This is a genomic window from Selenomonas sp. WCT3 (assembly GCA_900100835.1).
Lineage (GTDB): Bacteria > Bacillota > Negativicutes > Selenomonadales > Selenomonadaceae > Selenomonas_A > Selenomonas_A ruminantium_E.
Window position 1 is genome coordinate 1 of record FNCM01000006.1, and the last position, 166,611, is coordinate 166,611.

Annotated in this window: 153 protein-coding genes and 1 tRNA gene; 26 read left to right on the plus strand and 128 right to left on the minus strand. The window is 49.9% G+C overall.

Features of this window, described 5'->3' with window-relative positions; all coding sequences use genetic code 11:
* The first annotated feature begins 652 nt into the window (after positions 1-652).
* The 7 genes from BLQ36_RS06825 (at position 653) to BLQ36_RS06855 (ending at position 7,736) form a co-directional block, all read left to right on the plus strand.
* Complete coding sequence (locus BLQ36_RS06825) at positions 653-1,453, plus strand: hypothetical protein (protein WP_074514831.1); 801 nt, start codon at positions 653-655, stop codon at positions 1,451-1,453.
* A gap of 66 nt (positions 1,454-1,519) precedes the next feature.
* A complete protein-coding gene (locus BLQ36_RS06830) occupies positions 1,520-2,116 on the plus strand; it encodes an SAM-dependent methyltransferase (RefSeq protein WP_074514832.1) in 597 nt (198 codons plus the stop codon).
* Positions 2,117-2,189: 73 nt separating this feature from the next.
* The gene (locus tag BLQ36_RS06835; RefSeq protein ID WP_074514834.1) at positions 2,190-2,819 is read left to right on the plus strand and encodes a lactate utilization protein; all 630 of its coding nucleotides are present in this window, start codon (positions 2,190-2,192) and stop codon (positions 2,817-2,819) included.
* Between the two features lie 119 nt (positions 2,820-2,938).
* Positions 2,939-3,676 carry a hypothetical protein gene (locus BLQ36_RS06840; RefSeq protein WP_074514836.1) on the plus strand — a complete coding sequence of 246 codons (738 nt, stop codon included), beginning with the start codon at positions 2,939-2,941 and terminating at the stop codon, positions 3,674-3,676.
* Entirely contained in the window at positions 3,673-4,674 is a 1,002-nt protein-coding gene (locus tag BLQ36_RS06845; protein WP_074514837.1) for a nucleoid-associated protein, read from the plus strand. Before BLQ36_RS06840 ends, BLQ36_RS06845 begins: the two co-directional genes overlap by 4 nt.
* A 9-nt stretch (positions 4,675-4,683) precedes the next feature.
* A complete protein-coding gene (gene hflX, locus BLQ36_RS06850) occupies positions 4,684-6,486 on the plus strand; it encodes a GTPase HflX (protein ID WP_074514839.1) in 1,803 nt (600 codons plus the stop codon).
* 5 nt (positions 6,487-6,491) lie between these two features.
* Positions 6,492-7,736: an aminotransferase class I/II-fold pyridoxal phosphate-dependent enzyme gene (locus BLQ36_RS06855; protein ID WP_074514840.1), complete on the plus strand. Its 1,245-nt coding sequence runs from the start codon at positions 6,492-6,494 to the stop codon at positions 7,734-7,736.
* A 72-nt stretch (positions 7,737-7,808) separates the two neighbouring features.
* Here BLQ36_RS06855 and lexA read toward each other — a convergent pair whose 3' ends face one another.
* Positions 7,809-8,423, minus strand: coding sequence for a transcriptional repressor LexA (lexA, locus tag BLQ36_RS06860; RefSeq protein WP_074514842.1), 615 nt, complete (start codon positions 8,421-8,423; stop codon positions 7,809-7,811).
* A 211-nt stretch (positions 8,424-8,634) separates the two neighbouring features.
* Between lexA and BLQ36_RS06865 the strand changes: the two genes are divergently transcribed.
* Positions 8,635-10,122 (plus strand): protein O-GlcNAcase, encoded by a 1,488-nt coding sequence (locus tag BLQ36_RS06865; protein ID WP_074514843.1) that lies wholly within the window; start codon positions 8,635-8,637, stop codon positions 10,120-10,122.
* Between the two features lie 34 nt (positions 10,123-10,156).
* Here BLQ36_RS06865 and BLQ36_RS06870 read toward each other — a convergent pair whose 3' ends face one another.
* The 3 genes from BLQ36_RS06870 to BLQ36_RS06880 form a co-directional block, all read right to left on the minus strand.
* The gene (locus tag BLQ36_RS06870; RefSeq protein WP_074514845.1) at positions 10,157-10,741 is read right to left on the minus strand and encodes a 4Fe-4S binding protein; all 585 of its coding nucleotides are present in this window, start codon (positions 10,739-10,741) and stop codon (positions 10,157-10,159) included.
* Positions 10,738-10,944, minus strand: coding sequence for a 4Fe-4S binding protein (locus tag BLQ36_RS06875; protein WP_074514847.1), 207 nt, complete (start codon positions 10,942-10,944; stop codon positions 10,738-10,740). The genes BLQ36_RS06870 and BLQ36_RS06875 overlap by 4 nt, the downstream gene beginning before the upstream one ends.
* A gap of 310 nt (positions 10,945-11,254) precedes the next feature.
* Entirely contained in the window at positions 11,255-11,758 is a 504-nt protein-coding gene (locus tag BLQ36_RS06880) for a hypothetical protein (RefSeq protein ID WP_074514848.1), read from the minus strand.
* Between the two features lie 291 nt (positions 11,759-12,049).
* Between BLQ36_RS06880 and BLQ36_RS06885 the strand changes: the two genes are divergently transcribed.
* Positions 12,050-13,156 (plus strand): SLC13 family permease, encoded by a 1,107-nt coding sequence (locus BLQ36_RS06885; RefSeq protein WP_074514850.1) that lies wholly within the window; start codon positions 12,050-12,052, stop codon positions 13,154-13,156.
* 63 nt (positions 13,157-13,219) lie between these two features.
* On the opposite strand, the gene BLQ36_RS06890 is transcribed toward BLQ36_RS06885, so the two are convergent.
* The 3 genes from BLQ36_RS06890 to BLQ36_RS06900 all read right to left on the minus strand — a co-directional run bounded on the left by BLQ36_RS06890 (position 13,220) and on the right by BLQ36_RS06900 (position 16,232).
* A complete protein-coding gene (locus BLQ36_RS06890) occupies positions 13,220-14,185 on the minus strand; it encodes a DUF2971 domain-containing protein (RefSeq protein ID WP_074514851.1) in 966 nt (321 codons plus the stop codon).
* 93 nt (positions 14,186-14,278) lie between these two features.
* A complete protein-coding gene (locus BLQ36_RS06895) occupies positions 14,279-15,490 on the minus strand; it encodes an EAL domain-containing protein (RefSeq protein WP_143558695.1) in 1,212 nt (403 codons plus the stop codon).
* Positions 15,491-15,524: 34 nt separating this feature from the next.
* Positions 15,525-16,232, minus strand: a complete 708-nt coding sequence (locus BLQ36_RS06900; RefSeq protein WP_318260938.1) for an N-acetylmuramoyl-L-alanine amidase — start codon at positions 16,230-16,232, stop codon at positions 15,525-15,527.
* A 109-nt stretch (positions 16,233-16,341) separates the two neighbouring features.
* Here BLQ36_RS06900 and BLQ36_RS06905 point away from each other — a divergent pair, with 109 nt between their 5' ends.
* Entirely contained in the window at positions 16,342-16,731 is a 390-nt protein-coding gene (locus BLQ36_RS06905; protein WP_074514855.1) for a hypothetical protein, read from the plus strand.
* 172 nt (positions 16,732-16,903) lie between these two features.
* Here BLQ36_RS06905 and BLQ36_RS06910 read toward each other — a convergent pair whose 3' ends face one another.
* The 21 genes from BLQ36_RS06910 to BLQ36_RS07010 all read right to left on the minus strand — a co-directional run bounded on the left by BLQ36_RS06910 (position 16,904) and on the right by BLQ36_RS07010 (position 38,450).
* Positions 16,904-17,644, minus strand: coding sequence for a SagB/ThcOx family dehydrogenase (locus tag BLQ36_RS06910; RefSeq protein WP_074514856.1), 741 nt, complete (start codon positions 17,642-17,644; stop codon positions 16,904-16,906).
* A gap of 14 nt (positions 17,645-17,658) precedes the next feature.
* Positions 17,659-18,369, minus strand: a complete 711-nt coding sequence (gene hisIE / locus BLQ36_RS06915) for a bifunctional phosphoribosyl-AMP cyclohydrolase/phosphoribosyl-ATP diphosphatase HisIE (protein ID WP_074514858.1) — start codon at positions 18,367-18,369, stop codon at positions 17,659-17,661.
* Positions 18,369-19,127 (minus strand): imidazole glycerol phosphate synthase subunit HisF, encoded by a 759-nt coding sequence (gene hisF / locus BLQ36_RS06920; protein ID WP_074514860.1) that lies wholly within the window; start codon positions 19,125-19,127, stop codon positions 18,369-18,371. The genes hisIE and hisF overlap by 1 nt, the downstream gene beginning before the upstream one ends.
* A gap of 1 nt (position 19,128) precedes the next feature.
* The gene (hisA, locus tag BLQ36_RS06925; RefSeq protein ID WP_074514861.1) at positions 19,129-19,860 is read right to left on the minus strand and encodes a 1-(5-phosphoribosyl)-5-[(5-phosphoribosylamino)methylideneamino]imidazole-4-carboxamide isomerase; all 732 of its coding nucleotides are present in this window, start codon (positions 19,858-19,860) and stop codon (positions 19,129-19,131) included.
* A 20-nt stretch (positions 19,861-19,880) separates the two neighbouring features.
* Positions 19,881-20,492 carry an imidazole glycerol phosphate synthase subunit HisH gene (gene hisH, locus BLQ36_RS06930; protein ID WP_074514863.1) on the minus strand — a complete coding sequence of 204 codons (612 nt, stop codon included), beginning with the start codon at positions 20,490-20,492 and terminating at the stop codon, positions 19,881-19,883.
* Between the two features lie 38 nt (positions 20,493-20,530).
* Positions 20,531-21,121, minus strand: a complete 591-nt coding sequence (hisB, locus tag BLQ36_RS06935) for an imidazoleglycerol-phosphate dehydratase HisB (protein ID WP_074514864.1) — start codon at positions 21,119-21,121, stop codon at positions 20,531-20,533.
* Positions 21,118-22,188, minus strand: a complete 1,071-nt coding sequence (gene hisC, locus BLQ36_RS06940; RefSeq protein ID WP_074514866.1) for a histidinol-phosphate transaminase — start codon at positions 22,186-22,188, stop codon at positions 21,118-21,120. The genes hisB and hisC overlap by 4 nt, the downstream gene beginning before the upstream one ends.
* Positions 22,189-22,194: 6 nt before the next feature.
* Positions 22,195-23,532 (minus strand): histidinol dehydrogenase, encoded by a 1,338-nt coding sequence (hisD, locus tag BLQ36_RS06945; protein ID WP_074514867.1) that lies wholly within the window; start codon positions 23,530-23,532, stop codon positions 22,195-22,197.
* Entirely contained in the window at positions 23,529-24,197 is a 669-nt protein-coding gene (hisG, locus tag BLQ36_RS06950; RefSeq protein WP_074514868.1) for an ATP phosphoribosyltransferase, read from the minus strand. The genes hisD and hisG overlap by 4 nt, the downstream gene beginning before the upstream one ends.
* 92 nt (positions 24,198-24,289) lie before the next feature.
* On the minus strand, positions 24,290-24,817 hold the full coding sequence (locus BLQ36_RS06955; protein WP_074514870.1) for an HDIG domain-containing metalloprotein: 528 nt from the start codon (positions 24,815-24,817) through the stop codon (positions 24,290-24,292).
* Positions 24,814-25,998: an ATP phosphoribosyltransferase regulatory subunit gene (gene hisZ / locus BLQ36_RS06960; protein WP_074514871.1), complete on the minus strand. Its 1,185-nt coding sequence runs from the start codon at positions 25,996-25,998 to the stop codon at positions 24,814-24,816. The genes BLQ36_RS06955 and hisZ overlap by 4 nt, the downstream gene beginning before the upstream one ends.
* A gap of 36 nt (positions 25,999-26,034) precedes the next feature.
* Entirely contained in the window at positions 26,035-26,331 is a 297-nt protein-coding gene (locus BLQ36_RS06965) for a YerC/YecD family TrpR-related protein (protein ID WP_033169429.1), read from the minus strand.
* Between the two features lie 178 nt (positions 26,332-26,509).
* Positions 26,510-27,553: an HlyD family secretion protein gene (locus BLQ36_RS06970; RefSeq protein WP_074514873.1), complete on the minus strand. Its 1,044-nt coding sequence runs from the start codon at positions 27,551-27,553 to the stop codon at positions 26,510-26,512.
* A 72-nt stretch (positions 27,554-27,625) separates the two neighbouring features.
* Positions 27,626-30,244: an alanine--tRNA ligase gene (gene alaS / locus BLQ36_RS06975; RefSeq protein WP_180364842.1), complete on the minus strand. Its 2,619-nt coding sequence runs from the start codon at positions 30,242-30,244 to the stop codon at positions 27,626-27,628.
* 116 nt (positions 30,245-30,360) lie between these two features.
* Complete coding sequence (locus BLQ36_RS06980; protein ID WP_074514877.1) at positions 30,361-31,485, minus strand: SGNH/GDSL hydrolase family protein; 1,125 nt, start codon at positions 31,483-31,485, stop codon at positions 30,361-30,363.
* 33 nt (positions 31,486-31,518) lie between these two features.
* Positions 31,519-34,044 (minus strand): DNA translocase FtsK, encoded by a 2,526-nt coding sequence (locus BLQ36_RS06985; RefSeq protein ID WP_074514878.1) that lies wholly within the window; start codon positions 34,042-34,044, stop codon positions 31,519-31,521.
* 75 nt (positions 34,045-34,119) lie between these two features.
* The gene (locus BLQ36_RS06990) at positions 34,120-35,400 is read right to left on the minus strand and encodes an amidohydrolase (protein ID WP_074514879.1); all 1,281 of its coding nucleotides are present in this window, start codon (positions 35,398-35,400) and stop codon (positions 34,120-34,122) included.
* Positions 35,401-35,441: 41 nt separating this feature from the next.
* A complete protein-coding gene (locus tag BLQ36_RS06995; RefSeq protein WP_074514881.1) occupies positions 35,442-36,683 on the minus strand; it encodes an adenosylhomocysteinase in 1,242 nt (413 codons plus the stop codon).
* Between the two features lie 66 nt (positions 36,684-36,749).
* Positions 36,750-37,502, minus strand: a complete 753-nt coding sequence (gene surE, locus BLQ36_RS07000) for a 5'/3'-nucleotidase SurE (RefSeq protein WP_074514882.1) — start codon at positions 37,500-37,502, stop codon at positions 36,750-36,752.
* Positions 37,503-37,562: 60 nt separating this feature from the next.
* Positions 37,563-37,638, minus strand: a tRNA-Lys gene (locus BLQ36_RS07005).
* 83 nt (positions 37,639-37,721) lie between these two features.
* Positions 37,722-38,450, minus strand: coding sequence for a hypothetical protein (locus BLQ36_RS07010; RefSeq protein ID WP_074514884.1), 729 nt, complete (start codon positions 38,448-38,450; stop codon positions 37,722-37,724).
* Positions 38,451-38,591: 141 nt separating this feature from the next.
* Here BLQ36_RS07010 and BLQ36_RS07015 point away from each other — a divergent pair, with 141 nt between their 5' ends.
* Positions 38,592-40,088: a DNA methylase gene (locus BLQ36_RS07015; RefSeq protein WP_074514885.1), complete on the plus strand. Its 1,497-nt coding sequence runs from the start codon at positions 38,592-38,594 to the stop codon at positions 40,086-40,088.
* Positions 40,085-40,495, plus strand: coding sequence for a hypothetical protein (locus tag BLQ36_RS07020; RefSeq protein ID WP_074514887.1), 411 nt, complete (start codon positions 40,085-40,087; stop codon positions 40,493-40,495). The genes BLQ36_RS07015 and BLQ36_RS07020 overlap by 4 nt, the downstream gene beginning before the upstream one ends.
* Before the next feature lie 13 nt (positions 40,496-40,508).
* Here the strand turns inward: BLQ36_RS07020 and BLQ36_RS07025 are convergent, their stop codons facing one another.
* The 16 genes from BLQ36_RS07025 to dcuC (BLQ36_RS07100) all read right to left on the minus strand — a co-directional run bounded on the left by BLQ36_RS07025 (position 40,509) and on the right by dcuC (BLQ36_RS07100) (position 59,700).
* Positions 40,509-41,123 (minus strand): hypothetical protein, encoded by a 615-nt coding sequence (locus BLQ36_RS07025; protein ID WP_074514888.1) that lies wholly within the window; start codon positions 41,121-41,123, stop codon positions 40,509-40,511.
* A gap of 68 nt (positions 41,124-41,191) precedes the next feature.
* Complete coding sequence (locus tag BLQ36_RS07030; RefSeq protein ID WP_074514889.1) at positions 41,192-43,366, minus strand: ATP-dependent helicase; 2,175 nt, start codon at positions 43,364-43,366, stop codon at positions 41,192-41,194.
* A 59-nt stretch (positions 43,367-43,425) separates the two neighbouring features.
* Positions 43,426-44,520 carry a tRNA preQ1(34) S-adenosylmethionine ribosyltransferase-isomerase QueA gene (gene queA, locus BLQ36_RS07035; RefSeq protein ID WP_074514891.1) on the minus strand — a complete coding sequence of 365 codons (1,095 nt, stop codon included), beginning with the start codon at positions 44,518-44,520 and terminating at the stop codon, positions 43,426-43,428.
* Positions 44,521-44,542: 22 nt separating this feature from the next.
* Complete coding sequence (locus BLQ36_RS07040) at positions 44,543-45,742, minus strand: SpoIID/LytB domain-containing protein (protein WP_074514892.1); 1,200 nt, start codon at positions 45,740-45,742, stop codon at positions 44,543-44,545.
* Positions 45,732-46,364 carry an epoxyqueuosine reductase QueH gene (locus BLQ36_RS07045; RefSeq protein ID WP_074514894.1) on the minus strand — a complete coding sequence of 211 codons (633 nt, stop codon included), beginning with the start codon at positions 46,362-46,364 and terminating at the stop codon, positions 45,732-45,734. The genes BLQ36_RS07040 and BLQ36_RS07045 overlap by 11 nt, the downstream gene beginning before the upstream one ends.
* 35 nt (positions 46,365-46,399) lie before the next feature.
* On the minus strand, positions 46,400-47,404 hold the full coding sequence (ruvB, locus tag BLQ36_RS07050) for a Holliday junction branch migration DNA helicase RuvB (RefSeq protein ID WP_074515023.1): 1,005 nt from the start codon (positions 47,402-47,404) through the stop codon (positions 46,400-46,402).
* A gap of 38 nt (positions 47,405-47,442) precedes the next feature.
* Positions 47,443-48,042, minus strand: coding sequence for a Holliday junction branch migration protein RuvA (gene ruvA, locus BLQ36_RS07055; protein WP_074514895.1), 600 nt, complete (start codon positions 48,040-48,042; stop codon positions 47,443-47,445).
* A 1,095-nt stretch (positions 48,043-49,137) separates the two neighbouring features.
* A complete protein-coding gene (locus BLQ36_RS07060) occupies positions 49,138-49,572 on the minus strand; it encodes a hypothetical protein (RefSeq protein WP_143558697.1) in 435 nt (144 codons plus the stop codon).
* Positions 49,550-50,776, minus strand: coding sequence for a hypothetical protein (locus BLQ36_RS07065; protein ID WP_074514898.1), 1,227 nt, complete (start codon positions 50,774-50,776; stop codon positions 49,550-49,552). Before BLQ36_RS07065 ends, BLQ36_RS07060 begins: the two co-directional genes overlap by 23 nt.
* Before the next feature lie 79 nt (positions 50,777-50,855).
* Entirely contained in the window at positions 50,856-51,116 is a 261-nt protein-coding gene (locus BLQ36_RS07070; protein WP_074514900.1) for a DUF4268 domain-containing protein, read from the minus strand.
* Between the two features lie 38 nt (positions 51,117-51,154).
* Positions 51,155-52,369, minus strand: a complete 1,215-nt coding sequence (locus tag BLQ36_RS07075) for an IS256 family transposase (protein WP_074514901.1) — start codon at positions 52,367-52,369, stop codon at positions 51,155-51,157.
* 311 nt (positions 52,370-52,680) lie between these two features.
* A complete protein-coding gene (locus tag BLQ36_RS07080) occupies positions 52,681-54,414 on the minus strand; it encodes an ATP-binding protein (protein ID WP_074514903.1) in 1,734 nt (577 codons plus the stop codon).
* A gap of 24 nt (positions 54,415-54,438) precedes the next feature.
* Complete coding sequence (locus BLQ36_RS07085) at positions 54,439-55,497, minus strand: SIR2 family protein (protein ID WP_180364838.1); 1,059 nt, start codon at positions 55,495-55,497, stop codon at positions 54,439-54,441.
* Between the two features lie 320 nt (positions 55,498-55,817).
* Positions 55,818-57,047: a Zn-dependent hydrolase gene (locus BLQ36_RS07090; protein WP_074514905.1), complete on the minus strand. Its 1,230-nt coding sequence runs from the start codon at positions 57,045-57,047 to the stop codon at positions 55,818-55,820.
* A complete protein-coding gene (locus tag BLQ36_RS07095; RefSeq protein WP_074515026.1) occupies positions 57,044-58,360 on the minus strand; it encodes an amidohydrolase in 1,317 nt (438 codons plus the stop codon). Before BLQ36_RS07095 ends, BLQ36_RS07090 begins: the two co-directional genes overlap by 4 nt.
* 77 nt (positions 58,361-58,437) lie before the next feature.
* On the minus strand, positions 58,438-59,700 hold the full coding sequence (gene dcuC / locus BLQ36_RS07100) for a C4-dicarboxylate transporter DcuC (protein ID WP_074514907.1): 1,263 nt from the start codon (positions 59,698-59,700) through the stop codon (positions 58,438-58,440).
* A gap of 202 nt (positions 59,701-59,902) precedes the next feature.
* Between dcuC (BLQ36_RS07100) and BLQ36_RS07105 the strand changes: the two genes are divergently transcribed.
* On the plus strand, positions 59,903-60,358 hold the full coding sequence (locus tag BLQ36_RS07105) for a DUF441 domain-containing protein (RefSeq protein WP_074514908.1): 456 nt from the start codon (positions 59,903-59,905) through the stop codon (positions 60,356-60,358).
* 58 nt (positions 60,359-60,416) lie between these two features.
* Here the strand turns inward: BLQ36_RS07105 and ruvC are convergent, their stop codons facing one another.
* The 38 genes from ruvC to BLQ36_RS07290 form a co-directional block, all read right to left on the minus strand.
* A complete protein-coding gene (ruvC, locus tag BLQ36_RS07110) occupies positions 60,417-60,911 on the minus strand; it encodes a crossover junction endodeoxyribonuclease RuvC (protein ID WP_074514909.1) in 495 nt (164 codons plus the stop codon).
* A gap of 67 nt (positions 60,912-60,978) precedes the next feature.
* Positions 60,979-61,707 (minus strand): YebC/PmpR family DNA-binding transcriptional regulator, encoded by a 729-nt coding sequence (locus BLQ36_RS07115; protein WP_033169410.1) that lies wholly within the window; start codon positions 61,705-61,707, stop codon positions 60,979-60,981.
* Positions 61,708-61,863: 156 nt separating this feature from the next.
* Positions 61,864-66,807 (minus strand): filamentous hemagglutinin N-terminal domain-containing protein, encoded by a 4,944-nt coding sequence (locus BLQ36_RS07120; protein ID WP_081342261.1) that lies wholly within the window; start codon positions 66,805-66,807, stop codon positions 61,864-61,866.
* A 133-nt stretch (positions 66,808-66,940) separates the two neighbouring features.
* Positions 66,941-68,662, minus strand: coding sequence for a ShlB/FhaC/HecB family hemolysin secretion/activation protein (locus BLQ36_RS07125; protein ID WP_143558699.1), 1,722 nt, complete (start codon positions 68,660-68,662; stop codon positions 66,941-66,943).
* 97 nt (positions 68,663-68,759) lie between these two features.
* On the minus strand, positions 68,760-69,212 hold the full coding sequence (locus BLQ36_RS07130; RefSeq protein ID WP_074514911.1) for a CAP domain-containing protein: 453 nt from the start codon (positions 69,210-69,212) through the stop codon (positions 68,760-68,762).
* A gap of 392 nt (positions 69,213-69,604) precedes the next feature.
* On the minus strand, positions 69,605-70,813 hold the full coding sequence (tyrS, locus tag BLQ36_RS07135; protein WP_074514912.1) for a tyrosine--tRNA ligase: 1,209 nt from the start codon (positions 70,811-70,813) through the stop codon (positions 69,605-69,607).
* A 48-nt stretch (positions 70,814-70,861) separates the two neighbouring features.
* The gene (locus tag BLQ36_RS07140; protein WP_074514914.1) at positions 70,862-72,964 is read right to left on the minus strand and encodes a transglycosylase domain-containing protein; all 2,103 of its coding nucleotides are present in this window, start codon (positions 72,962-72,964) and stop codon (positions 70,862-70,864) included.
* An 85-nt stretch (positions 72,965-73,049) separates the two neighbouring features.
* Complete coding sequence (locus tag BLQ36_RS07145; RefSeq protein WP_074514915.1) at positions 73,050-75,431, minus strand: endonuclease MutS2; 2,382 nt, start codon at positions 75,429-75,431, stop codon at positions 73,050-73,052.
* 3 nt (positions 75,432-75,434) lie between these two features.
* Complete coding sequence (locus tag BLQ36_RS07150; RefSeq protein WP_318260942.1) at positions 75,435-77,921, minus strand: DUF3656 domain-containing U32 family peptidase; 2,487 nt, start codon at positions 77,919-77,921, stop codon at positions 75,435-75,437.
* Between the two features lie 17 nt (positions 77,922-77,938).
* Entirely contained in the window at positions 77,939-78,583 is a 645-nt protein-coding gene (scpB, locus tag BLQ36_RS07155; protein ID WP_074514917.1) for an SMC-Scp complex subunit ScpB, read from the minus strand.
* Entirely contained in the window at positions 78,576-79,301 is a 726-nt protein-coding gene (locus tag BLQ36_RS07160) for a segregation and condensation protein A (protein WP_074514918.1), read from the minus strand. Before BLQ36_RS07160 ends, scpB begins: the two co-directional genes overlap by 8 nt.
* Before the next feature lie 15 nt (positions 79,302-79,316).
* Positions 79,317-79,949 (minus strand): site-2 protease family protein, encoded by a 633-nt coding sequence (locus BLQ36_RS07165; RefSeq protein WP_074514920.1) that lies wholly within the window; start codon positions 79,947-79,949, stop codon positions 79,317-79,319.
* A 21-nt stretch (positions 79,950-79,970) separates the two neighbouring features.
* Positions 79,971-80,528: an NUDIX domain-containing protein gene (locus tag BLQ36_RS07170; protein ID WP_074514921.1), complete on the minus strand. Its 558-nt coding sequence runs from the start codon at positions 80,526-80,528 to the stop codon at positions 79,971-79,973.
* 74 nt (positions 80,529-80,602) lie between these two features.
* The gene (locus BLQ36_RS07175) at positions 80,603-81,082 is read right to left on the minus strand and encodes a hypothetical protein (protein ID WP_074514923.1); all 480 of its coding nucleotides are present in this window, start codon (positions 81,080-81,082) and stop codon (positions 80,603-80,605) included.
* A 92-nt stretch (positions 81,083-81,174) separates the two neighbouring features.
* Positions 81,175-81,537, minus strand: coding sequence for a hypothetical protein (locus BLQ36_RS07180; RefSeq protein WP_074514924.1), 363 nt, complete (start codon positions 81,535-81,537; stop codon positions 81,175-81,177).
* Between the two features lie 158 nt (positions 81,538-81,695).
* The gene (locus BLQ36_RS13395; protein WP_180364839.1) at positions 81,696-81,863 is read right to left on the minus strand and encodes a hypothetical protein; all 168 of its coding nucleotides are present in this window, start codon (positions 81,861-81,863) and stop codon (positions 81,696-81,698) included.
* 88 nt (positions 81,864-81,951) lie between these two features.
* Entirely contained in the window at positions 81,952-83,655 is a 1,704-nt protein-coding gene (recN, locus tag BLQ36_RS07185) for a DNA repair protein RecN (protein ID WP_074514926.1), read from the minus strand.
* Between the two features lie 25 nt (positions 83,656-83,680).
* Positions 83,681-84,133 (minus strand): arginine repressor, encoded by a 453-nt coding sequence (argR, locus tag BLQ36_RS07190; protein ID WP_033169398.1) that lies wholly within the window; start codon positions 84,131-84,133, stop codon positions 83,681-83,683.
* Positions 84,134-84,162: 29 nt separating this feature from the next.
* Positions 84,163-85,014: an NAD(+)/NADH kinase gene (locus tag BLQ36_RS07195; protein ID WP_074514927.1), complete on the minus strand. Its 852-nt coding sequence runs from the start codon at positions 85,012-85,014 to the stop codon at positions 84,163-84,165.
* A gap of 12 nt (positions 85,015-85,026) precedes the next feature.
* The gene (locus tag BLQ36_RS07200; protein ID WP_074514929.1) at positions 85,027-85,836 is read right to left on the minus strand and encodes a TlyA family RNA methyltransferase; all 810 of its coding nucleotides are present in this window, start codon (positions 85,834-85,836) and stop codon (positions 85,027-85,029) included.
* Entirely contained in the window at positions 85,836-87,722 is a 1,887-nt protein-coding gene (gene dxs / locus BLQ36_RS07205; protein WP_074514931.1) for a 1-deoxy-D-xylulose-5-phosphate synthase, read from the minus strand. The genes BLQ36_RS07200 and dxs overlap by 1 nt, the downstream gene beginning before the upstream one ends.
* Before the next feature lie 15 nt (positions 87,723-87,737).
* The gene (locus BLQ36_RS07210; RefSeq protein WP_074514932.1) at positions 87,738-88,619 is read right to left on the minus strand and encodes a polyprenyl synthetase family protein; all 882 of its coding nucleotides are present in this window, start codon (positions 88,617-88,619) and stop codon (positions 87,738-87,740) included.
* A 3-nt stretch (positions 88,620-88,622) separates the two neighbouring features.
* Positions 88,623-88,862 (minus strand): exodeoxyribonuclease VII small subunit, encoded by a 240-nt coding sequence (gene xseB, locus BLQ36_RS07215; RefSeq protein WP_074514933.1) that lies wholly within the window; start codon positions 88,860-88,862, stop codon positions 88,623-88,625.
* A 1-nt stretch (position 88,863) separates the two neighbouring features.
* The gene (gene xseA / locus BLQ36_RS07220) at positions 88,864-90,084 is read right to left on the minus strand and encodes an exodeoxyribonuclease VII large subunit (RefSeq protein WP_074514935.1); all 1,221 of its coding nucleotides are present in this window, start codon (positions 90,082-90,084) and stop codon (positions 88,864-88,866) included.
* 61 nt (positions 90,085-90,145) lie between these two features.
* Positions 90,146-90,577, minus strand: a complete 432-nt coding sequence (nusB, locus tag BLQ36_RS07225; protein ID WP_074514936.1) for a transcription antitermination factor NusB — start codon at positions 90,575-90,577, stop codon at positions 90,146-90,148.
* 25 nt (positions 90,578-90,602) lie between these two features.
* Positions 90,603-90,848, minus strand: coding sequence for a DUF2273 domain-containing protein (locus tag BLQ36_RS07230; RefSeq protein WP_074514938.1), 246 nt, complete (start codon positions 90,846-90,848; stop codon positions 90,603-90,605).
* A gap of 14 nt (positions 90,849-90,862) precedes the next feature.
* Complete coding sequence (gene amaP / locus BLQ36_RS07235; RefSeq protein WP_074514939.1) at positions 90,863-91,432, minus strand: alkaline shock response membrane anchor protein AmaP; 570 nt, start codon at positions 91,430-91,432, stop codon at positions 90,863-90,865.
* A 14-nt stretch (positions 91,433-91,446) separates the two neighbouring features.
* The gene (locus BLQ36_RS07240; protein ID WP_143558701.1) at positions 91,447-91,845 is read right to left on the minus strand and encodes an Asp23/Gls24 family envelope stress response protein; all 399 of its coding nucleotides are present in this window, start codon (positions 91,843-91,845) and stop codon (positions 91,447-91,449) included.
* 179 nt (positions 91,846-92,024) lie between these two features.
* Positions 92,025-92,582, minus strand: a complete 558-nt coding sequence (gene efp / locus BLQ36_RS07245) for an elongation factor P (RefSeq protein WP_033169387.1) — start codon at positions 92,580-92,582, stop codon at positions 92,025-92,027.
* A gap of 112 nt (positions 92,583-92,694) precedes the next feature.
* Complete coding sequence (locus BLQ36_RS07250; RefSeq protein ID WP_074514942.1) at positions 92,695-93,765, minus strand: M24 family metallopeptidase; 1,071 nt, start codon at positions 93,763-93,765, stop codon at positions 92,695-92,697.
* A 56-nt stretch (positions 93,766-93,821) separates the two neighbouring features.
* Positions 93,822-94,259, minus strand: a complete 438-nt coding sequence (gene aroQ, locus BLQ36_RS07255; protein WP_074514943.1) for a type II 3-dehydroquinate dehydratase — start codon at positions 94,257-94,259, stop codon at positions 93,822-93,824.
* A gap of 20 nt (positions 94,260-94,279) precedes the next feature.
* Complete coding sequence (locus tag BLQ36_RS07260) at positions 94,280-94,561, minus strand: acylphosphatase (protein WP_074514944.1); 282 nt, start codon at positions 94,559-94,561, stop codon at positions 94,280-94,282.
* Positions 94,562-94,657: 96 nt separating this feature from the next.
* Complete coding sequence (locus tag BLQ36_RS07265) at positions 94,658-95,890, minus strand: peptidase U32 family protein (protein WP_074514946.1); 1,233 nt, start codon at positions 95,888-95,890, stop codon at positions 94,658-94,660.
* Positions 95,891-95,912: 22 nt separating this feature from the next.
* Positions 95,913-96,521, minus strand: a complete 609-nt coding sequence (locus tag BLQ36_RS07270) for an O-methyltransferase (RefSeq protein WP_074515030.1) — start codon at positions 96,519-96,521, stop codon at positions 95,913-95,915.
* Between the two features lie 32 nt (positions 96,522-96,553).
* Positions 96,554-97,666, minus strand: coding sequence for an endolytic transglycosylase MltG (gene mltG / locus BLQ36_RS07275; protein ID WP_318260943.1), 1,113 nt, complete (start codon positions 97,664-97,666; stop codon positions 96,554-96,556).
* A 72-nt stretch (positions 97,667-97,738) separates the two neighbouring features.
* Positions 97,739-98,059 (minus strand): DUF1292 domain-containing protein, encoded by a 321-nt coding sequence (locus tag BLQ36_RS07280; RefSeq protein WP_074514947.1) that lies wholly within the window; start codon positions 98,057-98,059, stop codon positions 97,739-97,741.
* A 77-nt stretch (positions 98,060-98,136) separates the two neighbouring features.
* Positions 98,137-98,553: a Holliday junction resolvase RuvX gene (ruvX, locus tag BLQ36_RS07285; protein ID WP_180364840.1), complete on the minus strand. Its 417-nt coding sequence runs from the start codon at positions 98,551-98,553 to the stop codon at positions 98,137-98,139.
* The gene (locus BLQ36_RS07290) at positions 98,550-98,804 is read right to left on the minus strand and encodes an IreB family regulatory phosphoprotein (protein WP_074514949.1); all 255 of its coding nucleotides are present in this window, start codon (positions 98,802-98,804) and stop codon (positions 98,550-98,552) included. Before BLQ36_RS07290 ends, ruvX begins: the two co-directional genes overlap by 4 nt.
* A gap of 200 nt (positions 98,805-99,004) precedes the next feature.
* On the opposite strand from BLQ36_RS07290, the gene BLQ36_RS07295 reads away from it, so the two are divergent.
* On the plus strand, positions 99,005-99,442 hold the full coding sequence (locus tag BLQ36_RS07295; protein WP_074514950.1) for a hypothetical protein: 438 nt from the start codon (positions 99,005-99,007) through the stop codon (positions 99,440-99,442).
* 2 nt (positions 99,443-99,444) lie between these two features.
* Here the strand turns inward: BLQ36_RS07295 and BLQ36_RS07300 are convergent, their stop codons facing one another.
* From BLQ36_RS07300 to recG, 4 genes are all read right to left on the minus strand, one after another.
* Positions 99,445-99,927 (minus strand): hypothetical protein, encoded by a 483-nt coding sequence (locus BLQ36_RS07300; RefSeq protein ID WP_074514952.1) that lies wholly within the window; start codon positions 99,925-99,927, stop codon positions 99,445-99,447.
* A gap of 105 nt (positions 99,928-100,032) precedes the next feature.
* Complete coding sequence (locus tag BLQ36_RS07305) at positions 100,033-101,070, minus strand: aspartate-semialdehyde dehydrogenase (RefSeq protein ID WP_074514953.1); 1,038 nt, start codon at positions 101,068-101,070, stop codon at positions 100,033-100,035.
* Between the two features lie 34 nt (positions 101,071-101,104).
* Complete coding sequence (gene dapB, locus BLQ36_RS07310; RefSeq protein ID WP_033169378.1) at positions 101,105-101,899, minus strand: 4-hydroxy-tetrahydrodipicolinate reductase; 795 nt, start codon at positions 101,897-101,899, stop codon at positions 101,105-101,107.
* 114 nt (positions 101,900-102,013) lie between these two features.
* On the minus strand, positions 102,014-104,080 hold the full coding sequence (gene recG / locus BLQ36_RS07315; RefSeq protein ID WP_074515033.1) for an ATP-dependent DNA helicase RecG: 2,067 nt from the start codon (positions 104,078-104,080) through the stop codon (positions 102,014-102,016).
* A 134-nt stretch (positions 104,081-104,214) separates the two neighbouring features.
* On the opposite strand from recG, the gene BLQ36_RS07320 reads away from it, so the two are divergent.
* Positions 104,215-105,081, plus strand: coding sequence for a Cof-type HAD-IIB family hydrolase (locus tag BLQ36_RS07320; protein ID WP_074514955.1), 867 nt, complete (start codon positions 104,215-104,217; stop codon positions 105,079-105,081).
* A gap of 57 nt (positions 105,082-105,138) precedes the next feature.
* Here BLQ36_RS07320 and BLQ36_RS07325 read toward each other — a convergent pair whose 3' ends face one another.
* From BLQ36_RS07325 to thrC, 3 genes are all read right to left on the minus strand, one after another.
* Entirely contained in the window at positions 105,139-106,731 is a 1,593-nt protein-coding gene (locus tag BLQ36_RS07325; RefSeq protein ID WP_318260950.1) for a DUF4127 family protein, read from the minus strand.
* Positions 106,732-106,872: 141 nt separating this feature from the next.
* Entirely contained in the window at positions 106,873-108,489 is a 1,617-nt protein-coding gene (pckA, locus tag BLQ36_RS07330) for a phosphoenolpyruvate carboxykinase (ATP) (protein ID WP_074514957.1), read from the minus strand.
* 278 nt (positions 108,490-108,767) lie between these two features.
* Complete coding sequence (thrC, locus tag BLQ36_RS07335) at positions 108,768-110,255, minus strand: threonine synthase (RefSeq protein WP_074514959.1); 1,488 nt, start codon at positions 110,253-110,255, stop codon at positions 108,768-108,770.
* A 258-nt stretch (positions 110,256-110,513) separates the two neighbouring features.
* On the opposite strand from thrC, the gene nadE (BLQ36_RS07340) reads away from it, so the two are divergent.
* Both nadE (BLQ36_RS07340) and BLQ36_RS07345 read left to right on the plus strand, forming a co-directional pair.
* Positions 110,514-112,406, plus strand: a complete 1,893-nt coding sequence (gene nadE, locus BLQ36_RS07340) for an NAD(+) synthase (protein WP_074514960.1) — start codon at positions 110,514-110,516, stop codon at positions 112,404-112,406.
* A gap of 51 nt (positions 112,407-112,457) precedes the next feature.
* Positions 112,458-112,886, plus strand: a complete 429-nt coding sequence (locus BLQ36_RS07345; protein ID WP_074514962.1) for an FKBP-type peptidyl-prolyl cis-trans isomerase — start codon at positions 112,458-112,460, stop codon at positions 112,884-112,886.
* Between the two features lie 280 nt (positions 112,887-113,166).
* Here BLQ36_RS07345 and BLQ36_RS07350 read toward each other — a convergent pair whose 3' ends face one another.
* The 4 genes from BLQ36_RS07350 to BLQ36_RS07365 all read right to left on the minus strand — a co-directional run bounded on the left by BLQ36_RS07350 (position 113,167) and on the right by BLQ36_RS07365 (position 116,373).
* Positions 113,167-113,577 (minus strand): hypothetical protein, encoded by a 411-nt coding sequence (locus tag BLQ36_RS07350; RefSeq protein ID WP_033169371.1) that lies wholly within the window; start codon positions 113,575-113,577, stop codon positions 113,167-113,169.
* 125 nt (positions 113,578-113,702) lie between these two features.
* Positions 113,703-114,488 (minus strand): ZIP family metal transporter, encoded by a 786-nt coding sequence (locus BLQ36_RS07355; protein ID WP_074514964.1) that lies wholly within the window; start codon positions 114,486-114,488, stop codon positions 113,703-113,705.
* A 9-nt stretch (positions 114,489-114,497) separates the two neighbouring features.
* Positions 114,498-115,346: a flagellin lysine-N-methylase gene (fliB, locus tag BLQ36_RS07360; RefSeq protein WP_318260944.1), complete on the minus strand. Its 849-nt coding sequence runs from the start codon at positions 115,344-115,346 to the stop codon at positions 114,498-114,500.
* 1 nt (position 115,347) lies between these two features.
* Positions 115,348-116,373, minus strand: a complete 1,026-nt coding sequence (locus BLQ36_RS07365; RefSeq protein WP_074514967.1) for an aldo/keto reductase — start codon at positions 116,371-116,373, stop codon at positions 115,348-115,350.
* A 175-nt stretch (positions 116,374-116,548) separates the two neighbouring features.
* Here BLQ36_RS07365 and BLQ36_RS07370 point away from each other — a divergent pair, with 175 nt between their 5' ends.
* The 5 genes from BLQ36_RS07370 (at position 116,549) to nadE (BLQ36_RS07390) (ending at position 120,561) form a co-directional block, all read left to right on the plus strand.
* Positions 116,549-116,914 (plus strand): hypothetical protein, encoded by a 366-nt coding sequence (locus tag BLQ36_RS07370; RefSeq protein WP_033169367.1) that lies wholly within the window; start codon positions 116,549-116,551, stop codon positions 116,912-116,914.
* Between the two features lie 243 nt (positions 116,915-117,157).
* Complete coding sequence (locus BLQ36_RS07375) at positions 117,158-117,949, plus strand: NUDIX domain-containing protein (protein ID WP_143558705.1); 792 nt, start codon at positions 117,158-117,160, stop codon at positions 117,947-117,949.
* 15 nt (positions 117,950-117,964) lie between these two features.
* Complete coding sequence (locus tag BLQ36_RS07380) at positions 117,965-118,522, plus strand: cysteine hydrolase family protein (protein ID WP_074514971.1); 558 nt, start codon at positions 117,965-117,967, stop codon at positions 118,520-118,522.
* Positions 118,523-118,551: 29 nt separating this feature from the next.
* A complete protein-coding gene (gene pncB / locus BLQ36_RS07385) occupies positions 118,552-119,769 on the plus strand; it encodes a nicotinate phosphoribosyltransferase (protein WP_074514972.1) in 1,218 nt (405 codons plus the stop codon).
* A gap of 15 nt (positions 119,770-119,784) precedes the next feature.
* Complete coding sequence (gene nadE / locus BLQ36_RS07390) at positions 119,785-120,561, plus strand: NAD(+) synthase (RefSeq protein ID WP_074514974.1); 777 nt, start codon at positions 119,785-119,787, stop codon at positions 120,559-120,561.
* A 169-nt stretch (positions 120,562-120,730) separates the two neighbouring features.
* On the opposite strand, the gene BLQ36_RS13245 is transcribed toward nadE (BLQ36_RS07390), so the two are convergent.
* Both BLQ36_RS13245 and BLQ36_RS07400 read right to left on the minus strand, forming a co-directional pair.
* Positions 120,731-121,432, minus strand: a complete 702-nt coding sequence (locus tag BLQ36_RS13245) for a hypothetical protein (RefSeq protein WP_081342266.1) — start codon at positions 121,430-121,432, stop codon at positions 120,731-120,733.
* A 156-nt stretch (positions 121,433-121,588) separates the two neighbouring features.
* Positions 121,589-122,050 carry a hypothetical protein gene (locus BLQ36_RS07400; protein ID WP_074514976.1) on the minus strand — a complete coding sequence of 154 codons (462 nt, stop codon included), beginning with the start codon at positions 122,048-122,050 and terminating at the stop codon, positions 121,589-121,591.
* Positions 122,051-122,211: 161 nt separating this feature from the next.
* Here BLQ36_RS07400 and BLQ36_RS07405 point away from each other — a divergent pair, with 161 nt between their 5' ends.
* Complete coding sequence (locus BLQ36_RS07405) at positions 122,212-122,784, plus strand: beta-class carbonic anhydrase (RefSeq protein ID WP_074514977.1); 573 nt, start codon at positions 122,212-122,214, stop codon at positions 122,782-122,784.
* A 234-nt stretch (positions 122,785-123,018) separates the two neighbouring features.
* Here the strand turns inward: BLQ36_RS07405 and BLQ36_RS07410 are convergent, their stop codons facing one another.
* From BLQ36_RS07410 to BLQ36_RS07570, 33 genes are all read right to left on the minus strand, one after another.
* Positions 123,019-123,615: an acyloxyacyl hydrolase gene (locus BLQ36_RS07410; RefSeq protein WP_318260945.1), complete on the minus strand. Its 597-nt coding sequence runs from the start codon at positions 123,613-123,615 to the stop codon at positions 123,019-123,021.
* Between the two features lie 126 nt (positions 123,616-123,741).
* Positions 123,742-125,082, minus strand: coding sequence for a threonine/serine ThrE exporter family protein (locus BLQ36_RS07415; RefSeq protein ID WP_074514980.1), 1,341 nt, complete (start codon positions 125,080-125,082; stop codon positions 123,742-123,744).
* Between the two features lie 27 nt (positions 125,083-125,109).
* Positions 125,110-125,886: an alpha/beta hydrolase gene (locus tag BLQ36_RS07420; RefSeq protein ID WP_074514982.1), complete on the minus strand. Its 777-nt coding sequence runs from the start codon at positions 125,884-125,886 to the stop codon at positions 125,110-125,112.
* Between the two features lie 25 nt (positions 125,887-125,911).
* Positions 125,912-126,334: a hypothetical protein gene (locus BLQ36_RS07425; protein ID WP_074514983.1), complete on the minus strand. Its 423-nt coding sequence runs from the start codon at positions 126,332-126,334 to the stop codon at positions 125,912-125,914.
* A gap of 35 nt (positions 126,335-126,369) precedes the next feature.
* A complete protein-coding gene (locus BLQ36_RS07430; RefSeq protein WP_074514985.1) occupies positions 126,370-130,203 on the minus strand; it encodes a PolC-type DNA polymerase III in 3,834 nt (1,277 codons plus the stop codon).
* Positions 130,204-130,217: 14 nt separating this feature from the next.
* On the minus strand, positions 130,218-130,718 hold the full coding sequence (locus BLQ36_RS07435) for a lytic transglycosylase domain-containing protein (protein WP_318260947.1): 501 nt from the start codon (positions 130,716-130,718) through the stop codon (positions 130,218-130,220).
* A 97-nt stretch (positions 130,719-130,815) separates the two neighbouring features.
* Positions 130,816-131,421: a dephospho-CoA kinase gene (coaE, locus tag BLQ36_RS13400; RefSeq protein ID WP_074514987.1), complete on the minus strand. Its 606-nt coding sequence runs from the start codon at positions 131,419-131,421 to the stop codon at positions 130,816-130,818.
* 18 nt (positions 131,422-131,439) lie between these two features.
* Positions 131,440-132,264 carry a bifunctional DNA-formamidopyrimidine glycosylase/DNA-(apurinic or apyrimidinic site) lyase gene (gene mutM / locus BLQ36_RS13405; protein ID WP_074514988.1) on the minus strand — a complete coding sequence of 275 codons (825 nt, stop codon included), beginning with the start codon at positions 132,262-132,264 and terminating at the stop codon, positions 131,440-131,442.
* Position 132,265: 1 nt separating this feature from the next.
* The gene (gene polA, locus BLQ36_RS07450; RefSeq protein ID WP_074514989.1) at positions 132,266-134,884 is read right to left on the minus strand and encodes a DNA polymerase I; all 2,619 of its coding nucleotides are present in this window, start codon (positions 134,882-134,884) and stop codon (positions 132,266-132,268) included.
* Positions 134,885-134,943: 59 nt separating this feature from the next.
* Positions 134,944-136,098, minus strand: a complete 1,155-nt coding sequence (locus tag BLQ36_RS07455) for a L,D-transpeptidase family protein (RefSeq protein WP_074514991.1) — start codon at positions 136,096-136,098, stop codon at positions 134,944-134,946.
* A 146-nt stretch (positions 136,099-136,244) separates the two neighbouring features.
* Positions 136,245-138,308 carry an elongation factor G gene (gene fusA / locus BLQ36_RS07460; RefSeq protein WP_074514992.1) on the minus strand — a complete coding sequence of 688 codons (2,064 nt, stop codon included), beginning with the start codon at positions 138,306-138,308 and terminating at the stop codon, positions 136,245-136,247.
* Positions 138,309-138,425: 117 nt separating this feature from the next.
* Positions 138,426-138,923 (minus strand): cob(I)yrinic acid a,c-diamide adenosyltransferase, encoded by a 498-nt coding sequence (locus BLQ36_RS07465; RefSeq protein WP_074514994.1) that lies wholly within the window; start codon positions 138,921-138,923, stop codon positions 138,426-138,428.
* Between the two features lie 30 nt (positions 138,924-138,953).
* Positions 138,954-139,391 (minus strand): nucleoside-diphosphate kinase, encoded by a 438-nt coding sequence (ndk, locus tag BLQ36_RS07470; protein ID WP_074514995.1) that lies wholly within the window; start codon positions 139,389-139,391, stop codon positions 138,954-138,956.
* A gap of 35 nt (positions 139,392-139,426) precedes the next feature.
* Complete coding sequence (locus BLQ36_RS07475; protein WP_074514997.1) at positions 139,427-139,945, minus strand: gamma carbonic anhydrase family protein; 519 nt, start codon at positions 139,943-139,945, stop codon at positions 139,427-139,429.
* Positions 139,946-140,045: 100 nt separating this feature from the next.
* Complete coding sequence (locus tag BLQ36_RS07480; RefSeq protein ID WP_074514998.1) at positions 140,046-141,287, minus strand: HD domain-containing protein; 1,242 nt, start codon at positions 141,285-141,287, stop codon at positions 140,046-140,048.
* 125 nt (positions 141,288-141,412) lie between these two features.
* Positions 141,413-142,351: a homoserine kinase gene (gene thrB / locus BLQ36_RS07485; RefSeq protein ID WP_074515000.1), complete on the minus strand. Its 939-nt coding sequence runs from the start codon at positions 142,349-142,351 to the stop codon at positions 141,413-141,415.
* Positions 142,352-142,355: 4 nt separating this feature from the next.
* Positions 142,356-143,654 (minus strand): homoserine dehydrogenase, encoded by a 1,299-nt coding sequence (locus BLQ36_RS07490; RefSeq protein ID WP_074515001.1) that lies wholly within the window; start codon positions 143,652-143,654, stop codon positions 142,356-142,358.
* A gap of 23 nt (positions 143,655-143,677) precedes the next feature.
* Positions 143,678-144,124: an ACT domain-containing protein gene (locus tag BLQ36_RS07495; protein WP_033170805.1), complete on the minus strand. Its 447-nt coding sequence runs from the start codon at positions 144,122-144,124 to the stop codon at positions 143,678-143,680.
* Between the two features lie 143 nt (positions 144,125-144,267).
* Entirely contained in the window at positions 144,268-144,861 is a 594-nt protein-coding gene (plsY, locus tag BLQ36_RS07500; RefSeq protein ID WP_412582706.1) for a glycerol-3-phosphate 1-O-acyltransferase PlsY, read from the minus strand.
* Entirely contained in the window at positions 144,861-146,192 is a 1,332-nt protein-coding gene (gene der / locus BLQ36_RS07505; protein WP_074515003.1) for a ribosome biogenesis GTPase Der, read from the minus strand. Before der ends, plsY begins: the two co-directional genes overlap by 1 nt.
* Positions 146,193-146,222: 30 nt before the next feature.
* On the minus strand, positions 146,223-147,617 hold the full coding sequence (locus tag BLQ36_RS07510) for a DUF512 domain-containing protein (protein WP_074515004.1): 1,395 nt from the start codon (positions 147,615-147,617) through the stop codon (positions 146,223-146,225).
* Positions 147,618-147,735: 118 nt separating this feature from the next.
* Positions 147,736-148,785 (minus strand): 30S ribosomal protein S1, encoded by a 1,050-nt coding sequence (gene rpsA, locus BLQ36_RS07515; RefSeq protein ID WP_231473892.1) that lies wholly within the window; start codon positions 148,783-148,785, stop codon positions 147,736-147,738.
* Positions 148,786-148,787: 2 nt separating this feature from the next.
* Complete coding sequence (gene ispH, locus BLQ36_RS07520; protein ID WP_074515006.1) at positions 148,788-149,615, minus strand: 4-hydroxy-3-methylbut-2-enyl diphosphate reductase; 828 nt, start codon at positions 149,613-149,615, stop codon at positions 148,788-148,790.
* A 114-nt stretch (positions 149,616-149,729) separates the two neighbouring features.
* On the minus strand, positions 149,730-150,326 hold the full coding sequence (locus BLQ36_RS07525; RefSeq protein WP_074515008.1) for a lysophospholipid acyltransferase family protein: 597 nt from the start codon (positions 150,324-150,326) through the stop codon (positions 149,730-149,732).
* 9 nt (positions 150,327-150,335) lie between these two features.
* Entirely contained in the window at positions 150,336-150,992 is a 657-nt protein-coding gene (gene cmk / locus BLQ36_RS07530; protein ID WP_081342270.1) for a (d)CMP kinase, read from the minus strand.
* A gap of 32 nt (positions 150,993-151,024) precedes the next feature.
* Entirely contained in the window at positions 151,025-152,323 is a 1,299-nt protein-coding gene (aroA, locus tag BLQ36_RS07535) for a 3-phosphoshikimate 1-carboxyvinyltransferase (protein WP_074515011.1), read from the minus strand.
* A 25-nt stretch (positions 152,324-152,348) separates the two neighbouring features.
* On the minus strand, positions 152,349-153,593 hold the full coding sequence (locus BLQ36_RS07540) for an NAD(P)/FAD-dependent oxidoreductase (protein WP_074515012.1): 1,245 nt from the start codon (positions 153,591-153,593) through the stop codon (positions 152,349-152,351).
* Positions 153,590-154,318: a pseudouridine synthase gene (locus BLQ36_RS07545; protein WP_074515014.1), complete on the minus strand. Its 729-nt coding sequence runs from the start codon at positions 154,316-154,318 to the stop codon at positions 153,590-153,592. Before BLQ36_RS07545 ends, BLQ36_RS07540 begins: the two co-directional genes overlap by 4 nt.
* Positions 154,318-155,547 carry a D-alanyl-D-alanine carboxypeptidase family protein gene (locus BLQ36_RS07550; protein WP_318260948.1) on the minus strand — a complete coding sequence of 410 codons (1,230 nt, stop codon included), beginning with the start codon at positions 155,545-155,547 and terminating at the stop codon, positions 154,318-154,320. Before BLQ36_RS07550 ends, BLQ36_RS07545 begins: the two co-directional genes overlap by 1 nt.
* Before the next feature lie 93 nt (positions 155,548-155,640).
* Complete coding sequence (locus tag BLQ36_RS07555; protein ID WP_318260949.1) at positions 155,641-159,036, minus strand: DNA polymerase III subunit alpha; 3,396 nt, start codon at positions 159,034-159,036, stop codon at positions 155,641-155,643.
* A 121-nt stretch (positions 159,037-159,157) separates the two neighbouring features.
* Entirely contained in the window at positions 159,158-159,991 is an 834-nt protein-coding gene (gene nudC, locus BLQ36_RS07560) for an NAD(+) diphosphatase (protein ID WP_074515016.1), read from the minus strand.
* 131 nt (positions 159,992-160,122) lie between these two features.
* The gene (locus tag BLQ36_RS07565) at positions 160,123-161,631 is read right to left on the minus strand and encodes a methyl-accepting chemotaxis protein (protein WP_074515017.1); all 1,509 of its coding nucleotides are present in this window, start codon (positions 161,629-161,631) and stop codon (positions 160,123-160,125) included.
* Between the two features lie 182 nt (positions 161,632-161,813).
* A complete protein-coding gene (locus tag BLQ36_RS07570) occupies positions 161,814-163,412 on the minus strand; it encodes a ribonuclease J (protein WP_296785398.1) in 1,599 nt (532 codons plus the stop codon).
* Between the two features lie 376 nt (positions 163,413-163,788).
* Here BLQ36_RS07570 and dcuC (BLQ36_RS07575) point away from each other — a divergent pair, with 376 nt between their 5' ends.
* The 3 genes from dcuC (BLQ36_RS07575) to BLQ36_RS13255 all read left to right on the plus strand — a co-directional run.
* On the plus strand, positions 163,789-165,063 hold the full coding sequence (gene dcuC, locus BLQ36_RS07575; RefSeq protein WP_074515020.1) for a C4-dicarboxylate transporter DcuC: 1,275 nt from the start codon (positions 163,789-163,791) through the stop codon (positions 165,061-165,063).
* Between the two features lie 37 nt (positions 165,064-165,100).
* A complete protein-coding gene (locus BLQ36_RS07580) occupies positions 165,101-166,234 on the plus strand; it encodes a M20/M25/M40 family metallo-hydrolase (RefSeq protein ID WP_074515039.1) in 1,134 nt (377 codons plus the stop codon).
* 99 nt (positions 166,235-166,333) lie between these two features.
* Positions 166,334-166,611 (plus strand): helix-turn-helix domain-containing protein (locus BLQ36_RS13255; protein ID WP_143558707.1); only part of this gene is annotated, 278 nt, incomplete at its 3' end.

The following is a 166,611-nucleotide window of genomic DNA, read 5'->3' on the forward strand; positions in this document are numbered from 1 at the left end:
TCACTACGTGTCATTCTACCTGAGAGGCATTTCTGGGTAACTCTGGTTTTCTCTTCTGCTGTTGCTTTTTGCTTATGAGGCATGAAAAACTCCCCCTATGATGACAGTTTTATTTTTTACTGTCTCTCATAAGGGGAGCATATCATAGCTTATGGGGCTTTTCCTATTCACCTAAAGCAGCAATAGGAAAAGCCCCTCGGTAGCTACTCCGAGGGGCCTGCTTATTGATAGCTTTTACTAACCTTTAGCTAGTTACATTATACCATATCTTGCTAATTTGACAAGGATAATATACAATAAAGCATGCTGCGGATCATATCCCTTACCGTAGTGAAGGGAGGTGAGCTTATTGATAGATGCTTTTATTAACCTTTCTTTGTCGGTCGTAGCAGGTGTAATCAGCTACTACATCTGCAAGTGGCTGGATCGGCAGTAACGCAGCAACAGCACAATTGCTCTGAATAGCTACCAGAGCAAGGGCTCGGCCATATGGTTGGGCCTTTTTACTTACGGATTGCAGCGCTTGCACGGCATGTATCCTGCAGCAATGTCAATTTTATTTCCGTATTATCCCTTCGCTAAATATGCTATAATCAAAGCAGAAGACGTTCGAAATATTATGGTTGTGTTATTATTCATGGAGGAATAAATCATGCGTGTTTTGAATGATTCTGTAGCAACCCTTACGGGAAGTTTGGCGAAAGCTTTTTCGCCAAAGGAGAATACGAAAAAGGCCGACCAAAGCGAAACTTCCGATTCCGCCGAGATATCGGAGGCTGCGCGGGCACTGCAGGAAAAGGAAAAGGCAATGGCAATGGAGCAGCCCGAAGAAACGATGGACTGGCTCGATGTCATCGACCGTGGGAATGGCAAATTTACCGCGCGTTTTCGCAGTACTGCGGAAATCAGTCACGTTGTAAAACTCGGGTACATGATGGTTAATGGCCAGAAAGTCACACTGGACAAACAGCAGCAAAAGGAACTCATGGCGGCGGGCAAGCAGATGGAAAAGGACCGCCAAAACGTCATGAACCAGTTCATGATGGAGCAGCAGCTAGCTAGTGCCCGGCAGTCTGCCGATGGCTGGAAGAAAGCCGCCCAGCAGCAGTCCCGAGTGACGCAGACGGCCATGCGCCTTATGCGTGGCCGCCATGTCTCGCCGGAGGATGAAAAGGAGCTGGCCGAATTTTCATCAGAACTTTATGCCATGGCAAAATCTGCCGGGGCACTGGAAAAAATCCGGGAGGACCGCGAAAGCCGAGAGCGCGACCGCAAGATTTCTGAGGATAACGCTCGCCAGCGGGCTGAAGAGCAGGAGCCCAAGGATTACTCGACCAAACCGCTCAGCGAGTATCCAACGTATGAAACGCAGGTCGCTATCGATATGAGCGGAGATGTACCACAGATAGGTGCTGCCGGCGAAGTAACGATTCCTCCAGCAGGCAATTCATAAACGATGCATGGATGAACCGTCTCTTAGGACAGGGGCGGTTCTTTTTTACTCACGAAAGGAGTTGGCATGACAATAGATTCCGAATGGGATAATATCCTTAGCATACGGACAACGGGCAGGGATGACAGCATTGCTGATTTGGTGCGCTTTCCCTATGAACCGACCGATTATTGTGTCCTCGAGCGGCTCGCAAACAGCGGCTATTTCACCAAACGCAACACCTTGCTTGATTACGGCTGTGGCAAGGGGCGCGTGGATTTCTTCCTGGCCAGTCAAACCAAATGCCATGCCATCGGCATCGAATACAACCCGCGGCTTTACGAACGGGCCCTGCAGAATAAAGAGCAGGGCGCGGCGGGCGGCAGGGTGACCATCGAACTTGCCGATGCCACCGAGTATGAGGTACCAGCAGCTGTAGACCGCGTGTTTTTCTTTAATCCCTTTTCGGTGGAAATTCTACGCTTGGTACTAGGCCATTTGCAACAGTCTTATCGGGAAAATCCCCGGGAAATGCTGCTGTTTTTTTACTATCCCTCGGAGTATTACCGAAGATATTTGGAAGCAGCTGAAAATTTCGAAGCCGTCGAAACGATTTTCTGTGGCGATTTATTCCCCAAATCTGATGGCCGCGAAGAAGTGCTGGTCTATAAGATTGCCAGCTGAAGAAGGAGTTGGGCTCTTTTTGACGAAGAAGTTTTGAAGAGCCGAATAAAGCCAAAATAATGGAGGAGAGCAAATGAACGAAAACATGGTAAAACGCAACGAACTGCTGGCCCAGACGGTAATCAAAGGGCTGCAGTCCCGCAACATGGAAGGTTTTTACGCCGCCAGCAAAGAAGAAGCGCTGAAAATTGCCTTAGACCTCATTCCGGAGGGCACTACCATTACGATGGGGGGCGGCATGAGCGTCCACGAAATCGGTCTGACGGAGGCCCTTAAAGCTGGTAACTACAACTTTATTGATCGGGAAAAGTTTGCTGACCGCCGGCAGGCCATGCTGCAGGCCTACGATGCCGATGTATTCCTCACGAGCACCAATTCCATGACCAAGGACGGCGTGCTCGTCAATATCGATGGCAATGCCAACCGGGTCTCGGCCATTGCCCAGGGCCCGAAGAAGGTTCTCTTCATCGTGGGCTTAAACAAGGTTTGCGGCGACCTGGACGGCGCGATGAAACGCGCCCGCAACGTAGCAGCTCCCATTAATGCCCAACGCTTTGGTCTCGATACCCCCTGCGCTAAGACTGGGGCCTGCTTTGACTGCAAGAGCCCGGACACTATCTGCTGCCAATTCCTGATTACCCGGTACTCCAAACACCCAGGCCGCATTCAGGTCATTCTTGTAAACGACAACTTGGGATTTTGACAACCAAATGCCATTAAACGACACCAGGCACCCGCTGTTTCACGAAATAGCGGGTGCTTTTCCTATGGTTTCATGGTATAATAACTGTTTGTAGACTCCCGTAAAGGCAGGTGGAAACGATGAAGGATGAAACGATTGAAAAAGTCAATGGGGAAATTGCTGACTGGCAATACTTGCAGGAACTGCCCGAGCAATGGCATGGTTTTCAGCTCGACCGCAATACCGAAATATCCAAGGACAGTTACGATCTCTATCGTTATGTGAATGAAGCGCTTCATAAGAGTGCAACCATTTACTTTCATGAAGAAACCCATGAATATAAAGTGCGTTTGAAAATCGGCCTCATCGAGTTTTGCCGGATTGAATTTATCACCGCCAGCATCGAAGTGTTTGAAAGGCTATTGCGGAATCAGTTTGAGCAAGTGCTGATGGATATGGTGGAGTTTAATCCCAAAAGCCTTAGCTCCATTGTCTTGGATAAGAAAATAACCACCTGGGAAGCCGGCGCCAAACTGCCGAAAACCGTCGAGGGATTTCACCTCTTTATTTCGCCAGCTCAGCCGGTGAAGATAAACAACGGTTCCTATATTGTCATCGATTATGTTGACTTTTCCTTAGAGAGTAGTTTTACCGTCTATTACAACATTTATCGCGATGAATTTTTCGCCGAAGCTCGCATTTGGAACATCCCAGATGTTAACTATGATTTTGACTCCAACGAACTATCAGAACTCGAGGCAAAGATGCATCAGCACTTTATCCCGCGACTAATCGAAGTTCGCACCCGGGCGGAAAAGGAAGCGGCTGATAGAGCCGCCAAAGAGGCAAAACAAGCGGAGGATGAACAGCCAGTATGATTATTATCGATAAAGCAATCCTGCATATTTTGGATTTCAATTCCGGTATGACCGTATATTCCGATGAGGAACTTACTATACAGGACAGCATTGAAACCTTCCTTTATAAACATATGGAAAAATCCTGGGGCAGTCAGGATGCCAAGCCTGGCACCTTTTACGACGACAGCGCTTTTCAGGAAAAACTTAATGCATATCTATCCGGCGAGATGAGTTTTGTTCCCTTCTCCAAGGAAATCACCCATACCTTGGAGGAGGCCTTTACTCACGCTGAGGAAATGGCTTCTGCTGATGTGATTGTCGCCGATGTCCGCATTGACGATCGGCGACAAATTGTGGTGTTTAAGTCAAACAGTCATATCGGTTACACCCATCAGGTGAACCAGACGGAAAATGGCATCAAGAATGAAATCATCAATCATTATTCCATCATGCCGAACCTCACCCAGAAAATGGAAGAGTTCGCCTTTGTGGATACGGCGAGCAAGGGGATTTCCGTCTGCGCCAAAAAGTATACCATTGATGGTAACAGCATCCAGGTTTTTCCGGAAATCCTTTTGGAATGCAGTCTGACGCCGTCTCCCAAGGAGGCCATCAAAAATCTCAGCAAGACGGCGGCCAAAGTAGCCGAGGCCTATGGCCAGGACAAAGTGGCAACGGAGGCAGCCGTAAAGAGCTATGTAGCGGAAAACATGCAGGAGACCGACGAATTAGACCTCATTGAGGCTGGCAGGGAAATATTTAAGGATAATCCTTCCATGCAGTCGGATTTTGATACGGCCATCAAAGATGCTGGCTTCACGGAGCCCGTAAAGATGGATCAGGAGGCAACCCTCAAGAAGATGTGCAAACACAAACTCAAGACCGATACGGGTATCGAGCTTACGATTCCCACGGATTATTTTGACAACACCGAGTATGTGGAGTTCAACAACAACGACGACGGAACCCTTTCCATAACCCTCAAGCACATCTCAAATATCGTCAATCGTGGATAAGGAGATTCTATGCAGGTAAATGGGGATTTAGCAAATATCAAGACCTATGTGTTGGAAAAGCTCAAGGCCCTTTATGAACTGTCGGTACCCATTGGTCAGCTCTCGACGAAAGAGTTAAATGCTGCCATGCTGGAAATCACCGATATCCTTGACCGGGAGGTGGCGGTTTATATCAATCGCCAGGGCAAAATCCTACAGGTTTCCCTAGGGGATACGGCTACGGTGGACTTGCCGGAATTTCAGCGGCAAGTTCGTGGTGACAAGCGCCTCTCGGGTATCCGCTGCGTTCATACTCATCCCAGTGGGGACGTGCGATTAAGCGACCCGGATTTGTCTTCGCTACGCCGGCTGCGTTTCGACTGCATGGCAGCTATTGGCCGCCATCCTAAGGAGGGCGTCATCGGCACCATGGGCTTTTTCACCGGCGAGGTAACGAAAGAGGGGATGGAGGAACTCCAAACCTACGGACCCGTTAAGGAGAAGACGCTAGACCAAATCAACCTGAGCCTATTGGTGACGGTAATCAACAAGAAACTTGGGGCGCAAAATCTCAAGAACACCGACGACGAAACCGAGCGGGCGATTTTAGCCGGAGTGGAGCGGCCAGGGAACAATCTTTGGTCCAGTGAAGATTCCATGGCGGAATTGGCCCGACTGGCGGATACGGCGGGGGCTAAAATCGTGGGGCAGTTCACCCAGCGCAAGGAAAAGCCCGATGCGGCCTTCTTCCTAGGCAAAGGCAAGGTCTCCGAGATTGCCATGGAGATTCAAAACACCGATGCCAATCTCTTGATTTTAGACGACGAACTCACGCCATCCCAGCAACATAACTTAGAGCAGACCTTAGGCATCAAAGTCATCGACCGAACCGCCTTGATTCTCGATATTTTTGCCCAGCGAGCCCGCTCTAAGGAAGGCAAGCTTCAAGTGGAGCTTGCCCAGCTGAAATACAATTTGCCCCGCTTAGGCGGCCAGGGCCTGGTGCTGTCGCGTCTCGGCGGCGGCATCGGCACTAGGGGCCCCGGTGAGACAAAACTTGAGGTTGACCGTCGCCGCATCTATACCAAAATCCACGATATCGAAAAGCAGATAGAGGGACTTAAGAAGAGCCGCAGCCTACATCGGGTGCGCCGTAAGGAATCCAGGATTCCCCTCGTCGCACTGGTGGGGTACACCAACGCAGGCAAATCCACTCTGCTAAATAAGCTCACCGGATCGGAAGTTTTTGCCGAGGATAAGCTTTTTGCTACCCTTGATCCAACTACCCGCCATTTGGTGTTGCCGGAGAAGCAAGAAATTTTGCTGACCGATACCGTAGGCTTTATCCAAAAACTTCCTCACACACTGGTCACTGCCTTCCGAGCAACCTTAGAAGAAGTTCAGGAAGCCGATATGCTGCTGCATGTGGTGGATTGCAGCAACGAAAATTTTGAGCAGCAGATTGCTGCCGTAATCGAAGTGCTGAGGGAATTAAAGGCGGAAACTAAGCCAACCCTTTACGTATTCAATAAAGCGGATCGCATCGATAACGATAACCTGCGCTTGCAGATGTTGCACGACCGCGAAGGCATTTGTATTTCAGCCCGGACGGGGAAAAACCTGGCCGCCTTGCAGGCAAAAATCGAAGGCTTTTTCCAGGAGAGCCAGATAAAACTCACCTTGTTGATTCCCTATGATAAAGGAAATCTCATCACAGATCTCCATAGGTTAAACGCCGTCCGTTCTACCGAATACGTGGAGCAGGGGACTTTGCTAGAAGTCCAACTGCCTGTCTCCGAAAAAGATAAATATTTTCCATATAGTAAGGAGTAATTCTCGTGTCCTTTTCGCAAAAAATACTTGATTTAAAACAAGAAGTTCTCAAAGAAACCCAGCCGCTATTCCAGCATGTGGATGAAGTCGCTGAAGCAAACACCTTAAAAATTCTCGATGCCATGCGGGAATGCAAAGTGTCGGATGCACACTTTAACACCACCTCGGGCTATGCTTACGACGACATTGGCCGGGGAAAACTCGAAGAACTTTACGCCAAAATCTTTGGGGCAGAGCGCGCTCTGGTTCGCACCCAGTTCGTATCGGGAACCCATGCGCTGGCAACGGTCTTATTCGGCATCCTGCGTCCCGGCGATGAGCTGGTCTCGCTGACGGGCAAGCCCTACGACACGATGCAGACCGTTATCGGCTACGACAATCCCAGCCCCGGTTCCCTCAAGGAATTTGGCGTGCTCTACAACGAGCTTCCCATGATTGATGGCAAGGTCGATATAGCGGGCATCAAGAACGTCATTACCGATAAGACGAAGATGGTGGAGATCCAGCGCTCCCGCGGCTACAGCATGCGCAATCCGCTCTCGATCGAAGACATCCGCGCCATCACGGCCGAAGTCCATCGCCTCAAGCCAGACTGCATCTGCTTTGTCGACAACTGCTATGGCGAATTCGTAGACACCCTCGAACCAACCCAGGTTGGCGCCGACATCATGGCAGGCTCTCTCATCAAGAACCCAGGCGGCGGCATCGCACCGACGGGCGGCTACATCGTCGGTAAGGACAAGCTCGTAGAACTGGCCTCCTACCGCCTGACGGCACCGGGCATGGGGGATGAGCTGGGCGCGAGCCTGGCCAATAACCGCCTGCTGTTCCAGGGCCTGTTCCTGGCGCCACATGTCGTTGCTCAGGCCATCAAGGGCGCACTCTTTGCCGCCGGCATGTTTGCCAAACTGGGATATAAGACGCTGCCACTGCCCACCGATGTCCGCGGCGATATCATTCAGGCCATCGAGCTTGGCTCCGCCGAAAAACTCATCGCTTTCTGCGGCGGCATCCAAAAGTATTCCCCGGTTGACTCCTATGCAGCGCCTGAGCCATGGGATATGCCGGGCTATGCTGACCAGATTATTATGGCAGCTGGCACTTTCGTCCAGGGCGCTTCGATTGAATTTAGCGCTGACGGCCCCATGCGGGCACCTTACAACGGTTATCTCCAGGGCGGTTTAACCTTCGAACACGCCGTAATCGGCGTCATGGGCGCCGCCCAGGCCGTGTTGGATGCGGATAAATAAGCGAATAAACAAAAAAATGACCGGTCAACTTGACCGGTCATTTTGCATTTCGTATTATAAGGCTGATTGACTTTACATCTGACGGTAGACACCGATGACTTTGCCGAGAACGTTGACATTCTTCTCATAGAAGGGCTCCATAGTGTCGTTTTCCGGCTGCAGCCGGAAGCAGTCTTTTTCACGATAGATACGTTTTACCGTAGCACCTTCCTGATCCACCAGGGCAACGACGATTTCGCCATCGTTAGCAGAATCCTGCTGACGAACCATGACATAGTCGCCATCATAGATGCCTGCATTAATCATGCTCTCCCCCGATACCTTCAGCATAAAGGTCTTATCGGCCGTTCCCAAAAGGCCCTGGGGGAAGGAATAAACATCTTGAATGTTCTGCTCAGCCAGAATTGGTGCCCCAGCGGTAACCGTCCCCACGAGGGGAACCGTTACATTTTTACCCCAAGGTTTCTCATCGAGAATATCGATAGCCCGCGGCTTCGTCGGGTCACGTTTAATCATACCATTTTCTTCAAGGCGCGAAAGATAACCATGAACGGTGGAGCTGGATTTAAGGCCTACTGCCTTGCCAATTTCGCGGACGGAAGGTGGGTAGCCCTTCTCCAACAAGAAAGATTTGATGTATTTGAAGATTTCTTTCTGTCGTTCGCTCGAAGTCTGCGTTTTGCGCATGATTCTCTGCCTCCTCATAACGAATACTATAACTCTTATGTTCTATTGTAGCACATATATGTTCGATATGGAACTGATTTTCGTAAATTTACCGATATTTTTTCCGAAATCCTTGGTTGCTCCGATAAGGGCTATAGGATTTTTCCTGGGGTTATGTGTTATAATAATCATAAGTGATTTGTTACGGATAGGAATACAACAGGAGATTAACATGATAAAAAAATTTTTCCCCCTGGCCAAGAAAACATTACCGCTAGCTGCAGCCGGCAGTCTTTTCCTTTTGGGGACCACGATGAATTCTGGCTATGTTGAAGCTGCGCCCATTCCTCTTCGCGGGATTGTCGAAGGTTTCTATGGTACGCCTTGGCAGCAGACCGACCGTCTCGATATCTTGAACTTCTGCAGCAAACACGACCTTAATGCTTATATTTACGCCCCAAAAGATGACCCGTATCACCGGGCCAAGTGGCGCGAACCTTATCCAACGGAAAAATTGAAGGAGCTCTCAGCCTTGATTACGGCGGCCCAAAAACAGAAGGTACGCTTTGTCTTTGCCGTTTCGCCAGGCCTTGATATCAAATTCACTGGCTTTAAAGGATTCCAGGATAGAATGTCCATGTACAAAAAGCTGCAAGCCATGTACGACCTAGGGGTTCGGGATTTTGCCATCTTCTTTGACGACATACAGGATAAAGATGGGGAGGGGCAGGCTCAATTTCTCAACTGGCTGTCCGAAAAATTCATTGCCACCCACTATGGCACCAATCCACTGATTACCGTTCCCACGGAATACTTCCGGGCTGACATGCACACAGATGGGGTGAAGAAGCCCTACACCGAGGCCTTTACCAAAAACCTTAATCCGGAAATTCTAGTTCTTTACACCGGTGATGGCGTCGTCCCCGATGGATTATCGGATGAACAGCTAACCGCCGCCAATACCCTCTATAACCGTACCCTTGGCATTTGGTGGAATTACCCCGTTACCGATTATATGGAAAGCAAACTGGCGTTAGGACCTGTGGAAAAACTGCCGGAAAATTCAACGATTCCCGCGATTTTCTTCAATCCCATGAAGTTTGAACAGTTATCGAAAATCACCCTGGCCACCGGTGCCGATTATGCAAAAGACCCGCATCGCTATCGGCCCCAGAAATCCTGGGAAAAGGCCATCGCCGAACAATACGGGCCGTTAGCAAAAGACATGCAACGAGTAGCCGGACAGTCCCAGCACCTTGAAAACAATTGGGCAAAAATTGGCCGTCCTGATGGCCCAGAACTACGAGCCGCCATTAACCGCTATTGGGAATCCAATCGTTCTCGGGCAGCGGAAACGGCCGTGCAGGAACAATTGCAAGGCCTTCATCAGTCGGCCTTCAATCTGCTGGCACAGCTGCCAAAAGAAATCTTAGCGGAATGCTCGCCCCAGCTCCAGCAGCTAATGCGCATTACCAATGCGGATATGACGGGACTCGAACTGATTAAAAATCCCCAAAATACAGCATTAAAACAGAAATTCATCCGCCAGCGGGAACAGGTAGAGCAGCACGACAAAGAGGCCATTATCGCCGAAACATCTGCCAGAGCCTTCTTAAAGGAAATAGACGAATATCTCAAGACTCAAGAACAAGCAGATAAAGAAGTCACTGCGGCAACAAAAACGAATCAAACTTCTCCTAATGAAGAGTCGACCCGCTAAAACAAAAAACTCCGGTTAATCCGGAGTTTTTTTGCTATCTATCCTTGGCAGGCAGTTTGCTTTTACAAATACTTTGGGTCAAGGTGCCCATCGGACAAAAAGTACACCAGGCCCGTGGCCGAAAGTAAAGCATTGCTGCCAAAGCGATGAGCTCAGAGGTCAGCATTAAGCTATACAGGCCAAAGGCAAATTGAGCCACCGCGGGGGATACCAACGTGGTACCAGCCCAAGCCCAGGGAAACTCGAGGCACCAAAACAAGGTAACGATTTCCCGCAAAGAATGGGTCTCGCTATAGACCAGCCAAGAAGTGTATAGAATACCGCCAAACATGGCAAAGAAAAAAATCATGAATCCATAACGGAATAGACGGCCATGCATCCAGGTGGGAATATCGTGCCGCCTGGACAGCCCCAGCTGACTGCCGAAAAATCGCAGGAACTGCCCCCGGTCACAGTAACGATTGCAAAAGAGTTTGTTGCCACCAAAAATTGCAAATAATAAGGGCAGGCAAAAGCTGATAAGTCCCAGCAGGGCAAAGAGAATATTTACAAAACCCAGGGAAAAATAAAGGATAGACCAAAGCCAAAGATTATGGTACCAATGCTGCTGTGTCTTCATGCGATTACCTCCAGCTGAATAATATTTGCCGGACACTCACGGGTACAAAGCCCGCAACCAACACAGCGCCCAGGATCTACCTGGGCATAGCTGCCATGAAAAATAGAAATAGCACCACGCGGGCATACATCAAGACAAGTACCACAAGCTACACACTGCTGGGGCATAATTTTTGCCTGTTGTTTTTTACCTGAAACAGTCATAACACTCGTCTCCTTAATAAAACATTTGCTCACATCGTACGATATCGATAAATTTCTGTCAAGGAACTCAGTCACGAAAAAGGTATCTGCAATTTGTCTGCATCAATCTGCAAAACAATTACAAATCAATTGGGAAGGGCAATATGAAAAAAACATTTTCCCAGATAAAAAGCAGGGAAATAAAATTTTGTCTGTAAAAAAAGCATGTCGAAGTTTACTTCCGATAATTTATACTTATCGGAAGTTATGGATTAAAAGCTGCTAATCGGTAAAACGACCACTAGATTTCTCTAATGGTCGTTTTTGTTGTTTAATAAGAATATAAGATTACCATATTTACCACTTTATTATCTTTGACCGTAATAAAGAGTGATCTATCATCACGCTGTCCCGGCTGTACACTCGATAAGTTCCAATTATAAGAGCCGTTAGACGATGCGTCGTTATAATCACCATAAGCAGCATATACTTCATCCATAGTTGAACCTACATGAATCCCAGACGGTGTTGTTATCCCATTATTCTTTGTTACTTCCATCTGATAGACGTAATATTGCCCATTTATCGGTTTGCACAGAAAACGCCAGCTATTGCCGTAAATAAAATATATCAGGCCATCATCGCGTCTGCTTAACGTTTCCGGTTCTCCGTAAATCCGTTTTACCTCTTCAAACGTTGCATATTTGCTGATGCCGCTAAATGTTATTTCCGAGCTTGGTACTACAGTAATAAATTTTCTGGCACTGACATCTGTCTGACCGCTAAAAAACAATAAGGCAAACAACGCAAACATAACAGATAGTTTCTTTTTCATCTTGATTCCTCATCTCTCTTTATTTCTTTTGGTATTTTCTAAATATATAGTACTACAAAGTATTCTCATTTAGCAACAATTCCAGCCATTTTAATGTCATAGGCAATATAACGCCATTGGGCGGCTTTTTCTGCTCTACGCATATATTAATACCTAAAAATGATTTTAACAGGCTTAGAGACGATTCTGTGAGGTCGTTTTTTCCGGCACTAGCGAAAAATTGACATTTGACAGGTCAGCTTTAAAGAATATACAATATGATAATGATTTGAAATTTTAGGAGCATCTTTTATGAAGTTAATACAATACCTGCGTCATAATCCCGATTTGACGGTGGCGATGCTGTTTGCTGTCTTTGTCAGTTCGCTGGTGCCATTTTCGCTAACGGCGATGTTAGACAGCATCAATGTACCGCTTTTGGGATTGTTGTTTTGTTTGATGAGCATTGTGGCCGGTCTTCGTCAAAGCGGATTGTTTACTTATGCGTACCAACTAGTTTTCAAGGAGCATACTACCAGCCGTACTCTAGGACGCTTTTTCATATTCAGCTGTTTTTTCAGTTCCATGCTGATTACCAACGATGTTTCGCTGATTATCTTTGTCCCGCTGGCCATTATGATTCTTACCGAGGCGCGGGCTATCCGCCTGCTAATTCCGGTGGTGACCTGGCAGACCATTGCCGCGAATATGGGCAGTATGTTGACGCCTATCGGCAATCCGCAAAATCTCTTCATTTATTCCTACTATAATCTCTCCCTTGGAGATTTTCTTTCGATTACCTTCCCCGTTGTCCTTATCAGCGGTGTCGTTATTTACCTAGCCACTTACCTGCTTCCCAACAAAGAGGTTGTTTTGCCCTCCGATGAAAAGCCACCATTAAAATGGGGAGCAGTTGCTCCCCTGCTGGCCCTATTTATCCTCTGCCTGCTGAATGTGCTGCGGATTTTGCCTTTTCACTGGCTGATGGTCTTAGTGGTTCCGGTCATTGCCCTGCTGAATCATCGTTTATTCTACGAAGTGGACTACAAGCTGCTATTGCTCTTTACTTTTCTGTTTATTGGCGTTGGCGGTTTGGCTCGCATTCCCTTTTTGCAAAGCTGGCCAGGCCAACTGCTCGCTGGCAATGAATTTGTGGTCTCTTTGGTGCTGAGCCAAATTCTAAGCAATGTTCCCACTACGGTGATGCTATCTCAATATACCACCGCATCGGCACCGCTTCTCTTAGGCGTCAACATTGGCGGATTAGGAACCATTATCGCTTCCATGGCCAGTGTCATTTCCTTTAAGGCCTATATCGGGACTCGGTTCCCCTTTACCCGCGGTTATTTGTTCAATTTTACCGCAGCAAACCTTTCCCTGCTGCTCATCCTACTGCTGTACTATTATATCGTTTCGTAAGCGTTCTGGCTTTAACCTCAAAGTCCCCCGCCTATTATCAGGCGGGGGACTTTTGCACAAGGGTTAGCGCAAGGGGATATTGCTTTTGCTGACAAGTCTAGCTGCATGTTTGATGCCGATTTCTTCAAGCATCTTGACGTATGCCGTGCGGATTACTTCGGCATATTGACTGGGACCAATGATGATTTCCTCTAGTGCCTCCTGCAGGGGAAGCCCTGGATAATCGTCCCCAGGACCGCAAATCGGTAGTTTATAGATAATTTGCGGAATGCCGTCTACCACCTCAATATCATAGGCTAATTTTCCCTGGGAGGATTCGTTGTAAATAAAACGCCATTCCCGTTCTTCAATAAATCCAGGATTCTTGATGGAAAACAAAGAGGTCATTAGCATATCGATGAAATAGTTCAGCACCATGGTGGGCTGATGCCGCTGAAGGGCCGGTAGATTTCGCTCCACATTTTCCAGCATCCAGTCAAAACCTACGGTAAATTCTTCTTGGGTCAAATATTCCACTGGCGATAGCAGCAATGGTAATGGTGCCAGCGGATAAAAGATAGCGTTGGGATTTAGTACAATAGCCACACCGGTTTTTCGGCCATAAGCGCGCCACATTGAAAGCCGCCCCCGGCCCTTTTCTTCCGGCGCGTGTTCAGAAACACAGGCCAGATAGGTATGGGTTATGTACTGCTGCTCATTTCGATTCAAATCACTTAGCATGGATTCTAGCATATTGCTGCCCCAGTGAAGCTGCCTGCTGATCTCCTGAATCCGCTGCCGACGCTGGTCGGAATCATAAATCGTATGATTTAGCAACTGAATACCGTAATCGATTTCCCGATAATCATTCATACAAGCCGCCGCCCGCATCCAGAGGTGACGGCCTTTTAGTATGTTGATACCAGTACTGGCACTGGTATAATAGGCAAAATGCATATTTTCCAGCCTGGTTGCTTCCAGCCGCCGCGCATAAATAGGCTGAAAGATTTTTAGATATTCCCCTAGCTCACGATACTGATTGGTAACCATGAACAACCATCCCCAATGTATTTATCCACCCACAATAATCTACTGTATAAAATACGGGGAATATTTGGAATTTCCTGCTGAAACACTATGGGATTATGGATTCTCCCGCAAAAAACTGTCCACCAGCTGGGTTCGCGGGATGATGGTAAAGTGACATCGAAATATCCGGTGCTGTAGATATTGACTGATATACACGATTTCCAACAGGCATAATTTATCGGACAGTGCCAATTGTTGGGTGACTTTCTGTCCAGATTTTATTGCCTGCATGCTGCCAAAGCGAATGGCTGCTAGGCAGTCTCTTGCCTCCGAATTCTTTTGCTGGGCCAAATCCATCGGTGAATCAATGCCCAGCAGCAAAATTGCCCGATTAAAGGCGGCCGTCGTTTTGAGATAACGAAGTTTACCGTTGTGCAATTCATAAAGAATCATGGGGGCCTTGGTATCAAAGGCATAGATCCCCGCCGCATTAAGACAGCCATCAGCCTCGATGGGTTCTAGCAAAACACCCTTTTCCTCGCAATGATTTAAGACACCATCCATTGGCAAGGGCCGGCCATAATAAAATCCCTGTACCTGTTCACAGCCAATACCCGTTAGGAATTCTACTTGTTCCTTGGTTTCAACCCCTTCGGCCAAGGTGTGAATCCCCATCTTCTTGGCCATGCAGACCACGGATTCGATGATGGTTTTTGCCCGGGGCGAAAAGGGAGCTAAAAAGCGCAAATCAATCTTGAGGGCTTCAAATTGATGGTTTTTAAGTACATTTAGCGACGAATTTCCCTGCCCAAAATCATCTAGCAAAATGGAATACCCCGCTTCTTGAAACCGCCGCAGGAAAGCAGTAATGCGGTTATCAGCTGCCAGCAGATTTTCCGTCACTTCAATCCGCAAAAGCTTGCGTGGCAATTGATGGCGATTCACCGCCGTTTCCACCATATCAAAAAAGTCTCCTGCGAGAAAATCAATCCGCGATAAATTTAGGGAAACGGGCAGCACGGGGTATCCCTGTGCCAAACGGCCAGCCAACATTCGGCAGACTTCCTCCACCACGGCTACATCTAATTTATGCGTCTGCCTAGTTGCCTCGAGCACGGCGAGAAACACACGTGGCGTAATCATGCCATGTATCGGGTCATCCCAACGGGCCAAAGCTTCAAAGGCACAAATCTTACCTGTGATTGTGCGGATTATGGGTTGATAGTACACCATAATGTTACGGTTTGCTATCGCCGTATCTACCTGGTCAGACAGATATCGTTCCAGCGCAGTCCAGCCGACCAGCTTGTCATCAATCCTATTCATAAGCAGCTTCTTTCCGGAATCCAACCGTTCCTAATCATTCGGGATAAAAGACGATTCCCTCTTGGCTCAAGTTTTCCCGCAGCCCCCGCATAAACCACTGGCCAGGGTCTGCCTTTATTGAGTGATAGCCAGGGACATTTTCGCGATACAATCCGCTAGCGCGGGCCGCAACCTGCTGATAGTGGCCAAATACATAGCCAATGGTAGGGTATTTTTGATGCAGATAACGAATCAGCCGAATATTGGCTTCCAGCTGGGCTTCGGTAAGATTTTCGGTATCCCCACTGCCGCCCACGTTTTCAATGCCAATGGCACACCAGTTATAACCGATTGCATGGCGGCAAAGGGAGGTTTCCGGCGCTAGCCGATAGATGGTTCCATCGCGGCCCACCAAAAATTGAGAAGCAACGTTAAGGGTGCCATCGGAATAGTTCGGTTTATAAAACCAATGATAGGTACTTTCCACGGTTGAGGCCCCAGTCCAATGAACCACCACCGCCTGGGGCACGATTTCCGTCATGGCCTCCCCATAATGGCGAAGGGAATATTCCCGCTGGAGCTGAGTGCGGTATTCATTCTGTAAAATGGGAGTATCTACGATAGCTGGGTCTTCAATTGCCGTCGTATTTTCCTGGCGATTAGTATCATCACTTGCCATAGCAGCATCCCCAGCCTGGCCATGGCAGCCAGTAAAAAGCAACGATAAGGATAAGATACAGACCGCCAAGCGATTTTCACGCATAATACATTCCTTCCTTTCCCCGTTAATTCTCTTGATTTCTGCTTCCATTATAGCATAAGCCCTATTTCTATGGTAAACTGAAACTATACTAAGTGTTGAGGTGTTAGCTATGAACTATATATTATCTGCCCTGTTAATCCTTTTGTGTCTCGTCTTTATCCTAGAGATGTACCATTCCCTAAAACGTTCTTCGACATCCTGGCATCTTATTGAGACCTATCGTGATGATTTGCAGAATAAACAACTTATCGACGAAATCTATGCCTATTGTCAAAAGGATTGGAAGCTTCGGCGCATCATCAAAGCCAACGAAGTAACCCCAGCGGATATCGAAAAAATATATCAAAAGCTCCTAAAATGGGGCAATTTCCACAAAGGACACCGCTTCGTGCCAATTACTTCCTTCTTTTACGTCAACACCCTTGATTACCTCGTCAAACATAAAAACGATGAGGCCAAGACCTTGACCATGCACTGCATGAACGCCCTTCATATCTAAAACATTTACACCAAGATAACCTCTGTACCACCGTCGCGCATTTCTTGTACCAGCTCAGGGTTGGCAACACTATCCTGCGCCATGCCGCCTAAACCTTGCATAGAAATCCCCCCAGAGAATCAACAAAGCCCGATTCTCTGGGGGGATTTCTATGCAATAAGCAAAAACTTAATTATAATTTGCCGACGGTGGCACCATAGATAGCAAATTCCTCGTTACCATCCAAATCCAAGACTTCATTGAGCTTGTCATCGTCATATGCACCGAGGGCGCAGACGCCAATCTTGACAGTCTGGGCCGCAAGATAGAGATTTTGACAGACGTGGCCTGCATCAAGGAACAGATAACGGTAAGCGCGGCTGCCAAAGAGATAGGTCATGCGCTCCGGCACAGCGCTCCAGACAAAGGTCACCGCATTGTTTTTCGCCATGTTCTGAGCCCGGAAGCAGGAGCAGAACGCCTCACCGATTTCCTCAGCGGTTTTGAGTGGCAGCAAAGCATGCTCAAAGGCGAGATACCGATAAAGCCCCGGCTTAATGCCCTTGACGTTCTGAATGAAAAGATACGTCTCAAAGGCATGACGCGCGCCGGCTGATGGCACATTGCGCTTGCTGGCCCCCTTAGGAAGTTCCATCTTGACCCCCTGGGTGCACCAGAGCAGATAGGAAAGCTCCTTGATGGTCAACGGTACCTGGCTGTACTGGCGAACCGACGCCCGCAGCTCAACAACCTCCAAGAAGTTGACGGGCATATCGGGGAGAAGTTCCGGCTCCGGCAGTGGAATGATTTTCGTGCGGGGAACCACCGGCTTTTCAGGAGCTGGCGGCTCGGCACCTTCCATCTTGGGAACGCTGGGATTCTTAGCCATGGTGGTTGCGGCCAGGAACTCCTGGGCGATTGGATATTCTTTCATGTTGTAGTCCTCGCTTACATATCCGGACGAACGCCGGTCTTGCCCGTGAACTGATGGTAGTTTCCACCTTTACGGCGGCTCATAAGCTCATCTAAGAGCTGGTCTGGCGTGAGCTTGTGATAAGCCAGCAGCACCAGGCAATGATACCAAAGGTCGCCCATTTCGTAGAGAACTTCCTCCGGTGCCTGGTTTTTCGAGGCGATGACCGTCTCCACAGCCTCTTCGCCGACTTTCTTGAGGATTTTATCCTGTCCTTTGTCGAAGAGGTAATTCGTATAGGAGCCTTCCACGGGATTAAGCTTGCGATCCTGGATGACGTTGTAAAGGTCATTTAAGACCGTAGCCAGCGAAACCTGCGGCTCCGGCGGCACAACGGCAACACCTTTTTCCTCTTCACCTACTAGCTTGCGCCCACTAAAGCAGGTATAGGTGCCCGTATGGCAGGCCACACCCGTCTGATGAACCCGAACCAAGAGCGTATCCCCATCACAGTCGTAGGAGATTTCCCGGACCTTCTGCTTGTTGCCCGACTCTTCCCCCTTGTTCCAGAGTTTCTGCCGGCTGCGGCTGAAGAACCAGGTATAGCCCGTCTCAATCGTCTTCTTGAGGGATTCTTCGTTCATATAGGCCATCATGAGAACCTGACCATTCTCTTCCTGGATGATAGCCGGTACCAGACCCTTTTCGTCAAATTTTACCATGGAAATGTCAATGTTTTTATCCATCAGAATCTTACCTCCACGCCACGAGATTTCAGATAATCCTTGACCTGCCGCACCGTGAACTGGCCATAGTGAAACACCGAAGCCGCCAGCACTGCATCTGCCTTGCCAAGGGTCAGCACATCGTAGAAATGCTCCAACTTGCCAGCGCCGCCTGAGGCGATAACCGGTACGTTTACGGCCTCGGAAACCGCCCGGGTCAAAGCAATATCATAGCCATCCTTCGTACCATCGGCATCCATGCTGGTGAGCAGGATTTCGCCAGCACCGAGGGCCACGGCCTTCTTGACCCATTCGATGCAGTCAAGGCCCGTCGGCGTGCGGCCGCCGTTGATGAATACTTCCCATTTATCCTCGCCTGTGCGGCGGGCATCGACAGCCAGCACGACACATTGGCTGCCGAACTTTTCGGCGCCCTCGCGGATGAGGTCAGGATTCTTGATGGCCGCCGTGTTAAGGGATGTCTTATCGGCGCCAGCCTTCAGCATGCGGCGCATGTCCTCAACGGAGCGGATGCCGCCGCCCACGGTAAAGGGAATAAATACCTGGGAAGCACAATCCTGAGCCACCTGTACCATGGTATTGCGTTCTTCGTTGGAGGCCGTAATGTCGAGGAATACCAGCTCATCGGCCCGCTCTTCGTCATAGCGCGCCGCCAGCTCCACCGGATCACCGGCATCCCGCAGGCCAACAAAATTGGTGCCCTTGACCACCCGGCCATCTTTGACGTCAAGACAAGGAATTATCCGTTTCGTATACATTTTAATCCTCCTTGGCGGCAATTTCAATAGCCTGCTGTAAATCAAGAGTACCCATATAAATGGATTTGCCGACGATTACCCCTTCAATGCCATCTTTTTCATAAGGCTTGAGGGCTTCGATATCCGCCGTTGACTTGACGCCCCCCGAGGCAACGATGTTGACGCCGCTTTCCCTAGCTAATTTCGCCGTAGCTTCCACGTTGACGCCCTCCAAGGTACCATCCCGGGAGATATCCGTATAGATGATGGTCTTGACTCCAGCTTTCTTCATTTCCTTGGCCAGCGTCGTGACATCCACATCCCCGGAAACGCCCCAGCCATCGACGGCCACAATGCCATCTTTGGCATCGATGCCGACCACGATGCGGTCACCATATTTGGCGCAGGCCTCCTTGACGAGAGCAGGATTCTTGACCGCCACCGATCCGAGGATAACGCGGCGCACCCCCAGAGCCAGCACTTCGTCGATATTTTCCATGGTGCGAATGCCACCGCCTAGTTCCACGGGAATCGTCACCGCCGCCAGGATTTCCTTAACCGTAGCAAGGTTGCAAGACTTGCCAGCTAATGCGCCATCAAGGTCAACGAGGTGCAGGAACTGCGCACCTTGCGCTTCCCACTGCTTAGCCATTTGGGCAGGCTTATCAGAAAAGACGGTCTCTTGGGCAAAATCCCCCTTTAACAGGCGCACACATTTACCGCCACGAATATCGATTGCAGGAAAAATCAGCATAGCTTACCACTCCTTCGGCCTTAGCCTTCGACAAAATTCTTGAGAATCTGCAGGCCAACGTCGCCTGACTTCTCGGGATGAAACTGCGTGGCCTGAATATCACCACTAGCGATGGACGCCGTGAGCCTGCTCCCATAATCCGTATAGGCTGTGATGATGGACGGATTATCGGGAACTGCATGATAACTGTGAACAAAATACACATAAGGCTTTTCCGAAAGTCCCTCGAAAAGATCCAAAGAGCGACGGGGCTTCACCACTTCAAGGTTGTTCCAGCCCATATGGGGAACTTTCAGCCCCTCGGCCTGGATTTTCCGAACCGTGCCTTTCAAAAAGCCTAATCCTCTGACCCCGGGGGATTCTTCACTGCCCTCAAAGAGAATCTGCAGGCCAACGCAGATGCCAAGCAAAGGGATACTTTTGTCTACAGCTTCACGAATTGCTGGAATAAGCCCGGAGGCTTCCAGATTTTTCATGCAATCGCCAAAGGCCCCCACACCGGGTAAGACGATTTTATCTGCCGCCAGGATTTCCTCGGCATTACTGCTTACGCATACCTCAGCTCCCAGCGCCGTCAGCGCCTTTTCTACGCTAAACAAATTGCCAACACCATAATCTATAATCGCAATCATCGGATGCCCTCCTCGCCGAGCTGCCACCTAACTGGAATTTATAAGGAACCTTTGGTAGAGGGAATGCCCTCGACACGGGGATCATCCTCTAAGGCCTGACGCAAGGCATGGCCTAAGCCCTTGAAGATAGCCTCGACTTTATGATGGGAATTGGTGCCGTAGAGCACCTTTACATGCAGGGTAATGCCGGCATTAAAGGCAAAGGCTCGCAAAAATTCTTCGGTAAGCTCCGAATCGTAGCCGCCAATCATCGGTGCCATTTCTCCGCCATCGTAAACCAGGAAAGGCCGTCCACTGATATCTAAGGATACGAAGGCCAGTGCTTCATCCATCGGCAGATAAAAAGTGCCATAGCGGCGGATTCCCTTCTTATCACCGATGGCCTGTTTAAAGGCCTGGCCAAGGGCAATGCCGATGTCTTCCACCGAATGATGTCCATCGACCTCCAAATCCCCATCGCAAACCAGGGTCAAGTCGAAAAGACCATGAGCCGTAAACAGATTGAGCATATGGTCAAAAAAACCAATTCCCGAATCGATGACACCTTTTCCCTTGCCATCGAGGTTTAAAACGAGCTTGACGGCTGTTTCTGCCGTCTTTCGTTCCAGCGTTGCGGTACGGATACTCATGCTCTCCCCTCCACAAATTGCTTGATAGCATCGTACCAGTGGTCATTTTCTTCCCGCAGGCCCATGGAAATACGCAGACAATTTTTAAGTCCCGGCGCATCGCCAAAGCAGCGGACGCCGATTCCCTTGCTTTCCAGGTATTCGTTAAGCTCTTTGGCTTTCGCGTATTTTATCAGCACAAAGTTGGTTTCCGAGGGATAGACCGTAACGCCGGGAAGCTTATCAAGCTCGGTGCTCATGCGCTTACGCTCGGCAATCATCATCTGGATACGAGGCACATACTCATGACGCATCTGGTAAACGATGTCAGCCGTTGCCAAGGACAGGACGTTCATGTGATAGGGCATATAGGATTTTTCAATCATCGAAACAATATCCTTGCCTGCCAGCATATAGCCCACCCGGGCAGCCGCCAAACCATAGGCCTTAGAGAAGGTACGAGCAATGATGAGATTCGGATATTTTTTCAGCAGGCCAACGGAAGTGCGTCCATAAAATTCCATATAGGCTTCATCGATGAGCAAGGCACAGTTTGCCGGGATATTTTGGGCGATAAACTCAATATCACTGACGGAGTAACCCGTTCCCGTCGGATTATTCGGATTGCAAATAACCGCTAGCGATGCCTTATGGTCGTTAACCGCTGCGACAAATTTCGCTACGTCAAGGGAATAATCTTCCTCTAAGGATACCGGTACCCCTAGAGCTTGGGCGGCTTTGGCATAAATGCGGTACATGGAAAAAGACGGTTCCGGATAAACGATTTTCTTCGCTTTGTTCCCACCGAAGCAGTAAAACAGCTTTTCGATGATTTCACTGGAGCCGCTGCCCAGCAGCACGTTTTCAATCTGCAATTTATGATTGTCGGCAATCTGCTCCCGCAGGGCATCGTACTCCTCGTTGGGATAACGGTTATAGGCTACCCGCGAAAGCCGGCCCATCAGGCGGTCCTCCACCATTGGCGGCAGATTCATATTGCACTCATTGGCGTTGACCTTAATTTTCCAGTCACGCTCCACCACATCATAAGATGGCATATCTTTAAGTCCAGTACGATATTTCAACATAAAGTTTTATTTCCTCCTCAAACGGATTGCATTAGCATGGGCCTGCAACCCCTCAGTCTCCGCCAAGCGGATGATGTCATCACTGACTGCCTGAAGGGCAGGTTGGGTGTACGAGATAATGCTCGTACGCTTCATAAAGGTTTCTACGTTCAGTACGCTATAATAGCGCGCCGTACCACCGGTGGGCAGTACATGATTCGGTCCAGCGAAATAATCGCCGAGAGGTTCTGGCGAATAGGCCCCTAAGAATACCGCTCCCGCATGACGGACATAGGGCAACAGCTGGAAGGGATCTGCCGTCAAAAGTTCCATGTGCTCCGGTGCCGATACATTGGCAAACCGCATGGCCTGCATCATGTCCTCCGCAATGACGATAAGTCCATTGCGGTCGATAGATGCCTGGGCAATCTCACGGCGCGGCAGCTTAGCAAGCTGTTTTTCTGCTTCGGCTGCCACCTGATTCGCCAATCCTTCATCATCCGTAATAACGATGCTGGAAGCCAGCGGATCATGTTCGGCTTGGCTCAGCATATCCGCCGCTGTATAGACAGGATCAGCCGTCTTATCGGCAACGATGAGAATTTCACTGGGACCTGCCAGCATATCGATATCTACATGGCCATAGACCTCTTTTTTGGCCAGTGTAACAAAGATATTTCCCGGGCCGGTAATCTTATCCACCCGCGGAATCGTCTCCGTACCGAAAGCCATGGCGGCAATGGCCTGGGCTCCACCGATTTTATAGATTTTCTTGACGCCGGCAGCCCGGGCGGCAATGAGTACATAGGGATTGATTTTACCGTTTTTCGGCGGCACCATCATGATGATTTCCCGAACCCCGGCCACTGCCGCCGGTACCGCATTCATAATGACCGATGAGGGATAGGCAGCCGTGCCGCCTGGCACGTAAATGCCCACCCGGTCAAGGGGAATTATGGACTGACCGAGTATCGAGCCCTGTTCACGATACGTCATCCAGGAATTGGGCTTCTGTTCCTGATGGTAGCGGCGAACATTTTCTGCCGCTTTCCTCAAGGCTTCTACCACCTTCGGATCAGCTTCCTTTTCCGCTGCGGCAAATTCTTCTTCGGAAACCAGAAAGTCCTCAGGGGTGAACTCCACCCGGTCGATTAATTTTGTATAATGGATAACGGCTTTATCACCATCGCGGCGAACGTCCCCCACAATCTGTCGAACCAGTTCGGCGGCGCTCATATCCCGTCCAAAGGTCTTACGATTGGCTTCTCGGATCTTCGGATTGAGTTCCACTTCGTCAAAGGCAGCTTTCGTGAGCAGCCGCTCTACTTCGTATTCTCCTACTTCGCTTGCTTTTACAATCTTCATTTCCCCGCAGCCTCGCTTTCCAAAATCTTACGCAAATCGGAAATCATCGTATGAATGCGGTCAAACTTCATCTTGAAGCTTACCCGGTTGGCGATCAGTCGAGCCGTGGCATCCTGAATCGATACGATTTCCTCCAACCCGTTTTCCCGCAGCGTCGTTCCCGTTTCCACGATATCGACAATGCTTTCCGACAGGCCAACAATTGGTCCTAACTCGATGGAGCCATTTAGTTTGATGTATTCCATCTGCATGCCCTGGCGATTGAAGAACTGCTCCGCAATGTGCGGGAATTTCGTTGCCACCCGAGTGTGATTGTAATCGGTGAGCTTGGCGCGTTTCTCATTCTTTGGCACCGCCATCATCAAATGACAGCGGCCAAAGCCAAGGTCCAAGAGCTCGTAAACATCCTTGCCGGACTCTAACAGAACGTCCTTGCCAATGACCCCTAGGTCAGCGGCACCGTATTCCACATAGGTCGGTACATCGGCAGTCTTAGAAACGATAAATTTAATTTTCTTCTCTTCGTTGGTGATGATAAGTTTTCGCGATTTATCCGAAAGCCCTTCGGCTGTATAACCAATTTTTGCCAATAAATCTGCTGACAGGCCAAACAACTTGCCTTTGGGCAGAGCAATTGTCAGGTAATCCATAGAAGTTGACTGCATATATGACCTCCTGATTTCTACTCTTTATCTTGTTAAAGCACTAATATGTTTACAATACTAACATGTAAACTTGTAAACGTCAAGCAAATGTGTTAATTTTTTTCATCCGCCTGCCGCAGGATGACCAATAGGTCATCATCCCCTTGCGCCAAGGGCTGATGATGACGGGAAATGACCGCTGCCTCTTCATAAAGCCCGATAGCCCGTAGCATTGTGGCTCCGATTTCCGGATGATGGTAATAGACATAAATCGCCCGGCCAGGCCTTCTCCAGATAGAATCCACCTCTTTACAAGCAATGAACTTAGCAAGTCCCGGGACAAAATGAGTAATCAATACCGCAAATACCTTACCCCAAATGTCAAGGTCCCCCTTCTTCCGGCCCACATCGTGCAGCAGGGCGCAGCGCAAAAGCATTGACCGGTCAACTGTCAAATTTGACTTGTCAGCCAGCTGCAAAGCGGTTTTGGCCACCTGCAGGGCATGGTACTGATCGGCCGGGTGCATTTGATAAAACAATGCTTTGGCCGACTCAGGAATTGACCGGTCAATAAATGCTCGATCTTCCTGGCTGATATGGGCGGTTAGGGCACGATAAAGCTGCCGTACACGCTGTATCATGGGAGATAAACCAATTCCCCATAGCCTTTTGCCTGCTGCATTTTGGCTGCTTCGGCTTTATCCTGGGGCGTTAACGCCAGTTCCACCGTCTTCCCTTCCTGGCGGAGCAGACTGGCCCGTTCCACAGCCTGATTCTCCTTGCCCGGGGCATAGGAAAGATAAATATCCCGGGCCCGTTTCGGTTTCTCGAGACCTTGACGCTCCAGCGCCAGCAAAATGCGCTCGATGCCCATGCCAAATCCTGTAGCCGGGCAGGCATTGCCAAAATCCGAGAGCAGGTGGTCATAGCGGCCGCCGCCACAGAGCGGGAAGCCAAGGCCAGGGGTATAGGCTTCAAATACCATGCCAGTGTAATAGCTAAAGTCGCGGATAATGCCTAAGTCAAAACGCACATACTGCTCGATGCCATAGGATTTTAGCAAGCGGTAGATTTCCGACAGATTGTCGAGGGCCCGGCGACTCTGTTCGTTAAGGGCCAGGTCATAAGCACTCTTCAACATTGCCTCGCCGCCATTGAGCAGTGGCAGCTTTTTCAAAACGGCCTTCGCGTTGTCCGAAAGCCCCAATTGGTCTACCAGCGTTTCCAGTTCCACCAGGTTGCGCTGTTCCATGGCTGCCTTGAGCTTGTCTTTGGCTTCAGCCGGTAACTGATATTGCTCCATGATGCCGTTAAGGAATTCCACCTGTCCCAGGCAAATTTGAAAATCTTTGAGGCCCGAGCGCAGCAGTCCCTGAATGGCCAGAGATAAAATCTCGGCATCGGCAAAGGCACTGGTGCTGCCCATTAGTTCGACACCAGCCTGATGGAACTCGCACTGACGCCCCATCTGGGTCTGCTCCTGACGGAAAACGCTGCTGATGTAGGAAAGTTTCATGGGCAGCGGATAATCCTTCAATCGGCTGCTCACCAAACGGGCAATGGGCGTAGTCATTTCATGCCGCAGCGCCAACGTTCGGTTGTCCTTATCAAAGAGCTTAAACAGATGGTCCTGAAGATTGGAATTGCTGCCCAGCGTAAGATTGTCCAGGTATTCAATGGTTGGGGTGACAACTTCCTCATATCCCCATTCGGCAAAGAGTTCGGCTAGTTTTGTTTCGATAGCGCGCTTATCGGCTGCTTCGCTTGGCAGAAAATCGCGGGTACCATAAGGGATTTCCAAAACATTCGTATCTTTTTCCATCGGTTCTTCGCTCCTTATACTTATCTTCCTGCGGGATTACTCAGATTTGGGCAGTCGTTCCAACACGGTCTTATAACCGTCGGCACCGTAATTAAGACACCGTTTGACACGACTAATAGTCGCCGTACTGGCGCCAGTCTGTTCGACAATCTCATCATAGGTGTGGCCTGCCTTGAGCATTCGCGCCACTTCTAATCGCTGTGACATTGATTTCAATTCGCTGATGGTACAAATATCTTCAAAGAACTGATAGCACTCATCGATATTATTCAGCGAGAGAACTGCCTGACAAAGCTGGTCATTCAGCTTGTCCTTCAGTTTTGGATTTACCATGATAATATCCTCCTGTTGTTCTTTCCGTCTTTATCCCTTTAGTTTGTGAAATTACCTGTCATTATAACATAGGCCATGAAAAAAAGAAAGCCCTTTGTCATTACAATTTTATGACAAAGGGCAAAATATCGTTTCATTTTATAGATGTTGTATCATTTTGTCTTTTTGTTAAAGACAATTAACCACCAATTGCAAACTTCAGCGTTGTCGTCATGCCGGGCTTAAGCGTAAAACTCAAACCTGACGGCAAAGAAATCCGAACCGTAACGCGGCTGTCACCATCGGCATCAGCCTGTTCCCCGCTTTCATCATTTGACGGCTCAACAATATCTTTTACCGACCCTTGCAGCTTGTGCATATCGAGTTCGTAAGCGGCAAACTGTCCAAGCCGGATGTTCTTGGCCTGTTCCGGCGTTACCTTGGCTTCGACCCAGGCATTTTCCGGGTCCATCAGATTGACAACCACCTGATCGGCTTTTACCTCGGCGCCTTCGGCGATATCATCGATGAGCATAACGGTTCCTGCCGTCGGGGCTAAAATGTCGGTAGCCTGCTGCGCCTCTTTGGCATTATCCAATGCTGCCTGGGCAACCTGTACCTGCATTTCTGCCTGCTTGATGATATCGGGATTCTGCGGAGCCGTTGGTGCAACCTGAGCTGGCGATGGCGTGGGAACCGACGGCGTTGCCGGAATCGATGCTGCAGCCTGGGCGGCATTTAACTCCGACTGAACGCTTTGAATTTCCCTACGCGCATAGGCATCGGGATTTGCCTGCATCTTCGCGAGCTTTGCCCGCAGTCTTGCGACCTCACGCTGGGCACTGGCACTATAGGACGGCGCACTTGGTGCCGGTGCCTGCGGTGCGGCCGGCAGCGTCATCGTCGCCCCTTTTTTGAGCTGCTCCAAACTTTGCTGGGCCATTTTGACATTCTGCTCGAGCTGCTGGATCTGCTCGTCGGTGATGCTTGATTCCATGCGGGCGATTACATCGCCCGCTTCGACATGGTCGCCATCGCTTACGACGATTTCCGTAATCTTGCCGGGCGATTTTGCCTTTGCCTGTACGATGTCACCCGTAACCTGTGCATCGTAAATGGTCAGCGTCTTGTTGTGATGCTGATAAAAGTAAACGCCAGTGCTGACAATAAGCGCCAAGAGCACCAAGCCAATGAGTCCATAACGGATAATTTTATTTGCCTTGTTTGTAATATCGACTTCCATTGCCGGAACCTCCTTTGCAAAGTAAGAACGACTCCCTCAATAATGAGGGAGTCTGTTCACTTATATGTTGGTTTAACCGAGCTGGCTCTCAATTACTTCCAGTGCTTTATCAAAAGCTTTCGGCAATGCCTCGGCATTCTTACCGCCTGCCTGAGCCATATCCGGACGGCCGCCGCCGCCGCCACCGACGGTCTGCGCAGCTTCCTTAATGATTTTGCCGGCATGGATGCCCTTGGCAACGGCAGCTTTATCTGCTTTGACAACGAGGTTGACTTTGCCGTCATTCGCACAAGCCAGAACGACAACACTCGGCGATTCGACCTTGGAGCTGGTCATATCGGCAACGTCACGAAGTTCATCCATGCTGGAAACGCTGGATTTACCGCAGACGACATTGACGTCTTTGACCGTCTTGAGGCCTGCCAGCAGATTCTGCGCATCGGCTTTTTCGCGCATTTCGGCAACTTCGGCGAGCTGTTTGCTCATTTCCTTGCTTTCAGCCTGTACCTTTTCAATCTGAGCCGGTACTTCTTCCTCTTTCGTCTTGAGGAGCGAAGCGGCATTAGCCAGGATGGCCATCTTATCGTTGACATAGTCAAGCGCAGCTTTACCCGTGATAGCCTCAATGCGGCGAACGCCCGAAGCTACACCAGATTCGCTGACAATCTTGAACATGCCGACCTGGCCAACGTTCTTGACATGCGAACCGGCGCAAAGCTCCATCGAGAAGCCCGGAACTTTGACAACGCGGACGACGTCACCGTATTTCTCGGAGAACAGTGCCATTGCGCCAGCCTCTTTGGCTTCGTCAATGCTCATATGGGAAATCTCAACATCCTGGCCTTTAAGGATTACGCTGTTGACAAGTTCTTCGACATCGGCGAGCTGCTGAGCCGTCACCGGTTCAAAGTTCGTGAAGTCGAAGCGCAGGCGCTCCGGCGTAACGGACGAACCAGCCTGATTGACCTGATCGCCGACAACCTGCTTGAGGGCAGCCTGCAAGAGATGCGTAGCCGTATGGTTGCGGGCCGAAGCCAGTTTCTTGACCTGGTCGACTTCAATCTTGACCGTTTCGCCGACTTTAAGCTGGCCTTCTTCTACGTATGCTTCATGATAGACCGTGCCATCCGGCAGCTTCTTGGCATTGACTGCCTTGATGCGGCCAAATTCACTGAGGAACAGGCCCTCATCGCCCACCTGTCCGCCGCCTTCAGCATAGAAGGGTGTCTTGTCGAGAATGATACCAGCCTCTTCGCCATCGGTAATCTCATCGACGAGAACGCCGTCTTTCCAGATAGCGACGACTTTGCCTTCCGCAGCCGTTTCATCGACTACGAGTTTGCTGACATCGATGCTCGAAAGATCCGGTACGGCTACGCGGGTGTTTTCTGCACGGGCGTTGCGGGCACGGGTGCGCTGCTCTTCCATAGCCTTCTCAAAGCCCTCTTTGTCGAGGTCCAAGCCATTTTCGTGCAGGATTTCTTCCGTAAGCTCCCAAGGGAAGCCAAAGGTATCGTAGAGTTTGAAAACAACTTCGCCAGCCAGTGCCTTTTTGCCAGCTGCTTTAACGGTTTCGATTTCCCCGTTAAGAAGTTCCATACCCTGGTTCAGCGTAGCAGCAAAGCGGTCTTCCTCGATGCTGATAACCTTTTTGATGTAATCGGCTTTGTTAACGAGTTCCTCAAAGTCTTTGGCACCGCGGTAGATGTTGACAGCGGCGTCAACAGCACCTTCGAGGAATTTGTCCTTGATGCCGAGCATGCGGCCATGACGGATTGCACGGCGCAGAATACGGCGCAGGACATAACCACGGCCCTCGTTCGACGGCAGGATGCCATCCATAATCATGATAGCCATGGAACGTGCATGGTCAGCGATAACCTTCAAGGATACGTCTTTTTCGGCATCATCGCCATAGGCAACACCAGAAACCTTCGACGTGTATTCGATAATCGGGTAGAGAAGGTCCGTTTCGAAGTTGGTCTTCTTGTTCTGAACAACCGAAGCCAGACGCTCAAGGCCGCAGCCCGTATCAATGTTCTTATGCGCGAGGTTATCGTAAGAACCATCTTCCTGTTTGTCATACTGCGTGAATACGAGGTTCCAGATTTCCAAATAACGGTCGCAGTCGCAGCCGACAGCGCAATCCGGCGAACCGCAGCCGCGATCTTCGCCGAGGTCAATGTAAATCTCGGAGTCCGGACCGCAGGGACCAGGGCCGATTTCCCAGAAGTTGTCATCAAGTTTTACGATGTGATCCTGGGGGAATCCCGGCTGGGATTTCCAGATTTCGATAGCCTCATCATCGTCCGGATAAACCGTTACCCAAAGCTTATCCTTCGGCAGCTCCACAACTTCCGTCAGGAACTCCCATGCCCAAGGGATAGCTTCACCTTTGAAGTAATCACCAAACGAGAAGTTACCCAACATCTCGAAGAAAGTCTGGTGACGCGCCGTACGGCCTACGTTTTCGATATCACCGGTACGCACACAGCGCTGACTCGTGGTGACACGGGTACGAGGCGGCTTCATTTTGCCCGTAAAGAAGGGCTTCAACGGAGCCATGCCGGCACCAATCAGCAGCAGCGTCGGGTCATCCTTCGGAATCAGCGAAAAGCTCGGCAGGCGCAGATGGCCTTTTTTCTCGGAAAAGAACTGCAGATAAGCTTCGCGCAGTTCATTACCACTCATGTACTTCAAAAAAATCTACCCCCATATAGGTATTTTCAGCAGTGATTGTTCACTGTTGTATTTTAACAATATCTAGCTAAATATTTTAGCACAAATTCATGCGCTTGTGAAACGTTTTATTTCCATCCAAGGATGGAGGCCACCTTATCTTTTAAGAATTCGGCAATTTTTTGATGACCTTTGTCTATGGGATGTGTATCATCCCCAGCAAAATCATCAGCAGACAGTAAAGGCTCCTTATCGTTTACGGGGATGAAATAGAGCTGCTGCTCCCCAGCTGCTTTTAACTCCTGCACTGCGTTGGCCTCCCATTTGGCGCAGTTTGTGCCGATAATAGAAGGGATCGGCGCCACACAGATAATCGGCTTTCCAGGATTCATATACCGTATTTCCTGCAAGAGATTGCGATAGCCCGCCTCAAAATAATAGCGGCCCGGCGGCTCATGATTCAACGAAAAATCATTGGTGCCAATGGAAACGATGACCGCATCCACTGGGAACTTCCGGCTGTCCCAAAAGGGATTGTAATCCCCAGGATTTTTCGTCTCGCAAAAAGTCCGAACATAGCGCCCCGCCGTGTGAAGTTCCGTTTTGGGGTCTTTTTCGCGATAATTGAGGACTACCCCTTCCCCCGACCGGGCCAGGATGCTGTAGTCTGCCCCCAGCATGCGGGAAAGGATTGGCCCATAGGCCTGATTGTTATCCTCTTTGTCGTGATATTTCCCCGGCTGCCAACGATCGTTAAAGGCCCCGGCGGTAATGGAATCTCCCACGAACTCCAGCCGCCGATTTTTTAGGTTATCGGGAGCTAACAGCTTGGCCCTTCTGTCCAACGTAAAGCCCCCAAAGGTGCTAAGGCCCACCTCCCCTTCGGTAGAGCGCACCAGTAACACCTTATGAGCTCCCTTGGAAAGATTCTGCGCCAGGAGGGTGTCTTCCCCTTCGGCCTTAAACCGTCGAAAGGGGCCATCGTCAATGCTAACCCGCCACCAAACCTCCTGGCTGCCGCCAAGATCAGCCTTGAGGCTGGTTCCCGTGAAGTTTGCCTTGATGTAAACGGCCCCCTGTCCAGTGACCACCTCACCTGCCTGCTTATCCCAGCGGCCAAAGTATTGGATATTTGGCGAATCAGCCGGAATACTTGCCGCACTGGCCCAAGATGCCGATAATACTCCAGCAGCCATAACAGCGCTTACGACCTTCCCCATCATCGGCTGAGAATATTTGCCATGAAAAACCATCGATTATTATTCATTCCTTACCTTGTTAGATTCTTACTGCAGGCTGGCAGCTGCCTCTTTGGCCTGTTCCGTCGTCATGAGGATTTCCCGCGGCTTACTGCCCATATTGGGGCCGACGATATGGAGTTCCTCCATGGTATCGATAAGCCGGGCTGCCCGGGTGTAGCCGATGTGGAACCGGCGCTGGATGCTAGAAGACGATGCCTGCCCCGTGGACATGACGAGATTAACGGCATCCAGCAGCAGTTCATCGACTTTTGGCCCCTTATTGCCACCGCCTTCTTCCTCGGCGGCCTGTTCGGCCATAGCCTGTTCCGTAAAGGCAACGATTTCCTCATTTGTCTCCATTTCCTGCCCCTGGGAGCGAATAAATTCCAAGAGACCTTCGACTTCGTCGTCGCTGATGAAGGCACCTTGAACGCGGCGAGGTTTAGAGGCCCCCACCGGGTAAAAGAGCATATCGCCCTTGCCCAACAGTTTTTCGGCACCACTGCGGTCAAGAATCGTCCGGGAGTCAATCTGACTCGATACGGCAAAGGATATCCGGGACGGGATGTTAGCCTTGATAATACCGGTGATGACATCCACCGATGGACGCTGGGTTGCCAAAACCATGTGGATGCCCGCCGCGCGGGCCTTCTGGGCCAGACGGCAGATGGCGTCCTCCACATCATGGGGCGCCACCATCATAAGGTCCGCGAGCTCGTCAATGATGATGACGATGGCCGGCATTTTATCCTCCGGGAATTTTTTATTGTAGGTTTCCATATTGCGGACATTGTTTTCCGCAAAGCGGGAATAACGCTTCTCCATTTCCTGAACCGACCAGTTAAGAACCGAAGCGGCTTTCTTCGGGTCCGTTACCACCGGCACCATCAGATGAGGAATACCGTTATAGCCCGAAAGCTCAACCATCTTGGGGTCAACGAGGATGAATTTTACCTCGTCGGGTTTTGCCTTAAACAGAATGCTGGTAATCAGCGTGTTGATGCAGACCGATTTACCGGAACCGGTGGCTCCAGCCACCAAAAGATGCGGCATCTTGCCCAGGTCGGCAAAGATAGCCTGTCCGCCGATATCCATCCCCAGGCCAACCGTCAGCCGGGATTTCGCCGAATCAAACTTGGGGCTTTCGAGGACCTCGCGAAGCTGAACCCCTTCCAGTTCCTTATTCGGCACCTCAATGCCGATGGCGGATTTACCCGGAATCTGCTCGATGCGTACCGATGAGGCCGCCAGGCGCAGGGCAATATCGTCAGCAAGATTGGTAATCTTGCTGACTTTGACGCCCGGCGCCGGTTCCAGTTCATAGCGGGTAACCGCCGGGCCGTGGCAGGCATTGATGATATTGGCCTTAACTTTAAAATCCGCCAAGGTCTGCTGTAAGGTTACGGCATTATCCGCAATTTCCCGCTCCAAGGCGGCGTTTTTCTTTTTCGCATGCTTGGACAGCAGCTCCGTGATTTTCGGCAGTTCATAGGGCTTTTGGATAACCTTAGCCGCATTTTCCGCTTCCTTGGCGGCAGCTTCAGAACCATCGAGAATCGCTGCCGCCGGCCGAATCGGCGCAATTTCCCCATACTCTGGCATAGGGGTCGGATTCTTTTTCATCGGCTTTGGCGATGGCGCCACCACCGGAGCCGTCTTGGGAACCACCACATGATTAGCCGGTACTTCCGGCTCGTCATCGTTTCCGCGGCCATACTCAATGGTAAATTGCGGCTTTTGCTCCGCCGCTGGCGTAACGGGTTCTTTGCTTACGTTCTCTGTCACTGGTTCGTCTGGCTCTAGACCATAGCGAACTTCCTCCGCAGCAGTCTCTGCTGGCGCAGCCGCTTCCTTGAGCTCTGCAAACCGCTTATCGTTTTCCTGATTGTAAAAGGAATTTTTGACCTTCTCTTTTACGGCATCCACGACCCGCTCTTCCATGCGGCCGCTGACGTCAGCTACTTTTTCATAGGCAACCGAAACCGCCTCACCGGCAGCATTGGCCCCTTTGGCCGCCGTCTCCTGGGTTTTCAGCAGTCCCGCCGCCAGTGACCAGGTCGTGGATAGCAAAATAGAACCGATGGTACCGGCCCCCAGCAAGATAATGGAGCCGTCTACCCCAAAGAATTTGCGCAGGACAAACAAAAAGCCGCCACCCGCCAGGCCGCCGCCACGAGGCAGATTATCCGGCATGATTTCCTGGCCAGCAGGAATGACGCAATGATGCCAGATTGCCAGCAGGGACAAAAACAAGAGCCCCAAGCCGAAAAAGCGCGGCGAATAGACCAAACCATGATGTTTGGCCATATACTGATAGCCAATCAGCAGAATCAACAGCGATATGACAATCGCGCCTACACCAAACAGATAGTGCAGGACTTTGGCAAAATATACCCCGACAAAGCCGACATTTAGCCCGAACAAGCCGCAGATTGAAATGAGACCAATGGCCACAAAGGCAAGGCCTGCCAGTTCGTACTTACGGCCCGGATTGGAACTCACCACTGCAGTTTTTTTCGCTGCAGTTTTGCGGCGGCGCGTTGTCTTCCGTTCCGTTGTCTTCTTTTTCAAGGGATCACCTCTTTCTTTCCAAACAAATACAAAAGGAATGCCTTCCCAAAAGAGAAGGCAGCTCCTGACAAATTATTATTTTGTGATGCGGTCTGCGCAGCGCTGTGCTTCAAAGAGGATGCGTTCCTCATCGAGGGTTTTGAGCTCATGTTTTTCCATGAGGATCCTGCCATCGACGATGACCGTATCCACCGCGCTGGCATTGGCCGAATAAACCAGCAGCGATACCGGATTATTCCGGGGACACCAAGCCGGCCCCTGCATATTCAAGAGGGTGATATCTGCCTTATAGCCTTGTTCCAGGCGGCCGATATCCGAAATGCCGACGGCCTTGCCGCCAAACTCTGTTCCCATCTGCAGCGCCGTAAAGGCCGGCACTGCCAATGGGTCGGATTCGTTGACCTTATGGAGCATTGCCGCTAAGTTTACTTCTTCCAGCATGTCGAGATTGTTGTTGGAAGATGCGCCGTCCGTGCCTAATGCCGTTACAATGCCCTCTTTCAACAGCCGCGGTACCGGAGCCACACCACTGGCCAGCTTCATGTTGCTGCCAGGATTATGGGCAACGCGGATGTTATGCTTCTTGATGATGGAAAAATCGCTGTCATCCAAATGAACGCAATGAGCCGCCAAAACGCCCTTGCCATCAAAGAGTCCAGTCTTTTCCACCCAAGTAAAGGGACGCTCGCCGTATTCCTTTAAGGAACCATTGATTTCATCCATCGTCTCATGCATGTGAATGTGAATTTCTGCTCCCAGATCCCGGGCAGCTGCTGCCACCTTCTCTAAGAATTTTGGTGGGCAGGTATAGGGCGCATGGGGGCCAAACATGACCTTCAACCGGCCATCGGCAGCGCCATTATACTGGCGGAACAAGTCCACATTTTCCTGGATTTTCTGCTCTCCATCCGGCGCAACGCCGATGATGCCCCGAGAAAGGACGCCGCGAAGGCCGGCGTCAATGGTCGCCTCTGCCACCCGCTCCATCCAAGGGCCATACATATCGGCATAGGTTGTCGTACCCGTGCGCAACATTTCGAGCATGGCCAGCATAGCACCCCAGTAAATATCCTCATCCTTCATCTTAGCCTCAGCAGGCCAGATTTCCTTATTGAGCCAATCCATCAGGGCCATGTCATCGGCATAGCTTCGCAATAGCGTCATGGACGCATGGGTATGCGCATTGACAAAGCCTGGGATTGCCAAATGATTGGTTCCATCAATCACCCTGGCCGGGCGGAAATCTTCAGGGACTTCTCCCAGGCCAGCAATCTGATTTTTGTCAATCATAATGTTGGTCACCGGCGTGCTGCCATCTGGCAATACCGCTGTGACGTTTTTAATGAGCATCTTCATGTCTCTAACTCCATTCCTATTTTATCCCTTCATCAGGGGAATTATTCCAGATTCAGATAAGCCCGCTGCTCCGGCGTCAGGACATCAATAGTCACGCCCAAGGCCTTGAGTTTGCGCTCTGCAATCTTCGTATTGATTTCTTCCGGCATCAAGTAGACATCCGGTTTCAGGTCCTTACCGTGCTCCAACAGGTGCACGGCCGAGAAAAACTGTACCGCAAAGGACAGGTCCATGATTTCAGCGGGATGTCCATCCCCTGCCGCCAGATTGACCAAACGGCCTTCCGCCAGCAGATAAAGCTTGCGACCATCGGCCATCTTGAACTCTTCGATGCTGTTGCGAACGGTACGACGCGAAACCGAAGCCTTCTCCAGCTCCGGAATGTTAATCTCGCAGTCAAAATGACCGGAATTTGCCATCATCGCCCCGTTTTTCATAACGGCAAAGTGGCGGTCACGAATGACATCCTTATCACCGGTAAGGGTCAGGAAGATATCTCCAATCTTGGCCGCTTCATCCATGGGCATGACCCGGAACCCGTCAAAGACCGCTTCAATGGCTTTAATGGGGTCAACTTCCGTGATAATGACGTTAGCCCCCAGGCCCCGAGCGCGCATAGCACCGCCTTTGCCGCACCAGCCATACCCGGAAATGACCACATTCTTGCCCGCAATGACGAGGTTCGTGGTACGCATGATGCCATCCCAGGTGCTTTGGCCCGTTCCATAGCGATTGTCAAACAGGAACTTCATATAAGCATCGTTGGCAGCAATCATCGGAAATTCCAGTTTTCCCTCTTTGGCCAAACCGCGGAGGCGATGAACCCCCGTCGTGGTCTCTTCGGAACCACCGATGATATTGCCTAAGAGTTCCCGGCGTTTCGTGTGCAGCAGATGAACCAGGTCCCCGCCATCATCAATGATGATATCCGGCTGGATATCCAGTGCCTTATCGATAAAGGTGAAGTATTCCTCATCGGTGCATCCATGCCAAGCGAAGACATTGAGACCATCTTCCACCAAGGCTGCCGCAATGTCATCCTGGGTGGAAAGGGGATTGCTGCCCGTAATCGCCACTTCAGCCCCTGCGTGCTTGAAGATTTCTGCCATATAAGCCGTCTTGGCCTCAAGGTGCAGGGTAATGACCATTTTCTTGCCAGCGAAGGGTTTCGATTTCGAAAACTCTTCGTCAATAGCCGCCATAACCGGCATGAAATTCTTTACCCATTCAATCTTGTCATGGCCCGACGGAGCCAGCTTAATATCACGAATCATGGATTCCATAGAAATACCTCCCCCAATAGCACGTTAATCTAATTCATTTTATCACGAAAACCTGTTTGCCGCCACTTATTTTTCCAACCATTCATCCAGTTCCACATAATCGGTGAGATCGGTAATCAGCGGCGTGATGGAGATATACCCCGACTCAATGGCAAAGATATCCGTAGCGTTTCCTTTATCGGTATCATAGATTTCTCCCGAAATGGTATAGAAAACATGACCGCCCTTTTCCTCCCGGTTAAAGGCATTGATATAGTCACGTTTTCCCTGCCGCCCAAATACATATTGAGCCTTACCGTCTTTAAGCTGCTTGGGAAAATTGACATTATAAAAGAAGGGCTTACCCTTTTGACAAGAGAGCTTTGACAAGTCAGCGGCAAAAATTTCCGCTACTTCATCGTAGGACAAACTGCTGTCGATATCCACTGACAGGGCAATGGCGGAAATGTCATGAAGGAAGCCTTCCATGGCAGCCCCCACCGTTCCCGAGTAGAGGATATCCGTCGCTAAATTGGCGCCGTGATTGATTCCCGAAACCACCAAGTCCGGCTTATTGTCACCAGCTATCGCCTCCAAGTAAATCTTGACGCTGTCCGTGGGCGTGCCATCCACCGCAATTGCAGGAATACCATAAGTATCTTCGAGACGACTGTTGTGTTTCACTTCCATCGGCGTGCCTACCGTCAAGGCATGGGCCATGCCGCTTTGCTGATACATCGGTGCCGAAACGATTACTTCATGCTCCTTATGAAGGGCACGCACCAAAGCCTCAATGCCCTGGGCTTCAATACCGTCGTCGTTGGATAAAAGGATACGCAAAAGTCTTTCCTCCTTATGAATGCAAAAAAGCTGCCCATCGCGGGCAGCTATAAATCTCAATGGTGACCCACCACGGAATCGAACCGTGAACCTACTGATTAAGAGTCAGTTGCTCTGCCAGTTGAGCTAGTGAGTCATTCCTTCTAATGGACCAATTGGCCCCGTCCTTCAAGGACAAATAATACTATACGCTTCTTTTTTTGACTTGTCAACATTTTTCTAACAATTTGTCGAAACGTCATCCTTCAGAAACTTCTTGGGCCAATGCTGCAAAATCTTGGAAATGACATAATCCGAAGCTGACGTCAACAGCATCCAGCTAAGAACAACAAAGTTGACCGAAGCTGCCCCCACAGCAATATCGGTAACCCAATGGGCGCCGGACATAATGCGCGGCAGAGAAAAGACCAACACAACGGCGGCACTCTTTAAAAAGGCCCGCCAGCCAAAATACCGGAACATGAAAAACGAAAAGATAAGCAAAAACATACCATGATCGCCAGGGAAACTCGAAGAGGACCAATCCTTGGCCGGCCAGCCAGAAAGTTCCGATACCCGCAACACATTTTCTCCCATCTGTGTAAAAAATTTCGAGGCACTAGCACGCTCCATATTGAGGAACAGGTCAAACTGTTTGGCGATAACAGCCGTAAGCAGCATCGTCACCCCCATGGCCAGCATCCAACGCTTGCCTTTGATATCCTGGTTGCGGTAATAGCTGTAAAAGATTCCCAACATAAACAAAAAGGCCACCACATCAAAGGGGCGCAGATTGGTAAAGGCCACCAAATAAAGGAATGCCTTACTCTGCCCCAGCAGATGATTGAAAAAGAAAAAGACGCCTTTATCCAGTTCAAACCAAAAACCACTGTTGCCCGGCAGATACCAGCTCAAAAACAAAGCGATACCGATGGCATTCAAGACTAGGATTTTTTTTAGATGATTCATACGATTCCCTCCTATAGGTATAAGATGATACCATAGCTTTTCTCTCATTTCAAGTACATAGGTTCCAGTTCTACTACAATAGAACTTGTATTCGATTCAGTTTTCTGGTAAGATGAAAAAACAAAGGAAAGGAGGCGCACCATGACTGCCCCATCGTATTTTGTCGCCATCGACCTCAAGTCGTTCTACGCATCGGTGGAATGCCGCGACCGAGAACTTGATCCCCTCGATACCAATCTCGTGGTGGCTGATGCCTCGCGAACCAACAAAACCATCTGCCTGGCCGTGTCCCCTTCATTAAAAGCCTACGGCATTCCCGGACGGGCCCGGCTCTTTGAAGTGGTGCAAGCAGTAGCCCACGCGAATCAAAAGCGGCTGGCCTTTGCTCCCCGCCATCGCTTTTGTGGAAAAACCGCTAAGGCTAGTGACCTCGCCACCCATCCTGAACTTGCCATTGACTATCACACTGCCGTCCCCCGCATGGCCCGTTATCTAGAGGTCAGCACCCAAATCTATCAAATCTACCTGCGCTACATCGCCCCGGAAGACATCCATGTCTATTCCATCGATGAAGTATTTTTAGACGTCACCCATTATCTAAAGACCTATCAACTGACTGCCCGAGAACTGACCCAAAAACTAATCGACGAAGTCTATGCTGAAACCGGCATCACCGCCACCGCTGGCATTGCCCCCAATCTCTACCTCTGCAAGGTGGCCATGGATATCGTCGCCAAGCATCTGCCAGCCGATGATAACGGCGTTCGCATTGCCGAAATCGATGAAAAGCGCTATCGCCAACTGCTTTGGAACCATCGGCCCCTTACTGATTTTTGGCGCGTTGGCCGGGGCTATGCCAAAAAACTCGAGCAGCATGGGCTCTACACCATGGGGGATATTGCCCGCTGCTCGTTAGGCAAAGCCACGGATTTTCATAACGAAGAACTGCTCTACCGTCTCTTTGGCGTTAATGCAGAGCTGCTCATCGACCATGCCTGGGGGTATGAGCCCTGCACCATGGCCGCCATCAAGGCCTATAAGCCAGCGGCTACCAGCATCGGCTCCGGTCAGGTGCTCCAAAGCCCCTATCCCTACGATAAGGCCGCCCTGGTGGCCTGGGAAATGACGGACCTTTTGGTCCTGGAACTGGTGGATAAGAAATTATTGACCAGTCAACTCATCCTTGACGTGGGCTATGATATTGAAAATACGCACAAAAACTATCGCGGCCCGCTGCACCGTGACCACTATGGCCGCATGGTGCCAAAGCCAGCCCACAGCAGCAGGCAGTTTGCCACTCCTACTGCCTCATCCGCACTGCTGTTAAAGACCGTTCAGGATCTCTTTGCCGCCATTGTGGATAAAGATCTATTGGTGCGCCGCCTGACCATTACCTTTGGCGACACCATTTCCCAAGCCGCCTATCAAACCGCACCGCCACCAGCAGAACTTGACTTATTTGCCGAACCGGAAAAACCAGAACTTAATCAGTCAACTGTCAAAGAAGCTTCCATCCAGCAGACCATCGTCGCCCTCAAGAAACGCTTTGGCAAAAATGCCATCTTAAAGGGCGCCAACCTGCAGGAAGGAGCCACCACCATCAGCCGCAACAATCAGATTGGAGGTCATCGGGCATGAAGGAACATCATCCCCAAAACTACGACGATATCATTAACCTTCCCCACCATATCTCCAGCTCTCATCCCCCCATGCCGCTTGCCAAGCGCGCCGCACAGTTTTCCCCCTTTGCAGCGCTGACGGGTTACGAAGAGGCCGTGCGGGAAAGCGCCCGCGTTACCCTGCCGCCTCCAAACCTTGCCGACGACGAACTAGAACTCTTAAACCGCCAGCTCCAGCAGGTTCTCGCCAGTCCAGCGCACCAGGCGGCCATTACTTATTTTGTGGCCGATTCATACAAAGACGGCGGCCGCTATGAAACGCGAACCGCCGTCATCAAAAAGCTCGATAACCCGCGCCAGCAATTATTGCTAACCGATGGCACAGGTATCGACCTTATTCATATTGTCCGCATCCAGCCCGTATGAGCTGGATGTTTTTTTAGCGATATTGCAAATCGCGGTTGCCGTTCCGGACTTCTTCCGAAACCGGCAGGCTTGCCTCATAGCGGCGGATGATGACCGTCGTCGTCATGACACCAGCCAGCAGGATGATTGCCGCCAGCAAGATGACCCGCATGGTGGAATTATCCGAATCGCTGTCGCCATCAAACAGACCGCCAAGACCTTCCTGCACCATATCGAGGGCCGGGCCAAAGCTCTGAATGGCGTTATAGGTGTTATAGGCCTGAGCGAAGGTATTCCAGCCGGCAACACCAAGATTCATCAACGATTTTTCCCGGGCAAAGTTTATCCAGGACTGAATCGTGATGATGATGCCCGAGCCGATGGCCGGCACGATGATCATCAAATAGATGAGACTGGACAATACGCCGAGCATGCTGGCGGGCAGATACCCCGTCGATACGGCAATATAGGAAACGACAATCCCGTAGACGAAGGTAAAACCCACCGCCGACTGGATGGCACCACACCATGCCAGCAGGCGAATCCAGCCGCCAACGGCCTTGGACTCCGCCCAGATGCGCCCGACGTTCCGGGCATTCATAAAGCTGATGACCAGATTGAGGATCATCACACCAATCAACATAGCCATAAAAATTCCTCCCTTAATCATAAAATGACAATTGCTCTTTATTATTACACAGGTTTATTATAAAACGATTATGAAATCTTTTCCAATTTAGCCTTAAAGGAGATTTCCCTTGGCGTATCGATGTCAGCAAACTTTATTCGATAAGCTCCCTTGTCGCTATTTATGGAAAGTATCTCCCCTTCCCCCATGATGCGGTGCAGTACCTTGTCCCCCTTGACAAAGACCGCCTTTTTCGGGGCATTAGCCTGGGCCATGCGCCTATCCATGTCCCGGATATAATCTTTGGCATCCTGACGGGTAAGCACAGAAATAGGCTGGGAAAATTCCAACAGTTTATCGTCAAGCTCCAACAGGAACCGTGAGGGATACCGCAGGGATGCATCGAAGTTGAGCCCTGACGCCGCGGACAGATAGAGCCGCTTCTGGGCGCGGGTCACGGCGACGAATGCCAGCCGCCGTTCCTCTTCCATCCCCTGCTGAGTTCGCGTCTTCCGCGAGGGGAAGATTCCTTCGTTAAGGCCGCAGAGAAACACATAGGGAAACTCCAGGCCCTTGGCCGCATGAACGGTCATCAGCTTCACCTTATCTCCCGTTTCTGCCGTATCGCTGTTGGCCAAGAGAGCCACCCGAGAAAGATAATCCTCCAGCATCGCCTCTTCGCCGCAGGAAGTCTCGTATTCGTAAACGGCCTGCTTGAGCTCGGCTAAATTATCGAGCCGCTCCTGACTGCCCTCGGTGCGCAGCATGGCTTCATAGCCGCTGGCATCAAGCAGTGCCGCCAGGACCTCCGACACTGGGCGGCCGTTATAGGACGAGGCATATTCCTCGATGAGTTCCACAAAAGCTCCCGCCTTAGTCCCCTTAAGGAGCTCGTGTTCAAGATTTTTCTTCAAAGCCTCGTAGAGACTGCAAGCATTTTGCGCGGCATACTCCTGCAAAAACGCCATGCGGCGCTCGCCGAGGTTGCGTTTGGGGAGATTAGCAATGCGCAGGAACGACAAATCGTCGCGATAGGCAATCATGCGCAGATAAGATAGCGCATCCTTGATTTCCTTGCGGTCAAAGAAATGGATACCGCTGTAGAGCGTATAGGGAAGTTCTGCCTGCAGGAAGACTTCTTCTAGGGAACGGGTCAGATAATGGGCGCGATAAAGGACGGCAATCTGGTGGTAGGGCACGCCCTGTTCATGGAGCTTTGCAATCTCCTGGGCAATCCACTTAGCTTCCTGTTCCGGAGAATCGTTGCTGGCACAGAGCACACTTTCCCCATTGGAAAGCGTCGGGCGCAGGTCCTTTTCAATGCGGTTGCGGTTATGAGCAATGAGGTCATTGGCCACCGCTAAGATTTCCGGCGTCGAGCGATAATTTTCCATCATGTAGATGGTCTTAGTGGGCAAAAACTCCTGGTCAAAATCCAGCAGATAACGGATATTAGCCCCGCGCCAGGTGTAGATGGTCTGATCGGGATCCCCCACCACAAAGAGATTCTTATGATAGCCACAGAGTATCTTCATAAGCCGGTATTGGAGCTCATCGATATCCTGAAACTCATCAATCATGATGTATTCAAGCCGCTGCTGCCATTTGAGCCGCAGTTCTTCCTTCTGCTCGAAGATGTAGAGGGTGAACTTGATGAGATCGTTGTAGTCAAGGCCAAAGCATTTCTTTTCCTGGTATAGATACCCATAGAAAATAATATCCGCAGGCTCCACGGCGCCCTCGTATTTTTCCTTGATCCCCTCTAGGGACATGGCAATCATATCCTCGTAATACTTAGGCTCCGTGAAGATCTTGCGTATCTCGATCATATCCCGGGCCTTGGCAAAGGTCATATCCCGCAGGGACAAATGCCGCTCCTCATAGACAATTTTGAGCATAGCATCAATATCGCTGTTGTCGAGCACCAGAAAACTTTTCGGATACTGCACCGCATGGCTGTCCTCTTGGAGCACCGAAACGCAAAAGCCATGGAAGGTGTTGATATAACCCGTGTCATTATCTCCTGTCAGCAAGTGGATCCGCTTGCGCATTTCCGTTGCCGACTTATTGGTAAAGGTCACGCAAAGGATATTGCCCGGCATGATGCCAATCTCATTGACCAGATAGGCAAATCGCTGGCTAAGCGCCCGGGTCTTCCCCGAACCGGCTCCTGCCAGCACCCGCACGTAACCTTCCGTTGCCGTAACCGCCTCTAGCTGTGCCTTGTTAAGCCCGGCTAAAATATCAATTTCATTCTCCCCCATTACAGGCACCTCCCTTCTACTGCTTCAAAAGCCCCAGCACAATGCCAGGGCTTTGATTTTTACACTTCCGTTTGATGGCTGGCTTCAAGTTCTGCCAGCTCTTTGTCTCTTTCGTCTTTTGGTTGTTGTACTCGCAGGAACATGGCATCGCCAAAGCTGAAGAACCGATATTTCATCTCGACAGCCTTTTTATAGGCATCGAGGATGAACTTGCGACCGCCGAAGGCGCTGATGAGCATGATCAGCGTGGATTTCGGCAGGTGGAAATTCGTCACGATGCCATCGATAATCTTGAAATCATAGCCCGGATAGATGAAAATCTGGGTCCAGCCGCTCTTGCCGCTGATTTCGTTCATGCCATCTGCCGCAGATTCCAGCGTGCGGATGCTCGTGGTACCCACCGCGATGACACGGTGGCCGGCCTTTTTCGTATCCATAATGAGCTTGGCCGTCTCATCCGAGATGCGGTAGAACTCCTTATGCATATCATGCTTCTGGATGTCCTCGCAGTTTACCGGACGGAACGTCCCCAGGCCCACATGCAAGGTGACAAAGCCGAGATTTACCCCCATATCCTTGAGCTCCTGCATCTGCTCCTTGGTGAAGTGCAGGCCAGCCGTCGGTGCAGCGGCCGAGCCTTCCTCCCGGTTGTAAACCGTCTGATAGCGCTCCTTGTCCTCAAGTTTCTCATGGATATACGGCGGCAAAGGCGTCTCGCCGAGACGGTCGAGGATTTCCTCAAATACGCCATCGAACTTAAACTCAACAATGCGGCCGCCGAAATCCGTATGATCCGTGACCGTACAGGAGAGTTCGTCGCTGAAGTTGATGACATTGCCCGGCTTAGCCTTCTTGCCCGGTTTTACCAGCGTCTCCCAATGGGTGGCATCGAGACGGCGCAGCAGGAAGACCTCCACCTTGCCGCCCGTCTGGTCGCGATGACCGATAAGGCGGGCCGGCATAACGCGGGTATCGTTAAAGATCAGTGTATCCCCCGGCTCAAGATATTCCTTGAGGTCATAAAAATGCCGGTGGTCGATGGTCTTTTCCACCGGATCCAGCACCATCAGCCGGGAAGCATTGCGGGGCTCGATAGGAACCTGCGCAATGCGCTCTTCTGGTAAATCATAATCAAAATCTGAAAGTAATAACATAACCTTTTTCCTTCAATCTATCTTAATACAATTTTTTTAAGTCGGTACCTTGATAATAATGACCAAGAATCGCCGGATATTTATAGCCCTTCTCATCTGCCAGCGCTTTGGCTCCCCACTGGGAAAGGCCTAAGCCATGCCCCCAGCCATAGCCATGAATCATCACTACATTGCCCTTATACGTCATTTCAAACAGGGTACTCTTGAGGCCAAGCCAACTCCGAAGGTCATTGCCGCTGACCACAGCAGTACCCTTAGTGCCGATAAAGCGCACCTGGGCGGCACGTCCAGCCGACGTTCTGCCCGCCACCGTCTTGCCAAAGGAAATGGGTGGCAGCACCAAGGATTTTAACGTACCAATAACCTTGCCGTGCTTGGCCAGAACCGCCGTAAACTGTTCGGCAGAAATATTCTTATCCCAAGGATAGGATTGAGCATGCAATTCCTTTGCTGACCGCAAATAGGGAATCCTGCTCCCCCATACGTCTTCACTATTTTCCGTCATGCCACCGGAATCCGTATGAAAAAGGGCCTCAATAGGCCTACCAGCAAAGGTAAGTACTTCACCATGGGTTTCCTTGATTGCCGCGGAGCTGCGGGCCCGCTCAGCCCGGACGCCTTGATACTGCTGGCAATGGGTCGTCGCACAAAGATCATACCCATCCTTGCTATGACGTTTCCGATGGCTGAGGGCAAAGCTCCGAGCGGCAATAGCCTGCGCTTTGACGGCCTCCATATTCCACTCCGGTGGCATCTCCTCCGGCACTACGCCCTTTAAATACTCCTCAGTAGTCACGCGGTTGATGATGGTAAAGCCATTTCCCACCGGCAACAGGCGCACAGCTCCGCGGTAAGCCTTGCCATCAATGCGGCTGATTTGCGCGGCCAGCTGGCGTTCATCCTCGACAATAAAATCAATTCCCGCCGTACCAGCTGTCAGCTTTTTGCCAGCCACTAGGAAAGCTCCTTGATTCAAGGTAACAGGCAAAATCGCCCCTGCTGATTTTCTCGCCAGGATTTTCCCCGAGGTAACATCGCGAATAACGATAGCCGAATCAGAGGAAAGCTGTACCGACGTTGTGCCCTTTTGCAGTCCCACCAACAATTCCGGCTGCCAAGCAGCTTCAGCTACTGGTATAAAACCGCCAAGCAAAAAAACAGCCAATAGTATAAGCAAAAACTGACGAACCAAATAGCGAAGAAACGTATCGTTAATTCTCATTTCCCTGCTCCTTTTCCTTGCGAGCTTCTGCCTCAAGCCGGGCTCTTTTCTTGGCTTTATTCTCCTTGCGCCGCTGCTTGCGGATCGCCTTGCTGTACCGCTCCTCCTCGCTGAAGATGCAGCCACAGTAGGGCTGACGGTAAAGCTCCAGCTCATGGCTGATGTCGATGCCCTCCTGCCAACCCGGGCGGAAATCCTCGTAATAGAACTGCACACCATACTGCGCAGCAAAACGCTCCGCCGTGCGCTTCATCAGGTCATGCTGCTGATAGATGCTATAGAAAAGCGTCGACGTAAACGCATCAAAGCCATGTTCAGCCGCAAAGCGCGCCGCCTCCTCCAGCCGCCAGGTGTAGCACATGGTACAGCGGCCATTGGGCATTGCCTCCGCTGGCAACGCCCGTTTCAAGAAATCCCGCAGCCGGTAGTTCTCATCGGCATGGAATTCCATCTTGACCTTCTCGGCAAATTTCTTGGCTGTCTTGAGCCGGTTATCCCACTCCGTATAGGGATGGATATTCGGATTGAAGAAATACCCCACCGGCTCGATGCCATCTTCGCGCAGTTTCTTGACCGGATAGCACGAACAGGGCCCACAGCACATATGTAAAAGCAGTTTCATTTCCCTACTCCTTCATCTTTTCCTTGGACTGTCCTTCACTCGGGATAGGCAATCCCCATATGCTCGTAGCCAGCCCGGGTGACCACGCGGCCCCGGGGCGTGCGGTTGACAAAGCCCAGCTGGATGAGGAACGGCTCATAGACGTCCTCAATCGTATCGGTGCTCTCGCTGATGGCCGCCGCCAACGTATCAAGACCCACGGGCCCGCCGCCGAACTTCTTGATCATCGTCGACAGCATGCGCCGGTCGGTATGGTCAAGACCAGCCTTATCGACTTCGAGCAGCGACAAAGCTTTATCCGCCAGTTCGTCGGTGATGACATCCTGCCCCTCGTACTGTGCCACATCGCGCACGCGTTTTAACAAGCGGTTGGCAATACGCGGCGTCCCGCGCGAACGGCGCGCAATCTCCAGCGCCCCGCGATCCTCGATAGGGATTTCCAGAATCTCCGCCGCCCGCTTGATGATGTTTACGAGCGCCTCGGGCGTATAATATTCGAGGCGCGAAATGATGCCAAAGCGGTCACGCAGCGGTGCCGCCAGTGACCCCGCCTTCGTCGTCGCACCGATAAGCGTAAAGGGAGCAATGTCGAGGCGGATTGAACGGGCGCTGGGCCCCTTGCCGATGATGATATCGAGAGCGAAGTCCTCCATGGCCGAGTAGAGAACCTCCTCGACACTGCGGGACAAGCGGTGGATCTCATCGATAAAGAGCACATCGTGCTCCTGAAGATTCGTCAGAAGCGCCGCCAAATCGCCCTGCCGCTCGATGGCCGGCCCCGAAGTCTGGCGGAAATTCACACCCATTTCATTGGCAATGATGCCCGCAAGCGTCGTCTTGCCAAGGCCCGGCGGGCCGTATAACAACACATGGTCGAGAGCATCACCGCGGTTCATGGCCGCCTTGATGAAGATGTCAAGATTCTTCTTGGCCTTGTCCTGACCGATATACTCACTTAACTTGCGCGGGCGGAGGCTGTACTGCCAATCATCGGCACGCTGCTCATCCATCGCCACGATGCGGCCGTCGTCAATATCCATATCGTAAAAATCTTCTTCTGCCAAGCCTCAGCCCCCCTTTAGAATTTATTCAGCTGCTTGAGTGCCAGCTTGATGATTTCTTCCGTCGTCTTGCACTTCGTCGCTTTTTTCAGCACCGGCGCAATCTCTGCCTGGCTATAGCCCAGCGCCATAAGTGCCGCCTGGGCCTCGCTAATGATATCATCACCCACAGCGCCTTCCATATCCAGCGTCAAGACTTCATCCACATCGCTGGTCGCAAATCCAACTTTATCCTTGAGCTCCAGGATCAAACGCTCCGCCGACTTCTTGCCAATGCCTGGCAGCTTCGTCAGCACCGTAGCCTGCTTATTCTGGATTGCCTTGCAAAGGCCCTCCACCGTAATCGACGACAGAATCCCCAGCGCCACCTTCGGGCCAATGCCCGACACGCCAATCAGCAGCTGGAAAACATCGTACTCATCCTCACTGGCAAAACCATAAAGCGTAATGCCATCCTGATAGACATTCATATAGGTAAAGAGCTGCGTCTCTTCCTTCAACCGCAGCTTACTGCGCGTAGAACCGGCCACAAATATCCGATACCCCACGCCATTCACATCGAGCAAGCAGTAGTCCGCCTTAAGCGCCGCCACCTGCCCCCGCAAAAATCCAATCATCGAAAGGTTCACTCCAATAAAAGAAAACTTGTAACCTTATTAGTATAGCATAATTGAGTATTCTCCTACAACTCGGTGCTAGATGATACACATTTTACCACAAAAAGTTCCCCACCTACTGACACGATTGACATAATCAAAAACCCGACCATCCGGCCGGGCCTTCGCTCTGGTAGCTATTCAGAGCATTCGTGCTGTTGCTGCGTCACTGCCAATTCAGCCACTTGCAGATGTAGTAGCTGATTACACCTGCTACAACCGACAGAAAAAGGTAATAAATATCATCGAACAACGAGCTCACCTCCCTTCACTACGGTAAGGGATATGATCCGCAGCATGCTTTATTTATATTATCGTTGCTAAATTATCAAGATATGATATAATGGTTGTAGCTAAAGGTAATAAATATCGAGCAATGAGCGAAGCCCCTTGGAGTAGCTACCAAGGGGCTTTTCTTATACCTATGAACGGTCAACGCATGTCATCGTGTGCGCTGGCCGCTTTTTCTTTGCTTGAATATATAGCAATGGAGTGATTAGCTGTCATCATATAAAACAGCTCAGTCCCATCCTTGACAAGTCAAATTGACTTGTCAGATTTTGCAAAATTTTTCCCGCAACCACAAAAGCACTCCCATTTTGGTATAATATGAGTTTTCCTTTCCATTCGGCCTCTTCGATTACATCCAACCAACCGGATACTCCCCGCAATGACTGCGACAGCACATATTCCCATCTCCCTATATAATGCTCTTTGTCTCTTTTAGAGCATAGGTATTTGTCCGGTTCATCCCCACATGCGTGGGGCATACACTAGCAAAATAGCTTAACTACGCCAATTTCACTTTCAAAATCCTTGCTATGTGTCTTCCTCAATCATATTCACAATTCACAAAAAAATCAATTATAAATTGTGGTATGCGATATATCCTTCATCCTCTCGCTCATACACTCCACTTTACCACTAATTTTGATACAAGATAACGATGCACCCCCTCGGTGGGGATTTTGCACCCCTTTGCTAATATATTTATTGTTAATAAGGTAAAAATTTTGCAAACGGTGTATGCTACAGACTCATTTGCACTGGGATATGTCATACTATAGCTGACAACACATCGCTACTATCACCATCTATACAGATTGAACGTATGCGTATCTTTTCCGGGCATATTGCCTCATCAAAGTTCAGACAGGCATAAACAGCCTGAGGATTTTCCGCAGTCATTGCCCAGAAAGGATACTTGATAATCATGGGCGTATTGGCACCTACACCAATTTCCCAAAAGAGAATTTTCCGGCCTTCATGGGCGCTGAGATAAGCCACATAGCGGTCTGCCGCCGCCTGCCAGCCAGCATCCTCTACAAAAGTATCATCTGCCCGCAGATTCATGGCAACAGGGCCGCCATCATCCGGGCAAACCGGTATAAGTTCCTGCGGAATACGCAAGGAAAGCCGTCCATCCTGCGGCACTTGAAACCTGCCCTGCCCATCTTTAATAATTTCATCACTCATCATAGCTAAGATCAAACAACATAACTCTCATTTTCACTAATTGCCCTGGATGAGAATTCGAGATATACACACACTCAAATTCATTCTTATCCAGTTCCCTTAAGGATCGCATATTCTCAAAATTATTAAGTGCGTCTTTTGCTTTTTCAAGCACTTTAATAAAGTCTTTTTGTCTTACAAATACAATCAAAGCAGTCTTACAATCTCTCCATGTAAGATAGCCATCCAGCTGGTCAACCGCATCTGTTAATGCCTTAGCTCCCTTCCATATTTTACATTCAGCAACAAAAGCTGCTCTATTTTCTTGCTCTATGCAAATATCAGTTTTTCCTTTTCGTCTAAACGTTTCTCCTGTCGCTGTGCCTTTGTATGTAGCGTTTAATGTTGCAAGAAGAGTATTTCTCAAATCTTCTTCCTGCATAGATTTGTATGATTCTGGTGTTCTCTCATATGTAGATAAAGTATGCTTTAATGTACTAAGAACATCTTTGTAATCCGAATCAGAAACATTGTAATAAGATTCACTATCATATTTATGCGCTATTGGAACAATTTTTCTCTCTAAAGGGACATGTTTTCGAGCATATTCCTTCTTTTCTATCGGAACTTCAAACATCTGCGCTATATTGTAAAATGATTGTACTTTACTTTTTCTTGTTGTAATTGCTTCGCTAATGTATCTTCTAAGGCTATTATTAAAGGTGTTTACATCAGAATTAGCAAATCCCAATCCCTGTTTTACATCATCTAGCTCATCTTTGACTGCAGCTAGCAACCTATCTTTAGCTCCATCTCCATTCATTTCATTTAGAGCTCTTTCTGCCTTAATGATTAAATATCCATTATGTAGCGTTATCTCCGGATATCCACCTAATGAAAATGTTGAAGCCTGGCACTTAAACAAAACATCATCGCCAGAATACGGATAAAAAAAGCTTGCTATAATTCCATCAACATCTACGTATTCCTTATCATACTCAGTCCTAAAGAATGGATCTATGTATTTCCTTATTTTGCCCTGAACTATACTTCTCTTTTCAAAATCTTCCTCTTCAACTGTAACTGGTTCAATATAAAATTCTTGATACAAATTATCCGTCAGAACATCTAGGTGATTTGCCATAACCTCTTCATTTGAAAGCTTATCTATTTTCTCATTTATAGCTTTATATTGATTTCCCAACACATTTCTTAATTCATAATCCTTAAACGGTTTCATTATACTTAAGTACCTTCTCACTCTTTCTAAACATTTGAATACTCCCCTTCAAAAGACTCTCACGCAAGAATTATATCTATTAAATACTCTTCTTTGCGGCGCCTAATCTGTCATGAAGTGCATCATAAAATCTTGGCATGGTATCGCACTGGAATTTAATCATTTTGTCCCAATCAGCTCTATCTTTAACATTGACTCCTTCCAGACGAGCAGATATACGGCAAGACTTCTTCTCATCCAGCCTTTCCCAAAACAAATCAGCGCCAAAATCTTTTTCTATATCCGCTTTCTTCGCAAATAATGCATCAAATATCCCCTTATTTTCTGTCTGATCTCCCACATTTATTGTCAGCTGACAATCAGCATATGAGGTTGCAGCTATGAATTCAAAAACACTACCTTGCCCCAGTTACGAATTGGCATAGTCCATTTCTTGGTGGCCTCGAACGTTGCTAGATACAATGCCTTCAGTAATGCCTGTTGACTAGGGAAAACGCTTCGCTGGCTGTTCAGACGGCGATATGAGGAATTCAGGCTCTCAATGGCGTTGGTCGTGTAAAAGGCTGTACGGACGTCTGTTGAGAACTTGAATATCGGCGTTATTACATCCCAGTTGTCAAACCAGCGCTTCATTGCCGCCGGATAATGGGGCGTCCATTTTTTGTCCACTTCCTCCAGCCGCTTAACGGCAGCTTTCTCATCAGGGGCGGTATAGATGGTACGAAGATCTTTGGCAAAATTTTTCATATCCTTGTTGGCGACATATTTCAGTGTATTGCGCACCATATGGACTATGCAGCGCTGGTGCTCCGTTTTCGGAAATGCTGCAGAAATGGCCTCTTTCAGGCCAGTAAGCCCATCCAAATAGAGAATAAGAATATCCCTTACGCCACGGTTCTTGAGGCTGTTCAGGACGCCCAGCCAGTATTTACTGCTCTCATTTTCGCCCACTTCAATCGTAAGGACTTCCTTGCGGCCATCTTCGTTTATCCCCATTACGACATACGCAGCTAGCTTAGTAATCATATTGTCATGCCTTACGGAAAAGTGGATGGCATCAATAAAAATAATGGAGTATATACTGGAAAGCGGTCGGCTCTGCCATTCCTCAATCTGAGGCAGGATTTTATCGGTAACATCGGATATGAATCCCTCTGAAGCCTCGAAGCCGTAAATGTCTTCTAAAGTTCCAGAGATCTGTCTGGTGGTCATGCCTTTGGCATACATAGAGATAATTTTCTCGTCAATGGCGGAAATATCCTTCTGCCGCTTCTTAACTACCTGGGGCTGAAAGGAGGATTGGCGATCCTGCGGGACATCAATCTGAAAGCTACCATAACTGCTGTTGACACGCTTGTTTTTGTATCCGTTGCGGGAATTCTCACTATCGGAGCGTTCAGACTTACTGTAGCCCAGATGCTCATCCATTTCCGTTTCCATCATTTGCTTGATGGTACCGCCCAGCAAGTCTTTCAAGGCATCTTGGATATCAGTAGCGCTCTCGATGTTGTACTCTTGGAACAGCTGCTGGATGATGGCTCGCTTGCCATCGGTCATTTCTACTTTGTGAATCTCTTTTTTCTGTCTTGCCATGATAAAAGGCCTATGATTTGATTATAGTTTATCATAGAAGACCTTATATTTTCGGGGAAAGTTAATTTACAAAGATTTTTTCATACTCTCAAAAATTCTCATTTTACGTTGTACTAAATCTTGACATAGGACCACTTGCTTGTAAGATTATAAAAAAGCTCACTCCAGTTTTCCTCGCTCCAAGCGTAAGCCCTTTGGAAGAAAGGAATATCATAATAGCTAGGTATTGCTAAAAAATAAAACGATTTTTCTTCTGCCCTCATAAACAACAACTTTCTCTCTACAATAATATTGAAATAAGATACATGGTCTTATTTTCTTGACTGTTTAATCATATTTTTTATTGCATTATCAATATCAAAGACTGTATCCTTTCTATCATTCCATCTATCCCAAAAATTAATTGTAGAACTGATGGGTTCTTCTTGTGGTTTATTAAGCAAAATTTTCACCGGCAACTTAATCGCATCACCTACAGCAATGCACTCACCCACATCCAAATTTGGTAACGTATCCACGATTCCCACCAATGAATCAGTTAGCATTGCTGAAACAGCCGATTTGTCACGATCATTTGTGATTTTAAGACTTATAATGTTATTGCATTGTGAAATAATAGTAGTATTTAATTCAGCAGGTCTCTGAGATACAATCACAAGGGCCACTCCATACTTTCGTCCTTCTTTCGATATTTTTTCAAATATTTCTAAAGATTTCTTTTCTACAGCTTTCATCTTTGATGTATCATTTGCCATGTATATATGCGCTTCATCACAAACAATTGCCAAAGGGTGCCTTGTCTGATTTGTTTCAGGGCTCATCCAAAATTGAATATCATAGATAATTCTTGTAACAATTCCTATCACTATCGGAAGCATATCAGCAGGAACTTCGGACAAATCAATAACTTTTACTTTCTTTCCAGAATCAGCGCCTATTATTCGATCAGCAAATATTTTTAAATATGAATCTTTTTGTGTATCAGTTTCGTCAAAAACAAAACCATATTTCTTATCGTCCATTTTTGTTTGCAGTCTCATAATGAGATTAGTAAGTTTACCATTATATTGCCCTTTTTTTGTCTTTGGTTGACCCTTGTTATCTCCTGTTTTATAAACTTCTCCAGTTTCATCTTCGCGTAAATCTTCTTTTTCCAAATAATCTTTTAATTCATGCGCTGAAAAAGGAACAGGCGTATCCGCAGTAACAATCTCTGAAGATATTCCCGACATATTATTTTCAATATATTGTTTCTTGCTTCTTAATATGTAATCAATAACCGCAGCTCTCTGATTTGTAGAAGTTCCCTCAGAAGATTCAATAAAAAGTGAATGTATTTCCTCATAATTAAAAAACCAAAGAGGGATATGAAGTCCTCCATTTTCATCAGTGATCTTAATTTGTTCAGCATAGCTTAACTGTGTATATTCTCCATGCAAATCATAAACAACAATATTGGTATACGGCAGCTTATTTGCCTTCTCCAATATATTAGCCACAGTAAATGACTTTCCACTGCCCGTACTTCCAACAATACAAGCATGTCTTTGGAAAAATTTATTACCATCCAAAATAGCTGCAACGTCGCTATTGCTAGCATACTTTCCAATAACCAACTTTTCTTCTGTATCTGCTGACTCATTATCAAGAGAATTCATTATTATTGCTAACGCATCACCCTCAGCAAGATACGCATCACTGTTTATTTCAGGGTATGTATTAATTGCCCTTTTAAAAATATTTTTTCTCTTCGCTCCCAGTTTAATAAAAAAAGTACCTACCATGGTCACATTACATAGATTTACAGAAGATATTTCATCTTCTAGATTTTCATCATCTTCAAAACCATCAATTCTCTTTTTTGTAACTTTAGTAATAATACCTATCAGCTTCTCATCTGCATTATTTCCCTCCATTACAATCATGTCATTTATTTTGAGACGATTAAGAATGTCTTCTTCTTCAACCTCAACCGTTATTTTCTTTGTATCAACATTAACAACTTTTCCAACCGTAGTTATTAAGCACTCTGTAAGTTTTTCCATTATTCTCCTCCATATTTTCAAGCATTATCCTAAAAACACGTCAGCAAAGACATCCATATTCCATAGACTCTTATCTATTTCGATTTGTTCTCCTTTATAGATCATAAAATTTTTGGAATCTTTTTGAAAAAAAGCGGTAACCATATGATTATTTTTAGCTTTTTCCAAAACCTCTTCTTTTATATCTTTTGAAAGAATCAATACATTTTTCTTAGTATTCTGATATAATACCGTATTAAAGTGTGTATCATTAAAGCCATATCCATAAATCAACAAAGAATATGGCTCATTCATTTCGGATATCAGCTCATTAAAATCTTCACGCATAATTCTAAATGTATTATTTGTCATTCCAGCTTCATATTTTGGACCTCCAGGAGCTATTATTTCAATGTCATCTCTGTGCTTCCACAAATAAGCTAAATCATTAATAAGTAGTTCTCCATTACTATTACTAATCCAATTTATTGATCCATGCGGTTTAAATAATCTTATGCAACAATTGCACATTCTGTAATAATCTTTTTTTTTCAGTATTAGAGGCTCGAATCTTTGAAATATCTCTCCTGAAAATCCTGTAATGACCTGTATTCCGCACTTATCGCACAATGTTTCTATCACTCTGTCGTAATTAGGAGTCATAATATCAATTACCCCATGATTAACACTTACCGTAGACTTCAAATATGTAAGTAGTTTCTCAAATCCACTAGATTTTTGATATATATCCAATAACTTTGGCCATTCTTTACGTAGAATAAAGCCCGCTGTAATTTTACGTATTTCATCAATAAGTTTCTGTTCATCTGATGACAGTGTCTTAAGGCCTTCTTCTAAACCATTATCATTGATATCCTTCTCTCTTCTAATCCAGGCATTCTTTATATCATCATCCTTATGAAACCCAAGTTTTGACTTTAGTTCTTCAGATAATTCCCACATCCCAGGAATACCATATGATGCCGATAAGCCCGTACCAACAATAAGTTTAGGCATATTATTCTTGGATAAAACATTATTTTTTATAGTAATAACAGCATCATTAAATTCATCACTATCACACGTAATTTTTCGATAATCCACAAACAATTTCCTCCCATACATTTTATTTATGATAAAAAATCACATAATAATTTGCAACAATAACAATCGCCTTACTTGCCTAAATCCGGATCTGCAAGTGCCTTCATAAACGCTTCTATATCTATTGGCGGCAAATGTTCCATTACCTTGTCTCAACCAAGAAATAGCAGCAAATGTAAAGATACTATTCGTATTATATTTTCCCCATTTCAAGTAATATCATACCACTTTTTTTGAACGATCTCCACCACTCGCGAAAAGCCAACGACCAACTCCTCCATAATAAGATAGTTGGGCTTTGTTTTTTCAACTAATCACGATTATTCATTTGCCGTAAGCCATATAGCCTTTTCTAATAGCTTTGCCGCCGTCACTATATCACGCATCTCTGCATATTCGTCTGGATGATGGCTGATTCCGCCTTTGCAGGGGATAAAGAGCATCCCAGTAGCGGTATAGTCCGTCCAATGCATAGCATCATGGCCAGCACCACTTGGCATTGTGATATAGGGCACATGCTGTTGCTCACAGATTTCCATCAAGAAGTCTACGACTTTTTTTTGCATCACGGCCGGTTTATCCTGGCTGATCGTTTCGATTTTTGCCTGCACTTTGCGTTTCTGGCAAATTTTCATGATCTGGTCTTCTACGGCTGTTGTTACTTGTGCCTTCGCCTTTTCCGAAATGCTACGGATATCTATCCCCAGCTGCACATTTCCGGGGACTACATTCATGACATTCGGGATGTTATTCACTACCCCCACAGTCCCCACTACCGGCGTTTCTGTGTAATCAGTTGCCAGTCTTTCCACTGCCAGGATTATCTCGGATGCGGCACACATTGCATCCTGCCGCAGGCCCATAGGCGTTGCCCCGCTATGGTCTGCATGACCGGCTAACAGAACCTTGAGTCTCGTCGGTGCCGCGATTCCCGTTACGATGCCAATCCTTTTCTGCTTGCTTTCCAGCACCTTTCCCTGCTCGATATGAACTTCGTAATATGCCTTCAGCGGCCTGTCATATTTGGCCTCGTGAATCTTTTCGGGCTCCAGGTCATTCTCCTGCAACACCTCATATAAGATTTTGCCGTTTTTGTCCTTGAGCCGTCTCAAATCGTCAACACTCAACATGCCGCGCATCGCTTTGCTGCCCAATGTGGCAGCACCAAAGCGGCTGGATTCCTCACATTGGAAGGCAACGATTTCCAGCGGATGCTTGGGGAGCTTTCCCTGCTCATGCAAGCTCCGCACTGCCTCAATAGCCGTCAGGATTCCCACGATACCATCATAATTCCCGCCCTGAGGAACGCTGTCACAATGGGAGCCCGACATAACGGCAGGCAGATCATCTTCCCGTCCTGGATAATGACCAATCAAATTGCCGAAAGCATCCTGCCTTACGGTAAGTCCAGCAGCAACCATAAGGCTTTTGACATAAGCGCGCCCCTCTCGATCCTCAGCGGTAAACGCCAAACGGTTGATGCCCTTGCCTGGCGCTGTAATCTCCTTCAGCTTGGCGAATTGTTCTTCCAATCGGTTTCTGCTTATCATATTTCTTCTCCCTGCAAAAGTAACGATACTGCTGAGTATGCCAGCATGTTCGCGGCATATCCCATAGCCTTTTCATCAAAGTCAAAGGACGAATCATGATGCCCTGCGGCTAAATCCGCCCCAATCATCATATAGGCGGCCTTTCCACCATGATTCTGCACGCGCTCCATAAAATAAGAAAAATCTTCACTGGCACCAAAATCCCGTTGACCAGCTACGGTCGTAAAGATATCAAGCTCCTTTGCCTTCGTTTCCAAGAACGCCGCTAATTCCGGACTATTACTCCCGCCAGCTGCGCCACCAGTCTTTTCTATCTGCACATCAACATCATACATAGCTGCCGCAGCTTTTATGATCCTTAGTGCTTCCTGCTCTATAAAGCTATTGATTTCGCTGCTGGCGCCTCTAGTCTCAATCGCCATAAAGGCCTTATCGGCTACGACATTGCGGCCACTGCCAGCTATGAGTTTCCCCACATTGATACGGGATGCTCCGTGAGAATGCCGCGGGATAGCATGCAGGTTCAGCGCTGCGCAGGCAGCTGCCAGCAAGGCATTTTTCCCCTGCTCTGGGGCCGCTCCGGCATGGGCAGGTTTTCCGACAAAATGAATATCGTATTTACTCGTAGCTAGGAACCCCGTTACGTTGCAGGCAATCGTGCCAGTATGTTTCATCTGGAAACCGAAATGCGCCCCCAGCATAAAATTCACGTCGTCCACATCATCATTTTCCACCATTGCTCTAGCCCCACGGACGCCTTCTTCTGCTGGCTGAAAGACAAGTTTTATGGTTCCCTTCAGCTTGTCCTGCTGGGCGACGAGAATCTCGGCCACAGCCAGGCCGACTGTGGTATGACCATCGTGACCACAGGCATGCATAGCCTGGCCGTGCAGAGAGCAGAATCCTTCTTGTTGCGGGAAATGATTGCTAGCCCTGGATTCCTGCACGTCGTTTGCGTCCATATCAAAACGCAAGGCAACCACTGGGCCATCCTCGCTGAATTTCTTCACAGCCACTATGCCCGTAAGGCCTCCAGTCATTTGCATGAGCCATTCTTTTTTCGCCCCTTCTTTTTCAGCACGCTGCATCTCTTCTGCCAGTTTTTCTGCAGATGGTACCCCCATCATCATATTGCGATCAATAGCCGCCTCTCCGAGTTTTAGTTCATATCCAAGCTCAGATAGCCGCTCAGCCACTAGTGATGCAGTGCGAAACTCTGTCCAGCCCGGCTCTGGATGCTTATGTATATCACGACGGCAGGATACCATTTTCCCTTGCATGTCTTTTACTGCAGTCTTTATCGCTTCTATCATCGTCTGCATGGTGATGCCTCCTATAACGCCAAAGAAACGGTCAAACCAATATCGACCGTTTCTCACTGTTTATTTTCTTAAAACAATAACACAATCATGCCCGTAGCCAGTGCCGCAAGTATCGGCAGACCATTGCGTTTCGTTATCTCAATCGGGTTCACGCCTGCAATACCAGCACAAATAATCGTTGCGCCAGCAATCGGCGAAATCGTGCGGCCCAGTGTTCCGCCCAAAGTCGCCATGGAACCCATCTGCAACGAGGTCAAGCCGAAATCAGCAGCATGCGGCGTAATGGCCTCATTGAAAGCAAAAGTAGCCGCATCACCAGAACCTGTTACCAAGCCCAGCAAGAAGGGTCCTACCGCCGCACAGAGTTTCACAATGGCAGGGTTATCCACCATGGCGGAGATAAAGGCCTTGACGAGGCCAATGGAGGTAAGACCAGCGACAAAGACACCAGCAGAAATGATGATACCGATAATCGAGCCATAAGCCTTGCCCATGCCTTCAAAAAAGGCTTTTCCTAAATCCGAGGGATTGGCCCGCGTCACAGCAATCGTGACAATCGCACCGATAATCATGGCATGCGGAACGCCCATTTTCAGAGCTGGTATCAGCCCCGTAGAACCAGCCAGCAAAATCAAGATTGGCAAAACTGGCATAAGTGCATAAAGGGGCTTAACATGGAAATCTTCCTCAATTTCCAGGCCTTCTGCCACATAACCCTTATCCTCTTTGAGGAAACGAGCCACTAAAGAGATACCGATCGTAGCCACGAGCAGCGAGGCTAAATTGGCAAGCATCTGGAATGAGATGACTTCCATGACATCGACCCCGGCGATTTTGGCGACAAAGGGGTTGTGCGCAAGGCCCGGATTCAACATGCTGCCATAGGTACCGCATTTGACGGCGGCAGCAGCCAGGGCCGGATGAACGCCAATGGACATGAGCAGCGGGATAAATATCGCACCAGCAGCGGCTGCCGTTCCCGCAGCACTTGGCAAGGCGATATTGACCAGATAGGTGCCGACTACCACGCCCGGTATCACGACCATACGGCCCTTGACTAGCACTTTTGCCATCGCATTGATCAGATGCTTATCACAACCCGTAAACTTGACAGCCATCGCAAAGCCCATAACTGAGCAGACTGCCTGGATGAGTCCGCTATTGGTCATGCTTTTGGCAAAGGCGTTAAGCGCTGCCATAGGAACACCGCCTATGCAGCACATCGCGATACCAGAACCTATCAAAACAATTCTGGCATCATACTTTTTGATCAAAAGATACACGGCCAAGCATGTTATCAGCACACCAGCCGCCCACATGAGTTCAACCATTCCCTGCACCTCCAAATTCTAAATTTACACGATAATTAAAAAATGTTACTAATCAAGCATACCTTGTGAAAAAATATGTGTCAATATGTAAAGTGATTGTATACATTATATTAATAATCGTGTTTTGTAATAGTAAAACAGTTTCCATATCCCCCATATCCGTGTATAATGATATAGTAATTCACAAAAGGAGCTGAACGATTTGTATATTGAATATATCACCTTAGGCACGGTACTGCTGCTCAGTTATATCGGCCATAATATGACGGTCTTTTATGCGACAGCCATTGTATTGGGTCTGAAGATCCTTGGCCTTACGACGGCACTCAATGCCTTGGGTTCCCAGGGGCTCAACTGGGGCATCATCATCTTGACGGCGGCAATCCTGGTGCCGATTGCCAATGGCACGATCACGATCCAGACCATGCTCGATGCCTTCCGCACCCATGCGGGAATCATCGCTATCGTGGCCGGTCTTTTGGCCGCAGTGGCTGGCGGCGGCGGCGTTGAACTTTTGCAGAACAGCCCTGATGTCATCCCGGCGCTCATCATCGGCACCATGGCTGGCGTCCTGCTGTTCCACGGCGTAGCGGTCGGCCCGCTCATTGCTGGCGGCCTTACGTATTTTGTCCTTTGGATTTTAAAGGCTGTTCACTGATAGAAATAAAAACGGAGTCTCCTACTTCCAAAAGTAAGAGACTCCGTTTTGTTATACCTTATAACTGATTGCGCCAGACGGCGTCATTCATGCAATAGGTCGTACAGATGGCAATCGCCAGGGCATCGGCCGTATCGTCCGGCTTTGGTGGCTCGGGCAGATGCAGCAGCTTGGTTACCATGTAGATGACCTGCTGTTTCGTCGCCTTGCCATAGCCCGTGACGTCCTGCTTGATCTGCATCGGTGTCCGCTCCACGAGCCGCAGGTTGTTCTGCGCCGCAGCTAGTAGTACCACGCCGCGCGCCTGGCCTACAGGGATGGCCGTGGTGACGTTGCGGTTGAAGAACAGTTTCTCGACGCCCATAACATCGGGCTTGTATTTCTTTATCAGCGCATCAAGTTCCGTATGGATCTTGAGCAGGCGGTCTTCCATCTTCATATTCGGCGTGGTGAAAATCGACCCATAGGCATGGGGAATCAAGCGGCTGCCCTTTGACTCGACAAAGCCATAGCCGCAGATAGCCGTTCCCGGGTCAATGCCTAAAGCTAACATAAGTTCTCCTCTCGATACCAGAAAAGGGGCTCAGCCTCTGAGCCCCTTTATATTTCCGAAGCGATAATTATTCTTCGATTTCGTAGTTGCTGTAAACGTTCTGGACGTCGTCATTCTCCTCGAGTGCATCCTCGAGCTTCTGCATCTTCTCAGCGTCTTCGCCGGAGAGCTTGACCGTGTTGTCCGGGACCATGGTGATTTCCGACGATGCCGTCTCGATACCTTTGGCCTCAAGTGCTGCCTCAATATCATCGTAAGCATCCGGCTCAGCCGTAATCTCAAAGACTTCGCCTTCGTCCTTCATGTCATCAGCGCCGGCCTCGAGAACGATTTCCATCAAGGCATCTTCATCTGCAAAGGTCTCTTTTTCCACCACGAAGATGGCCTTCTTCTGGAACATCCAGCCAACGCAGCCATCCTGGCCCAAGTTGCCGCCGTGTTTCGAGAACAGGTGGCGGACATCTGCAGCCGTACGGTTGCGGTTATCCGTGAGGATATCGAGCATGACAGCCGTACCAGCCGGGCCATAGCCCTCATAAGTCAGCTCTTCGTAGTTTGCACCTTCCGTCGTGCCCTCGCCCTTCTGGATAGCACGTTTGATGTTGTCTTTCGGGATGTTGTTGGCTTTTGCCTTCGAAAGAGCAAGTTTCAGACGCATGTTGCCCGTCGGGTCGCTGCCGCCCATGCGAACTGCAATCGTGATCTCACGGCCGATTTTCGTCGTGAGTGCACCGCGGATTGCGTCGTTTGCGCCCTTTTTACGTTTGATATTTGCCCATTTAGAATGTCCTGACATGAGGAACACCGCTCCTTTTTCTTATGTTTTTCCTCCTGGGTACAGGAGGAATTGATTCTGTACTAACTGGTTTAGTATACTACGTTTCAAAGTCTTCGTCAAATAATAGAGCTCCACCATCATTGGTGGAGCTCTACGTACGCAAAGCAGTACTATTTAGGAAAGATACACATAAATCGCATCCAAATCCTCAAGTTCCAATCCCATTTCACTAAAGGCAACATGCAAAGCTTTTGCCATAACATCCACATTATGACTTGCTTCGCCTCGCTGCACTGCCTGCTCCGCGCGGCTGTCAGCCGGATGGATTCCCAAAATCGAACCATCATAGCAAATCGTAAAGGTTGCGCTATCATCGGTTAGCGGAATCGCCTTGGTATATTCACGCTTCTGTTTGGCAACACTAGTCTTGGGAATTGCCAGTTGTCGCTCTACCGGGCTCATGGTTACGCTATTCGGTTGTACATCCAAGGCATAAGTACCGTCCGGGATCACTTGTCCATTCTTGACTTTTCCCACCGGCAGTTGGGCCGTGGTCAAACCGAGGACTTGCTCCACCGGATTTGCTTTATTTGCTGGTACAGACTCATAACCTGCTGTACCCGCCTGCAAAGCGCCTTCTGCATAGTCTAGCTGCGGCCGCTCTACTTTGGTATCCGCCGGTTCCGTTACGAGTTCCTCCAAATCTGGCAGAATCGGTGGATTGGTTACTTCATCCTCAGGAATCACTTGGGGATTTACCACCATCTTCATCTCATCAAGCCCGTTTAAATCGATTGGCAGCGTCTCATTGGGGTCAACGACTACCGTATCGACTTCGGCTGCTGGCTGGGAATTAATCACCGTTGGCGGCGTGATTTTGTATACGCCGTCATACTTAAAGCGATAATTTCCCACTACATCCCCCGAATTGAGCACCGTATCATCTGCGGAAAGATAAATGGAATAGGTATCTTCACTTTTCGCTGTCCCTAGCAAATAAGCCAAAGTTGGCATGGTAGTTGCCGTATCGCCATTTACCCACTGACCGCTGTAATCCTGTCCTAGTACCTCAACATTTGACGAGTCAAAACTTTCTCCTTGACCGGTCAAATTCAACACGATTTCATGAGGAGCAACGGTGGTCTTGCCAAGCTCTGGTTCAAATTCATAATTGGCCGCATCGTTGGGGTTCTCATAGGCTGCGCCAGTAAAATGGACTACATCCGTATAAGTCCCCACAGCAGGAGTCGTGCCCCCTGCTGGAATTTGATCCGCGTAATCCTCATCGAAGTGAAAGGTTGGATTGCTCAAGGATGCCCCATTCACCAAACCATGCCCCTGACCATCATCGGCAACCGCCTCAAGGGAAACGGCATAATCCGCCGAACCATAGGTGGTCGAAAGATTTACCCAAATGGGTACACTGCGCTTGTTGATGGTAAGCGTTGCTCCATTTCCCGCAGCCGCCTGATAACCATTTTGATAGGCATTGGTATTGACAAAGGAACTGTCATTCACATCCAGGTTAATGGCATAAATGGCGTTATAGCCATCCGCAGCAGCGGCCACACCACTCGTGCGGTCAGCCGTGGCGGCAAAGCCGATACTTGAAGCCACGCCAGCAACCTTGGCCGTGTTTATCACGGCATTTTCTGTGAAGGCTGCATACTGCGTCGTCTCTGCCTCTGCCTGCCACTCCGAAGCACCACTTAGGGTCTCGCCATATATTTTCTCCATATTCGCCGCCGTTAAGGTAACGGTGGGCTGATACTTGAAGATATAGCGTCCCGTCTCGGCTTCATCTTCCACTTGAGTGTAACTATAGGCATCAGAACCGCGATTCCAAAGGGCATAGGTATCGCTGTTTAAGTTGCTGCCAAAGTCATTTGCTGCCGGCGAACCAGAGTAAACCTTCCATTTACCACCTGTTCCCGTGACAATGCCCGCAGCTTCCGTAGATGTGTTCACAAAGCTGCCACTGCCTGCATCGAGGATTACGGCATCCGTTGCCGCCGATGCCGACTGAATGTTATGGCTAAGATTAATGCTGCTTGCAATCCCATCAGTTGCTACCTTGACTTTTCCACCAGCGGTTATGCCAGCTAGTTTAACCACACCGGCCGAATCTACCTGCACATCGCCACTGGTTGTCGTAATGCGGTCCCCGATGGTCACCCCCGCACCGCCTTGTAGGGTTACCGTGTTATCGGTATTCACCAAACCCGTATAACGGTCCGAATTTATTAGTGTCGGGTCAGCGTTCGCATTGGCACCAGCCGACAGGTTGACACCACCACCAACGGTGACTTTTCCCGCGGTAGTCACCTGCAAATCGCTTAAATGTACCGATTTGCCGATATTGCCACCAATATTTACCGCGCCACTGCCGCCCTGAAGCGACATAGCCGAATGCTCCGTATTGGTTTCCTGAATGAAACCGATGACGTTGCTGCACTGATTGTTGACATCGGCCCAACCGGCGTCTGCTTTCCAGTTTACACCCACAAACGGCTGGTCAATAACGCTATCGTTATTCGGTTCATTAAAGGGTTTATTGCCATGCTTCGGATCGTGGGACCAGCCCTGGTACATATTTTCCGCTACGATACCCTGTCCCTTACCAGTTGTCGTAAAGAACAGCGTACCCTTTCCATCATTGGCTTCGCCTTCCGGCCCCGTTACCCAGTAAAATTCTCGCCCTGCTGTGACCTCTTGGCCAACGACATCCGTCTTGCCACCGATTAATGCTTCATTTGGATTGCCCGCCATAAGCGAGCCAACAATCCAGTTTTCTAGTTCGGTGGTAATCGTCGCCAAATATTTATCGCCAATCGCCGAACCACCAGCAGTGCCTTCGCGGGCAGCTATCTCCGCCAATTCCCAACGCGTCAGGATGGATTCATGATTTATCGTTCTGTTATAGGCCCAGTTCGTGAGAATATGCTTTGCTAACTGAGTATATTCTTTATCGTTCAACTGATTAAAATCTTTTGCTTCATAGGTTATATCGTTAACCGCGCCATTCAGGCCAAGTTTCACGTGATCTTTATAATATGTCCTTACCAATTCAGTAGCAGCATCCCCTGTAGGCAGGGGAGCATTATTGATTTTTTCATAATCCATAAAGCATCTTGCTTCGATTTCGGCGCGTTCTTCAGGCGTCAGCTGTTCAAAGGATTTCCAAACGTAACTCTTTAAGTAATTTTCATAGTAAATCCCTGCAATACGCTTGAGTTCCGGGTCATTCTTCACCGAATTTTGCAATGTTGGTCCTACGATAGGGTTGGCAAATAACCGGTAGGAATTTGCTGAATCCACGTTGCCGCCAATATGGATATCGCCACCACTGCCATCCACGGTAGTCGTGTCGATTACCAATTTTCCTTTGTTAAGGCCTAGCGCCACATCTCCATAAAGGGATGCTTTACCGCCATTGGTTACGATTCTGCGGTCCCCATCCACGGGGTAATTTCCCTCAGCATCTTTTTCATCATTGGCATGTCCAAAATAAGTTCCCACGCGGCCAGCGTCTATCGTCTCGCCGCAGCCAGCAGTGAAGTCGCCGCCATTGGTCGTAATATCGCGGTTAATGATAACCATACCTTTGGCATCACCGTCAGTATCAGCATGCAGATTAACATTCAGCTTGCCCGCCGTCGCCGTAATCGGAGCGTTGACTATGACATTTTGCTGTGCCTGCAAGGTTAGGGTTGCCTCACTGTTTTCCAAACCATAGGCAGCCGCAATGCCATTCATTTTCGAAACGGATTTCTCAATGGGTGCATTTACCGCAATATTGGAAATCCCCAGCGAATAAATCTGCCCCTTAGGATCATTATGATTGGCGTCCAAGGCCTGAATTCTAACACTGGTTCCATTGCTCAATCGCCAGCTGATATAATCGGCACTAAGATAACTGTGTTTTTCCTCATCCGCTTCACTTTCGCTGTTATAGTTTTGCACCGTGGAAACTACGTCACTGCTTCCAGGGGTGATATCGGTGTAACCCGCTGGGGCCTCGTTGCTGATAATGATATCTACCGGATCAATAAACCACTCACCAGCCTTTCCCGTAAGGCCCGCCGCATCGATTACCGCCTGCGTATCCACACGCAAAACATCGCCAGAGGTTTCAATCAAGCCGCCATTGCCCTGACCAACAGCTTTCAGCACAGCCGCAGCTTCGATATTGGTATCCTCACCAAGTACGCGAATGATGCCGCCGTTTGCTCCTTTTTCCAATCCCGACACGTCAAGGGCACCGGAAACATTTACCTGACCATGGCTGCCACCATCTAAGATTATCTCGCCGCGGTCATTGACACTAAGGTTCTTTGCCTCAACAATTCCCGAATGATTGACCACTTCGCTGAGCATATCGCCAGCGCTCTTAGCCGTCATAATCACCCGTCCACCTGCAGCATTAATGGTTCCACTATTGAGGACATGGGCCTGAGCTGCTTCCCCACTAGCAGTAAAGTTTAGTTTTCCCGCGGTGTCGATAGAAAGATCCAGATTTTTCACCGCACTTAATGCCACCTGGCCGCCTGCATTTTCAATGCTTCCCGTGTTCTGCACCACGGATGCATGCAAGGCCACTAAACCGCCCTGGGCCTTGATATCCGCAGCATTAACAATGTGTCCCGTCGATGTTTCATCGAGCTTCAAGGTGATTGCCTCCACGCCCTCACCAAAGCTTGTCATGAAACGGTCATCTACCTTAGCCGTTGAAGCCACCAGACTGCCCGTGTCAATTTGTGCCCCTTGGCCAAATAGGATTCCGTTGGGATTAATCAAAAAGACACTGCCACCGGCTTTTAAGTTGCCATAAATCTCCGAAGCCTTGTTGCTTATCACGCGATTTACGGCAATATCATGGGCCTGCTGCCGAAATTCCACCGTTTCTCCTTGGTCGATGTCAAATTTCTGCCAATCCAAGGCCACATGCCGCGTCTGCTGGTCCACAACTAATGTGTGATCATCCCTGCTGATTTCGGCCTTACCCGACCGAACTTTACCGCCTTCCGGAGCCGCTTCTACATTAGCAAACGAAAAAGTAGAAACCGTAAGCCCCACGGCTAAAGCTAAATGCCACCTCTTCCTCCTTGAAGAAATCATAGACGCTCCCTCCTTTACAATAAGTCGATAAAGTATCTTACATGTATTATATCGATTAAAACTATCCGAAACTTAAGTGTATTTTCTGAATTTGAAAGATTTAAGTTTCCTTTAACTTTGTTCTAAGGGAATTTTAAAAATAAATTCCCCCGCGAAGCCAGAAATGGCCACTGGCATTATTGCGGTCGTTGCGGGAGCGTTCTGCCCCCAAGGGCCAGGCATAATCGGCCCGCAAAAAACCTTCGTCGGAACGGGTCAATAAAATGCCGATACCGGCCCCTTGAAGATAGCGATGATTTTCCCCAGCTCCCTGTTTATGGCATTCCAGATTCACACCGCCGTGGTCGATGAATCCAGCCAGCTGCATTTGATTTTTATCCTTCTGCCACAGCGGATACCGCAGCTCCGCCCGCAACAGATAACCCACATCGCCCGACGCTTCGCTGGCCGGATATGCCCGTACCCCCGATGCACCACCTAAGGAAAAATGCTCCGAAGAGTCCAGATTGTGACTAGCCAATTGACCTCTAGCGGATAGCAACAAATTCAACCGATGGGGCAAATGCTGGTAATGCTGCCAGTTCACCCGCATTTTGTGGAAGGTTCCAGCAGTATGTGCCCATTTATCCTGTTGCCAACCTTCCTCGTCCCGGAAGCCTAAGGTGCCCCATTTGTAATCCACCCGCCAGCTGGAAACGCCCTTGGACAGCGTCTGCTCACCATAAAGGGACGCCACCACCCCATGACTGTATTTCCGAAGGCAGGAATCTGCCAATCGGATTTCATCGGTAAGCTTGGTATGCTCATAGTGGAGCGCTGCATAGAGGTTCCGGTACTGACTCCGCACTACGGCATAATCCAAACCAGCCGAAAGGGTTCGCGATGTTCCATAGGCCGCTAAGGGACGATAGATGTCTCCCAAGTGATACGATAGCCTATTATACCCTATCGAGGCTTTCCAGCCATTCTGCAGAACTGGCAAGGTGTAATTGATATTATAGCTGTACAGCTCTTCCCCGGTCGCAGACCCAGCCAGGGCCAGCTGGCCCCCTTCGTGTTCTGGATTTAAAATATCATAGGAAAGGCCGTAGGTATTGTAGTTGGTATACCGATTGCCATAGTTGTCCCCGGTTAACGCTCCACATTTTCCCTGATGGGGAGCTAGTTTTATCAGTACGTCCACCGTCCCCGATCGCTCCCCTGGGGATAACTTAGCCTGGGCATCAGCACCGGCTAAATCCGACAACAGCCAAACGGCCCGTTCCAATTTTTTCCGTGTCAAATAGTCTCCAGGTTTCATAAAACCGAGTTCCCGATTCACGATGTAATCATGGATTTTCGTCTTATTATCCACGTTGACCTTTCCCAGACGCCCTACCAGGATGGTGTACTCAACGATGCCGCCCGTTATTTTTTGTGCGGGCAGATAGGCCCGCGCCATCAAGTACCCGCGCTGACGAAAGTAAGCCGTGAGTTTATCTGCGCCCTGTTGAAGTTCTTTGAACGTCACCATACGCCCTTGATAATCCTTTAGCAGCTCCTGCAAAACCTTTTCCTGGTAGACATCCTGTCCCGTAATGCGAAATCCATTGACCTGAACTTTTACTTCCGCAGCCATGGACATCTCAGGCTTTTCCTCCTCCGGAACTGCAATGGTGGCCGTGCCACTGCCAAAGTCCGGAAGTTCTACCCCGTTATTTCGTTCATCACTTGTCAAAGTACCAGCATCCAGTGGCGGCAGGGCTGCTGGGGCGCAGTCTGCGATTTCACTCCAAGTAGTCAAAGCCAGCAGTATGCCGATGGCGGCGCTTCCCTTTGTCATCACATTTTTTGCCATCACTTTTTTTGCCATCATTCATCCCACACTTTCCACCAAAACAAAAAGGGAATGCTCCAGCCCTTGGCCAAAACATTCCCATAGAAGTATCCATTCTGTCAGCAATCTCATCCCATTAATCGCATGCCATTTCCTGTGCTACGTAGTAACGGCCATCGGCCCCTTTTGCACAGGAAACGCCCATCTTCGTATAATGGCGATTGAGTAAGTTGGCACGATGCGTCGGCGAATTCATCCATGCACGAACAATTGCTTCCGCATCATCCGATTTGCTAACTGCCAGGTTCTCACCGAACCAGGAATAAGATGCTTTATTCTCTAAAACCGACTTAACATCGCGGCCATCTGGACGCTGATGAGCAAAACGAGCTTTCGACTCTTCTGCACGAATCGACGAAGCTGCCATAAGCTCATGATCCAATACCATCGGAGCCACCCCTGCATTAACGCGAACTGCGTTTACATAATGCAGAATCTCATCATCAAGATTTGCTGCCGATGCCGGCGAAACAGCAAGAACGATAAGCGCGAGTACCAGCAGGGAAACCATCCGCCGCCAGCTTTTCATTTTTCTCGCCTCTTTCGTTTGTCGATCCATTTTCCTCTTATGAGTACCAAGTTTCCACGCTTCGCACCCTCCTGCCGTCGGCAGGGAAGATTCCAATTTCACAACAAACCAGCGAATCCTTAACCCGAAATGGGATTAAGGTGTTCCCTTGCTGGCACAGCCATCGCATGACTGTAGCGCTTATGTTGTTCCGCTATTCAATTTTAGAGTATTCTTGTCACTTATATTATAAACGATAATAAGCAAACAAGCAATAATATTCTTGACAACTCACGGTGTTTTCTTAACCGTTTGGCCAACTGCTGTCAAAACATCTTTACCGTTGTATTCGCTACCAAGAAAAAAAATCCTGCCAGTTTCACGTATAAAACGCAAAACCGACAGGATAAAGATTATTTTACCAGTTTAAAATATTTTTTCTTGCCCTTTTTAACAATAGCAGCACCATCTTTGAAATCTGCCGCTGTCAAGACATAGTCCACATCACTGACCTTCACATCATTCAAGGCAATACCATTTTGCTGAATGAGACGACGCCCTTCACTCTTCGATGCGACAATATTGCCAGCTGCCAAAACATCTAACAGTTTGCTGCCAGCTTCTGCCGCAACTTCCGGAATATCGGCACCAGCCCCCGAGCCACCAAACATGGCTTCTGCCGATTTCTGTGCCTTCTCGGCTTCAGCTTCGCCATGAACAATTTTTGTGACTTCATAAGCCAAGACCTTCTTAGCTTCGTTAATAGCCGAATCCTGCAAAGCACCGAGACGGCGGACTTCCTCCATCGGCAGGAAGGTCAACAGTGCCAGACATTTTTCTACGTCTGCATCGTCGACATTGCGCCAGTACTGATAAAACTCGTACGGGCTCGTCTTTTCTGCATCAAGCCAGAGCGCACCACCAGCGGTCTTGCCCATCTTCTTGCCATCGCTCTTGGTGAGCAGCTTGTTCGTCAGGCCATAGACCGCCGTGTTGTTCTTGCGGCGGTTGAGCTCGACACCAGCGATAATATTCGACCACTGGTCATCGCCGCCCATTTCGAGCTTACAACCGTAACGACGGTTAAGCTCAAGGAAATCATAGCCCTGCATGACCATATAGTTGAACTCCAGGAAGGTCAGTCCCTTTTCCCAACGCTGCTTGTAGCATTCAGCTGCCAACATACGGTTGACAGTAAAGCAAGCACCCACATCGCGAAGCAAATCGATATAGTTGAGCTTGCGAAGCCAATCGCCGTTGTTGACCATGATAGCCTTGCCATCACTGAAATCAATAAAGCGGGCAATCTGCTTCTTGAAGCATTCGCAATTATGCTCGATGTCTTCATCCGTCAGCATTTTGCGCATATCCGTGCGGCCAGTTGGGTCACCGACAGTACCGGTGCCGCCGCCCACTAAACAGATGGGACGATGACCGGCACGCTGCATATGTGCCATCGCCATAAGAGCGATAAAATGTCCAGCATGCAGACTATCAGCCGTCGGGTCAAAGCCAATATAGAACGTGACCTTTTCTTTCTCCAACAATTCACGAAGCTCTGCTTCATTCGTGCACTGCGCGATAAATCCACGTTCTTTTAAAGTGTCAAATACATTAGCCAACAAACTCTCTCCTTTGAGGTCACCTTTAAACGAAATGTCAATTGTCAATTAATTACGGGATTTGGAGATGCCGCCGCCTGGTTCCGGTGCCACCGATTCCGGCATGGACGGGGAATCATTGCCACCGTTTGCACCACCTGGTCCAGGAACCGTTTTGCTGGTATCCTGTTTGCCATTCTTACCATCTTTGGCGTCTTTCTTGTTCTCGCCTTTTTTCTTGACTTCCGTCTTTTTATCATTTTCCAGCTCGCCAATGCTATCATGCTTAGTAGCAGCCGAACCATCAAAATTCTTAGCTGGCGTCTGAGCCAGTGCCTTTTCCATGAAGTTCTTCCAAATCTGGGCTGGCAACTGTCCACCCATGACGCCGTTCATAGCCGTGTTGTCATCGTTGCCGACCCACACGCCGCAAACCAAATCCGGCGTATAGCCAACGAACCAAGCATCATGGTAATTGCTGGTGGTACCCGTCTTGCCAGCTGCCGGACGGCCGATATTGGCCCGTGCACCCGTACCGCCCTTCTTGATAACGCCTTCCAGCATGTCCGTAAGTTCGGCTGCACTGCTTTCACTGATGACGCTGCGCTGTTTTACTTCAGCCTGCTCTAACACCTTGCCGTTGCGGTCAAGGACTTTGACAATGACTACCGGTTCCACATGGACGCCCTTATTGGCAAAGGTGCCATAGGCACTAGTGAGTTCCATCGGCGTCACGCCCTTGGTCAAACCGCCCAGAGCCGTAGAAAGGGTCCGGTCGTTCTGAGGGCCGTCGAGGACAAAGGTAGAGATACCCATCTCCTGGGCATAGTAAATCGGTTTATCGATTCCCAGCTTTTGGGCAATCTTAACCGTCGGTACGTTCATCGAAAAGCGGGCTACATCACGCATGGTGACCTTGCCGCTGAAATGACCGCTGTCGTTCTGGGGACGCCAGCCATCAATGTTAATAGGACTGTCGTCGATGATGGTGCTCGGCGTGAATTTATCCTCCAGGGCTGCCGCAAAAACAAAGGGCTTAAAGGCAGAACCTGGCTGACGCACCGCCATCGTGGCACGGTTGAACTGATCCGTGCCGCGGCCGCCTACCATAGCCTTCACATAGCCGTTATGGGGGTCAATTGCCACCAATGCGCCCTGAGGCTGCTGAATCTTATTGGCATCGACTTTGATATCCGGCAGATTCTTCATGGCTGCCTCAGCGGCCCGCTGCATATCCATGTCGATGGTGGTATAGATTTTCAAACCTTCTTTATAAACCGCGTCCGCACCGTATTTATCGATGAGAACCTGGGTCACGTATTCAATGAAGTAAGACGCCTCAGAAGTCTCTTTCTTCTTTACCGGCTTGACGATATTGAGCTTTTCCTTTTTGGCCTTGGATGCGGCACTGCTGTTGATATACCCGTATTTTTCCAACTGGTCGATAACAACACCCTTGCGCTCCATAGCGGCATCCATATTATTCATCGGAGAATAATAATTCGGGCTCTTGGGGATACCGGCCAACATAGCGCATTCGCTCAAGGTTAAATCCTCGACGTTTTTGCCGAAGTAAGTCTGCGCAGCGGCCTGAACACCGTAAGCGCCCTGACCAAAGTATATCTGGTTCATATACATTTCCAGGATTTCCTGTTTCGTATACTGGCGTTCTAACTGCATTGCCAAGAATACCTCCTGGATTTTACGCGTCATCGTACGTTCCTGAGTGAGGTACGCATTCTTTGCCAGCTGCTGCGTAATCGTAGAACCACCTTCCGATACGCCGCGGCCGCGAATGTTGGCATAAAGGGCGCGCAAAATACCGCGCGGATCTACACCACTGTGTTCGTAGAAGCGGTTATCTTCAACGGCCACAAAGGCATTCTGAAGGTCCTTCGGAACCTGCTGAATTTTAACTGGCCGCCGGTTCTCCGCCGCATGAACGTTGGCAATCTCGTTGCCGTTAATATCGTAAATCTGCGATGAGGCCGGTGGCAGAATATCATTTGCTAAATCCGGCTTCGTATTCATACTGGCAGTCAAAAAACCACAGCCAATTCCAGTAACCATGACCAGTAAAACCAATCCTAATCCCAGAAACACGCGTTTCGCGGTGCTGCTGCCTTTTTTTGTGGGACGTTTTTGACGGCTCGTATTTGAATGTTTATCCATGAGCTGCCTCCTTAAATTTATACTGTTTCATTTTAACACAAAACGATTGCATCGTCTATGAAATCAACAGCTCCAAACTATATCCTTATTTCAACGCTACCACTGTAGCACCAGTTCCCCCTTCGTTAATATCGGCGAACTGGAAACTTGAAACGTTGCGATGACGTTTCAGATAGGCATGGACGCCTTTGCGAAGGGCTCCCGTTCCTTTGCCGTGAATGATGAGAACCTGAGTGAGCCCGGCAATCACCGCATCATCCAGGAATTTGCCCAGGGTCATTTCGGCTTCATCCACCATCATGCCGCGAATATCGATATCCCGGCCAATGTTCTGGGTCTTCTGCAAGAAGGAACCAGACTGACTGTTGCGCTTCTTGCCACTGATAATTGGCTGGGGCTTTTCCTTTTCTCCATGGGACAGGAAGGTACAACCAGAAGCCTTGACTTTGGTGCGTAGGCTGCCCAGCTGAACGGTCAGCTCTTTGCCCTGCACTTCGATAACCGTCCCCTTCTGGTCCAGCTTCTTAACGTAGATTACATCCCCCGGCAACAGTTTTTTGACATCAATCTTCTGCCCAACGCCCTTCTGAGCCATGATGCCAGGTCTTGCCTTCTCCGATGCCTCGTTGATTTTGGCACGGGCTTCGGCAATTGCCTGCTGGCGAGCGCGGATGCCCTGGTCGTCAAACTGCTCTTTCAGGTCCTTGATAACCGCTTCCGACTCCCGGCGGGTCTGACGAATCATCGCCGCACTCTTTTCCTTGGCCTTGCGGATGATTTCGCCCTTTTGTTTCGAAAGCTCACTCTTGGCATTTTGCAGTTTCAATTCCAGCTGGGTAACCCGCTGCTGACGCTCCCGAATCTCGGCATTCATCTGCTCATACATCATCTTTTCGCTTTCCAGCTGATTGATGACGTGTTCAAATTGAGCATGGTCTGCTTTAACCAGCTGCTTGGCCCGCAGGATAAGGGATTCGGAAAGCCCCAAGCGCTGACTGATGGCAAAGGCGTTACTGGCTCCCGGAATGCCGATGAGCAGCCGATAGGTCGGCCGCAGGGTCTCCACATCAAATTCGACGCAGGCATTTTCAATGCCCTCCCGGGTATAAGCAAAGGTCTTAAGTTCCGAATAATGAGTGGTTGCCACCGTCGTCGCCCGAACCTCCAGCAAACGTTCCAGAATGGACATAGCCAGGGCAGCACCCTCTTCCGGATCCGTACCGGCCCCAAGCTCATCGAGGAGCAGCAAATCGTCGCTCTCAACTTTGTCGAGAATCCGAACGATATGGGTCATATGGGCCGAAAAGGTGGAAAGGCTCTGCTCAATGCTTTGCTCATCGCCAATGTCGGCATAGAGATTCTGATATACGGCAATCTCCGAATCGGCCTCCACCGGCAAATAGCAGCCCGACTGAGCCATAAGAACCATGAGGCCCAGGGTTTTCATGCTGACGGTCTTACCGCCGGTATTGGGTCCCGTTATGAGCAGCATGCGATAATCTTTCCCCAGGGTAATGCTGGTGGGCACTACTTTGTCTCGAGGAATCAACGGATGACGGGCATTCTTCAGCACCGTGCGCCCCTCTTCATTGATAAGAGGCTTTACGGCCTCCATATCCCGGGCGAGTTTTGCCTTAGCAAAGGCAAAATCGATGTCGCGAAGAATCTCGCAGTTGGCGGTAAGCGGTTCGCTATCCCGGCTGATTTCCTGGGACAGCTGGCGCAGGATGCGCTGAACTTCCTGCTGCTCAGCCAGCGTCAGCTGTTTCACATCGTTGTTGAGTTCCACTACCGCCATGGGTTCGATAAAAAGAGTTGAACCACTGGCGGACTGGTCATGGATGAGCCCCGGAAAATGGGTGCGATACTCCGCCTTAACCGGGATAACATAGCGCTCATCGCGGACGGTAACGATGGCATCCTGAAACATCTTCTGATACTGGGCATCGTGAAGGATGTTGTTTATCTTGTCCTTGATGCGGACCTGGGAACTTTTAAGTTCCCGCCGGATGCGGCGAAGTTCCACACTGGCATCCTCCCGCATGTTGCCGTGTTCATCAATGGTCAGCGAAAGATTGCGCTCGAGCTGGCCCAAAATCTCAATGGAATGCGCCCCCTCTTTGAGCACCGGCACTTCCATTTCCAAATCCCGGAAAAAGCGCTTTACCGTGCGCATGGCATAAAGAGTGCTCATAACCTCCTGCAGTTCGGCTAAATCCAGCACGGCACCCTTGCCCGTCTTCACCAGCAGCGGGCGGATATCATGAATCCCCCCCAAAGGCGGTGCCGTCATGGCAAAAACAGTAACGGCCTCTTCCGTCTCCTGGAGCCATTCGCTGATTTCGCTGAAATCCGAACTTGGATAAAGAGCCCGGGCTTTTTCCTTCCCCAGGGAAGAACCAGCCCTATCGGCCAGCATCTCCGTGATTTTTTCGTATTCTAAAATGTTAAATGACTCGTTTTCCATCTATCACAAAACCCCTCGATAAAAATGTCCTCGCGTGATTTCGCTGCCTTCCTGCTCTTTTACCCAAGCCTCCTGTGCTTCATCGAGCTCTGCTGGAAATTTCATGGCTTTGCGGTAAGCTTTGACCAACTGCCGGATTTCCCCCTCAGTCATGGCCTTGGCTTCAAGCCGCAATGTCCCAACGCCCATAGGCGCAAACTTCATCGCATGGGGCAGCATGGAAAGGCATTTGCTGTTGAGCACATGCATGTGGCAATATTGGTCCATGACCAGCGGGAACTGCGCCTCCTTGCGATCCTTTAAGGCATAACGTCCCTTCGTGCAAGGCTGGCTGCAGGCACCACAGTCGACGCCCCCTAAGAAACTTCCCGTCACGCAATACTCGGAAATCATGAGTTCCAGCCGGCCGTGAACGATGCAGCTAAGAGGCAGGGCGCTGTCTTTAGCAATGGCCTGGATTTGTTTAAGATTAAGCTCCGGCGACAAAGTGGCTTCTGCCACTCCGTATTCCTTAAGGAATGCCAGCGTGCTTTTATTATAGGAAATCAGCGAATAATCTGCATGAACGGGAAAATCCGTAAGCCGTTTTACCAAAGCCAGGGCACCAATATTGTGCACATGAACCGCATCAGGGGGGCAGGTCTTCTGCCAGGCCAATAGCAGCTTTTCGATGGCCCTTTGATGATTTTCCTTGATGATACGCGGAAGGTTGAAGTCGATGCGCACCTTGGCAGACTTAGCAAGGTTCCAAGCCTGCTGATATTCTTCCAGCGAAATGGCTTTATGGGTGTAAGACTCTCCCCCAAAGAGAATGCCATCGGCGCCACCATCTATAGCTGCTTTAAGCTTTGCAATGGAGTCAACCGACACCATAAGGCTTGCCTTTTGGGCAGGTTGCGGACACGCCGTCTGCAAAGGGGCAAAGTTCCGTTTGGAGAAGCGGAACTCTGCCAAACGAAGTTCATCCAACTGCTCCACAGCCTTGCGGCGGGCGTCGTTAATTTCACTCATGGGAATCATGACTTCGCCATCAATATCCACCGTAAGCGATTCCAGTTCGTAAACCGAAGTTCCCAGGCGATTGATTTGCTTTTGCACCGTCTCTTCGGTCAAGGGACGCTTCCGAGCCAATTCGCCAATAAACTCCGTTGCGGCGCTGGTCTTGTGCCCCTTTCCATCATCCAACAGAATCGTAAGGGGCTTGCCAATGGCAGCACGAACCGTTGCTGAAATGGGGATACGGCGTACCGGTGCTCCGGACGCATACATTTCCTTGCCGGCTTCCATAAGAGCCGCATCATAGACCTTAAACACCCGGTCGTGATCACGAACCGCCGAGGGAATCGCAAAGGATACCGTATCACCGGCCTCGCCCCTGGTGATATTTTTGCCTTTGTCATCCCAAAGCTCCTGAATCGTCGCAGTCACCCGGCCGCCGACTTTTACCCAGAAATCCACCTGGTCGCCAAGGCTTAATTTGCCACTGAGCTTTACCGTCACGATACGTCTATCCCAGTCGTATCGGCTGACCCGGCCGATGAGTAGGCCACGGTTGTTGGGCCGTCTATCGCTCATCATATTTTTGCCGGGGCGCCCCAGCAAGAAGGCCGTGGTAAAGTCGCGATTGAAAATCTGCGCCAGATTGTCGCGGGCCTGGTCCGAAACTTTATAGCCTGCACCAGCATAGAAGGTATCGATTGCCTCGCGATAGGTTCCGACCACCGTCGCCACATACTCCGGACGCTTCATGCGGCCCTCGATTTTCAGCGATGCTACTCCAGCTTCAATGAGCTCGGGGATAATATCAATAGTGTTGAGGTCTCGGGGAGATAACAAATAGTTTCCCGCCTCGCTCCCTAGCACATCTTCCCCCTTTTCATCTACTAGGGTATAGGGCAGACGGCAGGGCTGGGCACAGCGGCCACGGTTGCCGCTGCGACCACCAATCATGCTGCTCATAAGACACTGGCCCGAATAGCAGACACAAAGCGCCCCGTGCATGAAGACCTCAATCTCCACATCGCAGTTGGCACAGATATGGCGAATCTCTTTTAACGATAATTCACGAGAAAGCACCACCCGGGTAAATCCTAAATTCTGCAGTGCCAAGACGCCTTCCAAACTATGGACGGTCATCTGCGTACTCGAATGAAGGGGTAAATCCGGCACCGTCTCCCGTGCCAGTTTAGCCACCCCCAAATCCTGTACCAGAATCGCATCGGCTCCTGCTTCGTAGAGGAATCGCAGATAATCCCGAACCGCTGGAATTTCTTCATCACTGACAATCGTATTTACCGTAACATTAATAAGCACACCCCGCAGGTGTGCAAAACGGATGGCCCAGCGCAGGCCATCCTCATCAAAATTATTTGCATAGGCGCGGGCACCAAACATACTGCCCGCCAGATATACTGCATTCGCACCACTTTCCACAGCCGCGATAAGCGCTTCGCGGCTGCCTGCCGGTGCCAATAATTCTACCAATTCCATTTCCTCCTGAAAAGAGCTTAGGGCTCTCCCTGATTCTCTATTGAATCGCTGTCTTCTTGATTCTCTGCCGCCTGAAGCTGACGGACTTCGTTGAATAATTCCATCTGCTCCGCATCAAGGCCGGCTGCCGCTTCCTCCGTAGTGGGTAAATCCGGCAAATCCTCCAAAGAGTTAATGCCGAAACACCGCAGGAAAGTATCCGTCGTTCCATAGAGGATTGGCCTGCCAATTACCGCCTTGCGACCCACTTCAGCAATGAGTTCAAGTTCCATGAGCTTTTGCAAGGCCCGTTCCACTCGAACGCCGCGAATCTGCTCCACTTCTGCCTTGGTTATCGGCTGCTTAAAGGCGATGATGGACAGGGTCTCCATCGTCGGCGCCGAAATCTTGCGGTCGACAACTTCCGTCAGCCGTTCCACCACGGAAAAGGCCTCCGGCCGTGTTGCCATCTGATAACCACCGGCAACCTGCCGTATGGTAAGTCCGCTCCGTCTGGCATCTAATGCCTGCGACAGTTCCTGCAACAGATTTTGCGTTCCCAAAACATCCAGCTGCAAAATACGGGCAAGTTCTGCCGCCGACATCGGATTGCCCGTAGCAAAAAGGACAGCTTCAAGCATACCGAGGTCGGTTATATCCAGCCGCTGTGCTGGTTCAGTCATCTTCTTTTTCCTCCCGGGTACATATATAAATTTCCGCAAAAGCACGCTGTTGTTTGACCGTTACGGTCTTTAGCTTCATGAGCTCAAGCAAAGCCAAAAAGGTCACAATAAGCTCGTTGCGCGTTCCCGTCTCAAAAGCTTCCGAAAACAACAGGCGCCCATGGCTTCGCTCCAACAGCGACAAAATATCAGCCATTTTATCCTTGATGCTGAAGGTTTCCGGTGTTACCAATGCTTTTGGAATTGACAATTCCTGTTTGACGGATAAAACCGTATGAAAGGCCTCCACTAAGAGTCGCAACGAAAGATTTCCTGGGGGCAGATGGTGCACCGGAAGCTCCATGGGCTCACGGCTAACATAGCGCTCCTGAACCCCAGCCATATCCCCTAAGACACCACTGACCTGCTTGAATTTTCGGTACTCCAAAATGCGCGCCACCAGTTCTAAGCGCGGGTCTTCCACTTCCCCTTCCTCGTTTACCTCTGGTTTTGGCAGCATCATGCGAGACTTAATCTGCAAAAGAGTTGCGGCCATAACCAAAAAGGAACTGGCAATCTCGATGTTGAACTCACGAAAATGGTCTAGATATTCGACATACTGCCGGGTCAGCTCAGCTATAGGAATATCATAAATATCAATCTTATTCTTTTCAATCAGATGCATGAGGAGGTCCATGGGCCCCTCAAAGGCATCAATCTTTACTTTGTAGTCCTCCATATCCCAAACTTTCCCTTAGAAGAGCAAGCCGAGCAGGAAGGAAAAGAGCTGCCATATCATCCGCCGTGCCGGAATAAAAATCATATCCAAAACCGGCGTAGCCAGAATCACAATGAGAATGATAAAGCTGTACCGCTCCAAGTTTGCGAACTGATAAGCCAAATCCCGGGGCAAAAGCTGTTTTAGCACGTGGGAACCATCCAATGGCGGCAGTGGAATCATATTGAAGATAGCAAAACCGATGTTGTACTCCGTTATGAGCAGAAAAACCGTCTCTAAGCCCTTGTCATGAACCTGGCCTCCTGTTGCCACGAAATACAGCTGCAAGAACAACAGCGCTGCAAAAGCGGTGATAAGGTTTGCCGCCGGTCCTGCAATGGATACCAGAATGTCATCACGGCGAGGCTCTTTGAAGTTATGAGGATTTATCATAACCGGCTTAGCCCAACCGAAGTGAAACAAAAACAGCATAAGCATACCAATCGGGTCCACATGGGCCCGCGGGTCAAGAGTCAAGCGCCCCATCATGCGCGGCGTAAAATCACCAAGCCAAACAGCTACCTGCGCATGGGCATATTCATGAACCACCATGGCAATAATCAAACCAGGCAGTCCAGCCACGATATGCATCAGATTAAAATCAAACATCTCATTCCTCCATTATGGGTATTACTTGTCCTGTTTTTCCCGCAGGCGGCGTTCCACCAGCAGAATCGAAGCCACTGACTTGGCATCGCAAATCCGTCCATCTAGAACCATAGCCACCGCTTCTTCCAGCGGCATCTTTACCACGTTGATAAACTCATCCTCATCAGGATGCTGTTTTCCCGGGGTAAGGCCCTCAGCCAGATACATGTGGATATATTCATTCGAAAAGCCCACCGTGGTAGCAATAGTCGAAAGTTTGGTAATCCGTTCCGCCACATAACCGGTTTCTTCCGAAAGTTCACGCTTCGCACAATAAAGCGGGTCCTCATCCGGCGCATCGAGTTTGCCGGCCGGAACTTCTAGCGTAACCTTGCCAATGGGATAGCGATACTGGCGAACCAAAATTACTTCTCCCTTATCGGTAAGCGGAATAATCGACGATGCCCCCGGATGAGCAATCCACTCCCGGGTCGCTTTATTGCCATTGGGAAGCGTGACTGTATCGCGCTTGACATGAAGCAAAGCACCATCAAAAATATCTTCACTGCTGACTTTTTTCTCGATCAATTCTTCGTCCATCGTTGCTCCCCCTATTTGTTCATATCTTATTTATTTTACTATGGGACCTCCAGGATTTCAAGCCTTCCCCGTGCTTAGCGAAAAACCGTCCACAAAACCAGCACCACGGCCAGCAGGCATTTGCCTCCCACCACAAACATTGATAAATTAGCCCAAACCGATGTGACATCCATATATTCACTCATCCGGTGAGCAATCTCATCGGGCTCATTTGCTGCCAAGAGTTTCCGCATGCGATAAAAGTCTACCAGGGAATCCACAATCAACGCCGCCGCAACAAAATAAAAAGCCCATTGCTGCCAAGGGCGAAGCTCCGCGTATTGGTAGGTAAAGAAGAATCCCAATCCATCAATCATTAGCAGTGCCACCGACATCAGCAGAAACATTTTGCCAATGCCTTTGCCTGACATGAATTTTCCCATGGACTCAATCTCGTCCTGCCACTGCTTTCGTTCCTCGTCATCAATATCCGGTCCCGTATGTACCAGCAATGTCTGCAACGCATAGCCGCTGACCAGCAGCCAAAAAATCGCATAACATTGAATTCCTAACATGATAAATAAACCTCCTGCAAATTCGATTCTATCCATTAGTATACAAAGCAAAGCGCCCCATTGCAACTGCAATGAGGCACTCTTCCCTCCATTTAGCGGCGGCGTTTAACCTCCGGCCATGGACGAATATGTTTGGGATTCGTAGCGACACCGTCGAGTCCTACCCAACGTGAAGAAAAGGATTCAAGGTGTGCTTTCTTTTCTTTCGTTTTACCATTCCTATTCGCTGAGCCAACGGCAACAAGATTCTGTGCATTGACCACTTGTTTTTCTTCCTGCTCCGAAGCCCTGGCGCAACCACAGCCACAATCCTGGATATAATTGCTTTCCAGTTCTTCCTGGGAAAAAATTGTGAAATTACCACAGGCACAACGACACCAGTAATACTCGCTGCCGAATTTGTCCTTGCGCCCCGTCGACTCTAGAACAGTAATCTTTCCAAACTGCTTGTCCAAATTCTTTTTCTCCTCCCTATCGAGGATATATATCACAATCCACCTTATTATATTTCGTCTTAATTTAACAAACTCCTGCCAGCAAAAGCTCTTTTTTTACAAAAGGAGAGCCTTCTGTCGCAAAACAAAAGGCTCTCCTGCTAAATCAAAAGGCCAAATCAAACGCGGATTATGGCCACATTCTCCTTATCCACATCCGGATGTTCTTCCACAACCATCTCAGACATCGACGTTGAATCCTCACTTACTTCCACAGCTACCACTTCATAGCTGATACTCCAGCCACCACGGAATACGCGGTGACCGGTAGGTACATATTCCTTCATTCAATTTTCCTTCTTTCCAAATCTCTCACAATCCTTCCTAAGATTATCATGATTTGAAAAAAAGTCAATATGAATTTTTACAAAAATATCAGCTAAAATTGTTTTTTATTACCATTGCATGACTTACCATTTCCTTGGCATTATCCAAAGAAGCGGCGGTGACATCAACGCCGGAAGCCATGCGGGCCACTTCACTGATGCGTTCCCGCTCGGAGAGCTGATGTACCGAAGTAACCGTCGCGCCCGCTGCTGTGGATTTCGAAATGTAGAGATGGATATCGGCCATGCAGGCAATCTGTGGAAGATGGGTGATACAAAGAACCTGCTTGAAACGCGCCACCAAGGCAATGCGCTCGGCAACCATCTGGGCCGTGCGGCCGCCAATTCCTGTATCAATTTCATCAAATACCATGCTGGGAACGGAAGCGTCACGAGATGCAGCCACCGTCTTGATAGCCAGGGCAATGCGGGACAATTCACCGCCAGAAGCAACTTTTTGCAGGGGCTTTTCCGCTTCGCCAGGGTTGGCCGAAAAATACATGGCCACGGCATCGGCACCACCCGGTAGAAATTTGCCCGCTGGCGTTACGGCAATGCGAAAGACTGCCTTGGGCATTCCCAGCGCCGTGAGTTGTTTGCCAATGGCAGTGCCTAGTTCCTTGGCCGCTTGGGTACGTAGTTTGGTCACCCGCTCCGCTTTCGCCGTCAGTTCCTGCTTCAAGGACTCAATCTGTTTTTCCAGCGCCTGCATGTCTTCATCGTAATTTTCGATGTCCTGTAATTCCTGCTGGACTTTTTCCTGATGGGCCAAAATCTCCTCAATCGTGGCACCGTATTTTTTGCGAAGCTTGTAGATGACATCCATCCGGCGCTGGAGTTTATCCAGCTTCTCCGGGCTAAACTCCATGCCCTCCCCGTAGTCGCGAAGTTCATAGGCCGCTTCTTGCAAGGAAATGAACGCCTCTTCTACCATCTTCTGCGCGTTGGCCATGGATTCGTCAAAGCGGCTCATATCCAACAGGTTTTTCTTGACCTTCGATAAAGCAGCTAAGACGCTGCCCCCGTCTTTCGAACCATTTTCCAGCAGGTTATAAGAATCTTCCACATAGCCAGCAATTTTTTCCGCATGGGATAATTTGCGAATCTGGGCTTCGAGTTCCTCATCTTCCCCTGCTTTGAGCTGGGCTCCCTCGATTTCCTTATCCTGCCAGCGAAGCATATCGAGCCGCTGGGCATATTCCCGGGAAGCCTGTTCCTTTTCTGCATACAGCTTGCAACAGCTGTGCCAGTTGTCGTAGGACTGCCGATAAGCCGACAGGGCAGCAGCAAGTTCCGGAACATAGCCATCTAACAAATTAAACTGGCTCTCTTCCTTTAACAGGGCCAGATTTTCATTTTGGCCATGAACATCCACCAAAAAAGAACCAATCTTCTTGAGGACCGCCAACGTGACATGACAGCCATTTACCAGCACCATGCTGCGGCCGCCATGGGTCACCTGCCGCGTGATGATTAGCATGCCCTCGGAATCATCGATGGCCTGAGATGCCAGATATTCATGCAACGCCGCCGCTTCCGATTCCAAGGTAAAAACCGCTTCCACCCGAAGCCACTCACAGCCTGTGCGAATCGAATCCGAAGAGATACGATTGCCAAGGATTGCTCCCAAAGAGTCAATCAGTATGGATTTACCGGCGCCGGTCTCACCCGTAAGAATGTTGAGACCAGGTCCAAACTCTACCTGTACATGTTCAAGCAAGGCAAAATTCCAAACGGTCAAAGTTTTCAGCATCGAAGAAGATCTCCTTTAGTGTGCATCATTTCAAATAAGACTGCAGGCGATGCAGAATTTTTTCGGTAGCTTCCTTGGGCTTGATGACCATGATGATGTTATCGTCACCAGCCACCGTACCGATGACTTCGGTCCAATTCGCGTGGTCTAGTGCCGAAGCCACCGTGTTAGCGCCCCCCGGCAGCGTCTTGACCACAATGATATTTTCACTGTAATCGCAAGCGGTAACCGTGTCAGCAAAGAGACGATGCATGCGCTCTTCTGTGAACAAAATTGCGTTCTGCATCGGCGATGCATACCGATAGCGTCCGTCGCCAGTGGGTACTTTAATGAGCATCAGTTCTTTGATATCCCGGGATACCGTTGCCTGAGTCACCTGTATGCGGCGTTCCCGCAGTGCTTCGGCCAAATCCTCCTGCGTCTCTATGACTTGATTATCGATAATATTCTTGATTACGGCATGACGTACACTTTTCATCTGTCCACCTCTCCTTGTCTAACGATATATCAGGCATCTTTCCAAAGCTTCGTCCGAAGAATCTGGTAGTAATCTTTGTCTTCGAACTTCACGATGCCTGCCTGTACATTTGATTTCATAACGGTGACTTCATCCCCCGGCAGCAAGCGGAAACTTTCCTGTCCATCAAAGGTTACGATGATGTCCTGATGGATGGCTGCAATCTGAATGTGAACCACATCGTCCTCCCCCACTACCAGCGGCCGCATATTAAAGGTATGGGCACAAATTGGCGTAATCAGCAGCGCGCGGATATTCGGATTCATAATGGGGCCGCCAGCGGAAAGAGAATAAGCCGTAGACCCCGTTGGGGACGATACGATTACCCCATCGGCTTTGTAATCCATCAAATGGGTTTCATTAATGCTAAGTCCCAAGTGAAGCATGCGGGCCACGCCGCCCTTAGTCACCACCACATCGTTAATGGCATGTCCTAAGAACCGCTCCTGCCCACTGGATTTGACAAAGCCCGCCAAGAGCAGACGGTGTTCAATCTGGTAATCTCCCTCCAGGATTTTCTGAAGCTTGGTTTCTAGTTCCCCCAGCTCAATATCTGCCATAAATCCGAGGGTGCCAATATTGATACCACAGACTGGCACCGACCGGGCACCATACCGGCGACATACCCCCAGCAGCGTCCCGTCACCGCCAATACTCAAGGCGATATCGGCTTCAATTTGTTCAATATTGGGTACCCCGTATTCTTCGAAACCAAAGAAGCGCGATTCATCAATGGGCATGATGAGTTTTACATCCTTGTCCCGATAGAAATCCATTATTCGTTTTAAAACTTCCGGCGCCTGGGGTTTATCCACATTCGGAAAAATGGCGATAGTCAGCATCACAATTACTCCTTATTTATCCAGCGCTCCATGCGCCTCAGCCACAACCGTTACGAGGCGCTCCTCGGTTACGGTATCCTGCTGGCCTTTATCCTTGGTCAACCGGATGAGATACTCGATATTCCCCTCCGGTCCCTTTACGGGTGAAAAGGTAAGTGCCATGGGTACAAAACCCAGTTCCCGGGCAAAGGCCGTAACGGTGCGGATTACATTTTCATGAACGGCCGGGTCACGTACTACGCCCTTCTTGCCGACAAACTCCCGGCCTGCCTCAAACTGCGGCTTGATAAGGGCCACCAATTCCCCCTCGTCCTTGAGCAACGAAAAGGCTACGGGCAGAACTTTGGTCAGCGAGATAAAAGCAACGTCAATGGAAGCAAAGTCCAGCAGCGTCCCGATATCTTCCGGCGTCACATTGCGGATATTGGTGCGCTCCATATTGACCACGCGGTCATCGGTGCGCAATTTCCAAGCCAACTGACCATAACCCACATCGATGGCAAATACCTGAACCGCACCATTTTGCAACATGCAGTCCGTAAAGCCGCCAGTGGAGGCACCAATATCGGCGCAACGACGTCCCTCAAGAGCAACGCCAAATTCCTTCATGGCCTTCTCAAGCTTCAAGCCACCACGGCTGACATAGGGAATATCATTGCCCAACAGGCGAATTTCCGCCTCAGGCTTTACCGTTGCTCCGGCTTTATCCACCTTCTGATTATCCACCAGGACTTCGCCTGCCATAATCATGCGTTTCGCCCGTTCACGGCTGCCGGCTAATCCCTTTTCTACTAATAAAATATCTAATCGTTGTTTTGCCATTATTGTAATCGTTCCTTTACTGCTGCTGCCAGCTGCTGGGGCGTAAGGCCACAGAGTTCCAGCAGTTCCTTCGGCGTTCCCTGTTCGATAAACTTATCTGGAAGCCCTAAACGAAGAAGTTTTACTTTGTCCGAAAGCCCCTCATCCATCAGATACTCGGCCACTCCTGAGCCAAAGCCCCCCACCAAAGAATTTTCCTCCACGGTAACTAGCAGCTGGCGCGAAGCCATCTGCTTGATGACTTCGGTATCCAAGGGTTTGACAAAGCGCATATTGACCACTGAGGCAGAAATGCCATCGGCGGCCAAAATTTCTGCCGCTTCCTCGGCCTGGTGAACCATGGGGCCAACGGCCAAAAAGGCCACGGTATCATCAGCAGCCGTCTTGACAATTTCCGCTTTGCCCACTGGCACCTCAGCAAAATCTTCCCGAAGGGGCACACCAAAGCCAGCGCCCCGTGGATAACGGACAGCCGTAGGGGAATCCATCTCCACCGCAGTTGCCAACATGTCCCGAAGTTCTGCTTCATCTTTCGGCACAAAGATTGTCATATTCGGCATGTGGCGAAGATAAGACAGGTCAAAGGCGCCATGATGAGTGGGGCCATCGGCCCCCACCAGACCAGCCCGGTCAAGGCACAGGGTCACCGGCAGATTCTGCAGGCAGACATCGTGCAATAGCTGGTCATAAGCCCGCTGGGCAAAGGTGGAATAAAGGGCCACCACCGGATGGCGACCGTCAGCAGCCATACCAGCAGCCAGCGTAACGGCGTGTTCCTCGGCAATGCCCACATCGAAGAACCGACCCGGGTAGACTTCCCCAAAAGCTTTAAGCCCCGTACCCGATGGCATAGCTGCCGTAACTGCGGTAATATTGGAATTCTTATCCGCCAGCTCTATTAAGGCCTTGCTGAATACCGACGTGTAGCTGGGTGCTCCCCCTGCTTTCTTCGGGCACTCACCAGTCTGGCGGTCAAATATACCAATGCCATGGAACTTGTTGGGATTATTCTCTGCTGGCAGGAAGCCCTTGCCTTTCTTCGTATGAATGTGAATGAGCACTGGCCCATCAAGCTCTTTGGCCCGGCAGAACATTTCCTGGAGCAGCGAAATATCGTGACCGTCCAGCGGTCCAATGTAATGAAAGCCGATTTCCTCAAAGATACTGCCCGGCACCAAGGCGGAACGAACGCTATCCTTCACAATCTGTGCCGTCCGATAAGCCTTGTCCCCAATATGAGGAATGCTCATAAGCAGATTTCCCACATCTTTTTTGGCTTTGTTATACTGAGGGGCCGTGCGGATACGAGAAAGATATTCGCTCATGCCACCGACATTCTTATCAATGGACATTTCGTTGTCATTTAGAATAACAATGAGCTTCTTGCCCAGGTCACCGGCTTGATTCAGAGCTTCAAAAGACTCGCCGCCGGTCAGAGCCCCATCGCCAATAACCGCAATGACTTCGTTGCGGCGGCCACAGAGGTCACGGGATATGGCCATACCCAAGGCTGCAGAAATCGAAGTACTGGCATGGCCAACGCCAAAGGCATCATACTTCGATTCAAAGCGATTGGGAAATCCCGTGATTCCCCCTAACTGACGCAGGGTGTGAAAACGCTCCCGACGCCCCGTCAGGATTTTGTGGGAATAGGCCTGATGGCCCACATCCCAAACCAATTTATCCTGGGGAAAATGGAATACGCTATACAGGGCCAGGGTGAGTTCCACCGTTCCGAGACTCGGTGCCAGATGTCCGCCATTTTCCGATACGGTATCGATGATAAAACCGCGCAGCTCACGCGCCAGTTCCTCAAGCTCCGAGAGACTGTACTTCTTTATATCTTCCGGGTTATTGATTTTATCCAGCAGTGGATATGCATTCATGCCAAGCACTCCCAATCATTTATTACGGTCGACCAGATAAGAAACGAGCTCACGCAGGAAGTCCGCCTCAGGACCGAAATCCTTCAAGGCTGCCACCGCCTCTTCCACCGTTTCCTGGGCCAATTTCTTGGCTTCCGCCAGCGAAGTCAGGGTAACATAGGTGGATTTATGATTTTTCTCATCACTGCCCACCGGCTTGCCAATCACAGCCTCATCGCCGACAACATCAAGAATGTCATCGGTAATCTGGAAAGCCAAACCAAATTTATCTGCATATTCCGTCAAGGCAGCTAGCTGGGCTGACGTTGCCCCAGCCAGAATTGCACCGCTGCGGATGGCCGCCCGGAATAACGCACCGGTTTTTCCCAGGTGTACAAGCCGCATGGTGTCCATATCAATCTGTTTGTTTTCTGACTCCATATCAAGGGCCTGTCCGCCTACCATGCCATCCGGACCGGCAGCGATGCTCATCTCCCGGACAACCTTTACCAGCGTTTCCGCATCGACGCCTTCCTGGCGCAATATTACCTCAAAGGCCAAGGTCAGCAGCGCATCACCGGACAACGTTGCCATACCAGCACCATAGACCTTATGGTTGGTAAGCTTGCCACGGCGATAGTCATCATCATCCATGGCCGGCAAATCATCATGAATCAGGGAATAGGTATGAATCATCTCAATGGCAAGACCCGTTTTGAGGAATTTCGTACCATCGACACCCAATGCATCCGCAGCCGCCATCAACAGTACCGGCCGCAGGCGCTTGCCGCCAGCCAACAGACTATACTCCATGGATTCCGTCAGCGTCTTGTCAATAGGCGACTTCTTATTGAGTTCACCAGCCAAAGCAGACTCCACCAATTGCTGTCTTTCTTTCCAGAGTTCCTTGAGCTTCATCGTTTATTCTCCCTCTATCTGCAATTCTTGCTTGATTACTTTCTTATTGTCTTCCCGAACCAAAAGGTCCATAGTCTTTTCCGCATCGGCCAGCGCCTTGAGACAAGTATTTCCCAGCTGGACCCCTTCGGAATAATTTGCCATGAGATCTTTGAGATTGCTGTCGCCCGATTCCATGGAAGCAACAATCTGCTCCAACTTCTCCAGCGATTCTTCAAACGACAATTCCTTTTTTCTTGGCATCTTATTTTCCTTCCTTTCCAGCTTTGGCTTTTGCCGGCACACCTACCACCTCAACGGGAACCTTTCCATCTTGAAGGACCAGCAGCAACTTATCCTTTGGCGCTACATCTTCTACGCTATTCACCAGCTTACCCCCCTTTTCCGCCATGGCGTAACCACGGCGAAGGACCCCGGCAGGATTCATGCCATCCAACCGTTCCAGCAGCAGATTCAAGCGGTGTTTTTTCGTGGTAATGACCTTTTCTGTCAGCCGTTGCAAGTCGCTGAGCACATAGTCAAGCCGCTGGCGGCGGGCCGCCAGCAACGACTGGGGATTCGCCAACACCGGACTGCGCAGACAGGCCTCCAGTCTTAAGCGACGGCTTTCGATTTCCTTTTTCACTTGACTTGTCAAGCGGGCCTGTAGATTTTGGACATGACGTGCTACTTCCCGGCAATCGGGAACCGCAAGTTCCGCCGCATTTGACGGCGTTGCGGCCCGAACGTCTGCCACAAAGTCCGCCAAAGTAAAATCCGTTTCATGCCCCACGGCAGAAATTACCGGAATCTTCGAGGCAAAAATCGCCCGCACCACACATTCCTCATTGAAGGACCAAAGGTCTTCCATGGAACCGCCGCCACGGCCTACAATCAAAACGTCCACCGGACACAATTTGTTGAAAAACTCAATGGCTGACGCTATCTGTTCCGCCGAACCTTCCCCTTGAACCTGTACGGGATGTAGTAGCAGCTGAACCTTAGGCCAGCGATGCTTCGACACGTGATAGATATCCCGTAGCACCGCTCCCGCTAAAGAGGTCACGACACCGATTCGCTTGGGAAATACCGGCAATGGCTTTTTCCAGGATTGGTCAAACAAACCCTCCTCGGTAAGTTTTGCCTTCAACTGTTCAAAGGCCAATTGCAAATCGCCAGTTCCCTCAGGTGCCAAAGAATCCACATAAAGCTGATACGCACCGTCCCGTTCATAAACGGAAATTGTTCCCGCTGCCACGACTTTTAACCCATTGACGGGCTGAAACCGCAGATGCTGCGCCCGGCTTTTAAACATTACGGCTTTTAAAGCCCCGCCGGCATCCTTCAGCGTAAAATAACAATGCCCAGAGGGATAACATTTAAAATTCGAGATTTCCCCGCGAATCATGATGCCCTTGAGCACATTTTCCCGGTCAAACATCCCCTTTATGAACTTGTTCACCTGACTGACAGAATGTATTGCCACCTATTTCCCTCCAGACATACGAAAAAGCCAGACCATTCTTTGGGTCTGGCAGTTCGTTTCATTAGCGCGAAAGCTTCATCATCGCGCCCAGGATTCCATTGACATAGCGGCTGGAATCATCCGTACCGTACTTCTTCGCCAGTTCCACAGCCTCATTGATTGCGATATTTGGCGTAAGCTTCTCCTCCGAGAAATGAATCTCGTAGATGGCAATGCGAACCAAGTTGCGGTCTACCGCTGCCATACGCTCAATCTTCCAATCCTTCGAGCTCTCTGTAATCAAAGCATCGATTGCCTCGATATTCTCACGAGTGCCACGAACAAGCGTCTGCACGTACGAACGGTCGCGAGAGGACATTTTCTCCCCCTCGCTCAGTGCTGTATCGATAGCCAGGGTCTCATACATTCCCTGCTGCTCTTCCGTATCTGCCTGATTTAAATCCAACTGAAAAAGCGCCTGCAGGGCTGCTTCCCTTGCTTGTCTACGACTCATTACTTACCTTCCTCTACCTATAATCTTAATTCCGAAAACGCTCCGACATGTGCAGCACCCTGTCGCTAATACCGCCCAAGACATTCTCCCCCTGGTCCATCTGCGCGCCAATGTAAAGACCAATCAGCCCACAGCAAAGGACAAAGAAGGTATGCCAAAAGCCAAAACAAAGGATTGCGGTTCCCAGGATAATTCCTGCCACAGCCCCCACAGTCTTACCGCGATGCTCCTGCCACAATGCCTGACAGATTGACTTAAACTCCTCTTTCATCAACAGTCACCGCCTTATACGACACGATGCTTTTTTGACGGCTGCGCATCGGAGACATCTTTTATCACAATAGTTACCGGCACATCAGTTAGTGCCATGGTCTGCTCAAGCTGCTGCTGGATGGTAGTGGTGAGTTTTTCCGACAGTTTCGTCACTTCGGCCTCACGTCCAACCACCAAATCAAGATGCAAGGAAAGGTCAGCGCCCTCCTTGCGGTTCTTTGCTTTCACCGTCACGCGGGCATCACGAACGCCGTGGGCCTCACGTGCCAGCCTATCGGTGAAATTGCGCAACGCATCTAATGCCACACGAACTTCTCCTCGCGGACCACTTTCAATGACATACTCACCCTTGCTGGCCACCTTCTCCTTCGAACAGGAAAACACTTGACCAAGGAGCCTCAAACTAATCAGGAGCACCACCACTGCGACAGCAATTGTCTCCTGACGGCCTAAAGCATAGTGAATCGCGTCCAGCCAAACCGCCTCAGGGAGCCATCCAAAAACTGCACCCAAGACCGAAATGGACAGAGCCAGTGTCATCAGAGACAGCAATAAGAGAAGAAATCGATTGATTAACCCCATATCATCAGCCTCTTTTAACGGACACGAACCTCATCTTCATGATTGTCATCTTCTGGGAAACCTACTCCCTGGACATGGACGTTGACCTCTACCACCGAAAGGCCCGTCATCGTCTCAATGGCCTGCTTGACATTTTCCTGGGCAGCCAATGCGATATCCGGAATACGTACCCCGTATTTCACAATGATGTAAAGGTCAACAGCAGCTTCTTTTTCACCCACTTCGACTTTTACACCCTTGGCAAAATTCTTACGGCCAAGCATTTCCGCAATGCCACCGGCAATACCACCGCTCATGCCAGCGATACCTTCTACTTCCGTAGCAGCCAGTCCGGCAATGATGCTGACAACTTCATCTGCAATACGGATAGAACCTAACGTACCGGTTTTCTTGATTTCTTTTTCTTTTTCCATTACGAATCCCTCCAATTTTATGACAGATGCTCTTACTCGAATATTTATACATAATAATATTTTCGCGAAACAGCCATGGGATTCCTGCCAACCCGGAAATAATTACGAAAAAATCATCAAAAAACTGCCGCACCATTTTTCCATGATGCGGCAGTCCAAAGCATCAAATCCCAACAGAATCAAGCACGCTCGATGTAGTTGCCCGTACGGGTATCGATGCGAAGAACTTCGCCTTCGTTGATGAACAGCGGAACACGAACCTCATAGCCCGTCTCAACTTTTGCCATCTTCGTAGCCCCCGTTGCCGTGTTGCCTTTAACGCTCGGCTCGCACTCAATAACCTTGAGGTTAACGGAGTTCGGGAGCTGAATGCCGATGATGCGGCCTTTGAACATCTGGATGGATACTTCCATATTCTCCATCAGGTAGTTCAGGGCATCACCCAGCTGCTCTTTGTTCAGCTCAACCTGCTCGTACGTTTCCGTGTTCATGAACGTGTACATGCCATCTGCCTCATAGAGGAACTGCATGTTCTGGGTCTCAAGATGTGCTGCCGGCATTTTCTCATTCGGGTTGAACGTGCGCTCAACAACAGCACCCGTCTCAACGTTCTTGATTTTCGTGCGAACGAAAGCAGCGCCTTTACCCGGTTTTACATGCTGGAAATCAACAATCTGCCATACGCCACCATCAATCTCAATCGTGAGACCCGTGCGGAAATCAGTACTATTAATCATTAACTTACGCCCTCCAATATATTGCCTTCACGGCATTAATTTCAATGTAACGAATCTATAATAGCATATTTTCAGCTTTTTGAAAAGGGTTCCTGGCCATCTTCTTCTGGAATCAGCCCACTTCGATGAGTTCTTTGCTGGATTTAGTCAGTGGCTCGCAGCCCGTTTCCGTGACCAGCACAGTGTCCTCAATGCGCAGACCACCCCACTCCGGAATATAGACTCCCGGCTCATCGGTAATCAACATGTTTTTCTGCAGGATATAATCTTTTTTTGGCGACATGCGCGGCTCTTCGTGGATTTCCAAACCCAGGCTGTGCCCCAGACCATGACCAAAATACTGTTTCAAGTCATACTTAGCCAGATTATCCTGTACGGCAACGTGAACGGCCTTGCCAGAAACACCAGGCTTAATCAAATCCAACGCCAGCTTCTGGGATTCCAGTACGGCCTCATAAATGCGGCGCTGTTTTTCGTCGGCCTGCCCCACACAAATGGTACGGGTGATGTCCGAATCATAACCGGCGTAAATAGCACCGTAGTCCATGGTCAAGAAATCGCCCTCTTCGATGACTTTCTCCGTAGCGATGCCATGGGGCAGAACGCCGCGAAGTCCTGAGGCCATAATCGTCGTAAAGGACGGGCCTTCCGAACCATTTTCGCGCATGCAGTTTTCTAAATGAGCCGCCACCTGTACCTCGGTCATACCCGGCCGCACGTAAGTCAAAATATCCTTAAAACCAATATCGGCAATTTCACAAGCCTTGCGGATATAGCTGATTTCCTCGGCGTCTTTTATCTGGCGAAGGGTATCGAGGGTGACCGCTGTGGTAAATTCCACACCAGCTAAAAGATTCGTCAAAGTCACAAAGTCAGCATAAATCAGAGCATTGCCTTCAAAGCCGGCTTTCTTGGCCCCGGCCTTTTTCACGCATTCCGCTGTTTTTTTCCACAAACCATCCTTTTGTTCCACAATCTCAAACAGCGGCGCCTGCTGGCTAGCTTGCTCCGTATAACGGTTATCGGTGATGAGCATGGCCTTATCCCGGCTGATGACCAGCGTGGTGTCATCGCCACGGAAGCCGCTAAAGTAATGCAAATTCACATATTTTGTTACCACTATCGCATCCAAGCCATTTTCTTCCATAAGGGCACGGATTGCCTCTAAACGACTCTCTTTCATAAACGTCAACTCCCAACAATAAAAGTAGCCCTCCTCCTTAGAGAAAGGCTAAGGTCTTACTTTTTCAATTTGTAAATAATGGCCTCTAACGCCGCCATATAGCTTTCGATGCCGAGCCCGCATATCTGCCCCATGGCCACAGGAGCCAACACCGAATTGTGGCGGAACTCTTCCCGCTGATGGATATTGGATATGTGAACCTCGATAAGCGGGACATCAATAGCGGCAATCGCATCGCGCAACGCAATGCTGTAATGCGTAAAAGCAGCCGCATTAAAAATGATGTAATCGTAATGATGATTGGCTTCCTGCACCTTATCGACAAGACAGCCTTCATGATTAGACTGATAAAAGTCAATCGTAATTCCAGCTTCCTGCGCACGCGCAGCCATCATTCGTTCGATATCCTTCAGCGTCGTACTGCCATAAATTTCCGGCTCACGCGTCCCCAAAAGATTGAGATTCGGGCCATTGAGCACAAGAACTTTTGCCATCTAACATCCTCCTGTCCGTTTTAATAGCGAACATCAAAACGCTTCTCGCCCTCGACCACCGGCCGTTCTTCGAGACTGAAGCTTTCCACCTTGATGAAGTAATTGCCTTCCCTGATGAAACCTTCCAGTTTATCGATGGCTTCAGGTTCGCCCTGCAGTTCCATCTGGACGGTTCCATCCTCCATGTTTCTTATCCAGCCGGTAACATGAAGATCCATAGCATGCTGTTGAACAAACATACGAAAGCCGACGCCCTGAACGCGGCCGGCAGCGGTACCAAAATAACGAATAGCCAAAATCAACACCACTTTCCAATTTTTTCATAGTATAAACAACATCTACTTCATCATATCATAAACTTATTCAACTTTACAATAAAAATTCAAAAATGTGAAACATTACCGTGCATTTGTTACATCCCGGCGCAAAATCGTATAAGGTTCCACCGGCTGTTCCATCTTCATGCGCAGAATCATCTGAGGATGCGGCGCCACCTCAATATCCTCACCATCCTCGTTCTTCATAGCAGTGATTACCTGACGATAAAGCGGCCCCGTTGGCTGAAAGACTTCAATTTCCTGCCCCAGCTTCATATTATTACGTTGCTCTACTACCGCCCAGCCCGTTGCTTCATCATAGGAACGGACTAAACCGACGAAATCCGACGTCTGGTCGTAGGACGTCTTGCCATAAATCTGATCCTCCGCTGTCGGCTGATGATAATAGAATCCCGTCGTATATGTCCGGTGAGAAACTTTTTCCAATTCCTCCAGCCATTCCTGTTTGACAGTAAAATGCTCCGGGTCATCGAAATAGGCATCAATAGCCAGCCGGTAAGCTTTGACCACACTAGCCGCATAATGAACGCTTTTCATGCGGCCTTCGATTTTCAGACTGTCAACACCACTCTCGATTACATCACGAATATTCGGCATCAAACACATATCTTTGGAATTCATGATATACGTACCACGCTCATCTTCCTCGATGGGGAAATACTGCCCTGGGCGAGTTTCCTCCACCAGCGCGTATTTCCAACGGCAGGATTGTGCACAACTGCCGCGGTTCGAATCCCGGCCGGTGAAATAATTCGACAACAGGCAACGTCCCGAATAGGAAATACACATGGCACCATGCATGAACATTTCCAAATCCACATCGCACTTCTCACGGATTTCCCGCACTTCAGCTAGAGACATCTCCCGGGCCAGCACCACGCGCTTGGCCCCAAGCTTCTTCCAGGCATTAACCGTCGCCCAGTTTGTATTGTTCGCCTGCGTGCTGATGTGAAGCTCCATCTCCGGAATGAGTTCCCGGCACATCATAAAGACGCCAAGATCAGCCACCAGCAGGGCATCGACCTTAATCGCTGCCAGATACTTCAGATAATCCGGCAGACCGATAAGATCCCCATTATGGGGAAAGATGTTGACTGTCACATACACCTTGCGGTTTCGTTCATGAGCAAATTCCACGGCTTCCTTCAATTCTTCACGGCTGAAGTTGCCGCCAAAGGCCCGAAGGCCAAAGGCTTTGCCCCCCAGATAGACAGCATCCGCTCCGTAAAGGATTGCCATCTTCATTTTTTCCAGATTTCCCGCCGGCGCTAACAGCTCAGGCTTTTTTATCATAAAAGGATTCCTCCTAAAAAACTTAAAACGTATCTTTTTTCCGCCGCGTAACCGCCAGCCCATCGCCGTTTTCCATAATTTTCGTGGAATATCCTGGCCGCTTCGTCACCAGCTCAAGATACTCACGCAGTCGCTTCACGATGGTCTTATAGCGCCGCGGCGGTTTCTCCTCCGAGCACACATACCCCCGAAACAGAACGTTATCGGCTAAGATAACCGCCGAATCCGCCAGCAGGGGCTCAATTTTGTGGAAATAGTCCACATACTGCCCCTTGGCCGCATCGATGAAAACGAAATCAAAGGGAGCATCCTTAGCGGCTTCTCCCGTTAACAGTTCCCCGGCATCACCGCTAAGAATGCGGATGCGGTCGGCATAAGGGGAACGGGCAATATAAGAGCGGGCTGTATTCACCCGCTCTTCACTGAGTTCCATGGTTGTGATGGTTACATCCTCGGCACTGTTTGCGGCAATCTGCAGGGTAGAATAACCAATCGCCATGCCGATTTCCAGCACGCGATGGGGTTTCTGTTCCCGCACCACCTGCAAAAAGGCCTTGCGCCCCCGCTCATTGATTATGGGCACATGATTTTCCGCGGCATATTGTTCCATTTCCCGGAACAGCAATTCCATATCTTTCAAAACTTACTCCTGCCTTTGCCTCATCAACGCACTTGATTGACGATAACCTGATGGTCTGCATAATTCGTCGAATAGTGATTGTGACCTTTGCGGTCTGCTACGAAATACAAATAATCGGTATCCGCCGGATAGAGCACCGCCTTAATGGCCGCCATGCCCGGGCTGGCGATGGGTCCTGGTGGCAGTCCGCGATGCAGATAAGTATTATAGGGCGATTCGATTTTCGTATCCTTAATCGATACATCCTCTTTGGGGGCATCCAGCAAATACTGCAAGGTCGTGTCCGATTGCAGTGGCATGCCAATCTTCAGCCGCTTAAAAAACACCTGAGCAATAATCGGCCGGTCCTCGGCGTAAAGGGCCTCTTTTTCCACCAACGATGCCAGGGTGATAAGATCAAAAATCGAAAGATTCATCTCCCGAGCCCGGGCGCGAAGCTCCGGCGTCAAACGGGTATCAAAATCCTCAGCCATCATCTTCATGATGGATTCCGGCGTAGGGTCTTCATGGAGTTCATAGGTATCAGGAAAAAGAAATCCCTCGCAGGCATAGCGAATATCTTCCTTGCGCTCGATATAATCATAAGGCGCGTATTTTTTCGCTTTCGCTAAAAATTCCTGCTCATCCACCAGCCCCTCATCGGCTAGCCGCTTGGCGATTTCTTTGACCCCAAACCCTTCCGGAATCGTGAACTTCACTACGGTGGTATCCCCGGAAACCAGCTTGTGCAGCACTTCCTCCGCCGACATATTCGGCTTCATGGCATATACGCCAGACTTAAAATGGCTGGCCACATCACTGGTCTTCACCTTCCACCAAAAGGAAAACTTACTTTCCAGGACACCATGCTTTACCAATTCATCCCCAATATCACTGGCACTCATTCCCGGTTTTACTGAAACATAAATCGGCTGATCCGCAGAAATCGACGCCCGCGGGGTAGAACTACTGCAGAAGATGGCCGTACAAACTCCTACGAAAACTAACAGTACCAGCACCGCTGCTACTGCCCAGCGTTTCCAAGTCATCGTGTCACTTGCCGCAGCCAATTTATCCGTCAGCCAATCCCAACTGTCTTCATGGTCCGACAACCACTTCTGCACGCTCTCCTGCCGGCCCTTGAACTTATCCCACACAGTAATCTCCCCATTCCTCATAAAATACGAAAAAGCTGCCATACCCGACTGGATGGCAGCCCTCTAACAGGATTAGTCCTGCTCAGCTTCGTCACACAAAGCGTCATAGGCCTTCTGAACCGCTTCGAACTCTTCGTCCGTCGGCTCAATATATTCTTCTTCGCCGTCCTCACCCACAACGATTTTCGCAATCAGGACGTCTTCATCGTCGCAACCGCAACCGCAGCCACAGCTGTGGTCGTGTTCATCCTCTTCGTTATGCAAACCGATGAGCAGTGCGTATTTTTCATCACCTACTGGAATGATCATCTCTTCCTCGTAGTAATATTCATTGCCCTGATCGTCCGTCATAACGACAACCATGTTCTCTTCATTCATCTCTTTATCTGCCATAGAAATCACCTCTCAAAATAAAATTATCTCTTAGCATTTTAGCCTATTACCAGAAATCTTGTCAAGCATTACTCCCCTTAACGGAGGCTGTCCAAGTATCCCTGCAGGATAAAAACTGCCGCCATCTTATCAATGACCTTCTTGCGCTTCTTGCGAGAAACATCCGCTTCAATCAGAGACCGGGAAGCCGCCACCGTAGAAAGGCGCTCATCCCAAAAGGTAACCTCCACCTCAGGATAGGCCTCCTGTACCTTTGCCATAAATTCCTTCACAATGTTGCAGCGTTCGCCCTCTGAGCCATCCATATTCTTGGGCAGCCCCGAGACAAGCGACTTGGTCTCGTACTGTTCCATGAGCTCCCCTAACCGCTTTAAGTCATCTTCCTCTTTGCGACGGCGAATTGTCTCAACCCCCTGCGCCGTAAGGCCCAGCAAATCACTAACAGCAATGCCAATTGTCCGGTCACCAATATCTAGCGACATATATCGTTTCATTTATCTTTTTTCTCCAAATAAGCACGTACCAACTCTTCTAGCAATTCATCGCGTTCTAGCTTGCGAATCTGACTGCGGGCATCATTATGGCTCGTCACATAAGCCGGATCACCGGAAAGCAGATAGCCAACGAGCTGATTGATGGGATTATAGCCCTTCTCCTCCATTGCCTTGCAAACGTTGCGGATAATCGTCTCGGCTTTGTTCTCATCATTGCCGAATTTAAACATCATAGTTTCTTCGCTTACCATATCTGAATACCTCCCGAATATGTTTTCGCATTTACTATTGTATCATACTCTTGCCATATTTTCCTAAAATTTTTCTGAAACAGGACCATAAACTCCAGCAAAATTATTTTATTTATATCATATTCTAAAAATTCATGATATAATAGAATAAATAAGATTTTCTATCCGCAAGGATGCCAGGGAAGGACGGTGTCTCTATCATGAATAAAACCAGAAAACCACATTTGCATAACTGCCCACTATGCGGCCGCTTGTTTATGGATACCGGCCTAGGGTCATGTTCGAAGTGCTACGAAGAAACACGTGAGACGGAAAAACGTGTCATTGAATACGTCCGTAAATATCCTCACTCCACCGTCAAAGAGATTTGCGATGAAACCGGAACGGACGTAAAGCTCGTAACCCAAATGGTACAGCGCGGACAGTTTTATACCGACGGCATCAAGTACCTCTACCCCTGCAGCCGCTGCGGCAAGCCAATCAACCGGGGCGTTTATTGTTCCAAATGTATCGGCCGACTAAACAAGGCTATCAAAGAATGCAACGACCGCGCCAACGATAAAAAAATGCAGGAAGAAGACGCGAAGAAAAAAAACCGGCGTCCCCGCATTCATTGGATAGAATCGACCAAGAAATAGGGTCACAACAATATGTCGTTTTGCTGTAACCCCATAACCCGCTGAAGATCTTCCATCAAAAGACCTTCTAACTCATACATATCGAGCTGTGGATGTAGTGCCTGTAGGATCTGCCAAGCTGTCTGCTGCAGAACATCATACATAGGAGAATCCATCAGCTCATGAAATTCTGCTAATTTTTCCAGCAAGCGCTGGTATTCATCTTCAGAAAAAACTACTGCCCCATCAATAATGCGATCAACTTCTAAACGCAACCGCGTTTCCGGCTTATTTGACAAGTCAATTTTTGACTTGTCATTTTTTTGCGCTAATTTCTTGATACACGCCTCGGTTTCCGCCTCTGGGATATCAAGAATACTGCCAATCCGTTCCGCATAATAACGATGGATTGCCGCCACTTCCTGCTGTTCCTCATCAAACGAATAATCCACCGCCTGATTGAGGGCTTCCTCATAAAGCCCTTTGATGTACTGCTCTTCTTTCAAATCTATCAACCTCTTTCCTTTGCCATATCACAGTATATCATATTCAAAAAAATACCGTTTGTCCTATCGTCGACAAACGGTATTTGCTCTGCAATTATGGAAAGCTTATTTTTTAATCATATCATGTGCAATCATGTATTCAGCAATCTGCAGCGCATTGAGAGCTGCCCCCTTACGAATCTGATCGCCACAGCACCAAAGATTCAAGGCATTCTCACAGGAATAGTCCTTGCGGATGCGTCCTACCTCGACGTCATCCTTCCCTGACGTGAAAAGCGGCATTGGATATTCCTGCTCATCCGGATTATCATTCACCACAGCTCCTGGGAAAGCATTGATTGCCTTGCGGGCAGCTTCGACGCTGACTTCCTCCTCGAACTCAATGTTGACCGACTCCGCATGGCTGCGATATACCGGTACACGAATCGTCGTAGCCGTAACGCGAATGTCCGGGTCATCGAGAATTTTCTTCGTCTCGTTGACCATCTTCATTTCCTCTTTCGTGTAGAGGTTGTCCTGGAATACATCAATCTGCGGGATAAGGTTAAACGCAATCTGATAATGCTTTTTAAGCGCTGCTCCCGGCAGAATATTGGCCGTTACCTCGCGGCCGTTTACGATGTCGTCCACCTGCTGCTCAAGCTCAGCCATAGCCTCTTTGCCGCCGCCAGATACTGCCTGATAGGTGGAAACCACCACACGCTTGATTTTCGAAACATCATAAAGCGGTTTGAGTGCCATCAGCATGATGATTGTCGAGCAGTTCGGGTTGGCAATAATCCCCTTATGTTTGGCAATTGCCTCCGGATTGACTTCCGGAACGACCAAGGGAACTTCCGGATCCATGCGAAAGGCACTGGAATTATCGATAACTACTGCACCTGCATCTACTGCCGGTTTCGCAAAAACCTTGCTGGCACCGCCACCAGCAAACAAAGCGATATCAACACCTTCGAAAGAATTTTCCGTTGTCTCCTCAACTGTATACTCTTTGCCCATGAACTGGATTTTCTTACCAGCACTGCGCTTTGACGCCAACATTTTGAGATTAGCAAAGGGGAAGTTACGTTCTTCAATAAGATTGAGGAATTCCTGGCCAACGGCACCCGTAGCACCCAGAATGGCAACATTGTATTTTTTCATGTAAATTCTTCCTTTCGATGTTTATTTCAACTATTTAGAATTCAAGCAGCTGGTCCAAGCCAATCGTAAGTCCGCTCAATCCACGAACTTTCTTCGCTGCCAGGCAAACTCCCGGCATAAAAGATTCGCGATTCAACGAATCATGACGAATGGTAAGCGTCTGCCCCAATCCGCCAAAAATGACTTCCTGATGAGCCACGTACCCCGGCAGACGAACGCTATGGATATGCATGCCTTCATAGTCAGCGCCACGCGCCCCGCTGAGTTTTTCCTTCTCTTCAGGATGACCCTGTTTGTGTTCTGCCCGGACTTCGGCAATCATTGCCGCCGTCTGGATGGCAGTTCCCGATGGAGCATCGAGCTTGTTGTCATGATGGAGTTCAATAATCTCTACATCCGGCATGTATTTTGCCGCCTGTTTGGAAAGAACCATCAGCAAAACTGCACCAATGGCAAAATTCGGTGCAATAAATGCCGGAGTGTTATTTTCTTCCGCCGCCTTGCGGATTTCGCCTTTCTGCTCCTCCGAAAGCCCCGTGGTACCGACTACCGGCGATACCTTATGACGAAGTGCCGTCATAACATTATCATAAACGACATCCGGACGGGTAAAATCAATCATGACCTCCGGCTGAAGACGTTCCAAAGCAGCAGCAAGGTCGGTTTCCACCAACACACCACTAGCCGGCAAACCAACGAGGGTTCCCGTATCGGCACCACCATGAATGTCACATGCCCCCACCAGCGTCAAGTCTTTATCTTCCTGAACTGCTTTGAGAACCGCCTGTCCCATACGTCCACAGGCACCATTAACGAATACTGTAGTCAAGCTATGCGCCTCCTAGAAATTTTTACGCACAAAAGATGTGTATATTGTATATCATGTCCGCCAATTATGTCAAGATGTTCGCGACAAAAAGACGGATTTCTACCTTAAAATGTATCATGTATCCGTAATATTAAGAAATTGCTGTTGATACTGCAACGCCAAAACCGGCAAAACAAAACGGACATCTTCCCTATTTTCCATGGTTTCCATCGCTGCCCTACGGGCTGACAACAGGATATCCATATCCTTTAGAACATCAGCAATCTTCAAATCTGGCAGGCCATGCTGCATGGAACCGAAAAATTGCCCTGGGCCACGAAGCTTCAGGTCTTCCTCCGCCAGTTTAAAACCATCGGTAGTTTCTGCCATAATACCTAGGCGCTCCTTGGCATTTTCGGTTTTCATCTCCGAGACCAGAATGCAGAAGGACTGATATTTCCCACGACCGATACGCCCGCGCAACTGATGCAGCTGCGCTAACCCAAATCGCTCCGCATTCTCGACGACCATAATACTGGCATTGGGTACATTAACCCCGACTTCGATAACCGTCGTAGATACCAGCAATTTTATCTTGTCGTCATAAAAATCCTGCATGACTTGTTCTTTTTCTGCCGGCTTCATCCGGCCATGAACCAAGCCCACCGGCACATCGCGAAAAATACCATACCGCAATTCATCATAGATTTCCTCAGCTGACGGCAGCGGACTTTCCTCATTCATCTCGATAAGCGGACAAACCACATACGCCTGCCGTCCCGCTTGAAGCTGCGACAATACATATTGATATATGAGTTCCCGGCGATCCGGGCGGCGCACGAAAGTGCGGATTGGCTGACGTCCTGGCGGCAGCTGCTTGATAAGGGATACATCCAAATCGCCATAAACCGTAAGCGTCATCGTCCGCGGAATTGGCGTTGCTGTCATGACCAACACATCCGGCATAAGACTTCCCTTTTTCTCCAATTCGGCCCGCTGGGCGATGCCAAACCGATGCTGCTCATCGGTTACCACCAAACCAAGCTTTGAGAAATGAACCCCCTCCTGAATTAAGGCATGGGTTCCAATAACGATATCGAGCTCGTGATTTTCAATGGCTCCATACATCGCTTCCCGTTTTTTCTTGGTAAGCCGCCCCGAAAGGAACCCAATGCGGATGCCTAAAGGCTCTAACTGGCGGCAAAAGCCCTCATAGTGCTGGCTGGCCAAAATCTCCGTAGGAGCCATCAGCGCTCCTTGATACCCATTTTCCACAGTCTTAACTAGGGACAACATGGCCACTACGGTTTTGCCAGAGCCCACATCCCCCTGCACCAGGCGCCGCATGGGAATCGGGCTTTCCATATCCCGGCATATTTCCTGCCACACCTTGGACTGATCCTCCGTAAGGGTAAAGGGCAGGTTGTCCTCGAGTTTTCGCACCAGTTCACTGTTTAGCAAATGGCGGATTCCCTTTTTCTTTTCCCGGGACTGTTTCTTTAGGACCATAAGGCCACACTGAATCAAGTAGAGTTCCTCAAAGGCCAGCCGGTTGCGCGCCGCCTTTAATTCGGCAAAATCTCTGGGAAAGTGAATCTTATAAAAGGCCTCCCGGCGCGCCAGCAAATGGAAACGTTCCCGGATTCCTTCTGGAATCACTTCCGGCAGATCGAAGTCTTCCTGCCAAAGCCCGGCGATAATCTTGCGGAAAAATTTTTGTGGCAATTTATCGGTGGCTGGATAAACGGGTAAAATCCCACACATCGCCTCGGGACTTTCTTCGTCCTCTAAAATCTGAAACCCCGATAACTGGCTCATGGCAAACTGGCCTCGGCCGCCATAGGCGTACTCCGCCTTGCCCGTCACAAAGACCCGCTTGCCGGTCACCAGTTTTTTCTTGAGGAATTTCTGATTAAACCAGGTCACCTGCAAGAATCCTGTGCCATCGCCAATAAGCGCCGTCAATATCGTCATCCCCCGGCGTCCCGCCTGCCGCTCGGTTACATTCATAATAACGCCAGCAACGGTCTCACGCTCTCCGGGCTTTAACGCCCCAATTTTCGTTAGGACGCTTTGGTCCTCATATGTTCGCGGAAACCAGGTCAGCAAATCATAAACGGTGCGAATCCCCAGACGATTGAGTTCCGCCTTCTTTTTCGGTCCAACGCCCCTCACATATTGAATGGAATCTGTCAGTTTCAATGTCATCACCTAAAACATTCGTTTGTACTCTTTCATTCTACCAAAAACCATCTTTTCCCACAATGGCAAAACCTGTGCAATACCTTGCTATCCATGCTCCCTGTCTTTATAATAATAACGACAGGAGGGTTCAAATGATTCGATTAATTGCTACCGATATGGATGGTACCCTGCTTGACGGCAACCATCAGATATCACCGGAAAACATCGCCGCTATCCGCGCTGCCCAGCAGCAGGGAATAAAATTTGTCATAGCCACCGGCCGCATTATGGCCGATGTCCAAGCTTTCATCGAAAGCTATGGTCTTGCCCCCTACTATCTAACGATGAACGGTGCCGAGCTTCATGCTCCTGACCATCAACTGCTTCACTCTGCCTACATCGACCATCAGCGAAGTCAAAAGATATACGAAATCATCACCCAGTTCCAGCACTTCAATCTGGAAATCTACACCGACCAGGGCCATTTTAGTGCCAACTCCCGGATGAAAACCTATCGCGGCCTTTTAGATCGCATGCGGGAAGTTCGCCCCGGCACCAATTTCTTGAAAAATTTTCTCTGGTCCCTTAAAAATCCCCACTTCAAAAAACTTCAATATATAAAGGACTTCCACGAATTCTGGCAAAGCGATATAAACATCGCCAAATTCATCACCTTCAGCCGTGCTCCCGGCCGGTTGGCCGCGCTGGCTGAGCGGTTAGAAAACGAAGTACCAAATCTTGCCATCTCCGCCAGCTTCCGCACCAATATCGAAATCAACGATGCCGCTGCCACCAAGGGCAACACCCTAAAGGTTCTGACCAAAAGCCTTGGCATCGCCGAAGAGGAAGTGCTTGTTTTAGGCGATGGCACCAATGACCTTTCCATGTTTGAGGCCTTCCCCTCAAACGCCACGGCCATGGAAAACGGTGTCGCCAAACTCAAAGAAGCCGCTGCCCATATTACCAAAGACAATCTTCATAACGGCGTAGCCGCCGCCATTCAAACTATGCTTTCTTAAAAAAAAGGATGTATCGAAACGCTCTTGCGTCTTCGATACATCCTTTTTGTCGTTTGCTTAGTAGTTAAAATCCGCTTCAAACATGCGATGCCAAGGAAGGGTTACCTCCATGGTATCCAGCCCCTCATAAGGGGGCAGATTCTTGATGGCAAATTCCCGCATCAGGATATTAATCCGACTGACAATTCCCGGTTCCATATTCCCCATATTGCTGTAGACATCCCAACGGCGGAAACCAGCAATACTCTTGCCCACCTGGGTGCGAACCACCGACTGATAGCCCCAGTCCTCGACATAACGCCGGGTCAGCAGACGATCCGCATCATCGTCGGTCATGCGCCCTGAGAGCAGGCCCGTGGCAATAACAAAGCCCGTGGTATTAGTGGGGGTATTCCAGCCGCCATAGGCCCGAAGCTTATAGAGCAGATTCTCACCATGAAGAGCCTGCATCAGCGCATTGTCGGCACCGTTGGCAAAGGCAATATCGGCAACCCCTACAGCCGTTCCATAACTGAGATTTTTCTGAATCAGCTGGACAAAATATTTCGTCGTTCCACGGTCGCGGCCATCGTTGGCAATGCCATCGCCCACTGCAGTAATCTGATTCGCCTCACCAGTTCGGCCATCGGCATTGGTATTTACCAGCAGGATAAAATCGGCCCGCTTGGGACTGTTCACCACCATGCCGCCAGCGGTGCGAACCGACTGGCGAATGGTCTCATCGATGGGGGTATCGGAATAGCCCGGAATCGTAGCTCCCCCTTTTCCTTCATTATATTGGACGTAAATAAAGGGAATCTGTTTTTCCAAATCGTTAATGGCCCGGCTTAACAGCAACGCTCCGAATTCATCGATACCAGCTAGCACCTGGAAGCGCGTGCTAGGAATATCCTTCCCGTATTGTTCCAGGTTCCGGCCCTCGCGATGAGTCTGGGAAAAATGGGCATTGTCGTCTTTGCCCACCACCAAGTAACTGATAATACCCTTGCGGGTAAGGTCAATCAGCTGTTCATTTACCTTGACGTTCTTCTCGCGCCTTTCGCGCCAGTCCTTCCAGACCTTTGCCGGCACAGCCTGTTCATGAAGCTCCATGGCCTTTTTCTCGATGGGCTCTAACCTCTGCATCTCTTCTTTATCCGCATAAGTCGTAGCCTGAAAGATATCCGCGCCATAATGCTGATAATAAGCCGGTTCGGCATTGCCGGAATAAAGGCCGCTGCGCGGGGTGCGCATCACCGAGCTGAACACATAGAGGTTCAGTTTGGGATTCTCCTGCCGCAGGGTTTCAAAGCGCTTTACCCGCTTAGCCAACGCCTGCTCGGATAATTCATGATTTCTCGATGGTACCAAGCCGCCGTATATCATGGAATCCGAGGAAAACATCGCCCCATCGGCATTTTTTACATTCTGCTCGGCCCACTCCCAAAGTTTTTCTGGATTTCCCGGTTTATCCACACCATCGCTCAAAAGGTTTCGCGGTGGAACAATGACTTCGTAGCCAGCCGCACGCGCCACATCCGCAGTCTCTTCACAGGATATGGGCCGCGTATCATGAGGAATAAAGACCAGTTTCCCCTTAGCAGCCTCCACACTGCCAATCAGAAAGACATGGGCCGCCAGCATTAGGATTCCTCCCAGCACTATCCTCACTAACTTCAAACAATCATCTCCTTCGAACTTATACGAGTATTACTATACCATACTATTGTTGCAATTCGATGAGAAAAATTAAAAAAGGAGTCAAAACCTGACTCCTTTTTCATTAGGTGAAGATGTGTGTAAGAGAATGAATCAGAGCTGTGGGCCAGCAGCGACGAGGGCCTTACCAGCTTCATTCGTCTCATATTTCTTGAAGTTCTTGATGAAGCGCTCAGCGAGGTCTTTAGCTTTTGCTTCCCACTCAGCAGCATCTTTATAGGTATCTTTCGGGTCGAGGATATTCGTATCTACGCCCTCGAGTTCCGTCGGAACTTCCAAATTGAACATCGGGATTTTCTTGGTCGGTGCTTTCTTGATAGCGCCGCTATGGATAGCATCGATAATGCCACGGGTATCTTTGATGGAGATACGTTTGCCAGAACCATTCCAGCCCGTGTTGACCAGATATGCTTTCGTGCCATTAGCTTCCATCTTCTTAACGAGCTCCTCAGCATATTTCGTCGGATGGAGTTCGAGGAATGCCTGCCCGAAGCAAGCGGAGAATGTCGGCGTCGGCTCCGTGATGCCGCGCTCCGTACCAGCCAGTTTAGCCGTGAAGCCGGACAGGAAGTAGTACTTCGTCTGCTCCGGAGTCAGAATGGAAACCGGCGGCAGTACGCCGAATGCATCAGCGGAAAGGAAGATAACGCTCTTAGCGGCCGGAGCAGCACTGCGGTCGTTAACGAAGCCTTTAACCGTGCTCTTGATGTGGTCGATTGGGTAAGATACACGCGTGTTCTCCGTGATGCTCTTATCCGCAAAGTCGATGTTGCCTTTGTCGTCAAGGGTTACGTTCTCAAGCAGAGCGTTGCGTTTGATGGCGCCATAGATATCCGGCTCCGATTCCATATCCAGATTGATAACCTTTGCATAGCAACCGCCTTCGAAGTTGAAGATACCTTCATCATCCCAGCCGTGCTCGTCATCACCGATGAGGAGACGTTTCGGATCCGTGGACAGCGTCGTTTTACCCGTGCCGGAGAGGCCGAAGAAGATAGCCGTGTTCTGGCCCTGTTTATCCGTATTAGCGGAGCAGTGCATAGCAGCAATGCCTTTGAGCGGGAGGAAGTAGTTCATCATGGAGAACATACCCTTCTTCATCTCACCGCCATACCAGGTGTTGATGATAACCTGCTCACGTTTCGTGAGATTGAAGGCAACAGCCGTCTCCGAATGGAGGCCCAGCTCTTTGTAGTTTTCAACTTTAGCCTTAGAAGCGTTGTAAACAACGAAATCCGGTTTGAAGTTTTCCAGTTCCTCAGCCGTCGGTTTTACGAACATGTTCGTAACGAAATGAGCCTGCCAAGCAACTTCCACGATGAAACGTACAGCCATGCGCGTATCTTTGTTAGCGCCGCAGAAAGCATCAACAACATAGAGTTTCTTGTTGGAGAGCTCTTTCTTGGCGATTTCTTTGAGAACATCCCAATTCTCTTCGGACAGACGATGGTTGTCGTTGTGGTATTCTTCCGAATCCCACCATACCGTATCATGTGCCGTAGCATCATCAACGATGTATTTATCTTTTGGGGAACGGCCCGTGAAGATACCCGTCTTAACGTTTACTGCACCCAGTTCCGAAACCTGACCAACCTCGAAGCCTTCGAGACCAGCCTTCGTTTCCTCTGCGAACAAGGTTTTGTAAGACGGATTGTGGATGATTTCCGTTGCGCCCGTGATTCCATACTGACTAAGATCGATGTTTGCCATTTTACATTCAACCTCTTTCATAAATTGTTTAAATAATTGAGTGACTTTGTCATAATTTTTCATATGCCCTGTCACGAGTATTATATTAGCTTATTTTTCCATAAATGTCAACTATTTATTTACCAAAAGCTTTAAATTTTTATTTATCACAATTATTTGTCAAAACTAAAGAATAAAATAAAACACAACAAAAACATTTATTGTTTCCGTTGTGTTTTATAAAAAATCGATTTTCCGTAAATTTTTGGCGTTTTACTACCGATTTCGGCTATTTTTGATTATCTTGCAGCAAAATCAAGGACAGCCTGTTTCATCGCCGTTACCGCACAGACATCCTTGTGCAACAAAGGCTTCTTGCGCAACGATGCCAGTCCCTGCGGTGTTGGGTCGTCATTGAGTTCTTGCAATTTATCGAGCATTGCAAACTCATCAAGCCCTGTCGTCTCAACCTGAAGAGCTTCCAAAACGCTGCCATTGAATTTATACGGGCTTGCCGTCGATGCAATGACCATGTAATGACGGTCTTTTGTTACCTGTTGGTAGTTTTCGGCCACTTTCCAAGCAACTGCCGTATGCGTATCCGGCACATAGTGTTTATCGGCATAGACACGGCCAATTAATTCTTTCGTATCGTCATCTCCCGTCCAATCCGCCCAGAAGGTCTGTTGGATTTTCTGCAACAGCTCTCCACCGACCTCATAACGGCCGGACACGGCTAGATTCTTCATCCAGCCAGCAACCTTTCCGGTGTCTTCCGTCAGATGGAACAGGAGGCGCTCGAGATTGCTGGAAATCAAAATATCCATCGATGGGGTAATGGTCTTATAGAAATCGCGATTGCGGTCGTAGACTCCCGTACGCAAGAAATCTGTCAACACGTTATTCGCGTTAGAGGCACAAATCAACTTATGAACAGGAAGCCCCATGCATTTTGCATAAAATCCTGCCAGGATATCGCCAAAATTGCCAGTCGGCACCGTGAAGTTTATCGCCTCACCGGCCTCGATCTTGCCAGCTTTCACCAAATCTGCATACGCACTGAAATAATAGACAATCTGTGGTACCAAACGCCCCCAGTTGATGGAATTTGCCGAAGAAAGCTTAACCCCCTTAGTCTCCAACTCCTTGGCAAAGGACTTGTCGCTAAAGATTTCCTTGACACCACTCTGCGCATCATCAAAATTGCCGCGGACTGCCGTTACATTGACATTGCGGCCCTCCTGCGTGAGCATCTGCAACTGTTGGATACGGCTGACGCCACCTTCTGGGTAGAAGACCATAATCTTAATCTGATCGACATCCCGAAACCCTTCAAGCGCGGCCTTCCCCGTATCGCCAGACGTAGCCACGAGAATCAAGACCTCATCCGTTTCCCCCGTCTTTTTAAGGGCTGTGCTCATAAGCTGTGGCAGCAGCTGCAAGGCCATATCCTTAAAGGCACTGGTGGGACCATGCCAGAGCTCCAGCACCCCCATATCGTCAAAAATCTTAACCGGAGCGCGCATGGCAGCATCAAACTTCCCCATGCCATAAGCACGGGTCACGCATCCATTCACTTCTTCTGTCGTATAGTCGGTCAGAAACAAACCGAGAACTTTTGCAGCCCGCTCCTCGTAGGTAAGGTTCTGCAGAGCGGCAATAAAGGCCCCATCAACCTTTGGCAAGCTATCCGGTACAAACAAACCACCATCAGTAGCGAGGCCCTGGATAATCGCCTGCGCGGAATCGAGTTTTACGCCATTGCCTCTCGTACTGCTATACTTCAAATCAACCGCCTCTTTCTTTTCCACTTGCTTCTATACAGATAGCAAACCAATTTACTTCGGACTTTTGTTATCTTTTGCGTCATAAATATAGTTCTAGACTGTATTCGAAGTTTATTATATCATATATTATGAGCGAATCCTATAGAAAATATAAGATTGTCACTCAAGAAAACACGTTTTTCTTTTAAAGCTTACATTTTACCATTTATTACACAAATATTTACCAATTTGTGTAATAATCTAAGGAGTGTTCTACCCTTGTTAAAAATCGCTATGGGCCAGATGGAAGTCATCCCTGGCCATCCGGACCAAAACACCGCCAAAATTCTGTCGATGATAGCAGCGGCCAAGAAACAAAGCGTCGACCTCATCATCTTTCCCGAAATGGCCGTTCCTGGGTATCTCTTAGGAGATACCTGGGAGCAGTCTTCCTTTCTGAAAGACTGCGAAGACTATGGCCAGGACATCATCAACGCATCAACGGGCATAACGGTAATGTTTGGCAACATTGCCGTTGACTGGTCAAAAAAGAACAACGATGGCCGGGTACGCAAATACAACGCTCTCTTCACTGCTCGGGATGGCAAACTGATTCAGCCCGACAACATGCCCTATCCCTATGTCATCAAAACCTTAATGCCAAACTACCGGGAATTTGATGACACCCGTCATTTCTTCAGCCTGCAGAAACTGGCCCGGGAACTGGGCACCACCCCCGATCAGCTGCTCTCGCCTGTGACGCTGAAAATCAAAGACCGTCACTATCGCGTCGGCTGCCTGCTTTGCGAAGACGGCTGGAGCGACAATTATGAGATGGAACCCATTGAGATGCTGCGCCGCCATCATAAGCCAGACTTCTTTGTCAACATCTCGGCCTCGCCCTATACTCTGGGCAAAAACGACAAGCGCAATCGAGTATTTGGTGCCCAGGCAAAAGATGCCGGCGTACCGCTTTTCTACGTCAATGCCATCGGCCTTCAGAACAACGGCAAAACCATCTACACCTTTGACGGGTCAAGTACGGCCTACAACGCCAAGGGCGATGTTTGCGCCGTTTCCCCGGAGTACACCGAAGACCTCCACATCATTGACCTTCACGCCCTTGACCAGTCAAAACCAATTGACCAATCCGAGGAAAAAGACATCGCCCATATTTACCGGGCGCTTCACTACGGCATTAAACGCTTCCTCGAAAACATCCATATGAAAAAGGTGGTCATCGGCATCTCCGGTGGCATTGACTCCGCCGTTGCCGCTGCCCTCTATGCCAAGGTAATCGGACCGGAAAATCTGCTGCTGGTCAACATGCCCAGCGTCTTCAACTCGGAGACCACCAAAGGGCTTTCCCAGCAGCTGGCCAATAATCTTGGCTGCCAGTACATGATTGTCCCCATTCAGCAATCGGTTGACCATACCATTGACCAGCTTGAACACACCCCCATGACCTATCTGGCGGATGGCACCAAGAGCAATCTTTCCGTTTCCTCCTTTGTCACCGAAAACATCCAGGCCCGGGACCGCAGTGCAAGAGTCCTGGCCGGTGCCGCAGCAGCCTTTGGCGGCGGCTTTACCTGCAATGCCAACAAGGCTGAGACCACCGTTGGCTACTCCACCCTTTACGGCGACCAGTCAGGCTTCCTTGCCGCCCTAGCGGACCTTTGGAAACATCAAGTCTACGCGCTGGCCTATTATATGAACGAAGAAGTTTATGGCCGCGAGGTGGTGCCCCAAGGCATCATCGACATCGTGCCCAGTGCCGAGCTTTCCAACGCGCAAAATGTCGACGAAGGCAAGGGTGACCCCCTCAAATACCCCTATCATGACTTCCTGTTCCGTTCCTTCATCGAGCGGTGGGAAAAGGCTGCTCCCCAGGATATTCTCGAATGGTATGCCGCTGGCACCGTGGAAGAAAACCTTGGCTGCCAGCCAGGTCTTGTTGCCAAATATTTCCCGACAGCTAAAGACTTCATCGAGGACCTCGAGCGCTGGTGGAATCTCTTCTGCGGCATGGCCATTGCCAAGCGCATCCAGGCCCCGCCGATTCTTGCCATCAGCCGCCGCGCCTATGGCTTTGACCACCGGGAAGCCCAGAACGGCCCCTACTACACCCGCCGCTATCGGGAATTAAAAACACAGCTGCTGAATTCCTAATACCTTTTATGCTATACTATTCCTATTACGAACATAGAATGGAGTTACACAATGAGCAACGATAACAAAAAAGTAAAAGTACACTACACCGGTACCCTTAACGATGGAACGAAATTCGATTCCTCCTACGACCGTGGCGAGCCACTGGAATTTGTCTGCGGTGCCGGCATGATGATAAAAGGGTTTGACGATGCCGTCAAAGACATGGCCGTTGGCGAAAGCAAAGACATCCATCTGATGCCCGAAGAGGCCTATGGCATGCCATCCGATGAAAACATCATCACGATGGAAATCGCTCAATTGCCAGGGGCCGAAGGACTCGAAGTCGGACAGAAGGTTGCCCTGCAAAATGCCTATGGCCAGCCGGTCCCCGTAACCGTAACCGAAAAGACCGAAACCACCATTACCTTCGATGCCAATCACGAAATGGCTGGCAAAGAATTAAACTTTAAAATCGAACTGGTTGAAGTGGAAAACTAACGACTAAAGAAAATCAGATGAGAAAAACTCCTGAGGCTAAAAACGCTTCAGGAGTTTTTCTCATCTATTGCAAAGGTCGAGGCATCCTGGTAAATAATTCTTCTGTCATAAAATAGCATTCCTCCTCAAAAAAAACATCCATAATCCGAAAACTGCCGGATTATGGATGTCCTTACCGTAGCGATTTCTCGCCCTACTATCTTCGTTGTATTAAACATTTTTCCTATCATAGCATATCCAAGCGCAAAAGTCACGCCTGCTGTCACGCAGAAAAGCAAACTCACTCCTCTAAGATATTACGGCGCGGTTCCAGTTTCATTTCCTGCTGACTGGTCAAAAGCGAACCATCCGCCGCCCTAGGGATAGGCTTCGTCCTATCGGCCACCGCACGAAGTTTCGGCTTTTGAATGTAGCAGGCTTCCAAGTGGCCTTGCTTATATTCCGATATGCGGATACTGCCATCAGGGAGAATATGCTTAACGGTTTCCGTAAACTCTCGCTGGGCCCGAAGTTCCTTCAGTTCTTTATCGACGGCCTCCATCGTTTCGAGTGTCTCGGGAATCTTACCCAGCCTTTCCGCCACCAAATCCGAAAACAACTCCTTAAAGGCACTTGTCCCGGCAGCCTTTTCCCGGCTAATATTCGTCTCCCCGGCAAGCCCAATCCTTCCCACTCTCATTTCCTGTTCCATTCCCACACCTCATTCCTATCAAAAAAACACGTCTGCACGCTACCTTGAGACCAACTTTTTTCTTGCTTGTAAAATTCGCGGCCAGGAAGGAAAATCCTGCCACAGCAGTCCTCTATCCTCACCTATTACCCCAAAGCAACATCCAAAGCCATCATCAGGGTAAATCCTACGGAAAAACAAAGAACCCCCACATCCGAATGATTGCCCGCAGACATTTCCGGTATCAATTCTTCCACAACTACATAAAGCATAGCTCCTGCCGCAAAAGCCAACAAATAAGGCATCACGGGAATCACATAGCTTGTCGCCAGAATCGTCAACAAGCCGCCCACAGGTTCCACCACACCAGAAAGCACACCTGCGGCAAAGGCTTTATGACGGCTCATCCCTGCACTCCGAAGCGGCATGGAGATAATTGCCCCTTCCGGGAAATTCTGGATAGCAATGCCTAACGACAACACAAAAGCGCCCGCTATAGTAATATCCACATTCCCGGCCATCCAGCCAGCAAAGACCACACCTACTGCCATTCCTTCCGGGATATTGTGAAGCGTCACTGCCAGCACCAGCATCGTCGTCTTGGACAAAGAACTAGCAGGTCCCTCCGCCGCATCTGCATTCATATGCAAATGAGGAATCGCATGGTCGAGGAACAAGAGGAACAATGTTCCCACCCAAAATCCGATTACCGCCGGCAAAAACGATAAAGCTCCCATCCCTGCCGACGCTTCCATAGCCGGAATCAAAAGACTCCAAATCGAAGCCGCCACCATAACGCCTGCCGCAAAACCAGTAAGACCCTTTTGAACCTTCGCGTGAAGCTCTTTTCGCATGAGATAAACACAGGCTGCCCCTAAGCTCGTTCCCGCAAAAGGAATCAACAGCCCCTGTACCACTTCCACTGAAATCATAAAATCTCCTTAAACCAGCTTCATCAAACAGCGAACATTCTCGACGCTGTACTCAATCTGCTCTGACCAGCGCCGAACCGACTCATCCAGCTGACCGGTCAATTGATAAAGCAAAGAAATAAAATCAGCATTCAACTGTGCATAAGAAAGAATCGCTGCCAAGCCAAATGTCTCGAGATGCTCCAACGCCCGATAAACAATATACTGATAGATGCGTGTAAAGAGCACCAATTCGTTTTCCGTAAGCGGCACCAGTTGATCTGTCATCGCAGCCAATTCGCCTAATTGTCTGGTCCACGCGTCATCAATCGGCACAGTTTTTCCGAGGCAGTCCAAAACAAATTCGGCATCGTCTTTTGTCATCCCGGACAGATAGACAAGCTCTTCCGCCGGGAGCTCAATCCCCATGTTCCCTAGTAATGTTGACAAGTCAATGGCCCGGTCCGAATTTTCCTCGTGAAACGTCAAGGTTGACAAGTCAGCCAGCAAAAGTTCACAGCTCTTTTCACAACTAAGCCCCATGCCTGCCAGTTCGAAATCCGCTGCCGTCACAAAAAAGCGCGGATGATTCGCACAAATATCACAGAGAATGGAATCCCCAGCATTTCGTATCAGCTGACAAAGGCCATCGGTTCGAAGAAACGGGCAGCGCGCTTTCTCATCTAAACGAAACTGCCAAATACCGTCGTGACAGAAAATATTGCGCCGTATTTCTGCCCCCAAGGCATCCGACATCGTCTGATAGCGTTTCGCCGTCCGCGCATCAATGTCAATTTCCCACCCCATGCAACAACTATGCTGACACGAATCAGCCTTACAGGAAAACTTCTCATAAAAATCTGGATAAATCGTAATCACATCATACCTCAATTTCGCCAGCGAGGACTTTTTGATAATCCTCATAATTTTTCTTTAAAAGCGCTGGCGTATTCAACTCATAAGGACATTTGGTGGTGCACTGACGGCAATTGAGACAATTCTCGATTTTCTTCATCTCCGCCTGTATCTCCGGCGTAAGCCACGCTTTGGACGGTGCACGGCGCAACATCAGCGACATGCGCGCACATTGGTTAATCATGATGCCGGCCGGACAAGGCATGCAATAACCGCAGCCACGGCAAAACTCGCCCGAAAGATCCTGCTGCTCCTGCGCAATATAGGCCTCAACTTCCTCCGTCATGACTGGCGTTTCCTCCATATAAGAAAGCCACTCATCAAGTTCCTGTTTCCGCTGAATGCCCCAGATAGGCACGACATTATCGTACTGCGCGATATAAGCCATCGCCGCCTCCGAACGATTGATAAGTCCACCCGCCAGCCCTTTCATCGCAATAAAGCCAACTTTTTTCTCCCGACAAAGTTTGACTAAGTTCACTTCTTGCTCGGAAGCCAAATAACTGAACGGGAACTGCATCGTCTCATAGAGCCCTGACTCCACACACTCAAAGGCCACTTTGATTTTATGAGCCGTCACGCCGATATGGCGGATCTTTCCCTGCGCTTTCGCCTCGAGCATGGCCTCATACATGCCCGAACCATCACCGGGCCGCCAGCACTGGTCCGCACAATGAAACTGATACACGTCGATGCAGTTGGTCTGCAGCAGCCGCAGTGACGTCTCCAAATCCTGCCAAAAAACTTCTGGTGTCTTAGCATGGGTCTTTGTCGCCAAAAACACCTTATCCCACATCCCCTTGAATGCTTCGCCTAGTTTCTCTTCACTATCACTATAGGCACGCGCCGTATCGAAATAACGCATGCCGCCCGCATAGGCTGCCCGCAAAAGAGTAACCGCTTCCGCCTTCGTCACGCGCTGAATCGGCAATGCCCCAAAGCCATTTTGTGGCACGGTAATGCCGGTTGTCCCCAAAGTTACCTGTCTCATGATTACGCCCTCCTAAAACAAAACCTTGCTCTTACTTTTAATTATACCAAGATTCCCACGATTCTCCCAAAATATTTTCGTACAGCCTCATTCGATTATTGTCAGAACTTTCATCCGATGATATAATAATGTTAGTAGTCTTTCCTGTATTGCACCAGGCAAAGGAGGGATTATCATGAGCGGCATTGGTGCAATCAATGGGTCACCTAGCTTTTGGAGCCTAGCTGCGTCGGGAATTTCGGCCATCCGGGCCTCAGCGGCAATTACGGATTCATCACAAGAAGCTCCCAACAAAAAAGACGTACCGCAGGAACGTAAAACTGTGGAGAGTGCTACGATTACCAAGCGGATGTCTGATGGAGCTATGGTTGTTTTGACGCTGCACGGCGACAATGTGGTAACTTCGCATACCTATTCACGCACTGGTAAAAACTTGACACTTACCACGAACTACGCACCAGGTCAGCAGCGCGAAATCCACCACTATCAAGACAACATGGACAGTATTTTAGCCGGTTCTTTTATCAATATTACCGCTTAACAAAAACATCACGGATTCGATGAGGGGCATACAGGAAGACACTTCAAGCCGCTGGCATATGATCAGCGGCTTTTTCTTTTTCCTTCCCTGCACAATTTTCCCCATCACGTAGTCAAAAAAACATTGACATCTATAGTCAAATATACTACACTAACTATAGTCAATTTGACTATAGTGTAAAAAGTCATCTAGACTATAAATGAATCACCAAGCATTCGCATACCAAGAAATGAGGTGTTGGATATGGATCAGGAACAAGTAGCGGCCGAGAAAGCCTTCCTCGATCAATACGACGTGTCAAAATACGAACGGCCTTCGGTCACTGCCGACATGATCATCTTCACGATGGATGATGACAATGAGCTCAATATCCTGTTGATCAAGCGCGCCCATCATCCCTACAAAGATTATTGGGCCATCCCTGGCGGCTTCCTGGAAACCGGCAGGGAATCGATCGATGAGGCTGCGGCTCGAGAACTTTATGAGGAGACCGGCGTGAAAGCAGCCGATGGCATTGACCTGCGGCAGCTCATCACCGTCGGGACCCCCGACCGCGACCCGCGCACCCATGTGGTCAGTGTGGTCTACACCGCACTGGTTCCCAAGGGACTGCTCCAGCCCAAGGCTGGCGATGACGCCAAAGAAGCCAAGCTCTTCAAGATCCGCAAGGGCTACGACGAGAACGGCGACCTTTCCATCTACTTCGTCGGCGATAAATGCTCCCTCACCATGAAGAACATCGCCTTCGATCATGAGGACCTGATCGTGACGGCCCTGAAACGCCTCCGCGGACGGCTGAACTATACCGACGATGCCTTTGCCCTGCTGCAGGACAAGGCCCGCTTCGACATCTTAGAGCTGCTGCGCGTACACGAGGCCATCCTGTTCCAGCAGCTCGACAAGCCGAACTTCCGCCGCATGTTCATGCGCGACTATGTCGGCAAGCACCGCGTCAAGGAACTGGGCCAGTACGCACAGGAAGGCAAGCGCAAGACGACGCTGTACAAATATCTCCCCAGCGGTTATGACATCTGAAAGGACGGGAAACAAATGAGCACGAAAAAGATTCTGATCATCGTAGATATGCAGGCCGATTTCATCGATGGCGCCCTTGGCTCCCAGGAAGCTGCTGCCATCGTCCCGCCGGTATGCCAAAAGATCGAAGCCGCCAGACAGAACGGCGACATCCTGATTTTTACCCGCGACACCCACCACGCGGACTATCTGGAGACGGAAGAGGGCAGGCATCTGCCAGTCCCCCACTGCCTCAAGGACACCGCAGGCTGGCAGATTGACCATCGCCTGCCCATCGACGCCGGCGACACCATCATAGATAAGCCCACCTTCGGTTCGCTGGCCCTCGGCCCCCTGCTGCAGCAGAAATACACCCCTGTCATTGCAGCCATCGAGCTTATCGGTCTCTGCACCGATATCTGCGTGCTCTCCAATGCCGTCATCGCCAAAGCGGCACTGCCTGACGTCCCCATCGTTGTCGATGCGGCCTGCTGCGCAGGTGTCACGCCAGAGTCCCACGATACAGCCCTTGCCGCCATGAAAACCATCCAGGTGAACGTCCTTCACCAGGGACAGGAGCCTTGGCGAAAATAACTACTTGTGCGATTGAGGAGGAAGTAACCATGAAGTTCAACCAGATCATCCACTCACTGCTCGAAACCGATCTCTACAAGTTCAGCATGGGGCAGGCCATCTTCCATCAGGCCAGCGAATACGAAACCACCTGGACGTTCAAATGCCGCAATGAGGACGTGCAGTTCACCCCTGCCATGGTCGAAGAGATCAAGGCCCAAATCAAAGCCTACTGCGCGCTGCGCTTCACCGAAGAGGAGCTTGCCTACCTCGCCGGCATCAAATGGCTCAAGAAGTCCTACATCAATCACCTGCGCCTCTGGCGGCCAGACTTTGCCGACTTCTCCATCCAGGCCGCCGGAGATTGCGGCCTGTCCATCGAAACCCAGGGAACGCTGCTCGACACCTCCATGTATGAGATCCCCACGCTGGCCATCGTGAATGAAGTCTACTACCGCTTCCGCCCCGACTACGAGGCACTGGTCGCCGATGCCAAGAAACGCACGCGCCAAAAGGCCGATATGCTGCGGGCCGGGAACTACTGGCTGCCCATCTTCTCCGAATTTGGCCTGCGCCGCCGGCTTTGCGCTGAGGCCCAAGAATATGCCATCGAGCAGTTCGCTGACCTCGACAGCAACGATGTGCTGCGCTCCTACTTTGTCGGCACCTCCAACGTCTATCTGGCGAAGAAGTTCGGCGTCAAGCCGGTCGGCACGATGGCCCACGAATGGATCATGTGCATGGGCCAGGGCAACCACCTCTACAATCCCGCCTACTCCAACCAGGTCGCCCTCGAGGCCTGGGTAAAGGAATACGGAGTCGACAACGGCATCGCCTTGACAGACACCATCACCACCGACTGCTTCCTGCGCGACTTCGACAAGACCCTGGCCACCCTGTTCAGCGGCGTCCGCCACGACTCCGGCGACCCGTTCCTCTGGGGTGACAAGCTCATCGACCACTACACGCGGCTCGGCATCGATCCCGCCAGCAAGACGCTGCTGTTCTCCGATTCGCTGGACTTTGCCAAGGCCGACAAGATTGCCCGCTACTTCCAGGGCAAGGCCAAGGTCGCCTTTGGCATCGGCACCTATATTTCCAACGACACCTACGCCAAGCCGCTGAACATCGTCATGAAGGTGACCAGATGCAATGGCCAGGACGTAGCCAAGATATCCGATACGCCGGGCAAAAGCATGTGCAAGAACCAGGAATACGTAGACTACCTGCAGCGGGCCATCGACTGGCGGCTCAAGCACAACGACTGATAGGAGGTATCCACCATGAAACAGGCATATCCAAGATTCCAGGCAGACGAAGACAAACAGCGGATTGTTTCCTTCCTCCAGGACTGGTTCAGCAAGAACGGCCCCGAGGCCCAGGCAGTGGTCGGCATCTCGGGCGGCAAGGACTCCTCGGTGGCAGCCGCCCTATGCGTGGAGGCCCTGGGCAAGGATCGGGTCATCGGCGTTCTGATGCCCAACGGTGTCCAGTCCGACCTCGAGGACGCCCTTTGCCTTGTCCGACACCTGGATATCCAGTACCGCATCGTGAACATCGAGACAACCTTCAAGGAAATGCTCAAAGCCCTGCAGTACACCGAAATCATAAACCACCACAACTTCTACTTCTCCGTCACCGACGCCCTGCGGCAAAATCTCCCGCCGCGTCTCCGTATGGCGACGCTTTACGCCATCGCCCAGGGCATCCCCGGCGGCGGACGGGTCATCAACACCTGCAACCGCTCCGAAGACTACGTCGGTTACAGCACCAAATACGGCGACAGCGCCGGAGACGTTGCCCCGCTGGCCGCCTACACCGTCGATGAAGTGCTAGCCATGGGCCAGGTCCTCGGCCTGCCCACCCATCTGCTCCACAAAGCCCCCGCCGATGGGCTCTGCGGCAAGACCGACGAAGACAACCTCGGCTTCACCTACGCGGTCTTGGATCACTACATCAAGACCGGAAGCTGCGAAGACCAGGAGACCAAGGCCAGGATCGACCACCTCCACGCCATCAACCAGCATAAGCAAGAACTCATGCCCATGGTGGCAAGATAAAAGCAGAGCGCTGACCATATCATTCTGGCCAGTGCTCTGCTTTTATCTTATTCTACTGTTCGATATCCATGCAGCATCCATCACTTTATTCTCCTTATCCTACATACGAACCAAACCGGCGTGACTCAATCAATCGATTCCATTGCAGGCAAAGCCGCCGCCCTCGCCTTTAATCGGGTATGACATGGTATGTCGCGCTCCTTGCCTTGAACCAGCACAACCCGGAATTGATAGCTTCCACCTTCACCTGCTCAGCATCCACCAGATAGATAAATCCATCCTCCATCAGTATGGTCGAATCAAACCAATAGGGATCATCCATCTCACCACTGCGGCTGCTTATATCATAGGCCGCATCACCTGTAAACCACATCTCAAGCTGTCCGCCCCAAATGCCGCCGAACAAGACGTAAACGCCATCCTCCTGCTCTTCCAGCCGTTCAACATAAGCATCGTGAAAACCGCCCGACACAAGCATCAAATTCCGGATATCCTTCTGCCCGCGGATTGCCGGATAGGCTTCAAACCGATAGCCTTCATCCAGCGCCAACAATTCACGGGAGACACGCTCCTGCTCCACCATGCGAAGCAACGCCTCCTTATCCGAAAGCGCCACCTCCCCTAGCTTAGTCTTTGGGTCCACCCGCCAGTTTTCCTGCTCCCCATCCGTGATAAGAACCCTCCTATGTAAATACGGCGCCGCTGCCGTATCATAGACATACTGCTTGGCCAGAGCCGTCTTCTCTTCGTTGAGGACGATAAAATATGCTCCCCAGCAGCTTGCTTCGCCCTCCTCATTCAGCTCTTGATATTGTGCATACACCGTCGAAGTATAGTATTTACCATTCCCCTTATTTATTATTGCATACATGCTCTCATCCCTTCCCGGTACGCGCCATGATTTATGGATTCTTTTATTGTATTGCCCTTTCTTTAAACGATATTTTGTGCCGGCTTAATGCCACATTAGAGGATGTTATGCAAAAAGAATGAGCCTTACAGGACACCGTCCTGCAAGGCTCATTTATCAATAGTCCTCGTCATTGTCGTAAGAATCATTCCAGAACGACGACTCCTCACTGTCATCTACTGCATCTTCATAAACGGAGGTATCTTCTGCCGCATAGTCTCCATCAGCCGCTTCATCGATTTCTGTCTCTCTCTCCTCCCATAGCCAATCGTCATTATAGTTTGTATAGTTATTGGTTATTTCCTGATTCCCATTTTTCTTATCTCCGCTGAGCATATGTCCAAGGATTGCCCCAGCAGCCACGCCCCCCGCTACATTGCGCAAAGTATGATCTTTCTCTCGGCGTAATGCCACTTGCGATTGCCGTGCAGGTTCCTTTCCTATGCGTACCTTCCGCTGTCCACACTCGGCTTTATCAGCCGCAACCAGCCGATTTCCATGTTTTCCCGTTTCCTTTTGGGACCGGAACACTACCCAGCCAATAAATATTCCCAAAACAATCAACAAAAAAGTTTCCATGAACCGCCCTCCCTGTAAATCGCTTATCTATATTATAATCTCATCCCTGTTCTTTGCCTATAAGCAAATTGCCCTGTCAATTCCTCTGCCCAAGCAGGATATTTCCCGCATGAAAAAGAAATACATACGAAAACAACCAGCAAAACAAGGAGGATCACATTATGTCAGTTCTACAAGATATCCTGGCGGTCAACGCCTCGTTCTGTACCGCCCCACCTATGGACTATACGCAGGAAGACCATCAGCAAAGCAAACTGCCCCAGAAACAGGTAGCCATCATCACCTGCATGGATACCCGGCTGGTCAATTTCCTTGAGCCCGCCTTAGGCCTGGCCCGTGGCGATGCCAAGGTAATCAAAACAGCGGGAAACTCCGTAACGGGCGTCTTTGACGGCACCATCCGCAGCCTCATGGTCTGCATCTATGAGCTTGGCGTCAAGGAAATCCTCGTCATCGGCCACCACGAATGCGGCATGTCCAAGACCACCTCCCAGAGCCTCACCAAGGCCATGCTGTCACGCGGCGTTCCCAAAGAAGCTATCCACATGATTGCTAAGGAACTTGCCGAATGGGCAGACGAATTCCAGCACCCCGAACAAAACGTCATCGATACCGTCGAAGCCATCCGGCTGAATCCTCTGATTCCTGACGATGTACCTGTGCACGGGCTGATTTTCCATCCACGAACTGGTAAATTAGACGTCGTGATAGAAGGTTATGATTATGCAAAATAGGGGTCCTTTATGGTAATGTTCTTGATTCTATGTTTTATTCTTCTTGTTGGTCTGATTACACTGCTTTACCTTACGTGGAAGCTGCTCAAGTTTCTTTTCACCAGACTCAGCCACTATAATCAGCAATAGAAAAAAGCCCCCATCGGTTGCTTATTCATCCAACTTCTCAATAAATTTCACCGTAAAAATACAAAGGCGGGCGGAATTGACTTGTCATAATTGACCGGTCAATTATCAGAATGCATGCCGATACCCTAAGGATATGCCTACACCGTTATAGCCGGGATTATGGGTCTTGAAGCCGTTGGAAGCATGGTGGATGATATAGGCGGCGCTTATGGAATCCTCTGCAGTGAAATGATAAGTGACTCGCGGGCCAATCCGCCAGAGGAAGCCAAAGGCTCTGCCGTTAGCTGGATGCGCGTGATTATACGCCAAGATTGACCCAGCCCCATCGATGGATGCCGACCACTTCTTGGATAAATTTTTCTCCCAGCGCATCATATAGGATGGGCCCAGCCCCACTGCCTCCGAGTCCCGGGCAATATCATCATCGGTGGTCTTACCCAAAGGGCGCGTCACGCTGAGGCCATAGTGAAGCGAGACATCTTTTATTTTTTTGTATTGCCGATAGATATGAAGATTGTAAAGGTCGATGTCACGCCTAGCAAACCAGCGGCCATCGAGATATTCTAACTGGATTTCCACCGCCCGATCCTTGGCGGGCTTTGTCTCAACTGGCACACTGCTTTGAGCCATTCCGGTATTGGACAAAAGGATAACCATTGCGGCCATTGTCATCCCCTGGCAAAACATCCTTCTGCTATCCATAATCATCACGTCCTTTTTCATCATTTTTTTTAGCTTGACTGCATAAATTGCTTTACTAAGTATTTCGCCATAAAAAAAAGAATCCCTATTTAAAAGAGATTCTTTTCGTTTTTTATTCGTAGCGGCTTATTCCTCATTATAGCGCTGAGCTAGCAGACGGCGTTCATTTTCCAACTTTCGCTCTTGAATGTAGCGATGAATGAAGATATTGGGAATTGCCACACCAACGGCAATACTGATGATGATGATGACCGCCTCGACGCCGCTTCGTATGCCATCTAGCAAGGCACTCGAGGTGATGAACTGAATGTTCAGCAAGGCAAAGAGCAGCCGATAAAGCAAAACGCCGGGAATCATCGGAATGGCTGATGGAATCGTCATGATGATATTAGGGGTGTGAAACCAATGGATTGCCCGCAGGGCGATGACGCCCACCACAGCTGCCCCAAAGAAGGAGCCAGCCGCCTGGGACCAGCCAAGTTCCATCACCGTCACGTTGCGGAGCAATACGGTGATAATGCCACCAACTCCCACCACAGGCAACAAGCGCTTCGGAACGTTGAAGATAATGGAAAACCCGATAGAGGCAATCGCCGCCGCTAGAGCCTGGGATACGTAAGAAGTCTCCGCCGCCGAAAGGCTCACGGCCGTAAAGTCTGTAACGCCCCCTAAGCGGATAGCCATCACAATGCCAAAGGTCATGGAGCCAACAACTAGCAGCGTATGCATGGCTCTTGTCATGCCGGAAACAATAAAGTTGTTGAGTAAATCATCCACGGCATTGATAAGCGGAATACCTGGCACCAAAAACAGGGTGCAGGCAATCAGCGGATACCAGTTGAGACTCCCCGTCAAAAACTGCGTAGCCCAGGCCAGCAGCGTCGTTGCAAAGGAAGTAATGGCTATGGACGCATAGGTGTTAAACCCATAGCCTAGGCAAACGCGGCGAATCAAAAAGCCCAACAGCGCGCAGACAGCCGTCAGCAAAAAATCCAACCAGCTGCCACCGAAGAGTTTACAAAATCCACCACAGGCAGCCCCCGCCCCTAAGGCAGTGAGCCATACCGGATAATTCCGTGGCAGCTTGCGGATATTTTCCAGCTGCCGCTCAAAGTCCTGCAGGGAATAATTTTTGGCCATGGCCCGCCAAGTCAGCTTACTGACCGCTGAAAGGGTCGTCATATTGACGCCATGCTTGGTACATTTGCGAAACTCCGTATAGGAATGCCGGTCATCGTTGACGTTAAGCATCAGCGTCGTATACATGACATGCTGATGAATGCGATCCTTCGGGATTCCCATAAAGGAGGCCGCCCGCATCATATCACGCAGGGTACGGTCCGAATCGGCGCCATTTTCCATCAGCAGCTGTCCCGTATGCAGCAACAGATGCATTTTGGGACTAATCTCGGCAAAGGGTTCGCTAAAAATGCGTTCCTTCTCTTCATTTTTATCCAAACTATTCATAGGTTATCTTGCTCATTCCCCTATCTGTTATTCTTGCACCTCTGGGCCAAAAAATTCCACAATCTTTGAAATGGCTAAGGCCATGTGGTTCTGATTCTGGAAGGGGTGATTTGCCCCCTCGACGGCAATAAATTCAATGACATTGTTCTCGGCAAATTCCTGGGAAATTGCAAAGGGAATCATTTCATCCTTCGTACCGTGCAGAATCAGCATATCATCGGCAAAGTCAAAATACTCATGATCCCGGACATCAAAGGCCTCTAGCGAATCCAGCAGGCCGTTATCGATTTTTAGTTTGCGCTCAAAGCCCACTTGCACCTCTTTACCCTTGGCCAGCTTTGCCCGATTATCCTCGGTAAGATGTTTTTCCATGGAGTCAAACATGTTGACCGCCGGACTGCGCAGGGCTATTTTGGCAAAGGGATTTTCCTGCTCGATTATATAACGCAACGTCAGATATGCCCCAAAGCTGGTGGAATAGTTGTAGACACGTTCTGCCTGCAGCTCCGTTTTTGCATAAGCCGTCACCAGCCGCAAATAGGTCATGCATTCGCCGATTTCCAGTTTCTTACGAGCATCTTCCCCATGACAAGGCCAATCAAAGGCAATAACGGCATAGCCTTTGTATTTATTTACCATATGCTCACCAAAGTTCGCCGTACCAGCCGTATCCTTATGGCTGCCAAAACCATGGGTCAGGATAACCACGTCACGAAAGATACGCACCGTCTTATCACTATCACGGGTAAAGAGCTTGCAGCGAATGCTAAAGCCCTCTTCATTGATGTCAAACTTCTTTTCCATAACCTAATGAGACTTCCTTTTAACCTTAATTTCTATTGCGCATATTTCCATAGGCCCAGGATTCAATATACTGGGCTTCTCTTCCTAATGCCTCGGGCAGGCGGTGATAATCCCCTGTATAATCCGCAGTATCGGCATGTTTGATATAATACGTGCCATTCGTTTTTTTCCAAACATAGAAATAACCATGGGAGGTAAGAACCGGATTTGATTTTGACCACTCATAGGCACAAGCGACGAATATGGCATCCGAATCATTTGTCTGCACTTTTGTGGCCGAGGTCAAATCAACAAAACTAGCGACACCGGAACCCGAATAATGGGTGATGCGCAGGTAATGATTCGCATCATCATAAAAGAACAAACCGTTATGATAATGGCCTGCTTCAGCAAATCGCAGCGGCAACAACAACAGCAACAAGAAACACATCCATCCGATTTTTTTCATAAGCCTGCCTCTCTTCCCTTTCCTTCTGAACACAATTAACTAAACAGCGCAATCTGGTCGCTTTCTCCCATACCATCCAAACAGCCGTGATCCCGCAGGATTTCGATATTGGTCTTGGAAATACCCGTGCGGCGGCGAAGGTCTTCAATACTCGTAAACACGCCGTCTTTGCGGGCTTCCACGATGCTCTGGGCCGCCTTGGTGCCCATGCCGCTGAGGCTGGCAATTGGCGGCAGCAGGGATTTTTCATGGATGACGAATTTTTCCGCATCCGACTCGTAGATGTCAACATATTCGCAACTGTAACCGCGCAAATACATTTCCCACGCCAGCTGCAGGACGATAAGGGTAGCATTCTGCTTGGCGTCCAGCTTCTTCTCTTTTGAAGCCAATTCCAACTGGTGAATCTGGTCCCCCACATAGTCCCTGCCCCTAGCGATGACATTGGCATCAAATTCGGCGGCACGAATGGAAAAATACGCAGCGTAATAGGCCAACGGGTAATGAACCTTACAGAAAGCGATACGGTAGGCCATCATAACATAAGCCGTTGCATGAGCCCGAGGGAACAGGTACTTGATTTTCTGGCAGGATTCGATATACCATTCGGGAATACCGCCCTTGCGCAATATCTCCACCGTATCCTCCGCAATGCCCTTGCCCTTACGAACCTTCTCCATAGTCTTAAAGGAAAGCAGCGGATCGATGCCGTTATGAATCAAATACATCATGATATCGTCACGGGCCGAGATGGCATTTTTTATGGTGCACTGGCCCCCGCGAATAAGGTCCTGGGCATTGCCCAGCCACACATCCGTACCGTGTGAGAATCCCGATATACGCACTAAGTCCGAGAACACGTCCGGATTGGTGTCATCAATCATCTGCCGGGTAAAGGGGGTGCGGAACTCCGGGATACCAAAGGTTCCCGAAGTCGCCCCCAGTTCCTCTGGGGTAAGCCCCAGGGCAACCGTCGAGTTAAAAATCGACATGGTGGCCTTGTCGTCAAAGGGAATGGTCTTCGGGTCACGGCAGGTGAGGTCTTCTAGCATCTTGATAACCGTCGGGTCATCGTGGCCGAGAATATCGAGCTTGACCAGACGACTACTGATGGAGTGATAATCGAAGTGCGTGGTTATAGTGCCGCAGTTCATATCGTTGGCCGGATGCTGAATCGGCGTAAAGAAATGAACGTCCATATTGCGTGGCACAACCATGATACCGGCCGGATGCTGGCCCGTTGTGGATTTGACACCCATACAGCCATGGGCCAGCCGGTCGATATAGGAACCATGTTTCTTAACGCCCTTCTCCTCGAAGAATTTCTTGACGTAGCCAAAGGCCGTCTTATCGGCGACGGTCTGAATGGAACCGGCGCGATAGACGTTGTCCTTGCCAAACAGAATCTCCGTGTATTTATGGGCCACCGGCTGGTAGGTACCCGAGAAGTTCAAGTCGATATCCGGTACTTTATCACCATCAAAGCCCAGGAATACGGCAAACGGGATATCGTGACCATCTTTTATCAGTGGCTCCCCGCAAACTGGACAATTCATATCCGGCAAGTCATACCCACAGCCATAGGAACCATCGGTAATGAATTTGCTATACTGGCAATGCGGGCAGCGCCAATGCGGCGGCAGCGGATTAACCTCCGTGATCCCCGTCATTGTAGCGATAAACGAAGAACCGACGGAACCACGGGAACCGACCAAGTAACCATCGTCATTGGACTTTTTAACCAGTCGCTGGGCGATGAGATACAGCACGGAGAATCCATGGCCGATAATCGGCTTCAACTCCTGCTGGAGACGGGCCTCAACGATTTCCGGCAAATTTTCGCCATACATCTCCTTGGCCTTGTTGTAAGACATCGACCGGATTTCTTCATCGGCCCCTGGAATCATCGGCGAATACAAGTCATCCGGAATCGGCTTAAAGGATTCAATCATCTCGTTGATTTTGCGCGGATTCGTGACGACGGCCTCATAAGCCAGTTCCTCACCTAGGTATTCAAATTCTGCCAGCATTTCTTCCGTCGTCCGCAGATAGAGTGGCGGTTGCAGCTCAGCATCATCAAAGCCCTTGCCCTTCATGAGGATGGCACGGTATATCTGATCCTCTGGATTCAAGAAATGGACGTCGCAGGTTGCCACCAGCATCTTGCCGAGCTTCTGTGCCAGTTCCGCCACTTTCAGGTTGATGTTGATAAGGTCTTCATCCGTATTGATATCGGGGAATTTATCACTGCGCTTCAAAAAGTCGTTGTTGTGAATGGGCTGAATCTCAAGGTAATCGTAGAAATTGGCAATCTCGATTAGCTGCTCATCCGACTGGCCCTCCACAATCGCCCGGATAAGTTCTCCCGCCTCGCAGGCAGAACCAATGATAATACCCTCACGGTATTCTTCAATGATTTTCTTGGGCAGACGTGGCTGCCGGTGAAAATATTTAACATGAGCCAGCGATACCATCTGATAGAGATTCCGCAGGCCATTGGGATTCTTGGCCAAAAAGATAATATGGTTGGCCCGTTTCTGCTCCCAATCATCGCCTGTAAGATAGCCTTCCATGCCATAGATGACCTTGATACCAGCATCCTTGGCAGCCTTGGCCGCATCCGGGTAAGCCTGAACCACACCATGGTCCGTAATGGCAATGGCCGGCCAACCCCAACGGGCCGCCGTCTTGACCAGATTCTTGACCGATACCACGGCATCCATGGCACTCATGGTAGTATGGGCATGAAGCTCTACCCGCTTTTCCTCCGCATTATCCATGCGGGATTCTGTTTCCTTCTTGGCCAAAGAATCCATGAAGAGCACGTACTCATTCATATAGGTATCAAAGCGGATAGAGCCGCGGATGCGCACTTCCATCCCCTCTTTGAGTTTGCCGATGATTTCCTCGAAATCCTCTTCCGGGCCGTTCTTGCCCCGTTTGGGTTTGAAGAACTTCTTGCAGGCGATACCGTTGCTCTCATCCGACAGGCAGAAGGAAAGCAGCTTCGTTCCGGTCTTGAACTCATTGGTCTTGATCCCAGAAATAGCCCCTTCCCCGATAAAGCCTTCGAGAATGACGTTTTTCATCTCCCCGTCCAGCTCGTCAATGAGCTTACGCTCGCCCATAACGCCGCGGCCAAAGATGAGGTTGCCGGCGCCATGAACCACCACCGGCCGGTCAAAGTCGTCGTGGTGTTTGGGAACCTTCGGCGCTGGGGGCTTGTTCTCTGCGGCGGGTTTAGCACGAACCGCCTTTGCCTTTGCCGTGGCGGCTTTCTGTTCAGCCACCCGTTCCTGATGGATGGCGGCACGGTATTCCGGCGTATTGAAGCTGTCGTCCACCTCGAGATTCTGCAAAACTTCGTCGCTGGCATTGCACTCCACGGGGCAACGATATCCCAGTAGCTGCTTGATGGCTTTGCCCATGAGCTGAGCCACCGAATGGGCACGCATGATTTCGCCGCCGAGTTCCCCCGGCACGTCGAGAATCAGCCGGCTGCCATCCACTCGGTACTTCGAACGCTTCAAGAGCTGAAACACCGTCGGGTTGCCTTCGGAAACCACCGTCACAAGTTTGGTCCAAATTTTCTGGATACCATCCTCCACATCGATAACTTCCTGATAGAACAGCACCTGGTCAAGCTGGCATTTCCGTTGGATCTGTGCAGCGGCTTCCTGTAAAAGGGCATCGGGAATAAGCGTCTGGCTAATCAGCACGATTTCCCAGCTGTTGGTCTTAGTACATACCTCCACATGGCGAATAGACGCTGTCTTCATGAGCTCTTTTTGCTCATCATCCAGCGCCATTCCCTGAACCAGCTGCCAAAACATATTCTCCTGTTGCGGAACGATTCGATACTTCTGCATTCCCCAAGCTCCTCTTACTCCGGATAAAGCTCCCGGTACTTCTTCTCATCGGCCAGTACCTGCCGGACATAATCCCGTGTCTCCGCAAAGGGGATGGCATCGATATCCGAAAAATCCTCTGACCAGTTATATTGTTTAATCCATTCCTGCACGTTTCCCCGGCCGGCATTATAGGCCGCCAAGGCCAACACATTATTTCCGTGAAATTCTTTCTGCAGGGTAGAAAGATACCAAGTTCCATACCGGATATTGCGGTCCGGTTCATGGAGCCCTTCTTCCGAGTAGTTTGTATCCCCAAGCTGCCCGGCAATCCACTTTGCCGTATCCGGCATTATCTGCATAAGCCCAATGGCCCCACGGTGGGAATGCACTTCCCGTTTGAACTTGCTCTCCTTTTTGATGACCGCAGCCGTAAGATTACTATCCACATGATACATCGAAGCATACTTCATCACCGTATCGTGATAGGGATAAACGTAAAAATAACTGCGCTGCACCGGTTCAAACTTTAACACAAAAAAAGCACTGAGGCTTGCGAAAATAATGAATAACGCAACACAAAAACAGGACACCATGCGGCGATGTTGCATCTTCCTGCTTTGACGGACCCTGTCATGAAACTCCGTCATGCGTCCACTCCTTCCATAGATTATCCACCTGCCGCAGGGTTGACGACAGGCTTCCACTATTATCAATCAGGCAATCAGCCCGTTTTTTTTTCTCTTCTAAAGGCATTTGCGCGGCAATTCTAGCCGCCGCCTCTTCCCTTCCATAGCCGTTGCGCTTCATAAGGCGCGCCAACTGGATTTTTTCCTCTACATATACGAGGCAAACCTTCTCTGCCATTTTATCCCATCCCGACTCAAAGAGCAATGGAACATCCAACACAATTAAAGATTTTTTCTCCCTTTGATACCGCTTCACCCGCCGGCAGATTTCCTGCTGAATCAGCGGATGAGCCGTGGCATCAATCCATTGCCGTTCTCCAGGGTCAGAAAAGACCCGCTGCCCAATGACGCGGCGGTTAAGTCCACCATCAGGCAACAGGATTTTTTCCCCGAAATGATTGCGATAGGCCTCATAGAGAGGTTTGCCCGGCGCTAGAAGTTCATGGGCAATCCCGTCGGCATCGATGATGCTGGCACCTTTTTTTTGCAAATAGGCAGAAACAGTACTCTTGCCAGAGGCTATGCCCCCCGTAAGGCCGATGATTTTCATCCCCCGCTCCTCCTTGGGTCATTTTTGACAACGAGGGCAGTAATGGGTTCCCCGCCCTCCTACGGTTATCTTCTCGATGGGCGTACCGCACTTGCGGCAGGGCTGCCCCTTCCGATTGTAGACAAAGAGGTGTTCCTGGTGACTTCCGTGCCCCCCCTCACCATTCTGATAATCCCGGAAGGTGGTGCCGCCATCGCGGATTCCTGCCTCGATAACCGAATTAATGGTTCCATAAAGGCGCTGGCATTCTTCCTGGGTAAGGGTACTAGCACGCCGCTGGGGATGGATGCCGGCTAAGAACAATGCCTCATCATCGTAAATGTTACCAATGCCACCAATATATTTTTGATTCAGCAAAAGCGACTTGATGAGCGTCTTTTTTCCCTGCACCAGTTGATAGAGATATTCTGGCGTAAATTCAGGCGACAACGGCTCTGGCCCCATTTCAGCAAGGCCATGAATGCGCCAGCGCTCCCCTGGAGCTAACGCATAGACCGCCCCGAGCGTACGGGTATCCCCATAGACGAGCAGCCCGCCGCCATCAAGATGGAATAACAGCCGCGCATACGAATCGTGAGACTCTCCCTCCGGTTCAAATACCAACCTTCCCGTCATACGAAGATGGAAAATCAGTTCATTGCCATTGTCGAGCTCCATGATGAGATACTTCCCCCGGCGCTTCATCGCCTGTATCGTCCGGCCAATGGCCATTGCCCGATAAGCTTCCGGCTCTGGCCATTTAATCTGACGCGGCAGCAAAAGATCCAGCTTCATGATTGTTTGACCGGTCAAAACTGTATCGAGATAGCGGCGGATGATTTCCACCTCTGGCATCTCTGGCATATCACTTCGCCTCCGCCCAGTTCTTGCCACTGTGAATATCAATCAACAGGGGCACCGAAAGCTTTGCCACCTGCTCCATGGATTCCTTGAGAATTTTGCTGACGGTTTCCCGTTCTTCCTCGGTGGTTTCCAGGACCAATTCATCGTGAACCTGCAGCAGGATTCGGCTCTTGACTCCCGCTTCCTGCAAACGATGATACGCTTCAATCATGGCCAGCTTGATAATATCCGCGGCCGTTCCCTGAATCGGCGTATTCATTGCCATGCGTTCCGCCAGCGACCGCTGCATGAAGTTCCGGCTCTTGATAGCTGGCAGTTCACGGCGGCGGCCGTAAAGGGTCGTAACACAGCCCGTTTCATGAGCAGCAGACACCGTATCATCCATGAATTTGCGGATGCCTGGATAACGCGTAAAATAACTATCGATATAACTTGCCGCTTCCTTCTTCGGGATGTGCAAATCGCGGGAAAGTCCATAGTCGCTGATGCCGTAGACAATGCCAAAGTTTACAGCCTTAGCCCGGCTGCGAAGCGTCGGAGTGACTTCTGCCAAGGGCACGCCAAATACCTCTGAAGCCGTGCGGGCATGGATATCCTGATTCTGGCAGAAGGCATCGATAAAGCTTTCGTCCCCTGACATATGGGCCAGCAGGCGCAGCTCAATCTGCGAATAATCGGCCGAAAGAAGGTAATCATAACCTTCCCCGGGCTCAAAGAGTGCGCGGATGGTCTTGCCTTCCTCTGTGCGCACCGGGATATTCTGCAAGTTCGGATCCGAACTAGAAAGCCGCCCCGTTGCAGTAACGGTCTGGTTGAAACTCGTGTGAACCCGTCCCGATTCTGGGTGGATAAGCTCCCCAATGGAATCGAGATAAGTGGATTTCAGTTTCGTCCACATGCGATAGGCCAAGATCTGTTCGATAATCGGATGCTGGAACCGCAGGGATTCCAATACTTCCGCATTGGTGGAGTAACCCGTCTTGGTCTTCTTCGTTGGCGGAAGTTCCAACCGCTCGAAGAGCACCTCGCCAAGCTGCTTGGGCGAGTTGATATTGAACTCTGTCCCCGCCAGCGCGTAGATATCCTGCTGGATTTTTTCAATCTTCTTGCCAACCTCGGCGGCTTTCTCTTCCAGGCTTTTTCGATTTACGTAAACGCCATTCTGTTCCATGGCCGCCAGGACTTCCACCAGTGGCAGTTCAATTTCATCATAGAGCTTTTTCATGCCCAATTCCTCAAGTTCAGCCGAAAGTTTCGGCTGAAGCTTGGCAATGAGTTTTGCCCTCCAGACGGCCTCCATTACCTCCTCATCAAAGGAATCAGGTACACTCTGCTCAGGGAAATACTGATGGGAAAGATTGGAAAGCTCGTATTTCGACAGTTCGGGATGAATAAGATAATCGGCCAGTTTGATGTCAAAAAAGGCCTTGCCCGCCTTGATTCCCCCGTGATAATACCGCTTCAAATCGTAAACCGTCACCGGTTTTTCCGCTTCCATAAACGCCAGCAGCTGCTGCCATGCCGGGGTATCGGCAGCCACCAAGCCCGCATCACCAGCAGGCAAAGTAACTACCACGGCGCTGCCAAGCTGTTCAAAGGGCGCCTGCCCCGTAAAGATACCGCTGACCGCCATGGATTCAGCCTTAGTAAAAGCCGCTGCCGCCTGTTTTTCATCCCATATTTCATAGGAAAGATCGACGGGGGCTGCTTCCTGGATTTCCATGCCGGCAAACAATCCATCATCAGATTCTCCATAGATTTTCGTGAAGTTCTTCCAAACCCCTCGTAACTCATAACGGTCGCAGAATTTCTTCATGGCAATGTGGTCTGGCGTGATGGCATAGTCCTCCATCAAAAGCTCCATATCGGGAACTTGCAATTCAATGGTGGCAAGCTCCTTGGACAGGATTGCCTGGTCACGATTTTCTGTCAGGCGCTCCTTTAATTTCTTGCCGGAAATCGCCTCAATGTTGTCCAAGACATTTTCTAAGGTACCGTATTCTAGCAACAGTTTTGTTGCTGTTTTCGGCCCCACGCCAGGAACCCCCGGAATATTGTCGGAAGTATCGCCCATGAGTCCCTTAAGGTCAATCAGCCGAATCGGCTCGAAACCGTATTCCTCCCGGAATACTTCTTCGTCGTAGGCCTTAAGCTCCGATATCCCCTTCTTCGTCAGCATGACGCGAAGATTTTTGCGCACCAGCTGCAGCGCATCCTTATCGCCAGTGACAACCATGACGTCATGACCAGCCGCAGCGGCCTTGGTTGCCAAGGTACCGATGATATCATCTGCCTCATAACGTTCTTTTTCGATAAAAGAAACGCCAAAAGCTGCTGCAAATTCATGCAGCAGCGGGATTTGGGCGAGGAGCTCTTCCGGGGTCTTGTCACGCGTTCCCTTGTATTCTGGATAGCGTTCCGTGCGGAACGTCTTCTTTCCCTTATCAAAGGCAATAACCAAAGAATCCGGTTTCAGTTCTCCCAACAGCTTAGTTAGCATGTTGGAAAAACCAAAAATCGCATTGGTCGGTTCACCCAGGGAATCCGTCAATGGTGGCAGCGCATAAAACGCACGATACATAAGGCTGCTGCCATCCAAAATCACAAAACGCTTGTTCAAGCAGGATTCCTCCTCAAATTGTTCAGTTTATAGGTTACGATAACTTACAAGAAACTATTTTACTTCTTTGTTGCTTCTTTGTAAATCTGTTTCAGAGATTTTTTGCTTTTGTTGCTATCGGCAGCCTTGTCATCAGCTTTCGGCTGCTTTTCCTCTACCTGCTGCGGGGTCTCAGTCGTTTTCTCTTCGGTCTTTACTTCCGGAGTTTCCGTCTTCGGTGCTTCCTCCTGTACCGGCGCAGTCAAAACAAACTGCTTAGCATCGTTGATGCTGCCCGTCAGGTTAAAGAGGGTCTTGGTGTCTTCGGCTTTGCAGTAAAGCACATCGCGTTTGTCAACACCTTCGGCACTGCCCAGGGTGCTGATGAGTTTATGCGTTGCTGCATCCCAGCCTAAGTTTACGTTAACGGCATTAGCCAAGTCAATCGCCGGCAGATAAGTCACACCATCTTTGGTGACCGCATTATTCGCCAGCTTTTTGCCATTGACATAGAGCGGATAGACTTTTCCCACATAGGTCGGATTGCCATCGGAAGCGTTGATTTTATTCTGGATATCCTCATCCGATTCAAAGTTGCCAACGCCATAGCCAGCCAGCCATTTATGAACATCGGCTACCGACAACTTCTGCCAGCCATAACCATCCGGGTAAATGTAATAAACAACCGTATCATCCGGAGCCTTTTCCACCACTACGCGGTTATAGGTAATCTCAACTGGCGTGCCTACTTCCACCAGGTCATAAAGTGCCTCTACATCCTTTTCAAACATGCGCATGCAGCCATGGGATGCATAGGTGCCGATAGAAGACGGATTATTGGTACCATGAATGCCGATATTGCCTGTAACCGTCATCCAACGGTAACCCAGCGGACAATCCGGACCCGAGGGAATGGAATAGCCCGTAGCCGGGTCCGTCCAAGTCGGGTTTACTTCTTTTTCGCGAATCTTATAATAGCCCGTCGGAGTCGGCGTGTAGGCCGTTCCCGGAGCAATCGGATACAGGCGAATCTTCGTCGTCCCCTGATAAAGTGCCAAAGAACGGGCAGCCAGGTTGATGCTAATCTTCATCGGCTGCTCTACCTTCTGGGTCTGAGCCGGCTGTGCAGCTGCTTCCTCAACTGGCGCTGCACTGACCATATTAGCCGAAAGTCCAGCTGCCGACCCCGTAATCATCATAGCGCCCAACATACCTGCGCAAACTTTTTCCCACATAATCATAATCTCTTTTCTTTCTAAGATTTACTGTAAAATTAACAGTTACTTTTAATATCCTAACATCTTTGGTCCCTATTTGCAAGTTAAAAGGCCCTTCCGATTTCATTAGGAAAGGCCTTATTCCTTCTTAATTGCACCCAATATTATCTTGCATTAGCCGCCTCGATGATGGCTTCTGCCGCCCGCTCCGGAACCGGTTCATAGCGGGCAAATTCCAGCTCATAGGACCCCCGGCCCTGGGTCAGGGAACGAAGTTCCGTGGCAAACTTATAAAGTTCCGCCTGGGGTATTAGCGCTTGAATTTCGCTCATATCCCGCTCTTTGCTGTCAACACCTAAGACATGGGCGCGTTTGCTGTTAAGCCGCCCCATGACATCTCCAAGATAATACTCAGGAGTAAGCACCTTGATGGTCTCAATGGGTTCTAGCAGAATCGGCGCTGCCTCCATGACGCCTTTTTTGATAGCGATAGCCGCCGCTGTCTTAAAGGCCGCTTCCGAAGAGTCAACAGGGTGATAGGAGCCGTCGTAAAGATTGACCTTTACATCCACCACCGGATAACCGGCCAACACCCCTTGGGCCAAAGTCTCCGCTGTCCCCTTCTCCACTGCGGGAATATACTGTTTTGGCACACTGCCGCCAAAAATCGTCTCGGAAAATTCGTTGCCGGTGCCAGCATCCCGAGGCCCAATTTCCAGCCAAACATCACCGAACTGACCATGACCACCGCTTTGTTTCTTGTGACGCCCTTGCACCTTGACAGTCTTGCGGATAGTCTCCCGATAGGGAATCCGCGGCTCCGCCAAATCCAGCTGCGCCCCAAATTTCCGCTCAAGCTTTTCTGCCAAAATCTCCAAATGTACCTCACCAATCCCCCGGACTATGGTCTCACCGGTTTCCTGATTTTTTTCCACCAGCAGCGTGGGATCCTCATCCTGCTGTTTTGCCAAGGCTCCAAAAACTTTATCCTCTTCGCCCTTCTTATGAGCCGAAGCAGCCATTTCCAGCATGGCTGTCGGATAAAGAATCCCTTCATACTGAATAGCGTCGTTCTTATCGCAAAGGGTGTCCCCAGTCTTTACTTGCTGCAGCTTCGTTGTTACCACGATGTCGCCAGCCGCCGCCACATTCAAATTATGCTGTTGTTTGCCCTGCAGCGTAAACAGCGTACCGATTCGCTCCTCCGTATCCTTATTCGGGTGATTGTAGGAAATATCCCCACGCATTTCACCGGAAAGAATGCGAATATAGCTCTGACGTCCCACAAAGGGGTCCACAATTGTCTTAAACACTTGAGCCGAAAAAGCATCTTCTGTATGACGCTCCTTGAGTTCGCCGCTCACGGGGTCCATGCCAATGGAGACCTTGAAATAAGGAGTTGGCATATACTCCACCAAATCGTTCATGAGCTTGCGCATGCCGATGTTCTGTTTTGCCGAACCGCAAAACACGGGAAAAATCTTGCCGGCTTGTATGCCTTCGATCAAAGCTGCCGCCGTTTCTACTTCGCTGATTTCCGTTCCTTCGATATATTTTTCCAGCAATTCATCGTTGAACTCGGAAATCGACTCAATCATCTTCTGACGGGCCTGCTCGACTTCCTCCTTCATATACTCTGGCACATCGTCTTTGACGACTTCCTTATCGTGGGTGACAATCTTCATATGCAGGGAGAGCAAGTCCACCACCCCCTGGAAGGCAGCTTCTTTGCCGATTGGCAGCTGTACAGGAACGACGCCATCGCCAAAGCGCACGCGAAGCTCTTCGACCACACCGTAAAAGTCAGCATGCTCCCGATCCATCTTATTAATAAAGAAAGCTCGGGGCAATTCGTTTTCCTCAGCATACCACCAGGCATTTTCCGTACCGGACTTGATGCCCGAGGAAGCCGATATCACAATCAAAGCGCTGTCGGCTGCCGCCATAGCGCCTTTAACATCACCAACAAAATCAGGATACCCCGGGGTATCGATGAAGTTCAGTTTGAAGTCACGCCATTCGCATGCGGCCAGTTTCAAATTAACCGTCATGCCGCGTTTGGTTTCTTCCGGCTCATAATCCAGCGCACTGGTGCCATCCTCGACATTGCCAAGGCGCTTAACGGCTTCTGCATCAAACAGGCAAGCATCTAATAAACTGGTCTTCCCCGTTTTTCCATGACCTACCACAGCAATGTTCCGGATATTGGCACTTTTATAGTTCTTCATCGATATTCCCTCCCATTATTTTGATATTATCAGTATTCTCCGACTTTTCTTCATTTTCCTGCTAAAATTTTCAGATTATGCAAAAAAAGGAGTCATCTCCTACGAGATGACTCCTCTTTATGCTTGTTCTTCAAAACGCATCAGCAAAAAGCAATAATCCGAGATACGGTTTAAATAGCGACGGTCGGATTCCGCAATGGCCGTTTCCTGGGCCAAGCGGCAGGCAGCGCGTTCTGCACGGCGGGCAATGGTTCGCGCCATATCCAACATAGCCCCAGCTTTGGTATCCCCGGGAATCAAAAAGCACTTCAACGGCGGCAGCTTTTCTTCTAGTTCCGCAATGGCTCCTTCAATTTCCGTCACCGTCTCAGCCGTGATATACGGCGCTTTGTTAAGGCTGGCAAAATCAGCCATCAAAAGGGAAAGCTGCTTTTGCAACGCTAAGATACGGTCTTTCACCTCAGCCTTAGTGGCAAAAGCCCTGGCCATCGAAAGGGCCGAACCGGCTTCGTCAATCGTGCCGTAAACCTCTACCCGCAGGCAGCTTTTTTCCACCCGTTCACCGGTATACAGGCTCGTTGTACCCTTATCCCCTGTCTTGGTCGTAACGCTCATGGTATCGCGCTCCTTAGGAAATACTTCGAATTACTCCATTGCCTCATACTGACCGTCTAAAATCTCGGTTTCATTAAAGAAAATATGAATTTCCCGATTCGCACTCTCCACCGAATCGGAAGCATGAACCGCATTGCGTCGGCCATTAGCCGCAAACTGTTTGCGGATGGTCCCTTCCTCTGCCTCAGCAGGATTCGTCTTGCCGTTGAGCTTTCTTACCTTCGCAATGACATCTTCACCCTCTAAAACCATGGCAATAATCGGTGCCGAAGTCATAAAGCCTACCAAATCGTTATAATAGGGACGGCCGATGTGCTCCTCATAGTGAATCGAAGCCAGCCGCTCATCCATTTTCAGAAGTTTCATGGCTACAATACGGAAGCCCTCCGCCTCGTAGCGCTTGATGATATCCCCGCTGTAGTGTTTAGTAAAGGCATCTGGTTTAATGAGTACGAGTGTTTTTTCCATTACTATAAAGTCCCCTTGTATCTTATTAAAATTACTCAAAGCAATTCTGCTTTGTAATTTTCTGCTACCAGCTGATAGTTCATGGCCGATTCATGAAGGGCCTGCAATTCATCCTCACGCAAGGAACGAATGATTTGAGCTGGATTGCCATAAACCAGTGAATTGGACGGAATTTTTTTATGCTGAGTCAAAATTGTCCCAGCTCCAATGATTACATTATCGCCAATCTCCGTATAGCCTAGGATTATGGACCCCATGCCAATCAGGCAATTGTTTCCAATTTTCCTGGCATGGATGATGGCGTTGTGCCCAATGATAACTTCATCGCCGATTTCCGTCGGTACGTCGGCCATAACGTGAATCGTCGCATTATCCTGAATGTCCGTATTCCGGCCAATCTTGATTGGTTGGAAGTCTCCACGCACCACGGTACTGAACCACAAGCTGGAACCCTCACCGATTTCAACATCACCGATTACGGCAGCCGTTGGTGCAATAAAGACGCTCGGATCGATTTTTGGGGCAACGGATTTATACGGAATAATGGTACTCATGAGAAATCCCCTCCTCAAGATTCAGACATCAACTATTTTGTGAACCAATTCTGATATCTTTGTTCTTAATTATAGCCTTTTTTTGACAATTCCGCAACAACTAATCGACAGAATCCGAACGAACCACGATACTTCGATAAATTTTTAGCTGCTCAGCGCGAATCCATTCCCCAATTTTCTTGCCAGTATAATTCGCCGGACAATCTCGGCCACTGACCTGCTTCATCTTTTCCACATAGGCCTCTCCCCGTTGCAGATAATCCGGTAAACTTTGATGGTCCGCCATAATCACCGCCCGAAATTCCGGCCAGGACAAATTTGACCGGTCAACCTTCAGCAACAAATCCACAATCTTCGCCTCTTTGCGAATTAGAGGTGCCCGCATGTGTTCGGCAATGACGAAGGCTCCGGCTTGCAACCAATCCTTTGGCAGCGTCATGCGCTTATTCCAGTCCGTTATCACCGCCAGGCCCCGTTCCTCGTGACCATAATGATGGGGCTCCATTTCCTTCGGTGTCGTGCCCTTTCCCAAATCATGAACCAAACCGGCAAACCGCGCCAGCACCGAATCGGTTTGCTCCGCCACTTTATCTACCACCAACATCGTATGCTCAAAGGCATCCCCCTCGGGATGAAAAGCCGTCGGCTGTGTTTTGCCAATCAGTGCAAAAAGCTCGGGAAAGGTAATCGCCAGCAGTCCGGCGCGATTTAAGCAGCGAAAAAATTGGGAGGGTTTCGGCGACAGCAAAGCCCGGCGCAATTCTCCTAGCAACCGCTCGGCTGGTTCTGCGGCCAGTTCTTCCCGGCAGGCTGCCATCAAGGAATAGGTCTCATCATCGATCGTATAGCCAAACTCTGCCGCCTGCCGAGCGGCGCGAAGTGCCCGGACCGGGTCTTCACAAAAATGCTTGGATATGGCCCGGATTATCCCCCGACGAATATCCTCTGCTCCACCATATAAGTCATGAATCTTCTTCTCGGGCAGTTCCATTGCCAGACTGTTAATGGTGGTATCCCGGCGGTACAAATCCTCTTCCAAAGTCACCGAAGAATCGTATTCCACAGAAAAGCCGCAGTATCCGCTGCCAATTTTTCGTTCTTTGCGGGCAAAAGCCACTTCCGATTTCTTGCCATCTATCGCCACCAAATAAACAGGAAAGGATTTACCGACTTTTTCCGCCATGGGAAAGAGTGCCGCAAATCGTTGCTCCTCAATTCCCACTACCAGATAATCTTTATCGTGGGCCTTCACGCCGCGAAGTTGGTCGCGCACCCAGCCCCCAACAATAAAGACCCGAGCCCCACTGTTTTTCAATGCCGCCACAAAATCTGCTTCTCTCATACCACCATGCCTCCTCATTCCTGTATTGTAACAGAAAGAGCGGCAAGAAAAAATAGCCGACTTCATCCTGCCATAGAAAAAACCCGCCAGCTCCCTTGGGAACCAGCAGGCTTTGTATCGAAAACTCATTCTTTATTTTCATTGACGATATGAGCCCCGCGATTGTCCAAATCCATAATCAAGATCCGAGACTCTACGCCGTGCTGCTTGAAAGCCAATTTCATGGCCTCCCCCACCGCCTCTTCACACTGGCGTTTCTCCAGCGTATAAGCGATAAGGCAGGGACCGGCACCGCTCAGATTAGCCCCCAGGGCACCAGCCTTACGGGCAGCCTGGAACACGTCATACATGCCGGGAATAAGCTCAGCGCGATAAGGCTGATGAAGGGCATCTTCAAACACATTGCGCAGGAATTTGTCATTTCCCTTGCAAAGGGCAGCCACCAGCATGGCAGCCCGGCCAATGTTGTTGACCGCATCCTTCATAGGAACCTTTTCGGGCAGAACGGCCCGGGCCTTCCGGGTGGAAAGCGGAAAATCCGGAACCGCCACCACCAGCTTCATGCGAAACTTCGGCATAAAAGTAAAGCATTCCACATTGCCCCGGGTCACCGTGCTAATGGTAAAGCCGCCGAAAATCGCCGGCGCCACATTATCGGGATGGCCCTCGATATCCGTGGCAAACTGCAACAGCTCTCGGCGATTAAATCGATTGCCAATCAACACATTGGCTGCCTTGAGGCCAGCTACAATGGCCGTGGCACTGCTGCCCAGTCCCCGGGAAAGGGGGACATGATTTTCCATGCGAATGACGGCACCGGGATATTCCTTATCCAGTTTTGCCTTGCGCAGCAGATACTGCACTGACCGCCAAACGATGTTGCGATTATCGCAGGGAATGTTTTGCGCCCCTTCCCCCTCGATGGTAATCGTAAGATTTGGCTCTTTCAACAGGGAAAGTTCCAAATCATTATAAACGGTACAAGCAAGGCCGATGGCATCAAAACCAGGGCCGCAGTTGGCACTGGTACCTGGCACCCGAATACGGACAGAACGGTTTGTCATATGGTTACCCCCGTTCTTTCTCAACGCGGATTACGTTGCGGATTTCATCTACTACCGACAATTTCTTCAGCGCATCCAACGCCTTCTGAATGCTGGCATGGCGGACAATGTGAGTAACTGCGACAATCTCCGCATGATCCACCACGTTGCGCTTGGTCTGGATGACGGACTTCAAGCTGACCTCGGCATCGCCAAAAGCCGTGGCAATCTGTCCCAAAACGCCAGGTTTATCATCCACCAGCAAGCGAACATAATACGAAGACTCCGTCTGCTCAATCGGACACATCGGCTTCTGTTCATAGCAAGTGCAGCCAATCCGTCCAAAGGCGTTGTTGACAATATCCCGCGACACGTCAATAATATCCGACACCACGGCAGAAGCCGTCGGCAGGGAACCTGCCCCCTGACCATAGAACATGGCCTCGCCGATGGCATTGCCCCGGACAAAAATCGCATTGAACACACCGTTAACTGCCGCTAACGGATGCTCCTTGGGCAGGAATACCGGATGAACGCGTACGTCGACGCCATGCTCCGGGGAATCCTTGCCAACGGCCAGCAGTTTTACCACATAGCCAAGGCTCTTGGCATAGTCGATATCATCCGGCGTTATCTTGGTGATGCCCTCAACGGAAACATCCTTGAGTTCCACCCGCGTGTTGAAGGCCAAGGAGGAAAGAATTGCCGCCTTGCGGGCAGCATCTAAACCATCCACATCCGCCGAAGGATTGGCCTCTGCATACCCCTTTTCTTGGGCTTCTTTTAGCACAGCGTCATAGTCGCAGCCCTCGTCTGTCATCTTCGTGAGCATATAGTTTGTGGTACCGTTGACGATGCCCATGATTTCCGTGACTTTATTGGCCGTCAGACATTGTTTCAGGGGTGTGATGATAGGAATGCCACCACCCACGCTGGCTTCAAACAAGAAGTCAACGCCGTGTTCTTCCGCTGCCGCAAACATGTCCTTGCCGAACTGAGCCACCACGTCCTTATTGGCCGTAACGACGCTTTTGCCATGCTCCATTGCCTGCAGCATGTACTCCCGGGCAGGATGCAGTCCGCCCATGAGTTCGACCACGATATCGATTTCTTCATCCTGCAGGATATCCTCGTAGTTATCCGTCAACTGATAGCCAGCAAGCTGCGGACGCTTCTTGGCAAGGTCACGGACTAAGACGGTTTTCAGCTGAATGGGCGCGCCGACGCGCTCGGTAATTTGCTCCCGATTCATCTCAAGTACTTGAACTACGCCGGAACCTACGGTACCGGACCCCAACAAACCTACACGAATCACTTTTGCCATATCGACGCACCTCCTTCCACTGATTAAGCCTGACCGAGAACTTCCAAACGTTTCACACCATCAACCATGCGAAGCTTGTCGAGAAGCGCTTCCAGGTCGACGCTGAGATTTGCCGTCTCAATCGAGACCGTTGCATTGGCAACCCCCTGCAAAGGAATGCCCTGATTGATGGTCATGATGCTGCCAGAATCCGAGGAAATCGTATTGAGCACGCTGGAAAGGACCCCCTTCTTATGCTCAAGCAGGAAGGTAAGCGTAACAATCTTATTCTGGCTTGCCTCATAGAACGGGAATACATAATCTTTATATTTATAGTAAGCGCTGCGGGAAAGCTCCATCTTTTCAACCGCTTCGTTGATGGTGCGAGCATCGCCACGCTTCAGCATTTCTTTGACTTTGATTGTCTTTTTGATTGCTTCCGGAAGGATCTCTTCACGAACGAGGAAGAACCCACTCTTCTGATTATTCATATATAGCGCCTCCAATGGATAATTTTCTACTGACAAAAGATAGTATACCACAAGTAGTGGACGAATAGCAACTTAATTTTTACAAATGTCCACTTCACCTGTAATATCCATTATTATTCTGCCTTTTTTTGTAACATTAATTGTCAACGATGTCCTGCCTTGATTTTACTTTCGGTTCCGCTGAGCAAACGTCCGATATTGGCATGATGGCGAATGATGATGAAGGCGGCCGCAAAAATGCCAAAGCCGATATACTCAACCGGGTAGCCAAACTGCCAGGCCAAAACCGGCACAAAAGCAGCGGCAATGATGGACCCTAAGGACACATAACCGCTGAGCTTAACTACGCCAAGCCAAACCAAAAATACCAGCAGCGCCGGAACCGGCATCATCATAACAATGACCCCCAGCCCTGTGGCCACCCCCTTCCCGCCTTTGAATTTCAGGAAAAGGGAACAGGAATGGCCAATGATAGCAAAGACGCCAGCCAATACACAGGCCAGAGCTGTATCGCCCAGCTTCATACCGATGTACACGCTGATGGCTCCCTTGAGGAAATCCAGCAGGAAAATCAAAAAGCCCGGCCCCTTGCCTAGCGTTCGCCAGGCATTGGTCGCACCGATATTGTGACTGCCATGCTCCCGCAGGTCAACATGCCAAAGCAACTTGCCAAAGACAAGCCCATTGGGAATCGAACCTAGGACATAGGCTAGAAAACAAGCTAATGCCATGTTCATCAATACTCATCCTCCTCATCCCGGGCGCGCACAATCAAGCGGATTGGCGTACCTTCGAAGCCGTACATCTCCCGCAGGCGGTTCTCGATGAAACGCAGATAGGAGAAATGCATGAGTTCTGGGTCGTTAACAAAAATGATGAACTTCGGTGGTTTGACATCTGCCTGGGTCATGAACAAAATCTTCAAACGGCGACCGCGGTGCATCGGCGGCGGATTGATGGATACCGCATCACGGATGAGCTCATTTAACACACTGGTCTTGATGCGCATGGACTGCTGCTCAGCAACGTATTTGACCAAATCCGTAACGCGGCCTACACGCTGACCGGTCAAAGCTGAAGCGTAAAGAACCGGCGCGTACTGCAAAAAGCCGATTTCATCACGCAAGTCCTCGGTAAAGCGAAGGGTTGACTTGTCATCCTTATCCGGATAGATATCCCATTTGTTGACCACAATGATGACGCCACGGCCAGACTCATGGGCATAGCCAGCAATTTTCTTATCCTGCTCCGTAATGCCTTCCGAGGCATCAATCATCATCAAGACTACATCGGCGCGGTCAATGGCTCGCAGGGAACGCATAACACTGTAGCGCTCCACCGGCTCATCAATCTTGCCACGGCGGCGCATGCCAGCCGTATCAATCAACATGAACTTCATGCCGTCTTTGACAAAGTGGGTGTCAATGGCATCACGGGTCGTGCCAGCCATATCACTGACAATGACGCGCTCCTCACCGAGGAGCTGATTGACAATAGAGGATTTCCCCACATTCGGCCGGCCAATTACGGCAATGCTAATTTCGTCCTCATCCTTGTCCTCGGCTTCGTGCTCCGGGAAAGCCGCTACCATAGCATCAAGCAAGTCACCTAAGTTCATAGCATTGGATGCCGACAGCGCAATGGGGTCGCCAAGGCCGAGATTGTAAAACTCATACGAGTTCATAACCAGCTGGGGGCTGTCAATCTTATTGACACCGAGAATAACCGGTTTCTTCGTGCTGCGCAGCATCTTGGCCACTTCTTCATCGGCGGTGGTAAGCCCCGCCCGGCCATCCACCAGGAACAAAATCACATCAGCTTCCTCCATGGCCAGCTGTGCCTGGCTCCGCATGGACTTTAAGATATGATTGCTTTCATCAAATTCGATACCACCGGTATCAATCATTGTGAATTCATGATTCAGCCATTCGGCATCCAGATAGATGCGGTCACGGGTAACTCCCGGCATGTCATCCACAATCGAAACGCGTTTTTTGCCAATCTGATTGAACAGCGTAGATTTTCCCACATTCGGGCGGCCAACGATAGCCACGATTGGTTTACTCATGATATTACCTTCTTTCTATATAAATTCTTATCAATATTGGATATTTTTCGTATAACCGGCATTGCTCTGCCAGGTGTAGGCAGTCTCGCCATTGCGATTCTTATGATATGTGTTCCAGCCAGTTAAAGCCCGACGGAAATCCTTGCCCCCCTGCACCGGTTCAATGCGAGCCTCGGGATAATGGGCTTGAAATTCTTCCAGCGTCACATCATCTAAGAAAATGTCTTCCCCGGAGCGCAGTGCCGACTCCGGAATAAGGATTCCGGTACGCTTGCCCGGCAGTTCATCCAAGGTCTTCATGATGTCCTTGGCCGTCAGCAGCCCCGATACATTGACGGTGTGGCCGAAATGGTCATTTTTCACCGGCACAATGCGGATGTGAAGGTTCTGCTTCTGCACCGAATCCGCTAGCTGCTTCAAAATTGGAGCCACAGAAGTTCCCGTCACCACATCCAGGTATACAGGCTCTTCATAGGAATCGTGGGAAGCCTCCGCTTTCTCCCAGTCGTTCAGGAAGCTTCGCGTGAGGCCAATACCGTTATCCAGCTGAGGAAAGCCATCATAAAAATCCGTTGGGGGAACTTCCCTGCCTGCCAGCAGGTAGAACTCATCTCCCAAATAGATAAAGGTCCGGCCCTCTTCCTGACGAATCTTAGCCTGCCATTTTTCCACCTCGTCGATAACCCGTGCAGCCCCCTCGGCATCAAACTGCTGCAACGGAAATGGGTCATCCCGGTATTTGGTAAGTCCCACGGGAACAATGGCCATGGACAAAGCATGAGGACGACGGGCCACAATGTCGCGAATCGTGCGCTCAAGCTCCGGCCCATCGTTGAGACCCGCGCATAAGACCACCTGGGTGTGGTAATCGCAACCTGCCTTTTCCAAATTGTCCAACTGCTCGGCAATTTTTGCCGCGCCTTTGCAGCGAAGCATTTGGGCCCGAAGCTCCGGATTCATGCACTGAACCGAAACATAAAGCGGCGACAAATGATACTGCTCAATCCGTTTGAAATCCCTAGGCCCCATATTGGTCATCGTCACGAAATTGCCATAAAGGAAGGATAGACGATAATCGTCATCCTTTATGGACAGACTGCTCCGCATATGAGGGGCAATCATATCCACAAAGCAAAAATAACAATGATTTGCGCAATTGCGGATACCATCAAATACAGCCGATTCGAACTCAACACCCAATTCTTCATCAAAATCCTTGTCAAAGGAAATCATTTCCTGCTGGCCATCGGCATGCTCGATAAGCATGTCGATTTCCTCATCGGCCATGGCAAAACTCAAATCAATGATATCCTTCAATTCCTGGTCATTGATGGCTATGATTTTGTCTCCTGGCACCAGTTCTAGTTCTTCAGCCAGGCTGCCCGGATACACCCGCAGGATTACACCGGCATGTTGCTTGCTCATTTCTCTTTCTCTTTCTTTCGATTCAGTTCGTTACATCTTTTCTTCCATCAAAAACAAAGGAGTGATGCTTGTATCATCACTCCTCTGAGTCATTATCCAGTTGATTTATTATCAGCTATTAGTCTTTAGCTTTCGTGATGGACAGGGAAATGCGTTTGCGTTTCATGTCGATGCGAAGAACTTTAACTTTAACTTCATCGCCAACATGAACAGCTTCATCAGCGCGCTCAATGCGTTTCTCAGCGAGCTCGCCCATCGGGATCAGGCCATCGAAGCCCGGCTCGATTTCCATGAAAGCACCGAAGTCCGTCAATTTGATGACTTTACCTTCGATGATGTCGCCCTCAGCGTATTTCTCAGCGTTGTCGAGCCACGGATCACGCATCGTGTCTTTAACGGACAAGGAGATGCGTTTTGCTTCCGTATCAACAGATTTAACATAAACGTCAAGCTCCTGGCCAACTTCGAGAACATCCGACGGATGTTTTACACGGTGCCAAGCGAGGTCGGAAATATGAGCCAGACCATCTACGCCACCGATATCGATGAAGGCACCATAGTCAACGATACGTTTAACCGTACCGCGAACCGTCGTACCAGCCTCGAGGGTGGAGAAGATTTCGCCCTCTTTCTCAGCGCGCTCAACTTCGAGAAGTGCACGGCGGGAAAGAACCAGACGCTGTTTGTGAACGTCAATCTCGATGATTTCGCACTCAACCGTCTGACCAACATAGACAGACAGGTCTTTTACGAAATGAAGCTCCATCTGGGAAGCCGGAATGAAGCCGCGGAGGCCGTTGACAGAAGCCACGAGGCCACCTTTAACAACCTGGTTGACCTGAGCCTGAACATGCTCGCCACGCTCTTTGATTGCTTCCATGTCTTTCCAAGCAACCATACGGTCAGCTTTTACCTTGGAGAGCATGCCGCCGTTGTCGCCACCAAGGGAAACAACATAAACGTCAATTTTGTCGCCAACCTTAACAACATCAGCTGCGGACTCCGGAGCTGGGTAAGCGAGTTCTCTCTTCGGAATAGCAATTTCCTGTTTGTAGCCAATATCAACATAGGCCTCATCGCGGGAAACCTGGATGACGGTACCTTCAACAACCGTACGCTCCTGGATATCCGGCATCGAGTTCTCTGCCTCTGCTAATAATTCTTCCATGTTCATCTGTTCTGACACTTTTTATATACCTCCTTGATAATCCAGTCAGGTGTCGAAGCACCCGCTGTAATACCAATTTTTTCAATTTTATCAAACCACTCGTCCTGCAGCTCTGCTGCTGTTTCGATATGGTAAGTAACACATTTTGTTGCACAAAGCTGTGCAAGACGTGATGTATTGGCACTGTTCTTGCCGCCAATAACCAGCATTCTATCAACCTTCGCAGCTAGTTCCATAGCTGCTGCTTGCCGCTGATCTGTCGCCGTACATATCGTCCGCAGGATTTTTACCTCCCGAGACTTTTCCAGCAGGTGCGTGACAATTTCCCGGAACTTCTCACCCGAAAAAGTCGTCTGGCACACGATGCCAAGCTTAGCACAATTCGGCAGCGCATCGGCTTCCTCAACAGTCTCGATGATTTTTGCCTCAGCGTTGGACCATTCAAAGATACTGCGTACTTCCGGATGCTCCTTCTCCCCGATGATGACCACACGGTAACCCTCATCCACCAGAGATTTGGCAGAAAGCTGCGCTTTCTTGACATGGGGACAGGTTGCATCGACTACCGTCAGCCCACGATTCTCGGCATCAGCGTAAACCTGAGGCCCAACTCCATGGGAACGGATGATGACTGTACCCTTTTCCATCTCATCCAAACTACTTACCGAGCCCACGCCTTCATTGCTGAGGCGTTCCACCATTTGCGGATTATGGATGATTGGACCTAATGTACAAGCGGTGCCGTCAGCGGAAGCATTTTCTCTGGCAATCGTTATTGCGCGTTTGACGCCATAACAGAAACCAAGATAATCTGCTAAAATGACTTCCATACATCAACCACCAATTATTAGTCATGCGAATTCGGTATATTTTATATTCTTTTTCGCAATCTAACATCTAGTTTAGCATAGATTATCATGACAAGCAAATTATTTTTCGCAAATTCAGCGATTTTTTTCTTTCATTTCCGCAATCTTATCCATAATCGACTGAGAAAAGGCTTCGAGCTGCTCCTTGTCCTTATGGTCCCCTGTAAACTTCATGGGTTCGCCATAAATGACTTTGAGTTTCGGGAAATAGCCGCCGTTGGCAAAAATACGGTCCGTGCCGATAATAGCCGCCGGCACCACCGGTGCCCCGGTCATGGATGCGATCAGCCCAACGCCGGCCTCAGCTTTGCGCATCTTTCCTGTGCGACTGCGGGTTCCCTCCGGAAAAAGGCCCAGGCAACGGCCCTGTTTAAGGACCTGCATGGCCGCCTTGATTGCCCCGCGGTCAGCAGCCCCTCGCTTGACGGGAAAGGCATGACAGGCGGTAATTGCCCGGCCAAAAATCGGATTTTTAAAGAGCTCAATCTTAGCCATATAACTTACCGGCCGGGAAAGGAAGGTTGCCACAAAGGGCGGGTCCCAATTGCTCATGTGGTTAGCCGCTAAAATGACTGCCCCTTCCTTCGGCATGTTCTCACGGCCGATAATCTCAGCCCGAAAGAAAATTTTAAATAGGAGGCCAAAAATAATCTGAAGCAATCCGTAAAGCATCGAATCACCTCACTGACACATGGACAGGATACGGGAAACCACTTCGTCAATGGAAAGACCCGTCGTATCGAGAAGCGTTGCATCTTCAGCCTGTACCAGCGGCGAAATTTCACGCTCGCTGTCGGCCTTATCCCGGGCAGCAATATCCTGCTGAAGTTTTTCCAGGGTGATGTCGTAGCCCTTTTCCTTCATTTCCTTCCACCGGCGCATAGCCCGCTCCTCGATGGAAGCCGTCAGGAAAATTTTCACATCTGCATTGGGCAGCACGTTGGTGGCAATATCGCGGCCATCCATGAGAACGGAACCGCGCTCTGCCATCTTGCGCTGGAGGTCAACCATCTTAACCCGCACCGGCCCCAGTGCTGCCACCTGGGAAACAATGCCGCTGACTTCCGGCGTGCGGATAGCCGCACTGACATCCGTGCCGTCAACGGTAACCTTCGTCTTGCCATCAGCATACTGGAGATTCACATCGACGTCCTTGACCACCTCAAGAATCAATTCGTCGGTAATCTCTTTGCCCTGCTGCAGCGTTTTCCAGGCAACGGCACGGTACATAGCGCCCGTATCGATATAGGTGTAGCCGAGTTTCTTGGCCGCCAGCTGAGCAACGGTACTCTTGCCGGCACCTGCCGGTCCATCAATGGCAACAACTAATTTCTTCAAAATCTTTTCCTCCTAAATGGGTAATTTATTGGTTAGCGTAAGCTGTCCAAGGTCTGATAAAACGTGGGATAGGAAATGTTGACGCATTCCGGATTTTCAATGGTGACACCATCACCAGCCGCGCCAAGGATTGCTAGCGACATGGCAATGCGATGGTCATCGTAAGAGAAAGCCTGTGCCTTTTGTATCGGCCGTCCCCCATGAATGACTAGGCCATCTTCCGTACCTTCTACAGCGCCCGGGGCCAATTTGTTGAACTGGTCGGTAATGGCTTGCAAACGGTCCGTTTCCTTGACGCGAAGTTCACCGGCACCAGTGATGACCGTATCGCCTTCGGCAAAGAGAGCCGCTACGGCAATAACCGGAATCTCATCGATAAGCCGCGGCATGATGTCCGCACCAAACTCCGTGCCATGCAGCTTGCTATAGCGAACGCGAATATCTGCCGCTGCTTCGCCACCGCTGGTACGCTCATTAATTAGCTCAATATCTGCCCCCATATCCTTGAGTACATCGAGGATACCCGTGCGAGTCTCATTGACCCCTACATTGCGAAGCAGCAAATCACTGCCCGGAACAATGCAGCCTGCCACCAGCCAGTAAGCGGCCGAACTGATATCACCAGGGACTTCGATTTCCTTCGGTGCCTTAAATTCTGCTACCGGATGAATGGTCACCGCCGTGCCATTTTTCTCCGTATGCACCCCAAAGGCTTCCAGCATGCGTTCCGTGTGATCACGGGAAGTGAAGGGCTCTACCACCGTGGTATCGCCTTCGGCATACATGCCAGCCAAAAGGATTGCCGATTTGACCTGAGCACTGGCCACCGGGCTGTTATAGGTCATGCCCTTTAACTTTTTCTCTTGCGGAACGATGGTAATGGGCAGCTTCTGATTTGCCTGACGGCCGTAGATTTTTGCCCCCATCTGAGACAGTGGCGCAATGACGCGGCCCATGGGGCGCTTATGCAGCGAAGCATCGCCGGTGAAAGTCGTAAGGAATGGCTGGGGTGCCAAAATTCCCATCATCAGTCGAAGGGTTGTACCGGAATTTCCCGCATCGATAATCGTCTGGGGCTCCTTCAGTCCACGAAGGCCATTGCCCGTAACGATGAGTTCTGTGTCGCTTTTAAATTCCACCTTAGCCCCCAAAGCTTCCATGCAAGCTGCCGTGGACATGCAGTCCTGGGCATGCAGGAAATTCGTGATGTGGACCGGCGTACTGCCCAGGGCCGAAAACATGACACTACGATGCGAAATCGACTTATCCCCTGGGATTTGTACTTCCCCCTTCAGGCCGGCTGCTGCTTTTGCTATCGTTTTGGTATCCATAAAGCCACTCCTATCTTGTCCTTATTCAATCATTCCAGACGCTCCAGTTGCCGGCAGCCGCCCCCATGGAAAATGCTGCCTGGAGATTGTAACCGCCAGTATAGCCATCCACATCGACGACTTCCCCAGCAAAATACAAGCCTGGGACGAGTTTTGATTCCATTGTCTTCGGATTGATTTCCTTCACCGAAACGCCCCCTACGGTGACAATTGCCTCAGCCAGGGGACGGGTATCCGTAATAACCAGCGTCAAATCCTGAAGCGTCTCCACCAAACGATGGCGTTCTTCCACCGTAATTTGATGAACCGGCTTGTCCGGTGCCAAAAAAGCACTGTCGAGAACCGGCCCGATGAGTTTATGAGGCAACAAATCCACCAAGGCATTGGCCAGCTGCTTGCGCTGGTATTTCTCAAAATCGCGCTGGATACGAGCGTCCAGTTTTTCTTCGCTGAGTGCCGGCTTCAAATTGATGGATAGTTCCACAAAAGAATCCCCTTCCGCCAGATATTCCGAAGCCGTCCGACTCATGGACAAAATAATGGGCCCGGTCACACCGTAATGGGTAAACATCATCTCACCAAACATCTCCGCGACTTTTTCGCCATCCACCCGCAGGGTACCGCGAACATTGCGCAGGGAAAGCCCCTGAACCTCCCTAACCCAATCGTCTTCGGCCACCAACGGTACCAGCGATGGACGAACAGGCGCAATAGTATGTCCTAAGGCCTCAGCCATGGCATAGCCGTCCCCAGTCGAACCTGTCCCCGGATAGGAGGCACCACCAACGCAGAGTATCACCGCTTCAGCCTTGTAGATAGCACCGGTCTTGGTGCGGACGCCAGCTATTTTTCCATCCTGGGTCAGGATGTCTTTTACTGCAGTGTCCGTCTCAATGGTCACCCCTAATTCGTGAAGGCGTTCCACCATGGCATCTACCACATCCTGAGCCTTATCGCTGACGGGGAAAACACGGTTGCCACGTTCCACTTTGGTGGGCACGCCCTGCCCCTCGAAGAAGTAGATGACATCCTGATTGTCAAAGGCGCGCATCGAGCTGTTGAGGAACCGTCCATTTCCATGGATATTGCGGATGATTTCGGGCACATCGGCTGCATTGGTGAGGTTGCAGCGCCCCTTGCCCGTAATCATCATTTTACGACCGGGCTTTTTCATTTTCTCAAGGATTACCACTTCCGCACCGTTTTCGGCCGCCTTGATGGCGGCCATCATTCCGGCGGGCCCGGCACCTACTACCACGATTTGTTTCATTCTTTCAATCCTGCCAATCTATACAATGCGGAAAGCTCTTTTGCCGTAAGCTCCCGATGTTTTCCACGGCCAACTCCCTCTAAAGTAAGCCCGGCAAACTTTATGCGTTTCAAGGCCTTCACATCGGAACCAATGGCCGCAAACATGCGGCGGACCTGCCGGTTGCGGCCCTCGTGGATGGAGATTTCCACCCGGCTCTGTCCCCCCCCCTGTTCTAACAGGCGAATCCTGGCGGGCGCCGTCATGCCATCCTCCAACCGGATTCCCTGGCGCAGACGATCCAACTTTAGCTCATCCGGTTCCCCAGCAATGCGGGCCACATAGGTCTTCTCCACCTCGTATTTGGGATGAAGCAGCCCATTCATCAAGGCACCGTCATTGGTGAGGATAAGCAGACCCTCGGTATTGTTATCCAACCTTCCCACCGGATAAATGCGCTCTTTGACCTCCGGCAGCAAGTCTAATACCGTCGAGCGGCCCCGCTCATCCTTAGCGGTAGAAATATAGCCCTTGGGCTTATTGAGCAGAAAATAGACATGGCGCTGCCGCGAGGCGATTTTTTTGCCATCCACGCGGATATCTGCCTGGGCAAGGTCAACCTTTACGCCAAGTTCCGTTACGACCTTGCCATTTACCTTAACCCTGCCCTCTTGTATCATTTTTTCCGCCGCCCGCCGGGAAGCTATCCCAGCCTGACTGATAACCTTCTGCAAGCGTTCCTGCATCAGAACAATCCTTTCATCAACTTCGTAATCCAGCCCGTGAAATCCGACCAAAAGGTGTGATAGGCCACATCCTGAGATGCCAACAAGTCCACCCGATCCACGACAATGCCGTCCGCATAACAGATGGCCTTGCCGACAACATCGCCCTTTTTGATGGGGGCACTAATTTCATCCGGCACTTCGATTTTCTTTTCGAGCTTGGGATTTTCATCCTGTAATATCCCAATTACCGAATCCCGAGCAGCCACCAGGGTCATCTCATCAATGCGGGCATCGGCCACCTTTGTCTTGGCCACCTCTTCCCCTGCTTTGCAGAAGGAGCTGGGCCGGGTATGCGCAAAGCCGTAATCCAGCATGGCATAGGCATCCGTCCACATCACTGGGTCATCGAGGACAACGGCAATCAATTGAACGCCATCCCGTTTTGCCGCCGAAACCACACAGCGTCCAGCCCGCTCGGTATAGCCGGTCTTTACACCATTGCCACCCCGATACTGCCAAAGCAGTTTATTCTCACTGGTAATATGCTTAGACGGGTCGCGGAGCCAATTATAGTCCGCATCCTGAACGCTTACAATGGACTCAAATTCTGGCAGGGAATAGCCATAAGCCGTAATCCGTGCCAAGTCGTGGGCCGTAGTATAGTGATTGTCATCCGGCAAACCATGGGCATTGACAAAATTTGTCCCCACTGCACCAATTTCCCGGGCTTTATCCGTCATCATCTTGGCAAAAGCCGGCACAGAACCGGCAATATGCTCAGCCACCGCCACCGTTGCATCATTTCCCGACTGCATCATCATGCCTGTCAGAAGTTCCCGTAGGGGCATCTTATCGCCTTTTTCCAAATATAACGACGAACCCTCCAGCCCTACAGCATTGGCCCCAACCGTTACCATATCGTCAAGATTTCCCTTTTCCAGCGCAATAATCAGCGTCATGATTTTGGTGGTGCTGGCCGGAAAACGGCGCTCGTCTTTATTGCGGGCATAAAGGATATTTCCCGTCTTCGCCTCAATCAGGATGGCTGAGCGCGCCATAAGGTTCGGCATCGCATCGTTGGGTAACACCTGGATTCCCAAATCCTTCGCAGTGGGCTTCACCACTTTGGCCGCTGGATGCATCACCGGATTGGCCGGCTGGGCAATTGCCAGCTGCATCGGCGTTCCGAGAAATACTCCTGCGCCTACCAAACAAACTGCAACTCTCCTCTGAATTGCCTTATTCAAAAAAATACACTCCATTCCCTAGGGGACTCTCCTCCCCTATGATACATACATCTTATTGTAACATTTGCCTTTTCCCTTGGCAAATCAAAGGTCTTAGCGCTTTTTGACCGCTTTATCTCCCAAAAGTTTCTTAAGCTCAGTCAACACTTCTTCGCTGTCATCTACCCAGAAGGAGTCTCCTAATTTCTGCCAACGGCCCTGATGGATATAAACCGGCAGCTGCCCATGATGGGCCGCCAGAATCTCCTTGAGTTTCTCTTTGGTATCCGCCGCCGTTTCCCCTTCGGGAAGCTGCAGATAATATTCGGGCTGATAGTCGCGAAGGGACCAGATTTTATCCGCCAAAATCTTGACTCCATCGTCAGCAATGTCAGCCTTGCCCTGAATGACCACGGCCATATCCGGCACCAACAGATTGACATTTTCGTAGAAAGTCCGGGGGAATACGGTGATTTCCATGCGCTCGGTATAATCCTCCAGCGTGGCAAAACACATGGTATCCCCCTTCTTGGTAGTAATGCGTTTAAGCTCCGTCAGCATGCCGCCCACCCGGACCACCTGCTTATCCTTCACAATTCCTGTCGAAAGGGTGGCAATTTCTGGCAGGTTTGCCAATTTGCGGCGGAACTGGTCCAAGGGATGGCCGGTGATGTAAAACCCCGTCGTATCCTTTTCCCACTCCAGGCGTTCTGCCTCGGAAATCTCCTCAATATTCGGCAGCTTGAGTTCGCCAGCTTCTCCCATGGTCTCTTCGCTGAACAGTCCTAGTTGTCCATTTAACGCATCCTTTTGCTGACGTTGGGCTTCACCTACGGCCTGCTCCAACACAGCCAGCAGCTGGCTGCGTTTAGCCCCGGAGGTATCAAAGGCCCCGCATTTAATGAGGCTTTCGATGACGCGCTTATTCACCTTGCCCATATCCACCCGGCTGCAAAAGTCCACCAGCGACTTGAAAGGGCCGTCCTGTTGGCGGGCCTGAGTGATATCCTGAATCGCCGCTTCGCCCACATTGCGCACCGCCGCCAAGCCAAAGCGCACCGCCTCGCCATCAACGCTGAAATTCGCCGAGCTGGCATTGATATCCGGCGGCAGAATCTTTATCCCCATACGGCGGCATAACTCGATATAGGTAGGAACCTTCTGGGTATCCATGATGCTCGTAAGCATGGCCGCCATAAACTCCGAGGGATAATGGGCTTTGAGGTAGGCTGTCTGCCAAGCCACTAAAGCATAAGCGGCACTATGGGATTTATTGAACCCGTAATCGGCAAAATGGGTCAACAAATCAAAAATCCGATTGGCAAGACCCGGTTCAATGTTGTTCTTGGCACAGCCCGACAGGAAATTTGTCTTCTGAGCCATCAGGATTTCGTGTTTCTTCTTTCCCATAGCACGGCGCAAAAGGTCAGCTTGTCCTAAGGTGAAGCCTGCCAGCACCTGAACGATTTGCATAACCTGCTCCTGGTAGAGCACCACGCCAAAGGTCTCCTTTAAAATTGGCTCCAACAGTGGATGCATGTATTGAACTTCCTTGCGGCCATGACGTCCGCCGATAAAGTCCTCCACCATGCCACTGCCCAGGGGCCCCGGACGATACAGGGCCACCGTCGGAATGAGGTCGGTAAAGCCTCGGGGAGCCAAATCCTTGACCAGCTGGGTCATGCCCGATGACTCCATCTGGAACACCGCACCGGTCCGCCCCTCGCAGAGCATCTTGGCCGTTGCTTCATCCTCCAAGGGAATCTTGTTGATATCGATGGTTTCCCCACGGGTCTTTTGGATATTGGCCAAGGTATCGCTGATAACCGTCAAAGTGCGAAGGCCCAAAAAGTCCATCTTTAAGAGCCCGAGTTCTTCCACATGATCCTTGTCAAACTCCGTCACCAGCGTCCCATCGGAAACCGAAACGGGCAGATAATCCGTCAGCGGATTCCGGGCGATAACAACACCAGCAGCATGGGTGGAGGAATGACGCGGCAGCCCCTCCACCTTGCGGGCAAGATCGATGAGCCGCTTAACCTCAGGGATGGTGTCATACATGGACTTAAACTCTTTGGACTCTTTTAAGGCCTTGTCCAAGGTCATCTTGAGCTCATTGGGTATGAGCTTAGCAATATCGGCCACCTGGGCATATGGCATATTGAGCACCCGGCCCACATCGCGAACAGCACCTTTAGCCGCCATGGTACCAAAGGTGACAATCTGGGCCACATGGTCATAGCCATAACGCTCCTTGACGTAGTCGATGACCTCTTCGCGCCGAATATAGCAAAAATCAATATCGATATCCGGCATAGTCACGCGCTCCGGGTTCAAGAAGCGCTCAAAGAGCAAATCGTATTTGAGCGGGTCCAGGTTGGTGATACCCAAGAGATAGGCGACAATACTTCCTGCCGCCGAGCCACGCCCCGGACCTACGGAAATCCCCACTTCCCGGGAATGATTGATAAAGTCCCAAACAATTAAAAAATAGCTGTCATACCCCATCCGATGGATGATGCCCAGCTCGTAGTCTAAACGCTCCTTGACTTTGGGCGAAGCATCGGGATAATGGGACGGCATCGCCTGCTCACAAAGGGCCCGCAAATAGGCTTCATCGTCGGCATAGGGGGCCGGAATCGGATAATACGGCAGCTGGATATGACCAAACTCAAAATCCACCTGGCAGCGCTCCGCTATCTTTTGCGTATTGGAAATAGCCTCGGGATAATCGGGAAATAAATTGGCCATTTCCGTTGGAGACTTCAAATAATAGTCATCGCTGTTAAACCGCATACGGTCCGGGTCATCAATGGTCTTGCCCATCTGGATGCAGAGCAGCACGTCATGAAACTCGCTGTCTTCCCGTTTGACATAATGGCAGTCGTTGGTGGCCACCAGGCCCACATCGTACTTTCGGGCTAATTCAATCAAACCGGCATTGGCTTTGCGCTCCTCAGGCAGCCCGTGATTCTGAATTTCCAAAAAGAAATTATCCCGGCCAAAGATATCCAAATACTCCTGAACCAGCGCCTCGGCCTTTTCCTTGTTGTCCTGAATGAGCGCCCGGGGAATTTCACCGGCAATGCAGGCGGACAGGCAGATAATACCCTCGTGATACTGGCGCAAAAGTTCCTTATCGATGCGCGGTTTATAGTACATGCCCTCGATATTAGCCAACGACACGAGCTGTACGAGGTTTTTATAGCCCGTCTGATTCTCCGCCAGCAAAATCTGGTGATAATATTTAACGCCGCCAACTTCCTGCCGTTCCTTACGGCTGGTGGGCGCTACATAGACCTCACAGCCGATAATCGGCTTTATCCCCTGCTTTTTGCATTCTTTATAGAAATCAATGACACCGAACATGACGCCATGGTCGGTGATAGCCAGGGAATCCATGCCCAGCTCTTTCGTCGTGGCAACCAATTCCTTGATGCGGCTGGCACCGTCTAACAGGCTGAATTCTGTATGTGTATGAAGGTGGCAAAACGGAATCTTGCTGACCATCTATCTATCCCCTTCTCGCAATAAAATGTTTTCGTTCCTATCGTGCTTATTAGTATAACACAAAATGAGCATAGCCGTATCGGCCCATGCTCATTTTAAACAAGATGAAATTTTACACGCCTTAGTTAATCTTTCCCTCTTTGAAAGCCATCATCATCGCATGGGTCAGACTGAAATCATCAGCCTGGCCTTCGATATCCTCGCGTTTTACCCAAACACCCTCTTTGAGTTCATCTTCTTCGAGACGAATCGTCGTATCCCCATCCACTTCGCAGAAAAACCCCGTCAGAATATCCAAAGCACTGCCCCAGGGCTGGGACTTATAGTAGCGGATGTTCTTAACCTTGAGCCCCACTTCTTCCATGACTTCCCGGGCCACACATTCCTCCAGGGTCTCACCGATTTCCGTAAAACCAGCTACCAAAGCATAGAAAGACATCTTGCGGTTGGCGTACTTCGTCAACAAGATGCGGTCGCCGTCAATGACGCCGACAATCACAGCGGGAATCAGCCGGGGATAAATCACATTGCCGCAGTCAGGGCACACCAGCGCCCGCTCCACCTCGGAATGCTCCGTCTCATGGCCACAGCGGCCGCAAAAGCGGTTATCCCGATACCACATGGCCAGGTGATAAGCCGTATACACCGCATACATCAAATGACGCGGCCCCTTGTATTGGTAGCGAATATCGCGCAAGGTCTCATAGCGATAGCCTTCGGCCTTTATCTCCTCCCCAGCAAACACCAGATAATAATCCTGTTCATCCAAGGAAAAAAGGTACTGACAGGCAAAATCGCCAGCTATCTCCTTACGCTTAGGAAACTGCAGCTGATACTCCGCCCCACCGGCTAGAATCGCCTTATCCTTGATACAAATAAGCACATCATCGGGCTGACATACTTTGTCCGCCTGATACTGATTGTATAACTTGTGCGGTCTTATATCCTGAATCATGAACAACACCCTCCGCTAAAACGATTAACACCTTCTAATTTTATCACAAAAGAAAACCGTTGGCACGAGCCCCAGCGGGTGCCAACGGTTTTCTTTCACGAATTTACTATTTTACGCACAATTTTTCCTTCTCAGATTTTGAACTTCCGCACTTCATCGCTTAAGAGCTCTGCCTGACGGCTTAATTCTTCACTAGCCGAGGCGCTTTCTTCGCTGGTAGCGGAATTGGCCTGTACCACTTGGGAAACCTGCAATACCCCCTGATTAATCTGCTCAATGGCTAAGCTCTGTTCCTTCGAGGCCTTTGCAATGGATTCCACCAAATCTGCCACCTCGGATACATTGGCCACGATGGTCTTTAATTTCTCAGCCGCTTGGTGGGCAGATACCTGTCCATTATCCACCTTGGCAATGGAATTTTCAATCATCGCTGTCGTCTCTTTGGCGGCCTTGGCACTGCGTGCAGCCAGATTGCGAACCTCTTCGGCCACCACCGCAAAGCCCTTGCCATGCTGCCCTGCCCGGGCAGCTTCCACCGCAGCATTAAGCGCCAAGATATTTGTCTGGAATGCGATTTCGTCAATGACTTTGATTATCTTCGAAATATCATCGGAGGAAGTATTAATCTCCTCCATGGCCTGCAACATGCGCAGCATGTCGTCATTGCCGGCTTCTGCATTAGCCCGCGTAACGACGGTTATGCCATTGGCCCGTTCGGCGTTATTGGCATTGCTTTTCGTCTGGGAGGAAATCTCGGCAATGGAGGCCGAGAGCTCTTCTACGGAAGAAGCCTGTTGCGCCGCTCCCTGCGATAGAACCATACTCGAATCCGAGATATTCTTCGCCCCACCTGCGACCTGCTCCGCCGAAGACGCAATATTTTCCATGATAGACTTCATGGCATTCTTCATCGTATTGGCATCTTGACTGAGCTTAGCGATCTCATCCTGTCCATTAAATGTAATATCACTACCGCTCAAATCCCCACCAGCGATGGCTGCTAATGTCTTTTGCACTTCGAGAATCCGCTTCATCTGGTTGGCGATAATACCAGTTGCCAGCACCCCTATAATCAGCACCAAAACAATGATGGTAAGAATCATATTGCGAACGAACCGATGCTGAACTTCGATTACCGGCGCACTGGGTGCGCCGACAAAGAACATGCCAATCCGCTCGCCACTTGCGGAAACAATCGGCAAATAGCAGGTAAAGTATGGCACCCCAAGCACATCCGTCTCAACGGCTAATCTTTCTCCCCGGCCGATTACCGCCTCGACAACCTTTTCTGCCGCCTGCGTTCCCACCGCACGGTTGCCATCTTGTTTCAGCGTCGTCGAAACGCGCGTATTCCCGCGAAAAATGGTTATCGCATCCTCCCCAGCAATACCATCAATCCCATCCGTCAAATCTTCCATGAGACTATCGCCCTTGTACAGTCTACCATTTTTTATCTGCCAATTTCCGGGATATTGTTTGTCAAGCAGCATGCTAAGATGGCTAGCATCATCCGAGACCTTGCCAATATATACATCCGAAAAGGCATCATCGGCATTTTTGTAGGCTAGTATACCAACGCAGAGGCATGCGAACGCAATACATACGTTCAGGAATATTACCGTCTTCTTTTTCAGATCCATCTTGTACCTCCCTGTCTCCGCCCATTGGGCACAACTAATCGGATAAGGACCTCTACTTATGTGTCACGCGTCAATTTGCCGAACAATATGATATTATTGCAATATTCGTCACCCTGCGGATAGTTTCCTGCAAAAAAAATCCCTCTGATTAAAACCAGAGGGATTAATTGCCTTGTCATTAATTAAATTTCCATGATGATTGGCAAAATCATCGGACGACGACGCGTCTTCTCGAAGAGATAACGGCCCAGGGCATCGCGGACATTGGACTTAATGGCCGCCCATTCCTTAACGCCTTCATCCTCACAGCGGTCAAGGGCCTGCTCAACGCGGGCCTTGGCCTCATCCATCAATGCCTCGGACTCGCGGACATAGACAAAGCCGCGGGATACGATATCCGGCCCAGCTACCACTGTGTTGCTGGCCTTATCCATGGTGACGACGACAATCAGGATACCATCCTGTGACAGCTGCCGGCGGTCGCGCAGGACGATGTTGCCCACATCGCCGACGCCGAGACCATCCACCATGACCATGCCAGCCGTTACCTTGCCGGCAACGGTGCCCTTATCCCGGGTGAACTCGAAAACCGTACCGTTTTCGCCCATGAAAATATGGTCTTTGGGCATGCCAAGGCTCTGAGCCAATTTCGCATGCTGTACCAAATGATGATACTCACCGTGAACCGGAATGAAGAACTTCGGACGCACGAGATTGTGCATGAGTTTGAGCTCTTCCTGACTCGCATGACCAGATACGTGAACGCCCTTATCACGGCCATAGACCACATTAGCGCCAAGGCGCATGAGGTTATCAATGGTCTTAGAAACCAGCTTCTCATTACCCGGAATCGGCGTTGCCGAAATGATAACCGTATCGTCCGGCACAATGGTAACTTTGCGATGGTCCGAAGCCGACATACGGGTCAGCGCCGACATAGGCTCACCCTGGCTGCCCGTGGTGACGATAACCACCTGCTCCGACCGGAAGTTATTGATTTCATCAATATCGATAAACGTCCCTTCCGGACAAGTGATGTAGCCAAGCTCTAACGAAATGTTTACGACATTTACCATGCTGCGTCCTAAGACAGCCACGCGGCGCTTATAGCGCACCGCCGTATCCACCACCTGCTGAATGCGGTGAACATTCGAGGAGAAGGTCGCCACGATGATGCGGCCGCGTGCATTGTGGAAAGCCTTGTCAAAGGAGGCTCCCACCGTGCTCTCACTAGGCGTATGACCAGCCCGCTCCGCATTGGTGGAATCGGCCATCATGAGCAGAACGCCCTTGTTGCCAAGGTCCGAGAAGCGGCGAAAATCCGTCATCTTGCCATCAATGGGCGTATAGTCCAGTTTAAAGTCACCGGTGTGAACAATCATGCCCACCGGCGTCTTAATGGAAAGACCCACTGCATCGGGAATGGAATGATTGACACGGATGAACCCAACGCTGAAGCAGCCAACATTGATGATGTCGCCCTGCATGACCGAATGCAGGTTGCTAGAATCGACGCCATTTTCCTTGAGACGTCCCTCAAGGATGCCCAGCGTCAGGCGCGTACCGTAGACCGGCACGTTAATCTGTTTGAGGACATAGGGCAACGCGCCGATATGGTCCTCATGTCCATGGGTCAGGACAATCGCCTTAATTTTATCGCGATTCTCCAACAGGTAACTGATATCCGGAATAACGAGGTCGATGCCCAGCATATCTTCTTCCGGGAACATCAAGCCCGAATCAATCACGAGAATCTCATCATCCACACGGACAACGGTCATGTTTTTACCAATCTCCCCCAGACCGCCTAAGGGAATAATCTGTAGTTTTTGTGCTCCTTTAGCCAAAAATTACACCTCCAAAAATATTTTTTTATATCTATTGCAAGACGCAATTATAGTCCGAACAAAAGTAAAAAATGAAAATGCTTCGTGTCCGAAAACACGTATCCGATCAAATCATTCTTTTCTATTTTAGCATTCCGTCCTTGATTATGCAACCGGAAAAGCTGGTACTTTGTTACAAGATTACAAACTCCTTAAAACCAACATCCATCACAAGCCTGCAAATATATTATTGATTAGTATTGTGCGATAAATAATATTCATAGTATAATTGTTTTGTCAAAAACATTCACTATATTTAGGAGGTTTTATCATGTTAATTGCAGGAGCAATACTGGTAATTCTCACGTTCGTACTGATTGTGAAAAAGTACGAAGCCCGATTGGTGCTTTTCTGCGCTGGTCTCATCATGTGTCTGATTGGCGGCCTTCCCGGCGATGTTATGAAGGCCTTCACGAAAGCCATGGTCAACAACTCCCTGGTTCCCACCATCTGTACCGTCATGGGTTTCTCTTACGTCATGAAACTCACCCACTGTGACCAGCACTTGGTTCAATCCATCTCAACAATTCTGCACAAAGGACGTGCGCTGCTGGTGCCACTATCCTTTCTGCTTACCTGGTGGATTAGCCTGGCGATTCCTTCGGCATCGGGCTGTGCAGCTGCCGTAGGCAGTATCCTTATCCCCACTCTGATTGCCGCCGGCGTTCACCCGGCTATGGCTGCCGCTACAGTATTAGCTGGCACCTGGGGCAGTGCCATCAGCCCAGGCAATGCCCACAACCCCTTTGTGGCTGACTTGGCTGGCACGGATATGATGACCGTCATCATCAACGAAACGCCGGCTTCCATCATCGCCTCCCTTGCTTGCGTCATCATGCTGACGATTTATGCCGCGCTGCGCAACGAAGGTGCCTCGGATAAGCGCAGCCAGATTTATCTGGCCAAAATGCAGGCCGATGAAAAGCTCAGCTTTGAAGATTTCAAAGTCAATCCAATTCACGCTTTAGTTCCACTGATTCCTCTGTTCCTCTTGATTTTGGGTTCCAAACAGATTGGGATCCTGCCAGAAATCAGCGTCCCCCTTTCCATGCTTATCGGCGTCATCCTCGGCCTGCTGGTCACCTGGAGCGATGCCCAGAAAGTCTGCCGCAATTTTTTCAAGGGCATGGGAGATGCCTATAGCGACGTCATCGGGCTCATTGTCTGCGCCAGTGTATTCACCACTGGTATGACGGCTGTAGGCCTTACCGGAGCCCTCACCGACCTTATGAAAGGTTCTTCTTCCCTTGCTGCTGCAGCTGGCACCTTTGGCCCCTTCTTCATCGCCGTCATTTCCGGCTCTGGCGATGCGGCCGCCTTTGCTTTTAACGGTGCGGTTACCCCCTTTGCCGAACACTTCGGCATGACCATTATGGACCTGGGTTCGCTGGCACAGATTGCCGGAGCTATGGGACGCTCCATGTCCCCGGTTGCCGGTGCCGCTATCATCTGCGCCGGCCTCGCCAAGGTCAATCCAATTGAAGTATCCAAACGCAATGCACTGCCCTGTCTTGCCGCAGCCATTGTGCTGATGTTCCTGCTCTGAGGCAGGTTTCCAGAAAGGAAGTCTTTTGATGTCTGATATGATTAATGAACAGCACGTGCTGCATGAATTTCTCGAACTCGTACAGATTCGCTGCTCCACCCGTGATGAACGCGAAATCGGCGATATCCTGACCAAGCGCCTGACAGAGCTCGGCGGCATCGTCCATGAGGATAACGCTGGCAAAAAACTCGGCGGTAATTGCGGCAATCTCGTAGCGGATTTTCCCGCCTCGGATGACGTCCATAGCGATTTGCCGACCATAATGCTGACCGCCCATATGGATTGCGTGGAACCCTGCGATGACGTGCATCCAATTCGCGAGAACGGCATTATCCGTTCCGACGGCACGACAATTCTCGGCGGAGATGACAAGGCCGGTGTCACGGCTATCCTTGAGACCTTGCGGCAGCTGCGGGAGCAAAAGCTCTCCCATGGCCCGTTGCAGGTCGTCTTCACCATTGCCGAGGAAAACGGTGTCCACGGTTCCCAGAATCTTGACACCAGCCTGTTGCATGCCGATTTTGGCTACACCCTCGACACCCATAACCATCCGGGCTGCATGACTTTCATGGCCCCGGGCAAGAACCAGCTCCATATCCATATCCAGGGCAAAGCCGCTCATGCCGGTGTTGCGCCTGAATCTGGCAACAATGCCATCATCGCCGCGGGCAAGCTGCTCGCCACTGCCCCACAGGGCCGCATCGACGAGGAGACCACCTGCAACGTGGGCAGGATTGCCGGCGGCAGTGCCACCAACGTCGTTGCCGATACCTGCGACATCTACTACGAGAGCCGCAGCCGCAACAAGGCCAAGCTCGACAAGATTACGCAGGCTATCATCGACCACTTTACAGAAGGCGCCAAAGCCACCGGCTGCCAGATTACAGCCGAGGTAAGTCCCGATTACGGCCCCTATGAGCTTGCCAAAGACTGCCCAGCCATAAAACTTGCCAGCCAGGCCGCCCAAAAGCTCGGCTTCCCGGTAAAATTGGAAGAATCTGGTGGTGGCTCGGACGCCAACCACTTCAACACCTACGGCGTCCCCACGGTAGTTCTTTCTGTCGGCATGGAAAACTGCCACACCAAGGAAGAATACATCGAGGAAAAAGACCTCTACGATGCCGCCCGTTGGGCGTTACAGATTGTCGTGGAAGGTGCCGCGCTAAAGTAAATTGTTTTGTTCCATAAAAATCCCCGTTGACGTTCTTTGATATGCTCCCCTTATGAGAGACAGTAAAAAATAAAACTGTCATCATAGGGGGAGTTTTTCATGCCTCATAAGCAAAAAGCAACAGCAGAAGAGAAAACCAGAGTTACCCAGAAATGCCTCTCAGGTAGAATGACACGTAGTGAAGCAGCAGCATTATTACAAGTAGATATCACTACCATTAGCGATTGGATAGATCAGTACGAATCTGAGGGCCCCTCAGCTTTTTTGTCGCGTGAACGCAATCGTGTTTATACAGCAGAACTCAAAACTCGGGCCGTTATCAGTTATTTGAATGGTGAAGGCAGTTTGCGGGATATATGTCGCAAATATGCTATCCA

Coding starts and splice junctions, on each gene's coding strand:
- BLQ36_RS07175 (WP_074514923.1), bottom strand. CDS start 81,082: ATGTTAGGAATTCAATGTTATGCGATTTTTTGGCTGCTGGTCAGCGGC.
- BLQ36_RS07210 (WP_074514932.1), bottom strand. CDS start 88,619: ATGAAGCTCAAGGAACTCTGGAAAGAAAGACAGCAATTGGTGGAGTCT.
- BLQ36_RS06870 (WP_074514845.1), bottom strand. CDS start 10,741: ATGAAGACACAGCAGCATTGGTACCATAATCTTTGGCTTTGGTCTATC.
- BLQ36_RS07015 (WP_074514885.1), top strand. CDS start 38,592: ATGACTGCCCCATCGTATTTTGTCGCCATCGACCTCAAGTCGTTCTAC.
- dxs (WP_074514931.1), bottom strand. CDS start 87,722: ATGAATGCATATCCACTGCTGGATAAAATCAATAACCCGGAAGATATA.
- BLQ36_RS06845 (WP_074514837.1), top strand. CDS start 3,673: ATGATTATTATCGATAAAGCAATCCTGCATATTTTGGATTTCAATTCC.
- BLQ36_RS07480 (WP_074514998.1), bottom strand. CDS start 141,287: ATGAGAGAAGCAGATTTTGTGGCGGCATTGAAAAACAGTGGGGCTCGG.
- aroQ (WP_074514943.1), bottom strand. CDS start 94,259: ATGGCAAAAGTTCTTGTGCTCAATGGCCCGAATCTCAATCTTTTGGGG.
- BLQ36_RS07120 (WP_081342261.1), bottom strand. CDS start 66,807: ATGATTTCTTCAAGGAGGAAGAGGTGGCATTTAGCTTTAGCCGTGGGG.
- BLQ36_RS07295 (WP_074514950.1), top strand. CDS start 99,005: ATGAATAAAACCAGAAAACCACATTTGCATAACTGCCCACTATGCGGC.
- xseB (WP_074514933.1), bottom strand. CDS start 88,862: ATGCCAAGAAAAAAGGAATTGTCGTTTGAAGAATCGCTGGAGAAGTTG.
- BLQ36_RS07265 (WP_074514946.1), bottom strand. CDS start 95,890: ATGATAAAAAAGCCTGAGCTGTTAGCGCCGGCGGGAAATCTGGAAAAA.
- BLQ36_RS07545 (WP_074515014.1), bottom strand. CDS start 154,318: ATGCAGGAACGCTTGCAGAAGGTTATCAGTCAGGCTGGGATAGCTTCC.
- BLQ36_RS06910 (WP_074514856.1), bottom strand. CDS start 17,644: ATGAAAGAATATCCAATCGCCCAGGAGTTCCTGGCCGCAACCACCATG.
- plsY (WP_412582706.1), bottom strand. CDS start 144,861: ATGAACATGGCATTAGCTTGTTTTCTAGCCTATGTCCTAGGTTCGATT.
- ndk (WP_074514995.1), bottom strand. CDS start 139,391: ATGGAAAAAACACTCGTACTCATTAAACCAGATGCCTTTACTAAACAC.
- BLQ36_RS06880 (WP_074514848.1), bottom strand. CDS start 11,758: ATGAAAAAGAAACTATCTGTTATGTTTGCGTTGTTTGCCTTATTGTTT.
- BLQ36_RS06840 (WP_074514836.1), top strand. CDS start 2,939: ATGAAGGATGAAACGATTGAAAAAGTCAATGGGGAAATTGCTGACTGG.
- BLQ36_RS07150 (WP_318260942.1), bottom strand. CDS start 77,921: ATGGAATTGGTAGAATTATTGGCACCGGCAGGCAGCCGCGAAGCGCTT.
- BLQ36_RS06890 (WP_074514851.1), bottom strand. CDS start 14,185: ATGGTTACCAATCAGTATCGTGAGCTAGGGGAATATCTAAAAATCTTT.
- BLQ36_RS13395 (WP_180364839.1), bottom strand. CDS start 81,863: ATGAAGGAATATGTACCTACCGGTCACCGCGTATTCCGTGGTGGCTGG.
- BLQ36_RS07375 (WP_143558705.1), top strand. CDS start 117,158: ATGGATCAGGAACAAGTAGCGGCCGAGAAAGCCTTCCTCGATCAATAC.
- mutM (WP_074514988.1), bottom strand. CDS start 132,264: ATGCCAGAGATGCCAGAGGTGGAAATCATCCGCCGCTATCTCGATACA.
- BLQ36_RS07580 (WP_074515039.1), top strand. CDS start 165,101: ATGATTAATGAACAGCACGTGCTGCATGAATTTCTCGAACTCGTACAG.
- hisZ (WP_074514871.1), bottom strand. CDS start 25,998: ATGGAAAAAGATACGAATGTTTTGGAAATCCCTTATGGTACCCGCGAT.
- hisA (WP_074514861.1), bottom strand. CDS start 19,860: ATGCTGATTTTTCCTGCAATCGATATTCGTGGCGGTAAATGTGTGCGC.
- BLQ36_RS07230 (WP_074514938.1), bottom strand. CDS start 90,848: ATGAAAGAGGAGTTTAAGTCAATCTGTCAGGCATTGTGGCAGGAGCAT.
- ruvB (WP_074515023.1), bottom strand. CDS start 47,404: ATGGATATTGACGACGGCCGCATCGTGGCGATGGATGAGCAGCGTGCC.
- hisH (WP_074514863.1), bottom strand. CDS start 20,492: ATGATTGCGATTATAGATTATGGTGTTGGCAATTTGTTTAGCGTAGAA.
- BLQ36_RS07365 (WP_074514967.1), bottom strand. CDS start 116,373: ATGAGACAGGTAACTTTGGGGACAACCGGCATTACCGTGCCACAAAAT.
- aroA (WP_074515011.1), bottom strand. CDS start 152,323: ATGGATACCAAAACGATAGCAAAAGCAGCAGCCGGCCTGAAGGGGGAA.
- BLQ36_RS06835 (WP_074514834.1), top strand. CDS start 2,190: ATGAACGAAAACATGGTAAAACGCAACGAACTGCTGGCCCAGACGGTA.
- BLQ36_RS07125 (WP_143558699.1), bottom strand. CDS start 68,662: ATGATGGCAAAAAAAGTGATGGCAAAAAATGTGATGACAAAGGGAAGC.
- nusB (WP_074514936.1), bottom strand. CDS start 90,577: ATGAGTCGTAGACAAGCAAGGGAAGCAGCCCTGCAGGCGCTTTTTCAG.
- BLQ36_RS07415 (WP_074514980.1), bottom strand. CDS start 125,082: ATGAATAGTTTGGATAAAAATGAAGAGAAGGAACGCATTTTTAGCGAA.
- BLQ36_RS07355 (WP_074514964.1), bottom strand. CDS start 114,488: ATGATTTCAGTGGAAGTGGTACAGGGGCTGTTGATTCCTTTTGCGGGA.
- BLQ36_RS07525 (WP_074515008.1), bottom strand. CDS start 150,326: ATGCTTTACGGATTGCTTCAGATTATTTTTGGCCTCCTATTTAAAATT.
- dcuC (WP_074515020.1), top strand. CDS start 163,789: ATGTTAATTGCAGGAGCAATACTGGTAATTCTCACGTTCGTACTGATT.
- BLQ36_RS07320 (WP_074514955.1), top strand. CDS start 104,215: ATGATTCGATTAATTGCTACCGATATGGATGGTACCCTGCTTGACGGC.
- pncB (WP_074514972.1), top strand. CDS start 118,552: ATGAAGTTCAACCAGATCATCCACTCACTGCTCGAAACCGATCTCTAC.
- fusA (WP_074514992.1), bottom strand. CDS start 138,308: ATGAAGAACTATAAAAGTGCCAATATCCGGAACATTGCTGTGGTAGGT.
- BLQ36_RS07305 (WP_074514953.1), bottom strand. CDS start 101,070: ATGAAAAAATACAATGTTGCCATTCTGGGTGCTACGGGTGCCGTTGGC.
- BLQ36_RS07495 (WP_033170805.1), bottom strand. CDS start 144,124: ATGAATAATCAGAAGAGTGGGTTCTTCCTCGTTCGTGAAGAGATCCTT.
- recN (WP_074514926.1), bottom strand. CDS start 83,655: ATGCTGAAAACTTTGACCGTTTGGAATTTTGCCTTGCTTGAACATGTA.
- efp (WP_033169387.1), bottom strand. CDS start 92,582: ATGATTAATAGTACTGATTTCCGCACGGGTCTCACGATTGAGATTGAT.
- BLQ36_RS07455 (WP_074514991.1), bottom strand. CDS start 136,098: ATGTGGGAAAAAGTTTGCGCAGGTATGTTGGGCGCTATGATGATTACG.
- BLQ36_RS07075 (WP_074514901.1), bottom strand. CDS start 52,369: ATGGCAAGACAGAAAAAAGAGATTCACAAAGTAGAAATGACCGATGGC.
- BLQ36_RS06895 (WP_143558695.1), bottom strand. CDS start 15,490: ATGAATAGGATTGATGACAAGCTGGTCGGCTGGACTGCGCTGGAACGA.
- BLQ36_RS07410 (WP_318260945.1), bottom strand. CDS start 123,615: ATGGATAGCAGAAGGATGTTTTGCCAGGGGATGACAATGGCCGCAATG.
- hisB (WP_074514864.1), bottom strand. CDS start 21,121: ATGAGTATCCGTACCGCAACGCTGGAACGAAAGACGGCAGAAACAGCC.
- BLQ36_RS07290 (WP_074514949.1), bottom strand. CDS start 98,804: ATGGTAAGCGAAGAAACTATGATGTTTAAATTCGGCAATGATGAGAAC.
- BLQ36_RS07490 (WP_074515001.1), bottom strand. CDS start 143,654: ATGGCAAAAGTGATTCGTGTAGGTTTGTTGGGGTCCGGTACCGTAGGT.
- BLQ36_RS07555 (WP_318260949.1), bottom strand. CDS start 159,036: ATGGTCAGCAAGATTCCGTTTTGCCACCTTCATACACATACAGAATTC.
- BLQ36_RS06885 (WP_074514850.1), top strand. CDS start 12,050: ATGAAGTTAATACAATACCTGCGTCATAATCCCGATTTGACGGTGGCG.
- BLQ36_RS06970 (WP_074514873.1), bottom strand. CDS start 27,553: ATGGAAGTCGATATTACAAACAAGGCAAATAAAATTATCCGTTATGGA.
- hisIE (WP_074514858.1), bottom strand. CDS start 18,369: ATGGATAAAAACATTGACATTTCCATGGTAAAATTTGACGAAAAGGGT.
- scpB (WP_074514917.1), bottom strand. CDS start 78,583: ATGACTGAACCAGCACAGCGGCTGGATATAACCGACCTCGGTATGCTT.
- BLQ36_RS07065 (WP_074514898.1), bottom strand. CDS start 50,776: ATGAAACCGTTTAAGGATTATGAATTAAGAAATGTGTTGGGAAATCAA.
- rpsA (WP_231473892.1), bottom strand. CDS start 148,785: ATGGAAGAATTATTAGCAGAGGCAGAGAACTCGATGCCGGATATCCAG.
- thrB (WP_074515000.1), bottom strand. CDS start 142,351: ATGACAAACCGTTCTGTCCGTATTCGGGTGCCAGGTACCAGTGCCAAC.
- BLQ36_RS07195 (WP_074514927.1), bottom strand. CDS start 85,014: ATGCTGACTATCGCCATTTTTCCGAATGTGGATAAACCCCAGGCGCCG.
- hisG (WP_074514868.1), bottom strand. CDS start 24,197: ATGCAGTCAACTTCTATGGATTACCTGACAATTGCTCTGCCCAAAGGC.
- BLQ36_RS07025 (WP_074514888.1), bottom strand. CDS start 41,123: ATGGCTATGTTGATTGGTGTGATGATCCTCAATCTGGTCATCAGCTTT.
- BLQ36_RS06825 (WP_074514831.1), top strand. CDS start 653: ATGCGTGTTTTGAATGATTCTGTAGCAACCCTTACGGGAAGTTTGGCG.
- BLQ36_RS07540 (WP_074515012.1), bottom strand. CDS start 153,593: ATGAAACAAATCGTGGTAGTAGGTGCCGGGCCCGCCGGAATGATGGCC.
- argR (WP_033169398.1), bottom strand. CDS start 84,133: ATGAAAAGTGTACGTCATGCCGTAATCAAGAATATTATCGATAATCAA.
- BLQ36_RS07405 (WP_074514977.1), top strand. CDS start 122,212: ATGTCAGTTCTACAAGATATCCTGGCGGTCAACGCCTCGTTCTGTACC.
- BLQ36_RS07145 (WP_074514915.1), bottom strand. CDS start 75,431: ATGGAAAACGAGTCATTTAACATTTTAGAATACGAAAAAATCACGGAG.
- BLQ36_RS07115 (WP_033169410.1), bottom strand. CDS start 61,707: ATGTCAGGACATTCTAAATGGGCAAATATCAAACGTAAAAAGGGCGCA.
- BLQ36_RS06990 (WP_074514879.1), bottom strand. CDS start 35,400: ATGAAGATGCTCATTAAAAACGTCACAGCGGTATTGCCAGATGGCAGC.
- ruvX (WP_180364840.1), bottom strand. CDS start 98,553: ATGAAACGATATATGTCGCTAGATATTGGTGACCGGACAATTGGCATT.
- hisF (WP_074514860.1), bottom strand. CDS start 19,127: ATGTATACGAAACGGATAATTCCTTGTCTTGACGTCAAAGATGGCCGG.
- nudC (WP_074515016.1), bottom strand. CDS start 159,991: ATGATTCAGGATATAAGACCGCACAAGTTATACAATCAGTATCAGGCG.
- BLQ36_RS13245 (WP_081342266.1), bottom strand. CDS start 121,432: ATGTATGCAATAATAAATAAGGGGAATGGTAAATACTATACTTCGACG.
- BLQ36_RS07130 (WP_074514911.1), bottom strand. CDS start 69,212: ATGAAAAGCTGGCGGCGGATGGTTTCCCTGCTGGTACTCGCGCTTATC.
- der (WP_074515003.1), bottom strand. CDS start 146,192: ATGAGTAAACCAATCGTGGCTATCGTTGGCCGCCCGAATGTGGGAAAA.
- BLQ36_RS06905 (WP_074514855.1), top strand. CDS start 16,342: ATGAACTATATATTATCTGCCCTGTTAATCCTTTTGTGTCTCGTCTTT.
- BLQ36_RS07570 (WP_296785398.1), bottom strand. CDS start 163,412: ATGACCGTTGTCCGTGTGGATGATGAGATTCTCGTGATTGATTCGGGC.
- ispH (WP_074515006.1), bottom strand. CDS start 149,615: ATGGAAGTCATTTTAGCAGATTATCTTGGTTTCTGTTATGGCGTCAAA.
- alaS (WP_180364842.1), bottom strand. CDS start 30,244: ATGAGTGGTAATGAACTGCGCGAAGCTTATCTGCAGTTCTTTTCCGAG.
- pckA (WP_074514957.1), bottom strand. CDS start 108,489: ATGGCAAACATCGATCTTAGTCAGTATGGAATCACGGGCGCAACGGAA.
- BLQ36_RS07465 (WP_074514994.1), bottom strand. CDS start 138,923: ATGAGCGTTACGACCAAGACAGGGGATAAGGGTACAACGAGCCTGTAT.
- hisD (WP_074514867.1), bottom strand. CDS start 23,532: ATGAAGATTGTAAAAGCAAGCGAAGTAGGAGAATACGAAGTAGAGCGG.
- BLQ36_RS07140 (WP_074514914.1), bottom strand. CDS start 72,964: ATGGATAAACATTCAAATACGAGCCGTCAAAAACGTCCCACAAAAAAA.
- BLQ36_RS07200 (WP_074514929.1), bottom strand. CDS start 85,836: ATGGCAAAACAACGATTAGATATTTTATTAGTAGAAAAGGGATTAGCC.
- hflX (WP_074514839.1), top strand. CDS start 4,684: ATGCAGGTAAATGGGGATTTAGCAAATATCAAGACCTATGTGTTGGAA.
- BLQ36_RS07420 (WP_074514982.1), bottom strand. CDS start 125,886: ATGGAAAAGAAGTTTGACATCAATGAAGAGGGCTTTAGCATTCGCTGC.
- coaE (WP_074514987.1), bottom strand. CDS start 131,421: ATGAAAATCATCGGCCTTACGGGGGGCATAGCCTCTGGCAAGAGTACT.
- BLQ36_RS06875 (WP_074514847.1), bottom strand. CDS start 10,944: ATGACTGTTTCAGGTAAAAAACAACAGGCAAAAATTATGCCCCAGCAG.
- BLQ36_RS07165 (WP_074514920.1), bottom strand. CDS start 79,949: ATGTTTGATTTTAATCTGATGCATATCGTGGCTGGACTGCCTGGTTTG.
- BLQ36_RS07430 (WP_074514985.1), bottom strand. CDS start 130,203: ATGCAGAAGTATCGAATCGTTCCGCAACAGGAGAATATGTTTTGGCAG.
- dcuC (WP_074514907.1), bottom strand. CDS start 59,700: ATGGTTGAACTCATGTGGGCGGCTGGTGTGCTGATAACATGCTTGGCC.
- BLQ36_RS07510 (WP_074515004.1), bottom strand. CDS start 147,617: ATGAGCAAGCAACATGCCGGTGTAATCCTGCGGGTGTATCCGGGCAGC.
- BLQ36_RS07170 (WP_074514921.1), bottom strand. CDS start 80,528: ATGGACGAAGAATTGATCGAGAAAAAAGTCAGCAGTGAAGATATTTTT.
- BLQ36_RS07280 (WP_074514947.1), bottom strand. CDS start 98,059: ATGGCAGATAAAGAGATGAATGAAGAGAACATGGTTGTCGTTATGACG.
- hisC (WP_074514866.1), bottom strand. CDS start 22,188: ATGTTGAAATATCGTACTGGACTTAAAGATATGCCATCTTATGATGTG.
- BLQ36_RS07160 (WP_074514918.1), bottom strand. CDS start 79,301: ATGGAGGACTACAAAGTAAAGATTGATGCCTTTGAGGGGCCCATGGAC.
- ruvA (WP_074514895.1), bottom strand. CDS start 48,042: ATGATTGGATTTTTGCGGGGGCAGGTGGCGGCGCTTAAGGCGGACTAC.
- BLQ36_RS07370 (WP_033169367.1), top strand. CDS start 116,549: ATGAGCGGCATTGGTGCAATCAATGGGTCACCTAGCTTTTGGAGCCTA.
- BLQ36_RS06980 (WP_074514877.1), bottom strand. CDS start 31,485: ATGGTTTTTCATGGCAAATATTCTCAGCCGATGATGGGGAAGGTCGTA.
- BLQ36_RS06865 (WP_074514843.1), top strand. CDS start 8,635: ATGATAAAAAAATTTTTCCCCCTGGCCAAGAAAACATTACCGCTAGCT.
- lexA (WP_074514842.1), bottom strand. CDS start 8,423: ATGCGCAAAACGCAGACTTCGAGCGAACGACAGAAAGAAATCTTCAAA.
- BLQ36_RS07425 (WP_074514983.1), bottom strand. CDS start 126,334: ATGAAAAAAATCGGATGGATGTGTTTCTTGTTGCTGTTGTTGTTGCCG.
- BLQ36_RS07095 (WP_074515026.1), bottom strand. CDS start 58,360: ATGATAGAAGCGATAAAGACTGCAGTAAAAGACATGCAAGGGAAAATG.
- BLQ36_RS06830 (WP_074514832.1), top strand. CDS start 1,520: ATGACAATAGATTCCGAATGGGATAATATCCTTAGCATACGGACAACG.
- BLQ36_RS07020 (WP_074514887.1), top strand. CDS start 40,085: ATGAAGGAACATCATCCCCAAAACTACGACGATATCATTAACCTTCCC.
- BLQ36_RS07270 (WP_074515030.1), bottom strand. CDS start 96,521: ATGGAATTGCTGTTCCGGGAAATGGAACAATATGCCGCGGAAAATCAT.
- BLQ36_RS07345 (WP_074514962.1), top strand. CDS start 112,458: ATGAGCAACGATAACAAAAAAGTAAAAGTACACTACACCGGTACCCTT.
- BLQ36_RS06995 (WP_074514881.1), bottom strand. CDS start 36,683: ATGGAATCCATGATTCGTGATATTAAGCTGGCTCCGTCGGGCCATGAC.
- BLQ36_RS07400 (WP_074514976.1), bottom strand. CDS start 122,050: ATGGAAACTTTTTTGTTGATTGTTTTGGGAATATTTATTGGCTGGGTA.
- BLQ36_RS07090 (WP_074514905.1), bottom strand. CDS start 57,047: ATGATAAGCAGAAACCGATTGGAAGAACAATTCGCCAAGCTGAAGGAG.
- BLQ36_RS07240 (WP_143558701.1), bottom strand. CDS start 91,845: ATGGAAAAAGAAAAAGAAATCAAGAAAACCGGTACGTTAGGTTCTATC.
- BLQ36_RS07040 (WP_074514892.1), bottom strand. CDS start 45,742: ATGAGAATTAACGATACGTTTCTTCGCTATTTGGTTCGTCAGTTTTTG.
- BLQ36_RS07475 (WP_074514997.1), bottom strand. CDS start 139,945: ATGAGTACCATTATTCCGTATAAATCCGTTGCCCCAAAAATCGATCCG.
- BLQ36_RS06900 (WP_318260938.1), bottom strand. CDS start 16,232: ATGCGTGAAAATCGCTTGGCGGTCTGTATCTTATCCTTATCGTTGCTT.
- BLQ36_RS07380 (WP_074514971.1), top strand. CDS start 117,965: ATGAGCACGAAAAAGATTCTGATCATCGTAGATATGCAGGCCGATTTC.
- BLQ36_RS06965 (WP_033169429.1), bottom strand. CDS start 26,331: ATGGTAAATCCAAAACTGAAGGACAAGCTGAATGACCAGCTTTGTCAG.
- nadE (WP_074514974.1), top strand. CDS start 119,785: ATGAAACAGGCATATCCAAGATTCCAGGCAGACGAAGACAAACAGCGG.
- BLQ36_RS07010 (WP_074514884.1), bottom strand. CDS start 38,450: ATGAATCATCTAAAAAAAATCCTAGTCTTGAATGCCATCGGTATCGCT.
- BLQ36_RS07045 (WP_074514894.1), bottom strand. CDS start 46,364: ATGAAACTGCTTTTACATATGTGCTGTGGGCCCTGTTCGTGCTATCCG.
- BLQ36_RS07080 (WP_074514903.1), bottom strand. CDS start 54,414: ATGGAAAAACTTACAGAGTGCTTAATAACTACGGTTGGAAAAGTTGTT.
- BLQ36_RS07250 (WP_074514942.1), bottom strand. CDS start 93,765: ATGAAAGAGAGTCGTTTAGAGGCAATCCGTGCCCTTATGGAAGAAAAT.
- BLQ36_RS06955 (WP_074514870.1), bottom strand. CDS start 24,817: ATGATACAGCGTGTACGGCAGCTTTATCGTGCCCTAACCGCCCATATC.
- queA (WP_074514891.1), bottom strand. CDS start 44,520: ATGTTATTACTTTCAGATTTTGATTATGATTTACCAGAAGAGCGCATT.
- BLQ36_RS07350 (WP_033169371.1), bottom strand. CDS start 113,577: ATGGAACAGGAAATGAGAGTGGGAAGGATTGGGCTTGCCGGGGAGACG.
- BLQ36_RS07565 (WP_074515017.1), bottom strand. CDS start 161,631: ATGGATCTGAAAAAGAAGACGGTAATATTCCTGAACGTATGTATTGCG.
- BLQ36_RS07030 (WP_074514889.1), bottom strand. CDS start 43,366: ATGGGGGAGAATGAAATTGATATTTTAGCCGGGCTTAACAAGGCACAG.
- amaP (WP_074514939.1), bottom strand. CDS start 91,432: ATGGGGTTAATCAATCGATTTCTTCTCTTATTGCTGTCTCTGATGACA.
- ruvC (WP_074514909.1), bottom strand. CDS start 60,911: ATGTTAGCTTTAGGCATTGACCCGGGAACGGCTATCTGCGGCTATGGC.